General features: G+C 40.6%; 188 protein-coding genes, 11 tRNA genes and 6 pseudogenes (1 of these 205 cut by a window edge). 93 read left to right on the top strand and 112 right to left on the bottom strand.

Annotated features, from left to right (window positions below; genetic code table 11):
* The 3 genes in view from FTV38_RS01015 to FTV38_RS01005 are tightly spaced (at most 41 nt apart) and all read right to left on the bottom strand, a layout consistent with a single transcriptional unit that may run on beyond the window.
* Positions 1-769: the 5' portion of a hypothetical protein gene (locus tag FTV38_RS01015; protein WP_180020935.1), read on the bottom strand. 152 nt of this gene lie to the left of the window's left edge; 769 of the gene's 921 nt are visible here — the first part of the coding sequence; the start codon lies at positions 767-769; the stop codon falls past the left edge of the window.
* A gap of 41 nt (positions 770-810) precedes the next feature.
* The gene (locus FTV38_RS01010; RefSeq protein WP_180009477.1) at positions 811-1941 is read right to left on the bottom strand and encodes a toxic anion resistance protein; all 1131 of its coding nucleotides are present in this window, start codon (positions 1939-1941) and stop codon (positions 811-813) included.
* A 16-nt stretch (positions 1942-1957) separates the two neighbouring features.
* On the bottom strand, positions 1958-2749 hold the full coding sequence (locus tag FTV38_RS01005; protein ID WP_078189121.1) for a tellurium resistance protein: 792 nt from the start codon (positions 2747-2749) through the stop codon (positions 1958-1960).
* A 326-nt stretch (positions 2750-3075) separates the two neighbouring features.
* Between FTV38_RS01005 and FTV38_RS01000 the strand changes: the two genes are divergently transcribed.
* Positions 3076-3564 carry a TIGR00645 family protein gene (locus FTV38_RS01000; protein WP_078189122.1) on the top strand — a complete coding sequence of 163 codons (489 nt, stop codon included), beginning with the start codon at positions 3076-3078 and terminating at the stop codon, positions 3562-3564.
* Between the two features lie 60 nt (positions 3565-3624).
* Here the strand turns inward: FTV38_RS01000 and FTV38_RS00995 are convergent, their stop codons facing one another.
* The 5 genes and pseudogenes from FTV38_RS00995 to FTV38_RS00975 all read right to left on the bottom strand — a co-directional run bounded on the left by FTV38_RS00995 (position 3625) and on the right by FTV38_RS00975 (position 8855).
* Positions 3625-4329 carry a Crp/Fnr family transcriptional regulator gene (locus tag FTV38_RS00995; protein ID WP_180020806.1) on the bottom strand — a complete coding sequence of 235 codons (705 nt, stop codon included), beginning with the start codon at positions 4327-4329 and terminating at the stop codon, positions 3625-3627.
* Between the two features lie 117 nt (positions 4330-4446).
* Positions 4447-5409 (bottom strand): TauD/TfdA family dioxygenase, encoded by a 963-nt coding sequence (locus tag FTV38_RS00990; protein ID WP_180020804.1) that lies wholly within the window; start codon positions 5407-5409, stop codon positions 4447-4449.
* A 247-nt stretch (positions 5410-5656) separates the two neighbouring features.
* Positions 5657-6061 (bottom strand): nucleoside diphosphate kinase regulator, encoded by a 405-nt coding sequence (gene rnk, locus FTV38_RS00985; RefSeq protein ID WP_078192900.1) that lies wholly within the window; start codon positions 6059-6061, stop codon positions 5657-5659.
* A 161-nt stretch (positions 6062-6222) separates the two neighbouring features.
* Complete coding sequence (gene glyA, locus FTV38_RS00980; protein ID WP_180004205.1) at positions 6223-7476, bottom strand: serine hydroxymethyltransferase; 1254 nt, start codon at positions 7474-7476, stop codon at positions 6223-6225.
* Positions 7477-7632: 156 nt separating this feature from the next.
* A pseudogene (locus FTV38_RS00975) lies at positions 7633-8855 on the bottom strand (alpha/beta fold hydrolase).
* A gap of 625 nt (positions 8856-9480) precedes the next feature.
* On the opposite strand from FTV38_RS00975, the gene FTV38_RS00970 reads away from it, so the two are divergent.
* From FTV38_RS00970 to FTV38_RS00955, 4 genes are all read left to right on the top strand, one after another.
* A complete protein-coding gene (locus FTV38_RS00970) occupies positions 9481-10179 on the top strand; it encodes a 3'-5' exonuclease (protein WP_168379387.1) in 699 nt (232 codons plus the stop codon).
* 88 nt (positions 10180-10267) lie between these two features.
* Positions 10268-11014, top strand: coding sequence for a hypothetical protein (locus FTV38_RS00965; protein WP_180020802.1), 747 nt, complete (start codon positions 10268-10270; stop codon positions 11012-11014).
* A 217-nt stretch (positions 11015-11231) separates the two neighbouring features.
* Complete coding sequence (locus tag FTV38_RS00960; protein WP_180020800.1) at positions 11232-11588, top strand: hypothetical protein; 357 nt, start codon at positions 11232-11234, stop codon at positions 11586-11588.
* 166 nt (positions 11589-11754) lie between these two features.
* Complete coding sequence (locus FTV38_RS00955) at positions 11755-12048, top strand: hypothetical protein (protein WP_111885765.1); 294 nt, start codon at positions 11755-11757, stop codon at positions 12046-12048.
* Between the two features lie 60 nt (positions 12049-12108).
* On the opposite strand, the gene FTV38_RS00950 is transcribed toward FTV38_RS00955, so the two are convergent.
* From FTV38_RS00950 to lldP, 7 genes are all read right to left on the bottom strand, one after another.
* Positions 12109-12321: a hypothetical protein gene (locus FTV38_RS00950; RefSeq protein WP_078189132.1), complete on the bottom strand. Its 213-nt coding sequence runs from the start codon at positions 12319-12321 to the stop codon at positions 12109-12111.
* A gap of 705 nt (positions 12322-13026) precedes the next feature.
* Positions 13027-13116, bottom strand: a tRNA-Ser gene (locus FTV38_RS00945).
* 87 nt (positions 13117-13203) lie between these two features.
* On the bottom strand, positions 13204-15240 hold the full coding sequence (locus FTV38_RS00940) for an NADPH-dependent 2,4-dienoyl-CoA reductase (protein ID WP_180020798.1): 2037 nt from the start codon (positions 15238-15240) through the stop codon (positions 13204-13206).
* 182 nt (positions 15241-15422) lie between these two features.
* On the bottom strand, positions 15423-17120 hold the full coding sequence (dld, locus tag FTV38_RS00935) for a D-lactate dehydrogenase (protein ID WP_180020796.1): 1698 nt from the start codon (positions 17118-17120) through the stop codon (positions 15423-15425).
* A gap of 265 nt (positions 17121-17385) precedes the next feature.
* Positions 17386-18537 (bottom strand): FMN-dependent L-lactate dehydrogenase LldD, encoded by a 1152-nt coding sequence (gene lldD / locus FTV38_RS00930; protein ID WP_180020794.1) that lies wholly within the window; start codon positions 18535-18537, stop codon positions 17386-17388.
* A gap of 2 nt (positions 18538-18539) precedes the next feature.
* Positions 18540-19283 (bottom strand): transcriptional regulator LldR, encoded by a 744-nt coding sequence (gene lldR, locus FTV38_RS00925; RefSeq protein ID WP_180020792.1) that lies wholly within the window; start codon positions 19281-19283, stop codon positions 18540-18542.
* A 32-nt stretch (positions 19284-19315) separates the two neighbouring features.
* Positions 19316-20983: an L-lactate permease gene (gene lldP, locus FTV38_RS00920; RefSeq protein ID WP_171256696.1), complete on the bottom strand. Its 1668-nt coding sequence runs from the start codon at positions 20981-20983 to the stop codon at positions 19316-19318.
* 619 nt (positions 20984-21602) lie between these two features.
* Between lldP and argG the strand changes: the two genes are divergently transcribed.
* Positions 21603-22946 (top strand): argininosuccinate synthase, encoded by a 1344-nt coding sequence (argG, locus tag FTV38_RS00915; protein WP_180020790.1) that lies wholly within the window; start codon positions 21603-21605, stop codon positions 22944-22946.
* Positions 22947-23028: 82 nt separating this feature from the next.
* On the opposite strand, the gene FTV38_RS00910 is transcribed toward argG, so the two are convergent.
* Positions 23029-24285 (bottom strand): diguanylate cyclase, encoded by a 1257-nt coding sequence (locus FTV38_RS00910; RefSeq protein WP_180020788.1) that lies wholly within the window; start codon positions 24283-24285, stop codon positions 23029-23031.
* Positions 24286-24437: 152 nt separating this feature from the next.
* Between FTV38_RS00910 and pyrC the strand changes: the two genes are divergently transcribed.
* The 15 genes from pyrC to FTV38_RS00835 all read left to right on the top strand — a co-directional run bounded on the left by pyrC (position 24438) and on the right by FTV38_RS00835 (position 35658).
* Positions 24438-25472 (top strand): dihydroorotase, encoded by a 1035-nt coding sequence (gene pyrC / locus FTV38_RS00905; RefSeq protein WP_111885770.1) that lies wholly within the window; start codon positions 24438-24440, stop codon positions 25470-25472.
* Positions 25457-26116: a ribonuclease T gene (rnt, locus tag FTV38_RS00900; RefSeq protein WP_078192915.1), complete on the top strand. Its 660-nt coding sequence runs from the start codon at positions 25457-25459 to the stop codon at positions 26114-26116. The genes pyrC and rnt overlap by 16 nt, the downstream gene beginning before the upstream one ends.
* Positions 26117-26136: 20 nt before the next feature.
* Positions 26137-26212: transfer RNA gene (locus FTV38_RS00895), tRNA-Glu, on the top strand.
* A 205-nt stretch (positions 26213-26417) separates the two neighbouring features.
* Positions 26418-28955, top strand: a complete 2538-nt coding sequence (locus tag FTV38_RS00890; protein ID WP_180020786.1) for a TonB-dependent receptor plug domain-containing protein — start codon at positions 26418-26420, stop codon at positions 28953-28955.
* A gap of 60 nt (positions 28956-29015) precedes the next feature.
* Positions 29016-29354, top strand: coding sequence for a hypothetical protein (locus FTV38_RS00885; RefSeq protein ID WP_180020785.1), 339 nt, complete (start codon positions 29016-29018; stop codon positions 29352-29354).
* Between the two features lie 96 nt (positions 29355-29450).
* Positions 29451-29852, top strand: coding sequence for a hypothetical protein (locus FTV38_RS00880; protein WP_180020783.1), 402 nt, complete (start codon positions 29451-29453; stop codon positions 29850-29852).
* The gene (locus FTV38_RS00875; RefSeq protein ID WP_180020781.1) at positions 29849-30616 is read left to right on the top strand and encodes a hypothetical protein; all 768 of its coding nucleotides are present in this window, start codon (positions 29849-29851) and stop codon (positions 30614-30616) included. Before FTV38_RS00880 ends, FTV38_RS00875 begins: the two co-directional genes overlap by 4 nt.
* A 65-nt stretch (positions 30617-30681) precedes the next feature.
* Positions 30682-30834 carry a hypothetical protein gene (locus tag FTV38_RS00870; RefSeq protein WP_168379378.1) on the top strand — a complete coding sequence of 51 codons (153 nt, stop codon included), beginning with the start codon at positions 30682-30684 and terminating at the stop codon, positions 30832-30834.
* A gap of 128 nt (positions 30835-30962) precedes the next feature.
* On the top strand, positions 30963-32393 hold the full coding sequence (locus FTV38_RS00865; RefSeq protein WP_180020779.1) for an amino acid permease: 1431 nt from the start codon (positions 30963-30965) through the stop codon (positions 32391-32393).
* Positions 32394-32584: 191 nt separating this feature from the next.
* Positions 32585-32660 (top strand) — tRNA-Glu (locus tag FTV38_RS00860).
* 123 nt (positions 32661-32783) lie between these two features.
* Positions 32784-34202, top strand: a complete 1419-nt coding sequence (locus FTV38_RS00855) for an amino acid permease (RefSeq protein WP_078189154.1) — start codon at positions 32784-32786, stop codon at positions 34200-34202.
* 109 nt (positions 34203-34311) lie between these two features.
* Positions 34312-35217: an alpha/beta fold hydrolase gene (locus FTV38_RS00850; RefSeq protein WP_180020777.1), complete on the top strand. Its 906-nt coding sequence runs from the start codon at positions 34312-34314 to the stop codon at positions 35215-35217.
* Positions 35218-35349: 132 nt separating this feature from the next.
* Positions 35350-35425, top strand: a tRNA-Glu gene (locus FTV38_RS00845).
* A 24-nt stretch (positions 35426-35449) separates the two neighbouring features.
* A tRNA-Glu gene (locus FTV38_RS00840) sits at positions 35450-35525 on the top strand.
* A gap of 57 nt (positions 35526-35582) precedes the next feature.
* Positions 35583-35658: transfer RNA gene (locus tag FTV38_RS00835), tRNA-Glu, on the top strand.
* 66 nt (positions 35659-35724) lie between these two features.
* Here FTV38_RS00835 and FTV38_RS00830 read toward each other — a convergent pair.
* The 7 genes from FTV38_RS00830 to FTV38_RS00800 all read right to left on the bottom strand — a co-directional run bounded on the left by FTV38_RS00830 (position 35725) and on the right by FTV38_RS00800 (position 46663).
* Complete coding sequence (locus tag FTV38_RS00830) at positions 35725-36324, bottom strand: YiiX family permuted papain-like enzyme (protein WP_257228617.1); 600 nt, start codon at positions 36322-36324, stop codon at positions 35725-35727.
* Between the two features lie 88 nt (positions 36325-36412).
* Positions 36413-37657: an NADH:flavin oxidoreductase/NADH oxidase family protein gene (locus FTV38_RS00825; protein WP_180020773.1), complete on the bottom strand. Its 1245-nt coding sequence runs from the start codon at positions 37655-37657 to the stop codon at positions 36413-36415.
* Between the two features lie 112 nt (positions 37658-37769).
* Positions 37770-39371 carry an ABC transporter ATP-binding protein gene (locus FTV38_RS00820; RefSeq protein ID WP_180020933.1) on the bottom strand — a complete coding sequence of 534 codons (1602 nt, stop codon included), beginning with the start codon at positions 39369-39371 and terminating at the stop codon, positions 37770-37772.
* Positions 39346-40359, bottom strand: a complete 1014-nt coding sequence (locus tag FTV38_RS00815; RefSeq protein ID WP_180020771.1) for an ABC transporter permease — start codon at positions 40357-40359, stop codon at positions 39346-39348. Before FTV38_RS00815 ends, FTV38_RS00820 begins: the two co-directional genes overlap by 26 nt.
* The gene (locus FTV38_RS00810) at positions 40359-41426 is read right to left on the bottom strand and encodes a microcin C ABC transporter permease YejB (protein WP_180020769.1); all 1068 of its coding nucleotides are present in this window, start codon (positions 41424-41426) and stop codon (positions 40359-40361) included. The genes FTV38_RS00815 and FTV38_RS00810 overlap by 1 nt, the downstream gene beginning before the upstream one ends.
* A 33-nt stretch (positions 41427-41459) precedes the next feature.
* On the bottom strand, positions 41460-43298 hold the full coding sequence (locus FTV38_RS00805) for an extracellular solute-binding protein (protein ID WP_180020767.1): 1839 nt from the start codon (positions 43296-43298) through the stop codon (positions 41460-41462).
* Between the two features lie 26 nt (positions 43299-43324).
* Complete coding sequence (locus FTV38_RS00800; RefSeq protein ID WP_180020765.1) at positions 43325-46663, bottom strand: LysM peptidoglycan-binding domain-containing protein; 3339 nt, start codon at positions 46661-46663, stop codon at positions 43325-43327.
* A 206-nt stretch (positions 46664-46869) separates the two neighbouring features.
* On the opposite strand from FTV38_RS00800, the gene dnaQ reads away from it, so the two are divergent.
* The 3 genes from dnaQ to nudC all read left to right on the top strand — a co-directional run bounded on the left by dnaQ (position 46870) and on the right by nudC (position 50818).
* Positions 46870-48270, top strand: a complete 1401-nt coding sequence (gene dnaQ / locus FTV38_RS00795) for a DNA polymerase III subunit epsilon (RefSeq protein ID WP_180020763.1) — start codon at positions 46870-46872, stop codon at positions 48268-48270.
* A 128-nt stretch (positions 48271-48398) separates the two neighbouring features.
* Positions 48399-50045, top strand: coding sequence for a chemotaxis protein (locus FTV38_RS00790; protein ID WP_180020761.1), 1647 nt, complete (start codon positions 48399-48401; stop codon positions 50043-50045).
* On the top strand, positions 50045-50818 hold the full coding sequence (nudC, locus tag FTV38_RS00785; RefSeq protein ID WP_180020759.1) for an NAD(+) diphosphatase: 774 nt from the start codon (positions 50045-50047) through the stop codon (positions 50816-50818). The genes FTV38_RS00790 and nudC overlap by 1 nt, the downstream gene beginning before the upstream one ends.
* Before the next feature lie 606 nt (positions 50819-51424).
* Here the strand turns inward: nudC and serC are convergent.
* Entirely contained in the window at positions 51425-52504 is a 1080-nt protein-coding gene (gene serC / locus FTV38_RS00780; protein WP_180020757.1) for a 3-phosphoserine/phosphohydroxythreonine transaminase, read from the bottom strand.
* Positions 52505-52851: 347 nt separating this feature from the next.
* Here serC and FTV38_RS00775 point away from each other — a divergent pair, with 347 nt between their 5' ends.
* The 4 genes from FTV38_RS00775 to FTV38_RS00760 are packed head-to-tail and all read left to right on the top strand — an operon-like array spanning position 52852 to position 57769.
* Complete coding sequence (locus FTV38_RS00775; RefSeq protein ID WP_180020755.1) at positions 52852-54339, top strand: TolC family protein; 1488 nt, start codon at positions 52852-52854, stop codon at positions 54337-54339.
* Between the two features lie 21 nt (positions 54340-54360).
* Positions 54361-55524 (top strand): HlyD family secretion protein, encoded by a 1164-nt coding sequence (locus FTV38_RS00770; protein WP_180020753.1) that lies wholly within the window; start codon positions 54361-54363, stop codon positions 55522-55524.
* The gene (locus tag FTV38_RS00765; protein WP_180020751.1) at positions 55524-56654 is read left to right on the top strand and encodes an ABC transporter permease; all 1131 of its coding nucleotides are present in this window, start codon (positions 55524-55526) and stop codon (positions 56652-56654) included. Before FTV38_RS00770 ends, FTV38_RS00765 begins: the two co-directional genes overlap by 1 nt.
* Positions 56655-56671: 17 nt before the next feature.
* Entirely contained in the window at positions 56672-57769 is a 1098-nt protein-coding gene (locus FTV38_RS00760) for an ABC transporter permease (protein WP_180020931.1), read from the top strand.
* Positions 57770-57888: 119 nt separating this feature from the next.
* On the opposite strand, the gene FTV38_RS00755 is transcribed toward FTV38_RS00760, so the two are convergent.
* The gene (locus FTV38_RS00755) at positions 57889-58437 is read right to left on the bottom strand and encodes a hypothetical protein (protein WP_180020748.1); all 549 of its coding nucleotides are present in this window, start codon (positions 58435-58437) and stop codon (positions 57889-57891) included.
* Between the two features lie 460 nt (positions 58438-58897).
* On the opposite strand from FTV38_RS00755, the gene gltP reads away from it, so the two are divergent.
* Entirely contained in the window at positions 58898-60193 is a 1296-nt protein-coding gene (gene gltP, locus FTV38_RS00750; RefSeq protein ID WP_078190399.1) for a glutamate/aspartate:proton symporter GltP, read from the top strand.
* A 67-nt stretch (positions 60194-60260) separates the two neighbouring features.
* Here the strand turns inward: gltP and FTV38_RS00745 are convergent, their stop codons facing one another.
* The 6 genes from FTV38_RS00745 to FTV38_RS00720 form a co-directional block, all read right to left on the bottom strand.
* Positions 60261-60704 carry a DUF3887 domain-containing protein gene (locus FTV38_RS00745; protein ID WP_180020747.1) on the bottom strand — a complete coding sequence of 148 codons (444 nt, stop codon included), beginning with the start codon at positions 60702-60704 and terminating at the stop codon, positions 60261-60263.
* A 73-nt stretch (positions 60705-60777) separates the two neighbouring features.
* Positions 60778-63762: a DNA gyrase subunit A gene (gene gyrA, locus FTV38_RS00740; protein ID WP_180020745.1), complete on the bottom strand. Its 2985-nt coding sequence runs from the start codon at positions 63760-63762 to the stop codon at positions 60778-60780.
* Positions 63763-64052: 290 nt separating this feature from the next.
* Positions 64053-64685 (bottom strand): hypothetical protein, encoded by a 633-nt coding sequence (locus FTV38_RS00735; protein ID WP_180020743.1) that lies wholly within the window; start codon positions 64683-64685, stop codon positions 64053-64055.
* A gap of 451 nt (positions 64686-65136) precedes the next feature.
* Positions 65137-66069 (bottom strand): FAD-binding protein, encoded by a 933-nt coding sequence (locus FTV38_RS00730; RefSeq protein ID WP_111883923.1) that lies wholly within the window; start codon positions 66067-66069, stop codon positions 65137-65139.
* An 18-nt stretch (positions 66070-66087) separates the two neighbouring features.
* Positions 66088-66840, bottom strand: coding sequence for an electron transfer flavoprotein subunit beta/FixA family protein (locus FTV38_RS00725; protein WP_078192067.1), 753 nt, complete (start codon positions 66838-66840; stop codon positions 66088-66090).
* Between the two features lie 526 nt (positions 66841-67366).
* The gene (locus tag FTV38_RS00720) at positions 67367-67972 is read right to left on the bottom strand and encodes a LysE family translocator (RefSeq protein WP_180020741.1); all 606 of its coding nucleotides are present in this window, start codon (positions 67970-67972) and stop codon (positions 67367-67369) included.
* Positions 67973-68085: 113 nt separating this feature from the next.
* On the opposite strand from FTV38_RS00720, the gene FTV38_RS00715 reads away from it, so the two are divergent.
* On the top strand, positions 68086-68580 hold the full coding sequence (locus tag FTV38_RS00715; RefSeq protein ID WP_078190405.1) for an Lrp/AsnC family transcriptional regulator: 495 nt from the start codon (positions 68086-68088) through the stop codon (positions 68578-68580).
* A gap of 501 nt (positions 68581-69081) precedes the next feature.
* Here FTV38_RS00715 and FTV38_RS00710 read toward each other — a convergent pair.
* The 7 genes from FTV38_RS00710 to FTV38_RS00680 all read right to left on the bottom strand — a co-directional run bounded on the left by FTV38_RS00710 (position 69082) and on the right by FTV38_RS00680 (position 75730).
* The gene (locus FTV38_RS00710) at positions 69082-69453 is read right to left on the bottom strand and encodes a hypothetical protein (RefSeq protein ID WP_218948490.1); all 372 of its coding nucleotides are present in this window, start codon (positions 69451-69453) and stop codon (positions 69082-69084) included.
* Between the two features lie 281 nt (positions 69454-69734).
* Positions 69735-70652 (bottom strand): tyrosine recombinase XerC, encoded by a 918-nt coding sequence (locus tag FTV38_RS00705; protein ID WP_180020929.1) that lies wholly within the window; start codon positions 70650-70652, stop codon positions 69735-69737.
* 77 nt (positions 70653-70729) lie between these two features.
* Positions 70730-71563 (bottom strand): enhanced serine sensitivity protein SseB C-terminal domain-containing protein, encoded by an 834-nt coding sequence (locus FTV38_RS00700; RefSeq protein WP_180020739.1) that lies wholly within the window; start codon positions 71561-71563, stop codon positions 70730-70732.
* A gap of 84 nt (positions 71564-71647) precedes the next feature.
* Positions 71648-72493 carry a diaminopimelate epimerase gene (gene dapF / locus FTV38_RS00695; RefSeq protein ID WP_111883917.1) on the bottom strand — a complete coding sequence of 282 codons (846 nt, stop codon included), beginning with the start codon at positions 72491-72493 and terminating at the stop codon, positions 71648-71650.
* Positions 72494-72506: 13 nt separating this feature from the next.
* The gene (lysA, locus tag FTV38_RS00690; protein ID WP_180020737.1) at positions 72507-73751 is read right to left on the bottom strand and encodes a diaminopimelate decarboxylase; all 1245 of its coding nucleotides are present in this window, start codon (positions 73749-73751) and stop codon (positions 72507-72509) included.
* Between the two features lie 24 nt (positions 73752-73775).
* The gene (locus FTV38_RS00685; protein ID WP_372491094.1) at positions 73776-73985 is read right to left on the bottom strand and encodes a lipoprotein; all 210 of its coding nucleotides are present in this window, start codon (positions 73983-73985) and stop codon (positions 73776-73778) included.
* Positions 73986-74326: 341 nt separating this feature from the next.
* Positions 74327-75730, bottom strand: a complete 1404-nt coding sequence (locus tag FTV38_RS00680; protein ID WP_078192075.1) for an amino acid permease — start codon at positions 75728-75730, stop codon at positions 74327-74329.
* 332 nt (positions 75731-76062) lie between these two features.
* On the opposite strand from FTV38_RS00680, the gene FTV38_RS00675 reads away from it, so the two are divergent.
* Positions 76063-77418 (top strand): sodium:alanine symporter family protein, encoded by a 1356-nt coding sequence (locus FTV38_RS00675; RefSeq protein ID WP_180020735.1) that lies wholly within the window; start codon positions 76063-76065, stop codon positions 77416-77418.
* Positions 77419-77493: 75 nt separating this feature from the next.
* Here the strand turns inward: FTV38_RS00675 and FTV38_RS18010 are convergent, their stop codons facing one another.
* Both FTV38_RS18010 and FTV38_RS00670 read right to left on the bottom strand, forming a co-directional pair.
* A complete protein-coding gene (locus FTV38_RS18010; RefSeq protein WP_257228616.1) occupies positions 77494-77709 on the bottom strand; it encodes a hypothetical protein in 216 nt (71 codons plus the stop codon).
* Positions 77710-77718: 9 nt separating this feature from the next.
* Positions 77719-78018, bottom strand: a pseudogene (locus FTV38_RS00670) (hypothetical protein); the annotation flags it as partial.
* A gap of 185 nt (positions 78019-78203) precedes the next feature.
* Between FTV38_RS00670 and radA the strand changes: the two are divergent.
* From radA to FTV38_RS00640, 6 genes and pseudogenes are all read left to right on the top strand, one after another.
* The gene (radA, locus tag FTV38_RS00665; RefSeq protein ID WP_180003350.1) at positions 78204-79592 is read left to right on the top strand and encodes a DNA repair protein RadA; all 1389 of its coding nucleotides are present in this window, start codon (positions 78204-78206) and stop codon (positions 79590-79592) included.
* A 123-nt stretch (positions 79593-79715) separates the two neighbouring features.
* Positions 79716-80717, top strand: coding sequence for a Tim44 domain-containing protein (locus tag FTV38_RS00660; RefSeq protein WP_180020733.1), 1002 nt, complete (start codon positions 79716-79718; stop codon positions 80715-80717).
* A 202-nt stretch (positions 80718-80919) separates the two neighbouring features.
* Positions 80920-81267, top strand: a complete 348-nt coding sequence (locus FTV38_RS00655) for a hypothetical protein (RefSeq protein WP_180020731.1) — start codon at positions 80920-80922, stop codon at positions 81265-81267.
* A 1-nt stretch (position 81268) separates the two neighbouring features.
* A pseudogene (locus FTV38_RS00650) lies at positions 81269-83019 on the top strand (PepSY-associated TM helix domain-containing protein).
* Positions 83016-83354, top strand: coding sequence for a DUF3325 domain-containing protein (locus FTV38_RS00645; protein WP_180020729.1), 339 nt, complete (start codon positions 83016-83018; stop codon positions 83352-83354). Before FTV38_RS00650 ends, FTV38_RS00645 begins: the two are co-directional and overlap by 4 nt.
* A 102-nt stretch (positions 83355-83456) precedes the next feature.
* Positions 83457-83969, top strand: coding sequence for a tetratricopeptide repeat protein (locus tag FTV38_RS00640; protein WP_180020727.1), 513 nt, complete (start codon positions 83457-83459; stop codon positions 83967-83969).
* Positions 83970-84033: 64 nt separating this feature from the next.
* Here FTV38_RS00640 and FTV38_RS00635 read toward each other — a convergent pair whose 3' ends face one another.
* Positions 84034-84558 (bottom strand): peptidase C39, encoded by a 525-nt coding sequence (locus tag FTV38_RS00635; RefSeq protein ID WP_180020726.1) that lies wholly within the window; start codon positions 84556-84558, stop codon positions 84034-84036.
* A 65-nt stretch (positions 84559-84623) separates the two neighbouring features.
* Positions 84624-85571 carry a DUF4424 family protein gene (locus FTV38_RS00630; protein ID WP_180020725.1) on the bottom strand — a complete coding sequence of 316 codons (948 nt, stop codon included), beginning with the start codon at positions 85569-85571 and terminating at the stop codon, positions 84624-84626.
* A gap of 271 nt (positions 85572-85842) precedes the next feature.
* On the opposite strand from FTV38_RS00630, the gene ahcY reads away from it, so the two are divergent.
* The 7 genes from ahcY to FTV38_RS00595 all read left to right on the top strand — a co-directional run bounded on the left by ahcY (position 85843) and on the right by FTV38_RS00595 (position 96452).
* On the top strand, positions 85843-87225 hold the full coding sequence (gene ahcY, locus FTV38_RS00625) for an adenosylhomocysteinase (RefSeq protein ID WP_078192086.1): 1383 nt from the start codon (positions 85843-85845) through the stop codon (positions 87223-87225).
* 217 nt (positions 87226-87442) lie between these two features.
* On the top strand, positions 87443-88279 hold the full coding sequence (metF, locus tag FTV38_RS00620) for a methylenetetrahydrofolate reductase [NAD(P)H] (protein WP_180008362.1): 837 nt from the start codon (positions 87443-87445) through the stop codon (positions 88277-88279).
* A 32-nt stretch (positions 88280-88311) separates the two neighbouring features.
* Positions 88312-89025: a 16S rRNA (uracil(1498)-N(3))-methyltransferase gene (locus FTV38_RS00615; RefSeq protein WP_180008364.1), complete on the top strand. Its 714-nt coding sequence runs from the start codon at positions 88312-88314 to the stop codon at positions 89023-89025.
* A gap of 183 nt (positions 89026-89208) precedes the next feature.
* Positions 89209-92085: an EAL domain-containing protein gene (locus tag FTV38_RS00610; RefSeq protein WP_180020724.1), complete on the top strand. Its 2877-nt coding sequence runs from the start codon at positions 89209-89211 to the stop codon at positions 92083-92085.
* Positions 92086-92225: 140 nt separating this feature from the next.
* Positions 92226-94505, top strand: coding sequence for an NADP-dependent malic enzyme (locus FTV38_RS00605; protein ID WP_078192090.1), 2280 nt, complete (start codon positions 92226-92228; stop codon positions 94503-94505).
* An 81-nt stretch (positions 94506-94586) separates the two neighbouring features.
* Entirely contained in the window at positions 94587-95822 is a 1236-nt protein-coding gene (locus tag FTV38_RS00600) for a multifunctional CCA addition/repair protein (protein ID WP_180020723.1), read from the top strand.
* A 189-nt stretch (positions 95823-96011) separates the two neighbouring features.
* The gene (locus FTV38_RS00595; RefSeq protein ID WP_180020722.1) at positions 96012-96452 is read left to right on the top strand and encodes a GNAT family N-acetyltransferase; all 441 of its coding nucleotides are present in this window, start codon (positions 96012-96014) and stop codon (positions 96450-96452) included.
* 36 nt (positions 96453-96488) lie between these two features.
* Here FTV38_RS00595 and epmA read toward each other — a convergent pair whose 3' ends face one another.
* The 6 genes from epmA to greB form a co-directional block, all read right to left on the bottom strand.
* Positions 96489-97457: an EF-P lysine aminoacylase EpmA gene (gene epmA / locus FTV38_RS00590; RefSeq protein ID WP_373886998.1), complete on the bottom strand. Its 969-nt coding sequence runs from the start codon at positions 97455-97457 to the stop codon at positions 96489-96491.
* A 5-nt stretch (positions 97458-97462) separates the two neighbouring features.
* A complete protein-coding gene (locus FTV38_RS00585; RefSeq protein WP_180020718.1) occupies positions 97463-98530 on the bottom strand; it encodes a 4-phosphoerythronate dehydrogenase in 1068 nt (355 codons plus the stop codon).
* A gap of 115 nt (positions 98531-98645) precedes the next feature.
* Positions 98646-99398 (bottom strand): class II aldolase/adducin family protein, encoded by a 753-nt coding sequence (locus FTV38_RS00580; protein ID WP_180020716.1) that lies wholly within the window; start codon positions 99396-99398, stop codon positions 98646-98648.
* Positions 99399-99563: 165 nt separating this feature from the next.
* A tRNA-Ser gene (locus FTV38_RS00575) sits at positions 99564-99653 on the bottom strand.
* A gap of 227 nt (positions 99654-99880) precedes the next feature.
* A tRNA-Ser gene (locus tag FTV38_RS00570) sits at positions 99881-99970 on the bottom strand.
* Positions 99971-100056: 86 nt separating this feature from the next.
* A complete protein-coding gene (greB, locus tag FTV38_RS00565) occupies positions 100057-100551 on the bottom strand; it encodes a transcription elongation factor GreB (protein ID WP_180003371.1) in 495 nt (164 codons plus the stop codon).
* A 365-nt stretch (positions 100552-100916) separates the two neighbouring features.
* On the opposite strand from greB, the gene FTV38_RS00560 reads away from it, so the two are divergent.
* Positions 100917-102029, top strand: coding sequence for a transglycosylase SLT domain-containing protein (locus tag FTV38_RS00560; protein ID WP_180020714.1), 1113 nt, complete (start codon positions 100917-100919; stop codon positions 102027-102029).
* A gap of 76 nt (positions 102030-102105) precedes the next feature.
* On the opposite strand, the gene FTV38_RS00555 is transcribed toward FTV38_RS00560, so the two are convergent.
* Both FTV38_RS00555 and ttcA read right to left on the bottom strand, forming a co-directional pair.
* Positions 102106-102489, bottom strand: a complete 384-nt coding sequence (locus tag FTV38_RS00555; protein WP_180008384.1) for an SCP2 sterol-binding domain-containing protein — start codon at positions 102487-102489, stop codon at positions 102106-102108.
* Between the two features lie 222 nt (positions 102490-102711).
* Complete coding sequence (gene ttcA, locus FTV38_RS00550; RefSeq protein ID WP_180020712.1) at positions 102712-103641, bottom strand: tRNA 2-thiocytidine(32) synthetase TtcA; 930 nt, start codon at positions 103639-103641, stop codon at positions 102712-102714.
* A 500-nt stretch (positions 103642-104141) separates the two neighbouring features.
* Here ttcA and FTV38_RS00545 point away from each other — a divergent pair, with 500 nt between their 5' ends.
* A complete protein-coding gene (locus tag FTV38_RS00545) occupies positions 104142-105005 on the top strand; it encodes a lytic transglycosylase domain-containing protein (protein ID WP_180020710.1) in 864 nt (287 codons plus the stop codon).
* Between the two features lie 133 nt (positions 105006-105138).
* The gene (gene htpX, locus FTV38_RS00540) at positions 105139-106044 is read left to right on the top strand and encodes a protease HtpX (protein ID WP_078190437.1); all 906 of its coding nucleotides are present in this window, start codon (positions 105139-105141) and stop codon (positions 106042-106044) included.
* Positions 106045-106192: 148 nt separating this feature from the next.
* Here htpX and FTV38_RS00535 read toward each other — a convergent pair whose 3' ends face one another.
* The 3 genes from FTV38_RS00535 to FTV38_RS00525 form a co-directional block, all read right to left on the bottom strand.
* Positions 106193-106783 carry a DUF4112 domain-containing protein gene (locus FTV38_RS00535; RefSeq protein WP_180020708.1) on the bottom strand — a complete coding sequence of 197 codons (591 nt, stop codon included), beginning with the start codon at positions 106781-106783 and terminating at the stop codon, positions 106193-106195.
* A gap of 80 nt (positions 106784-106863) precedes the next feature.
* A complete protein-coding gene (gene mgtE / locus FTV38_RS00530; RefSeq protein ID WP_180007504.1) occupies positions 106864-108207 on the bottom strand; it encodes a magnesium transporter in 1344 nt (447 codons plus the stop codon).
* A 232-nt stretch (positions 108208-108439) separates the two neighbouring features.
* Positions 108440-111541, bottom strand: coding sequence for a multidrug efflux RND transporter permease subunit (locus tag FTV38_RS00525; RefSeq protein WP_180020706.1), 3102 nt, complete (start codon positions 111539-111541; stop codon positions 108440-108442).
* 276 nt (positions 111542-111817) lie between these two features.
* Here FTV38_RS00525 and FTV38_RS00520 point away from each other — a divergent pair, with 276 nt between their 5' ends.
* Positions 111818-113005, top strand: a complete 1188-nt coding sequence (locus FTV38_RS00520) for a glycerophosphodiester phosphodiesterase (protein ID WP_180020704.1) — start codon at positions 111818-111820, stop codon at positions 113003-113005.
* Between the two features lie 56 nt (positions 113006-113061).
* Here the strand turns inward: FTV38_RS00520 and FTV38_RS18005 are convergent.
* Positions 113062-113280, bottom strand: a pseudogene (locus FTV38_RS18005) (hypothetical protein); the annotation flags it as partial.
* 90 nt (positions 113281-113370) lie between these two features.
* A pseudogene (locus tag FTV38_RS00510) lies at positions 113371-114150 on the bottom strand (MBL fold metallo-hydrolase); the annotation flags it as partial.
* 372 nt (positions 114151-114522) lie between these two features.
* Here FTV38_RS00510 and FTV38_RS00505 point away from each other — a divergent pair.
* The 3 genes from FTV38_RS00505 to lon all read left to right on the top strand — a co-directional run bounded on the left by FTV38_RS00505 (position 114523) and on the right by lon (position 118364).
* Positions 114523-114897 (top strand): diacylglycerol kinase, encoded by a 375-nt coding sequence (locus FTV38_RS00505; protein WP_078191329.1) that lies wholly within the window; start codon positions 114523-114525, stop codon positions 114895-114897.
* Positions 114898-115202: 305 nt separating this feature from the next.
* The gene (locus FTV38_RS00500; protein ID WP_180020703.1) at positions 115203-115790 is read left to right on the top strand and encodes a 5-formyltetrahydrofolate cyclo-ligase; all 588 of its coding nucleotides are present in this window, start codon (positions 115203-115205) and stop codon (positions 115788-115790) included.
* A 147-nt stretch (positions 115791-115937) separates the two neighbouring features.
* Positions 115938-118364 carry an endopeptidase La gene (gene lon / locus FTV38_RS00495; RefSeq protein ID WP_180020702.1) on the top strand — a complete coding sequence of 809 codons (2427 nt, stop codon included), beginning with the start codon at positions 115938-115940 and terminating at the stop codon, positions 118362-118364.
* Between the two features lie 470 nt (positions 118365-118834).
* Here the strand turns inward: lon and FTV38_RS00490 are convergent, their stop codons facing one another.
* The gene (locus tag FTV38_RS00490; protein WP_373685846.1) at positions 118835-119797 is read right to left on the bottom strand and encodes a M20/M25/M40 family metallo-hydrolase; all 963 of its coding nucleotides are present in this window, start codon (positions 119795-119797) and stop codon (positions 118835-118837) included.
* A 152-nt stretch (positions 119798-119949) separates the two neighbouring features.
* Here FTV38_RS00490 and rlmH point away from each other — a divergent pair, with 152 nt between their 5' ends.
* The 3 genes from rlmH (at position 119950) to FTV38_RS00475 (ending at position 122290) form a co-directional block, all read left to right on the top strand.
* Positions 119950-120432, top strand: a complete 483-nt coding sequence (gene rlmH, locus FTV38_RS00485; RefSeq protein ID WP_078189858.1) for a 23S rRNA (pseudouridine(1915)-N(3))-methyltransferase RlmH — start codon at positions 119950-119952, stop codon at positions 120430-120432.
* Positions 120433-120568: 136 nt separating this feature from the next.
* Positions 120569-121345 carry a dioxygenase gene (locus FTV38_RS00480; RefSeq protein ID WP_078189859.1) on the top strand — a complete coding sequence of 259 codons (777 nt, stop codon included), beginning with the start codon at positions 120569-120571 and terminating at the stop codon, positions 121343-121345.
* A gap of 168 nt (positions 121346-121513) precedes the next feature.
* Positions 121514-122290 carry an META and DUF4377 domain-containing protein gene (locus FTV38_RS00475; RefSeq protein ID WP_180020701.1) on the top strand — a complete coding sequence of 259 codons (777 nt, stop codon included), beginning with the start codon at positions 121514-121516 and terminating at the stop codon, positions 122288-122290.
* A gap of 615 nt (positions 122291-122905) precedes the next feature.
* On the opposite strand, the gene gdhA is transcribed toward FTV38_RS00475, so the two are convergent.
* Positions 122906-124252, bottom strand: coding sequence for an NADP-specific glutamate dehydrogenase (gene gdhA, locus FTV38_RS00465; protein WP_227591817.1), 1347 nt, complete (start codon positions 124250-124252; stop codon positions 122906-122908).
* A gap of 330 nt (positions 124253-124582) precedes the next feature.
* Here gdhA and FTV38_RS00460 point away from each other — a divergent pair, with 330 nt between their 5' ends.
* Together FTV38_RS00460 and nth are read left to right on the top strand one after the other, a co-directional pair.
* Entirely contained in the window at positions 124583-125377 is a 795-nt protein-coding gene (locus FTV38_RS00460; protein ID WP_180003967.1) for an RnfABCDGE type electron transport complex subunit B, read from the top strand.
* Between the two features lie 2 nt (positions 125378-125379).
* A complete protein-coding gene (gene nth, locus FTV38_RS00455) occupies positions 125380-126069 on the top strand; it encodes an endonuclease III (protein ID WP_180020700.1) in 690 nt (229 codons plus the stop codon).
* Positions 126070-126125: 56 nt separating this feature from the next.
* Here the strand turns inward: nth and FTV38_RS00450 are convergent, their stop codons facing one another.
* The 4 genes from FTV38_RS00450 to FTV38_RS00435 form a co-directional block, all read right to left on the bottom strand.
* A complete protein-coding gene (locus FTV38_RS00450) occupies positions 126126-126323 on the bottom strand; it encodes a hypothetical protein (protein WP_180003963.1) in 198 nt (65 codons plus the stop codon).
* Between the two features lie 86 nt (positions 126324-126409).
* A complete protein-coding gene (gene adk, locus FTV38_RS00445) occupies positions 126410-127069 on the bottom strand; it encodes an adenylate kinase (RefSeq protein WP_180020699.1) in 660 nt (219 codons plus the stop codon).
* Positions 127070-127153: 84 nt separating this feature from the next.
* The gene (locus tag FTV38_RS00440; protein WP_168378316.1) at positions 127154-128470 is read right to left on the bottom strand and encodes a hypothetical protein; all 1317 of its coding nucleotides are present in this window, start codon (positions 128468-128470) and stop codon (positions 127154-127156) included.
* 64 nt (positions 128471-128534) lie between these two features.
* Positions 128535-129053, bottom strand: a complete 519-nt coding sequence (locus FTV38_RS00435) for a hypothetical protein (protein WP_180020698.1) — start codon at positions 129051-129053, stop codon at positions 128535-128537.
* A 234-nt stretch (positions 129054-129287) separates the two neighbouring features.
* Between FTV38_RS00435 and mrdA the strand changes: the two genes are divergently transcribed.
* A complete protein-coding gene (gene mrdA, locus FTV38_RS00430; RefSeq protein WP_180020697.1) occupies positions 129288-131330 on the top strand; it encodes a penicillin-binding protein 2 in 2043 nt (680 codons plus the stop codon).
* 3 nt (positions 131331-131333) lie between these two features.
* Positions 131334-131885 (top strand): 16S rRNA (guanine(966)-N(2))-methyltransferase RsmD, encoded by a 552-nt coding sequence (gene rsmD / locus FTV38_RS00425; protein WP_168378319.1) that lies wholly within the window; start codon positions 131334-131336, stop codon positions 131883-131885.
* Between the two features lie 56 nt (positions 131886-131941).
* Here the strand turns inward: rsmD and FTV38_RS00420 are convergent, their stop codons facing one another.
* Entirely contained in the window at positions 131942-132439 is a 498-nt protein-coding gene (locus FTV38_RS00420) for a hypothetical protein (protein WP_180020695.1), read from the bottom strand.
* A 199-nt stretch (positions 132440-132638) separates the two neighbouring features.
* Between FTV38_RS00420 and FTV38_RS00415 the strand changes: the two genes are divergently transcribed.
* Both FTV38_RS00415 and FTV38_RS00410 read left to right on the top strand, forming a co-directional pair.
* Positions 132639-133376 carry a sulfite exporter TauE/SafE family protein gene (locus tag FTV38_RS00415; RefSeq protein WP_180020693.1) on the top strand — a complete coding sequence of 246 codons (738 nt, stop codon included), beginning with the start codon at positions 132639-132641 and terminating at the stop codon, positions 133374-133376.
* A 190-nt stretch (positions 133377-133566) separates the two neighbouring features.
* Positions 133567-133896: a hypothetical protein gene (locus tag FTV38_RS00410; protein ID WP_078192963.1), complete on the top strand. Its 330-nt coding sequence runs from the start codon at positions 133567-133569 to the stop codon at positions 133894-133896.
* Positions 133897-133976: 80 nt separating this feature from the next.
* Here the strand turns inward: FTV38_RS00410 and FTV38_RS00405 are convergent, their stop codons facing one another.
* Positions 133977-134555: a 1-acyl-sn-glycerol-3-phosphate acyltransferase gene (locus FTV38_RS00405; RefSeq protein ID WP_171262613.1), complete on the bottom strand. Its 579-nt coding sequence runs from the start codon at positions 134553-134555 to the stop codon at positions 133977-133979.
* Between the two features lie 281 nt (positions 134556-134836).
* Between FTV38_RS00405 and FTV38_RS00400 the strand changes: the two genes are divergently transcribed.
* Positions 134837-135319 carry a copper resistance protein NlpE gene (locus tag FTV38_RS00400; protein WP_180007485.1) on the top strand — a complete coding sequence of 161 codons (483 nt, stop codon included), beginning with the start codon at positions 134837-134839 and terminating at the stop codon, positions 135317-135319.
* 82 nt (positions 135320-135401) lie between these two features.
* On the opposite strand, the gene FTV38_RS18000 is transcribed toward FTV38_RS00400, so the two are convergent.
* A complete protein-coding gene (locus FTV38_RS18000; RefSeq protein WP_257222683.1) occupies positions 135402-135527 on the bottom strand; it encodes a hypothetical protein in 126 nt (41 codons plus the stop codon).
* Between the two features lie 244 nt (positions 135528-135771).
* Between FTV38_RS18000 and FTV38_RS00395 the strand changes: the two genes are divergently transcribed.
* A complete protein-coding gene (locus tag FTV38_RS00395) occupies positions 135772-136968 on the top strand; it encodes a hypothetical protein (RefSeq protein WP_179988557.1) in 1197 nt (398 codons plus the stop codon).
* A 38-nt stretch (positions 136969-137006) separates the two neighbouring features.
* Here the strand turns inward: FTV38_RS00395 and FTV38_RS00390 are convergent, their stop codons facing one another.
* The 5 genes from FTV38_RS00390 to FTV38_RS00370 form a co-directional block, all read right to left on the bottom strand.
* A complete protein-coding gene (locus FTV38_RS00390; RefSeq protein WP_180020691.1) occupies positions 137007-138158 on the bottom strand; it encodes a helix-turn-helix transcriptional regulator in 1152 nt (383 codons plus the stop codon).
* Positions 138159-138417: 259 nt separating this feature from the next.
* Entirely contained in the window at positions 138418-140052 is a 1635-nt protein-coding gene (gene groL, locus FTV38_RS00385) for a chaperonin GroEL (RefSeq protein ID WP_078192965.1), read from the bottom strand.
* Between the two features lie 60 nt (positions 140053-140112).
* The gene (groES, locus tag FTV38_RS00380) at positions 140113-140403 is read right to left on the bottom strand and encodes a co-chaperone GroES (protein ID WP_180020689.1); all 291 of its coding nucleotides are present in this window, start codon (positions 140401-140403) and stop codon (positions 140113-140115) included.
* Between the two features lie 183 nt (positions 140404-140586).
* Positions 140587-141372: a metallophosphoesterase gene (locus FTV38_RS00375; protein WP_180020687.1), complete on the bottom strand. Its 786-nt coding sequence runs from the start codon at positions 141370-141372 to the stop codon at positions 140587-140589.
* On the bottom strand, positions 141353-142291 hold the full coding sequence (locus tag FTV38_RS00370) for a diacylglycerol kinase family protein (protein ID WP_180003946.1): 939 nt from the start codon (positions 142289-142291) through the stop codon (positions 141353-141355). The genes FTV38_RS00375 and FTV38_RS00370 overlap by 20 nt, the downstream gene beginning before the upstream one ends.
* Before the next feature lie 412 nt (positions 142292-142703).
* On the opposite strand from FTV38_RS00370, the gene FTV38_RS00365 reads away from it, so the two are divergent.
* Positions 142704-144536, top strand: a complete 1833-nt coding sequence (locus FTV38_RS00365) for a phosphoenolpyruvate carboxykinase (GTP) (protein WP_180003944.1) — start codon at positions 142704-142706, stop codon at positions 144534-144536.
* 80 nt (positions 144537-144616) lie between these two features.
* Here the strand turns inward: FTV38_RS00365 and glpD are convergent, their stop codons facing one another.
* Entirely contained in the window at positions 144617-146134 is a 1518-nt protein-coding gene (glpD, locus tag FTV38_RS00360; RefSeq protein WP_180020685.1) for a glycerol-3-phosphate dehydrogenase, read from the bottom strand.
* Positions 146135-146477: 343 nt separating this feature from the next.
* On the opposite strand from glpD, the pseudogene FTV38_RS00355 reads away from it, so the two are divergent.
* From FTV38_RS00355 to FTV38_RS00345, 3 genes and pseudogenes are all read left to right on the top strand, one after another.
* Positions 146478-147796: pseudogene (locus tag FTV38_RS00355) on the top strand (MFS transporter).
* 288 nt (positions 147797-148084) lie between these two features.
* Positions 148085-149404 carry an MFS transporter gene (locus FTV38_RS00350; protein ID WP_078190125.1) on the top strand — a complete coding sequence of 440 codons (1320 nt, stop codon included), beginning with the start codon at positions 148085-148087 and terminating at the stop codon, positions 149402-149404.
* A 198-nt stretch (positions 149405-149602) separates the two neighbouring features.
* Positions 149603-150031: a hypothetical protein gene (locus FTV38_RS00345; protein WP_078193296.1), complete on the top strand. Its 429-nt coding sequence runs from the start codon at positions 149603-149605 to the stop codon at positions 150029-150031.
* Positions 150032-150098: 67 nt separating this feature from the next.
* On the opposite strand, the gene FTV38_RS00340 is transcribed toward FTV38_RS00345, so the two are convergent.
* Positions 150099-150767 carry a methyltransferase gene (locus tag FTV38_RS00340; RefSeq protein WP_180020683.1) on the bottom strand — a complete coding sequence of 223 codons (669 nt, stop codon included), beginning with the start codon at positions 150765-150767 and terminating at the stop codon, positions 150099-150101.
* Between the two features lie 268 nt (positions 150768-151035).
* A complete protein-coding gene (gene folD, locus FTV38_RS00335; RefSeq protein ID WP_180020681.1) occupies positions 151036-151884 on the bottom strand; it encodes a bifunctional methylenetetrahydrofolate dehydrogenase/methenyltetrahydrofolate cyclohydrolase FolD in 849 nt (282 codons plus the stop codon).
* A gap of 152 nt (positions 151885-152036) precedes the next feature.
* Here folD and FTV38_RS00330 point away from each other — a divergent pair.
* A tRNA-Cys gene (locus tag FTV38_RS00330) sits at positions 152037-152110 on the top strand.
* Between the two features lie 10 nt (positions 152111-152120).
* Positions 152121-152206 (top strand) — tRNA-Leu (locus tag FTV38_RS00325).
* A gap of 154 nt (positions 152207-152360) precedes the next feature.
* Here FTV38_RS00325 and FTV38_RS00320 read toward each other — a convergent pair.
* Positions 152361-153353, bottom strand: a complete 993-nt coding sequence (locus FTV38_RS00320; protein ID WP_168378388.1) for an NAD(P)H-quinone oxidoreductase — start codon at positions 153351-153353, stop codon at positions 152361-152363.
* A 131-nt stretch (positions 153354-153484) separates the two neighbouring features.
* Between FTV38_RS00320 and FTV38_RS00315 the strand changes: the two genes are divergently transcribed.
* The gene (locus FTV38_RS00315) at positions 153485-153835 is read left to right on the top strand and encodes a co-chaperone YbbN (protein WP_180020679.1); all 351 of its coding nucleotides are present in this window, start codon (positions 153485-153487) and stop codon (positions 153833-153835) included.
* Between the two features lie 13 nt (positions 153836-153848).
* Here the strand turns inward: FTV38_RS00315 and FTV38_RS00310 are convergent, their stop codons facing one another.
* The 6 genes from FTV38_RS00310 to cysD all read right to left on the bottom strand — a co-directional run bounded on the left by FTV38_RS00310 (position 153849) and on the right by cysD (position 158710).
* Complete coding sequence (locus FTV38_RS00310; RefSeq protein WP_180007479.1) at positions 153849-154109, bottom strand: DUF2798 domain-containing protein; 261 nt, start codon at positions 154107-154109, stop codon at positions 153849-153851.
* Between the two features lie 13 nt (positions 154110-154122).
* Positions 154123-154440 carry a DUF3861 domain-containing protein gene (locus FTV38_RS00305; RefSeq protein WP_180020677.1) on the bottom strand — a complete coding sequence of 106 codons (318 nt, stop codon included), beginning with the start codon at positions 154438-154440 and terminating at the stop codon, positions 154123-154125.
* The gene (locus FTV38_RS00300) at positions 154437-154958 is read right to left on the bottom strand and encodes a PadR family transcriptional regulator (RefSeq protein WP_180020675.1); all 522 of its coding nucleotides are present in this window, start codon (positions 154956-154958) and stop codon (positions 154437-154439) included. The genes FTV38_RS00305 and FTV38_RS00300 overlap by 4 nt, the downstream gene beginning before the upstream one ends.
* Before the next feature lie 55 nt (positions 154959-155013).
* Positions 155014-155859, bottom strand: coding sequence for a GIY-YIG nuclease family protein (locus FTV38_RS00295; protein WP_180020673.1), 846 nt, complete (start codon positions 155857-155859; stop codon positions 155014-155016).
* 157 nt (positions 155860-156016) lie between these two features.
* Positions 156017-157630 carry a sulfate adenylyltransferase subunit CysN gene (gene cysN / locus FTV38_RS00290; RefSeq protein ID WP_180020671.1) on the bottom strand — a complete coding sequence of 538 codons (1614 nt, stop codon included), beginning with the start codon at positions 157628-157630 and terminating at the stop codon, positions 156017-156019.
* A gap of 165 nt (positions 157631-157795) precedes the next feature.
* Positions 157796-158710, bottom strand: a complete 915-nt coding sequence (cysD, locus tag FTV38_RS00285) for a sulfate adenylyltransferase subunit CysD (protein WP_078189893.1) — start codon at positions 158708-158710, stop codon at positions 157796-157798.
* Between the two features lie 321 nt (positions 158711-159031).
* Here cysD and FTV38_RS00280 point away from each other — a divergent pair, with 321 nt between their 5' ends.
* From FTV38_RS00280 to FTV38_RS00270, 3 genes are all read left to right on the top strand, one after another.
* Positions 159032-159574 carry a hypothetical protein gene (locus FTV38_RS00280; RefSeq protein ID WP_111884395.1) on the top strand — a complete coding sequence of 181 codons (543 nt, stop codon included), beginning with the start codon at positions 159032-159034 and terminating at the stop codon, positions 159572-159574.
* A gap of 464 nt (positions 159575-160038) precedes the next feature.
* Positions 160039-160677: a YqiJ family protein gene (locus tag FTV38_RS00275; RefSeq protein WP_180007473.1), complete on the top strand. Its 639-nt coding sequence runs from the start codon at positions 160039-160041 to the stop codon at positions 160675-160677.
* A gap of 176 nt (positions 160678-160853) precedes the next feature.
* Positions 160854-162566, top strand: a complete 1713-nt coding sequence (locus FTV38_RS00270; protein ID WP_168379214.1) for a flotillin family protein — start codon at positions 160854-160856, stop codon at positions 162564-162566.
* Positions 162567-163582: 1016 nt separating this feature from the next.
* Here FTV38_RS00270 and sucD read toward each other — a convergent pair.
* From sucD to sdhC, 9 genes are all read right to left on the bottom strand, one after another.
* On the bottom strand, positions 163583-164473 hold the full coding sequence (gene sucD / locus FTV38_RS00265) for a succinate--CoA ligase subunit alpha (protein ID WP_168379215.1): 891 nt from the start codon (positions 164471-164473) through the stop codon (positions 163583-163585).
* Positions 164474-164486: 13 nt separating this feature from the next.
* Complete coding sequence (gene sucC / locus FTV38_RS00260) at positions 164487-165653, bottom strand: ADP-forming succinate--CoA ligase subunit beta (RefSeq protein ID WP_078192988.1); 1167 nt, start codon at positions 165651-165653, stop codon at positions 164487-164489.
* A gap of 180 nt (positions 165654-165833) precedes the next feature.
* Complete coding sequence (lpdA, locus tag FTV38_RS00255; protein WP_078189903.1) at positions 165834-167264, bottom strand: dihydrolipoyl dehydrogenase; 1431 nt, start codon at positions 167262-167264, stop codon at positions 165834-165836.
* A 60-nt stretch (positions 167265-167324) separates the two neighbouring features.
* Positions 167325-168542 (bottom strand): 2-oxoglutarate dehydrogenase complex dihydrolipoyllysine-residue succinyltransferase, encoded by a 1218-nt coding sequence (gene odhB, locus FTV38_RS00250; RefSeq protein ID WP_078192990.1) that lies wholly within the window; start codon positions 168540-168542, stop codon positions 167325-167327.
* Positions 168543-168558: 16 nt separating this feature from the next.
* Positions 168559-171381 (bottom strand): 2-oxoglutarate dehydrogenase E1 component, encoded by a 2823-nt coding sequence (locus tag FTV38_RS00245; RefSeq protein WP_111884450.1) that lies wholly within the window; start codon positions 171379-171381, stop codon positions 168559-168561.
* Between the two features lie 796 nt (positions 171382-172177).
* The gene (locus FTV38_RS00240) at positions 172178-172885 is read right to left on the bottom strand and encodes a succinate dehydrogenase iron-sulfur subunit (RefSeq protein ID WP_078189905.1); all 708 of its coding nucleotides are present in this window, start codon (positions 172883-172885) and stop codon (positions 172178-172180) included.
* A gap of 14 nt (positions 172886-172899) precedes the next feature.
* Positions 172900-174798 carry an FAD-binding protein gene (locus FTV38_RS00235; protein WP_078189906.1) on the bottom strand — a complete coding sequence of 633 codons (1899 nt, stop codon included), beginning with the start codon at positions 174796-174798 and terminating at the stop codon, positions 172900-172902.
* Positions 174799-174810: 12 nt separating this feature from the next.
* Positions 174811-175176 (bottom strand): succinate dehydrogenase, hydrophobic membrane anchor protein, encoded by a 366-nt coding sequence (sdhD, locus tag FTV38_RS00230; RefSeq protein ID WP_078189907.1) that lies wholly within the window; start codon positions 175174-175176, stop codon positions 174811-174813.
* Complete coding sequence (sdhC, locus tag FTV38_RS00225) at positions 175176-175574, bottom strand: succinate dehydrogenase, cytochrome b556 subunit (RefSeq protein WP_078189908.1); 399 nt, start codon at positions 175572-175574, stop codon at positions 175176-175178. The genes sdhD and sdhC overlap by 1 nt, the downstream gene beginning before the upstream one ends.
* A 1027-nt stretch (positions 175575-176601) precedes the next feature.
* Here sdhC and gltA point away from each other — a divergent pair.
* On the top strand, positions 176602-177879 hold the full coding sequence (gltA, locus tag FTV38_RS00220; RefSeq protein WP_078189909.1) for a citrate synthase: 1278 nt from the start codon (positions 176602-176604) through the stop codon (positions 177877-177879).
* A 332-nt stretch (positions 177880-178211) separates the two neighbouring features.
* Here gltA and FTV38_RS00215 read toward each other — a convergent pair whose 3' ends face one another.
* From FTV38_RS00215 to FTV38_RS00195, 5 genes are all read right to left on the bottom strand, one after another.
* Positions 178212-179846, bottom strand: coding sequence for a flavin-containing monooxygenase (locus FTV38_RS00215; RefSeq protein ID WP_373886997.1), 1635 nt, complete (start codon positions 179844-179846; stop codon positions 178212-178214).
* A 2-nt stretch (positions 179847-179848) separates the two neighbouring features.
* Positions 179849-180715 (bottom strand): SDR family oxidoreductase, encoded by an 867-nt coding sequence (locus tag FTV38_RS00210; RefSeq protein ID WP_180020666.1) that lies wholly within the window; start codon positions 180713-180715, stop codon positions 179849-179851.
* Positions 180716-180727: 12 nt separating this feature from the next.
* Positions 180728-181684 (bottom strand): metal-dependent hydrolase, encoded by a 957-nt coding sequence (locus FTV38_RS00205; RefSeq protein ID WP_180020664.1) that lies wholly within the window; start codon positions 181682-181684, stop codon positions 180728-180730.
* 237 nt (positions 181685-181921) lie between these two features.
* The gene (locus FTV38_RS00200; protein WP_180020662.1) at positions 181922-183361 is read right to left on the bottom strand and encodes a VWA domain-containing protein; all 1440 of its coding nucleotides are present in this window, start codon (positions 183359-183361) and stop codon (positions 181922-181924) included.
* The gene (locus tag FTV38_RS00195) at positions 183349-184851 is read right to left on the bottom strand and encodes an AAA family ATPase (protein WP_180011025.1); all 1503 of its coding nucleotides are present in this window, start codon (positions 184849-184851) and stop codon (positions 183349-183351) included. The genes FTV38_RS00200 and FTV38_RS00195 overlap by 13 nt, the downstream gene beginning before the upstream one ends.
* Before the next feature lie 165 nt (positions 184852-185016).
* On the opposite strand from FTV38_RS00195, the gene FTV38_RS00190 reads away from it, so the two are divergent.
* Together FTV38_RS00190 and FTV38_RS00185 are read left to right on the top strand one after the other, a co-directional pair.
* Complete coding sequence (locus tag FTV38_RS00190; RefSeq protein ID WP_180020660.1) at positions 185017-185529, top strand: hypothetical protein; 513 nt, start codon at positions 185017-185019, stop codon at positions 185527-185529.
* 375 nt (positions 185530-185904) lie between these two features.
* Positions 185905-187530 (top strand): NAD+ synthase, encoded by a 1626-nt coding sequence (locus FTV38_RS00185; protein WP_180020658.1) that lies wholly within the window; start codon positions 185905-185907, stop codon positions 187528-187530.
* A gap of 265 nt (positions 187531-187795) precedes the next feature.
* Here FTV38_RS00185 and FTV38_RS00180 read toward each other — a convergent pair.
* Positions 187796-187872, bottom strand: a tRNA-Met gene (locus FTV38_RS00180).
* A gap of 167 nt (positions 187873-188039) precedes the next feature.
* On the opposite strand from FTV38_RS00180, the gene FTV38_RS00175 reads away from it, so the two are divergent.
* Complete coding sequence (locus FTV38_RS00175; RefSeq protein ID WP_180020656.1) at positions 188040-188456, top strand: hypothetical protein; 417 nt, start codon at positions 188040-188042, stop codon at positions 188454-188456.
* A 294-nt stretch (positions 188457-188750) separates the two neighbouring features.
* On the top strand, positions 188751-189191 hold the full coding sequence (locus tag FTV38_RS00170; RefSeq protein ID WP_078189919.1) for a universal stress protein: 441 nt from the start codon (positions 188751-188753) through the stop codon (positions 189189-189191).
* 109 nt (positions 189192-189300) lie between these two features.
* Here the strand turns inward: FTV38_RS00170 and FTV38_RS00165 are convergent, their stop codons facing one another.
* The 5 genes from FTV38_RS00165 to FTV38_RS00150 form a co-directional block, all read right to left on the bottom strand.
* Complete coding sequence (locus tag FTV38_RS00165; RefSeq protein ID WP_180003903.1) at positions 189301-189618, bottom strand: MGMT family protein; 318 nt, start codon at positions 189616-189618, stop codon at positions 189301-189303.
* Positions 189619-189690: 72 nt separating this feature from the next.
* Positions 189691-190050, bottom strand: coding sequence for a type I secretion C-terminal target domain-containing protein (locus FTV38_RS00160; RefSeq protein ID WP_180020654.1), 360 nt, complete (start codon positions 190048-190050; stop codon positions 189691-189693).
* 30 nt (positions 190051-190080) lie between these two features.
* Positions 190081-190527, bottom strand: coding sequence for an Ig-like domain-containing protein (locus FTV38_RS18345; protein WP_373886996.1), 447 nt, complete (start codon positions 190525-190527; stop codon positions 190081-190083).
* The gene (locus FTV38_RS17990; protein WP_257223721.1) at positions 190502-190702 is read right to left on the bottom strand and encodes a BapA prefix-like domain-containing protein; all 201 of its coding nucleotides are present in this window, start codon (positions 190700-190702) and stop codon (positions 190502-190504) included. The genes FTV38_RS18345 and FTV38_RS17990 overlap by 26 nt, the downstream gene beginning before the upstream one ends.
* A gap of 378 nt (positions 190703-191080) precedes the next feature.
* Entirely contained in the window at positions 191081-192580 is a 1500-nt protein-coding gene (locus FTV38_RS00150) for a sodium:proton antiporter (RefSeq protein WP_180020652.1), read from the bottom strand.
* A gap of 219 nt (positions 192581-192799) precedes the next feature.
* On the opposite strand from FTV38_RS00150, the gene FTV38_RS00145 reads away from it, so the two are divergent.
* The gene (locus tag FTV38_RS00145; protein ID WP_180020650.1) at positions 192800-193357 is read left to right on the top strand and encodes a hypothetical protein; all 558 of its coding nucleotides are present in this window, start codon (positions 192800-192802) and stop codon (positions 193355-193357) included.
* A 55-nt stretch (positions 193358-193412) separates the two neighbouring features.
* Here FTV38_RS00145 and FTV38_RS00140 read toward each other — a convergent pair whose 3' ends face one another.
* Complete coding sequence (locus FTV38_RS00140; protein ID WP_180007459.1) at positions 193413-194318, bottom strand: neutral zinc metallopeptidase; 906 nt, start codon at positions 194316-194318, stop codon at positions 193413-193415.
* A gap of 46 nt (positions 194319-194364) precedes the next feature.
* Positions 194365-195291, bottom strand: coding sequence for a DUF808 domain-containing protein (locus FTV38_RS00135; protein ID WP_180007458.1), 927 nt, complete (start codon positions 195289-195291; stop codon positions 194365-194367).
* Between the two features lie 202 nt (positions 195292-195493).
* Between FTV38_RS00135 and trpS the strand changes: the two genes are divergently transcribed.
* Positions 195494-196507 (top strand): tryptophan--tRNA ligase, encoded by a 1014-nt coding sequence (gene trpS / locus FTV38_RS00130; protein ID WP_180007457.1) that lies wholly within the window; start codon positions 195494-195496, stop codon positions 196505-196507.
* Positions 196508-196861: 354 nt separating this feature from the next.
* Here the strand turns inward: trpS and FTV38_RS00125 are convergent, their stop codons facing one another.
* Together FTV38_RS00125 and lysS are read right to left on the bottom strand one after the other, a co-directional pair.
* Positions 196862-198313 carry a capsule assembly Wzi family protein gene (locus FTV38_RS00125; RefSeq protein WP_180020648.1) on the bottom strand — a complete coding sequence of 484 codons (1452 nt, stop codon included), beginning with the start codon at positions 198311-198313 and terminating at the stop codon, positions 196862-196864.
* Positions 198314-198482: 169 nt separating this feature from the next.
* Complete coding sequence (gene lysS, locus FTV38_RS00120) at positions 198483-200009, bottom strand: lysine--tRNA ligase (protein WP_180020646.1); 1527 nt, start codon at positions 200007-200009, stop codon at positions 198483-198485.
* Between the two features lie 461 nt (positions 200010-200470).
* On the opposite strand from lysS, the gene FTV38_RS00115 reads away from it, so the two are divergent.
* Positions 200471-200977, top strand: a complete 507-nt coding sequence (locus FTV38_RS00115) for a YqiA/YcfP family alpha/beta fold hydrolase (protein ID WP_078193013.1) — start codon at positions 200471-200473, stop codon at positions 200975-200977.
* Positions 200978-201070: 93 nt separating this feature from the next.
* Here FTV38_RS00115 and FTV38_RS00110 read toward each other — a convergent pair whose 3' ends face one another.
* Positions 201071-201616, bottom strand: coding sequence for an adenine phosphoribosyltransferase (locus tag FTV38_RS00110; RefSeq protein ID WP_078189930.1), 546 nt, complete (start codon positions 201614-201616; stop codon positions 201071-201073).
* Between the two features lie 527 nt (positions 201617-202143).
* Between FTV38_RS00110 and rubA the strand changes: the two genes are divergently transcribed.
* From rubA to FTV38_RS00085, 5 genes are all read left to right on the top strand, one after another.
* Positions 202144-202308, top strand: a complete 165-nt coding sequence (rubA, locus tag FTV38_RS00105) for a rubredoxin RubA (protein ID WP_005179369.1) — start codon at positions 202144-202146, stop codon at positions 202306-202308.
* A 78-nt stretch (positions 202309-202386) separates the two neighbouring features.
* Positions 202387-203565 carry an NAD(P)/FAD-dependent oxidoreductase gene (locus FTV38_RS00100; RefSeq protein ID WP_180020644.1) on the top strand — a complete coding sequence of 393 codons (1179 nt, stop codon included), beginning with the start codon at positions 202387-202389 and terminating at the stop codon, positions 203563-203565.
* A 58-nt stretch (positions 203566-203623) separates the two neighbouring features.
* Positions 203624-204562, top strand: a complete 939-nt coding sequence (locus FTV38_RS00095; RefSeq protein ID WP_218950222.1) for an alpha/beta fold hydrolase — start codon at positions 203624-203626, stop codon at positions 204560-204562.
* A gap of 11 nt (positions 204563-204573) precedes the next feature.
* A complete protein-coding gene (oxyR, locus tag FTV38_RS00090) occupies positions 204574-205479 on the top strand; it encodes a LysR family transcriptional regulator OxyR (RefSeq protein ID WP_180007453.1) in 906 nt (301 codons plus the stop codon).
* Positions 205480-206525: 1046 nt separating this feature from the next.
* Complete coding sequence (locus FTV38_RS00085) at positions 206526-207137, top strand: response regulator transcription factor (RefSeq protein WP_180020642.1); 612 nt, start codon at positions 206526-206528, stop codon at positions 207135-207137.
* Positions 207138-207221: 84 nt separating this feature from the next.
* On the opposite strand, the gene ppk1 is transcribed toward FTV38_RS00085, so the two are convergent.
* Both ppk1 and mtgA read right to left on the bottom strand, forming a co-directional pair.
* Positions 207222-209303, bottom strand: a complete 2082-nt coding sequence (gene ppk1, locus FTV38_RS00080) for a polyphosphate kinase 1 (RefSeq protein WP_180020640.1) — start codon at positions 209301-209303, stop codon at positions 207222-207224.
* A 146-nt stretch (positions 209304-209449) separates the two neighbouring features.
* Positions 209450-210127: a monofunctional biosynthetic peptidoglycan transglycosylase gene (gene mtgA, locus FTV38_RS00075; RefSeq protein WP_078193019.1), complete on the bottom strand. Its 678-nt coding sequence runs from the start codon at positions 210125-210127 to the stop codon at positions 209450-209452.
* A gap of 78 nt (positions 210128-210205) precedes the next feature.
* On the opposite strand from mtgA, the gene FTV38_RS00070 reads away from it, so the two are divergent.
* Positions 210206-211030 (top strand): rhomboid family intramembrane serine protease, encoded by an 825-nt coding sequence (locus FTV38_RS00070; RefSeq protein WP_180020638.1) that lies wholly within the window; start codon positions 210206-210208, stop codon positions 211028-211030.
* A 119-nt stretch (positions 211031-211149) separates the two neighbouring features.
* Here FTV38_RS00070 and FTV38_RS00065 read toward each other — a convergent pair whose 3' ends face one another.
* Entirely contained in the window at positions 211150-213651 is a 2502-nt protein-coding gene (locus tag FTV38_RS00065) for an ABC transporter permease (RefSeq protein WP_180020636.1), read from the bottom strand.
* Positions 213648-214379, bottom strand: a complete 732-nt coding sequence (locus FTV38_RS00060; RefSeq protein ID WP_180020634.1) for an ABC transporter ATP-binding protein — start codon at positions 214377-214379, stop codon at positions 213648-213650. Before FTV38_RS00060 ends, FTV38_RS00065 begins: the two co-directional genes overlap by 4 nt.
* An 11-nt stretch (positions 214380-214390) precedes the next feature.
* Between FTV38_RS00060 and FTV38_RS00055 the strand changes: the two genes are divergently transcribed.
* Complete coding sequence (locus FTV38_RS00055; RefSeq protein ID WP_180020632.1) at positions 214391-215020, top strand: arylesterase; 630 nt, start codon at positions 214391-214393, stop codon at positions 215018-215020.
* An 83-nt stretch (positions 215021-215103) separates the two neighbouring features.
* On the opposite strand, the gene FTV38_RS00050 is transcribed toward FTV38_RS00055, so the two are convergent.
* Entirely contained in the window at positions 215104-215718 is a 615-nt protein-coding gene (locus FTV38_RS00050) for a carbonic anhydrase (protein ID WP_078189941.1), read from the bottom strand.
* Between the two features lie 334 nt (positions 215719-216052).
* Between FTV38_RS00050 and FTV38_RS00045 the strand changes: the two genes are divergently transcribed.
* Together FTV38_RS00045 and FTV38_RS00040 are read left to right on the top strand one after the other, a co-directional pair.
* Positions 216053-217093: an alpha/beta fold hydrolase gene (locus FTV38_RS00045; protein ID WP_373423849.1), complete on the top strand. Its 1041-nt coding sequence runs from the start codon at positions 216053-216055 to the stop codon at positions 217091-217093.
* A 46-nt stretch (positions 217094-217139) separates the two neighbouring features.
* The gene (locus FTV38_RS00040) at positions 217140-218147 is read left to right on the top strand and encodes a hypothetical protein (RefSeq protein WP_180020630.1); all 1008 of its coding nucleotides are present in this window, start codon (positions 217140-217142) and stop codon (positions 218145-218147) included.
* A gap of 37 nt (positions 218148-218184) precedes the next feature.
* Here the strand turns inward: FTV38_RS00040 and FTV38_RS00035 are convergent, their stop codons facing one another.
* Complete coding sequence (locus FTV38_RS00035; protein WP_180007445.1) at positions 218185-220380, bottom strand: TonB-dependent siderophore receptor; 2196 nt, start codon at positions 220378-220380, stop codon at positions 218185-218187.
* Between the two features lie 229 nt (positions 220381-220609).
* Positions 220610-221248 (bottom strand): Fe-S biogenesis protein NfuA, encoded by a 639-nt coding sequence (gene nfuA / locus FTV38_RS00030; RefSeq protein WP_078189947.1) that lies wholly within the window; start codon positions 221246-221248, stop codon positions 220610-220612.
* 158 nt (positions 221249-221406) lie between these two features.
* Between nfuA and FTV38_RS00025 the strand changes: the two genes are divergently transcribed.
* From FTV38_RS00025 to FTV38_RS00015, 3 genes are all read left to right on the top strand, one after another.
* Complete coding sequence (locus tag FTV38_RS00025) at positions 221407-222024, top strand: rhomboid family intramembrane serine protease (RefSeq protein ID WP_111884441.1); 618 nt, start codon at positions 221407-221409, stop codon at positions 222022-222024.
* Between the two features lie 247 nt (positions 222025-222271).
* The gene (locus tag FTV38_RS00020; RefSeq protein ID WP_180020925.1) at positions 222272-222451 is read left to right on the top strand and encodes a hypothetical protein; all 180 of its coding nucleotides are present in this window, start codon (positions 222272-222274) and stop codon (positions 222449-222451) included.
* Between the two features lie 219 nt (positions 222452-222670).
* A complete protein-coding gene (locus tag FTV38_RS00015) occupies positions 222671-224221 on the top strand; it encodes a hypothetical protein (protein WP_180020628.1) in 1551 nt (516 codons plus the stop codon).
* A 165-nt stretch (positions 224222-224386) separates the two neighbouring features.
* On the opposite strand, the gene FTV38_RS00010 is transcribed toward FTV38_RS00015, so the two are convergent.
* Positions 224387-226006, bottom strand: coding sequence for an inorganic phosphate transporter (locus tag FTV38_RS00010; protein ID WP_180020626.1), 1620 nt, complete (start codon positions 226004-226006; stop codon positions 224387-224389).
* A 466-nt stretch (positions 226007-226472) separates the two neighbouring features.
* On the opposite strand from FTV38_RS00010, the gene metH reads away from it, so the two are divergent.
* Positions 226473-230162 carry a methionine synthase gene (gene metH, locus FTV38_RS00005; protein WP_180020624.1) on the top strand — a complete coding sequence of 1230 codons (3690 nt, stop codon included), beginning with the start codon at positions 226473-226475 and terminating at the stop codon, positions 230160-230162.
* Positions 230163-230686 lie beyond the last annotated feature (524 nt).

Here is a 230686-nt window from a genome sequence, read left to right as displayed (position 1 = left end):
TTTCCACGCTTTGCGCCATCGGTGTCATGGTTTTATCAAATAGCTGATTTTGCATCGCCCAGAGCTGTTCAGGCTGAAAACCGTATTCACGGAATTTTGCTGGATTTTGTTGCTCGGTATTGATTAAGGATTGCACCAAAGGAATTGCTGTCGCACGATCTACAGGCTTATGCATCAAAGCAGCTTGTGCAAGTAAATAGGCTTGCACGGGTTTTGCCAATTGTGCATCTTCCATTTCGAAAGCCAGCTGGCTTTCCTGAATATTTTTTTCATAATGTACCAATCTTTGATCTGCTGCACGATCATCATGATTAAGGTCATATTGCACATAGGTTAAGCCTGACCAAAGTACAATAAACGATAAAATCCAGCCGACAAATTTCAATACAAAAGATTGGAATCGAATTCTAAAAAATTGAAATTTTTTTAGAAAACCAACCAAGAAAAATGCGCCAATAAATGAAACGATGAGTTTGAGAAATAACCAACCAATAAAGGATAAAAAATTTGAAAAATAGTCGGAGGACTCACCGAGTTGATATGCCAAATCACCTGCACTAACAGGGATATGCAGTTGCTGTACGCTAGAACTTAGGCCAAAAAAGCTATAAACCATATCATGCTGAATAAACAACATCACAGCCGAAACGATCAGTACTGAAACACTGGTTAAGGTCAATAACGTCAAATTGCGTTGACGCTTCTTAATGGTTTGAAGCCCTGTTTTCAGTTGCTGCGGATTTAGCGCATATTCATCAATGGGAGGCAAAGACATACTCCTTCAGATTATATTTTCACCTCCCTCACAGCTTATGAAGAAGGGTTTGAACCACTCGATTCAATTACTAAATGATTCAAATTATTTTGTAAGGCACGAATACGTGTCGTCGCTTCTTCACGCTTTTGTACACCTTCTTTCTGAATTTGAATCACATCATTAACGGTTTTAATGAGGGTATTTTGCACATGTTCAAGTGTGTCAATATCAATCACTGAACGCTGATTGGCTTTCGCTGTATCGACAGAGTTTTGATGCAACAAATCTGCATTGCGTTTTAACAGGTCATTGGTCGCATCATCAATGCTATTTGCCAATTGCACGCTGTTCTTTTGTTCCTGCAATGAAATCGCCAAGCTAATTTGGTTTTTCCAAGCCGGTAAGGTGATATTTTTAATAGCATAAAATTTATCAACCAACATCAAATTGTTGGATTGAATAATGCGAATCATCGGCAAGGTCTGCATCGCAGACTGTTGCAAGATCTGTAAATCACTCACACGTTTTTCAAGATTATTTGCCAAATGATTGAGGTCATAGATTTTTTGCGTAGTGGTTTGATCTTGAACTTGAGTGGTTAAGCTTGCAATTTCCTGTTGAATTTCTTGCTCTTTCAACTTACCTGCGGCGATATACACACCTAATTGTTTATATTCGTCTTGTACGCCTTCAAACATTTTATCTAAGGTATTTACACGCGCTTTTAAGCCATTTTGCGAAGTTTCAATTTCTTTAACTAAAGCATCAATTTGCTCTTTAGTGGTATTAAAGTGCTGATCAAAACTTTGCTTGGCACCTTTAAATTTACTCAGTAAACCACCAAAAAATCCTGAGCTTTTCGATTTATTTAAAATGCTCGTGGTATTCAATTGCTGTGCGACTTGTACCACCTGATTGAGCTTTTGACCTGTCGCATCCAGATCTTTATTTTGCACCAAATTTAATAATTCATCGGTATAGGTCGACGTCTTGGTGGCAATGTTTTTACCATATTCGGCAACACTATTATGACTTAAATCTGCCAATTCCTTACGTGCAGCTTCGACTTCGTGAAAATCGGAAGTTTGTAAGCCAATTTCCTGTAAATTGAGTTGCTGAAACTTTTCTTCAGTCAATTCTTTACTTACTTCAACGGGTAAATTTTTGGCATCTAAATCGGTCATAACTCACCTTATATTTCTAAGACTTAGAGGAATTCTCTAATGATTTTTTTAAAGTTTTAATCAAATTTTCACGGCTATTATCAAGCTTTTCCAATGAACTTGTCGAGTTACTTTGACGACTTTGTTTCACATGATATTGCCATGCCGGAATCAACACTTGCTGAGCTTCCTTATATCGATCTAATAAACCAAAAGAAAGCTGCTGAGAAAGCTGCATTTGTGTAATTGCAATATCATTACTGGCTTGTAAGGTTTGCAACGTATTCACCTTTTTCGATAAGCGTTCTGCAAAGTTATCAAGCGGATGCTGATTTTTAACAAACTGTGGGTATTCCAGCAAAAATTCTTCAGCCGCGACGATATAGCGTGCCATTTGCTCACGTAAGCCTTGTAGTTGATTAAAACGTGCTTGGGACTTTTGAATTTCTAATTGTAGTTTTTGGCTCAGATGATTTGCCCGATCAAGTAATTGATCCAGATTTTTATAATATTCAACTTGTCCTGAGCCATACTCCAAATCAATGCCTAACCATTTTTGCAAGGCATTAAATTTGCGTGTTTTTAAATATTTTTTTGAATTGGCTAAGGCTTGAATCAACTGTTCAATGGTTTGACTGAGTTGCTTCGTCAACTGAGGGTCAACACCGTCTAGTAGCACCGACTGTGCTTGAATTAATTGATCTGCATAATGATTTAGACGATATTGATCGGTCAGTAATGGCACAAGGTCATTCCGCTTAATCGAAAGCACTTCCGCCCGATCTACCGTAATATCCTTTAACGGCACCAATACATCAATTTGTGACATAGCCAATTAAACTCAATAAAATCATTTTTATACTACAAGTTTTGCCATAAAAGTCTTGTAGTATTTTGCAAAAAATACATCTATTTCATCGGTCAAATTTCGTCATTAAATTCAACCGTTGCATATAGATCCGCCTAAGCAGCCATACGGCATCATTTGAATGGATATGATGACCTACACAGATGAATTCAAGCTTAAGATACCCAAAGATTCAATCTAGATTTAAATTAAACAACTGACTCTACATGAATTATTATCAAAATTATCGTAAAATTTAATCCATATACTTTAGAACCAAATATTAAATCAATATTTTAGAGGCTTAAATGGAACGTTTTTTCCATAACACAATGTATGCAGCACGTTGGATTCTGGCTCCCGTGTACTTTGGTTTATCCTTTGCACTGCTACTGCTCGCGATTAAATTTTTCCAAGAAGTCATTCATGTCCTTCCCCATATTTTAGAATATTCAGAAGCTGACCTGATTTTAGTCATCCTCTCTTTGGTCGATATGACTATGGTGGGCGGACTGATTGTAATGGTGATGTTTTCAGGCTATGAAAACTTTGTTTCCCAACTGAAAATAAATGAATCGACCAATCGATTGAACTGGCTCGGCACCATGGATGCCAATTCATTAAAACTTAAAGTTGCAGCGTCAATCGTGGCAATTTCTTCGATTCATTTATTGCGTATTTTTATGGATGCGAAAAACATCCCCAATGACAAAATCATGTGGTACATCATCATGCATTTAACCTTTGTTTTTTCTGCTTTTATGATGGGATATTTGGATAAAATCAGTAAGCACTAATCTAGATAAGGTTAATGAAGCCATTTGCGATAATGGCTTCTCGTCAAATTTTAAATCTAGTTATTCATCAAGTTCACTCATTCGCCTTAAACGCCCAAGATTCAAGATCACGATTTGTCCATAATTCCACGCGATCACTTGTGTTTGGACAAATTGCTGTAAATGTTTATTCAAGGTTTGCCGTGAAATATTAAATGACTCTGCAAATTCCTGCTGACTGAGTTTCAGGGGAATTTCCTGCCGACATCCATATTGTTCATAGAGTCGAATCAAATGTCTTGCGATGCGCTGCTCTAGCGTTGCCGTTCTCAAATAACGATTATGCTCAAACATCAAATACATACGTCGACTGAGAGATTGCACGACATTCCAAAGCGCCTGTGGATCACGCTGTAAAACCGCTAAAAACCTTGTTCCAGAAATGATCGCCACCTCAACATGTGTCGCAGCAAAATAATCATAACTCAAAGGCTTTTGTTGTAAGAGTGCGACAAAATTAAATACCGACTGGCGACGGATATAGTCATTTACAATCAATTCACCATTATTTTGCAACCAACCAATTTGTAGCGTACCTGAAAGCAAAATATAAATATCTTGCACGATTTGTTGTTGTTTTAAGATGTGCTGCTGCGAATGAAACCGTGAATATTTCACCTGTTGCACAAGCTGTTCTAAAGTCTGATCGCTAAAGCCCTGAAAGATGTCTTCATTACGCAAAATTTGCAACAAATGCTGTTGGGCTGTGTTCTTTTGATCGCTCACGTCTATAAAAAAATGCCTAAGATCTCATTGATCTTAGGCAAGTGCTGAAAAATGTAAAACCATTGTTTTTCGCATTATTTATCTGTTTTTATGCTGTTTTAAATGACGCTCTAATACTTAAGATGCTTTCTCATAAATACGGCCAGCTTCAGAACGCAAGTTTGAAATGTCGGTGTTTTGAATGTTTTTCAACACCGTACTCGGCTGACCATTTACATCGACAGGTACATCACCCTCAATGGTGACACGTGAGGCGATACGTAACTCATCACCATAGTCATTGATTGCACGGTGCTGCGTTGCACGATTGTCCCAAATGGCAACATCACCAACCGCCCAGCGCCAACGCACAACATTTTCCCATTGCACGATTTGCTCTTGAAACAGTTCAAATAAACGACGTGACTGTGCCGGACTATATCCACTGAAGCGTTTAAAGAAGTGACCCAAAACCAAACTTTTTTCACCTGTTTCAGGATGTACACGCACCAATGGATGCTCGGTTTCCACTTCTACCGCGGTACGGAATAAATGGCGACCTTCTTCATTGTACTGACCTTTCGGCGTCGCATAGTCATAACTGTTGCTATGCACAGCGCGTAATTGTTCCGCCAACTTTTGTAGCTCCGGACTTAAATCTTCATAAGCCGTCACGGTATTGGCCCAAACTGTATCGCCACCATGTTCAGGTGCAACTACATTTCTTAAAATTGTGGCTTTAGGATAATTGGGCAAAAACGTAATATCGGTATGCCACGAATCTGCGCGCCCACCACGTGAGTCAATTGACAACGTATGTGCTGTACCATCTTTGAGTGGCACACTTGGGTGATTCAACGGATTACCTAAAAGTCGTGCAAAGGCTTCTTGTTCTAAATCAGTGAGATCTTGCTGTCCTCGCACGAATACAACTTTATATTTTAATAGTGCATGATTAAATTCATCGACCACGCTTTTGTCTAAATTGCCAGACAACTGAATGCCAGAAATTTCGGCACCAATACGACCGGTTACGGGTTTTACTTCAATATGCTGATATTGATAGTCTGGATTGTAATGATTCGATTCTAATTGTGTCATAGGGCTCTACCTTATTCTTCAAATTATTAAGCAACGATGGTGTTGTTGAAATAAAGTGTGCCGACTTCGTGCCCATGACTCTGTCAATTATTTGACAGTTTTCCCAAGTTAAACTGCTATGGTTGTAATGAAATCTGCTTAACAACATTTACACATTTCATATCTAAAAATGCAATAAAGAAAAAATAAAAAAGCCATCGGTATCGATGGCTTTGTGTGCGGATTTTATCTGTATATCACAGCGGAATTATAGATAATTCCCTTCACGCTCAGGTTGATAGAGCACTTTAATGATTTTGACTTTCATGGTATGACCATCAGGCTGCGGCCATTCTATTTCCTGCCCTTCAGCCAAACCTAAAATGGCAGCGCCCACTGGAGCCAAAACATTGACTTGACCTTTATCGCCACGAAAATCATGTGGATAGACCAGTGTAATTTCGGTTGCTTCTGTCGCAGGTGCAATGTTAATGAGAACTTTGGCATTCATACTCACCACATTGGCAGGGACATCTTGTGGAGCAACCACTTCAGCGCGCGCCATCTCATCTTCCAAATGCTCCATCGTCGGCGTCAACTTAGACTGATGCTCCAACATGGTTTCTAAGCGATGTAAATCTTGTTCTGAAAGAATAATATTGGGTTTTTTCATATAAAGTTCCTTTGCGACCTTGCCAACAGATCTATAGCGATGGGCAAATTTTTTGTTATCTCTTATTCCGTTATATCAGAAATATAAATGTTTAGATAACTTTTGAATTTTTCTGATGACATAAAAAAAGCCCCCTTGAGGGGGCTTTTCTCAAGTCTGTTTTATTTTGCGTAAACTGGGAATTTAGCGCAAACAGCAGCAACTTTTTCTTTCACTGCAGCAATCACAGCTTCGTCACCTTTGCTGTCTAGAACGTCAGCGATCCAGCCTGCAAGGTCACGTACTTCAGCTTCACCAAAACCACGTGTTGTTACAGCAGGAGTACCGATACGGATACCAGAAGTCACGAATGGAGAACGTGGATCGTTTGGTACTGAGTTTTTGTTCACAGTAATGTGAGCAGCACCTAACCAAGCATCGGCATCTTTACCAGTAATGTCTTGTTTAATTAAAGATAATAAGAACAAATGGTTCTTAGTACCGCCAGAAACAACATCATAACCACGAGCGATTAATACTTCAGCCATTGCTTGCGCATTCTTAACAACTTGTTGTTGGTAAGCTTTATATTCAGGCGCCATTGCTTCTTTGAAGCAGATCGCTTTAGCCGCTACAGCGTGAACTAAAGGACCACCTTGGTTACCTGGGAATACAGCTGATTGTAATTTTTTCTCGATTTCTTCATTTGCTTTCGCAAGGATTAAACCAGAACGTGGACCACGAAGTGTTTTATGTGTAGTCGTTGTAGTTACGTCAGCAATTTGTACTGGGCTTGGGTAAACACCAGCAGCAACAAGACCAGCTACGTGAGCCATATCTACGAATAAGTAAGCACCAACTTTGTCCGCGATATCTCGGAAACGTTGCCAATCAACAACTTGGCTATACGCAGAGAAACCAGCCACGATCATTTTTGGCTTGTGTTCTTCAGCTAAACGTTCAACTTCTTCATAGTCGATTTCGCCAGTTTCTGGGTTCAAACCGTATTGAATTGCGTTGTAAGTTTTACCAGAGAAACTAACTTTAGCACCGTGAGTCAAGTGACCACCGTGAGCCAAGCTCATACCTAAAACTGTATCGCCTGGGTTAAGTAGCGCAAGGTAAACTGCAGAGTTTGCTTGTGAGCCAGCGTGTGGTTGAACATTTGCATAATCAGCACCAAACAATTCTTTAGCACGGTCAATGGCCAATTGTTCGATCACGTCTACATACTCGCAACCGCCATAGTAGCGTTTACCAGGGTAGCCTTCTGCATATTTGTTAGTAAGTTTTGAACCTTGAGCTTCCATTACTGCAGGTGAACAGTAGTTTTCTGAAGCGATTAACTCAATGTGCGCTTCTTGGCGAGCATCTTCATTCGAGATCGCTTGAGCTAATTCAGGGTCAAATTGAGCAATAGAGGTGTTGGCAAACATTAGCGAGGTCCTATTAAATTAGGGCTTTTAAGCCGTGCTAAGATTGGCGCGTATTGTAGCATGAAGTTTTAGAAATAAGAGAGGGAAGTTTGTGCTGTTTTTAAATAAATAATGCCCGTGTTGAATCTGCACGAGCACTATTTAAGTCAAATCAACTTATTGATTTGGCATGAGAGTCTCTACATCTTGCACAAAATTTGCCAGATTATCGGTATAAATACTGATATGATCTGCTGTCGCTTGCTCACGGTAGTCAATCGATGTTCCCGGCTTAGCAAGGCTAATCATAAATTTAGTCGCATCTGCTGGAATGGTCTGATCGGCTTTACCTTGATAAATGATGATCGGCGTTTTCACCGCTGTCGTTAAAGGCTGTGAACCTTCACTCATAAAGTTTTGGATTGGCTTTAAAGTTAAGAAATCAGACTGCATGCGTCCATAGTTATCCAAAGTCGTGTCTGACTCGCATAACTGAGCATGTCATCTTGAATTAACTTGGTTAACTCACCTGAACACACTGTTTCAGCCTGAGGTGCAATCGCAGCCAAATGTCCACTAAATACTTTTGAATAATCCACACTGTTTTTATGCCCTTGCATACCCGCAATAATCTGCGCAGTAAAACTGTCTAAAGGTGCATAAATCATACTTTGCACAGTTGCAGGTTTACCTTCCGCTAACTTCTCGCCTGCGTCAAGAATGAGCGCAAGATTATTTGCAGGTGCTATGGCAATCGTTCCCTTATAGTTTAAGTCAGCACGCGATGCGAATTCAGCTGCACCTAACACGGCTTGACCACCTTGAGAATGCCCGATTGACACCCAATCCTTCGACACCGTTTTACCTTGGCTGGTTAAATAACTTCGAGCAGCGACAACGGCATCGGTAATCGAAAAGGCTTCACTTTTTAGATTCAGATAAGGATGGTTTTCACGTCCACTAGGTTCCCCTAATCCTTCATAATCGGGTGCCACAACGACATAACCCTTTGCCAATAACATTTGCAATAAATATTCAGTGCCTTGCAAACCTTGTCGGCTCGGAGCGCATTTATCAGCCACACCGGTCGTTCCATGTGCCCAAGCCACAATTTTCCAACCACCTGCCGGAGCAACAGTTTTTGGGGTAAAGACTAAGGCTGTGGCTTGAACAACTTTGCCATCTACTCCTAGCATTTTATAGGTCATCAAACGGCTGTCTGCACTCACAGCAGACATATTGTCTTGACTATAGGCGGTTGTAGTTACCACTGGATTTTTGATCTGATTGAGATCAGCATTTGTTTCAGGGTTACTAAATTGTTGGTCATTACTATCATTACCGCAGGCTGCTAAAAATAGCGCACTGCTGACTAAAACCGTTAAACGCAGCATTTTCATTCCATGATCATTTTGTTTGTTGTTTTAAAGTCAATTTTTCATTGAATATGAATCATTAAATACATGGAACAAACTTTTGTTCAAGCCTAATTTTTAAGCAACTACTCTTATTTTAATATACTAAAATAACCTTGAATTAACACTTTGTTTTAACTTGATATTAATCAACAGTATCCGAATACATCAGCCACCCCGATCTCAGAAAAATGGATAAACTTATATTTCTGATCATTGGATACAGATTGGGCTATTTTTCGGAGGTTAAAGCAAAATGTAAAATCAACAAAAATGCTGCCCCCCCTGCCAACTACACAATCATATGCACAAAAGTAAAGCCGAAAAACCACCATGCCATTGATCGTGAACATACTCTAGTGCTTAATCCACTTAGCGACATTTTTGGATATCACGATGGGCAAAAGCCTTTAAAATAAGTCGATTTAGAAGATGGTTTAGCTTTATCCCGCTGTAAAGGTTTTATTTCGGCAGATGCGATAAAAGCAGATTATTTAAACACTGCGCAGCCATCTTCATAATATTCCTACAAATAATCACAGCATGGGTTTGTCAGTGTGGATGTGATCATGTACATTCATAAACATTATTCAACATGCTGGAACTGGACATGCAAGCCATCATTCTCGACACAGAAACCCATACACTAAATGGACAACCCATCGAGATTGCCTATGCTCCAATTCAGGTGGCAGATGCCAAAATCACCTTAGATAAATCTAAAATTTTTGATCAACTTTATCGTTGTGATGAAGCAATTTCTTTTGCAGCAATGGCTGTACATCATATTTTAGAATCAGATCTTGAAGGTCAGCCCCACTACAGCAGTTTTGAACTCCCATCAGAGACGACATATATCATTGGGCATAATATCGACTACGATATTCGAGCGCTCGAAAAATGCGGTGTAGATGGTTCAAAAATTAAAGCCATTTGTACCCTTGCCCTTGCTCGTCGAGTTTGGCCTGATGCAGAAGCGCATAATATTTCTGCCTTGATATATATGATCACCAAAGGCAGTGAAAAAGCACGTGAAATGATCCGTAAAGCTCACCGCGCAGATATGGATATCATTTTAACTGCCAATATTTTGATGCATATTGTGCATCACTTAAAAATCAACAGCATCGAAGAATTATACGAAGCTTCGGAAGATGCTCGCATTCCACGCAGTATTAATTTTGGTAAACACCGTGGTACCGCAATTGCAGAATTACCTGCGGACTATGTGCAATGGCTATTACGTCAAGATGACTTAGACCCATATTTACGCAAAGCTTTAGAAAACTCTGCTGTCATTACTCTATAAATCATTGATTGTTTAATATTTTCTTAATATTACTGTCATTATCACTGCATAGGATTGCCTTAATTCTTTTGAGCTATGGAATTAAGGCATGTTCAACTATCAAAAAACTGAGCTGGGTTTTCAAACTTTAAAAGACCGACAGCTCGCATTAAATGCTAGACAACGTCGTCTGCTACTCTTAATTGGTAGTGATGACTTTAACCAAATGCCAGTGCATTATCAGCAGCGGATTGCTGAAGTGTCCTTGCTCGAGCAACTGATGGAACTTGGGCTGATTCAGCCAATTACAGCACATGATCATCTACGCCTTCAAAGCTCAGATTTTTCTGCTTTTAATACTCCTAAAAAAGCGCCTAGCAATACGTCCGATCTCAATACCTTTAGCCTTGCATCCGATTTCACAGCGCAAGAACATGTGACTTTTAATGAACTTTCAATGCCTACAATGGAAGTTCCTCAGACTCAGACTCAGCACGCACTGACGAACAACCTACCAATGGAGGCGATGGGCTCTACACCCCATCAACTCCCACAAGCCATACCTGAAAACATAACATCAAACAACCCTGTATTAGCAGAACAAATCATTGATTTCATCGAGCATGATTTTGATGAGTTACAGAGCTTTATGTGCAGTTACTTACAGCGTTATTGTGGGCTGATGGCAAAAAAATTAATGCTTAATATTCAACAGGCCACGGACATTGCAGAATTAAAAGCCTGCCAGATGCAATGGATCACCTGTCTAAATGAATCCAATATTCAACCTAAACTCTTACAACATGCATTACAGCAAATTAATTACAGTCTAAAAAATCTGCAACAACTGGTTTAACTTAGAGACTTTTCCTCACTTCTCATTCAAAAAACAACTTAATGAGGTGAGTTATTTTTCAAACATATCAATATAAGAAATTGAATTATATTAACTTTGTTGATTTACTTATTTCTTTTAAGGTTTTAACTGCTGTTTTATACGACCTTCCCCTAATGTCAATCAACAGTAAAAAATCGCAAGAATTAAACCGACCTCCCAGCCTTTGAGCATGTCAATGTCACAACAATTTTGTTTAGAATTTGATTCTTTCGATAATCCAATGCAACTCAGCAAAATTGGCAATTGGGTGTTTACATTCTTAACCTCACCAGACGAATTGCCCGATGTTCAATTGGCCATTACCTATGTCATGCCACGAAAAATTAGTGATGAATTACAGCCTCGACGGGTGGTCATTCAAAATACAGCCATTGAAACAATTTGGCGTATAGAACAAGTCGAATGCTTCAACAGCCAAACGAACCAAGAACTCACCTTTACAGCAGCGGAACCTCAAGCTCAATTGGTTTTAAACAGTATCATTGAGGAATTTGCCCGTTATGATGTCCCATTGCTATTCAAGCCTCTTTAATTTAAAGCGAATTCCAACTTATTTTTCATAAAGATTTAAGCTGTCTCAATGATTTAACCAAAGTCACCTAGACAGACATTAAATGAAAAATAATCCATACAGATTAATGTTGCTCAATTCGTATACACTATTCCTGCTCAATAATTTTTGACCATGGATAATAAAAATGAACTTAGCCAATTATTCTAATGATCAGGCACTCATCCTTTTCAACCTATATAGCAGCCTTGAACAATGTCTAGATGCGATTGGACATCTGCACCTTGGACCAAAACTGGTGCTGACCGATCATGATGTATCAAAAGATCATATGATCGTGCAACGTTTTCAAGCTGGGGTTTTAACTCAAGAAATCCAAGTGCGTAAACAAGATGTTGAACTGTCTTCTAGCAACCCAATGACACGCTATCAGTTACTGTCTTATATTTTGAATCAATTTAAAGCAGATCAAACAGCTTAAATTTCAATCTCTAAAAATAAAAAAACTCACCATTAAGGTGAGTTTTTTTATTCATTCAATTTAAGCTTCTAAAAGCTTGTAAATACTGTCCGATTTTTGACTTTCAAAAAGTAGTTCGATACTGGGTAGGATGATTTCACCTGCAATAATGATATGTTCAATGCGATGAAATAGCGCTCTTGAATCTTCTTCTGAAGGATTACGCACCAAAGCTTGTGCTTCATAAACCTGACTAAATTGGTCCTTCACTTTAATATCGATCATCTGTGTCATAGTGACGTCTCTACTTGTTTTAATAATTGAATTTTTTATATCACACCTTTACGCAACAACCTGCTTTGTAAATGTTAGATTTCATGGCAATGTAAACTTATTTTACTTTAGTAAATATATATCAATAACATAGATTGACTATTTAATTATTGTTTGACAAAAACACTATATTTTCACATTTTGAAAGACATTAAAAAGCCCGCATTGCTGCGGGCTCTATGTTGGAAGGCTAGTGCTGATTTCTTGTCTGTAATATTCAAAAACATCTTAAATATTACTAAACTCAACGAGCTGTCATTGATCCGTCCAACCTATTAGTAGCGTCTTGGTTATGACCTACTGTGATTTCAATATAGCACTTTTTTATCCCTTGCCAAGGGGTCGTGACACTTCTAAACATTTGATCAAATAAAATACAATTGATATTTTTTCAAAATAAGCGATCATAACTCTGCCCAATGTTAGTGGAAGATTTAAATAACTAGGCTATTAAAAATTAAATTCAACAATATCAATCTATAATCATTTTTTCTCTTACTTTTAATGCAACCTTTGACAATCCTTGGATTAATATCTGACCTGAATTTTAAGTCTGATACTCATTTTTAACATTCCTTAAAAATACTAATGAATAAGATTGCCGTCTCAAATTAAAATTTAAAACAAAAAAAAGCCCCTGTATCACTACAGGGGCTTTTTTGAATTTGGCGGAAGCGGTGAGATTCGAACTCACGGAGGACTCGCGCCCTCGTCGGTTTTCAAGACCGGTGCATTAAACCGCTCTGCCACGCTTCCATGTGCGCCATAATACGGAGGTTTTATTCATCTGACAAGTAAAAATTACAACTAAACCTTTCAAATGAATATTGTTTCGCCAAATCCTTAAAGTTTAGCCGCAAGCTCCGCACCTTCACGTATTGCGCGTTTCGCATCTAACTCTGCTGCTAGTTTTGCACCACCAATAATATGGTAATTGGCAAGGGTTTTCTCACCCTGTTCAGGCATCAAATGCTTCACCGATTCCTGACCTGCACAAACAACAATCGTATCTACACGTAATAATTGATCATGCCCTGCATGTTCAACCCAAAGCCCTTCATCAGTAATGGCCTTGTATTGAACACCACGCAGCATACGAACCGCATTTTTCTTTAATTGTGCACGGTGCACCCAACCTGATGTTTTACCTAACCCTGCACCAAGTGCAGTTGTTTTACGTTGTAATAAATAAATTTCTCGAACGGGAGGTTCGATTTCAGCAGCCTGCATACCGCCTTCTGTTACATAGTTTGGATTCGGATCAACACCCCACTCCCGCTGCCAATCCGCTAAAGGCATTGGTTGTGGCTGATGTGGTGGTTTGAGTAAAAATTCAGATACATCAAAGCCAATGCCGCCTGCACCAATCACAGCAACTTTATTGCCCACAGCTGCGCCTTTCAGCACTTCTGCATAAGATAAGACATTCGGTGCATCACTACCTTCAATTTTTAAGCTGCGAGGAACCACACCTGTTGCAATAACAACCTCCTCAAACCCTTCACGTTCAAGTTGTTCACGGTTTACACGCGTGTTTAAACGCAAATCAACCCCTGTTTTTTCGATTTGAACTTTAAAGTAGCGAATCGTTTCGTGAAATTCTTCTTTGCCCGGAACGACTTTCGCCAAATTAAATTGACCACCTACCTCTGCACCAGCTTCAAATAGTGTCACCGCATGGCCTCGGCTTGCCGCTACCGTTGCAGCAGACATCCCAGCAACGCCACCACCGACGACTGCAATACGCTTCGGTTTTTTGGTCTTTAAATAAACCAATTCTGTTTCATATGCCGCTCGTGGGTTGACCAAACACGTCGCACGCTGATTTTTAAAAGTATGATCTAAACAGGCTTGGTTACAGGCAATACAGGTATTAATTTCATCGACACGGTTGGTCGCCGTTTTATTTACCCAAAACGGATCTGCCAAGAATGGACGTGCCATCTGCACCATATCCGCCTTGCCTGAAGCTAAAATTTCTTCAGCAGTATCTGGCATATTGATACGGTTGGACGCAATGACAGGGATCGCAACATGTTTTTTGACTTCAGCGGTATAGTCCACAAACGCTGCGCGAGGCACTGAGGTCACAATTGTCGGAATACGTGCTTCATGCCAACCAATCCCCGTGTTCAATAACGTCACACCTGCTGCTTCCAATGCTTTAGCAACAGTAATGACTTCTGCCATGGTGTTCCCATCATGAACCAAATCAAGCAATGACAAACGGAAGCAGATAATAAATTTCTCACCCACTTCAGCACGTATTGATTTTACAATATCAACCGCAAGGCGCATACGATTTTCAATTTCACCACCCCAACGGTCTGTCCGTTGGTTGACATGACGGCTTAAAAACTGATTCAGCAAGTAGCCTTCTGAACCCATAATTTCTACACCATCATAGCCGGCCTTATGTGCAAGGCTTGCCGTTTTGACATAATCATCAATGGTTGAAAGAATTTGTTTGTCCGTTAATTGACGCGGTTTAAACGGTGAAATCGGAGATTTAATCGGACTTGCTGACACTGCAAAAGGCTGATAGCCATAACGCCCAGCATGCAAGATTTGCATTAAAATTTTGGCGCCATGTTTATGTACGGCATGGGTCACCAAGCGATGCGGAGCGATATCACCTAACGTATTCATGGTACCGCCAGCAGGTAACAGCCAACCTTGACGGTTTGGCGAAATACCGCCTGTAATAATCAGGCCGACACCACCTTTCGCACGCTCACCAAAATAAGCTGCAAGCTTAGGATAATTATAAAAACGATCTTCCAGCCCACTATGCATGGACCCCATCACGACACGGTTTTTAATCGTGGTAAAACCCAAATGTAAAGGCTTTAAAATATTTGCATAGCTAGTCGTTGTCATGCTGAATCCTTATTTTGGCTTTGCAACTTGTTGCATAATACTTTAGCGGTTTTTTTATATTTTGGGATGACAGTTTAGAAAATATTCTTCGCTTTTATGGTCAATACCGCCTGATATATAAATCCTCTAACCATAAAAAAAGCCGTGAACTTTCACATCACGGCGTGTTATTTTTAAAAGCATTATTTCCAATTCTTCAGCTTACTGGTTTGCCCAATCCCGACATTAAAGCTATTGGTTGGATCCAACTTTTGATAATGATTTTTTAATGCAGGCTTGGCAACATATAAATGTCCAACATTGTGTTCCGCAGGATATTCAGCACCACGATCATCGAGTAAATGCCACATTGCATGTTCCATTGCCAAAGGATCTACACCTTTTTTCACAATATAATCTTGATGAAAAACATGACAGAGAAAATGTCCATAATAGAGTTTATGGATAATTTGCTCATCCATGGCTTTCGGCAAAGTTTCTACCCATTCACGATCATTGCGACGTAGCGCAATATCCAGCGCAACAATATCTTCCACTTCCGAACGATGCGTATCACGATAACGAATTGCAGCACCTGCCACCGCAAAACGGTGTAAAAATGCTTTACGCCCTTCTTCGTCTGTGCATTTAAAATAATTGCCTGCCGTTTTATCTAAAAAATACATTTTCAAATACGCATCAACTTGATCAACATCCTGATTTTCAATACGAATCATCAAATGATGTTCATATAAATCACGGAATTCATTCATCCGTTTTGGCAGATGATTCGGCATAAATTTAGTGACGAGTTGTAAAACTTTATCCGATAAACCTTGCAAACCCAGTTTTTCTAAATAGCCATCGACTTTATCTTTCATGGCAAAAGCAGCAGGAACTTTTGCGGTGCCGAATTTTTCAATAAATACAAAAGAATCTTTGCCATATTCAGCCCCAATATCGTATGCCACGCGATGAATGTACTCACCTGCAATCGGGAGGCGTGCAAGATCTTTTAGTAGAAAACGACGAATTTCTGTTAAATCATCTTGTGAATTGGTTCCCACATAAAACACCTGACTTGGAATCTTTTCAAAAGTATCTAAACGCACGGCAAAGACGCAAACCTTACCTGCTGAACCTGAAGCTTCAAATAAACGGCTTGGATCGGCATTAAAACGTGCAGGCGTATTTTCATCAACTTGCTTTACGTCATGTGAATAGCGCTGATCAGAGGCACAGCAACTTGAATTATTCACAATGTCATTGATTTGATAATTTTTATTTTCCAACGCTGTGAGGATTTCTTCAGGCGTATTGCCAAGATTGATACCTAAATGATTGACCAACTCTAAGTCACCTGACTCATTCACTCGTGCATACAGTGCAAGCTCTGTATAGGCAGGACCGCGGCGCACCAAAGCACCCCCTGAGTTATTACAGACGCCACCCAAAACCGATGCCCCAATACACGAAGAACCAATCACCGAATGAGGTTCACGATTAAATGGCACCAAATCTTTTTCAAGCTTGTCTAATGTTGCCCCCGGTAGGCAAATGACTTGCTGACCGTCATTAATCACCTGAATGCCAACCAAACGACGCGTGCTGATCAGAACCACAGGACGGTCATAGTCATCGCCAAAAGGCGTTGAACCACCGGTCAAACCTGTATTGGCTGCTTGCATAATCACAATACAATCTGCATCAACAGCCGCTTGTAGTACTTGCCACTGTTCCAGTAATGACCCTGGTGCAACAACAGCCAGTACTTTCCCTGCACCGTAACGACGACCTTGGCGGTATAAACGTGTGTCTTTATCGTCAGTTAAAACGTGTTGTTTACCCACAATAGTGATGAGTTTTTGAATAGTTTGCTGTGAATCTGAATGGGGTTGCATATTGGTTATCCTATGGATGAATGCTTATACAGTTCAGGCTTTAAAGCATTCATAACGGCGGAGTAATTTCAGTTTTGTTTATATTTAGGAATTAACCTTCGGTTCGACCTACTTTTCTTTTGGGAAAAGTAGGCAAAACCATTGTCATCTGCAAAACTCGTCAAATACTTTCTGATAAATATTATCTTCGCAGAAACATTACTTTAAATATGTAAGTCTGCCTCGAACAATTGCAGATGACATTTACGCGTATCAAAGTTAACGGCTAAGCCAATTCGCGCTCTAAACGAACCAAGCAATCTTCTGTAATATCTGCAATGGTTTTCGCGCCCGTTAAAGTCATGGCAACACGCATTTCTTTATCAATCAGTTCTAAAAGATTTGAAACGCCCGCTCCACCCGCAGCACCTAATGCGTAAACAAAAGCACGACCGAGCATACAGGTGTCCGCACCCAACGCCAGCATACGTACCACGTCTAAACCATTACGAATACCCGAATCCGCAAGGATTTTAATATCGCCTTTTACTGCATCGGCAATTGGCGGCAATGCACGCGCTGAAGATAAAACACCATCGAGCTGACGGCCACCATGGTTTGACACCACGATGCCATCTGCACCAAAACGCACAGCATCTTTGGCATCTTCAGGATCAAGTATGCCTTTAATGACCATTGGGCCATCCCAAAATTCACGAATCCACTCAAGGTCTTTCCATGAAATCGATGGGTCAAAGTTATTCCCCAACCAGCCGATATAATCTTCTAGACCTGTTGGTTTGCCCAAGTATTTAGAAATATTCCCTAAGTCATGCGGACGACCTAATAAACCCACATTCCACGCCCAGTGTGGGTGGAAACACGACTGCATATAACGGCGCATTGCTGCATTTGGGCCACTCATCCCTGAGTGCGCATCACGGTAACGCGCGCCCGGAACAGGCATATCCACGGTAAACACTAAAGTTGAACAGCCTGCAGCTTTGGCACGTTCTAAGGCATTTTTCATAAAGCCACGGTCACGTAGCACATATAACTGAAACCACATGGGACGCTGAATCGCTGGCGCCACCTCTTCAATAGGACATACTGAAACGGTAGACAGCGTAAATGGAATGCCCTTTTTATCTGCAGCAACGGCTGCTTGAACTTCGCCGCGGCGTGCATACATCCCTGTTAAACCCACAGGTGATAAAGCCACAGGCATCGATAAAGTTTCATTAAACAGTTGGGTTTCTAGACTCAGCTGTGACATGTCATTTAGCACACGTTGACGCAACGCTATTGTTGATAAATCTTCTACATTACGCTTTAAGGTATATTCGGCATACGCCCCGCCATCGATATAATGAAATAAAAATGGCGGTAAACGACGACGTGCCGCTTCACGATAGTCATTGGCAGAAGAAATAATCATGCTTATATCCTGTTTAATCGACTGGCACGCTGACGACGAGCTTCTTCTTCATCAATCATGCGCACCTGTTGTACTACAAACTCAATGTGTCCACAGACTGCTTTACGTGCAGCTTCAGGATCACGACGTTCAATTGCATTCATGACTTGAAAGTGCTGATCATGCAATTGATCAAATCGGTGTGCTTCGCTATAAACTTTTCGACGACCTAAAACGACATTAAATTGCAACAGATCAAATAGACCACGCATCATCTGAATCAACACTAAATTATGTGAAGCTTCAGCAATTGCTAAATGAAATTTGGCATCTGCACGCGCTGCTTCATCGTCATTACCTAAAGCCTGAAAATGATTGATCTGATCATAATAATGTCGGATATGTGCCAAGTCCTCTGATGTAGCACGTTGTGCCGCATACCATGCAGTACCACCTTCCAAAATAATGCGCGCCTCTTGCACATCAAAACGGTAGGCAGGGTCTTCACTAATCAAACTGCTGATGGGCTGCACAATTTGATAACTCGACCAAGTCGCTGGTAATTGCTTTAAAAAAGTCCCCGCACCGACTTTACTGACCAACACGCCCATGCTGGTCAATTGAGAAATCGCTTCGCGTAAAGAGGTGCGTGAGACGCCTAGTTGTTCACACAGTTTCCGTTCAGCAGGCAGACGATCTCCAACTTGCATATTGCTTTCTTCAATCAATACACGAAGACTTTGAACAGTTTTATCAGAGACTTTCATCTGCTTTCCTTAACGTTGTTACACAATGCGTGTTATGGAATCATCCAAGGGAACACATAAGCTTGTAGGGTGATTAAAATCCCCATCATGATTGTGAACGTTATACTGTGTTTTACTGTAAAACGGAATAAATCAGACTCTTTACCCACCAAACCAACTGCTGCACATGCAATTGCAATGGACTGGGGTGAAATCATTTTTCCTGTCACACCACCACTGGTATTGGCAGCAACGAGTAATACTTCTGGCACACCAATTTGCTGTGCAGTGGTTGCCTGTAATGCAGCAAATAGTGCATTGGCTGACGTATCTGAACCCGTAAGAAAGACACCAAGCCATCCTAAAAATGGTGAGAAGAAAGTAAAGGCTTGGCCTGTATGCGCAAGTGCTAATGCCAATGTTGCTGACATCCCAGAATAGTTGGCGATAAATGCAAAAGCCAAGACCATCCCAATCGAATAAATTGGAATTTTTAATTCATTAATGGTTTCACCAAAGGTCACTATCGCGTCTTTCGGCTTCATTTTTAAGAAAATAATGGTAATGATCGCAGCAATGACAATTGCCGTACCTGTTGCCGAAAACCAGTCAAATTTATAGATGGCATCGTAGTCCTTCATTTCTGGTACGACAGGTGGCATCTTTTGAACCAATTGATGTAAAAATGGCACTTTGATCGAAATAACTAAATCATGTAAGGCACCGTCTTTAGTAAATAAATCCTTAAACGGTTTAATACTCCAGATCGTAACCATCACCGTTAAGATCGCAAATGGCGACCACGCTTTTGCAATTTGACCCAAGCTATATTTTTGCTGTTTTTGTGCAGCAACATCTTCACTCATCGTCGCATCTTGATCTGCAAAGCGAAAAATATGTTTAGGCTGCCAATATTTAAATAAAATCGTTAATGACACTAAAGAGGCAATCGCCGCGGTAATATCTGGTAATTCAGGACCGACAAAGTTCGAGGTTAGGTACTGTGCAATCGCAAAGCTACTCGCGCCAACCACAACTGCAGGCCAAGTTTCCTTCACACCGCGCCAGCCATCCATAATCGCCATAATCCAAAACAGTACAATCGGCACCATAAATGGCAGCTGTCGACCAACCATCTGACTGATTTCCATCGTATCAACACCAGACACTTGTCCAGCAACGATAATTGGAATACCCATCGCACCAAAAGCCACTGGCGCAGTATTGACGATCAGACAAAGACCTGCCGCATATAAAGGCTTAAAGCCTAAACCTACCAATAGTGCTGCGGTAATCGCCACAGGGGCACCAAAGCCCGCCGCACCTTCTAGGAAAGTACCGAAAGCAAAGCCAACTAACAGCATCTGTAATCGTTGATCTTCAGTAATGGAAAGAATCGAAGAACGGATGATGTCAAACTGCCCTGTTTTGACTGAAATTTTATACAGGAACACCGCACCAATAATGATCCATGCAATCGGCCATAAACCGTAGAAGAAACCGTAGACCATCGAAGCCAATGCCATAAGCGCAGGCATGTCATAGGCAAATAAAGACACCAAAAGTGCCAGTACAACGGTGATCGTACCTGCCACACTGCCTTTTAAACGAAATACAGCAAGCGCCAAGAAAAAAAAGATAATCGGAATGAGCGCAATTAAACTTGATATCCATATATTCCCCATTGGGTCATATATTTGCTGCCATTGAAGCATTGTCATCTCCTTGAAATGCTTACTAAGATTTAATTATTGAGCAATATCAGCATGTGGTCTTTTTATCATTGGTATGACCAATATAAATATTAAACACATAAAAACTCATACTATTGCTGAAATACTCCGCAATTTTTAATTATTTCAACTCAATCATTCAAGCTTTTCTTGTTTTTGGTATGACCAATATAAAATACAAAAACATTATTTTTCCGTTTAAAAACCTCCATATCAACTTTTAAATATCTGTTTTGTATTTATTATTTACAACTAAACTTTATAAAATATACTTTAGTCTAATAACCACGCTTTGTTTGACCTCAGTCTCATTTCAATGAAAAGCATAAAAACCAAATTAACCCAATAATGGTATGACCATTAATTTAAATCAAATAGATTTCTTTATATTTACATCCTATTCCATTCAGAAAACGCATTTTCCGCCCGCAAAAACTGGATGAAGTATTCACCAATAGATTTCAACGATCATTTTTTTCCACCTCATCGCTTGTATCTCATGATTTTTTAGAAAAACCCCGCAGAAAAGTGCTACAATCGCGCACATATATGTATTCTTTCAGGCCACCCATTCTCGGTGCCTATATTTATATCGTTAGGATTAACAATGACTGATAATGCAACTATCTTGCAGAATGTCCCAGTTGGCAAAAAAGTTGGTATTGCCTTCTCTGGTGGTCTAGATACTTCAGCTGCGCTTTTGTGGATGAAACAAAAAGGTGCGGAACCTTATGCTTACACAGCAAACTTAGGTCAACCTGATGAAGACGACTACGATGCGATTCCAAAAAAAGCGGAAGCGTATGGCGCAGTTAAAGCTCGCTTAGTTGATTGTCGTTTACAACTTGCTTTAGAAGGTATTGCGGCTATTCAATGTGGCGCTTTCCACATTTCAACTGGTGGTATGCCTTATTTCAACACGACTCCTCTTGGTCGTGCAGTTACAGGTACGATGCTTGTAACCGCAATGAAAGAAGATGACGTAAACATCTGGGGTGACGGTTCGACTTATAAAGGTAACGACATTGAACGTTTCTATCGTTATGGTCTGTTGACTAACCCATCGCTAAAAATTTACAAACCTTGGTTAGACCAAACTTTCATTGACGAGCTAGGCGGCCGTGCAGAAATGTCACAGTTCCTGATCGACAATGGTTTTGACTACAAAATGTCAAAAGAGAAAGCGTACTCGACTGACTCAAACATGTTAGGTGCGACTCACGAAGCAAAAGATCTTGAATACCTTAATGCGGGTATCAAAATCGTAGACCCAATCATGGGCGTTGCGTTCTGGAAAGATGACGTAGAAGTAAAAGCTGAAGAAGTTTCTGTAACTTTCGAAGAAGGCTTCCCTGTTGCATTAAATGGCGAACGCATCGAAAACCCAGTTGAGTTCATTCTTGAAGCTAACCGTATCGGTGGTCGTCATGGTCTAGGTATGTCTGACCAAATCGAAAACCGTATCATTGAAGCAAAATCTCGTGGTATCTACGAAGCTCCGGGTATGGCACTTCTTCATATCGCTTATGAACGTTTAGTGACTGGTATTCATAACGAAGACACCATCGAACAATACCGTATTAACGGTCTGCGTTTAGGTCGTCTTCTTTACCAAGGTCGTTGGTTCGATTCTCAATCATTAATGCTTCGTGAAACTGCGCAGCGTTGGGTTGCTAAAGCAATCACTGGTACTGTGACTTTAGAACTTCGTCGTGGTAATGACTACACTATTCTAAACACTGAATCTCCTAACCTCACTTATGAAGCTGAGCGTTTAACTATGGAGAAAGGTGACTCTATGTTTAGTCCTGCTGACCGTATCGGTCAATTGACTATGCGTAACTTGGATATCACAGATACTCGCGCTAAATTAGGTATCTACACAAACTCTGGCTTACTTGCAGTAGGTACAGGTTCTGCAGTGCCTCAATTAAAAGACAAAAACAAATAAGATTTGTTGAGTCATAAAAAACCGCGCATTTTGCGCGGTTTTTTATTGCCGATTTCAGAGAAGTTCTCAATTTTATTAAACATTAAGCCACATGTGCTGAACGAATCGACTGATAGTAAATTTGATTCCGGCCTAATTGTTTCGCACGATACAACGCCTGATCGGCAATATTTAACAGTTCATCCTTCGTCATATTTTCAGCACGATATACCGTAATACCCAAACTAATAGTGACGTGATTTGAAACCTGTGATTTGGCATGTGGAATTTCTAAACGATCGATTGCTTTATAAATATTTGACGCTACCGCATAAGCACCATGCGCATCGGTTTCAGGCAATAAAACCACAAATTCTTCACCCCCATATCGCGCTACAAAATCCATATGTCGAATGGCATTTTTAATGGTTTTGGCAATGGTTGAAATTACATCATCGCCTTTTTGATGACCGTAGAAATCGTTATAGTTTTTAAAATGATCAACATCGATAAATAGCACAGCAAGCGAGGTGTTATTACGTCGAGATTGCTCATAAAAGGTATCAAGCATTTCATCAAAAGTACGTCGATTTGAAATCTTGGTTAATTCATCATGCTGACTTAAATGCAAAAGCTCAGTGGTATGAATACGATGGATTTTTTCACTAATATCCGCGCGCAGCATATTCAAAAATATCATCCGTTCACGCGCACAGAGCATCTTACTGATTGCAAAACCCAATACACAGCTTCCAATCAGTACACGCCCCAACACCATCACATCAAATTTCACTTCTAATGAAAAAAGCATCAACATGGTGACCACAGCAGCCAACAATCCAGACATCAACATTTGGACCGGTTTTACCCCCGTCAAAATATAGCTCAAGATGTAAATCATACAAAGGATCATCATGGCCTGATGTTTAAGTGCTTCGGTATACACGGTCATGGTGAGCCAAGACATTGAAATAACAGCCCAAAACACTACAAACATACTGGCATGTGAAAAATAAGGCTTCAGACGGTCGTAACGGGCAAAGGTATATAAAGCCAAAAGACACAGCGCACCATTGAGCTGACCAAGCAAACAACGAATAAAATCATGCACAAAATGCTGTTGATTAATTATCCAGTAATCTCCGGGAATGATCAGCATCGTGAGCACAAAGTAGATCAACACTCCCATCCAAAAAAAATGACGTATGTTGGTTTGCGCACGATCGAGGTTTAAAGTCCAAAATTGAGTTTCCAGTTTTTTAGGAAACATTTCCCCTACACGACGAGTTTGCCGTGTAATCAGTTCCTCTATTTTTTCTTTATCGTATTGCAACTTTGCAAGGTTATACTTGTATTCCATTTCCAAGCATTTATCTAATTTTTTTAGTCATTTAAAAATACCACAATTTTTATTCTTTATTTATATCTGTTCAGTCATTTGTACATAAATCTCGTTACCATTTTCACATTATTTGCATTATCATTTGTTTTATTTCCAAGCTTGGAATCGCTGTGAATACGATTACTCTTCTTCAGCCAGATGATTGGCATGCACATTTACGTGACGGTCTAGCCCTAAAGCGTACAGTTCCTGATTTAGCACAACAATTCTCTCGCGCGATTTGTATGCCAAACACCGTACCACCGGTAAAAACCGTTGAAGAAGCAAATGCATACCGTGAACGTATCATGGCACATGTTCCTGAAGGCGTTCACTTTGACCCGCGCATGGTGCTCTATTTCACAGACAACACACCTGCAAGTGAAGTTAAAAAAATTAAAGAATCTGAGCATGTTAATGCCATTAAGCTCTATCCAGCAGGTGCAACCACGAACTCGGACAGTGGTGTCAGTGACATTAGTAAAGTATATGGTGTGATTGAGCAACTCGAAGAACACCAAGTGCCATTACTCTTACATGGTGAAGTGACGCATAACCATGTCGATATTTTTGACCGTGAAAAACGTTTCCTTGATGAAGTACTTTCTCCACTGTTAAAACAGTTCCCTAAATTAAAATTGGTGCTAGAACACATCACCACAAGTGAAGCTGCGCATTTTGTATTAGAACAAGACCGTAATGTCGCTGCGACAATCACACCGCAACATTTATTGTTTAACCGTAATGATATGTTGGTGGGTGGTATTAAACCGCATTTCTATTGCCTACCGATATTAAAACGTCAAACCCATCAGCAAACTTTGCTTGAAGTCGCGACCAGTGCGAACCCTAAATTTTTCTTAGGTACAGACAGTGCGCCGCACTCAAAAAATGCTAAAGAAAATGCATGTGGCTGTGCAGGATGTTATAGTGCACCAACAGCAATTGAGCTATACGCTCAAGCATTTGATCAAGTCGGTAAAATCGACCGTTTAGAAGGTTTTGCAAGCCACTTTGGTGCAGACTTCTACGGACTCCCTCGAAATACCAATACCATTACTTTGGTAAAAGAAGATCAAGTGATCCCTGAAAGTTTAGACTACTTGGATGGCGAAAAAATTATTCCGTTGTATGCGGGTAAGACCATCCAATGGAGAAAAGTGTGACAGATGAAACTCGACCAGTCATTGGTCAACGTTTCCGTGGATTCTTACCTGTTGTAGTCGATGTCGAAACAGCAGGTTTTAATTCACAGACCGATGCCTTACTGGAAATAGCAGCTATTCCTATTGTGTATGATGCAGAAGGTAATTTTGTACCGGGTGAAGCCCACCATGCACATATCAATCCGTTTGAAGGTGCCAACCTTGACCGTCGCTCACTGGATTTTATTGGTGTAGATCCATTTAATCCGATGCGTATGGCCATGGCTGAAGATGAGAAATCAGCATTAAAACGTATTTTTAAGTCAGTGAATGAAGTACGTCGTCAACAAAACTGCACTCATGCTGTTTTAGTTGGTCACAATGCCCATTTTGATTTAGGGTTTGTACAGGCAGCTATTGCACGTACAGGAACAAAAAATCAAAATCCTTTCCATAGTTTTTCCGTATTCGATACAGTGACTTTGAGCGCTGTAATGTTTGGACAAACTGTGCTGGCAAAATCATGTATTCAAGCTGGTATTGAGTTTGATGGTAAAGAAGCACACTCTGCACTTTACGATACTCAGAAGACCGCAGAACTGTTCTGTTATATTTTGAACAAACTCGGCCCTCACCTACTTGACACTATGATGGCGGATCAATAAGATACCGCCATCTTCTAAACGTCCCTATCGTCTAGAGGCCTAGGACATCGCCCTTTCACGGCGGTAACCGGGGTTCGAATCCCCGTAGGGACGCCAATTTTTATTCAGACTTTCTCCAAGCTGAATATTCAAGTCTATTGAATACACATCACCACCTCTACTGATTAGTTAAAATTTTCATTCACTGAAATCGCTGTGTATTAAAAAAACACCTATTGCAAATAATTCTCATTTCTATTGATTATTTTTGTAAAGTTAATGATAATCGCTATCGTTTTTATCTGCATAATTATTGACAGCCATGCGCTTTGCCTATTCTCCTCTTAATATCGCAATTTTGACTGCTTTAGCATCTCAAGCTTATGCCAATGAAATTGATTCAACTCAAGTTATTCAAAGCAATAACCTTAAAATGACGCCGATTGAAGTTGAAGTCAAAGCCAAGCAAGAAGTAGGTAAAACCGTATACACCAAAGAAGATTTAGAAAAAACGCCGAATAGCTCGAAAAATATCACAGACTTTTTAAAAGTTAATCCAAATGTGCAGTTTAGCCGTGAACAACGTTCTGCAGATTCACAGGCTGAGCTACGACCATCCGAGATTTCTATTAATGGCGCGCAAACTTACCGAAATAAATTTGTAATTAACGGCGTCAATACCACCAATAACATTGACCCTCTGGCAAGTGGCGACTCCTATTCAGGCAAGCTTGATGGTGGCTCACAAGGGATGGCCCTAAATACCGATTTAATTTGTAAATTAGAATTGATCGATAGTAATGTTTCTGCAGCATACGGCGAATTTACAGGTGGTGTAGTTAATGCTGAAACTTGTGCCCCAAATACTGAAATTGGCAAAATCCACGGCTCCGTTACTTACGACTACACGGAAAGTGATTGGTCACGTTATCATTTTACCGATGAAGAAGAAGCTGCAGAGTTTGAAGATCCAACATCATCAAATAATAAAGAATATAAAAAACACGGCCTAAGCCTGAACCTATACAGCAAACTCTCTGAACAATGGGGCATCAATAGTTATGCCTCTAAACGTGAATCTATCGTACCAGTAATGAGTGGTTTAGAAGATCGCAGTAAAGTCAAAAGTGAGCGTAATAATATCAACTTAGGGACTACCCTTTTTTACACACCTTCGGACACAACCAAAGCGAAGTTTGGATTTGATTTAGGGGATTTGGACAGTCTAAATTTCGTTGATAAGCGAATAAATTCAAAAAGCATTAGCAATACTGAAACACTGACATTCTTTGGTGAATTAGAAAACAAACTCAATAACTCGACATTAAAGCAAAATATTAGCTATCAAACGCTAAGCCAAGCACGTGAAAATGATTCAACTACCGGCATTCTTTGGAAGCAAACACCAACTAAAAACTGGAGTTCCAATCCTGGTGAAGGTGCCACAAGTAGTGATATTGAATTACACCAAGATACATTTTCGTATAGTCTAAAAAATGCGTTTGATACCATTCAGATTGGCAACAGCATGCAACAATTAAGCTTTGGTATGGGCTATGACTATTCTAAAGTTGCATGGGAACGGCCTAACGATGCCTATATGTATAATCAGCCTAAGACTTTTACATCTAGTTCAGGCATTAGCTGTACGGCAGGTGATATTCTTTGTGATGAAGCAACGGATGAAAATAACTATCAAGGCCAATATCAAACAAATGGCAAGTATTATCAAAAAGGTAAAGTTAATATTGACCAACAACGTGTGCATACCTTCATTGAAAACACATCGACTTGGGATAATTTTTCAGCGCGTTTAGGTTTACGTGCAGATTATGATAGCTTATCGAAAAATTTAAATATTGCACCTCGTACTGCCTTTAACTATAAACCGCTAAAAAATGATCTTCTGTCCTTCACTACGGGATGGAATCGATATTATGCAAACTATACCTTAGCCACTGAACTGCAAGATCAACTTGCATTTTTGGAATACAATTTAAAACGCACAAAAAATCAAACTGAAGACTATTGGACTCAAACTGGGTTATCAGATTTAATATTAGCTAATTCCAATATTCAACGTGCCAATTTAAAGACCCCTTATGCTGACGAAATTGTGTTTGCCATTAATAGCCAAGTTAAAAACTGGAACCTTGGTCTGAAATGGGTGAATCGTGATAGCAAAGATGAAATCACAAAAAATCGTTTTATTGATCCAACAACCAGCAACACCATCGATCATTTTGAATATAGTAATAGTGGTAAGGCAAAAGCTGACATTTACACACTCACACTCAGAAATACGCTGCCAGTCGTATATAAAAACTCTCTGCACGGGTTTAACTTTGGCTTTGATTACACTGAATCAGAAAAAAATTATTTAGACTATTCTGAGTCATATAACGTTAACAGTAATACGACTGCTGAAGATCGCGATATTATCTTTAACGGCAGCCTCATCCAATTTAATGAACGTCCTGTTGAAAATTTCAATCAGCCTTGGACTGCTCGTTTTGGTTGGGACATTGAGTTTTCAAATTTACCATTAAAGATTAATAACTTTTTAAGCTACAACTCTGAATATAAAGATACGTATAAACTAAAAAACAAAGTTGAGCATGATGGTGTCCTGTTGGAAGCCTATGCTACAGATACGATTAGACCTCGATTTAGTTGGGATATGCGTACCACTTATGATTTCAATTTCGCTAAAGACCTCAAAGCAATATTCGGTTTAACCATTAACAATATTACCAATCGACATAATATCTATACCACCCCAGGTATTAGTGAGTCGACCAACAGACTTAGATCTGAAATTGGGCGACAGTTCATTGCTGATGTCACATTTAAATTTTAAACTTTCCCCTATCAAGAGCGCCTCAAAACGCTCTTGATTCATTTTCAAATAGAATAAAACATGAAAAAAATAATCTTAATCTTTGGCCTGTGCCTAGTATGTCTCGGTATCTTCATCTACATTTTTAGACCAGAAGCCAGCCTACCGATAAATCCTTCAAATACTGTTGAGCACGATGCCAATCATACAAATCAAACAGCATTGAATGATGACCAAGAATCTTCTATTCCCAAAACCAACGATCGTGACACTCAAATACAAGCGAAAAAAACAAAAAAATTGAGCGAAGAAGCAATACAGTATTATCGAACAGCAACCAAATACGGTTGGGAGTCAATCGTTCGTGATTTTGAAAATGGAACCATCCTAAAAAGCAAAATGCCTAAAGGGGAAAAATAAAAACTTTGCGAAATTGCACTGAGTCTAAGTACTGCCGATCAAACCAAACGCTTATTTAAAGCAAATTGCAAACCACTCAATGGCCGTTCATCCTCTATGATTATTAATTGCGCATTAACCAATGCAGAAGGCAAAATAGATCAAAACGAAATCATTGAAAAATTAAAACTCTACAAGTCGGAAAATGTTTTACAAACACACGTTACGTATAAATTTGGCCCGTATGAAGAAAAAAGCTCTTTGCAATCTAAAACAATTGGTTGGGGGCTTGAAGACGTTTCTGATTATTTGCTGAGTATTGGTGTCGATTACACGGGCGTGGATGGTAATTTAATTTTAGACAATATCAAAGGCCGTAACCCTTCTGTGAGTTTGGTTCAAAAACTACTGAATGCAGGAATCGAGCCCAATAGTAACGTTTATAAACAAATGGAACAGAATGACTTTTCAACCAAATATCCTGACGTTTACAATTTATTAAAAGCACACAAACCATGAAAAACATCGTTATTACCAGCTGCCTGCTAATGAGTATGCATTGCTTTGCAAATGCTCCAGTGCCACAAAATCACGCTACCAATGCACCATCAGTGAAAAACATTCACGACTTTAAAAAGATCAAAGGGATGACAAATGATGCATCTCGTTATTATAAATTTATAAACATATATGGTTGGTCAGCCATAGTGCAGGAATTTGAAAATAAAAATATTCAAAACAGTAAAATGAAAAATAAAGAAGTTAAAAAAATGTGTGACACAGCGCATCTTATACTTCCACTTCAAGATATCAAGCGACTGATTGCTGCTGATTGCAAACCCAGCTCAAACGATGTGACTTTTAACACCATCAATAGGATTTTAAAAAATGGCGATGGTTCTATTAATGAACAAGAAATTATTGCCAAATTAGAATTTTATAATGCATTAGGATTATTAAAAACACATCAAACATACGGCCGTGGCTATCGTGCAGAAACATATAATTTACTCTACAAAGCTGCCGGTTTTGGTTTGCCTAATGTTTTTGATTATCTACTTAATATTAGACTCACAGTAAAATATACCGATGGTAACTTACTGAATACACATTTTGATGGTCGCTCCCCACAACTCGCTTTAACCCAAAAAATTTTAAAACTGGGTGTTGAGCCAAATGCTTCAACCATCACGATCATGCAACAACGGAACTTTAAACAACACTACCCCGACATTTACCAAGTCATCCTGTCCAATCTAGAACAGAAAAACCGTAAACTTTAATTAATTACAGCCTGACTGGTTTTGTTTATACTTCAGCTTGATCTATTTTGATGTAAGAACACCCTATGTTTAAAAAGTTGCTCTTGGTTTTAGCCATCTTATTTCCATCTGCACTCTATCTGTATATTGTGAGCCGCGATGACAACAAAGCCCCTGTAGCTGAACAAACTCAAGTACCTGCAACTTCTGAAGCTGAGTATCAGACTCCTGACCATTAATCCAATGGTCAGCACTAAAGATTTAAATTTTAGATCAGTATTATTACATTATAAGAAAAATTCGATTTATCAATCATTTCACTGCATTCAATCATAAAATATACCTTTCGTTCAATTTTCTTTTCACTATGCATTCTCCCTCTGAACCTTCGCAACACTCGTCTGCTGAAGGTAAAAGTCCATCGCTTAAACGTGCGATGACGACTCGACACCTTGTGATGCTCTCACTTGGTGGTGCAATTGGTACTGGTTTGTTTATGGGTTCAGGTGAAGTTATTTCACAAGCTGGGCCTTTAGGCGCTGTTCTTGCCTATATTATTGGCGGTCTAATCGCCTACATGGTCATGCTTTGTTTGGGTGAACTTGCCGTACATCTACCTGTTTCTGGTTCTTTTGGTGCTTTTGCGACAAATTATATTGGCCCGGGTACCGGCTATATGGTGTCTTGGATGTACTGGTTGGGCTGGTCTGCCACCTTAGGTACAGAATTTACTGCGGCGGCTATTTTGATGCAGGAGTGGTTTCCACAAACCTCTATTTGGCTATGGACACTGATCTTTGCAGCTGGCGTACTGATCTCTAATTTAAGCTCTACACGTGCATTCGCAGAGTCAGAATTTTGGTTATCCATGGTGAAAGTTGCAACAGTGTTGATTTTCATCATCCTTGGTTTTGCCTGCATCTTTGGTTTCGTGCCTTTCCAAGGCTATGAATCAGCTCCAATGTTCCACAATTTGACTGAACATGGTTGGCTGCCAAATGGTTTGTTCCCACTGTTTGCCACGCTATTGATCGTGAACTTTGCCTTTAATGGTACGGAGATGATTGGTATCGCTGCAGGTGAAACTGAAAGCCCTGAAAAGAATGTACCTAAAGCCATCCATGCTGCGGTATGGCGCTTAATCATTTTCTTTGTCGGCACTATTATCGTCATCAGTTCCCTGTTGACCTATACCGATGCAGGTTTAAATGTCGGTGGACATGGCGGATTAAGTAGTAGTCCATTCGTTTCCGTATTTAACCTGATGGGCATTCCCTATGCAGAAGACTTAATTCGTTTCGTCATTATTACGGCTTTACTGTCTACAGCTAACTCTGGTTTATATGCTGCATCGCGTATGATGTGGGCACTGTCTGCACAAAAACAATTACCAAGTGCTTTCGGCAAATTAAGCAAAACAGGTGTGCCTTATATTGCTGTATTGGTCACTATGATCGGTGGTTTACCAGGTCTATTGTCAGAACAATTTGGCGCAGATGTGATCTTCAAGAACTTGATGGGGGTTGCCGCTTTCACCATGGTGATCGTGTGGATGAGTATTTGTTGGAGTCAATTTAACTTCCGTCGTCAATGGTTGAAACAAGGTCATAGCGTGTCAGAACTTAAATTCCGTACACCATGGTTCCCACTAGTTCCAATTCTTGGCTTTGTCTGCTGTACCGCAACAGGTTTAAGTATGGCCGCAGATCCTGAAATGCTTTCAGGCTTTATTGGCTGCCTGATCTTTATGGCGGCATGTTATGCAGGTTATTATTGGTTATATCATAATCAAGATTAAGCTTATTTAATGATTAATCTTTAAAGCGAATCCAAAGCCATTGGGTTCGCTTTTTTATTTTCACAGCCTTTCTTTTTTACAATTTATTAATCGTTGATTTATATGTATAAATAACAGACAAATGAGCTGAAATTTAAATTTTTTCTTTGACTCACATCATGTTTATTCATACTATGACAGCACCTCAAAACGTCCCTATCGTCTAGAGGCCTAGGACATCGCCCTTTCACGGCGGTAACCGGGGTTCGAATCCCCGTAGGGACGCCAATTCTTCTGTCAGTGCTGACAAACTTAAAGTTTATTTATCTATAATTTATATTAATTGATTGCATCATCATTGCATTCTTCTCTACAATTACTCGCTTCATTATTTGATTCTCCTTTTTCTCTATGCAGTCATCTCATTCTCCGAATGATGCTTCGCATCAGGGCAATTCTGCGCCGTTAAAACGCGCTATGAGTACTCGACATCTGGTGATGATTTCGCTTGGCGGCGCAATCGGTACTGGTTTATTTCTTGGTTCGGGTGAAGTCATTGCACAAACGGGGCCTGTAGGTGCCATTATTTCGTATTTTTTAGGCGGTATTATCGCCTATATGGTGATGCTTTGCTTAGGCGAGCTCGCTGTACATATGCCTGAATCTGGTTCATTTGGCGCTTATGCTAAACGCTATATCGGACCGGGTACGGGTTATACCATCACTTGGCTGTATTGGCTGACATGGTCAGTAACGCTAGGAACTGAATTTACTGCTGCTGCACTTTTAATGCAGGAATGGTTCCCAGACAGCTCTATGTGGATGTGGACCCTAATCTTTGGTGCTTTTGTATTCTGCTTGAATATGATTTCAACCAAATGGTTTGCTGAATCTGAATTTTGGCTAGCCTTAGTCAAAGTGATTACCGTTGTTGCCTTTATTATTTTGGGTCTATTGGCCATTTTTGGTGTTTTAGGCTATCGAGGCTATGAAGCTGCACCGCTGTTTAGCAATCTCACTGCACAAGGTTGGTTCCCTGAAGGCTTGTTCCCAATCTTCGCTACAATGTTGATTGTGAACTTCGCATTCTCTGGTACTGAGCTGATTGGTGTTGCTGCGGGTGAAACCAAAGATCCAGCGAAAAATGTACCTAAAGCCATTAACACGGCGATTTTCCGCTTGTTGATTTTCTTTGTGGGTACCATTGTTGTTATTACTGCATTATTGCCCCATCAAGAAGCTGGCTTATCTGCCGAAGGTGTAAGTAGTTCACCTTTCGTAACAGTATTCCAGCACATTGGTATTCCTTATGCAGAAGACATCATCCGCTTTGTCATTATCACAGCCCTACTTTCTGCTGCAAACTCAGGTTTATTTGCTGCATCTCGAATGATGTGGTCATTGTCCTATAGTAAGCAATTACCTGCGGTGTTCTCTAAAGTGAACTCACGTGGTATTCCTTATGTTGCCGTGATTGTGACCATGATCGGTGGTATGCCGGGCTTACTGTCTGAGCAATTTGCACCAGAAACCATCTTCAAAAACTTGTTAGGTGTCGCGGCATTTACCATGGTGGTGGTATGGATGAGTATTTGTTTAAGCCAATTCAACTTCCGCCGTCAGTGGTATAAAGAAGGCAAAACTGCAAAAGATTTAGCTTTTGCTGCACCACTCTTCCCAATCGTGCCGATACTCGGTTTTGTATTTTGTCTTATTACCTGTATTAGTATGGTATTTGACCCAGAAATGTTAACTGGCTTTATCTGCTGTATGATCTTCATTGTGGCGTGTTATATCAGCTACTACACCTTGTATCACAACAAAGATTGATCTGCGTTGTCATACCAAACACGATAAAAGAGTAACTTCGGTTGCTCTTTTTTTATGGCTATATTTTAATAAAAGTAGAATAAAAACTGATCCGTCGATGAGGTGCAATATGCAAATCATCTTTATCCATGGCATGAATCAACAGCGACAAACTGCACGTTCGCTCGAACAGCATTGGCTTGCACTGTTGTCTCAAGGCTTAAAGCAAAGCCATCAAGAGACTTTTTTATCATATATACAGCACCATATGCGCATGCCTTTTTATGGAGATTTACTCACGCGTTATCATTTGCAGAATATGCTTCAAGCCAGCACCTTGACGCCTCAAACGTGGCCACATTTTCCGTTTATCCATCGTACTGAACTCCTAGAAAAATCACCAAAAGTACTTGAGCATCACGCCGTACAAAACAATCTACCTGACATCACCCTTAATGATGCTATTGGATTAAGCCAATCATTCAAATCGATCACTGCACTTGGCAAAGATCTTGCGCTACGCGATTTTGCAGTTTTAATGAATTATTTCCCAAAATTACATGCCACACTTTTGCATAAATTTTTGGTCGAAACTTATCTCTATTTATCTAATCCACACTTTATTCAGGCAGTTCACACTCGTCTGCATGAGCAATTACATCAAACGAAACCTACCCTGTTGATTGCACATTCATTAGGTGGCGTGATTGCGTATCATTTTTTACTGCTACATCCTGAACTCAACATACAGCGCTTTATCACCTTAGGCTCACCTTTGGCTTTTCGTGTCATCCAAGCCCACTTACCTCAGCCTTTACAGCGGCCTGATGCAATTTCAGGCGATTGGTTAAACTTTTATTCACATGATGATTTTCTCAGCGCTTTTCCACTGAGTCAGGCACCATTTGATTTTCAACCCGCCATTATTAACCAACAAATTCAGACATCAATTGAACACCCTCACGATATTGGCGGATATTTAACGCATCCAGAAGTTATTGCTACAATCTTACAAGTGTTGAAAAAATCGACATAAATAATGTATTTTTCAAACATTTTTAGCAAATTGTTTTAATTTTATGCACTCAACAACAAAAACTGAATTTATTTATAGAAAAGCGTTTGACACCCCCCGATTTTCACCCTAATATACGCCCACCTCTGAAACGTCCCTATCGTCTAGAGGCCTAGGACATCGCCCTTTCACGGCGGTAACCGGGGTTCGAATCCCCGTAGGGACGCCAATTTTCAGAAGTACATTTTATTAAGTCCCTATCGTCTAGAGGCCTAGGACATCGCCCTTTCACGGCGGTAACCGGGGTTCGAATCCCCGTAGGGACGCCATTATTTAGTCTTAAACTTTGACTAAAATAACCGGTTTTAAAATTTACTTTCTGTACTGTCCCTATCGTCTAGAGGCCTAGGACATCGCCCTTTCACGGCGGTAACCGGGGTTCGAATCCCCGTAGGGACGCCATATTCGAGTCAGTTTTAACTACTCATTAAAAAGCTCAAGCATTGCGACTTGGGCTTTTTTATTGCCTTAATTTCTAAATATTTCTTTTAATAGTTTTGAATCATAAATGGCCTTAGGGGCAATCACCTGCTCATTCAGCGGAATTTTTTGACCATAGCGCTGCCGCATTAGACGCTGTACTTCATTTTGTTTTAAATCAAATTGTTTCAGTTGTTGTAATGGAGAAAGTTCGATTCCTAAAGCATGCTGATAAGCTTTCCAAACAATTTCAGAACAGTAAATTGCACGATCATCCCATTCAAAATAAATATCATAGGGTTTGCCCAAGTACTTTTCTGCATTTTGTACCAGCTTCGTTTTCTGCTGCACATTTAAGGGTTGTTTGAGCCTTTTCACCACATAGTGAGCATTTTCCCCACGCGTGATCCATTGATTTAAAGTGGTGTATTGCACAGGTTGAATGGCTTCAAGCACCCACGTTTGGTTATTTTTATTTACGATCATACCCATGTGACTATAGGGCGAATGTGTGGCCTTTTGAATGCTTAAACTTTGCTGTGACTTTGAGATATGAAAAATAATATCTCCCGTCTGAAATGTAGACTGAGCATAGAGGGCAGAACTGAGCCCCGAAAGAATGACCGTTAATATTAAAATTTTAGACATTTTTATTTTAAGCAATATTGATATGAATGAAGGCAACCATAACATGGATGTATGCCGATTGCCCTTATTCTAATAATCCAATGATTGATTAAGCCGACTTACGTGAATTGACTTGCCCTTTAATGACCGCTGTTAAATTTCCTTTAAGATATTTAAAAAACACTTTTAAGGGTGAAAGTTTAGGATTTGGCTGTTTGCCTTCACCAATCGATTTAAACTGAGCGGCATACCAAATAATTTCCATAATCGCCATTTTATCAATCATCGGTATGCCAGTTTTAATTTTGTCTACGCCGTAACGAACATCCTGCCCCGCCAATAAACGATCAGCCAAATCGACTTCAACAGCGAATGGACGTGCAATACCAATAAAATCACAAGCTCCACTGTCTAGTGCAACATTCATGCCTTGCACGGTTCTAAACCCGCCGGTAACCATTAACGCGCATTTCACTTCTTTACGGATATTGTCCGCAAAATCGAGGAAATAAGCTTCACGAGCAATGGTACTGGCTTTACGTTTTTCTGCTTTAGCACCGGCCATCGCTGGCGCTTCATAGGAACCGCCCGAGATTTCAATCATATCAATCCCTGCGGCATCGATTGCCTTAAAGACCTCAATCACATCTGTTTCGCTAATTCCGCCGCGTTGGAAATCAGCAGAATTCAGTTTGACCGAAATGATAAAATCATCTGTCGTCGCAGCACGAACTGCCTTATAGATTTCAAGCAAAAAGCGCATGCGATTTTCATTTGAACCGCCCCACTGATCTTGACGTTTATTGGTCAGTGGCGACAAAAACTGACTAATTAAATAACCATGCGCACCATGCAATTGCACGCCTTCGAAGCCTGCCTTTTCACAAATGTGTGCGGCACGTGCAAAACGCTGAATAATATCTAAAATTTCATCTTCACGAAGTTCGCGCGGTGTTCCAAACGTTGTGGCTAACATCGGACTAAATGGCACAGCAGACGGTGCAACCGTTTCTTTATTTAAACCTTTTGGACATTGGCGGCCCGGATGTGAAAGTTGAACCAATTGCACCATGCCGTGCTTCTTGCCTAGCTCAGCCCACTGTGTTAATTGTGCTAAATCTCGCTCAGTTTCAGCGACAACAACCCCAGGCTCATTTTTAGCACGAAAATCCACCATGACATTACCCGTAATGGCACAGCCTAAACCACCCTTCGCCCAAGCTTCATATAATCCAAAATGTAAGTGATTGGGTTGGCCTGCGGTATTGGCCAATGCTTCACTCATTGCACCTTTAATGATGCGATTTTTAAATGTGGTATTACGAATTTTAAAGCTTTCAGCTAAATGGCTCATGACAATGTCCAAAATGAAATAATAAGTCCTGAGTATTTACTCTAATTATTATTTTCTAAAGGTCAAGGATATTTTGACAATGACACTTGTCAAAATATCCATAAGTTTGATTTTAGTATTGGCTGGCTTCAATTAATTTACGGGTATAGTCCGTTTGTGGTCGTGCAAATAGATCTTCAGTGTCTTGAAACTCCATGACTTTGGCATGTCGCAGTACCAACACTTTTTGGCACAAGGCTTTGACCACGTGTAAATCGTGACTGATAAATAAATAACTCATATTATATTCTTGCTGCAAACGCCGTAGTAGCTTCACGATAGCTTTTTGTGTCGTCCGATCTAGTGCCGATGTAGGTTCATCGAGTATCAATAATTTAGGACGTAATACCAACGCACGTGCTAAGGCGACTCTCTGCCGTTGCCCACCCGATAATTCATGTGGATAACGCTGCTTAAATGAGCTGGCTAATTCGACTTTCTGCAAAGCTTCATCTATACGCTGTACAATTTCATTTGCAGATAAATGCTGTAAGGCCAAACCTTCGCCAATGGTTTGCTCTACATTTAGCCGTGGATTTAAACTACTGAATGGATCTTGAAAGACAATTTGAAATTCACGACGTAAAGGTCTGAGCTGTTTTTCTGAAAGTTGATGGATGGCGTGTTGATTTAACATAATTTCGCCATCACTTTCTATGAGCCGAGCAATAGCCAATGCTAGGGAGCTTTTCCCTGAACCACTCTCTCCAACAATACCGATCGACTCACCTTCAGCCACTGTTAAATCCAAAGCCTCTACCGCAACGACATAATCTTTGATGCGGTTCAATAAGCCTTGTTTGACTGGGAACTTCACTCCTAATTGGTGTAATTTTAAAAGTGTCTGCGTTTGTGAAACCTGTATTGCTTTACCAAAATCATGGTCTAATAGATTTTTGGTATACGCCTGCTTCGGTTGCTCAAAAATTTCCTGAACATCTCCTTGTTCCACCACTTGTCCACGATTCATCACAATCACATGTTCGGCATAGCGCTTAACCAAATTCAGGTCATGGCTGATTAAAATCATGGCCATATTACGCTGCTGTTGTAGCGACTTTAATAAATTTAAGATTTGCGCTTGCAAAGTGACATCTAAAGCCGTGGTTGGCTCATCAGCGATTAAAATATCAGGATCTAAGGCCAATGCCATGGCAATCATGACACGTTGTCGCTGCCCCCCAGATAACTCATGTGGGTATCGTCTTAACTTATCTTCAGCATCAGGAATACCAACATCATTTAATAATTCTATAACCCGCTGCCGAGTTTTTGCCTTCGACCATCCCTGTAACAACAGTGACTCATCAACAATCTTTTCAACCCGATGTAAGGGATTTAAAGCTGTCATCGGCTCTTGAAAAATCATTGCAATTTTCTGTCCACGAATGTTTCGGTGCTGTTCAGGACTCAGTCCAAGAATATTCTGTCCACTCAGGCTGACGCTGCCTGTGACCTGCAGATCACTCGACAACAAACCGAGTATAGCTAGGCTGCTAATCGATTTACCTGAGCCGCTTTCTCCAACAATCGCTATCGTTTCACCTGCATGCAATTTAAAATTTAGATCATCAACCAAGACCTGTGCTGCATGTGAAATATGTAAATGTTCCACCTCTAACACGATGGGAGGTACATTAACTTGATGATTATTGACGTCTAGGATCGAATGCATCACGTATCGCCTCCCCAATGTAGATCAATAAAGACAGCACGATCGCTAAGGTAAAAAACCCCGATAAGGCAAGCCATGGTGCATTCAGATTGTTTTTCCCTTGAAGCAATAACTCACCTAAGGACGCGGCATCAGGCGGTAAGCCATAACCTAGGAAATCTAAGGCTGTCAGTGCAGTAATATTTGCCGTAAGCATGAAAGGTAGCTGTGAAAGACTGGAACTCATCGCATTTGGTAAAATATGCCGAAACATAATGGTGCTATCTGTAACGCCAAGACTCCGTGCTGCACGGACATAATCAAAATTACGAGCACGCAAAAACTCTGCACGAACCAAGCCGACCAAAGTGGGCCAGCCAAACAGCAGCATAATGACAAAGAGCCAATACACACTCGGCGTAAACATGCTGACCAAAATCATCACCATGAATAGCATCGGGAGCCCGCCCCAGACTTCTAAAATCCGTTGACCAATGAGGTCTATCCACCCACCATAATAGCCCTGTATCGCCCCAACGATGATGCCCAATATGGCTGAAGCAAAAGTTAATGCAAAACCAAACAGGAGCGACACACGTAATCCATATAAAATACGTGCGAGCACATCACGCCCTTGGTCATCGGTACCGAGCCAATTTTGTGCAGTTGGTGCAGATGGTACGGGCACAGCCAGTTCTAAATTCGGTGTTTGATAGGAAAATTTAATCAGTGGCCAAACCGCCCAGCCTTTATCTTCTATCAGTTGCTGCACCACAGGATCTTTATAATCTGCCTCAGTTTCAAATACCCCACCGAAAGCGGTTTCTGGATAACTTTTCAATACGGGCACATATAAAGAATCATCGTATTTGACCAAGAGCGGTTTATCATTGGCAATAAACTCGACAGCTAGGGACAACATAAAAATCAAGGCAAAGCTAATAAAGCATGTAAAGCCTAATTTATTTTCTTTAAAACGTTGAAATCGCGCTTGCATGATCGGAGACATTATTTTGCCCCCTGCGAATCAAAATTAATTCGTGGATCAATCATTTGATACATGACATCGCTGATTAATCTTAAGATCAGCCCCATCAAGGTAAAAATAAACAAGGTACCGAAAATGACTGGATAATCACGCTGTACAATGGCTTCAAACCCCAACAATCCCAGACCATCTAGATTGAAAATAATTTCAATAAATAGATTTCCCACAAAGAAGATGCCAATCAAGGCTTCTGGTAGACCAGCAATAACAATGAGCATTGCATTACGAAATACATGCCCATACAGCACACGTGATTCAGTCAAACCTTTAGAACGAGCAGCAAGAACATATTGCTTATTCAGTTCTTCCATAAAAGAGTATTTGGTCAGATAAGTTAAGCCTGCAAAACCACCAATTACCATAGCAAACAAAGGCAACGCCATATGCCAAAAATAATCTGCAATTTTGCCAAACACACTTAACTCAGTAAAATTCTCTGAAACTAAACCTTGTAGAGGGAACCACTGGAAATATGAACCACCTGCAAAAAAGACAATGAGTAAAATGGCGAAGGCGAAAGCAGGAATGGCGTAACCTATAGCCAATAAAATAGACGTGCTTTTATCAAATAACAAACCATGTTGACGGGCTTTTTTAATACCTAATGGAATAGACACCATATAGATCAGCAAGGTACTCCATAAACCAAGGGATAAGGATACAGGCAGCTTTTCCCAAAGTAGCTCGGTCACAGGCTTATCTTTAAAAAAACTGGTACCAAAATCTAGCGTCACATAGCCCTTTAACATGAGCCAAAAACGTTCGAATAATGGTTTATCGAAACCATATTGCGCTTCGATTTTTGCCACCATTTCTTCACTGAGGCCTTTTGCACCTTGGTATTTACTGCCTGTCGTCGCAGTTTCACCACCACCCGTGTTTCCCATGCCTTGAAAGGATTCTGCTTGCTGTATAGCCTGCTCAACAGGTCCTCCTGGCGCAATCTGAATCACGACAAAGTTAATCAGTAAAATGAAAAACAATGTTGGAATAATCAGGAGCAATCTTTTTAAAATATATGTGCCCATGTTGCTTTCACATTCCTTGTCATTCAGATGTATTTATTGCTGCCGTAGATATTGTGTTATTTGCTTGGCTTCAGCTGCATCACTCCACCAATAGTCAATCCCTACAGAAAGTTTAGGTTTAACATAGGGTTGCTTATACATATGCCAATAGGCAAACCAGTTTTCACTTTGCCCAAACATTGGGATTTGATAATAACCCGCTCTGAGCAGACGGTCTAAAACACGCGTACGAATAATCAATTCCTCTCGATTTGGAGCATTGATCACCTGTTGAATGAGCTGATCTATTACAGGATTTTTAATCCCTGCATAATTATAATTACCCACTTGGTCAGCTGCTTGACTGCCCCAAAGTTGAGCTTGCTCACCCGCTGGAGTGAGTGATTGAGGCATTTCATCCACGATCATATCAAAGTCAATATTTCGCATACGCTCGGTGTATTGCGGTCCATCTACTTGTCGCAATAGCACCTGAATACCTAAACGTTTCAAATTTCGTATAAATGGCATTAAGGTTCGCTGCAAATCTTGTTGCTGAATCAAAAGTTCAAATTTCACAGGCTGAGATTTTGCATCCACCAATCTGCCGTCTTGATAACGATAACCCGCATTCAATAATAGTTGGCGTGCATGCAGAAGATTTTTTCGATTGAATCCACTGCCATCAGAAACAGGATATTGCCAATTGGATAAAACACCCTGTCGTTGAATAGGATCAAGTTGCGATAACATCGGTTTTAAAATATCCAACTCTTGGATAGAGGGTTTTCCCTTTGCTTCTAACACACTATTACTAAAATAACTCTGTAAACGCTGATACTGCCCATAAAACAACGCTCTATTTTGCCATTCAAAATCATAAGCAAAAGTTAAAGCTTGCCGAAAGCGAATATCACTAAATGGCGCACGACGGGTATTAAATACGAGACTTTTTGTGGGAATCGGTCGTTCATGTTTAAAGCGATATTTGACAATTTTACCGTCTTTAAAAGCAGGAAAATTGTACGCTCCCACCCAATTACGTGCGGTCTTTTCCTCATATAACGTAAATTGACCCGCTTTAAAGCCTTCAAAGGCGATGTCTGGGCTGCGGTAATATACATATTTCAGATGGTTAAAATTATACCGACCACGATTGACAGCTAATTTCTGCCCCCAATAGTCAGGATTACGCTTATAGCGAATACTCCTACCTGCATCGATCTTCTCAATCGTGTAAGGGCCAGAGCCTAAGATGGGCTGCAATGTAATTTGAGTAAAATCTTTTTTTGCCCAATCTTTTTGGGAATAAATCGGCATTTGCGCCAAAATCATGGGCATATCAGTATTATGTCCAGATTTAAAACTCATCCTCACCTGATATTTAGATAAAACATCTGTTTTGTCCAAATCTGCTAAGTACATTTGTAGACCGGGATTTGATTTAGTTTGGAAGGTATCAAAACTAAACTTCACATCATCAGCTGTTAAGGCACTCCCATCACTAAATCGTGCTTTGGGGTTTAAATGAAAAATTACAAAATTAGTTTTTTTCGGGTCAAATGTCACTTTTTCGGCAAGTAACGGATACATCACACCCGGTTCATCTAGTGATGAACTCATCAAACTATCAAATAGATAATTGATACCTTCAACAGAACGCCCTTTTCCATTCATGCTGTTTAAATTATCAAAACTCCCAATACTCGAGGTCGTGATATATCCCCCTTTATTGGCAAGAGGATTGGCATAGGGCATTGCCTGTAATTGATGATATTGAGGGCTACTATGTATGGCAAGAAAAGGCGTGGTCTGCATCGCAGCCCACGCCCCTGTTGAAAGTATGCTCAAAGTCACACCAAACACGTAACGCGAAGTTGAAGCAGAATACATTCAACTTAACTCCTTAATGTTTGGACTCAGTTTGGTACTTTAATGACTTCACCAATACGTAACTGAGCAGACGGTTGTATATCATTCATTTCAGCAAGTTTTGATGTATCAAGTCCATAACGGCTTGCTAAACCAATCAATGTATCGCCGCGTTTAATACGGTATTCACTGATAGTTTTAGGGACTTGTAAATTTTGACCGACACGCAGTCCTGCACGGGGGTTCAAGTTATTTAATTCAGCCAATGCTGCCACAGTTAAACCTGTCCGACTAGCAATCGAATTTAAAGACTCGCCTGATTTCACAGTATAGCTTTCAGTATTTGTTGGTTTCACATTGCTCGTAGAGGATTTAGCTTCCGTTTTTTTGGTTTCAGTTGCTTTACTAGCTACATCAGCAGGTAGTTCACCATCTACTTTTAAACGCTGCCCTACACGAATCGCACTATTGGTATTTAGGCCATTTAATTCAGCTAAATAACGCAATTGAAGATGATATTTCTTCGCAATCACACCCAGCGTTTCACCTGATTTCACCACATGAATATCGGTCGCTTCAACAGAATTCGTTCGTGTATTGGTTTTGCTTTCAGTTTTGGCCGGCTCAACTTTAGTTTCTACTTTAACCGGTGCGACATCACCTGTTAATTTTAATTTCTGCCCAACACGTAGACCTGAACTCCGCTCTATGCCATTTAAATTTGCGACATAGTCCATGCCTAAATCATAGCGACTAGCAATGCCTGTCAGTGTATCGCCAGACTGCACCACATAAGTCTCTGGAACAGTTGAACTTGCAGGTACTTTAATGCTTTGCCCCGCCATCAGCCCACTATTTACCGACATGTCATTTAGACTCGCCAATTCAGACAAACTGATTTTTGACTGCGTCGCAATGCTGTAAAGCGTATCACCACGCTGCACTTTATAGCTTTCCACTTTATACGCAGGATCAACTTTGACATTTTCAATGCGATTCACCACTTTGCTGTCGAGCTTTTCAACTTTGCTCTCAACCTCGGCTACAGCTTGTAATGGCACATTAATTTTTTGCCCCACCATCAAACTACTGCCAGCCGTTAAGCCAGTTGTTAAATCTGCCAACTCTTGATTTGACAGCGCATAACGATCTGCAATGAGTTTTAGATATTCACCACGTTTTACCGTGTAGGATTTTGTTTGAACTTTTGCAGATTTTTCGACAACTTGAGCTGCTTTCTTGTCAGCTTCCAATTTTGCTTTAGATGCAGGTGTTTCTTTTAAGGACAATTTCTGCCCAACATATAAACCACTCGTGGTGGTTAAACCATTGTAGTCTGCGAGTTGCTTCGTACTTAAACCAAATTGACTCGCAACAGCTGTAAGGCTGTCATTTGCTTTCACTACATAGCTATCTGCGATAGGCTTGGCTTTCGATTCTTCATTATTTTGCACAATTGGTTTCGCATCATATAAATAGATGGTCGTACCGACATACAAAGTCGAATCTGGCGAAATTTGGTTCCAAGCTGCAATATCACGCCAATTCACGCCATTTTTCATCGCGATCAACGCTAAAGTGTCACCTGCCAAAACTGTATAAGTACTGCGTTTACCTTTAGGTGGTACAACTACAATTTCAGAATCTGTACGAATGACATTTTTACCTTGGTTGCGTTTGGCTTCTTCAGAATCAGCACCTGTATTTTCAGCCACGCTTTTCGGGTAAGAGAAACCTTTGGTCAGTTCTTTACCTTGTTGATCCGCAATCGACTGGCTGGTCTGAATCGCTGTCAACTTAATCTTACCATCATAAGGATCGACAATTTCAGTGCCCTTCGGCGCAATAGCTTTAATTTCCTGAACGACTTCTTCTTGTTCTGCTTTGGTCGCTACTGGTTTTAACACCTCATCAACTGTTTTGGTCTCACCTTCGGCTTTAATAGCCGCCATGATTTGCTCACGCTCATTTGCGCTGAGTGGTGGCTCGACAGACACGGCTTTCACAGGAGTCGAAGGTGTTACAGCGACTGGTATACGCGGCGCACTTGGAATATCACTATTCGATGCAAATGCAGCTAAAGCAGATGATCCCATTGGTGTTTTGCCTTTCGTTCCTGACGGAATACTTGGCGTTACCGTTGCAGCGACTACAGGTGGTTTGGCAGAAGCTGTCACTGTCGGCTGTGTGGTCAGCGTAGGTGGCGTCACTTTTGCAGGCTGAATAGTTTTACTATTTAATTCCGGCGGAGTAACACGTGACGGTGTTATTTCAACATTATTTTTTGGTAAGTTATAAGTTGAATTACTTGCCCAATAACCTGATGAACCACCTGATTGTAATTTTTTCAAACGTGCATCGACTGATGGACTCACATCCGCAGGAATTAAAATCCGCATTGGGCTGCTGCTATCAATCACATCGCCACGATGACCAGGATTTAGTGCATAGAGTTCTGCACGACTTAAACCAGTAATAGATGCAATTTCATTTAAATTTGCAGGCCCTACAGCCACTTCACGAAAGTGTGGACGGTTGGCAATTGGCGGCAAACTTACGCCATAGGCACTTGGATTTTTAATAATTTGAGCAACAGCCAAGAAACGTGGAACATAGTTCATGGTTTCTTGTGGCAATTTTAGCGACCAATAATCGGTTGGCAAACCTGCTGCACGGTTACGGTTAATCGCCTGTTGAATACGCCCCGGCCCTGCATTATATGAAGCCAATGCCAATTCCCACGAACCAAACTGGTTATGTAGCGCACCTAAAAACTCATAAGCTGCACGCGTTGATTCCACTACGTCACGACGACCATCATACATTGAGGTTTGTTTTAAGCCGTAAATACGTCCAGTACTTGGAATAAATTGCCATAAGCCTGCTGCGGCTGCACTTGAGGTTGCTGCTGGGTCATAAGAACTTTCAATCACTGGTAATAACGCCAACTCAGTCGGCAAACCACGACGTTCTGCTTCTTTAACCGTGTGATATAAATAACGGGACGCACGCGCACTTAAACGATCAATATATGGTTGACGTGAAATAAACCAACCACGCTGCGCTTCAATTCGCGTATCCCAGTGGTTCAAATCCATTTTGAAACCCACAGTCATACGCTTCCAGACATCACCATGCTTAAGTACTAAAAGGCGATCGCCTTCTACGGCACGCATGTCTGTTGCAGAAAGTAAATCTTCGAGTGAATCTAAACTATTGGCATCGAGAAAGTTTGAGCCAACTTGTTTACTTGCTGAGTTCTGCTTAGTCGTTTGCGATGAAGAACAGCCCGTCAGACCAAGAGCTGCGAGCGCAGAACCCAAGACTGTAAATTTAAAAATTTGTGGTAACGTAGGCTGCCAGACAGTCGCAGTTGATTTATACATAAAAAAATCCAGACAACTCATATAAAATTTATTTTTTAGATATGCCATTGTAGTGAAGCAGAACACAGACACAAGGCGTTAATTTAACGCTATTTCAGTATAAATGTTACAAGAAATTAAAAAAATCGCCATAAATGGATTTCTCTCTGTCATTTGCGTTATACAATATACGATTCTGAATGCTTGTTTTTCTCCGGATTTGATTTATGTCTCAAACAATCACGCTTTATGTTGATGGTGCATGTAAAGGCAACCCTGGCTTAGGGGGTTGGGGGGCGTATATCATCCGTGAAACTGGAGAAGAAAAACTCTGCGGCGGCGAAGCTGAAACCACCAATAACCGTATGGAATTGACTGCTGCTATTGAAGGCATTCAACATTGTCCGTCCGATGCAAAACTGATCATTTGGACAGACTCCAACTATGTCAAACAAGGTATAACCGAGTGGATTCATGGTTGGAAAAAGAAAAACTGGAAAGATGTTAAAAATCCTGATCTGTGGAAATTACTGGATACAACTTGTCAGGGTCGGGAAATTGAATGGAACTGGATTAAAGGGCATGCAGGCCATCCGGGAAATGAAATGGCTGATCAATTGGCCAATCTAGGCGCAGAAAAAACCCTCGAACGCATCAAACAAGCAGCATCTACAGCTGAAGCACCTAAAAAAAAAGCTGAACCTGACTGGCTATTAAATGATCCGTTTGGACTTGAATTTGCTGATAGCGATGATGAAGCAGAAGAAATCTCAGCCGAGTCAGCTATTGACGCAGAGCAGATTGATGACATTGCGATAGAACAACAAGCAACAGACACTGCTTCAGCGTTGAATGAAGCTGCCCCTATACAGTCTAAGCAAGCTGCTGAAATCCATCCAATGATTGTCATTACACCAGCAACCGTCGATGTATCTGGCCCACGACAATTAATTTTGGATACGGAAACCACAGGTTTCTATTTCCAAGATGGCGACCGTATTATTGAAGTCGGTGCAGTGGAAATGATTAACCGCAAACTGACCGGTAGCTCAATTCATATTTATATCAACCCGCAAAAACCTGTCGGTGAATCTGAAAATATTCACGGAATCAGTGATGACTTTCTAAAAGACAAACCACTGTATGCTGAAATTGCCGATGTATTATTTGATTATCTAAAAGGCGCAGAAATCATTGCGCATAACGCAACCTTCGATATGAACTTCCTAGATATGGAGTTCAAACGTGCTGGTTTTGTGGCCTTATCTGAAGTTTGCGAAGTTACCGATACCTTGGCTATGGCCAAAGCCAAGCATCCAGGCCAGAAAAACTCACTCGATGCATTAGTGCGTCGTTACGAAATTCCACAACGTGACCGTACTTTCCATGGTGCCTTACTCGATGCGGAAATCCTGTCTGACGTATACCTAGCAATGACGGGCGGTCAGGTTTCCTTTGATATCGATGCACTGACCCACTCGCAAAATGAAGATGGTTCGCAAACCCGCGCCGCTGTTGAAATAGAATTACCTGTGATTTTACCTTCAGCAGATGAACTTGAAGCCCATGAGACATGGGTCAAACAATTTGAAGAAAAACATGGTACACCTTGCCTTTTTGCGAAATAAAATCTAAATTTCGTGTTACTTTTTGTATATAAACAATTCTTACATACGCTATAGTAAAACCATAAACATGGACCGCCTTAAGGGGCGGTTAATAAACAAGATAAAACATCTAGGAAAGGTGCAGATACATGTCTTACCAAACCTCTATCCATTTTGATCCAACGGCTTTGCTGATAATAAAAAATGAGGTTGATAACTCAATCAAGTTAGTCGAATCAGCAGTCAGCACCTTAGTTGAAGATCAAACTTTACCTTTCGGGATTGATGATGCACTGATTCAATTTGAACAATGTGCTCAAGTACTAGCTTTAGTTGATATGCCAAGTTTGGCAAAAATCGCTCAATATTCAGCAGAGTTAATGCGCAAGATCATGGGGAATCCTGCGCAAATTAACACTCAAGATGTCATCGCGCTGAGCGAAGGCACGACCATGCTGAAACGCTACATCGAATTTATCTGCCTACGTGAAGTTAAAATTCCACAATTCCTGCTGGACAGTCTTAATCGTCTAGAACTGTCTTTGGGTAAACCTCTAACGTCGGAAGGCCAACACATTGAGTCCCTACTCGATTGTATTACTCCTGACTTTGACTTACCTCAAGCTCCTGCACTTGAAAAATCAAAATACGTTCACCGTCTGTATAAGTTGGCGTTGAATAAATTGATTAAACAAGAAGAAACTGAGCTGGATTTGCAAGCGATTAAATTGGTCGGTGCGTATTTAGCAGGCCTTTCAGACAAACATCCAAGTAAACAATATTGGAACTTGGTTTTTGTTGCGTTTAATCAAATTGATCAAATCTTAATTACCGATGCTCGTTTACGTACCTTGGTAAGCATTGAACGCAATATGGCTCAATATTTTGCAGGAACTGAGCGCTTTAAAGCATCCATTTCTGATTTAGCCAATGTCTTAAGTCTAAACATTAGCCAAGAAGATGACATTTCTTATCATATTCGTGGCAAATTAAATATCGGTGAAGACCTTCTTACCGACACCCAATTGCAAGTTTTCAGTCGTCATTTATATGGTCCTGACTTCGACACCATGCATACCATTGGTGAATTGGTTACGACTGAAATGACGCAAATTCGTAATGATATTGAATTTAACTATCAAAATATGACGCCTGAAAAAACCCAAGAACTTCAAGCGAAATTAAACGAATTGGCAAATATCTTCAAAGTCTTGAACTTAAATGAAGCGTATAACGACCTGTCGCGTCAAGCTGCGTCATTAGGTAATGCTGAGATTTTACAAGATGAAAGCTTTGCCCAGCAGTTGATGAACAATATCTTGTCTGCCATGAACTCGATTGGTGTGCTTGAGCGTCATCACACTTCTAGCCGCTTACAACTTCGTGTGAATAATATGAATATTTCACTCGACCGTTTAGATGAAGCACACGCTGCTCTGTTAAATGAGACCAAGGTTTTAATTGATGCTGCTAGCCAATCTTTGGTTCAGTATTTACAAAACCAAGATTTGACACAACTTGAAGCGACTGCAACTCAATTCCGCGAAATTGGTGGTGCAATGTTGTTCCTCAATGCAGATGCGGCTCAAAATGCACTGAACTCAACAGCTCAATTCATTGTGAAACGAGTTGAATCTTCAACAGCGATTGATGCAAATGAAGTGAATCAAGCATTAGATTCATTGGCAAGCGCAGATATGTTGATTGACAATTTAAAGAACAAACAACCTGTTTTACAGGGCATGTTTAAGGTAGCATTGGACAGTAGCGAAAAACTGAAATCAGCAGCAGCCTAATGTCTAAATTATCACTTGCGTATATCTTCAAACAACAGCAATTGCTGGTCGATGAAAACTTTCAACTTCCCGAAGTTGAGCAACTCGCAAGTGATTTAAATATTGGCACGGGTGATCGAGTGATTGCCCGTGACCTACTTGAAAATGAGCCTATTCCTGATGGCTTACAACTCATCCCTATTCGCCAGCTTCTACAATTGTGGAATGTTCAACAATTTGAACAAGCCAGCCGTGCTATTCAACTCTTAGAATGGCGTCGTAATCATAAATTTTGTAGCCACTGCGGCACAGCAACTCAAGTCCATGCCACAGAATACGCCATGGTTTGTCCCACTTGCGGTTATCACCAATACCCTCGTGTCAATCCTTGTGTCATTACCGTCATTACCCGTGGTGAAGATGAAATCTTATTGGCAAAAAATGCAAAAAATGTCCGTGCCATGTATGGACTGATCGCGGGTTTTGTTGAAGTCGGTGAAACTTTAGAAGAAGCGGTTCGTCGTGAAACTGAAGAAGAAGTGGGTTTAAAGGTCAAAAATATTCAATACTTAGCCAGCCAACCTTGGCCCTTCCCAAGTAATTTAATGATCGCCTTTAAAGCAGAATATACTGCTGGTGAACTTCAATTACAAGAAGAAGAAATCAGTGATGCAGCTTTCTTTAAATTTGATGCATTACCTGAAATTCCTTTCAAAGGCAGTATCGCCCATTCGATGATTATGCATGTCATTCATGGTTCTGCTGTTGCAGATGATACCCAGGCATGGTTATAAGCTACTGCTTTTGAGGAACTTAGAAATAAAAAAAGCCGCCTCAGTGTGGTTTTTTTATTTCTCACTAATCATGTGTATTCACTGCATATTTAAATAATTGAATATTTTTTATCCACAAGCTGGTCGATTTATTCTACTTTTAAATTCAAATTAAAATAACTTACCCACAATATTAAATTCAAAATAATGGCGAAAAATAAATCCATCAGCAAAAGATAAAATATAAAAATCTAATATAAATAAATAAGATAGGAAATTTATGAAACTAAATTTAGCAATTTAGTTGCTTATTTTTAAATAAAATAAATAGTTTAGTAAGTTTATGGTAGATAGTACTTTATTTAATCAAATAATTATGTTAAAAATGCGTTTAAGAAATAGTAATTAACGATAAATAGATCGGAAAGAATATCTATGAAAGTCGTGCAAGAAGAAAACTTATCGCAAGTTGACCATCACATGGAATCTCGATATCAAATCGAGCCAATGTCCTGCTTATTTTTTATGTTAGGTATGCTGATTTGTGCATACGTGTTACATACTTTTATTTTTTAATCTATTCAATAAAAAAACCGGCAAATGCCGGTTTTTTTTATTCCTTTAGGATTATGCGTTGCGTTTCGCAAAGTCATCCATAAAGTTAACCAGTGCTTGAACGCCTTCTAGCGGAACAGCATTATAAATACTTGCACGCATACCACCCACTGAACGGTGACCGGCTAAATTAAGCAAGTGGTTTTCTTCAGCTTCTTTCAAGAATTGTTTTTCCAATTCTGGATTCGCCAAAGTAAATGGTACGTTCATGATTGAACGGAATTCTTTTGCAATTGGATTTGCATAGAAATCGCTTGAATCGATATAACCATAAAGCAATTCAGCTTTTGCCATATTCGCTTTATAAATTGCGTCTACACCGCCCAGCTCAAGTAACCATTCAAAAACGAGGCCAGATAAGTACCATGCATAAGTTGAAGGTGTATTCACCATTGAACCATTTTTCGCTTGAGCTGAATATTTCAAGATACTTGGAATATCTGCTTTCGCTTGATCCAATAAATCATCACGAATAATCACCAAAGTTAAACCAGCAGGACCAATATTTTTCTGAGCACCTGCATAGATTAAACCGAACTTAGAGACGTCTAATGGTGCAGATAAAATGCTTGATGAAAAATCGGCAACCAATGGCTTGTCTGTTTCAGGAATGTTGGCAAACTGAAGACCGCCAATGGTTTCATTATCTGCATAATGCACATAAGCTGCATCATCAGATAAGTTCCAAGTGCTTTGATCAGTAATCGCAAGTTTACCGTCAATGATCGTACCCGCTTCAACGACATTAATGTCGCCATAACGCTGTGCTTCTTTCAACGCTTTTTCAGACCAAATACCAGTGTGGATATAGTCTGCTTTGCTGTTTTTACCCAATAGGTTTAATGGGATCGCAGAGAATTGAAGTGATGCGCCACCTTGAAGGAATAACACTTTATAGTTGTCTGGAATATTCATCAGCTTACGAAGATCAGCTTCTGCTTTCTCTGCCACAGCGACATAGTCTTTACTACGGTGGCTCATTTCCATGATCGAAAGGCCTTTGCCTTGCCAGTCAAGCATTTCAGCTTGAGCTTTTTCTAAAACGGCAGTGGGTAATGCAGCAGGACCAGCACAGAAGTTGTACGCGCGCATGAGTTTTCCTTTCAAAGTGAAACACAATAAAATGATGGCATTTAACCATATCTGACGCGTGCTTGCAGTAGTTAAAGCTGAAAATATTCCAATGCTGTCTGACATTTGAAGTCAAATTTTCAATAAAGATCAAAATTAATTCTTATTAATTCAAATTATTAGATTTACTGATATTTTTTATCCCTTGAATTGATGCTAATTTAAGGTCTTGATGTGCGAAAATGACGTGCGCTACAAAGATAAAATTTATTTACATATGTATATGAAACAATACAACAACTTAGTGAATTTACCCAACTTCATCACAATGACTATAATGAACCCATCCTAGCTGTGAGTGTATTTTTATGCCTTTACCTCGAACAGATTATTCTATAAAAATTAAACATACATTTCGTTCAGGTTTACTGCTTGGCCTTGGTTGTTTCAGTGGCTTTTTTAACCCTACGGTACTTGCGCAAAGTATCAGTTATAACCAAGCAGAACAAAGTCTACTCACTAGTTCGTATAATACTCAGGCCAACCAAGCGCTACAACAATCTGCCGAACTTCAAGCTCAGGCCATTAAAGGCCTTGGTTTACCTCGTGTGGATTTAAACGTCCGTGCCTATGCCTTTCATAATGAACTCGATATTCCTCTCGGCGCCTTAAAAAACAACTTAGAACAAACGCTGAGTAATGGCATTAATAATAAAATTGATGAAAGCTTACCGAGTGATTTGGCAGACCCATTAAAAGACAGTCTGCAACAGCCAATCCGTGATGGTGTCGGATTAATTCCAGATTCTTCCCAAGTGGTCTTAGATGATCAAGTGATCCGCCCTACCGTTTCCGTAATGATGCCGCTGTATACCGGTGGGTTAACGTCTAGCGCCAAGGAAATTGCCAATATTCAAGCCAAACGCAGCGCGATAAGCAGTGAACAACAACAAGATGTGCAACGTTTTGAATTAATCCAAGCCTACTTCAATGCTCAATTACAAAAAAAATTAGTCGAAAGCAGCCGCTTCAATTTAAATGCGATGCAACAACACTATGCCAATGCGCTCAAAATGGAACAACAGGGTTTTATTAGCAAAGGCCAGCGTATGCAATTTGAAGTGGCGAAGAATAATGCACTCAGAACTTTTCAAAATACTGAAGCGAATCTCCGCTCTAGCTTATTTAAGTTAAACAACTTAATGCAAAGCAGCCAAATTACTGATCTTACAACGCCATTATTTATCAATCAGCAACACAATCAAAATATAACCGCCTTACTAAAAAGTTATCAGGATCAGTCTAGTTTGGTGCGTAAAATGCAATTGGACAGTCAATTGGCTGGTGCTAATGTGAAAGCCCAAAGCGCAGCAAAAAAACCCAACGTCTTTGCCTTTGGTGAATATAGTCTCGACGATAAACAAAACTGGATCGTTGGTGTTGCCGCTCGCTACAACTTATTTTCAGGTATTGATAAAAACAAATCCGTACAAGCTGCTGAACTTCAACGCTATGCATCTGAGTTAATGACTGAGCGTACCAAACAAGAAATTGAAAGCCTGATTTATAGCTCATTTAATGAAGTCACCAGCGCTCAACAAAGTCACCTGTTGTTGCAGCAAAACCTAAAAGCTGCTCAAGAAAATTTAAGAATTCAACAGCTTTCATTTAAAGAAGATATGGGTACGGCCACACAAGTCATTGATGCACAAAATGCATTGAACGGGCTACAAAGTGAAATGGCGCTTAATGCCTATAAATACGTGATGTCACTCGCAACACTGCTACAAAGTCACGGGAGCATTGACCAGTTCCAAAGCTATATCAATCAATCACACACCGACTATATTCGCTAAGTTTAGCCGAGGGGAAACAATATGAATCAGGAACCAACTGATCACCAAGAAGATGCCTCTGCGAATGCTGAAACATCCCAATCCAATGTCTCGAGTTCAAACGTTTCGTCTACAGCAAATACTGCTGAGGATACTCCAAAGAAAGTGAATACCAATACTGATGCAGAGACGAAAAAAAGCTCAGTGCAAAGTCGCAATAAATCTGCTTTGATCAAGCTCGTGATTGGCATTGTCTTAGTTCTGCTTTTGGCATTGATTGCATTTGGCTTATGGAAAAGTTATCAGCCCAAGCAGGTTGAATTACAAGGTCGAGTTGAGGCTGAAACCATCCACATTAGTACCAAAGTACCTAGTCGTATTGAAGAAATATATGTGCATGACGGTGAAAAAGTACAAGCAGGTCAAGCACTGGTTCGTTTAACCAGCCCCGAACTCGATGCAAAGAAACAACAGGCTTTAGCTGCACTTCAATCTGCGCAAGCACTGCAATCCACAGCTGAACGTGGCTCTCAACAAGAAAATATTGATAGTTTATATGCCAATTGGCAAAGTCTAAAAGCACAGCAACAATTGGCGCAAACCACCTACCAACGTGGTCAAAACCTCTATAAAGAAGGTGTCATTTCACGACAACGCCGTGATGAAATGCAAGCTGCCGCAGTCTCTGCTGCACAAATGACAGAAGCGTCTTATCAACAATATGCGCGTGCAAAACGTGGCAGTACACCGCAACAACAAAGCTCGGCAGATGCCCAAGTCAAGATTGCGCAAGCCGCGTTGGCCGAAGCAAATGCACTTGAGGCTGAAACCAAATTGTTTGCACCGTCCAATGGCACCATTTCAAAAACCTATGGCAAAGTTTCAGAATTAGTTGCGATGGGTGTGCCCGTTGTAAGCCTGATTCAAGATGATAGCTTATGGATTAGCTTAAATGTCCGTGAAGACCAGTATGCTCAAGTGTATCAACTCAAGACCATGCAAGGATTTATACCGGCGCTAAACAAATCTGCCGAGTTTAAAATTGATCACATCGAAGCCGAAGGTGAATTTGCAACAATCAAAACCACGCGACAAACGGGCGGCTATGACATTCGTAGTTTTAAAGTCCAACTGAAACCCGCTCAGCCGATTGCTGACTTAAAAGTGGGTATGAGCGTTTTGTTTAAAATTGAAGAGCGTAAATAATGTTTAGGGGCATTCTGCGTGAGTTTCGCTATTTGATGCAGCATAAATGGGACTTGTGTATGGTCACACTTGCCCCTGCCCTTGTGATTTTGCTCTTTACCAATATGTTTGCTCAAGGCAAACCAGATCATTTACCCATCGCGATCATAGACCAAGATCAAAGCAGTTTAAGCCGTAACATTACTCATTTTGCGCAGCTGAACCATACCTTAAAAGTAGCCACCATTACACCCAGTATGGATGATGCTGAAAAGCTTTTAAATCAGACTCAAATTTGGGGCTATATTCATATTCCTGCTGGTGCAGAGCAACGACTGGTTCAAGCAAAAGATGCAGAAGTCAGCATTGCCTATAACCAAAGCTATTTTAGTGTCGGCAATAGTATTTCATCAGCCATGCTGCTAAGTACATTGCAAGCCATGGCCGATTTTAGTGGTCATCAGTATTTAGAAAATACAATTCCCTACCTCGATGCACCGACACCCAATGTCAAAATTTCACCTTTATATAATCCAGGTTTAAATTATGAGTTCTATTTAGAGCCGTACATGATTCCTGCGATTCTGCATTTATTACTGTGTTGCTGTGTCGCATTTTCAGTCGGTCAAGAAATCAAATATGGCACTGTAAATCAATGGGTGAAACCGACTTCTGTCTTTCAAGCTTTAATCGCTAAAAATCTCAGTTATGTTTTCATTTTTACCGCTTGGACATGGGCGTGGATGTTCTGGCTAATCGTGTTTCGAGGGTGGTTTGTTCAGGGTTCATTACTGCTAATTTTGCTCGGGCAATTGTTTTTTTATACAGCCTATGCCTTTATCAGTTCTACTGTAGTTTTGGCGACACGTGATCTCACCAAATCTTTTGGTTTTATTGCGGTATATGGTGGCTCATCACTGAGTTTTGCAGGGGTAACATTGCCGCTGAATAACGCGCCGATGTTTACAAAATTCTGGGCTAATATTATTCCCTATACGCCTTATGCCAAATTACAAACAGAACAATGGGTCATTGGTAGCCCAATCTCCATTTCAATCACACCGCTTGTCACCCTGATCATTTACTGTCTGTTCTATTTTGTTCTCGCCAGCTTCTTTTTACGTAAAGTACTGAAGGAACAAATCATATGAATAAAATCGCGTTATTTATAACAGCTTTGCTCAGACACTATATTCAAACATTTAAAGATATTGTGAAGCACAGTTCGATTTTTACCACCTTAGTGCTTTCTGTTTTTCTTTACAGTTTTTTTTATCCCATTGCCTATCAAGCGGAACACGCAGAATCGCTCCCTATCATTGTGGTGGATGAGGAACAAAGCATACTCACCAATACGATTATTGGTGCTGTAGCCAATAGTCCCAATGTAGAAATTCAAGCTGTGACTGGTAATTTTGCTGAGGCTGAAAATATGCTCAGAAGTCAGCAAGCTGACGGGATTTTACTGTTGCCGAGTAATCTTTCAAATAGCATTCGCCGTGGTGAAACCGGTGGAATTGGTTTATATCTCAGTGCTGCAAACTTTCTAAAGACTCAAAAAATTGGCTTAGGTTTAGCCAGTTCTATGGAAAATACCCTCGTCGAATATGCAGAAAAATTCCAGAACATATCTGATTTTAGCCCCGCTTTGTCGATTCATAAGATTCCATTATTTAATCCACTTTCAGGCTATGGCAGCTATATTTTCCCAGCGGTTGCTCCCTTAATTATTCATCAGACGATTTTATTGGGTCTGTGCATGCTGATTGCGACCTATCGACAAAACACCACATGGCGTCCAAGCTATTCACAATTAGCTGGCATTTTCTTGTGTATTTTGACTATCGGGACTTTAGGGTGCTTCTATTTATTTGGTTTTACCTTTTGGCTGAACGATTATCCACGGGGTGGAAATTTTTGTGGCATGTTCATTGCTGTACCCATCTTCCTCAGTTGTATTATTGCGATGACGCTCTATCTAGCCACCTTTCTTGACCTGCCAGAACGCGCAGGACATGTCATCGTTTTTAGTTCTATTCCGCTATTTCTACTTTCGGGAACGGCATGGCCACATGCAGCTATGCCTAAATGGATGCAAATACTCGCTCAAGCATTACCTTCGACCCAAGGCATTCAAATGTTCCTTCAACTCAATCAGATGGGTGTGCCTACAGTAATCGTCATCCCAAAACTGCTTTATCTCACAAGTATTGGACTGATTTTTTTATGTCTTGCTGTCTGGCGTTTAAAGTTTGCCAAAAGATAAAACTGTTTGTGCTGTAAGACATGTCTGGTCTCAAGCGAAATGCGTTCAAACCTATTCATCATAGACTCGAACGCTTTGTATCTAATCATGTCTCAAATTTAAATTCTTGCTGTCATCTATTAGCTGTATGCATTTGGCGTGACAGTCGATGCTTCATCCACTTGAATATCAAAATCATCTGTATCTGAGGTGATCTCAGTAACCAAATCATCTGATTCTTTTTCTGCAGCGTTTTCAAGCCAGAATCCTTTCACTTTATCGTCCCCATCATGATCTGCAAAGACCACACTCATATACAGTTCTTTTTGCGGATAATCATATTTATACACAATTGTTGTGGTCTTACCTTCTCCCAGCCGAGTATTTGCCATTCGCTGAATCACTTGCGCTTCAGCGCTAGGTTGACCTGCAGGAATCAGCTTTTTCATACGTGAAAACAGCTCTGGATCTGCTAGCATCGCATCACGAACATTTTCTTCAACCAATGCCAAAAAGCTGTCTTGATGGGGTTGGTGTAGTGCTGCGAATAATTTTTCTGACTTAGTACGCTGGGAGCTTGTCTCACTTGGTAGGCTTGATTCGAATTTTGCAATCAAGAAATCGCCAATTTTTTCACAAGCCGTTATAGGTAAGATTAAAGCGATGATGACGACTAATTTTTTCAACACCGTACAAGCCCTCTGCTTATTATTAAAATATATAAAGTTAAAATTTATTTCGGATAATCTGTGTGATTTATAGAATTTTCACTGATTTATCTGCTTCACAAGTATAAAGCAAACTTCTATATAAAAATGAAAAATACAGGCTCACATTTAGTTTTTTCGATCTTTCTAGATAAATCAGAGATTTTGTGAAGTGTTTATTAATAACTCAATTTTATTCGTTTTATAAATTAAATTTAACAATAAAATCGTTTATACGACTAAAAATGATAATTTATCGATCAAACAGTTTGGTTTTGATCAAAATCGTTGGCTGTATTCTCATATAAACTGCAAAATATTATCGTATTTATCTCCCAAATTATTCAGAACTTTTTGTCATGGCGGATTCAGTCTGTCTGCAACATTTGTTCGTGGATGACTGTGGGCTTTTTTCTCCCAAATCTGACATAAGAGCTGATGTATGAAAAAGATTAAGGTGAGCCTTGCCTGGCAAATCGTGATTGCTCTCATTCTAGGTATACTTGTTGGTGCTTTCCTACACTATTCTCCTGAATATCGTGATGCTTTAGTTAATAACTTTTTGACTCCTTTGGGCTCAATTTTTATTAATCTTATTAAGATGATCGTTATTCCGCTTGTTGTGTCGATGCTTATTTTAGGTATTGCCAATACAAGTCACGGTAGTAACTTAGGTAAACTAGGTTTCAAAACAATTATTTATTTTGAAATCATTACTACCGTTGCTATTTTAGTCGGTTTAGTTGCAGCCAACGTATTCCAACCTGGTGCCGGCATTGATATGTCTGCATTGACGCAAGTCGATATTTCAAAGTATCAAGAAACAACACATGAAGTCAGTGAACATTCTCATGGTTTGATTCAAACAATACTTTCACTTATTCCATCTAACTTTTTTGCAGCTTTGACTAGTGGTCAAATGCTCCCAATCATCTTTTTCTCTGTGATGTTTGGTGTAGGTTTAGGTGCGCTTGATCAGGAAGTAAAACAACCTTTAATTAAAGTGTTGACCGCTGTTTCTGAAACGATGTTTAAAGTTACGCACATGATCATGATGTTTGCACCTATTGGTGTATTCGGCTTGATTGCTGCAACTGTTGCGAATTTCGGCTTCAGCTCACTTGTGCCACTGCTTAAACTCGCAGTTTTAGTTTATGGTGCAATCTTCTTCTTTATTTTCATTGTATTAGGTGCAGTTGCTAAATTCTGTGGCTTCAGTGTTTGGGCCATTATCAAGATCTTAAAAGATGAATTGATTCTCGCGTATTCAACTGCAAGTTCTGAAACTGTCCTCCCCCGTATTATGGAAAAGATGGAAGCTTATGGTGCTCCGAAACCGATTACCAGTTTCGTAATTCCAATTGGCTATTCATTTAACCTCGATGGTTCGACCCTATATCAAAGTATTGCGGCTATCTTTATTGCTCAGCTTTACGGGATTGATCTGACAATCACCCAACAAGTGATTCTAGTACTGACCTTGATGATTACCTCTAAAGGGATTGCAGGTGTACCTGGCGTTTCTTTCGTGGTCTTGCTGGCGACTCTCGGCAGTGTCGGTATTCCTCTCGAAGGTCTGGCATTCATTGCAGGTATTGACCGTATTTTAGATATGGCACGTACTGTACTGAATGTGATTGGTAACGCGCTTGCGGTACTGGTGATCAGTAAATGGGAAGGCCAATTTGATACTGAAAAACAAAAAAATTATGCCGCTAATCTAAAAGATGCCGCTTAATTTTATGTTATAAAAAAGGACGCTTCGGCGTCCTTTTTTACAGCTTTGTTTTATTTTTTACCAAACTTTATTTATTTTTTTCACCAAACACTGAAATATTAAAATCTCGAATTTTGTTACTTCCTGTCGGCTTATCAAAACTTACATCGTACTGTACAAGGTTTTTATTGGTATAACCGTACTCATAAGTGACCGTATATAAAGACGGCTTTTCAGTCGATTTTTCAATGTGCTTAGCCACTATATTTTTGCGTGAGTAATCTTGTTTCGGAATACCTTGTGCAAATTTACGCAGCTCTTTTTCATTCTGTTCAAACTTCGCTTTGAGTTCTGGTTCAAAGTAGGTGTACAGCTTTTCAAAATTGCCTTCACGTAATTGATCATAGGCAGCTTGGGCAACTTCAGTCTGTTCAGCACTTGGGTCTGGTATTGCATTTAAGGCTTTTTGACCTATTTGGTCACAGCCGCCCAGCCCAATAAGTGAAGCCATTGCAAAATATTTTAATTTCATATTGTACTCATCAATCTAAAATTATCTGTCTATAAAAAAGGACGCCGTAGCGCCCTCTTTTCTCAATCTTCAATTAGTCTTCTTCAGGCTCATTGAGACCTGATTCATTGTCATTTTGATCAATAATCGTTGAGTCATCGACAAGCTGCTCAGTTTCGATTGCTTCCACTTCTTCAAAAGTTTCGTCTTCTTCAACTGCTTCGATCGCCACAACACCGACTAAGATTTCGCTTTCACCTAAACGGATCAAACGAACACCTTGAGCATTACGACCTGTTTGTGCCACTTCAGATGCACGTGTACGAACCAGCGTACCACCATCTGAAATTAACATCAGCTCTTTAGACGCATCAATCGCTACCGCACCAACAAGTTCACCGTTACGTTCAGATGTTTTGATTGCAATAACACCTTTACCGCCACGTTTCTTGGTTGGGAAGTCATCTACTGGTGTACGTTTACCATAACCATTAGCTGAAGCACAAAGTACTTCACCGGTTTCCGGAACAACCACCAATGACACTATACGGCTAATGAGAGCTGAATCAGAGGTATCGTCATCATCCGACTCGACATCCGCATCCTCAGCGTCTTCAGCTTGAGCTGCCGCACCAATGGTCACGCGCATACCACGGACACCTTTGGCAGAACGGCCCATTGAACGCACGTCAGTTTCTGCAAAACGAATGGCTTTACCTTCGTTTGAGAACAACATGATTTGTTGTTCGCCATCAGTAATAGCAACACCAATTAAGGTGTCATCACCATTGAGTTCAATCGCACGTAGACCGTTAGAACGAACATTCGAGAATTGTTCTAACTCAACACGTTTAATCGTACCGTATTCTGTTGCCATAAATACGTAGAAGTTTTTACGAACGGCTTCTGCTTGCTGTGCAAAGTCATTGATGATTTCATCATCAAGATCAGTGGTAGATAACTCTAGACCCAATTGTTTCAACTGAATACGAAGTGCGTCAGATAAATCATCTGCACCGTCTTCAGTCTCAGCAAGTGCAGCTTCTAAGCCTGCAAAATGACTGTTAATCACTTCATTGGTTTGTAGCTGTGCACTATTGGCTTTTACAAATGCTTTAAAGTCAGCCAAGCGTTCTTTAAATTTCTTCGGCGCATCAACCACAGGTAAAATAGCGGTGATGGTTTCGTTTTCATCTAATGGCAATAAGTTCACCATCGGACGACCTTTTGCCCCACGAGATGCTTGAGGTACTTCATACACTTTCAAACGATAAACTTTACCCACATTGGTAAAGCAAAGTACTGTTGCGTGGTTTGAAGTCACGATCAAATGCTGGATGTAATCGTCTTCTTTCATTGAAGTTGCAGACTTACCACGTCCGCCACGACGCTGTGCAGCATAGTCTGACAATGGTTGAGTTTTTGCATAGCCTGATTTAGAAACAGTCAGTACCATTTGCTCTTCAGGGATTAAATCTTCACGAGAGAAGTCGATACGTGATTCCACGATATCGGTACGACGTGCATCGCCATATTGTTGAAGGATTAAAGCCAATTCTTCTTTAATTACGTTCATCAATAAGTTGAAATCGTTCAAAATTGCCGTGTATTCAGCAATTTGACCAAGAATTTCTGTATATTCAGCTTGTAACTTGTCTTGTTCTAGACCGGTTAAGCGATGTAAACGAAGTTCTAAGATCGCACCCACTTGGGTTGGAGACAGACGATAAATAGCACCTGTTAAACCAAATGGGCGTGCTGGATCTTCGCCTTCAATTTCATCTGGACGGACAGATACCGCGCCTGCTTTTTCAAGCAATGCAACAACACCACCGCCTGCCCACTCGCCCGCTTGTAAACGTTCACGTGCTTCGCTAGGGTTTGCAGATGTTTTGATGGTTTCAATGATCGCATCGATATTTGCGAGTGCAACCGTCAAACCTTCTAAGATATGTCCACGTTCACGTGCTTTACGCAGTTCGAACATGGTACGGCGTGTAACCACTTCCTGACGATGACGGATAAACGCTGCAATAATATCTTTCAAGTTCATTAATTTAGGCTGACCATTATCGAGGCAGACCATGTTAATGCTGAATGAATTTTCTAATTGGGTATTTTGGAATAGGTTATTTACAATCACTTCAGCGTTTTCACCACGCTTTAAGTCAATTGCAATACGCATCCCTTCTTTATCTGATTCATCACGAAGTTCAGAAATACCTTCAAGTTTTTTCTCTTTGACCAACTCAGCAATACGCTCAATGGTTTTTGCTTTGTTAACTTGATAAGGAATTTCAGTGAAGACAATCGTGCTGCGGCCCGATTTTTGGTCTTCTTCAATGTGATATTTACCACGGATATGCAAACGGCCTTTACCTGTACGGTACGCATCGACAATGCCTGATTTACCGTAAATGATACCGCCTGTAGGGAAGTCTGGACCAGAAATGTGTTCCATTAACCCTTCAATGCTGATGTGCGGATCGTTGGCATAAGCAAGACATGCATTAATGACTTCTGTCATATTATGCGGAGCCATGTTCGTTGCCATACCTACAGCAATACCAGCTACACCGTTAATCAACAAGTTAGGCACACGTGTTGGCATGACTTGTGGAATACGTTCAGAACCGTCGTAGTTGTCTTCCCACTCTACGGTATCTTTCTCAAGATCCGCTAAAAGTTCGTGGGTTAATTTACGCATACGAACTTCGGTATAACGCATTGCTGCTGCACTGTCACCATCGACAGAACCGAAGTTACCCTGACCATCAACCAATTGATAGCGTAAACTGAAATCTTGAGCCATACGAACAATGGTTTCGTATACAGCTAAGTCACCATGTGGGTGATATTTACCGATGACGTCACCGACTACACGGGCAGACTTTTTGTAAGCTTTGTTGTAGTCATTGCCCAATTCGTGCATTGCAAAAAGCACACGACGGTGAACAGGTTTGAGACCATCTCGGACATCTGGCAACGCACGTGACACAATCACGCTCATTGCATAATCGAGATATGAGCTCTTCAGTTCATCCTCAATGGCAATCGGTCTAATTTCCGATACGCTCATGCATACTCCTTGTTATACAAGCAGAATTCTGCCCGCATTTATATATCGTAAATCTGTAAAAATTAGTTCAAAAAATACTGAACCAATATCAAAAATCAAGTCGGACAGTATAGCATAAAAACCCTGATTTTTGTGCCAATCATCTTGCACTAGAACCATGATTTTTTGTATTTATTTTAAGCATTTTGATTTTATTTGCTGTGAAAAAAACCTCTACGAATAGAGGTTGTTTAATGTTCAAAATATTTCTTTTCGAAGCTTCAAATTTAGACCCATAAATGTGATAAAAATCACTCTTTATGATATTGCATGACCTCTAATTCCTGAGGCACATGATCATGCTGCAACCATGGGTATGCTGTTAGAAACAAACCAAAAATAAGCGGAAATTCATAAACTTCTTCGATGAAATCTTTATAAGCCAAATCGTACAAAAATAAAAAACTAAGACTTCGACTATGCTCAACTGCATCAGAAATAAATAAGCCCAATATCACCAAGCCGAATGGCCAAATTGGCAAAGCCAAGGTTTTTAGTTTATGTACAATTTCTTGACGCAAATAAGGCGAAAATAGCATAAAGACGACTGGTGCAATCATGAATACCGAAATTAAACGAAAATACGGTTTAGGCACATCAGGAAAATAGTCACGCCCCCAACTAATACTACGACCAAATAGCAACAACCACCATGCAACAGCCCACAACCAAAATTGTTTCTTTCCATCTTGCATTTCAAGTGGTCGAATATAGAAAAAAGTAAAAATCGCAAAAAACAGCAATAACAATGCTTGGACCGATTCAACTGCTGTAACAGTCATTCCATCAAATAAAGGAAAAGAGATACTTTGTAAAACAGGAAAAAGTAAACAACAGATCATCAGCACCAATACACTGATTGGTAACTGAAAATCAAATTTCAAAGGGAGACTCCGCCTAAAGGGCAAGTTCAATAAAAAAGCAATGTTAATACAAAATATACAATTCTTTAAGCTTGCTTTAAGTTTAAGATTCAAACTTGAAGGATAAATTTTTATTATTTTATTTTAAATCTTTGTATTTTTTATAATTTATTAATCTCCATCCTATTACCAAGCGATTGCGCCTGCTTACTTACCATTTAAGTTTCAACATACGTTTAGCTTACGCTACAGTAGTGTCTAATACCAATAATAAGAAACATCACATGAATGTTAAACTACTAAACTAAGAATCCCTACCCTCATAAGCATGAAACATCTAACTGCAATTTATATATGTACATTTACGTATAATTAATCGATTAAACATAACCAAGAAGACCTACTAATTCTTCAAACAATAAAAACGCCCCTAAACCATAAGCTTAGGAGCGTTTTGAACTGCGTTCAGAAATTAGATTTTAGATACTAATTCTGGAACTACAGTGTTCAAATCACCCACTAACCAGTAGTCAGCTACTGAGTTAATTGGCGCTTCTTCGTCTTTGTTGATCGCAACGATCACTTTAGATTCTTTCATACCTGCCAAGTGCTGAATCGCACCAGAGATACCTACAGCGATGTACAAGTCAGGAGCAACGATTTTACCTGTTTGACCCACTTGCATATCGTTTGGTACGAAACCAGCATCAACAGCTGCACGAGATGCGCCTTGCGCAGCACCAAGCTTGTCCGCTAATGGATCAAGAACAGTGTGATAGTTTTCACCTGAACCAACACCACGACCGCCTGAAACAACTATACGCGCAGCTGTTAATTCTGGACGTTCAGATTTCACGATTTCTTCAGAAACGAACTTAGAAATACCAGCATCACCAGTAGATGCAACAGCTTCAACTGCAGCAGAGCCGCCTTCGCTTGCAACAGCATCAAATGCAGTACCACGAACAGTCGCAACTACAACAGACTCTCCAGACTCTACAGTTGCAATCGCGTTGCCTGCATAGATTGGACGTTTGAAAGTTTTAGGACCTTCAACAGCAATGATGTCAGTGATCATGCTTACGTCAAGTAGCGCAGCAGCACGTGGAAGTACGTTTTTGCCCGTTGTCGTAGAAGCAGCAAGGATGTGAGTGTAACCCGCACCGATAGAAGCAACTAATTTAGCAACGTTTTCAGCCAATTGATTAGCATAAGCAGCGTCGTCAGCAAGTAATACTTTGCTTACACCCGCAACTTTAGCTGCTTGGTCTGCAACTGCTTGAGCGCCTGAACCAGCTACTAATACAGTGATATCACCACCGATTTTTTGCGCTGCAGCAACAACGTTAAGAGTTGCACCATTTAGTGCTTTGTTGTCGTGCTCAGCGATAACTAAAATACTCATGATTTTTATCCTTCTGTATTAGATCACTTTCGCTTCGTTTTTCAATTTATCTACAAGCTCGTCTACAGACTTCACTTGTACGCCCGCTTTACGTTCTGCAGGAGCTTCAACTTTAACAGTTTTAAGCTTAGTTGCAGGTGAAACGCCATAATCAGCAGGTGACTTAGTATCAAGCGGCTTTTTACGCGCTTTCATAATGTTTGGAAGAGCAGCATAACGTGGCTCATTCAAACGCAAGTCAGTGGTGATAATTGCAGGAAGTGCAAGTTCAACAGTTTGTAAACCACCGTCGATTTCACGAGTCACTTGTACTTTGTCGCCTTCAACTTTAACTTCTGAAGCGAAAGTACCTTGGCCAGCACCTAAAAGCGCGCCAAGCATCTGACCAACTTGGTTAGAGTCGTCATCAATTGCTTGTTTACCAAGAAGGATCAATTGAGGTTGTTCAGCGTCTACAACACCTTTTAGGATTTTTGCAACTTCAAGTGCACCTAACTGGCTGTCGTCAGCTTCAACAAGGATACCGCGGTCTGCACCAAGCGCCATAGAAGAACGGATTTGTTCTTGAGCTTCTTTAGGACCAATAGAAACAACAACGATTTCTGAAACAGTTCCTTTTTCTTTTAAACGAACCGCTTCTTCCACTGCGATTTCACAGAACGGGTTAATTGACATTTTAACGTTCGTTAAGTCAACACCACTGTTGTCCGGCTTAACGCGAACTTTAACGTTGGCATCAACCACACGTTTTACAGCAACAAGAGCCTTCATGTAATCCTCGGCTGTTTTAGCAAATGTAAATGTTGAGAAAAGTTATATTAACTCTTCACTTTAAATTTTTTAGGTGCCCTATCTTGCAATGTGTACGGCATTTCGGTCAAGTCACAATTATCGAAAGACCTGTAAAAAAGCGTAATTTCCTTGAACTTATCGTTCACATTTTTTAAAGAATGGTTCAGTTATCCAAAAAAACGCATTATTCAGTTATTTTTTAAGCATTGATTTTTATTATTTTTTACTTGATTTAGCTCATCAAAAGATCTGATTTAATATCAATTTTCGATCAATCTTTCTGAAATAGAGCTTTCCCTCTACACATTCGGCAACATATCTAAACTTGTCATTTAAGATAGAAGCATAATGAATTTAGCGCTAATTTCACTTTTCCGAAGCTAATTAGTGGGTTTTTCTCTCTTTCTTATTCTTAATATGTGTCGATATTCACCACATATAAAAAAACCTCCGCCTTCACGAAGGTTTTAGTTAAGGCAATTATTTCTATTTACATTTGCTGTTTTTAATTGGCAATTAACCATGTCGCAGCAAGAGCCAATAAACCGCCTGATGTACCATCGATCCACTTTTGTTTGCGTTCATCAATTTCAGTTTTTTGTGTAATACGTGCAAAGACCACACTCAAACTACAATACACTACAAAAATTAGCCCAATAAAAATGAAGGACAAAATCAAACCTTGACTCACGGTACGCGCTGATTTATCGATAAATTGCGGCAAAATTGCAAAATATATCAACATTCCTTTCGGGTTCAGTAAAGCCGTAAAAAAGCCTTTTTTAATCGGGTTGGACGCTGACTTTTTCTCAATACTTAATTTTTTACTGCTAAATACTGAACGCAGTAAATGCGTTGCCAAATATAAAAGATAAGCAATCCCCAACCAGCGGATTGTTTCAAAGAGTAGTGGAAATGACACGATAATCGCAGCAATACCCAATGCCACTAAAATCGAGTGAACCAAATAACCTGAGCACACCCCCACTGTTGCCATCATGCCTGCTTTTGCATCCTTACCCATCACTTGTGACAGGATAAAAAGCATATCGGGTCCTGGTGTGAAAATAAGGGGAATTACCGTTAAGGCAAATAAAGCAAATACAGACATTTCAATTTTCCCTTTCTATGTCCTGAAAGTAAAATTAGTGTGTTTGAATCGCTTTAAAATAGGATATCAAATATTCTATAATAGATATTATTTTTAGAATTATATTCTATTTTATGAAGACATCTTCTAAGTCAATTCTAGTTAAACTAGATCGTATTGATAAAAATATCATTCGCGCACTTCAAAATAATGGTCGTATGCAAAATAATGACTTAGCCAAGGAAATTGGACTCTCGCCTTCTTCTTGTTTACGTCGGGTCAAATTACTCGAAGAAGCAGGTGTGATTCAGAATTACACCACCGTGGTCGATCCACAAAAGATTGGCTTTCAATTGATTTTATTCTCTCGTATTTGGTTGACTGGGCAAGATGCTGAAACCATCGATACTTTTATCGAAGCGATGAAAGAACTTCCTCAAGTCATGGAGTGCTACATTATTTTGGGTGAGTGCGATGCAATGCTCAAAGTAGTGGTGCCTGACCTAGAAAGTTACCGCAAATTTCAGTCTACTCACTTAACCAAGAAAAATGGCATCACCAGTGTAAAGACTGATTTACCAAGCCAAATCATCAAACAAAGCTTCCAGTTACCGTTAGAAGATTTATAAACAGAAATTGCTCTGCCAAGGAACAACTCAAGCATCTGAAATGACGAGGCTGATACTACAAGCTTGGCAATGTAGTGACGGAGTTACCTTCACAGCCTCGAATGCAAATACCTAGTTTGCGGTATTTCATTATATTTTAAGCAAAGAAAAATAATGATTTGCGGCAAATGAACGAACACAATCTAAGGAGCCTTTGAGCTTAATTTCTTAAACAAGAATACGACTGATTGGATTTACAGGCTCTCGCTATCAAAACTGAGCGAATTGATTACTGAACAGCAAAATGGGTTTACATTTAGAGATTTTGTTTAGCATCATAAGTTTTGCAAAGACGTCCACTAGCTTATCTCAAATGTTTATTTGAAAGCTTAAAACCAAACGAGGTAGACACTTTAACGCTCTGCTCATAAACATCACAACATGTCATGGTGCGGGTGATATAAGGGCTAAACATCCAAAACCAATGAAGATAGCCCATGAGTTGTTTATTTGACCAATGGTTTAGGCTGGCTGATTTTCCAAAAAGTCACGATGGATGTGGCTTAGGTCAATAAGTTCATACTTTGCCAAATCAAAAATACGCCAAATGGTGAGGGCATCTTCTTTACTGTCAAATTTAGCAGTTGCTTTATTGGTAAGCTGCCATTGTTTATCCGAAATCCAAATAAAGTATTGGCCCGTCGCCGCATTAAACGCCTGAACTTTTCCATCGGCATTAATCCCTTGTAGCTGCGCACCTTCAGGCAATACAGCTTCTACTTCAGGTAAACTGATTTCAACAAAGTGTTTGATTTGGCGTAAGCCGTATCCTACAAAAATTTCTTTTTGCTGACCATTTAACTGGTCATATTTTTCTTGAATATCTGAAATCATGGTATGGCCTATATATTTTTTTAACGGTACAGCAATTTAGTAAATGGCGAATTTCACTTCAGCACTTACGTCAATTCAATAATGGACAATTTTTATACCCGATAATTTGAATTTTTATAATGCGACAATAGTTCAAAATGTCGGTCAATTTTACCAATATTTTTTCACATCCTTATTTAACTTTCATGAAGCAGACCACTTTAGGATGCAAAATGTGAAATCTAGCCTATAAATTTAAGCAATATTTAGACCACCACGAGCCAAAGTCGTATTTGCAATTGTTACGAATCTTTATGCTGCGCCCGTGGATGGGCTTGATCATAAACTTGTGCCAATCGATCAAAATCCACATGGGTATAAATTTGTGTAGTGGTTAAATTACTATGCCCCAACATTTCTTGTACAGCACGCAAGTCACCACTATTGGACAACATATGGCTAGCGAAGCAATGACGCAATAAGTGTGGATGTAAATCGACATTTACACCTGCACGTTGAGCTTGAAATTTAACTCGATTTTCAATTTGCCTTACCCCGAGTGGATTACCTTTTTGGGTGATAAAAACTTGGGCTTCTGGGACAAAATCACCATGCCATGCAGGATATAATTGCAACCAATGCATCACAGCCTCTTTTGCTTTAGAACCAAAAGGTACAATGCGTGTTTTATTGCCTTTACCCGTAATACGTAACAGTTGGCGATTAAAATCAATATCTCGAATGGTTAAGCCCTGCACTTCTGCCAAACGTAAACCACTTGAATATAGCAACTCCAAAATCGCTTTATCACGTATCCAAAGCTGCCGTTGAGTTTCACTTTCTGGCTCAGGCTGTTCCATGATTTGTTTAATGGTTTCAATATCGACCAATCCTGGTAAAGGACGTGATTGGCGTTTGAGCTGAAAATCATCTGCAGGATTAAAATTGAGATAATCCCCTTGTTCTGCCCATTTCATAAATTGGCGTATTGAAGATAACATGCGCTGCAAACTACTTGGACTGAGCTGAAACTGTTCCACTTTATGAGCAACAAATTCACGCAGATCTGACTTTTCGACATCATGCAGTGGCAAGTTGCGTATTGTACAAAATTGGAGAAAATCGCTGACATCGCGCTCATACGCTTGCAAGGTATGCTTAGACTGATTTTGAATTTCACGTTCCTTCAACCACATGACCAGTAGTTGACTCTGATCCATCGTCACCTGTCTTCTCCTATTTCAACATTTGCTTTAGCGTTGCGGTACGTTCTCTAAAGCGATCTTACATATCTGTTTTATGAAAAGAGTCTAGCAAAGAACCCCTTAGGCTTACCATCAACACGTTGGTAAAAAGCTTGCGTTTCATTAAGCAAATACCCTTCTACACCATCCACACTGTGCGTATTGACATGGATTAAATCCACTGGGCATTGCTCTTTTAAACTGTCCTGTGTGATACGACCAATTTTACTGTGTAAATCTTGAATTTGTTGTTCAGATAATCCTGCTTCTAAATCTAGTCCGATGAGTAAAGTTGGTGAATCATCTCGAGCCTTATTCAGCATTTGCGCCAAATAAGCAGCTTTTACCACGCGCTCTGTGCCGAAAAAAATACTTAATTGATCAATCATAAACTGCGGATATTCCGCTGGCTGACCAATTAAAACTTCCGTATCTTCCGTAACTTCATAGTTTTCTGAGGGCTGAATATACTGCCCGTTCAGCAAATGTTGTATTTCTTCTGGTACAAAGTCCTTCGTTGCATCAGGTGATTGTGGATTCAATACAAGCCTTGCCCCCATGGTCATTTCAAATAATGCTTTGGTCGGTAGCCGGATATACGCCTCTTCTTCAGATATTGCTAACCGCATTTTTTCCAAGGACGTAAAAAATGGAATGACGCAATCATATGTTTCATCTTCCCATGATTTCAATTGAACACTGTCACCTTCATCCAAGATCAAATCTTCGGCAATACGTGAATCATGTCCCCCTGTTGTTCCCACACAATACACTTTGGCTGCCAATAACTGAGCTAAAAATTCTGGGCGATACGCGGGTTCATGTAAGGCTTTATGAAAAAGTTGCTCTAAGATTTCTTCTTTTATTTCTTCGTTTATTTGTTCCATGTTGACTCCAATCCCATTGAATTATAAATTTTTATTCACTTTTTATTTTGTGAAAAAAGCCCTGAATGAATCAGGGCTTGGAGTTTAACCTTGGAAGTAACTTAAGTCTAAGCGTCCTTCGTAAACTGTTGCGGTTGGTCCGGTCATCCAGACCACACCACCTTCTTGCCACTCAATCTGTAGCTTACCACCTGCCAACTCTATTTCGACCGAATTGGCTAATAAGCCACGACGCATACCTGATACTGCCGCTGCACAAGCACCTGTACCACAGGCCATCGTTTCACCGACACCACGTTCAAATACACGTAAGCGTGCATGTTTCTCATCCACAATTTGCATAAAGCCAGCATTTACTCGCTGTGGAAAACGCTCATGCGATTCGACTTGTGGACCAATTTTAGCAACGTCTGCGGTAATAACATCAGGAACGATCGTCACTGCATGCGGATTACCCATACTCACCACATCAATGGTGAGTTGTTCATTATTCGCCAATGCAATGTCGTATAAGTTTTCAGGCTCTTCCGCAATAAATGGAATTTCATGCGGCAAAAAGCGTGGATAACCCATATTGACGCGCACCCAACCATTTGCACCTAATTCAGGCTCTACGATACCTGACTTGGTTTGTACTTTGATTTTGGTTTTGCTGGTCAACTTACGTTCATGCACAAAGCGCGCAAAACAACGTACGCCATTTCCGCATTGTTCAACTTCCGAACCATCTGCATTAAAAATACGATATTTAAAATCGACATTGGGTAAATCAGGTGGTTCTACAATCAAAAGCTGATCAAAACCAATACCAAAATGACGGTCGGCCAAACGCTGAATCGTCACTGTATCTAAATAAGCCCGTTGGCTAATCAGATCGACCACCATAAAGTCATTGCCAAGGCCATGCATTTTGGTAAATTCTAATAACATCTCGAATTTCTCCTTAAGGCAATAAACGTTCACGTTCCCATAATGATTCGATGGTTTCACGCTCACGAATCAAATGAGACTGATCACCGTCAACCATTACTTCAGCAGCACGTCCGCGGCTGTTGTAGTTTGAGCTCATGACAAAACCATAAGCACCCGCACCCAATACTGCAAGCACGTCATTTTCTTGAATCGCCAACTGACGTTGCTTACCGAGGAAATCACCGGTTTCGCAAATCGCACCAACAACATCCCAGTCTTTCTTTTCTGTATCTGTACGAGGTGTTACTTCCTGAATATCCATCCATGCTTCATATAAAGCGGGACGGATTAAGTCATTCATTGCAGCATCAATAATCGCAAAATTACGATGATTGGTCGGTTTGAGTAAATCAACTTTGGTTAACAACACACCTGCATTTGCAGAAATACTACGCCCCGGTTCCATATACACCTTAAGGCCTAATTTTTCTAAAGCCGGACGCATTGCCTGAGCATATTCTTCAACAGTTGGTGGAACTTCGTCTTTGTAAGTCACGCCTAAACCACCACCGATATCGATGTGTTTTAGCTGAATCCCCATCTCTTTCAATTGATTGATCATCACAATGACACGATCAAGTGCATCAACAAAAGGCTGAGTTTCAGTCAACTGTGAACCGATATGACAATCAATCCCGATAATCTCAAGATTTGGCAATGTCGCCGCATAGGCATAGGTGTCAAAAACGCTGTCTGAAGGAATACCGAATTTATTTTCTTTTAAACCCGTAGAGATATAAGGATGCGTTTTAGCATCCACATCTGGATTTACACGCAATGAAATCGGTGCTTTCTTACCCATTGCCGCAGCAACTTTTTGGATTCGATCTAGCTCTGCATGTGATTCAACGTTAAAACATGCAATACCCACGTCCAACGCTTTTTGGATATCGGCTTCAGTTTTACCCAAACCAGAGAATACAATTTTAGAAGCTTCACCACCGGCTTTTAACACACGTGCGAGTTCACCACCCGTCACGATATCAAAACCAGCGCCCTGCTTGGCAAGTACGTTTAACACCGCAAGATTAGAGTTTGACTTTACCGCAAAACAAATTTGATGGTCGATAAAGCTAAATGCACGATCCATATCTGAATAATGCTTTTCAAAAGTAGCTTTTGAATAAACATAAAGCGGTGTGCCATATTGCTGTGCAAGCTGTTGTAAAGAACATTGCTCTGCATGCAATACCCCATTCGTACGGGTGAAACTCATGAAAGTATCCTTTCTATAAAAGCATTAAGGTGTAGGGTTAGAATTTGAAGATTCCGATTCAGTTGCAACAGGAGCCGCTTGTTTTTCCTGCTTTTGCTGTGCAGGCGTATCTGGATAAATCAGATATTTTGCACGCTTATCTGCATTTGCATCTGAAGGTAAATGCAATGCACCAGACTGACCACAAGCGGTCAGCAGCACAGCACTTGCTAATACAATAATTTTATAATTCATAAAACGATACATAAACGTACCTAATGAAAAGATTTTTCCGAGTATAACGTGATCAACCCGCGGATAAAAGAAAAGCCCTGTAATTCCAAGTGAGCTTTTTGCCATTCTGCACTAAATTTAAGCAAAATTTGATGGTGCTGTTTTCAATCCTTATTTGTCTTTATTTCTAGCTCGATCAGGCTATTGATTTCACTGAAATAGCTTATCAATTTGAATGCTGTTTTATACAAATGGTAGCGCTAATAAACAGTTTGTTTTAACGCAAAATACATCCATGTCCAAATAAAAAGCTGCCCCTCAGGAGCAGCTTTTTATGTTTTACGTCAGTTCAAAAATGTAAATTAATGGTGCTTTTTCTTATAAAAACCAAAATAACCAATAATCAAAATGATGAACCAAATTGGGCTAACCATGAGCGCTTTCATGGTATCTGCTTCTAGCGACAAGACATAAATCATGCCGATGAAGAAGATAATCACAAGCCAGCAAGTATATAAGCCACCTGGTAATTTAAAGGTTGACTTCGCATGCAACTCAGGACGAGTTTTATAGTAAACGATATAACTCCAGATAATCATGAGCCATACGCAGATAAATAAAATCGTCGACAGTGTAGTTGCTAAAGTGAAGGCTTCAACCGTGTTCGGTACGAAATACTGTAATGCCGCACCCAACAGTAAACAAACTGCCGAGAAATACAACGCATTTGCCGGAACTGCACGTGAGTTTAGACGGCCAAACGCTTTTGGACCTTGCTCTTCACGAGATAAACCAAACAACATACGTGAAGTCGAGAACACACCACTATTCATCGATGACATAACTGATGACAACACAACCAAGTTCATAATAATCGCAGCAGCAGCAATACCGGCTTGGCTAAACAAGTTCACGAATGGTGAAATGCTTGGGTCAATGGCATTCCATGGCGTAACAGACATCACAATCACAAGTGCCAGCACATAGAAAATAATGATACGAATCGGAATCGAGTTCACAGCTTTAGGCAAGTTGTGTTCTGGATCTTTGGTTTCTGCTGCCGTAGTACCCACGAGTTCTACGCCGACAAAGGCAAAAATGGCGATTTGGAAACCTGCCAAGAAGCCAGTTACTCCTGTTGGGAATAGACCACCATGTGACCATAAATGTGTGAATGATGCGATTTCACCTGTCGATGAGGTAAAACCGGTAAAGATCATCCAAAGACCGACACCAATGAGCACCACGATTGCAATAATCTTAATCAGTGCAAACCAAAACTCTAATTCACCAAAAAGTTTAACCGTAACAAGGTTTAAACCCATGATAAAAACAATGGCGGCAACACTGATCATCACCCCTTCTTCGGGCGAGAACGGGTTACCTCCATTAAAGAATTGCAGGTAATAAATGATGGCCGATAAATCAGCAATCCCTATAGTGATCCAGCACAGCCAATAGGTCCAACCCACAAAATAACCTGCCCACGGGCCGATTAAGTCGGTTGCAAAATCGATAAAAGATTTATATTCAAGATTTGATAGTAATAACTCGCCTAATGCACGCATGACGAGGAAAACCATAAAACCAATAATCATATAGATAATAAGGATGGACGGACCAGCTAAACTGATGGTCTTTCCTGACCCCATAAATAAACCTGTACCAATAGCACCACCAATCGCAATCAATTGCAGGTGTCGGTTGGACAAGCTTCGTTTCAAATCGCCGCTATCAGCGTGCGATCCATGAATTTCATTTGACATTATTTAATTCAACTTCGCGTTCCAATTGCGACAAATTAACGTAAAAATTTCAGAAAATACAAAATTATTTTTCATCATCTATATTTTCGGATTAAGTGACAAAGTTAATTTATTTTTCTTATATATAAAAATCTTAGCGCCAATTCACATTTTAAAGCGACCAATAAAACAACAATTTACTTGTAATAACTTAAATTTTATGCAAAAAATATTTTACCAACGATAAAAATTTATGCCAAAAATCATGGAAGTTTCTAACAATGGCATATCAATTGCTACAGATATCAAAAATGTAGCATTCACTCACTCAGGGCCGATAAGAAGAAGATACTATGCAAGAAATTCAAAATATCATGGAAACACTCAGTGGATGGGTCTGGGGCCCATACATGTTGGTCCTCATTGTTGGAACAGGTGTATTCCTCACCTTCCGACTGCTTTTCTGGCAATTTCGCATGTTGCCTTTAGCATTTAAACAAGTGTTTGGAAGGCATGAACATGCCAAATCACATGAAGGCGATATTTCACATTTTGCCTCACTTATGACTGCTTTATCTGCAACCATCGGTACAGGTAATATCGCAGGCGTTGCAACAGCCTGCGTCCTTGGTGGCCCCGGTGCAGTATTTTGGATGTGGATGACAGCCCTCTTTGGTATGGCAACCAAATATGGTGAAGGCGTACTCGCAGTCAAATATCGCGTAAAAAATGAAAATGGCGAAATGAGCGGCGGTCCAATGTACTACATTGAACGTGGACTGAAGTGGAAATGGCTCGCTGTCATTTTTGCCCTCTTTGGTACTTTAGCCTCTTTCGGCATTGGCAGTTCAGTACAGTCCAATACGGTTGCCCTCGCTGTTGAAAATAGTCTCGGACTTGAAACGTGGATTACAGGTATTGTTATTACTATTCTGTCTGCTTTAGTAATTCTCGGCGGAATTAAATCCATCTCTAAAGCATCCTCTTATATCGTACCTATTATGGCTGTCGGTTATGTATTGGGTGGACTAATCATCATTTTAAATAATCTTGAATTGGTCATTCCTTCTCTCAAATTAATCTTTACCTATGCATTTACTGGCGAAGCTGCGGCAGGTGGTGCGATTGGTGCGGCTATTCGTTATGGTGTTGCCCGTGGTGTTTTCTCTAACGAAGCAGGTATGGGTTCTGCACCTATTGCCGCGGCTGCTGCGAAAACGGATCACCCTGCACGTCAAGGTTTAGTTTCAATGACAGGTACATTTATCGATACGATTATCGTGTGTTCTATCACCGGGATTGTTTTGGTCATGGGCTTTATTATGGCAGGCAACAGTTTTGGCGACCAAACTGGTGCAGTTTTAACTATCAGCGTATTTGATAAATTATTACCGGGTTTTGGCGGCTTGATCGTCACCTTCGGGATTATTTTCTTTGCATACTCAACCATTTTAGGTTGGAGTTACTATGGTGAAAAATGCTGTACTTACTTACTTGGTGAAAAGTTTGTCTTGATTTACCGTTTGATTTACATCGCTTCAGTCTTTGTAGGCTGTGTGGCGACTCTTGATCTTGTGTGGTTATTTGCCGATACCTTTAACGGTTTGATGGCTGTACCAAACTTAATTGCGCTGTTGTTACTTTCTGGTGTTATTGCCAAAGAATCGGAGGACTTTATTGCACGTCGTAAATCAGGTGAACTGTACTAATCCTTTCACGCTACTAAACAAAAAGCCACGTGAATTCACGTGGCTTTTTTATTCGGACTGATAATCGATATTTACTTATTGAATCGTACCGATTTGACCATCATCAAATTTGTCGTTTTTCGTGTTGCTTTCATTGGATTCATCCTTTTGATCTGACTCAGCATCTTCAATAAAGCCTTCGCCAAATTGGTCACCAAACTCATTTTCAGCATATTCAGAATCTACAGCACTGGCTTCCATCAGATCCGCTTCGATTTCTAAGGCAATTTCCAAGGATAAAGAAAAGAACAATACCCCCTAAATTTTCATGTTCCCTTGTTCATCTTCAAGATATTCACTGAGAGTTTTATATGCAGGGCTGCTTTCATCAAAAGGTACGTCAAGGTATAAATCACCTGTATAGCTATCGATCAAAGACTCACCTTCTAGCCCCATACAAGGGAAATACTCGAGATTTTGCAGGTCAAACCAGTGCATAACGTCATTACGTACCGTATTTTTCTCAGGATGTTGATGATCATATTCTTCAAAATGCACAAATAACACATCACGATTTTTTTCACGTGCAATGGCATCGATATGTCGTAATAGTTCAGTCATGTGGTGACCCATTTCAAAAAATATAATGCGCTATTATAAAGTGCTTACTATATAAAAGTGCAGCTATTGAAAATAAAACAACATCAATTGACCTTCAACAGTCATTTCATGCGATAAAAACTTGGTTTTTCGATGTATTCACCGCTATGCTGTGACTCAATTTGAGTTTGTGCACAGTAAATATTATGGCGAAAGCAAAAAGTGTCTATCGATGTGAACAATGTGGTGCTGATCATCCCAAATGGGCCGGTCAATGTACCGAATGTGGTGAATGGAATTCATTAGTCGAAGTCAATATTGCACCCGCCGTTACACACCGTGCACAGCCTAAAATGGGCGGTGGCTATGCAGGTCAAGCCGCTGCTGTGACCACCTTAAATCAAGTTTCTGTTTCGCATGAAACCCGAATGGCAACAGGTATTGGTGAATTTGACCGTGTACTCGGTGGTGGACTGGTCACAGGTTCAGTTGTGCTGATTGGTGGTGACCCCGGCATTGGTAAATCCACTATTTTGCTACAAACCGCAACCTATATGGCGGCGAGTAAAAGTTCTGCCTTATATGTCACAGGTGAGGAATCTTTGTCTCAGGTGGCGCTACGTGCCCAGCGCCTAGATTTGCCGACCGATCAACTTAAAGTCATGGCAGAAACCTGTGTCGAGCGTATTTGCGAAGTATTGGCACATGAACGCCCTGCCGTGGCCATTTTAGATTCGATCCAAACCCTATACACCGAAACACTCCAGTCTGCGCCGGGCGGTGTTTCCCAAATTCGTGAATCGGCTGCACTCCTGACCCGCTTTGCCAAAAATAGTGGCACAGCATTGTTTATTGTCGGTCACGTAACAAAAGAAGGCTCTTTGGCAGGCCCTCGTGTGCTTGAGCACATGGTCGATTGTGTTTTGTATTTTGAAGGTCAATCTGACTCTCGCTTCCGTATGATTCGTGCGGTGAAAAACCGTTTTGGTGCAGTCAACGAGCTTGGTGTATTTGGCATGACCGATAAAGGTCTGCGCGAGGTATCAAACCCATCCGCTATTTTCCTGAGTCGTTATGATGAAGCCATTCCGGGCTCTATCGTCATGATTAGCCGTGAAGGTACACGTCCACTTTTGGTTGAAGTTCAGGCTTTGGTGGATGATGCGCACGGACAACCTCGACGCGTGGCCTTAGGTTTAGAACAAAACCGTTTAAACATGCTTTTAGCCGTTATGCACCGTCATGGTGGCGTACAAACTGCAGGACAAGATGTCTATGTCAATGTCGTGGGTGGTTTAAAAATCACAGAAACAGGTTCTGACCTTGCGGTACTTTTAGCCTGCGCCTCTAGCTTAAGAGCTAAAGCCCTGCCACAGCATTTGGCAGTATTTGGTGAAGTCGGCCTTTCAGGCGAAATCCGCCCTGTACCCAATGGACAAGAACGACTCAAAGAAGCCATTAAGCATGGTTTTAAAACCATTATTTTACCGCGTGGGAATGCACCGCAAAAACCCATTTCAGGTGTAGAGATTATTTCTGTGGCACGTTTACATGAGGCGTTGAGTCAGGCAATTACGCTGACCGATGAGTCTTAGTAACGCTGATTAGTTTATTTTGAATGAATTTTCAATTTTTTACCGATGTTCTATTGAAATTCAGTACAAATGGCGGCATAACTAGATGGCTATTTTAACTTTATATAGATATAGGAAAATTTGATGGAAGTTCGACAGCGTGGTTTGATGACTGCTCTTTTAACAGCAGCCCTTTTGGTAGCGCCGATTGCAGAAGCGAAACGTGCCGGTGGTGGTAAAAGCCATGGTATGAGCCGTCAAGCTGCTCCAACTCAGTCTTATCAGCAACCTCGTCAATCTGCTCCTGTTCAACAGCCTGCAACTGCTGGCGCTCCAGCTAAATCTGGCTCGAATGTGGGCGGAATGGTTGCAGCTGGTGTGGCTGGTGCTGCAATTGGTGCAGTCGCTGCAAATGCGATGGCCGATGACAATAACGGTCAAGCAGCTTCTGAAGCGCAAGCTCAACAACAGGAAGAGAAAGGTGGTATTCCAGGCTGGATCTGGATTTTACTTGCCGCTGCTGTTGCCTTCTTCATTTTCCGTAAGATGGGCGCAAAAAAAAAACTAGCCACTAACAATCCGTATGCGCCAAACAGCGGTGCAAACAATGCACCGTTTGGCCAACAAAATGCTGCACCTCGTGCAGGCAATGACAATACGAATATTTTTGGTAATTCTGTAGGCGGTAATTCAGCAGCTTCAAATGCTCCATTTGGTGCAGCTGCTGCAACGAACGCGCCTTTTGGTGCTGCCTATACCAACAGCGGCAATCAATTGCCTGATGGTACAGAACCAGCAACATTTTTACGTGTTGCACGTCAGCGTTTTAACCACATTCAATCGATGAATACGGCAAGCAACATTTCTGAAATTCAGCGTTACTTAACGCCTGACCTATACCAGTCTATGTATAACGACATTATGGCGAATAAAGATGAAGACGTTGCTGAGTTTTCAAACTTAAATGCTATGGTGGTCGATTCTGCGAACGAAAATGGTCAATACGTTGTAAGTGTGCGTTTTACAGGTACTGTTAGTGAAGACTTAAATAGCCTGCCACAGCCATTTGCTGAAGTATGGCATTTTGTTAAACCTGCGGGTTCTGATCAAGACTGGTTAGTTGCAGGCATTCAACAAGAGCAATAATGTAGACATTTAAGCATTCTTGCATTCTAAAATAGCGACTTCGGTCGCTATTTTTTTGCCTTTATTTCCCTCTTTTTTAATTCAACTTCAACTCAGCATGCTGAAAAATCAATAATTTTGTGAATACATTATTCTAATTATTAATAATAATTGTTATCATTTAGATTAACTTTAATACAATTTCCAAGCGCTTAAGTATTTTATGAATAGCTCACCACCTGAGGCACTCGTGCCCCCCCTCACATCTGCGCTGCCTAAAACGCGTAAAGACACCCCCTCTCTATTGACCTATCGCTTGATGATTTTCTATCGCTTTGCCCTCGCTTTAGTGGGCGGATATGTTGTCGCGATGCTATCTGCCATCGTAATCGCAGATGTGTTTAGCGAAGACCGTGGAACTGCAGCCATGAGTGCAACTTTAATTGCGTTTATCCTGTGGAGCTGTGCATTTATTTGGGTCTTTATGGTGAATAAAACCCTCAAAGCAACTTTAGGCATTGTGATCCCTGCGGTGTGTTTGTATGCCATTTACATGATGATGGGAAGCTAAAATGCGTGTTGATGCAAAAGTAGAGGGACCGCGCCAGTCCATGTCTTGGCTGCATACATGGGCTAGCCTAATCTTAGGTTGGTTGCTGTATGCTATTTTCCTGACCGGAACCCTGAGCTTCTTTAAAAATGAAATCAATGTCTGGATGACTCCTGAGCTGCATCAATCTGTTCCAGCCAGTTCACAAGTCCAACAAACTGAAGTCGCACTGAATTATTTACAGCAAAATCATCCGAATGCAGGTGCTTGGAATATTTTGCTGCCGAATACGCGTCAAAATGCCACATTAATTACCGTTCGTGAACAAGGTGAAGACCCTCGCGCACGCCGTGGTGGTAAACAAATCTACATTGATAGTGCTACAGGTGAAGTGCTTGAGCCGCGCGATACACGTGGTGGTAATTTTCTCTATCGTTTCCATTTTGAACTATATGGCATGCCACGTATGTGGACGCGATGGTTTATCGGGATAGCCACACTGTTGATGTTAGTTGCCATCATTAGTGGTGTGATTACTCATAAAAAAATCTTTAAAGATTTCTTTACCTTCCGTTCAGGCAAAGGACAACGTTCTTGGCTCGATGCACATAATGCAACCGCAGTATTTGCGCTTCCCTTCCACATCATGATCACCTTTAGTGGCCTGTTGCTGCTGTTATTTACGATCATGCCTTGGGGGATTGAACGTATTTATGAAAACCGTGGACAATTTTTACAAGAACAAAATCGTGCCTTGGTTCAGGAAAATAAACCTGAAGGACGTGAATCCACTCAAGGACGCGATGAACGTGGTGAACGCCCACAGCAAGCCCGTGCCAATTCTGCACAAAACCAAGGCGAAAATCGTGCTGAGAGCCGTGGTGAAGGTCGAGGAGATCGTCGCTCTAAACGTGAAGAGCAACCTAACGTTGCTGCGCCGTTGACCAACTTAGCGCCAATCGTGACTGCGGTTCAGGCTGAATGGAAAACTAATCCTATTAGCACCGTTAGCATCATTGCACCGAATACAGACCAAGCTAAAATTGAGCTACGTGCCTTACATGGTGAAAGTGTCGCATATCGTAATGTCTATGCAAGCAAACAATTTGATGGCGTAACAGGCAAAGACTTAACTGACGAAAGTGCCAAGTTAAAGCACCCTTCTGTACCGATGGGTATTTACAATGTAATGACTACGCTACATGAAGCACGCGGTGTAGATTTAGCACTACGTTGGCTGCTGTTTATTTCAGGGATTGTGGCACCCTGATGGTCGCTACAGGTCTCATTCTGTGGTGTGTAAAACGTGCGCCGCAACAGCAAAAACAAGGCTTTAAATCATTTGGCTACCGCACGGTTGAAGTGACCAATATTGCAGCGATTATTGGTTTACCCATTGCCTGCGCAGCATTTTTCTATGCCAACCGTTTTATTCCCGCACAGCTTGAAAACCGTTCGGAATTAGAAATTCGTAGTTTCTTTATTGTTTGGCTACTGACGCTCGTTTATGCGATTTTCCGTACGCACCGTCAAGCGTGGCTAGAACTTTTAGCTTTTGCCACAGCAATTTTTGCCTTACTGCCGATTGTAAACTTCATGACTGGTGGTCAACCGCTTTGGAATACCATGGCAAATGGTCAATGGATGATTGCATCCTTTGATCTTGCAATGTGGCTCTTGGCTATCTTGTTTGCCTATTCATTTTACAAAGTGAAAAAGCATAAAGGGCTGCCTGTTAAAAAAACGCGTGGCAAGAAGGAGGTTGACGCATGATGTTCTTTCTCCTGATTTGGGCACTGAGTAGCTTAGGTTTTTTTGCCTTGGCAAGCAGCATGTCTAAACATCAAAAGCAGTTTTACAGCAAAGAGTTAAGTGTGGGCCAAACACGGTTAGCCACGCTGATCGGCTGGGCGCTATTGATCATCGCCTTGATAATTTGCCTCTATCTTGGAACGCCGAGCAATAACATCAGTTATTGGTTTGGCGCGCTGACTATTGCGGCTTTATTTGTCGGGCTATGTATTAGTTATATCGCTGAATTTTTTTGGAAAATTATTGGTGCATTGGTTGTCGTATTTGTATTGTCAGCAGTGTTATTGAAATTTTAATTCTTTAGACAACATTCTCTAAACATTGAAAGCCAATCTTCGGATTGGCTTTTTTCATGCCAACAGATTAGGCTATGCCTATTCTGCTCTTTTGGATTACACATGTCTGAACTTTCAATCTCTCCTGCTTTATATAACCGCGCTATGGTAGGCAATAAAGATGCTCAATTTGAACTGGCTGAAATTTATATGCAAAGTGAAAATGATGAGCATGTTGAACTTGCTGAAGAATGGGCACTCAAAGCAGCTCAGTTAGGTCATGTAGAAGCCATGTATTGGCTGGGTGAAGGCTATGCAGTCTATGCCAAAGATATGCTCGAAGAAGATCCTGAAGAATCTAAAACCTATTTTGAACATGCGCACCGCTGGTTAGAACAAGCGGCAAAACATGACCATCCTGCTGCAATTTTAGAATTGGCCAATTTTTACCGTCGCGGCGATGTGGTGGAAAAAGATGTCGCTAAATCCATTGAACTTGTTGAACAATCTGCCAAACTGGGCGAAGTTCAAGCCATGCGTGATTTGGCTTTTATTTATGTCAATGGCTTAGGCATCGACGCCGATGAAGAAAAAGCAGATTTTTGGAATGAAAAAGCCAATGTGGCTGAGCAGTAATCCAATTCTTTTCTAAAAAATAAAGCCCATCTCATGATGGGCTTTTTGCTTTTAACAAAATGGCTCAGCTCGCCACATAGTCATTTACATCCACCGTAATGACTTGTCTGCAAATGCCCTCTGCCCCACGCTGCTGTTCAAATACGTCTGCTGGCATGGCAGCAAAACTGTCAAAGAAACTGATTTCTGCTTCGTCAATTTCATACACCAAAGAATGATTCCCCACGCCCTCTAGGGTGTCGTAATAGACAATCACAAACTGATTTTGTTCAAAAGCCTGCTGGATTTGTGCATAGCCAATTGCAGGTAATATAGGCAGTTCCAATTGATCCGCTTCTGCATAGCTGCGTTTTTCACTGTCTTGCAGCTCAGGATCATGCTCTGTGTAAAACTTTACTAGAAAGCCAAACTTTTTCAGTCCTACAGCCAAACCAATGGTTGTTGTGCCATGGCCAGCTTCATAAGCGCAAACTTCGATGAGCTGCTGAATGTCTGCATCTATACCTAAGTGCTGCAGCAACATCCACACTGCATAAATGCCGCCATTGGCTTCTAAATTTGCCAACTCATCAGGTATTTCCATCGACATATATCAAAACTCAAAATTGCTTATGGACGATGATAAACAAATCGCAGCAGTTTTGCCTGCAAGTTTTAATCCAGACCTGATTTCACATGCACAAAAATAATGTCCAAATCTTGTTTGGGCACAAAATTCTTTTCAACCATTTGAAACTGCGTAGCGCTGATTTTCTTCACTTTACCTGCCCAGCAAAAAGAAACCAACTCTCCTGCATCACGCTCGATAGTCAGTTTAAAATCTTGAATAGGCTTTGCCCAATTGGCACCAGTTTTTAAGATATAGCCCAGCGCTTGAAATGGTGCATGCTGTGATTTAGCCTTTCTGAGTCCTGCCTTAAAGTTTTGATCCATACAATAACTTTTATTATATTCATCAGGATATAAAGCCACAGACCCACCCACCAGCGGTGCATATTGATGCTGTACACGTGTGAGCGCATTGGCTTTAAACGTTTGCTTCCAGCTATAAATCACCTGAGATGACCATGAAATTTCTTCACTCAAATCTTTGGGCAATACTTTTTGCAGCGCTGCATTTTTACAGTTTCTAAGCTTTGCCTCAAAAGTTTTATATTCAACATCTTGCCTGCTCCACGGATTCAGCATGTTTTTTTCCGTAAACCCGCATTGCTTAAAACTCTCCGTCATATCAATCGGGGCTGTTTTCGCATTTTTTTGAATAAAAGTGCGCACGTGCATTTCAGGCTGAATCGTTTTTCCATTCACTTGAACTTTAAAACTTTTGAGCAGCTTTTCTGTATTGGCAAAATCAGATTCAAAGAAGTTTTCAACTTTTGGCAACGGAAATAAGACCGTTTCAGTCACATCTTTATTGCTTAAATTTTTGAACTGATAATCGACCTTAATGATTTTTTTACTAATAAACAGGTCTTCACTGAACATTTGAATGTCTTTACTTTTCAGATACTGTACACCGCCTGTTGCCACGTAGCCTGTTGAGTCGTTGGCCGCGACAATAACAGGCCAAAACATCAATAAAGCCATTACGGGTTTAATCATTATTCTTATACTCCTGACCGATTTATGAAATTTAAATATTCGCGACGTAATTTTACAGATCAAAAAACCTATAAGTCAGATATTAAGCATTTTCGGATTGGAACTCACTCTATTTCCAAGTACAATACTGCCCTAGTCGAGGGATGCTGCGACTTTCTTATAGGCACTAAATATAAGATCGCTAGGCTCGACGATTCGGTTGGACACTCGTTCCAATCAACAACGGCATCCGCGAACTGAATGATCAATTGTTTTTATTAAGGAGATCGTGATGAACGCGGTTAATGCTTCATTTACAGATTACAAAGTTGCCGATATTTCACTAGCTGACTACGGCCGTAAAGAAATCAAACTCGCAGAAGCAGAAATGCCAGCCCTAATGGGTCTTCGCAAACGCTATGCAGCGGCTAAACCGCTTGCTGGCGCGAAAATCCTAGGCTGTATCCACATGACTATTCAAACTGCAGTTTTAATTGAAACTCTAGTTGAATTGGGCGCAGAAGTTCGCTGGACTTCGTGCAACATCTTCTCTACTCAAGACCACGCTGCTGCTGCAATCGCTGCTGCGGGTATTCCAGTATTTGCTTGGAAAGGCGAAACTGAAGAAGAATACATGTGGTGTCTTGAACAGCAAATCAATGTAAACGGCACACCTTGGGATGCCAACATGATTCTGGACGATGGCGGTGACTTAACTGCACTTGTTCACGAAAAATATCCTGAAGTGATTGCTAAAATCCACGGTATTACAGAAGAAACCACTACAGGTGTTCAACGTCTTTACGAAATGCACCGCGACGGTACTTTAAAAGTTCCAGCGATTAACGTAAATGACTCTGTCACTAAGTCTAAAAACGACAACAAATACGGCTGCCGTCACTCACTTAACGATGCAATCAAACGTGGTACAGATATGCTTTTATCTGGTCGTCGTGCGCTTGTAATCGGTTATGGTGACGTAGGTAAAGGTTCTGCTCAATCACTTCGTCAAGAAGGCATGATTGTACGTGTCACTGAAGTTGACCCTATCTGTGCAATGCAAGCATGCATGGACGGTTTCGAAGTTGTTGCTCCGTATAAAAATGGCATTCAAACGGGTAAGAAAGAAGACATCAACCTTGATCTTCTTCAAAATACTGACTTGATCGTAACAACAACTGGTAACTACCACGTATGTGACGCTGCAATGCTTGATTCATTAAAAGCTGGCGCTGTAGTTTGTAACATCGGTCATTTCGATACTGAAATCGACACAAATTACTTACGTGGTTATAAGTGGGTTGAAGTTAAGCCACAAGTTCACCAAGTGTATCGTTCAGAAAATGAAAACGATTACTTAATCCTTCTTTCTGAAGGCCGTTTGGTGAACCTTGGTAATGCAACCGGTCACCCTTCACGTATTATGGATGGTTCTTTTGCCAACCAAGTGTTGGGTCAAATGCACCTATTCGCTGAAAAATTTGCTGATCTTCCTGAAGATCAAAAACAAGCGGCGATCCGCGTAGAACTTATTCCTAAGAAATTAGACGAAGAAGTTGCTGCTGCAATGGTTGCAGGTTTCGGCGGCGTATTGACGACTTTGACTCAAGAACAAGCGGACTACCTCGGTGTTCAAGTTGAAGGCCCGTTCAAAGCTGAGGCTTATAAATACTAAGTTTTATAAATACCTCTCCCTAACCCTCTCCTGAGCGTGCTTCAAGCACTGCTTTGAAGCTCAGCGCAAGAGAGGGAACTCTTCATTGTGAAAGCAAATTTGTTGTTAACTCCAAATAACTATTACTTTCATAATGGAAGTCCCTTCTCCCTCTGGGAGAAGGTTAGGATGAGGGGATTTTTTTAAATAAAAGTATTTATAAAAAAAGGATTTGAACATGTCAAAACAGATTCCTATTTCCTTTGAGTTCTTCCCGACCAAAACTGATGCGGGCGCGGAAAAACTTAAAGTTGTACACCAAGAACTTCAATTACTCAATCCTGAATTTTTCTCTGTAACATACGGTGCAGGCGGTTCTACCCGTGAACGCACTTTGTCTACATTGAATGATTTCAACGGTAAAGGCACACCGGTTGCCCCTCACCTGTCTTGTATTGGTGACAGCAAAGCACGTATTGCTGAATTGCTGGATTTGTATAAGTCACAAGGCATTGACCGTATTGTTGCGCTGCGCGGCGACTTGCCGTCTGGTCAAGTAGGCTTAGGCGAATTGCCTTATGCAACTGACTTGGTGCGTTTCATTCGTGAGCACACTGGTGATCACTTCAAAATTGAAGTTGCAGCTTACCCAGAAATGCACCCGCAAGCAGACAGCTTTGATCTCGACATCAAACGTTTCTGCGACAAAGCCAATGCTGGCGCTAATGCAGCACTCACCCAGTTCTTCTTTAATCCAGATGCCTATTTCTACTTTGTAGAGCGCATTCAAAAAGAAGGCGTGAACATTCCTGTCGCTCCAGGCATTATGCCGATTACCAATGCAAGCAATTTAATTCGTTTTGCTGATGGTACAGGTGCAGAAATTCCTCGCTGGATTCGCAAACAGCTTGCGACTTATGGCGACGACACAGCGTCAATCAAAGCCTTTGGTCATGAAGTGATTGTGAAACTTTGCGAACGCCTGATTGCTGGTGGTGCGCCAAGCCTGCACTTCTACACCATGAATACCACTGACCCTACACGTCAACTTGTGAAAGACCTCGGTCTTGCATAAGACATTTCGACCTTTTTGAGAGTAAAACTTTAATGCCACGTTTTTATATTGAAGCTGATTTAACTGTTGATACGACTGTTGAATTAACGGAAACAGTGTTTCATCACTGGGTAAAAGTTTTACGTGCTCAAGTAGGCGAAACAGCCACTTTGTTCAATGGGCAAGGTGGCGAATACCATGTTGAATTGGTTGAAGTCGCTAAAAAGTCAGCTGCCGTCCAAGTTTTGCAATTCAATCCAAGCAATCGCACACCACATTTTACAGCGCTCTTGGGTCAAGTGATGAGCAAAGGCGACCGCATGGATTATGCGATTCAAAAAGCGGTGGAACTCGGTGTTTCTGAAATTCAACTACTCACTTCAGAACGTTGTGAAATGCGTTTGAAGTACGATCGTGATCAAAAGAAACTCGACCATTGGCAAGGCATTGCTATTGCAGCTTGCGAACAGTGTGGTCTCAACATTGTCCCTAAAGTACTTGCGCCACTTTCCCTTGAAAAATGGTTGGAAAGTGATCTGCCGACAACCAAGTTGGTACTCGCACCCAATAAAGATGAAGTTGATGTATTAGCTGATGCTGACCCGTACTTTGCCTTACTGATTGGCCCTGAAGGTGGCTTGAGCGAAGCCGAGATCAGCGCCGCAAATGAGAAAGGTTTTGTGAACTGGTGTATCGGTGAACGTGTCCTTCGCACAGAAACTGCACCTGTAGTTGCACTTTCAATTTTAAATTATAAATTTATTTAATTTTTACTCGATAGTTCATCTGAAAGCATCAATGATGGCATCCTTGATATTGCTTTTTATTTGTAACGCAATTACCCTAGAGTCAATAAAAACAAATGATTTGTTACTAAGAATAAACAAATACTCTCAGGAACAATACAAATACAACGATCTAAATTTGGTTAAGGCAGGGTTTTTATATTCATGACGTATAAACAAGATGAATATATCAAGCAGTACAATCATACTGCTCAAATTGCGAACACGATTCGCCATAGCCGCTATTTTTTAGTCAGTATTCTGATTATTTGCTTATATATTTTTTCGATATATCAAATTTTTTATAAATCACCATCTTTATATTTCAATATTTGGTTTATTTTTACCGAAGTTTTTGTCAGTTTATGCTGGCTGATTAGCACCGTTTATTTTAAACCTGAACAATATTCACTGATGATTGCGCATCGTTGGCTACAATTTCAGTGTTTTTCAGTCGGTACGCTTATTGCGAGCGGTATCTTTTTAATTTTTTACTATTTACCTGCGACCAATCAAAGCTTTGAACCGATTCAGGCCTTAACGCTCTCAGCCCTACTCTTGATCGTGACGCAAACCTTTGGTTTGACCTATTTAACGCAAAAACTCAATTATTTTTGTTTAGCCTTTATCCCGTCTATCGTGCCGTATCTGATTGCACAGTTCTTTTTCTTAGATAGTTCAAATCACTTATTTAGCCTGAGTATTAATTTTGGGCTCATTGTGATTCTAATGTGCGCCATGACGTCATATCGGATTCACCGTCGTGTGTCGACCTTACATGCAAAAAACAACCTACTGGTTGATAGTGCCAAGCAACAAGTCAAATGGACTGATGAACTGTGTCAGCAGCTCCAAGATGAAGTCAACAAATCACGTGACATCGAATTACAATTACAACTAGGTAACCAAATCCTTGAACAAAAAGTCAAAGAACGGACCTTCGACATTGAGCAAATGAACAAGGATTTAGAAAACCAACAGGCCAATTTAGTCCTTGCACATGAAATTGCAGGTTTACGTCCTTGGGATTGGAATATCAAGGATCGTAAAATCGTTGTCACCAACTATAAGCAAGAAAAAACCCTTAGACATTCGAAAGAGCATCAGCAACAGTTACAACATGTGATCCATCCTGATGATATCCCTCATTTTAAGTCGGCAATGATTCAACATCTTCGTGGATTTAAAGACCGTTATGAGGCCACCTATCGGATTCAAAACAGTCAAGGAAAATGGAGTTGGGTACATGATATTGGACGGGTCATTCAACGCGATCAAGATAACCGCAAGCCCTTGCGCATGGTCGGTATTCGTCGTGATATCCATCAAGAACGGACATCTCAGGAACGTCTAAAACTTGCAGCCAGTGTACTCGAACAAGCTGCTGAAGGGATTTTCATTTTAAATGAAGAGCTGTGCTATATCGAAGTCAATCCGTTTTACGAACAATTAACCGGCTTTAACTACGACCAAATTATTGGTAAACATCTTTTTGATATCACAGCAAATTACAAATCAATTCAACGCAGTATGCACTACTCGATCATTAAACAAGTGCTGAAAATTGGTGAATATGATGGTGAATTGCACGAAAAATTTCTTTCAGGTAAAGAACTGACGCTGTGGATGCATATTAATGCGATTACTGATGATCAAAACCGCGTCACCCATTATATCGGGATTGTTTCAGACTTAACCGAACGTAAATTGCAAGAACAACGTTTATCTTATTTAGAAAACTATGACACCTTAACAGATTTACCTAACCGTTTTTATTACAACTATCAACTGCATCAATATTTAGTTTCACAGCAAGATTCGATTAAACAGTTGGCCGTTATTCGTTTAAACATCGACCGTTTCCGTCCATTAAATGAATATCTCAGCAACAATGGTGGTGACGAACTGTTACGCCAAGTCGCACAGCGTTTACGTCTAACCAATGCCGAAGCTCTGTTTGTAGCACACTTAAATGGCGATGATTTTGCGATAGTGTATGAAATTTCACACATCCGCCCTTCTGTGCAAGAGCATTGTGAACGCATCAATAAAGCCTTTAGCATTCCATTTAATATTTTTGGCCAAGATCATGTCATCACTTTATCGATGGGCGTCGCGTTCTACCCTGAGCATGGCCGTCAGCTAGATTATCTAAATAATTGTGCAGAACAAGCGCTGAGCGAAGCAAAAAATTTGGGTGGCAATACCACACGTTATTATTCCAATGAAAATACCGCATTATTAGAGCAAGGGATCTTCTTGGAACGCGACTTGCGTAAAGCCATTCAAAATAATGAGCTGGTGGTGTATTACCAACCGAAGATCAATTTCCGTGATAAAAATATTTATGGTTTTGAAGCCTTGGTGCGTTGGAATCACCCTGAAAAAGGCTTAATACCACCTGGCTTATTTATTCCTTTAGCAGAGCAAACCAGTTTAATTTCGGATATCGGGCGCTTTGTCCTGCAAAAAACTGCACAGCAAATTCGTTTTTGGAACAATTTGGGTTATCAAAATATTTGTGTATCCGTCAATATTGTCGCGCAGCAACTGCGCCGTGGACAATTGTTAAATGATTTAGATGAAGCGATAGATGCCAATCAAATTGATGGTGCCAGTCTGGAACTGGAAATTACTGAATCCTCTTTGGTCGAAAATCTAGATTCAGTACGTGAACTATTAAACGAAATAAAAAAACGTAAAATCAATATTTCACTTGATGATTTTGGCACTGGCTACTCATCTCTATCCTATCTGGCTGATTTTCCAATTGATATTTTAAAAATAGATCGCAGTTTTATCTCTAAAATTGGTGAAAATAAACAATTGGCCATCGTTAGTGCCATGATTGCCATGGGTAAAGCGATGGGCATGACGGTAGTCGCTGAAGGGATTGAAACTGAACAGCAGTTACAGTATCTACAAGACTTAGAATGTGACATTGCTCAAGGCTATTTTTTCTCTAAGCCACTGCCACAAGAAGAGGCAACCGTGTTCCTTGAAAATAATATCTCTTCGCCTGCTTATACTTACTTAATATAAGTCACTATGCCTGAGCTATAAGATTGTCTGAAAAAGACGCGACTTCGACTGTCCCAACTGTGCAACTAATGTTATATTCAAGCGGATAAAGCAAGCATTGCAGCTTTATATTGGATAAACAAAACACAATCGAGATACAGATGGACGATCAATCTTTAAAACAGCAGGCTTTGTATTATCACGAATTTCCAACTCCGGGGAAAATCAGCGTTACACCAAGCAAACAATTGGTCAACCAACACGATTTAGCCCTCGCATACTCGCCAGGTGTCGCTGCACCTTGTTTAGAAATTGAACGCGACCCATCTACTGCTGCACTTTACACAGCGCGCGGTAATCTTGTTGCTGTAGTCAGTAACGGTACAGCCGTACTGGGCTTAGGTAACATTGGTCCTTTAGCGTCAAAACCTGTTATGGAAGGTAAAGGCGTTCTATTCAAAAAATTCGCTGGTGTTGATGTTTTTGACATTGAAATTGCTGAAAACGATCCAGACAAAATCGTAGATATCGTTGCAGCATTAGAACCAACTTTCGGTGGTATCAACCTTGAAGACATCAAGGCCCCAGAGTGTTTCTACATCGAGCAAAAACTTCGTGAACGCATGAATATTCCTGTGTTCCATGATGACCAACACGGTACATCGATCATTGTGGGTTCTGCATTACTGAATGCACTTCAACTCAATGGCAAAAAAATTGAAGAAATCAAAATTGTCGCTTCTGGCGCAGGTGCTGCTGCCCTTTCATGTTTGAACTTACTTTGCGCACTTGGCGTGAAAAAAGAAAACATCGTTGTGGCAGATTCACGCGGTTTATTGACGACTAAACGTGAAGGCTTGGATGAATCGAAAAAGGCATACGTTCAGGACATCGAAGGCTCTCAGCTTGCTGATGTAATGGAAGGTGCGGACATGTTCCTTGGTCTTTCTGCAGCAGGTATTTTGACCAAAGAAATGGTTAAAGTCATGGCGAAAGATCCGATTATCTTTGCCCTTGCTAACCCAGACCCTGAAATTCTTCCTGAACATGCACATGAAGCACGTCCAGACGTGATTATGGCAACTGGCCGTTCAGACTATCCAAACCAAGTGAATAATGCACTTTGCTTCCCTTATATCTTCCGTGGTGCACTAGATGTTGGCGCAACCACGATTAATGAAGAGATGAAGATTGCTTGTGTACATGCGATTGCTCGCATGGCACATGTCGAAGCTGATGCTGCATCGTATGGTGAAAAATCTGCTTCATTTGGTCGTGATTACCTCATTCCCCGCCCATTAGATCAACGTTTGATTCTTGAGATTGCACCTGCAATTGCACAAGCAGCGATGGATTCAGGTGTTGCAACTCGTCCAATTCAAGACTTCTCTGCGTATCGTCAACGTTTGTCTGAGTTTGTTTATAACTCTGCATTCATGATGAAACCAATTTTTGCGCAAGCAAAAACTGATCCAAAACGCATTGCCTATGCTGAAGGTGAAGATTTACGTGTACTTCGCGCAGTACAAATTGCTGTTGATGAAGGTTTGGCAAAACCAATTCTTGTCGGTCGTCCAGCAGTCATTGAAGCAAACATCAAGAAATTAGGTCTTCGTCTTGAAGACGGCGTGAACATCACTATCGTCGATCAAGAGAAAAACCCTGATTATGATAAGTTTGCTGACGATTACTACAGCATCATGCAACGTAAAGGTGTAACGCCTGAATACGCTCAGCGTGAAGCACGTCGTCGTTCAACACTTATCGCGGCAATGTTGGTTCGTCATGGTGTAGCTGACGGTATGTTATGTGGTACTTATTCTAGCTATGACATTCACTTAGACTTTGTCAGCAATGTGATTGGACTAAAAGAAGGCCGCAATAACTTCTTTACGCTGAATGCATTGATGCTTGAAGACCGTAACTTGTTTATTGCTGATACTTACATTAACCGTAATCCAACAGCTGAACAGTTGGCTGAAATGACTATTTTAGCGGCTGAAGAAGTACGCCGTTTTGGTATTACGCCGCGTGTAGCATTGCTTTCTCACTCAAGTTTCGGTTCTGACCAAAATGATCCTAGCGCACAAAAAATGCGTAAGGTTTATGATATTTTGTCAGAAATTGCACCTGAACTTGAGGTTGAAGGTGAAATGCATGGTGATGCCGCATTGGATGAAAATATTCGTCATTTCGCATACCCGAACTCACGTTTTAAAGGTTCTGCGAACTTGCTGATTATGCCTAATCTGGATGCAGCGAACATTTCGTTCAACTTGTTGAAATCAACTTCAGGTAGTAACGTGACGATTGGCCCAATTCTTTTGGGTGCTGCAAAACCCGTTCATATTTTAACGCCAACAGCGACAACTCGCCGTTTAGTGAATATGACTGCATTGACTGTTGCAGAGATTCAAGAAAACGAAAAATTAGCACTCTAATTTAGTTGACCTGAACACACTTTGTGACTTGAGAAAACCTCTGTTCTGTAGCATGATTGCTCTAAGAATAGAGGTTTTTTCATGCAAGTTTATTTAGTAGGCGGTGCAGTTCGAGATCACTTGCTCGGGCACCCCTATCACGAAAAAGATTATGTCGTTGTCGGTGCAACGCCGGAACAATTACTTGCTCAAGGTTATCAACCTGTGGGTAAAGATTTCCCTGTTTTTCTTCATCCAGAGACCAAAGACGAATATGCCTTAGCCCGTACAGAACGTAAGTCTGGACATGGGTATCATGGCTTTGAATTTTATACCGACGTCAATGTCACACTCGAACAAGATCTCATTCGACGTGACCTCACGATCAATGCGATTGCCATGGATGATGCTGGCCAAATTTATGATCCCTACCATGGTCAACAAGATTTAGAGCGACGCATCCTTCGCCATGTGTCTGATGCCTTCGTCGAAGATCCTTTGCGAGTTCTGCGGATTGCACGTTTTGCAGCACGTTATAAAGCTTTAGGTTTTAAAGTGGCTGAAGAAACACTTGCGCTGATGCAAGAGCTTGCCAAATCTGGCGAGCTTGAAGCCCTCACACCTGAACGCGTATGGAAGGAAACATCCCGTGCATTAATGGAAGACCATGCAGATGAATATTTTGAAGTCTTAAGAGCCTGTGGCGCTTTAAAAGTCTTATTCCCTGAAATTGATGCGTTATACGGTATTCCACAGCGTCCTGAATATCATCCTGAAATAGACTGTGGTATTCATACCATGATGTCATTGCAGCAAGCCTGTCGTGCCAATTATTCTTTGGATGTTCGTTTTGCTGTACTGGTACACGACTTGGGCAAAGCACTCACTCCAGTAGATGAGTTACCACGCCATATCATGCATGAAGAACGTGGGGTAAAACCGGTTACCGAAGTCTGTGACCGTATGCGTGTACCCACCAATACCAAGCAATTGGCCATTTCAGTATGTAAAGAGCATTTAAAATGCCATCAAGCCTTGAGTTTAAAACCGGGGACATTATGGCGTCTGTTACAACGTATGGATGTACTACGCCGTCCTGAACGCGTAGAGGCCTTTGTACAAGCCTGTGAATGTGATTCACGTGGTCGCTTAGGTTTAGAGGATCGTGCCTATCCGCAAGCTCAATACGTTTTAGATGCCATGCAGGTGGTTCGTAATATTAAGGCTGCCGATCTTCCACCTGATGTATCAGGGCCGGATATTGGTGAAATGCTGATTGAACGACGTATCCAAGCCATTGCAGAACTAAAAACCAGTCAATATGCAGTTGAAGCATAATTAGAGCACCTTCGGGTGCTTTTTTAATTTACCTTTTCTATATTTTCCTTTTCTATATTTTTAAAACTTTAACTTTTGCAATATTTCACCTTGCCCTTTCAGATATAGATAAGCTTTGAAAAATATCTGCATTCACATCAAGGCTCATTCATCTATGCTCTAAGGAAAACAAACCATCGAGCTGACAATATGCATCCCCAAATTCGTCCACTACACCTCCCAAAAGATCTCCTCGACATTCATCAACTCACACTCCAATTGGGTTATGAAATACCACCAGAGCGACTCCAACAGCATTGGCAGTTGATTCATTTGGATAAGCATTATCAAACCTTGGTGATGACGGCTGATGACCGCGTCATTGGTTATGCAGGTTTTATCCAACAATACAGTTGGGAGTTTGAGGAAGGATTTATTCGGATTCAGGCTTTTGTCATTGATGCCCGTTATCGCGGTCAAGGTTTAGGGCGACGCTTCATGCAAGCCATTGAGCAAAGCGCTCGGCGACAAGGTCTAAAACGTATTTTACTCAACAGTGGTAATCGTCCTGAACGCTATGCCGCACATGCTTTTTATCAAAATTTAGGGTTTGAAGCCTATAGTTTGGGTTTTACTAAACATTTAAATTGATCGGCCAATTTTACCATCAGCCGATCAAGACATTTTTTAAGAAATATCAGCTGGGAAACTAATGACTTTTTCAAGTTTTAACTGATTCGTTGCCACCATTAGCAATCGATCAATGCCTAAGGCTATACCTGCACACTCACTCATATACGGTAATGCAGCAAGCAAATATTCATCAATCGGCATCACATGCAAGCCAAGTTTAGCGCGCTCTGCATTATCCGCCTCAAAACGACGGCGTAAAACGTCTGCATCAATCAGTTCATCATAAGCATTTGCTAACTCTAAACCTTCGATATATAGCTCAAATCGTGCTGCAACCAATTCACCATCTTCGTCCACACAGGTTTTCGCCAAAGAAGCCATTTCCGGTGGAAAATCTGTAAGGAACACTGGCGTATCAAAACCGAGGCTCGGCTCAACATAATGCGAGAACAATAAATCGATATAGCCTAAACGGTCTTCACCCAGATCTAAGCTTAGCCCCACACGACGACAGCAATCTTTCAGATCTTGTAAAGAAGCTTGTAACGGGTTCAAATCCAAACGATCCATAAAGGCATGCTTATAGCTCAAAATAGTTGGACGAACTTCACCAAAGCGCTGTTTCAAAGTTTCATTCAATAAGTCCGTCACTTCAAACATCAAGTCTTTTAAGCTAAAACCCGGACGGTACCATTCCAACATGGTGAATTCACTGTTGTGTTTACGTCCATGTTCATCATCACGGAAAACTTTACAGATTTGGTAAATAGATCCACTGCCACTTGCCAACAGACGTTTCATGGCAAATTCAGGTGAAGTTTGCAAATAATGCGTTTGCTTTTGACCATTCACATGGCGCTGAGCCTGTACCGATGCTAAATGCACATCGGTGACACCCGCTTGAGAAAGCACAGGTGTTTCCACTTCTAGTACATCACGTGCCGCAAAAAACTGGCGAATTTGAGCATACAACGTGGCACGTGCACGAAGTGCAGTGAGTTCACAACTCGGTTGAAAGTTCATTTGACTCATGCTGCTGGGCCTCCATGTGCAGCCCATTCACGGCGTAAAGGATAGGTTTTACGTAAATAATCAAAGGCTTTTTGATCCACCTTGCCGTCTTTTAGGCAAGCACGTAAGTTGGCATCATCACGAGCGATGTCATAAATATCTTTTAAATAACGCTGTAATACCGTCTTAAAGTCAGCACCCGTAAAATACTGCTCACAGACGGGCAACTGACTTTCAAAAGCTTTATTTATCGGTTGCTTGAAAGTTTGACAAAATACTTCATAGATCATCTGTGTGCCACGTGCTTTACCTTCCAAGCTATAGCCCGCAATATGTGGTGTCACCACGTAAATTAAATCTAACAACGCTGCTGAAATCTCTGGCTCATGCTCAAAAACGTCTAAGACCACTTTACGCTGTGTCTGTTGAATATCGGCAATTAAGGCAGCTTCTTCGACCACTGGCCCACGCGCGGAATTAATCAAGATCGCAGTTGGCTTCATAGCAGCAAGCGCAGCAGCATTGATTAAATGATAGGTTGGATGTTCACCCTCTTTGGTCAGTGGCACATGAGTACTAATCGCATCTGCACTTTTTAACAGTTCTGCAAATTCAACTTGTTTCACCTGATCAGATTGCACAAATGGATCATAGCCAATGACATTCCAACCGAATAATTCTGCCATGACGGCTAAACGTGAACCAACATTACCTAAACCAACAATGCCCAAGGTAAATTTTTCATTTGCATTCAACAATTCAGGTTTAACGTAAAGCAATGCTGTAATCACATATTCAGCAACCGCTTGTGCATTACAACCTGCGGCATTTGACCAAGCAATCCCCTGCTTTTCTAAAGCAGTAATATCTAAATGATCTGTTCCAATCGTAGCACTACCGACAAATTTGAGTGCGGTCTGTTGAATTAAGTCTGCATTTACCTGAGTCACCGATCGCACCAACAATGCATCGGCATCCTTGACATCTGCATGGGTCAATGTTCGACCTGCCGCTTGCTTTATTTCACCAAATTCGGCAAAAAAATACTCCGTAAATGCCAGATTTTCATCTGCAACGATTTTCATAGTTCATCTCATAGTTCCACTATGAATATGATAACGCGTTGCTCATGCCATGACTATTCTTCTGCACATAAGGCACAGCGCCATTTATTTATAAGCTAGATGATAGAAAATTATATTAGCGACAATAATCTGATTGCCGATCTTCAATTAAAGACAAGGCCGCCTGCCAAGCCGCTTGAATAATGGGCTCGGCCATCGGATTTTCAAACTGCTGCAACGTATGTTCACAAATCTTCGGACTTGGATAATGCAATGTAGCACTCGACAATGCTTTTACTTGAATTTGACAAGCTCGTTCTAAAAAATAAATTTCATGAAATGCCCGTGCCACACTATCTCCAGTCGCAAGTAAACCATGATTGCGTAAAATCATGCAGCGATAATGACCCATGTCATGCACCAACCTTTCACGCTCTTCAGTTGAAAAGGCTATGCCCTCATATTCATGATAAGCAATGTTCTGATAGAACTTTAACGCATGTTGTGAAATTGGTAATAAACCATGTTCCTGTGCAGAAACGGCCACGCCATCTGCAGTATGCGTATGAATCACACAATTAATATTTGCACGTGCATGATGTAAGGCAGAATGAATCACAAAGCCTGCAACATTCACCATCTTCCCTGCATCATAAGTTTCAATAATTTTTCCTTCATGATCAATTTTGACCAAATCAGAAGCCGTCATTTTGTCAAAGGTCACACCATAACGATTAATCAGAAAATGCTCAGGTTCATGACTTAAACGCAGGCTGATATGGGTATCAATTAAGTCGGTCATTTTATAATAAGCCATCAAGCGATACAGTGCCGCCAATTGACAACGCGCTTGCCATTCCAGTTCATGAATAAGCTCTGGTTTCTGCATGGATGAATTCCTTTTCTAAATCGATTGATCTTGTTTTCTGTTTATTGTGAATAATTAATAGCATGTCATATCCATGCTGTATATCAGCTTCGCCTGTCGAAAAAATAATTCAAAAATTTTAGGCAAAAAAAAACCCCAATGTAAAACATTGGGGTTTTTTGAATATGGCGGAAGCGGTGAGATTCGAACTCACGGAGGACTCGCGCCCTCGTCGGTTTTCAAGACCGGTGCATTAAACCGCTCTGCCACGCTTCCATGGCCGCTATCATATAAATAAAAATTCAGATTGGCAAATTATTTTGCCTTATTTTGAACACTTGGCGAATCGTTCAGACAAAATTTAGGCGATTGTAAAATTTTGGCTTAGAGCTGAAAAACAGATGCTCAATCAATATATATTAAATTAAGATCATAGCTAATTACATTGCCTCAATTTACGCATATAAAAAACCCTGATGTTAAAACATCAGGGTTTTTGAATTTGGCGGAAGCGGTGAGATTCGAACTCACGGAGGACTCGCGCCCTCGTCGGTTTTCAAGACCGGTGCATTAAACCGCTCTGCCACGCTTCCATGGCCGCCATCATATAAATAAATTTCAGCAATGGCAAATTATTTTGTAAAAAACACGTCCAATTGAACAAAATAAGAGCAGTTTGTTATTTTTCAGTACTTTCGCCCATTTCATAACGAATTGAATTGATATACCAACATTTTTTTCCCAGTGGGGTCAGGACTTCGACCTCATCATCCACTTGCTTGGACAGGAGTGCTCGAGCCATAGGTGAATCAATTGAGATATGCTGTGGATGATGATCATAAATTTCATCTACCCCCACGATCCTTAACGTTTTTTGTTCGCCTTCATCATTTTCAATATCGACCCACGCCCCAAAATAGACTTTCCCTTTTTGTTCGGGTGAATAATCGATAATACGTAGCTCCTCCAAACGTTTTCCCAAATAGCGTACACGTCGGTCAATTTTGCGTAACAATTGCTTATTATATTGATAATCCGCGTTTTCCGAACGGTCGCCAAGACTGGCCGCCCAGTTCACTTTTTTGGTAATTTCAGGTCGTTCTTCATGCCATAAATGTTGAAGTTCAGCGACCAATAAATCGTGTCCACCACGGGTAATTAAGTTAGATTTCATGATGATTTTTCGGCCTTGAGCAAGCGCTGATTTTTACAAAACATGCCTATTTTATCCTCCATTTCTACACAGGCAAAGTATATAAAATTTATTCGTAAACAAAATCAATTATTTATGTTACATATTTTAATATTTTTTCGTACAAAATTTGACAAGTATTTTTTTGCTTATTATTATGCGCACATCTTTTAGGCTTGTTTAATTTTTATCCAGTGTAGATTTTCTACACATTTCCCGAAAACCCCTAGTCATTTTTGAATGACGTCATGACTGCCCAACCCTTATTGAATTTATCAAACTTGAAAAAGTCTGAGGCGTGTTTGCCTTTGCTTTTTAGGGCATAAATTACTTGTAGCGGAGACAACATGCACAGTAGTTCAACTTCTGGGTCGAGGCTTTGCCTTAACTCTTTTAACTCTCTCCCATTTAAAGCGCTTGCACTCAGTACTGTCTTAATTCCTTTTCACAGTATTAATGCCAGCAAAACAGCTCATCAATATGATGCTGTCGTCAACAGTAATAAACTCACTGTTGTTGCCGTTGCCAATCCTGATATTGTTTTTCAGGATGGTAAACATCGACATGGTTTTGGTTACGACCTTGCACGTAACTATGCAGAAAGTTTAAATGTCCAATTAGATTTTAAAACAGTGAACGACAATGCCACTGCTTTAAAAATGGTTGCCAAAGGTCAAGCTAATTTTGCTATGACCACTGCCGGAATGAGTACCATTGAAGCCAAACACTTGATTTCATTTTCAGCCAGTTGTGGTGATACCGTTTCTTTGAAAAAAAATGGTTTAAACAGCAACTTAAACTGGGTATTTAAAAATGCAGACGATCCACTCAGCCAAACCGCGAGTGGCTTTATTTGCCGTGCCAAACAAAATGGCGCAATTGGACAGTTGGCATCATTCTACAACCGTAATGTGGTCAAACAAGATTCTTGGAATGTGATTCAACGTGATTTAAGTAAACGTATGCCGATCTATAAGGCAAGTTTTAAAAACACGGCCAAGCAATACGACCTAGACTGGCATTTATTGGCAGCAATTGGTTATCAAGAGTCTTACCTCAAACCTGACTCGGTATCCCCGACCGGTGTTCGTGGCATTATGATGCTGACCAACAGTACAGCAAAAGCCATGGGTGTGAGCAACCGTACAGATGCGACTCAAAGCATTCAAGGTGGTGCAAAGTACTATGACCAAATGTTAAACCGTTATAGTAACATTCCGTACCCTGATCGTAATTGGTATGCCTTAGTGGCTTATAACATGGGTCCTGGTGCTGTAAGTCAGATTCAAAAGCGCATCCAATCTCAGGGTAAAAACCCAAATAAGTGGGTGAATTTATATGCTTATCTAGACCGTAACAAGGCCAGCAATGGTCGTTATCGTCAAGCTGTGCAATATGTCACGCGTATTCGTGCGTATTTGGAACATATTAAAACCACACCACAACTGGTGAATATCTAATATGCGTCCACCTAACATTTACATGTGAGCGCACAAAAAAAAGCTTACCTTCGGGTAAGCTTTTTTCGTTTTAGACTTAAGCAGTTTGCTCAAGTACTTTTTTGAACAAATCTTTTTGCTCAGCACTTGGTTTTGCTGTTTGCAATGCCATCAATTGTGACATATCACCTTGTACTTTTATTTTGCCCGTCATAAACGCTTGCATCGCTGCAGCCATATCAAACTCAAGGAATACTTTACGTAAAGTTTCAGCATCCATGTTCAAAGTTGTTTTCGCGTTTGAAGATAAACCTTTTTTAATTGCACCACCGTCTAATGACAATTCAGTATTGCCTGCAGCGTCAGCAACCACAAGGTTAATTGCAAGATTAGCCAATGCAGGTGGTAAGTTTAAATCACCAGCTTGAGCTGTCAGAGTTTCTACAGTTGAAAACCAATCATCAGTTAAAAAAGCAGGCATGATCTTTCCTCAATTTATTTTGTTCGTGTGTGTTGCCGTTCCGGACAACATCAGTACAAGCATATTTTGCTTGAGGTTTGTTATAGCATGATCATTTGTGAAAAGGCTAAAGTTTTTTGTACGCACCGTTCAATATTTAACTGTTTAATAACAAAATGAGAAAAATCATAAGCATAAAAAAGGCATTCCGTAGAATGCCTTTTGCATGATAAGGTTTTCGGCTTAATCTGCCATAAACCCTAAGTTCACCATATTAATGCGTTTGCTTTCTGAATCACCTTCTTCAGTTGAACAACTTTCGCTATTTTTAAAGTCAAATTCGCGTTGTTCATCTAGGGCTTCAAAGTCGAATAACTCACGGTCAGCCAGTTGTGAAGGTGATACATTTTGCAACGCACCAAAAATACTGTGTAAACGTTTTGGAAATTCTTTATCCCAAGTACGCAGCATGTCATTTAACATCGCACGTTGTAAGTTTTCCTGAGAACCACACAAGTTACATGGGATAATTGGGAACTTACGCATTTCTGCATACTTGATAATGTCTTTTTCTTCCACATAAGCCAGTGGACGAATCAAAATGTTCTTTTTATCAGAAGACAATAATTTCGGTGGCATGGCTTTTAAGCTACCGCCATGGAACAAGTTCAAGAAGAACGTCGCCAAAATATCATCACGATGATGACCTAAAGCCACTTTCGTCGCCCCAATTTCTTGAGCAAAGCCGTATAACGAACCACGACGTAAACGTGAGCATACTGCACAATACGTTTTACCTTCTGGGGTTAAACGTTTAGTAATGCTGTAGGTATCTTTTTCTAAGATGTAATACGGAATTTTGTTTTCTTCTAAATAACGTGGCAATACTTCTTCAGGGAAACCCGGTTGTTTTTGGTCAAGGTTGACCGCAACCACATCAAAATTAATCGGTGCAATACGCTTAAACTGCAACAAAATGTCGAGCAAGGTATAACTGTCTTTACCGCCTGAAATACAGACCATCACCTTGTCGCCCTCTTCGATCATTTTAAAATCACGAATGGCATGACCGACCTGACGGCGTAGCTTTTTCAATAAACGATAATACGCAGAGCTAGTTGGTAGTTCTGGTTTGAAATTAAATCCTTGTTCGGACTCAACTGGCGAGAACATAGACGAGTTAAACCTAAAAAAAAATACCGCGCAATTTTATCCGATTCGCAGACTTCTCGCATCAAAAGAATGTAATTTCCGAAAAAACTAAAAATACTGTCATGATCACGTAATCCTCAGCGCATTATTTTATACGGTCGAGTTCATTTTTTAGGCGAAACGCTTATCTTTTGGACTTTTCCACAGTTGTCCACAAAAGCTGTGGATAACTTTGTGGATTTTAAATGACTTGACAAGGTGAGCTGCCCTTATTTTAAGGCTTCTATTTAAATTGATCATTTTTTGATCAATTTATTATCCCTTACTTATCAATGCTTTAGATGTGTCAAGTTATGCTCATTAAAAAAAAATAAATATTTTTTTTGATTATTGAATCATCAAAATGACTTGATTTTTACAAAGTAAAGAAGAAATCAGCCCTCGAAGCCTTTTCATCTGATTTTTTTTTGATAAACTCTATTTTAACTGTTTGGGGACAGAATTTTTTTCTTCACAATAAAATGAAAAACAATACTTGGACTTTGGGGCTGTTATTAAGTGGAAGTGTGGCTATCAGTTTAGCTGCACCGAGCATTTTTGCCGGCCAAACGATCTATCAATTACGTGAAAGTAACGGCACAACGCTACTAACCAATAAACAAGGCCGCTATAGCAATCTGAAAGTCGAGAAAAAAACCTACTATCCGGACAGTAATATCCATAGTTATAGTAACTGGGGCTCAAATGAAGCGTCTGTGTTGCCAAGCTATAGCCGTAATAAAAATGCCTTTGACAATATTATTAAACAAGCCGCGGCCCAACATGGTGTTTCCGAAGGTCTGATCAAAGCGGTGATGCATACCGAATCTGGTTTTAACACCAATGCACGCTCACCAGTCGGTGCGCAAGGTTTAATGCAACTCATGCCTGCCACAGCACGTCGCTTCAATGTATCGAATGCCTACGATCCACATCAGAACATTATGGCTGGTGCGCGCTATTTATCTTGGCTACTGAAACGTTTTAATGGCAACACCTCACTTGCCTTAGCTGGTTATAACGCAGGTGAAGGCAATGTCGCAAAATATGGTGGCATCCCACCTTTTCGTGAAACTCAAGACTATGTCCGCCGTGTCACTAGCCGCTACAGCAACCTATATGCTGGTAGTTTAAGTGTCTCGGGTTCGAGCAGTTCAAATAGCACTTCTAATAGTGGTCGGATTATTGCCAGTTCGGACAATTATCATGCTGCTGCCCCTGCTGTTGCCAAGTCACCGGCACGTCAAATTATTCAAACGGACAATGGTAGTTTTACCGATGCACCTTCAGGTTCATTTGCGACAGCAAATGCTTCTGCCTCAGCGCGCATTTATCTCAATGAATAAAATCACTGATTTTGTAAAATTGCATCTGTTTTACTAATTTTTCCTTGAAATTTTAAGACTTTCACCTCATATTGAGTTTAATGATTTTTATTTGTAAATCAGATCATTTTTCTATAATAAGAGGATTTACCCAATGATGCGGATTGGTTTGTTCTTGCTGACCAACCTCGCGGTACTGGTTGTAGCTGGCATAATCTTGTCACTCTTCGGTGTCGGTAGTTACCACGGTGCAGGCGGCTTAAACTTAGGCAACTTGCTCGTTATCTGTTTTGTGTTCGGTATGGTGGGTTCTATGATCTCACTATTCATGTCAAAATGGATGGCGAAAAAAACCACGGGTACAGAGCTGATTGACCCTAATGCACCACGTAGCCAAGCTGAAGCATGGTTACTCAACGAAGTTGCGCAACTAGCACAACGTTCTGGTATCAAAATGCCAGAAGTGGGTATTTTCCCATCGTACCAGTCAAATGCCTTTGCAACAGGCTGGAACAAAAATGATGCTTTAGTGGCGGTTTCTACCGGTCTACTGGAGCGTATGAACAAAGATGAACTCCGTGCCGTACTCGCTCACGAAATTGGTCACGTAGCCAATGGTGACATGGTGACCCTTGCTTTGGTGCAAGGTGTAGTCAACGCCTTTGTCATGTTCTTTGCACGTGTAGCAGGTGACTTTATCGACCGTAATGTCTTCGGTCGTGAAGATGGTGAAGCACCGGGTATCGCATACTTCGTCATTACGATTGTATTAGATATTGTCTTTGGTATCGCAGCGTCTGCTATTGTGATGTGGTTTTCTCGCTACCGTGAATACCGTGCCGATGAAGCTGGTGCGCGTCTAGCAGGTAAACAAGCGATGATTTCTGCCCTATTACGTTTACAAGCAGAATCTGAAATGCCAGATCAAATGCCAAAAGAAATGAAAGCCTTTGCTATTTCTGCGGGTCAAGAACAAGGTTTCAGCTTAGCTGCATTGTTCCAAACACACCCAACGATTGAACAACGTGTTGCGGCTTTACAACAATTAGATTGCCCATAATTCAGCATCTGATGTAAGTCGTAAAAAAGCCTCCCTATGGAGGCTTTTTTTGAGTCTAATTTTTTCTCAGAGCGTTTACTGTTTTATCAATCACTTTTCAGTTGAACAGCCTTTCATTGCTAGCACTCAAGCCACAAATCTGTCCTATCTACAATACCCCATTGGCCTTTAACCATTGCCAAAGCAATGAACCGCCCATGTAAATTGCAAAGATAAACACCAATAAGAAAATCATCCCGAGTATATCTGGGATATGGATCCATAACCATGCAATCACAGGGTTACGCCAAAAAGCCGATTGCTGTTGTTTCTCTTCGAATTTTTCATGTAAAAACGGATGTACCACATGTTGATCTGTACTGATTTGATATTCTTCACGTATATGCGTGTGTACGACATCTAAAGCTTTACGGCTCGGACGAATAAACACATCGAAGATCGTCCCCGCGACAGGAATAAACCCCACGACAGCATCCATAACCGCGAGTTTCATCACACCATTTAATTTGGCTTGTGGTACGCCAATCTGTTTGGCCTTATAGACGGCATAGCAGGTCAAGACGAATCCTGCAATATCACCAGCGACCGGAATGGTACTCAACGCTGCATCTGCACCTACCCCTTGTCGGGTAAATGGAATCCGAACCACAGAGTCCATCATATTGGCAAACTTTGCGAGATCGCGTTCAAGACGAATGACTTCTTGCTTTGACATTTTTTGTTTTAATGGTTCAGTCATGTTTTATCCAATAAAAACCGTGTAAATCACTGAGATTAAAACATATTAGAAGTCTTCAATCTGTAGCAAAATGCTAATCTCTATAAATTGAGCAATTGTGAAGCAATCATCAAATACACCACCACGCCTGTCGCATCACAAATCGAGGTCACCAAGGGTGCAGATGCACTTGCAGGATCGAGCTTCAACTTATTGAGTACAAAGGGCAAACTCATGCCAATTAAACAACCGAGCAATACGATACCCATCATACTTAAAGCCAAGACCAAAGCGACGGTTGCATCACCACGGTAGTAGCCTAAAATCGATACAGCAATGGCCATGGTTCCACCGAGGCAAAGCGCGACGAGCGTCTCCCGTCCCAACAAATAAAACCAATCTCGAATTTTTACATCCCCAGTGGCAAGCGCTCGCACCATTAAGGTCGCAGACTGTGAACCCGCATTGCCTCCACTTCCGACCAGTAAGGGTAAGAAAAAAACCAAGACGATATGTGCTGCAATGATGTCTTCATAATAGGAAATACCTAAACCGGACAATAAACTGCCAAAGACCAATATCACCAACCAGAACACCCGCTTTTGGTACAATTTTAAAATCGGTGCTTTATTAATGCTCATACCTGGTTCAGTACTCACCGCACTGGCTTTTAAAAAGTCTTCAGTGGTTTCAGCCTGTACCACATCCATCGCATCATCATAGGTGACAATCCCCATCAAACGCTGAGCATGATCCACAATCGGCAAGGCCATAAAATCATATTCAGCCAATTTTCGAGCAATACTTTCTTGGTCTTCATCTATCCAGCCGGTCACCACATCTTTGGTCATCACCTGTTGAATTCGTGCATCACGGTCAGCCTGCAAAATTTGCCGCAGTGAAATCACCCCTTCTAATTGAGACTGATCATTGGTGACATAAATTAAATATAGGGTTTCACGGTCATGCGGTTCATGGCGCAAGGCCTCTATGGCTTGTTGCATGGTAAAGTCAGCAGGCATACTGACATAGTCTGAACTCATGATTGCACCTGCAGACTCTTCTGCATATGCAGATAACGCCTTTAGATGCTCTTGGGTATCTTGATCAAGTTGTTGGTAAATTCGATCTTGTTCTGCATCAGTTAAACTTTTATATAAGTCCGTTGCATCATCAGAATGCATATCATCAAATAGTTCAATTTGTAGACGCAGTGGATAACGTGAAATCAGCTGTCGCTGTGACTCAAACGGGAAAAACTCAAATACCAAGCCTTGATGGTCTAAACCTGAAAGTAACTCGATTTGATCTTCGATTGGAAATTGCTGAATTAAACGGGCCTGATCAGCGTAATTCAGAGGCTGTAAAGCGAAAACTGCTGCTGCATAATTTTGTTGTTGCAGCAAAGCGGAAATTTCACGCTGTCTTTGTATTAAATCCGCCATTCAACTCACTCTTATTTTAATCTTTCTATGTAGTGCACATTTTGAAGGATAAACTGAAGAGTTTCAAATCTCTTCAATATGTTCTCGGTGAACGTTGTTTGCGAAAATTCTCTGTGCAAATTCTCTGTGCAAATTCCCTGTCGAAAGTTTGATGACATAAAAAAGCCACCGCAAAGTATTCAAGCTTTAACGGCGGCTTTTAGTGGAGCGATACGCTGTGCGTGAATTATTTCTAAGTTTCAGACACCGGCTTGATTTTAAAAATAGATCGGACCATCACATACATAAACGGAATAAAAATCAGCACCAAGACTGTACCGAATATTACCCCACCGAGTACGCTTACCCCGATCTCTTGACGACTGGCTGCACCAGCACCAAAAGCAAGAACTAAAGGAACCACCCCTGCACCAAATGCTAAAGAAGTCATCAAAATAGGACGTAAACGTAGTGCTGCGCCTTCCATTGCAGCCTCGATCACATGTTTGCCTTTTTCTTGTGCCATCGCTGCAAACTCTACAATCAAGATCGCATTTTTACAGGACAGACCAATGGTCGTCAGCAAGGCAATTTGGAAGTAGATGTCATTTGGAAAACCAGTCATGTAGCTAAACAAAATATTACCGCCAATCCCGAGTGGAATCGCACTCATGACTGCGGTTGGAATGCTCCAACTTTCATATAGGGCGGCAAGACAAAGGAAAATAAATCCAATCGAGACCAAATACAGCCAAATCGCTTGATGACTTGATTTTTGCTCTTCAAAGGATAAACCACTCCATGCCACGTCCACACCAGGCACCTGATCGACTAAGGCTTTCACATCCTGCATGGCTTGTCCACTTGAGACATTTTTGGCTGTATCCGCTTCCATTTGTAACGCGGTATACCCCATAAAGCGATTGACGACTTCTGGACCGCCACTCCAGCCAATGGTTGAAAAATTACTAAATGGAATCATTTCATTTTGGTCATTACGTACATGCCAATAAGCCAAATCTTCTGGTTTAGAACGGAATTCGGCATCTGCCTGCATCATGACGCGTTTAATACGTCCACGGTCAATGAAATCGTTGATATAACTGCCGCCCCATGCACTACTCATGGTGCTATTAATCGCATTTTGCGTTAAACCCATGGCCATCGCTTGTTTTTGATCAATATCAACTTTCAGTTCAGCTTTGTCTGGGTTAGAGCGTTTGTCTAAATTTTCGAAACTACTGTATTGTGCGGATTTCTGTTGCAAGCTTTTAAATTGCGCATCGAGATAAGCTCGACCTTCACCATTCATATCTCGCAGCCAAAACTCCAGACCATCGGTTTGACCAAGACCATTGACTGAAGACGGCATGCTGACATTGATTTGTGCATTGTTGAACTTTTTAAAATGTTTCATAGCACGCTCACGAATCGCTTGCGCTGAATTGTGTTGTCCTGAACGTTCATCCCAATGCTTCAGTGCAATAAAGCCTTGCCCTAAGTTTTGACCCGTACCAGAAAAATTTCGTCCATAACGAATCATCACCAAATCGACATTTTGCTTTTCTTCAGTCAAAAAGTACTGTCGAATTTGTTCACCAACCTCACGACTTTTAGACATCGGTGCACCTTCTTGTAATTTAAGTTGCACACTCAAAATGCCTTGGTCTTCACTTGGAATAAAACTGGTCGGCAAAGCACGATAAAACAAAGCAAATACCGTAATGAGCCCCGCAAACAAAACCACCGTCCATAAGCGATAACGAACCGTGGCTTGTGCGACTGCTAAATATTTGGTTTTTAAAATCTCTAATTTGGCGTTAAACCAAATCGCCCAGCGCTGTGGTTTCGGATTGGGTTTTAAAATTAAGGCACATAATGCAGGGGTTAAAATCAGCGCAACCATCAATGACAAGCCCATTGCAGCCACAAGTGTGATGGAAAATTGTCTATAGATCACACCCGTTGAACCACCAAAGAACGCCATAGGAATGAAGACAGCGGTTAATACCAAAGTAATCCCGATTAACGCCCCGCTAATTTCATGCATCGACTCTATGGCCGCATGCTTTGCCGTTAATTGTTGTTCATGCATTAAACGTTCGACGTTTTCTACCACCACAATCGCATCATCGACCAACAGACCGATGGCCAGTACCAATGCAAACAACGTGAGCGTGTTAATGGTCATGCCCAAAGCATATAAAATCGCTAAAGTCCCAAGAATCACCACAGGCACGGTAATCGCAGGAATCAGTGTTGCTCGCCAATTTTGTAAGAAGATAAACATCACCAAAACCACCAGTAAAACGGCTTCAAATAATGTTTTCACCACTTCTTTAATCGATTCTTGTACAAATGGCGTGTTATCCCGAGGATAAACAATTTTATAACCGGCAGGTAATTGCTTCGCTAACTGTTCAATTTCTTGCTTAATTAAGGCAGAGGTTTCAAGTGCATTTGCCCCAGAAGCCAATGAGATCCCCATCCCTGAAGATGGATAACCATTAATGGTATTCACCCCTGAATAATTTTCCGCACCCAATTCAACACGTGCAACGTCTTTTAAATAGACAAAACTGCCGTTTCGTGCAGATTTGACAATAATATTTTCAAATTCTTCAACTGACTTTAAACGTGAACCTGAAGTGACTTTTGCATTGAGATATTGATCCGATACACTCGGCAATTCACCTACGGCTCCGGCTGCAACCTGCGTATTTTGTGATTCAACAGCCGCACGGATATCACTGGGCATAAGGCTATATTGCTTTAACTTCAGTGGGTTGAGCCAAATGCGCATGGCAAATTGCGAACCAAAAACATCGACTTCACCGATACCCTCAATTCGAGCAATGTCCTGCTCTAGATGAGTCATCATATAGTCACCAAGTTCGATATTCGAACTCTTGCCAGTCTCATCATAGAGGCCGATAACCATATGGGTATCACCCAAAGATTTATAGACATTTACCCCTTGGCGCTGCACATCTTCAGGCAGCCGATTGATTACTCCATTTATGGCATTTTGTACTTGTACTTGAGCGGTATCTGGGTCAGTGCCATTTTCAAAACTGATGCTGATCCGGCTTCGACCTGAAGAGTCGCTGCTTGAACTAAAATATAAAAGATGATCAATTCCTTTAATTTGTTGCTCAAGAACTTGTGTGACACTTTCCTCGACTGTTTCTGCTGACGCACCGCTATAACTTGCACTGACCGTAATTCGTGGTGGTGCAATATCTGGATAGCGCTCTACCGGTAAATTGAGGACAGCAAAAAGCCCGAGCGCCATGACGATGATCGCCAAGACACCTGCAAAAATCGGTCGATAAATAAAAAACTTAGACAGCATCAGCCCATGTCACTTTTCAATTAATGAAATAAAATGTGTTGATTGATTTTTTCAAAAAATCTTATTGATAATCAATCACAATGTGCTTGATTACAAGCCTAGACTACATAAAAACCTTGCTTGAAGCGAAATATGTAGAAAATATGGAGAGCCTCCATTTCAGCTATTTTAGTAAATTTATGTGACAAAACCGCCTCTGTCATGAAGTCTTAGCCACTGCCCTGCAATGTATGCCTGCAACATCATTCATTTATATAAAAAGATGCCGAGGCAGCCATGCAAAAACAATTAACAAAGCAGTTGAATATAGCGACAACAAGTAAAGTAAAATCCTCATGGGGCGTGTCTTCACTGCTCCTTTTTAGCGTTTTTGGTTTATCTGCATGTAATTCGGATGACGATAAAACCCATGCCACCAAGCCCCCTGTTTTGCCTGATACAGGTTTTGTCATTGTTGGGCATCGCGGTGCCAGTGCTTTGCGACCTGAGCATACCCTTGCCGCATATCAAAAAGCGATTGACGATGGTGCGGATTTTATCGAACCCGATTTAGTGCCAACCAAGGATGGCTATCTGGTTGCGCGCCATGAAAGTGAAATTTCAGGGACAACCAATATTAGTACGCTGTCACAATTTGCGGATCGAAAAACCACCAAAAAAATCGATGGTATCGACTATACAGGATGGTTTACGGAAGACTTTAATTTGAATGAACTGACTCAAAATGTAAAAGCACGTGAGCGTATTGCTCAATATCGCCCTAATAACACTCAATATAATGATCAATACAGCATCCCAACGCTCGAACAAATCATTGAACTTGCCGAAGCTCATTATAAAAAAACTGGAAAAATTGTTGGTTTATATATTGAAACCAAGCATCCAACATTTTTCCAACAGCAAAATCTAGCCATGGAAGATCGTTTACTCACCACGCTTGCCAAATACAGTTATACACGTGATATCGCGCCTGTATATTTACAGTCTTTTGAAACCACCAATCTTAAATACTTACGTGATCAACTCACGCAAAAGAAAACCCTCAAACATGGCAAAATTATTCAATTATTAGATAGCCCAACTGCCATACCGGGTGACTTACAGCAACAAAGCTCACCTCAAAATTATGCAAGTTTAGCCACTGCAGAAGGCCTAAAATCAGTGGCAAAATATGCAGATGGTGTAGGTCCAAGTAAAACCTATATTTTTTCAAACACTGAATTTAAACAAACCAATTTTGTCAAAGATGCCCATGCTGCTGGTTTGAAAGTCCATCCTTATACGCTCAGACCTGAAAATGGTTTTTTACCTGACTATTTAAAATGTAGCTCAGTGGCAACCGAACGTTGTGATACCGGTGCGGCTAAAGAATTTGAAAACTTCTATAAAGCTGGTGTAGATGGTGTATTTGCAGATGATCCGGGACTGGCGCGTAAAACCTTAACACAACTGCAAAAGCCCTAATTTTCCTAAAATGAAAAAAGACGCCAAGGCGTCTTTTTTATTGTTAAACGGAAATCTTAAAGTGGGTTTGCCAAATATTCTGCGGCTGACTGCGTTGCCACTGGCTGAGGTGCTGGAGCTGTCGGAGCTGTCGGAGCTGTCGGAGCTGTCGGAGCTGTCGGAGCTGTCGGAGCTGTCGGAGCTGTCGGAGCTGTCGGAGCTGTCGGAGCTGTCGGAGCTGTCGGAGCTGTCGGAGCTGTCGGAGCTGTCGGAGCTGTCGGAGCTGTCGGAGCTGTCGGAGCTAAATTTAGCGGGTTCCAACGGAACTGACCATCATTTATTTCACTAATTTTACCAATACCCGGAAATGGTAAATGTGCAAATGCAACGAAGGTTTGCTCTTGAGCAAAACGTTTAAAAATTGCTAAACGAGTTTCACTGGCTTTGACCGGATCGACATCAAAATCGACAGATAACTTGGGTTGTTCAAACTGTAAATGATACGAATGAACCACATCACCGAGGATAGCAAAACTTTTAGCTTGCGACTTTAAGATAAAAGAATAATGCCCTGGTGTATGCCCAACACTCGGTAGTACTTCTAATCCATTAATCACAGAACCAACGCTAAAAGTCTTAAAACTCCGCATGGTCTGATAAGGCGCAATCGCAGCTTTAATTTTTGCAACGGTTGCTAAATAACCGTCACGTTTTTCGGCAGCTAAAGTGTTGACGGTGCTTTCACTTAACCAATACTGACTTTCTTGTTCATTGACGTAAATCGTTGCATTTGGAAACACGGCCTTACCTTGTTTCGCAATGCCACATGTATGATCTGGATGTAAATGGGTTAAGAAAACACTGCGTACACGATTAAGCTTATAGCCGGCCGCTTCAATGTTTTGTGCAATAGAACCTAAGTTTGGTCCAAAACAACTGGCTGCACCACTATCGACAAGACTGATGCCGCCTTGTCCATCATCAATCAGGTAGGCATTGACACTGGTTTGTATGCCTTTGCTCTGATCAACCGCAAGCTTTTGAAATAAGGCACTGACTTCTTCTGGAGTTAAGTTTTGTTTAAACAAATCAGGACTTAATTCGAGTGTCCCATCTTTTAAAGCGATGACTTTATATGCACCCACTTGGAAAGGATAAAATCCCATGGGCTGTGTCACATTCGATTTGATTTCCGTTTGAATAACTGCCGGCTCTGCACTGACAAACTGGCTGGTTAAAAGTGTTGCTGCAAGCACAGCAAAACTAAAGTTTTTCATTGTTGACCTATATCACTTTTATTATTTCATGCAATGAAGCAAAGGCTTCAAAATTAAAAATTTTAAACGCCTGTATTGTGCCTGAAATTCAGGCAAATTTTAAGTCCAATACTGGATAAACATAGCACTAACTTGATATAGGCTTATGTAAATCATCCTAAACTTTAATGCCCAATAAAATAAAAACTGAATGCAAGAAAACTTTAAGCTTGGCATGCTATATTTTCGCCAGTTTTTAAATCTATACGTCTGTACAGTACTATGAGTGAAATTTCCCCGTTTAAAGGTAAATCTGGACTTAAACGAATTTTAAATGCAACGCAATATTCCCTCGATGGATTCAAAGCTGCTTATCAAAATGAAGCTGCATTTCGACAAATTGTCTGGATGAATATGGTGCTTATTCCCACCAGTTGTTTTCTCGATGTCAGTCGTGCTGAACATGCGCTTATGGTGGTGGTGTGTTTATTTGCCTTGATTGTTGAGTTATTCAACTCTGCCATTGAAGCCGTTGTCGACCGGGTATCTTTAGACAAGCATCCACTTTCTAAAATTGCCAAAGATATGGGAAGTGCAGCTCAATTTGTCGCTTTAGCAATTATTTTTTTTACTTGGTTAATTATTCTTTTGCCTTAAATAAAGGCTGTCTCACTCTATTTGCAGGGTTATGCCCTGCTTTTTTTAATTCCTTATTTCTGTTTTTTAAGTAAAATTTACGCTTCCCTATGCACATCTACTGATCCATCGAAATAAGCCAAAAATTCAAACTATGAAATCATTGGCTTAAACAAGATTAGAGGGGGGAAAATAGATACACATTCATTGAGCAGACCGCTTCTTAAGGACGCTTTTACAAGAAAAGATAAAACCTATTTTTTCGGACTTTTAAGCTTGAACACGTTAAAATGCCTTGAGAATTTTGTGCTACTTTGAAATGAATCATGACTTTGAGCACCACCAGCCTTCGCAAACAACTCCGCAAGCAGCGTCGTAGCCTAAACCTATGGGCCCAACGACAAGCTGAACAACAGGTCCTACAGCGTTTAATCCGACTCAGTCATTTTCAGCGCAGTCAGCATATAGGCGTGTATTTACATGCATTCGGTGAAATTCACACTCAACAGCTCATCCACTACTGTTTTTCGCATCAAAAACACGTGTATTTACCCATGATTTGCAACATGAATCAGCAACTGGTTTGGGTTGAAATCTCACGACATCAATACATCAACAAACGTTTTTCTCATCACCCACTCGGCATGAAAGAGCCTATGGCGAGTCGTGGGAAGCATGTTTCTCATCTTGACCTTTTAATCATGCCCTTGCTCGCTTGCGACAAGTACGGCACACGTATTGGCATGGGGGGTGGCTTCTACGATAAAACATTAGCAACAGCTCACTCTATACCCTACCGTTTAGGACTTGGTCACGATTTTCAACTCATCCAAGACCCCTTAGTCCGAGAAGCATGGGATCAACCGCTAGATGGCTTTATCAGCCCATCTCAAACTTTAAGTTTCAAACGTTAATTTGATATTTTTGACGCTGAGTTACACTTAAAAATCACATATTTAGTCATTTTTTATACATTTTAATTGGCATGACCCTTGTAATTTAAAAAATACACATCACTATAAAAAACATGGCAACACCGTTGTCACTCATTAGGAGTGCCCATGTCTGAGATTATTATGAATGAAGAAAGCTTGGAAACTACAATTCCGAGCGTATTACCGCTTTTAGCGCTACGAGATGTGGTTGTATATCCTCACATGCAAATTGCACTGTTTGTGGGTCGCGAAAAGTCGATCAATGCAGTCAATGTCGCACGTGACAGTGACAATCTTGTATTCGTAGTTGCACAAAAAGATTCGCTTACAGAAGAAATTGATCACGACAATTTATATCAATACGGTACTGTCGCGAAGATTGTGCAAGTTGTGAATCATGAGAATGATGAAAACTGTATAAAAGTACTGATTGAAGGCTTATATCGTGCCAAGCTAGAAAAAATTATCGATGCCGATGATTACCTGACTGCCGAGCATTCATTAAGCCCAATGACGGTTTCTGTAGACTCAGAAACTCAGAATAACCGTGTCGAAGAATTACGTACCTTATTTGCTCAATATGCAGAAGCAAAACTGCGTAATGCACGTGAATTGATTGCAGCAGCCAATAAAATTGATGATTTACTGCAATTATTATTCTTCGTAGCAACACGCGTGCCTTTGAATATTGATGTCAAACAAAAATTCTTAGAGCATGATGAATTTGAAGCACATTTAGCTGAACTCATGACCTACTTATTACAACAGTCAGAAGAACAGCAAATTGAGCAAACCTTACATGATTCTGTAAAACGCCAAATGGAAAAGAATCAGCGTGAATACTTCTTAAATGAAAAAATGAAGGTCATTCAACGCGAACTTTCTGACATGAATGGCGGTGCTGAAGATGACGTTGCAGAAATTGAAAAACGTCTAGCTGAAGCCGATTTACCTGAACATGTACGTAAAAAAGCTGAAAATGAGTTCCGCAAGCTAAAAGCGATGCAACCTGCTTCAAGCGAAGCTGCTGTCGTGCGTAACTACCTAGAAGTTATTTTAGATACGCCTTGGAACAAAGCTAGCAAAGTCAGCATTAACCTTGCGAAAGCTCAAGATATTCTTGATGCCGATCACTATGGTTTAGACGACGTGAAAGACCGCATCGTGGAATACCTTGCTGTTCAATCACGTGTGAAAAAACTTCGTGGTCCAATCCTGTGCTTAGTTGGTCCTCCAGGTGTTGGTAAAACTTCACTCGGTGAATCTGTTGCCAAAGCGACTGGTCGTGAATTTGTCCGTATGGCGCTTGGCGGCGTGCGTGACGAAGCTGAAATTCGTGGTCACCGTCGTACATATATCGGTGCGATGCCCGGTAAAATTGTGCAGTCTTTGACAAAAGTTGGCGTAAAGAACCCACTGTTCTTACTCGATGAAATCGACAAGATGGCGCAAGACTACCGTGGTGACCCTGCTTCAGCATTGCTTGAAGTCCTCGATCCATCACAAAACAGTAAGTTCAATGATCACTATTTAGATCTTGATCTAGACCTTTCTGAAGTGATGTTCATCTGCACTGCAAACAGCATGAATATTCCAGAAGCTTTGCTTGACCGTATGGAAGTGATTCGTCTACCGGGTTATACCGAAGATGAAAAAGTGAATATTGCTGAACGTTACCTTGTTCCAAAAGCCATCAAGAACAACGGTCTACGTGCGAAAGAATTAACCGTTCACGAAGAAGCCATCCGCGATATCGTACAACGTTATACACGTGAAGCCGGTGTCCGTAGCTTAGAACGTGAAGTGTCTAAAATTGCACGTAAAGTGGTAAAAGAAGCAGTGAGCAAGAAAGCGAAAAATCTTCAAATTGAAGTGAATTCGAAAAATCTTCCTGACTACTTAGGTCCACACAAATTCGACTTCGGTATGGCCGAAGAAGAAGCTGAAGTGGGTCGTGTAAACGGCTTGGCTTGGACATCTGTTGGTGGTGAACTACTAACAATTGAAGTTGCAGCAGTGAAAGGTAAAGGCAAGTTCATTACCACCGGTTCTCTTGGCGATGTCATGAAAGAATCGATCACAACAGCGATGACCGTTGTACGTACCCGTGCAGATGAACTAGGTATTGAAGCGATTCGCTTTGAAGAAACAGATGTACACGTGCATTTACCAGAAGGTGCAACACCGAAAGATGGTCCATCTGCTGGTTTAGCCCTAACTACCGCTCTTGTTTCAGCTTTTACAGGCATTGCAATTCGTCCAGATATCGCAATGACTGGTGAAACCAGTCTGGGTGGCCGTGCAATGCGCATTGGTGGTTTAAAAGAGAAACTTCTCGCTGCTCACCGTGGTGGCATTAAGCTTGTCTTTATCCCACAAGACAACGTTCGTGACTTGGCTGAGATTCCAGACAATGTCAAAGAAGGTCTAGAAATTAAACCAGTGAAATCGATTGATGAGATTTTACCACTAGCCTTGGTTGATATGCCTAAACCTCTTGCAAAGACACCGATTGTCAAAGCAACTGAAGGTGGCAAAGCTGCTCGTCACTAAGCGCTAGCAACTCGTAATAAAAAAGCCCTGTTTCGACAGGGCTTTTTTATATCCATTTTTTTCGTGCTGAATATTCGGAACTTTTCATTCAAATCCTTCGCAACTATTAGACTCAAGACTCAAGACTCAAGACTCAAGACTCAAGACTCAAGACTACAGCTACAGCTACAGCTACAGCTACAGCTACAGTTATTGTGGATCACTATTTCAAAGTCGACATCAAGATCAATAAGAGCCAATAAGAAAGTCTTACAATATTTGCATGCTATTACTTGAAATATCGCCCTCTATCCCACATATATAGTAAAGAGATATACGCGCTGTATGTTTCTTTATTGGTTCCAATCACGTCTAAAAGCGTGATGATCATTGGAACAAGATGGTCATCTACATCTCCAGGTAGATGACCTTTTATCGCAGTCCACAGGCTTTCGGGGCTGCGTTTTTTATGTCATGTTTTTAAAGACATGCTATTTCAAATTTAAGATGGTTTTCACCAAACCATCAATCACTTGAGCCATTTTGTCTAAGTTTAATTTATCCAGGGTATCTTGCTCAGTGTGATAGTGCTTATTACGATAAAATGCCGTATCAGTGATCATCATCGCCGGCATATCAAATTGCCAATAATTCATATGATCTGAAAAATCCACACCCTGAATAAATGAGGGTGAAATCAAGCGTTCACATTGCAACTGCTTCAAAGACTCCATCGCCGCACAATACGATGAAGTTAAGTCACGAGACTGAATATTCCCCACCGATGCAATAAAATTCGTATGTGATGGATAAATCCATTTCAGTCCAACTGGATATTCTTGGGTGACTTTGGGATCAAAATAACCAATCATTTCCAGAATATACACACCTGAAATTTTATCCTTTTCCTTTGCTACCGATTTTGCATGGATAAAACTGCCCATCGACTCTGTTCTAAAATACGGCGGCTCTTCAAGGGTATAAAATACAAATTCAATATTTTGTTTTAATCGCGCTTTTTCAGCCGAAAGAATCCGAGCAGCTTCGAGTACACCTGCAACGCCAGAAGCATTGTCATCAGCGCCATGCTGCTCCTCAAATACATCGTAGTGCGCGCCAATGATCACTCGGTTGCTATGCCCTGCATTTAAGGGACAGACCACATTACGGTATGGTTGGCTATTGACGGTATAGGTTTGAAAACGGCAATTCACACCAAATAAACGCATCTGCTCACGAATCCAAGCAGACACCCGATTTAACTCTTGAATGTTCTTATAGTTACGATATTCAGCTTCATTACCAATAATTTGCTCTAAATAGACTTTTAAATTATCCGGTTCAGCGGTTCTAATATTGTTGGCATACGCCGCAAATGAACACCATGCAAAAATTGAAAGCATTGCTGCTTGCTTGAGCAAAAATAATTTGCCGTCCTGCCATGTTTTTTTCATTGTTATTATTCCAATTTTCATCTTTGATCTAATCTGCTTATGCTGCGTATTTAAACAGCAAGCAGAACACGATTTCAATTGCAAATTGTGTCTGAACATACAAAGCTCAAGCGAACCGTTATAATGCTCTTTTGTATACTTTCAGGCGCTGTATGAAAATTCGTATTCTGACAATCGGTCAAAAAATGCCAGCATGGGTTCTGACGGGTTTTGAAGATTATTTCAAACGTATTCAGCCATTTGTTCAAACGCAAATCATTGAATTACCTATGGCTAAACGTGGCAAGAACGACTCTGAAGCCGATATTTTAAAATACCGTCAAATTGAAGGTGACAGCATTTTAAATGCCATGAAATCGAATGAAGTGTTGATCGCCTTAGAAGTCGGTGGTCGAGAGTTCAGTACCGAAAAACTGGCTGAAACCATGAAAGGCTGGATGCTTGAAGGCAATGATGTGGTTTTAGCCATTGGTGGGCCAGATGGACATTCTGAAGCGGTACGCAAAGCTGCAGCATGGCATTGGTCTTTGTCTAAACTAACTTTGCCACACCCAATGGTTCGTGTCATGCTCATCGAACAGCTATACCGTGCAATGAGTATTAACCATAATCACCCTTACCATCGTGCGGGTTAATCCGAACTAACATCCAGCGTATACAGCAGTTACAGCGTTGCAACAATGAAACAAACCGTTGAAATTATCCGAATTGTTACGCTGAATAATTTAGTGCATGATCATCATTTCCTTTAAACAACCAGCGGCGACCGCGATGAATTTACAAACACTTCCAGGTTTATTTATTTCCCATGGCTCACCTATGCTTGCCATCAATCCTGAGCAAGTCGGTCCTGCGTTGGAACGTTTAAGCCTGAATCTTCCAAAACCGGAAGCCATTATTATCATGTCCGCACATTGGGAAAGTAACGCACTAGAAGTAAGTACCAGTGCCCGTCCTGAAACTTGGCATGACTTCCGTGGTTTCCCTGCGGAACTTTATGATATTCGTTATCCAGCACCGGGTAACCCAGAGCTTGCAGAAGAAATCCTTCATTTGCTTGCCAATGCAGGATTATCGGCACATGCCAACAGCACCCGTCCACGCGATCATGGCGTTTGGATGCCGTTATTGCATATGTATCCTGATGCTGACATTCCTGTGATTGAAATATCACTGCCAATGACCATGTCTGCGCAAGAGATCTATAAAATTGGACAAACGCTTGCACCTTTACGTGACAAGCAAATCCTGTTGATTGGATCGGGCAGTATTACTCATAACTTACGTGAGTTGGCTTGGGATGGACGTGCAGCAGCCGTGCCTGAATGGGCGTCTACATTCCGTAATTTTGTGGTCAATAAACTCACTCATCAAGATTTTGATGCAGTTCTCGACTGGCAAAATATCCCGTTTGTACAACGCAACCATCCGACCATTGAACATTTTGCACCCATCTTCTTTGCGATGGGTGCAGGCCCCCGCTTCTCTATTGTTCACAGTAGCTTTAGTATGGGTTCGCTGGGTATGGATATTTATCGTTTTGATTAAACGTGAATAAAACGAGATAGCTTGACTTATTCATAATTTATATTAATAAGTTAACAAATTATTATTTATGGATACATTTTGCTACTTATTTGAGCTGAATGTATTCATATTTTTTTAAAATGAATGGGTTATGCTACAGGCTGAAATTCACTTAGAACAGTTAGCGTAATGAAATTAAAATATTTAGCGATCGTCCTCTTCCCTTTAGCCCTTGCAGCATGTCAATCAAGCGATATCCAAAAAGCTGGAGATTTAGCCGTGAGCGTATTACAACAACAAAATGCTGATAAAACTTTAGCTTCATATCAATGGAGCACTTCCACTGAAAATGCACCAAAACCTTTGGTTTTAAATTTTTTAGAAAATGGCACTTTGGGTATTTCAACCAGCTGTAATAGCATGTCAACCCAATGGAAAGTGGAACACAATACACTTGTAACAGGCAACATTGCATCTACCATGATGGCGTGTCCTGATAATGCGATGAAACAAGAAGGACTTGCATCTTCACTATTTAGTGACCGTAAAGCACCTTTTGTTTTAAATACTACAGATCCACAAAATCCAACGTTAACCATTATCTCTGCAACAGGTGAAAAACTGGTTTTCACTGGAAAATTAACACCTGAAACTCAGTACAACTCGCAAGGCGAAACGATTTTCCTTGAAATCAGCCCTGAAACTAAACAATGTACAGGCGTTGCTCCACAAACTTGTTTGCAAGTACGTGAAGTGAAATACGATGAAAAAGGCCTAAAAACACAAGTTGATAAAGACTGGACTTTATTTTACGATCAAATTGAAGGCTTTAAGCACACTCCTGCAGAACGCCAAATTATTCGCGTAAAACGTTTTGAACGTAAAAACCCTGCTGCTGACCAATCAAAATATGCCTATATTTTTGATATGTCAGTCGAACGTGAAACCGTAAAAGGTACGTTGTAAGTTACAGCCGATAAAAAACCGAGGTCATCGCCTCGGTTTTTTTATATCTACACAACCGCAAACGCTGATTGGATATGCATAGTATTGAAATCACGATGTACTGTTCAGCCAACGCTTTAGCGATGTTAATCTAAAGCTCCTTCTTGCAAATTACTGAATTCATCCTGACGAATCGCAATCAACAGACAGATATTTTTAAGCATACAGCGAATTACCCATTGACGCGATTTTGAAGCAAAACAATTAACTCAAAAGACGTGGGTTCTCGTAGAAAATAAGGCTTTACCCGCCCAAATAACTCTCAAATTAACGATGGCAGTATGACATTCTTAGTGGCTGTAATTACATTGGCCACAATTATGATGTAGAAAAGCATACTTTGCGTTTTATAGGAGATGTAGGGAGTACTCTGAAGTTCTGCACACAGTTACATCAGCTAGGGCTTCATATTAAACGTTTGCTCGACCAACCCTTAAATTTTCACTTCAGTGTTATGGATAGCGAAATCCAACTTACCCTGATGAGCACTAATTAACAATCCAATATATTCCACACCATTAAGCCATAAAAAAACCGAGGCTTGAGCCTCGGTTTTCAGTTCAACTTACGGAGAACTTAATAAACGCCTTGAGCAAGCATTGCGTCAGCAACTTTTACGAAGCCTGCAATGTTCGCACCGTTTACATAGTTCACAGTACCATCTTCTTCAGTACCGTATTTCACGCAGTTGCGGTGAATTTCTTTCATGATCGCGTGTAGACGCTCGTCAACTTCTTCGAAAGTCCAACCCAAACGAATTGCGTTTTGAGACATTTCAAGACCAGAAGTTGCAACACCACCTGCATTTGAAGCTTTACCTGGTGCATAAAGAATTTTCGCTTCAACGAATTTCTCAACTGCAGCCAAAGTAGATGGCATGTTTGCGCCTTCAGCAACACAGATTACGCCATTAGCAAGAAGAGCTTCAGCATCAGCTTCATCTAATTCATTTTGAGTTGCACATGGCAGTGCGATATCACATTTGATTGACCAAGGGCGTTGACCTTCTAAATATTCAAAACCGTGCTTAGATGCAAATTCAGAAATACGGCCACGCTTAACGTTTTTCAATTCCATTACTTCAGCAAGAAGTTCAGTTGTGAAACCGTCTTTCACGTATACAGTACCAGCTGAGTCAGAAAGTGAAACCACTTTCGCACCCAAGTACATTGCTTTTTCAGCAGCGTATTGTGCAACGTTACCAGAACCCGAAATCGTTACAACTTTATCTTTAAAGCTGTCGCCACGAGTTTTCAGCATTTCCTCAGCGAAATACACAGTACCGTAACCAGTTGCTTCAGGACGCGCAAGTGAACCACCGAAAGTTAAACCTTTACCAGTGAACACACATGCTGTGTCATTGCTTAATTTTTTCATCATACCAGCCATGTAGCCCACTTCACGGCCACCTACACCGATGTCACCCGCTGGGATGTCAGTGTTAGAACCAAGATGACGGTATAACTCGATCATTAATGCTTGACAGAAACGCATAATTTCGCCTTCAGATTTACCTTTAGGGTCAAAATCTGAACCACCTTTACCACCACCCATAGGAAGTGTAGTTAAGGCATTTTTGAAAGTTTGTTCAAAACCTAAGAATTTAAGAATTGAAAGGTTCACTGATGGGTGGAAACGCATACCACCTTTGAATGGACCAATTGCTGAGTTGTATTGAACACGGAAAGCACGGTTAACTTGAGTTTGACCTTTGTCATCTACCCATGAAACACGGAACTGAATTGCACGCTCAGGCTCAACAAGACGTTCTAGCAAACCGTAGTCAGCATATTGTGGGTTCTTTTCGATGAATGGCCAAAGGCTCGTCATCACTTCTTCAACAGCTTGAAGAAATTCAGGTTGATGTTCATCACGTGTTTTAACGTAGTCTAGGAAGTCGTTAAGGCTGTTATATTTCAACACTTAATCCTCAGCAGATGTATGGATCAAAATTGATCACAATTTTGATCAAAGATATATTTTGGCGCAAAATATTAAATATCTTTTGTAACTAATCAGCAATAGTTTTTTTAAAAAATCTTTAAATTCTTTAAAGAACAGCGATTTAAATTGATTAATCAGATATTTTAGTTATAAATATTATTACTTTTAGGAATATTTTAATGAATTATTTTGCTCATTTATGATGCATCTATAGACCCATTTTTGCGCACAGCAATTCATACTGAAACATGCTAGAATTCAACGTCCTCTTTGGTTTTTCACTGCCTTCATTTGTACTCGCGACTACCCATGACTTCTGAAATTTCCCTCATCCAACAAATTGATGCCCTATTGCCACAAACTCAATGTGGACTTTGTGGACACCGAGACGGCTGCTTACCCTATGCCAAAGCCATCAGTGAAGGAGAAGAAGCCAATAAATGTATACCCGGTGGTCAACCTGTGGCAGATTCACTAGCAGCGTTATTAAATCGTCCACACTTAACAGCAGAAGCCAGTGTTTGGCCCATCCAAAGTGATGGGCGCCCGCAACGGGTCAAAGCCGTGATTCGTGAGGATGAATGCATTGGTTGTACCAAATGTATCAGTGCCTGCCCTGTTGATGCCATTATTGGCTCAGGCAAATTGATGCATACGGTCTTGACGGATTTATGTACGGGCTGCGAACTCTGCATCCCACCGTGTCCAGTGGATTGTATCGACCTTGTCGAAGAGCTTGATCAAGTGCCATCTGAACCTGTTCGAATCGCAGAACAGAATGATTTACGTCGCCGCTACTATGCACATATTCAGCGTGAGGAAAAGCGCCGAATTCATCGTAAAGGCCCTATTGTACGCGCAGAAATTGATACGGAACTTTTTGCCCAATTTTCGACCCAGACAGACTCAGTACCGGTCATTGAAGTCGTGGAAAAACCTGCTACGCCAGTCGTTCAACTCGATGCAAAAACCACCATTGAACTTGCAAAAATTCGTACACAAATTAAGAAATTAGAAAAACAACTGAGTGTTCGAGACGATGCAAAAAAACGTGAGTTACTCCATACGCTCACGCAACAATTAACACAACTGCAAGGGGCTTAATCATGGCTGTTAAAAACATGACTAAGAAGCAAATTCAAACTTTTTTTGAACGCTTACGTGAGCAACGCCCCAACCCGAAAACTGAACTCAATTATAGTAGTCCATTTGAACTTTTAGTGGCTGTTACCCTATCTGCTCAGGCCACAGATGTCAGTGTCAACAAAGCCACAGATAAACTTTTTCCAGTAGCAAATACTCCTGAAGCTATTTATGCGTTAGGTGTTGACGGACTGAAGGAATATATCAAGACCATTGGCCTGTATAACTCAAAAGCGGAAAATGTCATTAAAGCCTGCAAGATTCTCATTGAGAAGCACAACAGCATCGTTCCGAATAATCGTGCAGATTTGGAAGCCTTACCCGGTGTCGGTCGTAAAACTGCAAATGTGGTGCTGAATACTGCTTTTGGTCAACCGACCATGGCCGTTGATACACATATTTTTCGTTTAGGTAATCGTACAGGATTGGCTGTCGGCAAAAATGTTCTGGAAGTCGAACACCGACTCGTCAAAGTGATTCCTAAAGAATTTATCGTCGATTCACATCATTGGCTGATTTTACATGGACGCTATTGTTGTATTGCCCGCAAACCCAAATGCGATGAATGTATCGTGTCTGATGTATGTAATTGGAATGATAAGTATGAGTTTGGTGCATTAAGACCGATTAAAACCACCCAAATTGAAGATTAATCTCTTCAATTTCGGGGTAGATGGAATTTGTAAGAATCAATTGATCGAGTTGATGCTTAATTTTTATCTTGTTCTTTTTGTTTTTTATCAAGCTCTTGCTGCAGCTTTGGATGTAAGCGATATTGCTTCGGGCTCAGTTTAGCTTGCTCTGCTTCTTCCACTTGCACCTTACGCAACATTTTAAAGCTGACAAATAATAAGCCCAATAACACCGCCACAGCGATGATGACCATTATAACCAAAGCAAATTTCATAACAGATTCGCCCTAAAAGCCACATAAAAAAAGAGCCCCACTATGCAGTAGGACTCTTTGATTGTCAAAAATTCAAAAAAGTTGAATTATTTAGACTGATCTAAAATCGCGAACAAATCAGTTTGAACTTGATCGATTGGACGAAGACCATTTAATTTGTCATAAGTCGGTGCGTTTTCGCCAGAAGCTGCACGACCTTGGTAGAAACCAACCAATTGCTCAGTTTCAGCGTGGTAAGAACCTAAACGCTTACGAATTGTTGCTTCTTGGTCATCCGGACGTTGAACAAGGTCTTCACCAGTTTCGTCATCTTTACCTTCCACTTTTGGTGGGTTGTAAACGGTGTGATATACACGACCAGATGCAGGGTGTTGACGACGACCAGATAAACGTTGAACGATTTCTTCGTCAGGTACATCAATTTCAATCACGTGATCGATGTTGATACCTTCGTTTTCAAGCGCTTCAGCTTGTGGAATCGTACGTGGGAAACCGTCGAAAATGCAGCCGTTAACACAGTCAGGTTGAGCAATGCGTTCTTTAACAAGACCAATAATAAGCTCATCAGATACAAGGCCGCCATTGTCCATGACGCTTTTAGCTTGTAGACCTAATTCAGTACCTTCACGAATCGCAGCACGGAGCATATCACCGGTTGAAATTTGTGGGATATCGTAGCGCTTACAGATCAACTGAGCTTGTGTACCTTTACCTGCTCCAGGTGGTCCGAGTAATATAATGCGCATAAAAAAACATCCTCATTTTAAACATTGTATATGACGCTATGTAGTGATCTGAACCCAAGATTCAGATCGTCTTCCAGCATCTAATTATAAGAAAGCCACAAACAAATGTATTGTACCCGCGATAAAACCGGTTACACCACCCAAGACAATTAAAATCCATTCGTCTTCCTGAAATGCAGGACGTAATAGATTTTGAAATTCTTTCGGTGTTAGCTCACGAATACGGTCTCTAAACATTTGAAAGATTTTCTGTGCACGGCTCGCATTAAACGCAGGGTCGCATACAGGCACCATCGTAATTTCAATTGAGCGATCGATCAAGTCTGTCTTGAGTTTTGCGTACTCTTTTGGACCTAAAGACAACTGTAATGAGGTACGAACCAGTGGAGATTCCATAATTTCATTAATATGACGTTTCACAATGCGACGGGTCTTATCTTTCTTCCCGCCATACATCATTTCGGTCATGATAGATTTTAACGTAATTAGGTCTTCTGTGACTACACTTGCGAATACATCCGAAACTTCTTCTTGGCGTTTCATAAACGCGCCTTGAACATTGTACGTTCCAATACGTGGAATCACAGGTTTAATCCAAGGGAATTTACGATCTTTAGTTAATTCAAATAATTGTAAATACTTAACAGGGTGCGGCTCAATGGGATTAAATACCATCCAGATGGCAATCCAGTTAGTCAAAAAGCCCCAGATTGCTGCCCAAAATGGAACTGTCCAATGCCATGGCACCACAAACCAAACGATCATCTGGAAGATACCAAAGAACATCCCAATCAAGGCACTGATATGCCAAATAAAGTTGATTTCTTTCTGGCCAACTTTAAGGAACATCCGCACCATCAAGAGACGATCCGCTTCCATTTGACTCACCACCATTTCACGCATGTCAACAAGTGACTCTACGTTCATGGTCAGTTCGGTCACGAGTTCTTTTAAGGTATTTGGCAGCTGTTTATGTGCTTGGGCATAAATACGGCGTTTAATTGAATACGGTAGGTTTTCCCAAAGCACCGCATTTCGGTCTAGCATGACTTCATCAATCAAATGCTCAAGCTCAAAGCCAACTTGTTCACCAATGATGCGCGCCATATCCTCAGGATCCATTGCATCCAAAAACTCGCGTAAGGAACCCAATTTAGACAATGTGTTATCCGTAATAATGCCAGAAATACGTCCAGCTTTTCTTGGCACAATTCCCTGCCATCCCACGGGTAATGGACCTAAATGGAATCCCCAGAAAGTAATCGGGTAAAACACCATTTTCAGTGCCATCCAAACGTGTGCCCAGGTAACGAATGCGGTAACGGGGATAATACTCAGCACAGCCCAAAAATCGGGACGTTGCAAAAAGGTTTGCCACAATTCGTTAACGTACTCAAGCATGCATAACTTCCATATTTAATTTTATTCAGTGAGTGCGGTTATAAAATAAAGTTGATTATTTTCACTACAAACCAAAACTTAAAGTATATGAGATTTGTAGTCTCGGTTCGGTTTCCACAATCACATTACCTGATTTGTCTTCTAATTTTTCACCCGCACCCATGCCTACACTAAACGTACTAATACGCTCGGCACTCAACATCACATAAGCAAGATCGATACCACCACCTAAACGCGCTTCATCTTCACCATCTACTTTCTTGGAGTCGATGTGGCCCGCATAAGCTCCGATATAATAACCATTTTTATCTTTGCCAGTGAAATGAACGGGGTAACGAAAGCCGACTTGCCCACCAGGTGTTTTATCATCGTTCAAGAAAACACCAGCTTTTGCATAGGCAATGCCATATGGGTTTACCCACTCACCATTCACGTGAATAATTTTTTGAGTAAAACCTGCTCCAACATTCCATGGTTGATAACCCTTACCTGTTAACTTTGCCTCAGGTAAAAATGAATTGTCATTGGCATGTGCGATGCTTCCGAGCATCATAAATGCAAGCAATGGATATAATTTATTCATTGTTTTCACAAACTTCCTTAGTATTATTTTTTGGAATATTCCTTTTTTATACGTTTCGACTTTAGCAGAATAATATGAACTGTTATACACAAAGCCCCATATTTTTCATGTCTGCAAAGTCAAAATATAGACTGCAATCACAGCAGAGTCTTTTTTATTTATCAAAAAAATGTCAGTTGCGCTAGAATATGTCTCTTCCGTTATTTTAGCTCTCAGTCTTTAAGTCGATCGCGTATGAAGCAGCATTATCCTTTAAAAAATGTCCAGCAAGAAAAGCGGATTTATCGTAATCGCGTGGTGATTTCGATAGGGATTGTCTCCTTCTTTATGCTGTTGCTTGTGGCACGATATGCATATTTGCAAATCAAAAGTTATGAGACCTTTTCGACTGCTGCCGATCAAAACCGAATTCGATTGCAACCGCTTGCACCTTCTCGTGGTTATATCTATGACCGTAATGGTGTGTTATTAGCGGATAATTATCCGGTTTTCTCAGCAACCATGAGCCGTGCGGATGTTGAAGACATTGATGATACGGTAGAGCGCTTAACGCCTCTGTTAGAACTGACTGATGAAGACATCGAACGTTTCAAAAGTCGGATTAAAACCTCTAAAAAGACTGAACGTGTTTCGATTAAACTGAATTTAAATGAAAATGATATCGCCCGTTTTAGTGAGGTGAAATATCAATTCCCGGGTGTCAATATAGAGACCCAAATGACTCGCTACTATCCACATGGCGAACTGTTTGCCCATGTGATTGGCTACGTAGGTCGTATTAATGACAAAGAACTAAAAACGATTGATAAAGATTTATACGCTGGCTCAAACCTGATCGGTAAAATTGGCGTTGAAAAATCATATGAAGAACTTTTACATGGTATGCCGGGCAATGAGTCGGTTGAAGCTGATGCCTTTGGTAATGTGTTACGCCATTTAGGTCGTAAAGATCCGATTCGTGGTAATGACTTATATTTATCCTTAGATTATGGACTGCAAATGGTCGCTTCAGAGCAGCTTGCAGACCGACGTGGTGCGATTGTTGCGATTGACCCACGTACTGGAGAAATTCTTGCTCTCGTTTCTAGTCCAAGTTTTAACCCTAACTTATTTGTTACTGGGATTAGCAGCAAAGATTATTCTGAACTACGTGATAGCCTCGATCAGCCATTATATAACCGTGCTGTGCAAGGGGCTTATCCACCGGGTTCAACGATTAAGCCAATGTTTGGTCTAGGTGGTATTCATTATGGTCTAGTGGATTGGAGTACTGCCATTTCCGATCCGGGCTATTTCACGCTTCCGGGTGACAGCCATCGTTTCCGTGACCACAAAAAAACTGGTCATGGCTCAGTTAATTTACACAAAGCTCAAGTCATTTCCTGCGATACCTACTTCTATGTCTTGTCCTATCGCATGGGCATTGAAAAAATGAATACTTGGATGCGTCAGTTTGGCTTCGGTGAAAAAACCGGTGTAGATTTACCAAGTGAAAGTACGGGGCTATATCCAAATCCTGAATGGAAGCTCCGCACACGGAAGTCCAACTGGCTCAAAGGTGAAACCATTTCTGTCAGTATTGGTCAGGGTGCTTTTACTGCAACACCATTACAACTGGCGATGGCGACTGCCATTACTGCCAATCAAGGCTCTCATGTTACACCTCACGTTCTGCGTGAGAGTAAAGGTGCTAAAGTTCACAAAGTCCATAACGCCCCGAATGGTCGCATTCAATTTAATGGTAAGCCAGATGATTGGATCAAAATGCGTGATGCCATGATTGATGTGGTTCAAACAGGAACAGGTCGTGGTATTCGTACCCCAATGTATCAAATAGCAGGTAAAACAGGGACCGCACAGGTTAAAAGTATTGCCCAAGGTAAACGTTATAACGAGTCCTTATTGACAGAGCGTCAGCTTGACCATGGTTTATTTGTTGGTTTTGCCCCTGCGGAAAAACCTGAAATTGCGATTGCAGTCGTTTGGGAAAATGGTCGTCACGGTGGTTCTGCTGCTCAAATTGCGAAACCGATGTTTGACTACTGGTTATTAACACGTAAAAAGAATCCAATTCGTCCTGCAAGCCATCAAATTAGCGGTGGTCTCATGACTGCAGGTCTAAAACCGAGTGAGTTACCAAGCGGCTCGAATATTTTATCAGCCGATCCAAATGCGAGCCCAACAGCTCAGCAGAACAACAGTGCCACTCAACAACCGAATAGTGTAAATACAACACCTCGTGCTGCCAGTGCAGCACATGCAACCGATGAGGAATAATTCATGAAAAATCAATTAAGAATCATTGGTGGTGAATGGAAGCGTCGTCAATTACCTTTTGCCAGTATTGACGGTTTACGCCCTACACCTGACCGTGTCCGCGAGACATTATTTAACTGGCTCATGTGGGATGTTCAAAATGCCAAAGTCCTCGACCTCTGTACAGGTTCAGGGGCATTATCGTTTGAAGCACTCTCACGTGGTGCAGCAGAAGCCGTTTTAATTGAACCTGATCGCACCCAAGCGAAGTTTCTCATGGACAATTTAGAACTCTTAAGGGTGAGCAAACAACGTGTGCAACTCAAAAACATGACGGCACAACAAGCCATTCCTAACTTGAAAGATCAATTTGATCTGATTTTCTTAGATCCCCCTTATAGTCTTGATTTATGGCAAGAACTTGCTGAATTGGTCGATCCGTGCATTGCAGACAATGGTTTAATTTATATCGAAGCTGACCGTGATCTTGCTCAGTTAAAGCTCCCGAGCAGTTGGCAGCAAATAAAACAAACCAAAGCAGGTACGGTACGTGCAGGCTTATATAAAAAGGCTTAATGTAAATGCACACAAAAAAGGACGTTAATGCGTCCTTTTTTATTACTTGAAAATCATTAAACCTGTGGTCGAAGTGGACGCTGGCTGTTAAATCCACCTGGGGTTTTAGCTTTATCCACGGGCGTTACTTTAGGACGTTGTTGCTGTGGTTTTTGCTGCTGGGGCTTACTTGTATTGGGTTTAGCTGGCGTCTGAGGCTTTGCGCTTGGACGATGCACATTTGACGGATGCTGAGATGAAGGTTTCTGTACATTCGGTTTATGCGCATTTGGTTTATGCGCATTTGGTTTATATATATTGTCTGGACGGTTATTCGAATTCGGTCGTGGTGAGTTTGGTCGATGTTGCGGGCTATTCACTCGACCATATGAGCGGTCATAACGCTGACTTGAGTCATAGCGCTGACCGTATGAACCACCATATTGACCTGAATAACCATATTGATTTGCATAACCATATCGATTCGATTGGTATCGGCCATCATCAAATGGCGCCACGACACACCCTGTAAATGTAATTGCAACCACAGATAGCAAAGCAACTTGTTTAAGCATGTGTAGCACTCGTTTTTGATGAAGAGCATTTTCAATTATCGAAATGAATTTAATCGGAAGTCTGTGTACATCTGCTGTATTTAAACATTCATGTTTTATTCATGGTTTGAGGTCCAATTTTGCTACATTTACTCAGTCAGCCACATTTATATAGAAAAATTCACTACAATAGCGCCACGTATTTCAAAGCTGTAATTTAATGACTTGTCTGATTTTTATTCTTGGTGCCATCTTTGCGGGATTCGTACAAGGATTAACAGGGTTTGCATTCGCCCTTATCGCAATGTCATTTTGGGTTTGGATACTTCCCCCGCAAATAGCCGCACCATTGGTGGTCTGCGCTTCAGTTTATAGCCACTTCATCTCATTATCATCAGAACGTAAAAGCATTCCGATCAATAAAAAAATCATTTATCCCTATTTAATTGCAGGAATTTTAGGTGTACCGCTCGGTACCTATTTATTAGACAGCATTAATCCAGATACATTTAAATTGGTTTTGGGCGCTTTTTTAATGTTTTGGTGCCCAATTTTATTTTTTAATCCGAAATTTTCATTCATCCAAAAATCAGGGAAATGGGCGGATTCTAGTATTGGATATATTGCTGGGATCTTGGGTGGTCTCGGTGGCTTTTGCGGCGCATTACCCTCTGCATGGCTTATACTAAAAAATACACCCAAAACAGAACAACGCTATATTTTGCGACATTTCAATTTAGCTATTCAGCTCGTCACACTCATTAGCTATCTGCTACAAGGGATCATCCATCGTGAACATCTGCCCTATTTAGCCGTGCTTTTGGTGATTATGGCTTTTCCAGTGATTTTTGGTGCCAAACTTTTTTATCGCACTTCAGAACGCCAATTTAAACATATTGTATTAGGTCTTCTATTCTCTTCAGGCTGCTTCTTGGTGACGATGAGTATCTTAACCTGATGACTCAAAACCTAAAGATATTTGTCCAAATCATTCTAGAAAAACCCCTTCTCAGTTAGATATTCACATCTTGTAACAATGACACAGTTCACATTTAAATAAAAATTAGCCAAATGGTAAAAAAGTAATTAATTTTTCTGACGAAAATTAATAGAATATTGCACCTCATAATTTTGCTTAAAATAAAACCATGAAAAAGTTCATCCTGCTTGCAGGTGTAACTCTGCTTAGCGGCTGTATGTTTGGCACGTCCAGCGAAATTAAAAAAGCTGAAAAACTACTCTCACATTTTCAGTGCAATAATATTGAAAGTTCACATATGACTCATAGCTCGATTACAACTTTCCATGAAGAAAAACTAGCATCAAGTAAACAAAAAGTCGTGTCTTATATCGATAGCTATAAGCAAGGCGAAAAGTTATTTCGTATCCCGCTCATCGATGTGGTTGATCAGCAATACATTATTTATAAGGCGGCATGTCAAAATCTGGGCGGTATCCATCCCGATTTTCATGATTAAATTCAATATAAAAATCTAAACAGAATCATCTAAACGTAAAAAGGACAGCCAATACTGTCCTTTTTTATTGGATTGTTAGATTAATGATAGCGTGTATCGACACTGAATTTTTCAGGAAATTTGGCATGTATTTGCGCGTAAAAATCCATGATTTCAGCCATATCTTTTTCATAATCGCCTGTAGGATAAACAATTTTACCCACACCAGTCTTTTTCTGCGCATAGTCCATATAGGCTAAAGCAATCGGCACACCCGCTTGCATAGCAACATGGTAAAAACCAGTTTTCCACTTCTCTTGTTTGGCGCGTGTCCCTTCTGGCGTCACCAACATGACCAATTTTGGATGATGCTTGAACAAGTCAGCCATCAGCTCAACCATACTTTGACGAGCTTCACCATCTTGTTTTGGACGACGATTAATACCAATTCCGCCCATGGCACGTACAAAAGGCCCAAACGGGAATTTCATATAACTGTCTTTAATCGTGATACGAACATTAACCCCTAAAGCTTTCAGGGCAAGGCGTGCATAAAGTGCATCCCAATTACTGGTATGTGGCGCTGCAATCATGACACATTGGTCAATATTTAAATCCCAATGGTTATCAATTTGCCACCCCATTAAGTTCAGACTTTTTTCCGCTGTTTTTTCAAACACAATTTGCACCGACAGTTTTTTCTATGCCGCAGAGTTTAACAACGCAAAATAATTATAAAAGCCTATATTGTTCAGTTATTCACCAATTAATATATAAATGTCCTTTAGCGTTCACTTTTAGGTAAGTCACCAATATTTTTTCATTTACGAATTATTAAAAAACAAATTTCAGTTTTGACCCATTAACCAAACACACAATTGTTAACAGGAATAGGCTATTTTTCTTGCGCAATAAAAGCCACGCTTAGCATTATATTGGGTACGTACGGTGTATAAATCTCATGAAAAAACTAATGCTCGCTCTCTGTATGGTCAGTGCAACCCTAACGGCATGCTCAAAGACCAGCAATGAATCTGAAACTGCGACACCCCCAGATAATAATGTCATTGCCAATACGGACGCTGCCTCAGAAAGCCCGATTGCCACAGGTGATAACACCGAAAATGCACTTGATTGGGCTGGTGAGTATAAAGGGATTCTACCTTGCCATGATTGCAAAGGGATTGAAACTGAACTTGAACTCAAACTTGATAAGAGCTATGAACTCAGCCAAGAGTTTTTAGGTAAACCTGCGAACACTGAAAATAAAGTGAAAGGCAGTTTTAAGTTTTTGCCAGATCAACCTGGGATGATTCAACTTGATGCCGAGGGCGACAATCGAATTTACTTTGTAGGTGAAAACTTTATTGAGCTTCGTGGTGATAAAGGTGAAAAACTAGAAATGCCTGAAGTAAATCTTAAACTCACCAAAAAGCTTGATTAGTGTTTTACTCTAAATAGGATTTTTTGTTTAATCCAAATGTATCAACGGGTTAATTATTTTCCGCCAAATACATAAGAAAGACCTACACGACCACCAACTTCGCTACCACCAGCAACACCAATTGCAGCGCTAAGTGAAGTACGGCCATCACCATAATAGCGAGCACACCTGCAAAAATTGGACGTTCAATAAAAAATTTTGACAGCATAGAACAAGATCACTTTCTGGTGGCGATTGGGCTTAAACACGCAATATTTTTCTTCAAATTAACATAGGCGAGTGGATCTTCCGTGACTGAAAATCAAAAAATTATACTTTTTCACAAAAATATTGTTTTTTCTTCATTTTTTCTCACAGATTTTTGTGTTTACCCTCCCAATTTTGGGATAGCTCCTAAACTCATCTAATTTCTATACTGCAGATATGACAATTTGAATAACAAGGAATTCGTGATGAAAAAAACGTTAATTTGCTTAGCCTTAGCAGGTTTACTCAGTGCATGTGGCGGGTCAGACAATGATTCTGGTAGCAATCAGAATCCGCCACCTAGTTCAGCAACACAGATTGGTGTACTGACCGATGGCCCTGTAACTGGGGTTAAATATCTCAGAGCTTCGAGTTCAGGTGAAAGTATTGAAGGTATCACCAATGATAAAGGTGAGTTTGAATATGCTGAGGGTGATACTGTTCGCTTCTTTATTGGTGATGTGCAACTTGGTGAAGCCATTGAAGCTAAAGCACGTATTACCCCACTAGATTTGGCTGAAAGTGAAAATGCCCGTACCAACTTAATGGTATTTTTACAATCTTTAGATAGCGATGGCGACCATAGCAATGGAATTGAAATTACTGCAGACACTCAAACAGCCTTAACCGCTGTGAATATGAATTTCGAGCAAACACCCGCAGAGTTTTCAACTACGTTTGTCAATGAAGTGATCCCTAAAACCGATATCCCACTAGATCGAATCGTGACACCTGAAAAAGCTGCAGAAAACTTCCAAGCCACTTTCTATAAAGATATTGCAGGCACTTGGGAAATTGGGCGTACTGAAAGCACTGCTGTTATATTACATATTTTACCAGACGGACGTTATGCGCTAGGTGAAGCAGATGTAGCTGATGAAACAGGGAAGTCTGGTATCGAAACAGGACGACTAAATTGGAATGCTTTAACTTCAGCGCTGAGCCCTGTGATCTCAGTAGATACTAATGGAGACTACGGGCTTTCACATCCAGACAATGATGGTCATTACCGCCTAAGTTATAACGGTACAGATTTAGTGCTGACTGATGTAGGAAGTAATAGCACCTATATTTTAACTAAAGTCAAACAATCATCAGGTTTAGTCGGCACTTGGCAATTTAATCAAACTCATTTATTTGCTTTCTTTGACACAGGATTCTATTTCTTGTTAGACACTGAAGGCGATGATGATTGCGCTAACCCAGGTATTGAATATGGCAAATATTCAATGACAGCCAATACACTTGCCGCAACAGAAGTGTTATATGACACCAACGATTGCGGTGGCTTACAAGACTCTTGGGATGGCAGTAAAGTGAATGCAACTTACAGCATCTCAGGAACAAGCCTAACCTTGCATCCGCAAGGCGAAGACTCTGTTACCCTACAACGTAGTAACTAAACATATTCAAAAGCTGCCTAAGCCAAACTTAGGCAGCTTTAACCAATATGCTCAAAATGAATGGTACAACCCATTAATAAATGCATAAGTTCAATTTGCGAGTTGCATTGGGTTTTTTCATAAATATTTTTAAAATAAGTGCGCACCGAACTGAGGGTAATCCCGCAATGTTCCGCAATTTCTTCTAACTTATAACCATTCAACAACAACTCACACAACTCAAACTCACGTTTAGATAATTGATAAGCTTGCTGCAAATAGGCTTTAGACAAGGCATAGTGCTGATGTTTATCGGTCAGAAATACCGCAATTTGATGTTGTCCTGCATTTTGATGCTGCATATTTTTTAATTTAGAACAAGGTACGATAGTCAGCATTAATTGTTGTCCTTTCGCATCTGACAAAGACAATACACCGCCTACATCTGCGTTTAATGCCGACTGTCCCAACAACGCTGAATGTAATAATTGATCTAAACGACTTTGATCATAAGCATGGGTTTTTAATCGATTATACAAATCCAAATCTAAACATGAATCGTGTTCCAGCATGCTTTGAGCTAAAGGGTTTGAATAAGTCAAACTCAGCTGATGATCAAGCAAAATTACACCTGTTTTTAAATGATCGAGCACGCTATACAAACTTAAATTTTCTTGTTTAACCAAACTAAACTGACGATGGATTTGTAAAGCACGGCGTAAATGCACACCCAAATGCTTTAAAAAATCCAACTCTTTTTGTTGATACGGCGCTACATCTGGCGAACGGTGTAATCCCAAAACCGCCCAGCGATGTGAACCCTGATCGAGCAAAACAGCCGAGATATAACTAATTCCCGTCGGATTCAAACACCGTTCATAAAAGATATATTCATCACTTTCAGGGTTTTCCCCATAATGCGATAAATCCGAGCTCGCTACTTGGCCCACACCTAAATTTTCCCACAATACTCGGTGTAACTGCATGTCAATCACACGAATCCGCTCATCACGATAGGCATGCAAAGCTTCATCTGGAATATTGTGACTAAATAAAAAATCGTAACTTGGACTAAATTGATCTAAGGCAGTAAAAATGGCGGTTTTACTGTCTGTATATTGAACAATTTTTTCAATTACTTGCGGCCATAAATTCACATCTACAGCGGCATCATAAATACTGCCTATAATTTCGTGTTCTCGGTTATCCATTTTTATCCCCTTTATGCCTACTCCAATCTGCATTACATTTATTTAATCATTTGTTTTTCTTATTGTTCTAAAAAGAATAATGAGTTTTATTCACAAAAAAAGGAGTTTAAATACATATTACACATTTAATGTGTAAATAAAAAATAGCTAGGTGATTTTGTCTTTTCATGTGTGCAATCTCTACATTACAAAAACTACGCCATAAAAAAAACCCCGTATCTGACGATACGAGGTTTTTGAAGTTTGGGTACGCTGAGGTTTACATCATACCGCCCATACCACCCATGCCACCCATATCTGGCATTGCTGGCTTGTCTTCTGGGATTTCAGTGATCATACATTCAGTTGTAAGCATAAGACCTGCAACAGATGCAGCATGCTCAAGCGCAGAACGAGTCACTTTAGCAGGGTCAAGAATACCCATTTCTAACATATCGCCATACTCTGAAGTCGCAGCGTTGTAACCGAAGTTACCTTCACCGTTTTTCACAGCATTGATTACAACTGATGGCTCATCACCAGAGTTTGCAACGATTTGACGAAGCGGTGCTTCAATTGCACGACGTAAAATGTTGATACCAACATTTTGGTCATCGTTAGCACCAGACACACCTTCAAGTGCTTTTGCAGCACGTACAAGTGCAACACCACCACCTGCTACAACACCTTCTTCAACTGCAGCACGAGTTGCATGAAGTGCATCGTCAACGCGATCTTTCTTCTCTTTCATTTCAACTTCAGTTGCAGCGCCGATTTTGATTACAGCAACACCGCCTGCCAATTTAGCAACGCGTTCTTGAAGTTTTTCTTTGTCGTATTCTGAAGTTGATTCTTCAATTTGAGCACGAATTTGAGTTACACGTTCAGCAATTTGCTCTGCAACACCTGCACCATCAACAATTACTGTGTTTTCTTTAGAAACAGTAACTTTATGCGCTGTACCTAAGTGCTCAAGTGTAGTTTGGTCTAAAGACATACCAACCTCTTCAGAAACTACAGTCGCGCCAGTTAAAATCGCGATGTCTTGAAGCATCGCTTTACGACGATCACCAAAACCAGGTGCTTTAACAGCACAAACTTTGATAATGCCACGCATGTTGTTTACAACAAGAGTTGCAAGTGCTTCACCTTCAACATCTTCAGCAATGATAAGAAGCGGTTTACCTGTTTTAGCAACAGCTTCAAGTACAGCAATTAATTCGCGGATGTTGCTGATTTTTTTATCAACAAGAAGAATGTATGGGTTTTCAAGTTCAGCTGTTAGTGTATCTTGTTTGTTTGCAAAGTACGGGCTGATGTAACCACGGTCAAACTGCATACCCTCTACAACATCTAGAGAATCTTCAAAGCCTGAACCCTCTTCAACTGTAATTACACCCTCTTTACCGACTTTTTCCATTGCTTGAGCAATAAGTTTACCAACAGTGGTGTCAGAGTTCGCAGAGATCGAACCTACTTGTTCAATGGCTTTAGAGTCAGAAGCAGGTTTAGCAGTCGCTTTAATTTCAGCAACAACAGCTTTAACCGCGATGTCGATACCGCGTTTAAGATCCATTGGGTTCATACCAGCAGTAACTGATTTGATCCCTTCATTTAGGATTGCTTGAGCAAGTACAGTTGCAGTTGTTGTACCGTCACCCGCGATGTCATTGGTTTTTGAAGACACTTCACGAACCAGCTGAGCGCCCATGTTTTCAAATTTGTCTTTTAATGTGATTTCTTTAGCAACAGAAACACCATCTTTAGTGATGTGCGGCGCACCGAAAGAACGGTCGATGACAACGTTACGGCCTTTAGGACCTAAAGTCACTTTTACAGCATCTGCAAGTACATTTACACCCGCGATCATTTTTGAACGCGCTGAATCACCAAATTTTACGTCTTTAGCTGACATGGTTTACTCCAAAATTTTTAATATATTTTTCAAATCGAATTTGGTTCGAAAGTTCTGAGATTAGCCTTCAAGTACAGCTAAAATGTCAGACTCTTTCATTACAAGAAGCTCTTCGCCGTCAACTTTTACTTTAGTACCTGCATAAGCACCGAAAAGCACGTTGTCACCAACTTTAACGTCTAACGCACGAACACCGTTGTCAGTTACTTTGCCATTACCTACAGCGATTACTTCGCCTTGAGCAGGTTGTTCAGCTGCTGAAGTACTTAAAATAAGACCACCAGCAGTTTTAGTTTCCTTTTCAACACGGCGAATCACAACGTTGTCATGCAAAGGACGAATATTGCTCATAGTTAACTCCAGACTAAGTCTATTTACTAGATAAAAGACGATGACATTTTGATTTCCGTAAGCCATCGACAAAAAATAATTTAGATGACACTTTTGTGGGGATGGAAAAAAACGCTTCAAGGGCAAATTCTAAATTTTTTCATCTTTTTGTATTTTTTTTCTTCAAAATTTAAATTTAAAGGATTAAAGCTCATCTAAAACATGAGTGCTGAGATTTTCTTCAAATATTTTTAACTTTGAATGATAAAAATAATGTCGCACATTCATCTGCTCATCAATGACATTAAAACTGTTGGCAAGGTTATCGTGTAGGCGATATGACGTTGCAGTTCCAGCATGAATATCCCAAACTGGATGCGCAGCACCTAAAGCATAAATCTGATTGAGGTCATAGCTGGCTGGAACATGTAAATGTCCATGCAATAAACCATTTAAACCGTGTTGACTCCACTGTTCGAGTGCCAAACGCCCTTGAACAGGACAATCTTTCACACCATGCGGGTCATTGGGCGGCGTATAAAAAGGTTGATGCGCTATGATTAATTTCACTTTATTGGGCGGCGCATGTTTAAGTAATTCCTCGACATGATGTATTTGCTCGAGCGATACATGCCCACGCGTATGGTAACGACGGCGAATACTATTGATCCCAATTAAATAAAAATGCTCGGTTTCCAGTACATTTTCCATGGCACCAAAAAATAGTTGATAACGTGCAAAAGGGCTAAAAACACGGTTCCATAAATGATATAGCGGAATATCATGATTCCCCGGCACAACGATATAAGGCAGCTTTAAGCTTTCTAAAAATTGCTTACATGCATAAAACTGACGATAACGCGCACGTTGGGTCAAGTCTCCACTGGCAACCACGGCCTCGATACGCTGTTCACGACAAAATTGCTGAATAGCGCGCATACACTCTGGCTTTTCAGTGCCGAAATGCAGATCAGACAGATGCAGTATCATGTGGCACCCGTATCTTTAAGGCTTGTTTTTGCACTCGAATTTTAAGCGGCGGTTTCATTTCTACAATCTCACCATCCACAGCAACGGTCATTTTTTTTCGTTGAGTATGTATCGTGACTTCATTAGCGGCAAAACTATACACATCTGGCGCATTGTCGATATTGCCACGGATCAACTGCCATAAAATTTTAAATAAAGTTTTCTTATCACTTTTTGCGACCACCACACCTGCAACTTTACCTGCTGCTGCATCTTTAGCAATTTGCAAATTTAAATCGGCCAATTGCAATTGGTTATTACCAAAAAAGATCAAAGGCGTTTTGACTGGATAAATATGATGATCAACTTCGATTTCCAATTTCAACTCTTTACGATCTCGAATCAGCACATCCAAACCTGAGGTATAAGCATGCAATGGGAAACGACCAAACTTCTGATTATAAAACTCTCTTTTTTGTATAAATAATGGATACAAGCCCAAACTGGCATTGTTTAAATAGATATGTTCATTGATTTGCGCCACATGTACCTGTCGATTATTGCCTGTCGCAATGACCTGTGCTGCTTGAATTAAATCGAGAGGAATATTGAGTACGCGCGCCACATAATTAAATGTGCCTAAAGGTAAGATCCCCATTGGAATATCGGTATGCATCAACCGATGAGCAACTGCATTTAAGGTTCCATCACCACCTGCAGCAACGACAACGCCCAAATTATCTGGGTCTTGGTGGCGTGCAAACACCTTGCTCATTAAAGTATCAAAACTGGCTTCCTGCCCAAGCTCAAAAGACTGTATTTCGAAATCATGATCGGATAATATCCGCACAAGTTCCTCGTAGACTTCATCTTTGTTTGCAGCATGAAATCCTGATTTTTTATTATAAATAATAGATAAAGGCTTGGCTTGTTTAATCACTTTTTATACATCTTGGCCGCTTAGTTTTGTATTTTGTCGAATTTAACAGCAAATAATAGCGCCTTTATGTAAAAATCGAATTACCACCATTTATTTAATCAATAATAATTCTCAAATATCAAATACATGCAACTTTTTGTTTTTATTAAAAATAAATATATAAAATATTGTCCATCACGTTAATAAATAAAGTTAAAATTCGCGATAAAATCTATTAAGTTATTGTATTTTATTTACATTTAACTTAAATAGCATTAACTACCAAAAAAAATCTACCACTTCTTTAGTCTTATTTTTTTTATGATTTTATGCTTTAATACAGCCACTTTTTTTCATCTTTTATCTGCATGATGTAACCCATGATGCAGATTATACTTTGTACGGTTAGTACATTTTTGAGATAGGCCTCACCATGACCCAAGTGAACGCACCAGAATTCGTTCGTCACCCTAAGCTAATTGCTTGGGTGGAAGAAATTGCCAAATTAACCAAACCAGCAAAAATCGAATGGTGTGACGGTAGCGCAGAAGAATATCAACGTTATATCGACTTGATGATCGCTAACGGCACTATGCAAGAACTTAACCAAGAAAAACATCCTGGTTCTTACCTTGCTAATTCTGATCCTTCTGACGTTGCTCGTGTTGAAGGTCGTACTTACATCTGTTCTGAAAAACAAGAAGATGCAGGCGCAACAAACAACTGGGAAGCTCCAGCTGAAATGCGTGCTCGTCTGAATGGTTTATTTGACGGTTCAATGAAAGGCCGTACTTTGTACGTTGTTCCTTTCTCTATGGGTCCTTTAGGTTCTCATATTGCTCACATCGGTATCGAACTTACTGATTCTCCTTACGTTGCTGTAAGCATGTCTAAAATGGCTCGTATGGGTAAAGCTGTTTATGACGTACTTGGTACTGACGGTGACTTCATTCCTTGCGTACACACTGTTGGTGCTCCGCTTGAAGAAGGTCAAAAAGACGTTGCTTGGCCTTGCAACCCTGAAAAATACATCGTTCATTACCCAGAAACTCGTGAAATCTGGTCTTACGGTTCTGGTTACGGCGGTAACGCATTGTTGGGTAAAAAATGCCTAGCTTTACGTATTGCATCTTCTATGGGTCGTCAACAAGGTTGGTTAGCTGAACACATGCTCATCCTTGGCGTGACAAACCCACAAGGCGAAAAACACTACATCGCAGCTGCATTCCCTTCTGCGTGTGGTAAAACAAACTTCGCGATGTTGATTCCACCAGCGGGTTACGAAGGTTGGAAAATTGAAACTGTAGGTGATGATATTGCTTGGATCAAACCAGGTGAAGATGGTCGTTTATATGCAATCAACCCTGAAGCTGGTTTCTTCGGTGTAGCACCTGGTACAAATACCAAGACTAACCCGAACTGTATGGCGACTCTTCATAAAGACGTAATCTATACTAACGTTGCTGTAACTGACAACGGTGAAGTATGGTGGGAAGGTCTTTCTAAAGAAGTACCTGCTAATCTAACTAACTGGAAAGGTCAACCACACACCGGCGAAGAAAAAGCAGCTCATCCAAATGCTCGTTTCACTGTTTCAGCTGGTCAGTGTCCTTCTATTGATGCTGACTGGGAAAATCCAGCAGGTGTTCCAATTTCTGCGTTCATCTTCGGTGGTCGTCGTGCAGACACAGTGCCTCTAATTTCAGAAGCATTTGACTGGGTTGACGGTGTTTACAAAGCTGCAACTATGGGCTCTGAAACAACTGCTGCTGCTGTTGGTCAACAAGGTATCGTTCGTCGTGACCCATTCGCAATGCTTCCATTTGCGGGTTACAACATGGCTGACTACTTCTCTCACTGGTTAGAACTTGGTGAAGAAGTTGCTGCTAAAGCTAAAGCTGCTGGCAATAAACTTCCTGGTATCTACAACGTGAACTGGTTCCGTCGTGATGCTGAAGGTAACTTTGTATGGCCTGGTTTCGGTCAAAACATGCGTGTTCTTGAGTGGATCATTGACCGTTGTGAAGGTCGTGCAGACGCTGTTGAAACACCTATCGGCCTTGTTCCAACATACGAACAATTGAACTGGACTGGTTCAGACTTCACTAAAGAGCAATTCGAGCTTGTAACTTCTCAAGATAAAGATCAATGGATCAAAGAACTTGAAAGCCACACTGAATTGTTCAACAAACTTGGTGATCGCTTACCAAAAGCACTTAAAGTACGTCAAGACGAACTTTTAGAAGCTGTAAAAAAATCTGCTTAATTGGCCTTTAATTTCCCTCCTTTAAAAGAGGGATTAAGAAAGATTTAAAAGACCGCCTTGCGCGGTCTTTTTTATATCAACTAAGCCACATCTTGAGCTTTTTGCTTTATACGTATTGCCATTAAGTACTCGTCCAAAACATCAACTTCAGATGCACTGAATTGCAAATATAAGTTTGTGCGTCTTTGCAAAATATCTTCAGAGCTTCTCGCCCACTCATGCTCAACCAAATAATCTACTTCTTGAGCATACAAGCCATGCCCGAAGTTTTGCCCAAGCTCATCAATCGAAGTTAAATGATTCAGCAAAATCCAGACACGTGTTCCATAAGCATGCGCCCAACGACTGGCTAGACTGATCGAAACCCCTCGCACTTTTTGTTGGATTTCAGCTATCAACTGCTCGATTGATTCTAAATTTTCCGCACCAGGCAATGCTGTATCAGCAGTCCAAGGTTTGGATCGATGATGAAAAACAGTTTTAAGCTGATCTAATGCCGCTTCTGCTAGTTTTCGGTAAGTGGTAAGTTTGCCACCAAAGATTGAAAGTAATGCAGCCCCTTCTACATCGGTCAGTGCCAAAGTATAATCTCGCGTGACTGCGGCTGGATTATCTGACTCATCATCACACAGCGGACGCACACCTGAATAAGTTGAAATGATGTCCGTTTGCGTCAATTGAGTTTTAAAGTGATCATTTGACACATCAAGCAAGTAATCGATTTCTTCTTGGCTTATCTTTACTCGATTTGGGTCTGCATGATATTCACGATCTGTCGTACCGATCAGAGTAAATTGTTCTAAATATGGGATCGCAAAAACAATGCGATGATCATCATTTTGCATAATAAAAGCTTTATCACCGTCAAAGAGCTTTGGCACAATAATATGGCTACCTTGTATCAGCCGTATACTATAAGGTGACTCTTGCTTTAACCCCTGTTTTATAAAGTCAGCAACCCAAGGACCTGCCGCATTCACCAATACTTTAGCCTGCACATTTTGCAAACCCTTAGCATTTTTTAAACACACTCGCCAAATGCCACCTTTACTATATGCATTTAAACATTCTGTTCGAGTCAGAATCTGTGCACCATGTTCCCGTGCTTGTATCGCATTAAGTACAACCAAGCGTGCGTCATCCACTGCACAATCGGAATATTCAAACCCTCGGGTAAATCTAGGTGCTAAAGGACTAGCTTCCACATCAAATTCAATTCCATTTGAACCTGCAAGCTGTTCACGTTTACCCAAATAATCATAAAAGAATAATCCAGTACGAATCAGCCAAGCCGGACGTAAGTGCGGTTCATGTGGCATGATAAAACGCATCGGTCGAATAATATGAGGGGCTTTTTTAAGGAGAACTTCGCGTTCTGCGAGTGCTTCACGTACCAAACGAAATTCTTTATGTTCTAAATAGCGCAGACCACCATGAATTAATTTGCTACTTGCAGATGAAGTATGGCTCGCGAGATCGTCTTTTTCACAGAGCAAAACACTTAAACCCCGCCCCGCAGCATCACAGGCAATACCAACACCATTAATTCCACCACCAATGACCACCATGTCATATATTGATTGTTGTTGTGTATTCATCGCTCCCTCCCACTCTATCTTTTTATTCAACAATGCTTCGTTTTCATTGCTTTATTATTTTTTTCATTGATCATCATTTTTTGATCAAGATACCGATTTTGGTCACAACATCCTTACACTGAGTTTTTGTATCCTTCATTAAATGAGAAGTTATATTTTAAATGTACGTTTAAACGACTGCTGGCTCAAGCATGAAATCAAACATTTTAATGTCCAAACCCTTATTCAAAGCAAAATTCATGACAAGCCGTTTATTTGTACACTTTTTCAACAAAACCTCTTTTTTTAGTTTACATTTCATGCTTTTCGATACGCATAAGATATTTTCACACAATAAAAAAAGATGGATTTTAAAATGACGGAAGAAATTGTTACTCAATCAAATTTAGATACAAAGACCCGAGTAAAATCCATTCTCGGAGGTTCAGCAGGTAATCTTGTTGAATGGTACGATTGGTATGTCTATGCGGCATTCACCCTCTATTTTGCCCATGCTTTTTTCCCTCAGGGCAGCCAGACTGCACAGCTTCTCCAAGCCGCGGCCATCTTTGCAGTAGGCTTCCTCATGCGGCCGATTGGTGCATGGATTATGGGGATCTATTCAGACAAAAAAGGTCGAAAGTCAGGTTTAACCCTCTCCGTCACACTCATGTGTATCGGCTCATTGATGATTGCCATTTCTCCAACGCATGACCAAATTGGTATTTTGGCGCCGATTATTCTTGTGGTTGCACGACTAATTCAAGGTTTAAGTGTCGGCGGTGAATATGGCGCTAGTGCGACCTACCTCAGTGAAATGGCTGACCGTGACCGTCGTGGTTTTTTTCAAGCTTTCAATATGTGACACTGATTGCAGGTCAGTTGACTGCACTGTGCGTACTACTTATTTTGCAATGGTTGCTGACAGAAGAACAATTGCATGATTGGGGCTGGCGTATTCCGTTCTTTATCGGTGCGTGTTTAGCGGTAGTGGTTTTCCGCATTCGACGTGGCCTACTAGAAACCCAGTCCTTCAAAAATGCACAAGAGCAAAAGGACCAGCCTGAATCAGGCTTATTTTCTCTATTTAAGCATTATCCGAAAGAAGCATTCACGGTGTTATTTTTAACAGCTGGGGGTACATTGGCTTTTTATACCTACACCACCTATTTGCAAAAATATCTGGTCAATACCTCTGGCTTTAGTAAACCTGAGGCCACGCAAATCACCACTTTAGCACTGTTTATTTTTATGTGCTTACAACCACTAGCAGGTGGTCTATCCGATAAAATTGGTCGTAAGCCTTTAATGATCGCTTTTGGGATCTTAGGGGTGCTGTTCACCTATGTTCTATTTAGTGCATTAGGACAAACTCAAGATTATTGGACTGCATTTTGGCTCTGTCTCGCAGGTCTAGTGATTGTCACGGGATACACCTCGATCAATGCGGTTGTAAAAGCAGAAATGTTCCCTGCGCATATTCGCGCATTGGGTGTTGCACTGCCTTATGCTCTTGCAAATACCATCTTTGGTGGTACGGCAGAATTCTTCGCGCTGAGTTTTAAAGAAGCTGGTCACGAGTCATGGTTCTTTATCTATGTGACCATCATGATTTTTATTTCGTTATTGGTCTACGTCTTTATGAAAGACACCAAACACCATTCCAAAATTCAGGAGCATTGATCAGGGTTATTTGAAGATGAGTTATTGATCAATCTGATCAAAAACAGCATGTTTTCCCCATCAAAGCCTCAGTCTATGAGGCTTTGTTTTTTTTCATTTAGTCGTGAAAAATGTATCTGGTCAAAAATATCGCATTTTATAGACTAAAGTCGCATGATTTTCTGCGACAACAGGAGTATAAATTAAATAAATATAGTTCCATCTCCCATTTCGACAAAATATATTGATTTAAACTTTTCCCAAAGAGTTTAAATGGATATGTTTTGCATTCATTCCTTGGAGAATGATGTGTCAAACTCATCTGAGCCAGTTGTTCCTGAACAATTGGATAGAAAAACTCGTGTCAAATCTATCCTCGGCGGATCTGCCGGCAACCTCGTTGAATGGTACGACTGGTATGTCTACGCTGCCTTTACCCTTTACTTTGCACCGCAATTTTTCCCTGATGGTGACAATACTGTAAAACTCTTACAAGCGGCTGCAGTCTTTGCACTCGGTTTCTTAATGCGTCCAATCGGCGCATGGGTCATGGGTATTTATGCTGACCGTAAAGGTCGTAAAGCAGGTTTAACGCTGTCTGTATCGTTGATGTGTGTCGGCTCACTGATGATCGCATGTGCACCAACCTACGATTCTGTAGGGATGCTCGCACCCGCTATTCTACTTTTAGCGCGTTTACTCCAAGGCTTAAGTGTTGGTGGTGAATATGGTTCTAGTGCCACCTATTTGACTGAAATGGCAGGTAAAAACCATCGTGGTTTCTTCTCAAGTTTCCAATATGTCACACTGATTTCAGGTCAGCTATTGGCACTTTGCGTTTTAATTATCTTACAACGCAATTTCTCAGAACAAGCTTTAACTGAATGGGGCTGGCGTGTTCCGTTCTTCATCGGTGCATTACTCGCTATTGTGGTGTTCTGGATTCGTCGCGGTTTAGTTGAAACTCAATCCTCTAAAGAAGCTCAAGAACAAGCTAAAAATGGTGGTCCAAAATCAGGTGCTTTAGCGTTATTTACCAAATACCCTAAACAAGCCTTCACTGTGATCATGTTGACTGCCGGTGGTACTTTAGCGTTCAACACTTTTACCACATATTTACAAAAATATTTGGTCAACACGTCTGGCTTTGAAAAAACCACAGCAACTGAAATTACCACTGCTGCAATTTTCATCTTCATGCTTTTACAACCTGCTGTCGGTGCGCTTTCAGACAAAATTGGTCGTAAGCCAATTATGATCGCCTTTGGTGTGCTTGGTGTGCTGTTTACCATTCCTATTTTCAATGGTATCGGTTCAACTACCAGCCCAACCACAGCATTTATGCTTTGCATGAGCGGTATGGTGATTGTCACTGGTTATACTGCGATTAATGCCGTAGTAAAAGCAGAGTTGTTCCCTGCACACATCCGTGCCCTAGGTGTTGCATTGCCTTATGCCATTGCAAATACACTCTTTGGTGGTACCGCAGAACTTGTAGCTTTGAGCTTCAAAAATGCAGGCCATGAAAACTACTTCTTCTACTACATTACATTCATGATTGGTTTATCTTTAATTACCTATGTCTTCATGAAAGATACTAAAAAACATAGCATGATCACTGACGATTAATTCGCTCAGCCCTGCTATTCCACTTAAGCTCATCAAAGCCTATTTTGATGAGCTTTTTTTATCTCCATTTCCATCTACTCATCGTTTCGGCTGCATCAAAGATTTAATCAAACTTCTTTGGCTTTCTTTGTTTTCGCCATCGAGTCGACAGACGGACTATGGCATACTGAACATACAAATACACACGGCGAATGAATGATGAAAAATATTTACAAAGTTTTAAGTTTGGGTATTGTTGCAATGTCGATGGCTGCTTGCCAAAGCACTCCACGTGCTTTTAATGGTCAAACGGGCTTTCAAATAGAGTCCAAATCTGCAGATAGCGCAACACTTGCATATACTTTAGCGGGTCGCCAAAACCAACAACTGGATGCCAATAAATTACAACGTGCTTGCCAAAAAGTATTAAATACGCAAAAGACCTATAAATTACAAATCTTAAGCGTGAACGAAATTGCAAATCCTGCTTTGGAAAATACCCAGTACGGCCGTCAAATTGGTAATACACGTGCGAACTTCGGTCTATCAAATACTCCTGATCTACGTAACTCTGAAAACTTAGGCGCGCGTGATGCACTCGATGCTCGCCCTGCCACCTTACGTGTGGTTCGCTATACCTGTTCTTAATCAAATTTGCTGTTCAAAAGATAAAAATAAGACGCTTAAAGCGTCTTATTTTTTATGGGTTTAATATTTATAGGGTTTTATAAAAACTCACATTACGAAACTCAGGTGATTCATCCAAATCAGGCCATGTTGTCGCGCTTCGTTCATCGAGTTTTTCATATTTAGGATGACTAAAGTTTTTCACACGACTGTCTGCCACCCACACTTCAGGAGCAAACTTTAAAAACTCATCCAAAAAGAAACGATTGCATTGGTCATACAGCACATCGGCAGCCAATAAAATATCGACTTGCTCCGCTTTATACAGATCATCTAAATATTCAAGTTCGACATTATTCAACTCTGCATTGGCACGGCATGCATCTAGGCTCACTTGGTCGATGTCACAGCAGATCACGCGTTTCGCCCCTGCCATTTTTGCTGCAATCGCCACCACACCTGAACCTGCACCAAAGTCCAACACCACTTTATCTTTGACATGATGGGGTTCAGCCAACAACCACTGCGCCATTGCAAGCCCTGAAGCCCAACAAAAAATCCAATACGGCGTATCATTCCATATACGACGAATGACTTCATTATCCAATTTATCGGTTGGAAATACCGGTGGGATCAACCATAAAGAAATCGGGGTTTCAGGCAACTGTTGAGCATGTAATTCACAATGTGGAATGACTTCATGCAGTGCTTTAAGTAAATGTTCAGGGGCTTTGGGAAATTGGAAAGTACAGCTCATTAGAATTTTATTTTTCGAATATGCAGAGTTTTAGTGTCATAAAAGCCTAAATTAAGATCGGAAGTTCCCTCTCCTGAGCAAAATTTAAAGCACTGCTTTTAAATTGAAGCGCAAGAGAGGGTTAGGGAGAGGATTATTTATAAAAAGCACCCTCATCCTAGCCTTCTCCCAGAGGGAGAGGGAGCAGCATAGAATCAATTTGAGACGATCAGTTCCCTATACTTTTAGGAGATGAGAAGCACTGCTTCGCAAGGGAGAGGTCTAAAGATTAACCCAACGCTTTTTCAGCAGCTTCAACAGTTTGACGAATCAACGTTGTAATGGTCATTGGACCTACACCACCCGGAACAGGTGTATAAGCAGAAGCAACGTCTTCAATACCCACCAATTGGATATCACCTACACCGCCGCCATCACGTGGATGGAAGCCAGCGTCAACAACCACTGCACCCGGTTTGATCCAATCTTTTTGAATTAATTCAGCTTTACCTACCGCACCCACAATAATGTCAGCTTGCTTAACAAAGTCAGCTAAGTTTTGAGTACGTGAGTGGCAAGTGGTCACTGTTGCATTCGCTTCTAGCAGCATTGCAGACATTGGTTTGCCCAAAATTGCAGAACGACCCACAACAACCGCGTGTTTACCTGCGATTTCAATGTTGTTTTCTTTTAGAATGGTCATGATACCTGCAGGAGTCGCAGAACCATACGCAGCTTCACCCATTGCCATACGGCCGAAACCTAAGCAAGTCACGCCATCTACGTCTTTTTCAAGAGAGATCGCATCGAAACATGCACGCTCATCAATTTGAGCAGGTACTGGGTGTTGTAACAAAATACCGTGAACATCTGGGTTTGCATTCAATTTTTCAATTTCAGCAAGTAATTGCTCAGTCGTGGTTTCTTTAGGAAGCTCAACTTTTAATGAATCCATACCAACACGGCGGCAAGCATTCCCTTTCATACGTACATAAGTTGCAGATGCACCATCGTCACCTACCAAAATAGTCGCAAGAATTGGGGTACGACCAGTTTTCTCTTTTAGCGCTTCTACGCGAGTCAACAAGTCAGCTTCAATTTTCTTCGCCAATGCACGACCATCTAAAACTAATGCCACGGCACTTCTCCAAGTGATGATATGAATCAATTTTGCACATAATACATGATTATTTTAAATTTTTTACCTTGTATGCTGCTTTTATGCTCATACAGATGAATCTGCTATTGTTTTTTTTTCAGAGCTTGCTAATATACGCATCAACAAGACATGGCGGGGTGGCAGAGTGGTCATGCAGCGGACTGCAACTCCGTGTACGCCGGTTCGATTCCGACCTCCGCCTCCAATCTTGTTAAGCCCGAGTGGTGAAATCGGTAGACACAGGGGATTTAAAATCCCCCGCCCACAAAGCGTGCCAGTTCGAGTCTGGCCTCGGGCACCATTCTTCTACTACTGAAGATGGTGTAATAAAGAACCCAGCGATAAGCTGGTTTTTTTATGCCTAAAATTTAGTAAAACAATAAAAAAGAGGAACATTGCCCTCTTTAATTATTTTAAAACACCATGCAAATACATCGTGTTTTAAAGATAAAACTTTAGATTACTTCAACCACAATCTTACCCACATGGTCGCCTGTATCCATGGCTGCATGCGCCTCTTGAATTTGATCAAACTTAAATGTTTTGTAGATCATTGGCAGACATTCACCTTTAGACCATAACGGAACAACATTTTCCTGAATGCCTTTGGCAATCTCTGCTTTTTCTGCAGTATTACGCGCACGCATGGTTGAGCCTGTAATGGTCAAACGCTTCATCATGATTTGACCCAGTTTCACCTCTTTGGCCTTTGCACCACCTAAAAATGCGATATAGACCAAACGACCATCACGACGTAATAGATTGAGGTTCTGCGCCAAATACGGTGCGCCAACAATATCTAAAATGACATCTACACCTTGCTCATTGGTCGCTTCATTAATCACTTGCTCAAAGTCTTGAGTCTTATAGTTAATCGCATGCGTGATATCAGAGATCGCTGCCACTTTTTCATCTGAACCGACTGTTGCAAAGGTTTTCATGCCCAACGCATTACACAGCATGATTGCCGTAGTTCCAATACCACTGGTTCCCCCATGAATCAGCACCGTTTCACCTGCTTTGGCTTTGCCCATTTGGAATACATTGGCCCAAACGGTAAAGAATGTTTCAGGAATGGCTGCCGCTTGAGTAAAGCTGACGCCTTCAGGAATCGCAATGGTTTGGCTTTCAGGCACCACGCAATATTCTGCATAACCGCCGCCATTGGTCAGACCGCAAACCTTATCACCTACTTGAAATAAAGTAACCTCTGCACCCACAGCAACCACTTCACCCGCAACCTCTAAACCTGGTACTGGCGTTACGCCTTTCGGCATTGGGTATAAACCTTGACGCTGTAAAATGTCTGGACGGTTGATGCCAAAGGCATGCACTTTAACCAACACTTCATCTGCTTTCGCTTCTGGGATGGCAACGCTTTCATAGGCCAGTTTATCTACACCGCCCGGCTCAGTAATAATGACCTGCTGCATGCTTTGCTGTGACATTGTTTTCCCTTTTCAATTATTGACTATTCATCTATCTCTGCACTATTTGAACATAGAAATGGCGCAGAATGAATAAACATGGACTTATGTATAATTTGTAGTGTATTTCGTAAATGAATAATAGGCCAAGCATGTCTCAGATCGTTGAATACAATGAAGATAACGCCAGTGACTATGAATGGTTTGATGGTTTTGCCGTGATTCGCTTCTATGCAGACTGGTGCGCGCCCTGTGTACAGAACTTCCCAGTATTTGAGCAGTGCGCAAGTCAAATGTCAGCGCAGCATACACGGCTTAAATTTGGCAAAGTGAATATTGATTCCTCACCGATACTGACATTGCGTTATAACGTTTATGGACTACCCTCTACCTTGCTGTTTTATCGCGGGAAAGTGATTCAACGTATTGCAGGTGTCAAATCACTGACTGAATTAACAGCCATCATTCAAGATGCGATGCAGTCACACTCAACTCATGACTAAATAGATGTACCTTTTATTTGGATGCAGGCTCATTTGGTAGGCGTACAAACTTCATTAGCGTATTACGCACCAATGGCAACACGATCAAAATGAGCGGGAACGCCACCATCCATGACATACCCCAAGCGCGCAGCCAAATACCAAGAAAGCCTTCAACTAAGCCTTTATTCATCAGCATATTAAAGCAGGAAATTGAACCGCTCATAATGCCGGACAGAATTAGGGGCATCAGCCAAGTCATGTGTTTGGGATGAAATTTTGGGAGTTGATTCATCTGTAAATACCTATTATTCGTCTTGGGCTGCGTTGTGGGCTTTTACGGTTTGTTTTAGGGTTTTCATAAATTCAATAAATTGCGGTAAAAACTCCTTAAATAAAGGGTTGTCTTTATTTTGCAACAAAGTTTCACCAAACAGTTTCAGACCCACGGCAAAGGCTTTGGTCTTTTCATCATCTAAGAGCTGTGCTTTGGTCAAGTGTTCGAGCACCTTAAACAAGTCGTCATGGTTGTAAGCATTAAACTGCAACGCTTCGGTATACGTCGATGGATTGCCCTGTGCATCTGCAATGTGTTTGAGCGTAATTTCATATTGATGCTGTTTCATTGTGTCACCTCCATACGGCTGATTTCGACAGCCGCCTGATCGATTTTTTCTGAAATGGCATACACCTGTTCAGGTGTTAGTTCACAGTGCTGAATTTTGATGCGCAGTGATGCTTTTAAGTTTTCCATCGCACGTTTGATGTCGACGTATTGTTCATTGTTATGAATCTGCTTACGGGTATCAAAACGACACAGAATTTTCTCTACTGTGGCTTTTTCGGCATCTAGATGAACTAAGCCTGACTGCGTAACGCTGTATTGTTTACGGTCTTCGGCATTTAGTTCTGCATGGATGTATTGCTGTTCTTCGAGGTAATTCAGCGTTGGGTAAATTGTCCCTGTGCTTGGGCTGTAACCGCCACCGACGATTGCGCCGACATCTTTAATAATGTCGTAGCTAAACTTAGGCGATTGGGAGATCAGATGCAGCACCAACAGTTTCATGTGCCCTGCTTCAAACAGGCGTTTTCGGGTTTTAACTGGACTATCGCTTACGTCCAAAAGGTCTGAATTTGACATTGCAAAGATACACCTTAAGATTAATTAAGATATATCTTAATACAATTGAATTATATTAACCTACTTTTTTAATTCTTATTTTGTTTGGAGCTTCAATTAAAATATTAACTACTTCCATCGGTTTACAATTTTCACTAAACCAGAATTGTAATTTTTTACCCTTAAATGGCCTTATCCTAACTGATCCATTTTTATTAGCATTTCGATCTATTTTAGCTATATCTAGCGGAATAGCACCATCACCAACATAAATATCCATTTGACTTTCATGCGTACCTAAGTAGCTAGAATATGAAATTCCAAAGTTAATACAGCTCCAATTAAAATACGTATCATGCAAAGTCAACTTATATATTGGCATTTCATTAATTTCATTGATTTCATTGATTTCATTGATTTCATTGATTTCATTGATTTCATTGATTTCATTGATTTCATTGATTTCATTGATTTCATTGATTTCATTGATTTCATTGATTTCATTGATTTCATTGATTTTGAACCTATTTCCATTCCACTTAGGTTTCAATTCTTTTATCAAACTATCTTCCAAACCAGCAGCTAGATTAAGCTTAAACCCTCCATATTCCATTAATCCAACATCTTCAAATAACCAAATTTCAATGACCTTGCCCATGCTAATCAATCTAGTTAATTCAAAATTATTTCGAATATTTGTAGTTTGGGTACGACCTGGCTTTAGATAACCTTTAAACCTATTATCTAAATTTTGTGTAGTTTTACCAATATAGAGCAATTCATTATTCTCTATAAACGCATACAGTATATTTTCTACACCAGATGAATAATTTAACTTATAAATTAATTCCTTACTGCTCCCAATATTCCAGAACCCCACATTTTTAAAACCAACATCAATAAGTTTTTGCCTAATATTCATACAACCCTTTTGATTTTATATTGTTTATTTACAATAGATTACCACGAAATAATATTTGTTTTTTTGATTAAAACATAAGCACTTTTTAAATTATATATTCATTTCCTAATAAAAAAACCCGCCTTGCGGCGGGTCTTTTTTAAATCAATTCAATCTATTATAGACGAACCAACTCAACAATTTTCTCAGCAACTTCTTCAGCAGTCTCGAATGCATAAGTCACATCAGTACCTTCAGCACTATCTGTAATCACAACCACACCTGTTTCACGTACAAGTGCAACTTGCTCTACAGTTAAACCAGCTTTCGCAATCGCAACCACACCTTGCTGAATCAACAAGCTTTCAATCGCTTGCGCATTTTCAAGGGCTTTAGCAGTCACAGTTACCGCAGCAGGTTTTTGACCTAAACGTGCAGCACGCGCTTCAGCAGTTACAGGCTCGTTGTGTGCAGTCCATTCCACTGCAGACTCAACCATACCCGCACCAACAGTTACGTTGTTTAAACGGTCAATAAAGATGAATGAACCTGTGTAACGACTATCTTGATAACGGTCGAATACTACTGGCGCATCAAACTCAATCGTTACATCTGCAATCGCATTCAATTCAAGCTGTTCAACTTCCGTTTTTTCCAATGTGTTTACATTGGTACGATAGTTGATTTTCGCAACTTTCGCAGGAATAGTTTGTGTACCAAACTTCACGTTATATAGTTTGCCAACCACTAAAGGCGCATCTGTCATCCATACCACAGAGGCACGTGCAGAACGTGAAATTAACGGCTGTTCGCCCGCTTTCACCAACACGTTACCGCGTGAAATATCAATTTCATCATTTAGCGTAAGTGTTACAGCTTGACCTGCAACAGCATGGTCTAAGTTACCGTCAAAAGTGACAATTTCTTTAACAGTAGACGACTTACCAGATGGCAATGCAGTAATGGTATCGCCAACTTTCACTTCACCAAGTGCAATCGTACCGCAGAAGCCACGGAAGTCGAGGTTCGGACGGTTAACATACTGAACAGGGAAACGGAATTCGTGCTTGCTCGTATCATGCGAAATTTCAACAGTTTCCAAAGTCTCCATTAAAGTCTGACCTTGGTACCAAGGTGTAGATGGAGATTTGTTTACAACATTATCACCATTCAACGCAGAAATTGGCGTGAAGATGATATTCGCAGGTTTACGGTCGCCTAATTGGTTCACGAACTCGTTGTATTCAGCTTGAATCTCATTGAAGCGTGCTTCAGAGAATTCAACCAAGTCCATTTTGTTCACTGCAACCACAATATTACGAATACCTAAAAGGCTCGCAATAAATGAGTGACGACGCGTTTGAGTTTGTACGCCATAACGCGCATCAATCAAGATGATCGCTAAATCCGCAGTAGACGCACCCGTTGCCATGTTACGTGTGTACTGCTCATGCCCCGGGGTGTCAGCAATAATGAACTTACGTTTTTCTGTAGAGAAATAACGGTAAGCCACGTCAATGGTAATACCTTGTTCACGCTCTGCTTGTAGACCATCGACAAGTAAAGCCAAGTCAGGCGCATCACCCGTTGTACCTACTTTTTTAGAGTCACGAGTCACAGCTTGTAATTGATCTTCATAAATCAATTTTGAATCGTAAAGCAAACGGCCGATTAAAGTCGATTTACCGTCATCTACGTTACCGCAAGTCAGGAAACGTAGAAGGTCTTTATTTTCGTGTTGTTTTAAATACGCCAAGATGTCTTGGCTAATTAAATCTGATTGATGAGACATTGCTCAAAGCTCCACATATTCTTTTGAAATCGGTTTCTGAATCTTTTTAATCCCTCTAAATCTCCCTTTAAGAAAGGGAGACTTTGCTCCGTTATTTCTCGGGAGTTCCCCCTCTTTAGTAAAGAGGGTGAGCAGCACTGCTGCGCAAGGGAGATTATGAGATTCTTAGAAGTAACCTTCCTGCTTTTTCTTTTCCATCGAACCTGCTTCATCATGGTCGATCATACGACCTTGACGTTCAGATGTGGTGGCTAAAAGCATCTCTTGGATAATTTCCGGTAAAGTTGTTGCAGTTGATTCAACCGCACCTGTAAGTGGGTAACAACCTAAAGTACGGAAACGCACCGATTTCATTTGTGGCACTTCACCTTCGTTCAAACGCATACGCTCATCATCAACCATGATCAGTGTACCGTTACGCTCAACCACTGGACGTTCAGCAGCCAAGTACAAAGGAACCAATTTAATATTTTCGAGGTAGATGTATTGCCAAATATCCAACTCAGTCCAGTTAGACAATGGGAACACACGAATACTTTCACCTTTGTTCACTTTACCGTTGTAAAGATTCCAAAGTTCAGGACGTTGGTTTTTAGGGTCCCAACGGTGTTTGGTATCACGGAACGAGTAAACACGTTCTTTGGCACGAGATTTCTCTTCGTCACGACGTGCACCACCGAAAGCAGCATCAAACTGATATTTATCAAGCGCTTGTTTTAAGCCTTGAGTTTTCATAATGTCAGTATATTTTGAGCTACCGTAATCGAATGGATTTACGCCTGCATCTTTACCTTCTTTGTTTTGATGCACGATCAAATCAAAGCCATGCTCTTTTGCCATGTTGTCACGGAAAGTAATCATGTCTTTAAATTTCCAACCCGTGTCTACATGCAGTAGTGGGAATGGAAGTTTGGCAGGATAGAATGCTTTTAAAGCAAGATGCAGCATGACCGCTGAATCTTTACCGATTGAATACAGCATGACTGGGTTTTCGAACTCAGCAGCAACTTCACGGATGATATGAATACTCTCAGCTTCAAGCTGTTTAAGATGAGTAAGTCTTTCCTCATTTAATGACATGGACAACACCAGCTTAGAATATGTGTACTTATTACACTTTTAAAGATATATATACATTATAGTGATTAAGCTTTCATAACGATTGCTTGTTTTGTGATATTGATATTCTTATTCGTCATATACAAATTGTCTGATACTGCTTATCAATTTTAATTAATTTAATACGATAGACTTATCAATTTCAGTATTATTCTAGTCCGAGACCCGTAAGTTTACGCAATTTTTTATCAATTAACTAATCGCTAAATCCTCTAAACAATCGGTATTCAAACTCGCTCAAAGTACCTAAAGTAGCTATATCACTCTCCAATAGTTATTGATATGCCATATAGTCACTATACGCTTGAAACCTTAAAGTCGCTGATTGAAGCAGCAGGTCTTGCTGGCTATATTTATCAGCATTCTTCACACATGCTTGTGCTCCAAGAAGCCTTGAATGATGACGGCAGCCCACTGAATAACTTTATCCAACATGAGCTGAGTGCTGACCAAATTGGCCTTCAGTTCGGCCTACGACTTTTGGACAATAAACTCGAATTTTTGATTGGGGTGACTCACAGTAACCAAGATCGCGGCTACGAAATTGGCGCAGGCAATTTAAAGGCAGATCAACGCGCATTTAATCTGCTCTATGCTTTTTACAATTTCCCCAAAGCATTTCACTTAATCCACTTCCCGCTCGCAGCCAATAGCACCCAGTTAGAAGAAGAGATCGAAAAGCAATTGTTTCAACTTGAAAGCATGGGCTTTTTAGACACTGCGATTAAAACCAATCCGATGGGCGAACAAGTGAAGTGGATGAAAACCTTTATTGTTCAAGCGGCTTTAGATATGAAAGTACGCATTCAAACTTCATTGTTATAAAAACGGTTAAAGCCACCTAAAAATAGCTCTATTGAACACCAGTTCAAATCTCCATATGACATCGAAAGTCACGGTAAAGCTCTCAGCACTGCCGTGACGGTTATAAATTTACATTTCCTAACATTGTTTTCTGTGCCTTTTAACAAGCCATTTCTCTCCCTTGAGCACGACCACTTATATATCTGCAATTAGACTGAAAATTTGATTGATCACAATGACTTAAATCTTAAATGGGTAAAGCAGAAATACTATTAACTTTAGATTTAGATAATCCTGACTTAATTGATCACCTATTTTTAAAGAAAAACTTAGTAATAGCTCACATAAAAGCCGACTTTTTGTTAATCTGATCTGTAATTTTTTTACACAATTTCGACAGATAATGTTATTTTATTTACTGAAAAAAATTCGGCCAGAATTATTTTTTTTGATTTTTTATAAGCATAAATATAGAGATAAATATAATGTGGGAATTGTTTACTCACCCGTCTAATATCGTGTTTAGCATCAGTCTCTGCTTAATGTTCTTGTTTGGACTTTTTGAGATTGTGTTAACAATTTTAGGGGGTGGTTCTCAAGGCTTCTTAGATCAATTCCTACCTGAGGATGTTGGTCATAATGCAGAGCTAGGTGTAGATGCCGATGCAGGTATCGTGACACGTGTGCTCGATTGGTTGTATTTGGGTCGTATTCCACTGTTTGTATGGCTCATCATTTTCTTATGTGTCTATAGTTTATTGGGCTTTGCTATTCAAGCCATCGTTAACCAAATGACCAGTATGATGTTCAGTGCATGGATTATTGCACCAGCCTGTATTTTTCTGTGCATGCCCTTCGTACGTTTTAGCGCAATGCTCATTGCCCGTATTTTACCCCAAGATGAAACCACTGCCATTTATAGTGATGAATTGATCGGTAGAACGGCCACGATCATTTTGGGTGATGCACGACCCCAGTCTCCTGCTCAAGCCAAAGTCAAAGATCAACACGGATTGACCCATTATATTTTGGTTGAACCTGAACAAGATGAAATTTTCAGCCAAGGTCAATCAGTGGTTTTAACCCAAAAAACAAATGTAGGCTTTCAAGCCACCATGCTCTAAATTTTGAATGAATTGATGCTCGATCAGTTCTTCTAACACCATATAAATACATTTAACGCGTCATACGTTCAGCAAATCTCGAAGTCATGATGAGTCAACAAAATACTGATTTTTAAACCAAACTTGTTAGCACTTTAGAGGGTTAACTTGAACTACAACAAAAGAGATAAACGTCCATGTTAGACATTATTCCAAGCGGTATCCTTGTTTCAGTCGGGATAATTTTTGCCGCACTTATTTTTATTGGTTTTATTATTGCTCGACTTTATCGTCGCTCAAGTAAAGAGATTTCATTTGTGCGTACAGGCTTCGGCGGTGAAAAAGTGATTTTAGGTGGCGGTGCTATTGTGCTTCCGGTGCTGCATGAAATTATTCCAGTCAATATGAACACCCTACGTCTTGAAGTACGCCGTGCAGATGACCAAGCGCTGATTACACGTGACCGTATGCGTGTCGACGTGATGGCGGAGTTCTATGTCCGTGTGAAACCAACCGCAGATTCGATTGCTACCGCAGCACAAACGTTAGGTCAAAAGACCATGTCGCCAAATGAGTTAAAGAATTTGGTTGAAGGTAAATTCGTTGACTCATTACGTGCAGTTGCCGCAGAAATGGCGATGGAAGAGTTGCATGAAAAACGTGTCGACTTCGTACAAAAAGTTCAGCAAGTGGTGTCTGAAGATTTACATAAAAACGGTTTGGAACTTGAAACCGTTTCATTAACTGGCTTAGACCAAACTGGCTTTAAATACTTCAACCCACAAAATGCGTTCGATGCTGAAGGTTTAACTAAACTGACGGAAACCATTGAAGACCGTCGTCGTAAACGTAATGCGATTGAACAAGATGCAGATCTTGCGATTAAGACCAAGAACTTAGAAGCAGAACAAGCACGTCTACAAATTTTGCGTGAAGAAGAATATGCAAAACTGCAACAAGAACGTGAAATTTCAATCCGTCGTGCAGAACAGCTTGCAGAAATTGCATCACAAGAAGCTGCTAAAAAACGTGAAGCCGAAGAAGCGCGTATTGCTGCTGAACGTGAAGTTGACTTAAAGCGTATTACTGCTGCACGTGACGTTGAAAATCAAAATATTCAAAAGTCACAAATTATTCAGCAAGCCCAAGTGGAACAAAAGAAAACCATTGAACTCGCTGAGCAAGACCGTGCCATTGCCATTGCTGAAAAATCTCGTGCTGAATCTGAAGCTAAAGCGCATGCCGATCAAGCCCGTGCTCAAGCGGTAAAAGCCGAAGAAGAAGTCATTACCGTTCGTCAAATCCAACAAGCTGAACGTCAAAAAGCTGTCGAATTAGTCTCTGCGAAAGAAAAAGCAGAGAAAGATGCGATTGCCATTACTGTCGCGGCAGAAGCAGGTAAACAAGCAGCAGCAGATGATGCAGAAGCTATCCGTATTGCAGCTGAAGCCGAAGCTGAAAAAGTTCGCTTAAAAGCAAAAGGTGAAGCTGACGCAAAAGTTCTCTTGGCTCAGGCGATGGAAAAACAATACCAAGTTGATGCTGAAGGTACACGTGCAGTGAACGAAGCAAACAACGTATTGTCATCTGAACAGGTTGAAATGCAAATTCGTTTAGCGATGCTGAAATACTTACCTGAAATCATTCGCGAAAGTGTGAAACCAATGGAAAACATTGATGACATTAAGATTTTGCAAGTGAATGGCCTAAATGGTGGTCATGCAGGTTCTTGCCAAGGTGATGCTCACCACGAAGGTAGTGGTAATGTTGCCTTGTCAGACCAAGTGGTGAATAGCGCCCTACGCTACCGCAGCCAGGCCCCACTGATTGATAGCTTGATGAGTGAGCTCGGTATCCAAGGTGGCGATATTAACGGTTTAACTCAGAGCTTAAAAACCAGCAAAAACTAAGTTTTTGATTGAGATAGGGCTCCATCAAATCTCTTTATTCAGAAGTGATTGCTTGAGCAACACATTCTAAATGAATTAAAAAAGCAGTGTCCGCACTGCTTTTTTTATGGCTTAGATACTTGTACTTATGGGCATACAATCTCCCAAAGAAATGAACAACATTTTCTGTCTTATCAGAGCGCTTTTAATGGTTTCTGACATTTATATTTCGCATCACAGCCTGATGTTAAATCAATGAACAAATGGCGTATTTCATAAAAATACTCATTTAGAAGCTATAGAGCAAACAGCATAAAATTATGAAACAAAATATTTAAAATCAATTAATTGATATATCCTTCTCATCTTACAGAATAAGATATTTACTTCTATATATTCAGCTCGATAACATTTTGTTCTATCTATTGTTTTTATAAAACTTGGAAATTGCTTATTAAATTGAAAATAGAGCCTAACAAGGTTTTTGCACTTCAAACCATCAACTAAAAAATAATAGCTGGCTATAGATGTATATGCTCCTGTAGATATTCTTAAAAAGATTTCATCACTGAGATAGCAAATTTCACCAATTTTAAAGCTCCCATTCTCATATTCCTGATCTACCATCCTTTGTATAAGGCTTGAGAAAAATACATATAAAATAATTTCTATTAAAAATGTTAGGCTTCATCCAAGTAAAACAGCTCTTTGATGATAAAGATCCATTAAAAATCTCAATTAAATTAGTTATTTTCCCTAAAATCAATATACTGCACGCTATACGAAATTATTTTTAAAAATCATAAACCTATGACCATCCCCGCAATCATCACATATTCGGATTATTATGTGTTTTTTACATTTCATAGTTATTGAACAACCAATATTCCATCCGTTTATGCAGCGTCACTGCACCCCAAAGCAGAACACATAGCCATGCCCTTATGGCTTTTGCATAGCGGCTGAAATACGCTTTTTTTTTGCGTAAAAAAAAAAAGAGAATCCGAAGATTCTCTTTTGATGTTTAAGTATGGCGATTAAACCAAACCTTTGCCTTTCAGCACTTCGTACATGGTCGAACCTAATTCAGCAGGACTACGGGTATAAGCCATACCAGCTTTTTCAAAGGCAGCGAATTTCTCTTCTGCTGTGCCTTTACCGCCCGAAATGATTGCCCCTGCATGCCCCATACGTTTGCCTTTAGGTGCAGTCACACCCGCGATATAACCGACAACAGGCTTTGTTACATTCGACTGAATATATTCAGCTGCTTCTTCTTCCGCTGTACCACCAATCTCACCAATCATGATGATCGCTTCAGTTTGCGGGTCATCTTGGAACAGCTTTAAGCAATCAATTTGGTTCATGCCCGGAATTGGATCTCCCCCAATACCGATACAAGTCGACTGACCTAGACCCAACTTCGTAGTTTGCGCTACAGCTTCATAGGTTAATGTCCCTGAACGCGAGATAATGCCGATTTTACCTGGTTGATGAATATGCCCCGGCATAATACCGATCTTACATTCACCTGGGGTAATAATCCCTGGACAGTTTGGCCCAATTAAGCGTGCGTTATTGCCATAGGTTTCTAGGTAACGTTTAGCTTTTAGCATATCGAGTGTCGGCACACCTTCAGTGATCACCACAATCAGCTCAACACCTGAATCAATCGATTCAATAATTGAATCTAGGACAAATGGTGCAGGTACATAAATCGAGGTTGCCGTTGCACCCGTTTCACGCACTGCTTCTTTCATGGTATTAAATACGGGCAGATTCAAATGTTGTGTGCCGCCTTTACCCGGAGTCACCCCACCGACCACTTTTGTGCCGTAAGCAATTGACTGTTCAGAATGGAATGTGCCGTTTTTACCGGTAAAACCTTGCACCAATACTTTGGTGTCTTTATTAACTAATACGCTCATGATCTCTACTCCCTTAGCCTTTTACCGCAGCAACAATTTTTTCTGCAGCATCAGCCAAGCCATTTGCAGAAATCAATTTCAAACCTGATTCATCAAGTAATTTTGCACCCAACTCTGCATTGTTCCCTTCTAGACGAACAACCACAGGTACAGTCACATTTACTTCTTGAACCGCTGCAATAATTGCTTCAGCAATCATGTCACAACGTACAATTCCGCCAAAAATATTAATTAATACACCCTGCACAGAACTATCCGCCAAAATGATTTTAAAGGCTTCAATTACGCGTTCTTTGGTCGCGCCACCGCCTACATCTAGGAAGTTTGCAGGTTGACCACCATATAGCTTGATGATGTCCATGGTTGCCATCGCTAGACCAGCACCATTCACCATACAGCCAATATTGCCTTCTAAGGCAACATAGTTCAGATCAAACTCAGAGGCTTTCAGCTCACGCTCATTTTCTTGCGTTTTATCGCGTAGTGCTGCGATTTCTGGTAAGCGATATAAAGCATTTGAGTCGATACCAATTTTTGCATCCACACATAAAATCTCGCCATTTTCACGTACGGATAACGGGTTAATTTCAAATAAAGCAAAATCATTTTCAATGAATGCTTGATAAGCTGCAGACATGATTTTGACAAATTGATTCACTTGACCATCTTTTAGGTTTAAAGCAAACGCCACTTCACGTGCTTGGAATGGTAACAATCCAACTAGAGGATCTACTTCAACTTTAATAATTTTTTCAGGCGTTTCTTCTGCAACTTTCTCAATTTCAACCCCACCTTCAGTCGATGCCATAAAGGTCACACGACGGCTAGAACGGTCAACTACAGCACCTAGGTACAATTCACGCTCTACTGGATAAACATCTTCAGATACCAAAATACCGCTGACGGGTTGACCTAATGCATCTGTTTGATAAGTGACTAAGCGTGAGCCGACCATTTGGTTCACATAATCAGTGGCTTCTTGTGCAGATTTTACGACTTTAACGCCGCCTGCTTTACCACGACCACCTGCATGCACTTGGGCTTTGAGTACCGCAAACTTACCACCCAGTTGCTCAAAAGCTTTGACTGCTTCTTCTGCGGTAGTTACAAATACGCCTTCTTGGACTGGCATACCATATTTTTTTAATAACGCTTTAGCTTGATATTCGTGTAGATTCATTGAACAACCTTTTACTCTTTTTTCGCTTTGTTATGACCCATTAAAGCCCAGACATCCGTCAAAGCAGCTTTAACCTTTTTAAATCTTAAAATATTTCTTATCTTTATTTTTAGATGATTATTCAAATTAAAACAACCATCTGAAACAAAAAAGAGCGGCCTAAGCCGCTCTTTTTACATCTTATTTACGTTTACGCTGAATCGCGTGAATTGCACGTCCATCGACTGCAAGCGCCGCCTCATGAACCACTTCAGAGAATGTCGGGTGACCGAAAGTCATTAACTGAAGATCTTCAACTGAAGACACAAACTCAAGCGCGATCATGCCTTGGTGTACGATATCAGACGCTGCAGGTCCAATCACGTGCATACCAAGTAGACGATCTGTTTTCGCATCAGCAACAAACTTAACAAAGCCTGCGTTTTCACCAGCAGCCATTGCACGACCATTCGCAGCAAAGCCAAATTGACCAGTCTTCACTTCATGGCCTTTTTCTTTCGCTTGCTCTTCTGTTAAACCAACCCACGCCGCTTCTGGGTGTGTGTAGATGACAGAGATAATAGTATCGTAGTTCACTTGAGCTGCGTGACCGTGCATACGTTCAACAGCCATTACGCCTTCTTCCATTGCTTTATGTGCAAGCATTGGACCACGTACCAAGTCACCAATTGCGTATACGCCTTCAACCGAAGTTGCACACCAATCGTTTACTTCAACTAGACCGCGTTCAGTGAGTTTAATGCCTGAATCTTCAGCCAATAAACCTTCTGCATATGCTTTACGGCCAACACAAACGATCAATTTATCGAAAGTTTGAGTTTTGTCTTCGCCACCTTGCGTATACTTAACAGTAACTTCACGGCCATTTACTTCTGTACCAGCAACTTTAGCGCCAACACGGATATCAAGACCTTGTTTAGTCAATACTTTTTGGTAGTCTTTTGCCAAAGCTTTATCAGCCATTGGTAAGAATGCATCCATTGCTTCAAATACAACAACTTCAGCACCTAGACGACGCCATACTGAACCAAGTTCTAGACCAATGACACCCGCGCCAATTACGCCAAGACGTTTAGGCACTTCTGGGAACTCAAGCGCGCCAGTAGAGTCAACAATAATGTCTTGATCTACAGGAGCAACTGGAATATTGACTGGCACAGAACCCGATGCAAGGATTACATATTTAGGTTCTAAAATTTGAGTTTCACCTTCGTGAGATACAAACTCAACTTTCTTACCTGCAAGTAATTTACCTGTACCTTTTAACCATTCGATACCATTGCCTTTAAGTAGGCCATCGATACCCATCGTCAATTGGTTAACAATTTTGTCTTTACGATCAAGTAATTTTGCAAGATCAAATTTCACTTCACCTGTTGTAATACCGTGGTCATCTAAGTGATGAACGGTATCTTCATAACGGTGCGATGAATCAAGTAATGCTTTAGATGGGATACAACCCACGTTTAAGCAAGTACCACCTAAAGATGGTTTACCTTTATGAATACGTTTTTCAATACAAGCTACTTTAAAGCCTAATTGAGCAGCGCGGATAGCAGCCTCATAACCACCAGGACCGCCACCAATAACAACTAAATCAAATTGAGACATGTGTATCTCCAAAAATGGGCTTAGAGGATCGCTCTAAGCCCATTGCATTATTCTGAAGTATTAAAGATCAAGGATTAGCTTAGCTGGTTCTTCTAACAATTCTTTGATTGTTACAAGGAAGCCGACTGCTTCTTTACCATCGATTAGACGGTGGTCATAAGAAAGCGCTAAGTACATCATTGGCAAGATTTCAACTTGACCATTTACAGCCATAGGACGTTCTTGGATTTTATGCATACCCAAAATCGCAGTTTGTGGCGTATTTAAGATAGGTGTAGAAAGCAATGAACCAAAAGTACCACCATTAGTAATAGTGAAAGTACCACCAGTCATATCTTCGATACCCAATTTACCATCACGCGCTTTACCAGCGTATGCACGGATACCGTTTTCAACTTCAGCATAGTTCATGCGGTCAGTATCACGAAGAACTGGAACCACTAGACCACGGTCGCTTGATACAGCAACACCGATGTCGTAGAAACCGTGGTAAACGATGTCATTGCCATCAATCGAAGCGTTTACAGCTGGGTAGCGTTTAAGTGCTTCAGTTGCCGCTTTAACGAAGAATGACATGAAGCCAAGACGTGCACCATGACGCTTTTCAAAAGCATCTTTGTATTGCGCACGCATTTCCATGATTGGTTTCATGTTTACTTCGTTGAACGTAGTCAACATTGCAGTTTCTTGAGTTGCAGCAAGTAAACGTTCAGCAACACGCTTACGAAGACGAGTCATAGGAACACGTTTTTCGATACGTTCACCAACAGCAACGCTTAATGGCGCAGCAGCAGGAGCAGCTGGTTTAGCTTGATGGTTTGCAACATCTTCTTTAGTGATGCGACCGCCACGGCCAGTGCCAGCAACGTCAGCAGCAGCAATGCCAGACTCAGTCAATGCTTTACGCACTGCAGGAGCTTGATCAGCAACAGGTTGAGCACGTTCAACAACAGGAGCAGCGCCCGCTTGAGTTTGCGCAGCAGCTTGTTCTACTTTCTCTTCTGATTGAACAGCTTGAGTTTGAGCAGCGCCAGAAGCAGCACCTTCTTCAAAAGTCGCAATCACTTCGTTCGATAAAACTGTATCGCCTTCGTTTTTAACGATTGCAGAAATCGTACCGTCAGCAGGAGCTACAACTTCTAAAACAACTTTATCTGTTTCAATATCACAAATCACTTCGTCACGTGATACTGCTTCACCTGGTTGTTTGTGCCAAGTTGCAACTGTACCGTCAGCAACTGACTCTGGGAATACCGGTGCTTTAATTTCGGTTGCCATTATTAAGAATCTCCTGTTATTCAGCTACGATAGCTAAAGCATCATTTACGAGCTGAGCTTGTTGTTTTGCGTGCAAATATGGTGAACCACAAGCCGGTGCAGCAGAAGCTTCACGACCTGCATAACTAATACGAACTTGTTTGCCCGCTTTCATCACGTCGTCATAAAGACGCGGAGCGATGAATAACCATGCACCTTGGTTCTTCGGTTCTTCTTGAGCCCAAACCAATTCTTTAACATTTGGATATTGTGCCAGAACTTCAGCAAGACGTGCTTCTGGATACGGATACAATTGTTCAATACGAACGATTGCTGTGTTGTTCAATTCTTTTTCACGACGTTTTTCAAGTAAGTCGTAGTAAACTTTACCACCGCAAAGCACTAGACGAGTTACGTCTGACTTGTTGATATTGTCGATTTCATCAATCACAGTTTGGAATGAACCATTTGCAAGTTCTTCTAATGTAGAGGTTGCAAGTTTGTGACGAAGAAGCGACTTCGGTGAAGTCACGATCATTGGTTTACGGATTGGACGAAGTGCTTGACGACGCATCGCATGGTAAATCTGCGCTGGTGTAGTCGGTGTGATCACTTGCATGTTTTCTTCAGCACATAGCTGTAAGAAACGCTCTAAACGAGCTGATGAATGCTCAGGACCTTGACCTTCAAAGCCGTGTGGAAGAAGCATAGTCAGACCGCATACACGTTCCCACTTAGTTTCGCCAGACGCGATGAACTGATCGATTACAACCTGTGCACAGTTTGCGAAGTCACCAAATTGCGCTTCCCAAATGACAAGGCTCTTCGGAAGAGTCGTTGCATAACCGTATTCGAATGCAAGAACCGCCATTTCAGACAATAATGAGTCATAAATAGCTGTACGTGGTTGGTTTTCTTTCAAGTTACATAATGGAATGTAAGTTGAACCATCGACTTGGTTATGAAGTTTTGCATGACGGTGTGAGAATGTACCACGACCAACGTCTTCACCTGTTAAACGAACAAGGAAACCTTCATCTAGAAGAGACGCGTAAGCTAATGTTTCAGCAGCACCCCAGTTCAATGGCATTTCACCAGTCTGCATTTTCAGACGGTCATCAATCACCTTAGCAACCTGACGTTGCATCACGAAGCCTTCTGGAAGCTCGCGCATTTTCGCACCAAGCTCTTTTAGACGTTCGATTGGGAAAGTGGTATCCCATTTGTCTGTGTATTCGTGGCCTAGGTAAGGTTTCCAGTCCACAAACATTTTTGTATTTGGCTCAAGTACCAACGCATTTGCAACGTGTTTACCTGCTTCAAGGTCAGAACGATACTGTTCAACCATTGCATCAGCAGAAGCGCGATCAAGAACACCTTCTTGTACAAGCTTGTCAGCATAAAGCGTACGTGTAGTCGCTTTTTTATTGATGATTTGATACATCATTGGCTGAGTTGCAGCTGGCTCGTCGGCTTCGTTATGACCACGACGACGGTAGCAGAACATATCGATTACAACGTCTTTACGGAATGTATGACGGAAATCGTGTGCCAATTGAGAAACAAATAATACAGATTCAGGATCATCACCGTTCACATGGAAGATCGGTGCTTGGATCATTTTCGCGATGTCAGTACAGTATTCTGTAGAACGCGCATCACGTGGGTCAGACGTAGTGAAACCAACTTGGTTGTTCACGACGATATGAACTGTACCACCCACGGTATAACCGCGAGTTTGTGACATTTGGAAAGTTTCTTGGTTTACACCTTGACCTGCAAATGCAGCATCACCGTGAACGATGATTGGTAATACATCATCACCACCGATATCTTTACGACGTACTTGACGTGCGCGTACAGAACCTTCTACTACAGGTCCAACGATTTCTAAGTGTGATGGGTTAAACGCTAATGCCAAGTGAACTTCGCCACCCGGAGTCATGACGTTTGAAGAGAAACCTTGGTGGTATTTAACGTCACCAGAGCCTTTTTTATGCAGAGATTTGCCTTCGAACTCACCAAATAGATCAGCTGGGTTTTTACCCATGATGTTTACAAGAAGGTTTAAACGGCCACGGTGAGGCATACCGATAACCACTTCTTTACAACCTACCGAACCCGCACGTTGAATAAGTTCATTCACCATAGGAATGAAAGATTCACCACCTTCAACACCGAAACGTTTCGCACCAACGAATTTGTTACCAAGGTATTTTTCTAGGCCTTCAGCTGCAGTTAGACGTTCAAGGATATGTTTTTTCTGGTCTGCAGTGTAGCCAAATTGACCACGAGTACCTTCAAGGCGTTGTTGAATCCAACGTTTTTCTTTGGTATCAACAATGTGCATGTATTCAACACCAATCGAAGCAGTGTAAGTTGCTTCCATTGCTTGAACCATTTCACCAAGTGTTGCTTCAGACTTACCGATTGCAAGGTTACCTGTATTAAATACAGTATCTAAGTCAGACTGAGTTAGACCGTGCGCAGCAAGATCTAAATCAGGCACGATTTCACGTTTTGCAAGACCAAGTGGATCTAATTTTGCGTTTTGATGACCACGGTTACGGTATGCAGCGATCAACTGTAATACACCGATTTGACGGCGTTCATGTTCAGAACTTACTGCACTTTGCACTACTGGCTGAACACGGCTTGAATTACGGCCTAATAATAGGAATTGCTCACGTACATTGCTGTGTGGTTGATCACCTTTCGGGAATTTATCGAAGTATTCACGCCAATCAGCCTCTACTGAGTCTGGAGCCGTTAGATACTGCTCATAAAGTTCTTCAATATACGCTGCACTGTCAGCGCTAAGTTCAGTGTCAAGACGCAGTGCGTCAGCAACTTCTTGCATGTGTGGACCCATTTCCTATTGCAAAACATTTCAGGATGCTTTTTAAGCGAACCCATGATTAGTAATGTCAAATTGGTAATATGACATTAGTCCCCATTAGGCTTAAGCCTTGAGGCGTTATCACTACATTAGGATTACCCAATGTGATTAATGAACAATAACGCCCTCAGCGGCATCATTACTCATTGAGAAATACCCGACATAAATCGGGCAATTTTTGCAAATCGTCTTAGAAAAAATAAAATTTGCACCATTATCTTTTCTAAAGCGACTTTATTAACATTTATATACCGTCTACAGCGCTTAAATTGTAGAAAAAATGTACCTAATTCAAAGTCATTTTTTACATATAGTGATGCTTTAAATGCTAACACGTTCGAGCATTTTCAATTGATTTTTTTGACACATACCTCTCATAAATTAGCGAAATACACTGTTTGTATTTTCATCTATGATATGGTGCTACATATAAAATGATCTTTCAATTAAGACAAAAGTCTACGTTCGATTTTTCCCTCATCTCATATACAAAAACAAAAGAGAGCTGACATTCCTATCCTCTCTCTTTTTACTACGTTACATAATAACATCTTCTAATCCTTTTGACAGACTTGAACGAGCGTTTCATCAATAAATAACCATTTATCTATCGCTTTATACCCTTAATTCACTGCGTTTTTATAAAATCCATTTAAAGCACACATCAATAACAGCGAATAACTTTCACTATCATCACTTTTATATATGACAAAAAAAAGCGCACCCAATGGTGCGCTTCTTTTTACTGCTAAATCTATTAACCAAGATCTAAAAGCATATTACGGATGTGACCGATTGCTTTAGTTGGGTTAAGACCCTTAGGACATACAGATACACAGTTCATGATACCTTTACAACGGAACAATGAGAATGGGTCGTCAAGACGAGCCAAACGCTCTTGAGTTGCTGTATCACGAGAGTCAATGATGAAGCGATATGCGTTCAACAATGCTGAAGGACCCAAGAACTTGTCTGGGTTCCACCAGAATGATGGACATGAAGTTGAACAACATGCACAAAGAATACATTCGTACAAACCATCTAAATGTTCACGCTCTTCAGGAGACTGCAAACGCTCTTTAGGAGGCGCAGGCTGATTGTTGATTAGGAACGGATGGATTTTATTGTACTGATCGTAGAACTGATTCATATCTACAACCAAATCTTTAATTACTGGAAGACCTGGAAGCGGACGAATTGTAATCACTTCTGGTAAGTCGTTTAGGTTCCAAAGACACGCCAAACCATTTTTACCATTAATGTTTACACCATCAGAACCACAAATACCTTCACGACATGAACGACGGAATGTTAATGATTCGTCTTGAACTTTTAATGCTAGAAGTGCATCAAGCAACATACGATGCTTATCAGTCAACTCTAGTTTAAAAGTTTGCATGTACGGAGCTGCATCCTTATCAGGATCGTAGCGGTAGATATTAAATGTACGAGTACCTCTACTCATCTTACTTCTCCCAATTAGAATGTACGTGGTTTAGGCGGAATAGCATCTACAGATAAAGGCTTGTAACGTACTGGTTTGTACTCAAGACGGTTATCTACAGAGAACCATAAAGTGTGTTTCATCCACTCATCATCACGACGACCGTATGGGTAGTCAGCATGATCAGGTGGTAATTCAAAATCTACCACTGTATGCGCACCACGACATTCTTTACGTGCAGCTGCAGAAATCAGTGTCGCTTTCGCAACTTCATACAGGTTTTCAACTTCTAGAGCTTCAACACGCGCTGTGTTAAATACTTTAGATTTGTCTTTCAAGTGAATGTTACGTACACGTGGTTCGATCGCAAGAATCTGTTTCACACCCTCTTCAAGAAGTGCAGATGTACGGAATACACCAGCATGGTCTTGAACGATGTCACGGATTGCATCAGCAACTTCTTGAGCATTTTCACCAGAAGTAGATTCATCAAGATGACGAACACGATTCAAAGTGTTTTCAAGAACAGTTGTAGGTAATGGAGCGTATTCATCACCATGGTGTTTAGTTACGTAGTCAACAATATGTTCACCAGCAGCTTTACCAAATACAACCAAGTCAAGCAATGAGTTTGTACCTAGACGGTTTGCACCATGTACAGATACACATGAACATTCACCGATTGCATAAAAACCTTTCACTGGTTTAGTGAAATCACGGTCGCCCGCGTTGTGTGAGTACACATCAGTTTCTTTGTTGTAGTTCGCAACCAAAGCTTCAGTTTCACGAGAAACAGGAACAACCACTTGACCATGAATGTTTGTAGGAATACCACCCATTTGGTAATGGATTGTAGGTACTACAGGAATTGGCTCTTTAGTGATGTCAACGTTCGCGAATTTCTTACCAATCTCGAATACAGATGGAAGACGTTTCATGATTGTTTCAGCACCAAGATGCGTCATATCAAGCAAGATGTAGTCTTTCTTAGGACCACAGCCACGACCTTCTTTAATTTCTTGGTCCATAGAGCGTGATACGAAGTCACGAGGTGCCAAGTCTTTAAGTGTCGGAGCATAACGTTCCATGAACGGCTCACCAGCATCGTTACGAAGGATCGCACCTTCACCACGACAACCTTCTGTCAACAATACGCCTGCGCCCGCAACACCTGTTGGGTGGAATTGCCAGAATTCCATATCTTGTAATGGAATACCTGCACGAGCTGCCATACCAAGACCGTCACCAGTGTTGATATAAGCGTTAGTAGATGCACGGTAAACTCGACCAGCACCACCAGTAGCAAACAATGTAGCTTTACCTTGGAATACTGCAATTTTACCCGTTTCTTGGTCAATTGCTGTCACACCAAGTACATCGCCTGCTTCGTTACGGATCAAATCAAGTGCGATCCATTCTACGAAGAATTGAGTACCCATTTTCACGTTGCTTTGATAAAGCGTGTGAAGAAGTGCGTGACCTGTACGGTCGGCAGCAGCACATGCACGTGGAACTGGCTTTTCACCATAGTTCGCAGCATGACCACCAAACGGACGTTGGTAAATTGTACCGTCAGCGTTACGGTCAAATGGCATGCCTAAGTGTTCAAGTTCATATACAACTTGAGGCGCTTCACGAGTCATGAACTCAATTGCGTCTTGGTCACCTAACCAGTCAGAACCTTTAACTGTGTCGTAGAAGTGGTAGTGCCAGTTATCTTCTTGCATGTTACCAAGAGATGCACCAATACCACCCTGCGCTGCAACAGTGTGCGAACGAGTTGGGAATACTTTAGTCAGTACAGCAACTTTCAAACCAGCTTGAGCAAGTTGGTAAGAAGCACGCATACCTGAACCACCACCACCAACGATGACTGCATCGAAAGTTTGGTGTGGAATATTTGTGTAATCTTCTTTAGGGGTTATAGCGCCCATGATATCTTCCTATCAATTTGCCCAAAAAATCTGGATCGCCCAGATCGCGTATGCAAATACTGCAACAATCACTGCAGAAGTCAGCACTAAACGCAGACCGTTTGCTGAAGGACCCATTTGACGAGTAGTCACATAGTCAGTGAATACTTGCCACATACCAATCCAAGCATGCGCAACAAGAGATAAGACAGACAATAAAGATAAAATCTTCATTGGTGTTGTCATCATAAAGCCATACCATTGCTCAAAAGTGAATCCGCTATTGCAAAGGATCCAGCCCAGTACAACAATAGTATAAACAGCCAATACAACGGCACTTACACGTTGGATAAACCAATCGCGTGAACCTGATCCTGTTAAACCTGTAGCACTTTTCATTAGAGAACAATCCATACAAATGCCGCAACAATACCGATTGCAGACAAGATCAATGAAATAGTAGCTGCGATACGACCACTTTGAAGTTCTTCAGCAACGCCAAGATCTGCAAATAGATGCTTGATACCACCGATAAGGTGATAAATTAAGCCGGCTACAAATACCCATACGACAAAACGCACAATAAAGCTGTCAAACACAGCCTGAACTTGCGCAAAACCTTCAGGTGAAGATAAAGATTTGTCTAAAATCCAAAGAAGGACCGGTACGAGTAAAAATACGATAACACCTGATAGACGGTGTAAAATTGATGCAATAGCCACAGGGGATTTTAAGTTTACTTCTAAAACTTGACCCATGGACAAATTGACAGGTCTGTTGCTTTTCACAGCGGGCATCCTGTAAGTAAAAACTCCATCCGGAGTTTGTTGGAATTAATTCGTAGGAAAGCTAGCATAGTCAGACATTACAATATAATAAACTCTGCAGCTGTCTGATCTTATAAACGACAGGGAATTATAAAACGTGAACTTTCAAAACACAAACAAAGACAATTAGGAATTTTGCAAAATATCCTTAAATAAGAATCATTAACAATAACTTTTCTAAAAAAAAATACCTTATTTATCTAAGAAAATCATACTATGTTGTTGGTTTTAATCAGTTAAATGTAAATTTAACTTATTGTTTTTGTGTGTATATAGCGATTTAAACTTTTAGACTAAAGATGAACAAATCTAAATCTTTCTTTTCCCACTACATTTTAAAATCTTCCAACACATTCGCCAAGCCATAATCATAAAAATAAATGTGCATCATTTTCTCAAATGATAAAACTTAAAGATCATGAAACGAAATAAGTACTTAGTCTGTGCATAAAAATCTCAGTAACAGCAAATCTGTTCAATAAAACGCCATTATTTACCTTTCCAATGACAGAAATGATCATTTATTAAGCTTTTTAAGGCGTTTAATTAACTATTTTTTAACCAAACGAACTTTTTTTTAAGGGCGATTAAGTCGTTTTAATTATGAATAAGAAAACAGCAATTTAGAGCCACAGATGTGTGTAAGTTACGAAAATTATAATAATTTAATGAAATAGCGGTCTTGTAATTCATATTTGTTTCAGAGTTTTTAAGAATTAAAAATTGCTTACAATTAAGGCAATAGGCTTTTTTTAATCTGCACCTCCCCTGCAATTTGACTTATTATACTGCGTCGGCACTGTGATTTTACTCATTTTTTAAGCGGATGAATTGTGCTTCATTCCAAGGAATGATCCTCAATTTATATCCATAAGTATAATTGACAAAATTTCAGTTCCCTCTAATCTTAGAGCAAATTTTTGATCTGTCTGATTCTCGCATTAAAAGATTAGTACTGAGTCAGATAAAACATTCACCAGGACAGGAGATCTATTGAATGTCTGAAGCAACTGGCAAAAAAGCCGTTTTACAGCTTGATGGCAAAGAAATTGACTTACCAATTTACAGTGGCACTCTAGGCCCAGATGTAATTGACGTTAAAGATGTGTTGGCCGCAGGTCACTTTACTTTTGATCCTGGTTTTGTCTCAACGGCTGCTTGTGAATCTAAAATCACTTTCATTGACGGCGGTAAAGGTGTTCTTCTACACCGTGGCTACCCAATCGACCAGCTTGCTACTAAAGCAGACTACTTAGAAACTTGCTACCTTCTTTTGAACGGCGAGCTTCCTACTGCTGAACAAAAACAAGAATTCGATGCTAAAGTTCGTAACCACACTATGGTTCACGATCAAGTTGGCCGTTTCTTCAATGGTTTCCGTCGTGACGCTCACCCTATGGCGATCATGTGTGGTGTTGTTGGTGCGCTTTCTGCGTTCTATCACAACGGTTTCGATGTTGAAAACATTGACCACCGCGAAATCACTGCTATTCGCTTAATCGCTAAAGTTCCTACTTTAGCTGCTTGGACTTACAAATACACAGTAGGCCAACCATTCGTTTACCCACGTAACGACTTAAGCTACGCAGAAAACTTCTTGTACATGATGTTTGCTACTCCTGCAGACCGTGATTACAAAGTTGACCCTATTCTTGCTAAAGCAATGGACCGTATCTTCACGCTTCATGCTGACCACGAACAAAACGCGTCTACTTCTACAGTACGTCTTGCTGGTTCTACTGGCGCTAACCCATACGCATGTATCGCTGCGGGTATCGCGGCTCTATGGGGACCTGCTCATGGCGGCGCGAACGAAGCTGTTCTTAAGATGCTTGATGAAATCGGCACTGTAGAAAACGTTGCTCCGTTCATGGAAAAAGTGAAAACTAAAGAAGTTAAACTTATGGGCTTCGGTCACCGAGTTTACAAAAACTTCGATCCACGTGCGAAAGTAATGAAAGAGACTTGTGACGAAGTGTTAACTGCACTTGGTATCAACGATCCACAACTTGCTTTGGCTATGGAACTTGAACGTATTGCGCTTTCTGACGAATACTTCATCAAACGTAACCTATACCCTAACGTAGACTTCTACTCAGGTATCATCCTTAAAGCGATTGGTATCCCAACAGAAATGTTTACAGTAATCTTCGCTCTTGCACGTACTGTTGGTTGGATCAGCCACTGGTTAGAAATGCACAGCGCACCTTACAAAATCGGTCGTCCTCGTCAGCTTTACACTGGCGAAACTCAACGCGATATCCAAGGTCGTTAATTCGAAAGAATTGTGCGAATCTAAAAACCGTCCCTTTGGGGCGGTTTTTTTATGCAGCTAGATTTATTTTGCACTTTAAAACAGCCCCATCTGACTGATTTTTCAACTCAATCATTAGATAAAACGATGTCTCACAAGTTATAAAGTATGCTGTTTATTGCTGAGTGTATTTTAAATCGCCATTTTCTAGAAAATCTCACACTGCTTCATCAGATATCGTCATAAAAAAGCCTAATTCCACGTAGAAATTAGGCTGTAAACAAAAGGTTTAAATATTGATGATGCTTTATTTTAGCTTATTAAGTTAAGTAACTTTTATTAAGCAACCTTCTCTAAGCAACCGACTCATAGTCTGTCAAGTCCACCTGTTTAAGACGCTGCTTTAACTGTTTCAGTGACCACGGCCAAGCTACAAAATTGCGTCCATTGGCATCTAAGTAATAGCTCTTACAGCCGCCACTATTAAAGACTGTAGTCTGTAAATGTGTCTGTACTTTTGCATTGTGATAGGCCAATACATTTGGCTTAATTTCAAGCCGTTGTATCTTCTCTTGTTTCATTTTTACCAAAGCATCAACGATATACCCAACCTGTGCTTCTGCAATCCCAATGAATGAGTCATAAACCAAAATATTTGGCCCAAGCACCAAGAAGGCATTAGGTACTTGCGCGATACTGGTACCCAAAAACGCTTCAGGAGAACTGTTTTTCCAAAGTTCTGACAATAACTCCCCTTTGGCATTTTTTACACGTTGCCCAATCGGCGGATGAGAAACTTCAAAACCTGTGCCCCAAATAATGACATCGACTTCATGACGTTCACCATTTGCAGCGATGACAGTATTACCTTCTATTTCCACTAAACCATGTGGCACAAGTTCAACATTGGCTTGCTGCAAAGCAGGATAATAGTTATTGGCAAATAAAAGACGCTTACAACCAATAGAAAAGTTTGGTGTTACTTTTTCAAGTAATTCAGTATCTTGAATTTGTGTTTTCAACAACTGACGACCTAAATAATTCACAGGCTCTAGTAGTGAAGGATTACGCAGTCCTAAATTAATACCATTTAATATACCGGCCACACTTTTGCGCCAAGTTTCTTGAACAGTCGGAAAACGGGTAATGATGCCTTTCGCACGGTCATTCAGTGGTAAATCTGCTTTTGGTAATACCCATGGCGCAGTCCGTTGAAACACCACCACATTTTTGGCAATAGGTTGAATCTGAGGAATAAACTGAATCGCAGATGCCCCCGTACCAATCACTGCAATACGTTTATCTTTTAAGTCATAGGCATGGTTCCATCGCGCAGAATGGAACATTTCACCTTCAAAGCTTTCAATACCTTTAATTTTTGGAATTTGCGGTTCAGTAATCGGCCCAGTGGAAAAGATCACTGTTCTTGCCGCATACTTACCTTTACTGGTCTCCAATTGCCATTGCTTTAATTGCTCATTCCATTCCGCTGCAATTAATTCACAATTGAACTGAATGTTGCGATACAGCGCATGCTGCTCCGCAACACCTTCTAAATAGTTCAGAATCTCAGGTTGCTTGGCAAATAAATGACTCCATTTATGACTCGGTGCAAATGAAAAAGAATATAAAGCCGAAGGGACATCACATCCACAACCTGGATAGGTGTTGTCGCGCCATGTTCCTCCTACGCGATTGGCTTTTTCCAAAACCACATAATCGGTATAACCTCGTTCATTCATTTGATGAGCGGCAGCTAAACCGGATATCCCCACACCAATCACAATGGTATCGTAGACACGCACTTGATTTTCTACGCTTGGTTTTTGTAGGCTAGGTTCTGGCTCTGCTTGGTCTTGTACTGCTTTTTTAGCTTTAGCAGAAGACGATGCAGGACGACGTGCATTAGTATGTGCTGTGGGCTTTTTAGTTTGAGTTTTCTCTTGATCTAATGCTTTTACATCTTCGTCATGTAATTGTGTCGGCATGTTCATGCTTTTGCTCCCGACTTTTTAATATAGTTGTTAAATATGGGATAACCCACCCCCAATAAACGGGTATAGGTTTGCGGGGATAAACGCTTTAACCACCAAAATAATTTGGCATCAGGTTGCGGAATGGTGTACAACTTCCCTGCATCTAAATTATTCAATGTCAAATTGACTACATCGTGGCTCGTCGTAAATGCATGATTCATCAGCAGTTGATCAGCTAAGCTTGAATATCGATTGGGCAAGCGTCCATTCTTCATGATATTGGTCGGCACCAAGGTTGGGCACAGTACATTCACACGGATATTTGCCGATCGGAGCTCTGCCGATAAAGTTTCAGACAATGCCAACACACTCGACTTCGTCACGTTATATGCTGTCATTTCTGGTGCAGCAGTATATGCCGCAGCAGAAGCAACATTAATAATCGCGCCGCCCTGCTTATTTTGTTTCAACTTGGGTACAAAATAATGGCAGCCATGCACCACACCCCACAAATTGACATGCATACACCACTGCCAGTCATCTAAACTCAGTTCATCAAATTTACCACCCAGCCCGACGCCTGCATTGTTGATCACTAAGGTCACAGCATGTCCCATCAACTGCTCAGCTTGCTCTGACAATGCTTTTACTTCTTCAGCCTTACCGACATCACACTGCACTGCATATGCGTTTGATGAGGTCATGGATTGAATTTGATCCACCGTTTCTTGCGCTGCATCTAAATGAATATCTGCACAGACCACTGTTCCGCCACGACGTGCCAACTCCAAAGCGAAACTTCGCCCAATACCACTGCCTGCACCGGTGACCACTGCATAGGCATTTTCACTTGGCTTGTTCTTTTTTCCAAATAGACCCATGGTTTTGTCCTTTTATCGTTTTAATGCTGGGGTAAATTCTTTGACAAAATATGGTGTCAACACTCCATCAACAGGGTTCAACAAACGCTTTTTGTAATATTCAAGAAATGCAGAAGTGTCATGATCATTCGGGTGAAAACTTGGTCGTAAATAATCAAAAATATGCCCGAGGCTACTGCCATAGACACCATCTTTTAAACCAAAAATCAGTTGGAAACTGCGCGGAACATCTTTCCAGTAGCTTAGGCTAATCAGGTTCGAGGGTTTTCTGTAAAATGGTACAATCGAGGCACCAATTGAAATCAAACCCAAAATGGTAATTAATGCAGGGAAGAAACCAGCAATACGTAAAGCATAATTACCAGATAATTCTTGATATACATCATAGGCAATGTCTTTGTGTTCAGACTCTTCCAACATATGCCACATCCAAATGGCACGTTGCTTTTCATCAATTGATCTAAAGAAAATTTCCTCATGATTCATCATGTATTCGGCAAGCACTGCGGTGAAATGCTCAATTGCCGCCATTAAGGATAATTTCATTGGCTGCGGCATACGCTCAAAGCCATAAGCAAAGACGTAATGTTCTAACTTTCTGAAAAATTGCACAGGCAGATTTCTTGCGCGATACGCTTCATTCATTTCTTCATGCATACGTGAATGAATAGCCTCTTGCCCAATCAATGAAGTGACACATTGTCTTAATACAGGATCTTGAATAAAGTCACGATGAAAACGTGCTGTATCGATCACCAAATCTTCACCACGGGTTAAGAAAATAGATAAAGATGCAAAATAGGCACTGGCCAATTCTGCATTCATATAAAATTTTGGATCAATTTTTTCTGGTTCGAAATCAAATTTCATATGACGAATAGGAACAACGGCAGACTGTTTTGTTGGGTCAAAGACAGGGCCTGCAAATACGCGTGCTAACGTTTTTTTTATCGGTTGAAAAGCGCTCATGATTTTGCTCTCAATTTGGGTGTTTACCGTTCATTGACTTCATGTCGATTAAAGTAAAAACACATAGATTGAGGATCAAATTAAGTGAGATAGATCACTAGACCATTAGTAAAACCGACCTCTCGATTTGCAAAAATGCTCAAATATTTTCTTTGTCAGACAATCTTTAAAACATCGGTGTTGTATGGCTCAAAAGCTTGTCATTAAAGGTCATGGCGTATTTTGAGTGAGTGATGATTATTGGATTTTTTGCACTTCACCGGTCGCAGATTGATAGACCCATTGATGATCAAACAGGCTGTCGTCTAAATGATCCAGTTTAAAATTACCGATAGCCACAGCATAGAATCCATTGCCCTGCTGCTTAAAATGTGTGATCTCTTGCATGAGTTCTTCAGTCAGTTGACCCATAATAAAGTCGGAAATCACCACCACATCGGCATGTACAAAATTCGGTTGTTTCAGCATGTCCACGGCATGATTCATCGCAGGGATAATATCTGTTCCCCCATGAAATGACTGCCCTAAAAAGTGAATGACATCATCCAAAGCACTATTATGTTGTAAATTCAGCGCGGTTAAATTGGTCGAGAAATTTACCAAATACATCGCTCGCTTTTCTTTTAGCGCTCGAATCGATAAATATAGACAAATCGCTTTGGAAATCAGTTCAGGTTGTCCATTCATTGAGCCACTGGTATCTAAGCAGACAATCATCGGGCCTTTTTGTCCGACTCGACGCTGCGTATGGCGTGGGTCTTCGATCACTCGTCCCTGTTGCTGATCTTGTCGATTAAAACTCATCAGGTTAGATTCTAAATATTTCAAATCAAATAAAACCTGCAAGTCTGGATCGGCTAATAGCGCCAACTCGCTAGGTAAAGCCATACTGAGTTCTTGTGCCAATTTAATTCCAGTAATTTCCTCTTGCGCCATCGGGGTGTGAATAAGCTGCTGCGGTTCTTGTTCTAACTGAGCAGAAATCCGCTTACGTGGCATATTCGGCTGTGCGCTTCCGATCATTTGGCATAGACGTTTAAGCGCCCGATCTTGCTCGAGATAATTGGCCCATTGCTCAAAGTTTTGTAAGTCTTGCGCAGTTAATTGCCCTTTGGAATAGTCTAGAAAAATCCCAGTTTCAAACCCGACACTGTCATGGTGCTTGACCATTTTCGACAATGCTGCAAGAAAATCTTTGATTTCATCTAAAAAGGCATCGCGTTGTAAACGGAGTTGCTCAAACTCCCAATGCGCAATAGCTTCGGTCAATTTACGTTGCCATTTGCCTTTGAATAGCTCAATGTGTAATTGACGCTGCTGCTCGGTCTGCAACGACTGTTGGCTCTGTTGCCACATTTCAGTAAATTCTGGAATCCCCAAGGTTTGCATAAAGGCGGCATATTCAGTGTGGAATTGAACAAAATCGCCCTGCTCCCAATGCTTTAACGCAAGCCAATGTTCCAATTGCTGCTGCGCCACTGCATAGGGATGCTGCTGATCTAAACTCGATTTTGCCTGAAAGGCCCATTCCTGAATTTTTTGATCGAGCTTTTTTGCCACTTTATGATCATCCAACCAATGTTTTAAGCTGGATTGTTTTAATTCATCATAAAGCTGCGAACTTAATTCATCGAGTGCCGATTGGGTTTGGTGTCTTGTCGGTTTTAATTGCGACATAACTGTTCCAGACGCTCACAATCTTGCAACTGCAATTGATATCTTGCCAATTGCTGCTCAATAGATTGAATCAAATGTTGAATATCCTGTTCAGTGACAAAGACCGATTTAAACTGATGTTTTTGACTGTTAAATCGTTCCGTTAACAGTTCCAATTCTGTTTGAAACAGTGCTTTGAGCTGTTGAACTTCGTGTAACAGCTCATATTGGCTTTGTGCTGAAAGAGAGCTGCGTGGACTACCTTTGGTATGTTTTATATACGGCGTCACCACTTCTTCTAAGCCGTAATAGCCACCTTTTAACGTACACACTCTTGAACCATTAAAATTACACACGATTCCACGCACTTCTTCACCCGTATCATCTAAGGCAAAGAAGTCCTTTTTCGTATCCATTTTATCCAGTTCGAGATACAACACTTTATCTTTATAGTGTCGATCTAGATTGGTCACTGCACGCAAGTAGTCAATGCCATGAATTAAATAACTCTCATACACATCATCGGTATAATAAAAATGATTGAGCACCCGCTGTTCAAGTGCATCCTTCTCTGCCACATGCTGTTCGAACTGCAACCCATAATTTAAGCCATTTTCAGCCAATACTTCATCTATCTGCTGTGAAACAAAACCAATGTCTTCAGGCTGATTCCATAAACAATGTTTTAAAATTAATAAATCACTCAAAATCACCGATGAACGATCATTTAAAAATGCACAGGCTTTGACTAAATAAGCCACACGTTGCCAACGACGGTCAGAGACATAGACCACGTGATCTTCAAAGTTATGATTGAGTCGAGTTTTAAGTTGATCAAACAGATTTAAAATCGATTCGGGTAAATCCACCTGATAAATCTGTTCCCGCCAATCTTGTAACTCTGCTTTTGTTATTTTTAAAGTTGCATCGACTTCAACACTGACTTGACTCGGTTTGGCCTCTAATAGTGCATGGAAGTTTTCTGCAATAGCAATCGGCGGCACTTCTAAACGCAAAATAAAACGATCATACAATGCATCTAGACCTTGATTTGGTTCGGGAATTTCATTCGATGCACTAACCAAAACATTCAATGGAACTTTTTGGACAATGTCACCATTTTTAAAACTCCGCTCATTCACCAAGGTCAGTAAAGTATTTAAAATCGCTGGACTGGCTTTCCAAATTTCATCTAAAAAAGCAAAATCTGCTCGTGGTAAATAATGTTCTGTTTTACGAATATATTGATCTTCTTTTAAGGCTTTGATCGATACCGGTCCAAAAATTTCTTCCGGTGTACTGAAACGATTCATCAAGTATTCAAAATAGTCATGGACTTCAAAAGCAGACGCGATTCGACGCGAAATCAAACTTTTTGCTGTGCCGGGCAAACCATATAAAAAGGTATTCATGCCCGCAACACCAGCCAGCAAACTCAATGCAATAATCTGCTCGCGTTCATACATATTTTTGCTGATTTCAGAAATTAAAGTATTGATCCTTGCTTGCATCTGACTATCTGTTCGACCGAAAACTAAATTGTAACGCCCTAACCGATTTTTCGCTGTAGCAGATGCAAAAATATCGCTCTTTAAATACAGCGCAACAGCTTGATATTGTATTTTCAGGTTATAGTAAATCTACACATCCCTTTGGAACAATAAACACTTTTCATCATGTTGCCTTTCTTTCACACACTCATTCGGCTGCTAAAACTTGAAGGTTTTAAATATCGATCCCTCACGGCAGGTGAAATATCCATGTGTCGCAGTGTGTTTGGTGATTTAATTCAATATGAGCAAGTGAAAGTGATGAATCACCCTTTTTTGCCTTGGCAATCGGCGCATGTGGTCATGGCGCCTCAGGGGTATATCCATGCACGAAATTTACTGTTTAAAGCGGACTATGCCAAAGCGTCTTTAGGATATCGCGCCCTGTTTATTCATGAGATGGCCCATGTTTATCAATACCAGCAGCAGATCAATGTTTTGGGTCGGGGTGCTGTTTTACAGATGGCGTATTTCTTTAGTTTTAAAAAATATAATCCTTACCACTATACCCTCAAAGCACACAAAGTATTTTTTGACTACAACATTGAGCAACAAGGCGACATTGCACGTGACATCTATTTAAAGCGAATTAAAAATATTATTTTATATCCAGAACTTGTTCATCAAATTGAGCTATAAAGCTTCCATGCTCTGTAGCGAATATTTTTAGATAAAATTGAATATCGCCTGATCATTCTATTTCACACTATTGCTCGACCATTGACGCTATTTTGAGTACAAAAAAACAGCATTAATATTTACTTTATGGCACATAAGCTCAGCTAGGCTTTTAAAAGCTATGAATACCTCTAGTATCTCGCTTAAATTCAGATAAAATAGGCTCACCTTATTTTTTTGCTTTGCATCAAAACAAGTGAATTATCATACGATGATGGTGTTTTGTTTTCGCCTTTCGGCAGTATTTTTCGTATCTAAATACACTCGCTGAATAATCACAATAATACAAATCAGTGTGTTAAGTGTATTCACCTATAGGAATAGGATTTAGTTGGAATGAATAGTTTTAAAATTGCACTTGCTCAGTTCTCTCCGCATATTGGTAATCTAGAATCAAACGCAGCAAAAATGCTTCAACAAGCCAATGTTGCAAAAGAACAGAACGCAGATATTATTGTTTTTCCGGAACTTTCTACAGTTGGTTATCCTGCTGAAGATTTATTATTACGTCCAAGTTTAAATAAACGTACACAGCAAGCTTTTGAACAATTAGCGAGCGTTAAGGACATCGTTTTAGTCTTTGGTTTTGTAAATCAAACTGAAGATGGTCAGCGCTATAACTCTGCTGCTGTCATGAAAAATGGTCAAGTTCTCGGGATTTACAATAAACAAAATCTTCCAAACTATAGCGTTTTTGATGAAAAACGTTATTTCAGTGAAGGTCATCAACACCTTGTCTTTGAATATTTAGGTCATAAGTTTGGTGTGTTGATTTGCGAAGATGTTTGGGCCTTACCAACTGTTCAACAACTTGCTCAGTTAAATGTTGAAACCGCTTTGGTGTTGAATGCTTCACCTTATGAAGTTGGTAAACCACAGCATCGCATTGAAACAATGGCTGCATTGACCAAACAATTGAACATCAATTTGGTTTACTGCAACCAAGTCGGCGGTCAAGACGATCTTGTCTTTGATGGCACAAGCTTTGTAATGAACAATTCAGGTGAAGTTGCATTGCAAGCACCGAGTTTTGTTGAAGATCTATATATCGCAGAATACGATGCCGAACAAAAAGCCTTTAAAACAGGTACAATCACCCCTGTATTAAATACCATGGCTGAAATCTATCAAAGCCTTGTGATCGCAACACGTGACTACGTACAACGTTCAGGCTTCCCAGGTGTGATTTTAGGTCTATCTGGTGGTATTGACTCAGCATTAACTTTAGCGATTGCTGCCGATGCAATTGGTGCCGATAAAGTTCAAGCGGTCATGATGCCATATACTTATACTGCGCAAATCAGTGTTGAAGATGCGGCTGAACAAGCCAAGAATATGGGCGTGACTTTTGGTATTGCCGAAATCAATCCAATTGTGAATGGTTTTATGCAAACCTTGTTCCCATTCTTTGGTGATGCACCGACCGATGCGACTGAAGAAAACTTACAAGCGCGTTCTCGCGGTACATTGTTAATGGCCTTATCGAACAAGTTCGGCAATTTAGTCCTTTCTACAGGTAACAAGTCTGAATTATCTGTTGGCTACTGCACATTGTACGGTGACATGGTCGGTGGCTTTGCGGTTCTTAAAGACGTCTATAAAACGATTGTATTTGAACTAGCAAAATACCGTAACAGCATTTCAGAAACACCAGTGATTCCTGAACGTGTAATTACTCGCCCACCTTCTGCGGAACTTCGTCCAGATCAGAAAGACCAAGACTCATTACCTGAATACGAAGTATTGGATGCCATCTTGTATGCGTATATCGAAGAAGACATGAGCCAAGATGACATCATTACCAAAGGTTTTGATGCTGAAGTTGTGAAAAAAGTGATCCGTTTGGTTGATCTAAACGAATACAAACGTCGCCAAGGCGCGATCGGTCCACGTATCAGCTCACGTGCATTTAGCCGTGAACGTCGCTATCCGATCGTGAATGGTTGGAAACCGGGTATCTAATTACTTGATTCAAATCAAAAAAGCCCAGTTATAGAACTGGGCTTTTTTATAGGCGCAAAATACGCAGCAGTAAAAGTACACAATAACTGAGATGTTCCTATTAAAAGTTAAGCTATCAATTCAAATATTAAAGATTTGAGTTCTCTTTTATTTCTACATAGACATCGTGAATAGATCATTTTATTAGTGCTGTAATTATTTCAATTTATTTGACTTTTTCTAGGCACAAAAAAAGAGACCAAGCTGAGAGCTTGGTCTATAAAAATGGTGGCTATGACGAGACTTGAACTTGTGACCCCCGCATTATGAGTGCGGTGCTCTAACCAACTGAGCTACATAGCCGTAAACTGTGGTGGCATTATCTAGATTTCACACATTATCGTCAAGCATTTTTGTATGCAATTGTTCAGAGTTTAAACAAGCAAAGTTCAAGATGTTACTATTTAAGCAAATCATGCTATTTTTAGCCCTAATTACTATATTTTTTGATTAAAAATTAGAGTTTTATCATGCAAGTCAATTCGATAAAAAAAGCCTGTCTGACCCTCAGCCTAGCCGTCATGACCTTGACGGGCTGCCAAATCGTTTCGCCTATTTTTGTTGACTACTATGGTGTGCGACGTGATGTGGCGACTTGGATTAATAAACAGCCCTTATTGAGCATGCAACAAAAGCGCAGCATGGCTCAACTTAGCCGAGCACAGCAACCCATCATTCGTCTCGACTTCAATGATCAGGAGAAATTAGTCAGTGTTGCTCGCGCCAATGAAGCTGCAATGTATTGTGCCAATCAGTATTTATCAGCTCGACAGATTCAACGCCTACAGAAACAGATCTTTCCTGAAGATACTTTGCATAAATTAAGCTTGCTTGAGCAACAAGCGTTGCATATTACCCTGACAGAGCAACAGAAACAGTGTGATTAAAACCATGTCCGCTGTTAAATGAAATTATCAAAGCTCAATTTTTTCTGCACCAAATTGTCTTACAATCTAGACATAGCTGCTTACATTATTGAGCATTTTTGCTATCGCTAAGCGAGGTGAAAACAAGTCTATATTTTTGCAATATTTTTATTGCAAATTTCGCAATATCCTTATGAATTTACTTGGTTTTATTCCCAAATAAAAAAGCGTATGATGAAACTATGATCAATGTAAGTAGCGCTTTTTTTCAGGTTTTTCCATCCAAATTCAATTGATCAGATAAGGAGAAATAAGATGGCTTTAAATAATATTTTAGTTCCAGTGGACGGTTCAGAAACTTCTTATGCTGCGGTGGCTAAAGCTGTCGAGTTTGCAAAAACTTTTGGCAGTAAAATTACTGTGGTTCAAGTACTGACGCTCGATCCATATATTGCTGCAGAGTATATTTCAGCAGCGCAAACCAATGATTTAATTGAACGTGCTCGTGCATCGATTTTAAATACACTTGAAGAAGCAAAAGCGAAATTTTCAACTGAAGGTGTCACTGTTGAAACTCGCTTACTTGAAGGTCAAGTGGTGCATACTGAACTGGTTAAAGCTGCAGAAGAAACACATGCGGACTTGATTATTATTGGTTCACATGGCCGTACAGGGATCAAAAAATTCTTCTTGGGCAGCGTAGCTCAAAGCGTACTAGGTGCTTCAGACATTCCTGTTTTGGTTGTACGCAAATAAGCCATTAGATTTATAGCGTGAAATAAAAAGCCTTCTGATCCTAGAGGGCTTTTTATTGACTACTTCATCAATTATAAAATTATAATTCTATGTTTAAGGCAAGGATTTTTTAAGGTATCCATTGATATTGTTTCAATGAGATGCGTCCATTCACTACAAAGACATTTTCGGCTGTCAATTTCAATTGCTGGATATTTTCGCCTTTTTCATTGCAACGCTGCGTGCTGATTTTTCCCTGAGCATTGACCACTCGATGCCATGGGATCGTTGATGTTGCATCTAGATGCTTAAGTACATAGCCAACCAGTCGTGCATGCTTCGGTAAACCCGCTAATTTGGCAATTTGTCCGTAAGTGGCAATCTTCGCCTGCGGTATCAATTGAATAACCGACAAAATTTGCGTTGCCAATTCATCACTCTGCTTCATCTGATCTCCTTTGAGCCGCATAAAAAAAGAGAACCCGAAGGTTCTCTTTGATTAATACTTAATTTTGACAGATTAGTACAGTAATTGGTTGTGATCGATTAAGTCTTGCAAAGTCACATCGGTATTTTTCAAAGTGAGTAATTCAACTTTATCGCCAAATTTAGACTCTGTTCCATCACGATCAATACTGATCACGGTGTTGCCCTTGCCATCAGATTTCACCGAAACAAACTGATCAATATTCGACTGATTGACATTTTGCCCTTGTAACAAGGCTTTGATATTCACTTTATCGCCTTCAGACGCATTAAAGTCATTCCAAGTATCATGTCCATTGCCACCCGTTGCATCTGCTTGATCCAATACTTTATAAATAACCGTATCAATGCCCGCTTTGGTGGTGAATCGATCATTGCCTACTTTATCTGTCACAGTGACTTCAATGGTTTCACCATTGGTTAATTAATTTTTAAATTCAACATCAAAATTCCCTGATAAATCCACTGTGCCTGCGCCAATGACTTTGCCATCTTGATCTTTTACTTCTACCGTTGTACCCGGCTCACCTTCACCTGTGACGTGCTCACCATCATCGGTGATCACCACATCTTTAGGCGCGTCAGGTTTAGTCGTATCCTTAGAACCACCAGAATAATCAGATTCACCAACAATAGCTGCACCCAATAAACCAGCACCGGCTGCTCCCGCAATCCAAGGTAAAATTACACCTGTCAAAGAATCGTTATAGAGCAGCGGTTCAATTTCATCTAAAGGTTGGTACTGAATAACATCCGCAATATCACCGTTGACTGTTGTAAATTTTGCCCAATACCATGTACCGTCTTCACCCTCAAATACCAAACTATTGTCTGGTGTCGCCTCACTAAAATAGTTTTGTACAGTAATCACTTCCCCATTTTTTTAAGGTGATTATTACGTCAGCACCATTCTTTGTAATTGAAGCAACATCCTCTTTCCGGATTTTGACTACGATGACAGAATTTTCGATAAGCCCAATTTGATTGGATTCAACTTGATCTAAGACTTTATGACTTTCTTTAGAAATGACAGAAATTTGCGGCATAGGTAAAACCTCATTTATTTGTATTAGGGCCGTTTTTATGCTTTTTGGTTTTGTAATGAATTGTTGGTGACTAATAATTTCTTTGATTACAACTCATTAAAAACAATTTTTTTAATTGTGTGCGTTCTATCATGCTTTGTGTATTTTTTTTGCATAATTGTGTGAATATTTTAATATTTTTATCAATACATTCAGATTTTAAATCCATCTTTATGCAAGTAATAACAAACACTTATTTATGTGATGTAAGTCACAATAACACCAATGAATGACCAGTCATAATTTCCCCCCATTTTGATGTACCATGATGAAACATAACTATAAATAAAAAAAAGGAAATGCTTAAGCATTTCCTTTTTTAAGTCACACAAAACAGTTTTAGAAGTTTTCAGGGTTCTCCAAACGACGAACTTCTTGCACTTTTTCTGGGTTATGTACAGCAGCAACACCATCATCCGCTTTGGTATCTATTAACGCTTCTGGGTTATAAACCGTAATGGTTTCATTACCATGAATATCTTCACCCACAATATATTGGAAACCCTTTTTATTCATTTTATGGCACATTCTTTGATACCAACCTTTGAAGCCTTTGGTTTCTTCATTCGGATTGTAATAAAAAGCATTCATCACAGCAGGTAAACCTAGGCCACACACGAGCCCCGACATTAATACCGCAATAAATGTATATCCAATCAAAATACTACTGTATTCACTAAGTTCAGGAATATTGGCAACTGCAAGGATTAAGGCCAATGAAATGCCTCCACGAACCCCACCCCACGATAAAATTGCAAGACTACCGTTATAACTTTTTTTACGGAAACTCGGGAAAAATGCGAAGGATAAATAGTTTGCTGCAAAGCGCGATGCATGCAAAATAATAAACGCCACCATACCGCCTAAAATCAAGCTGATACTTAAATCTAAGATAAATAATTCAAGACCGATCAGGGTAAATAAGAAGGAATTGATGATCCCTTCCACCGTATGCCAAAAATGATTGACTTCACGAATTTCACGATCTTGTAAAATTTCTTTCCATTTATTCCCAACAATCAAACCGCCAATGACACATGCAATAGGTGCAGATGCATGTGCGAAGAGTGCCACGAGATAAGATCCACATGCCAATAATGCTGTCGTTAAAATCAAGGATTCCATTTCATGTTTACCGCGGAGTAATCGTAAAATCCCTAAACCGAATGCCCAGCCAATGATGACGGCGACAACAATTTCATACAACAGCGTTTCAAGCGTGCCAATAACGGTAAAATGCTCACCTTGTAAGACATTTAGTAAGGTCATAAATACGGCAATACACATGGCATCATTAAAGAGGGATTCGCCTTCTAGTTTGACTATTAAGTGATGTGGCGCACGCACCGAACTTAGTACACCTTTCACCCCAATCGGGTCGGTTGCGCCCAAAGCCGCACCTAATAACAACAACACCAATAAATCAACATGATGACCAATTAAGAACTGATAACCATATAAGGCAACACCAAAAAACACCGCACAAAGTACCAAGGCAATACTGGCCAAAATACTGATCGGCTTCCAATGCAGACGTAAATCTGAAACTTTAAATTTCAAGGCTGATGAAGTCAAAATGAAACAAATCACGCCATTAATTAAAAAGTCATAAAAGTCGATATGACGAACGGCCTCTTCAATATTGTGTAAATTAATCGTCACAAATTGATTGCCATTGAGTAGACTTGCGCCCCATTGCAAAATAAAGACAAAAATTGCAGAAACAATGGGAACACCTATGGCTTGTGGAAAGCCCAAGATACGTTTATTAAAAATCGTGGTTGCAATCGAAAGTGCAAAAATAACGGTAAAAACCTGTAGAAAAAAATAATTTCCCATTTCGTTCCCAATTTTGGTGCTGTGTCGCCTACAGAGTGAGATATAGGTATTTTGAAAATAAATACTAAATTTTTTAGTATTTGGAAATAAAATATTCTAACGAATTTTATCTAAATTACGTGTATCAATTCAGTTTTTTTCACATCTTTTATCAAGATCATTTAACATAGCAAGCCTGCATCGATTTTATGCATTTTTATCCTCTAATTTATTTCTCCTATGCATCAGACCATTAAAACTATTTTTCGACTCTTTTTTGCTGCTGTGATCTTTATCATTACTGCAGCGCTGATCCTGACTTGTTTTAGCAAGACACAGGAAATTTTACGTGCTGAGCACTATTTTAGTCAGGTAAAAAAGGTTTCACTGGATTCAACACCCAAAGAACAATTGGTTTTGGTCTCCAATAATGAATCACCCGATCGTGCGATTTTTATCATGCTGGCGAATAATGGTTATCTTGCCAAACTGAATTGTGAAAACTATGCACAAGATATTTGTCTCGATGAATTTAATCAGCAACACACCCGACAAATTCAACACCTCGATTTACTCAAAATCGGACAATTTCAATATATCCAAAATGTGAGTTTCACCAATAGCCGCACTGGACAAAAAAAACAATTACGCTATAGCGATGCCCAGTTAAAACAGTTCTATCAAAACGATATTTCAAGCCTTAAATATACAGTTTTTGGCGTGGCTTTATTTGCATTTGCCGCCTTGTATGTGAGCTATCGTATTGTTCGAAACTTTAGATCATTTCTCAACAAATAAGCTTCAATCTATTTTTCAATGAAAAAAGAGGATGTTTTGCATCCTCTTTTTTGTTTTAAATGGCTTGATTAAAGGTATCACAGCTATTGATATTGCCTGATTTCAACCCTGTCTGGAACCATTTCATACGTTGTTCGCTGGTGCCGTGCGTGAAACTGTCTGGGACCACTTGCCCAGTTGCACTTTTCTGTAAATAGTCATCACCAATCTTATGCGCAGCGTCCATCGCTTCTTCTACATCGCCCTGCTCTAAAAATTGGGTACGCTGTTGATTATGATGCGCCCAAATACCCGCAAAGCAGTCTGCTTGTAGTTCTTGCATAACCGAATAACGATTACCCTCAGCTTTAGATGCTTGCGCACGGGCCTGCTGGACTTGCTCAGAAATGCCTAAAATCGTTTGGATATGATGTCCAACTTCATGGGCAACCACATAGGCTTGCGCAAAATCACCCGCCTGATCTTGGCGACTCAATTCTGTTTGATTTTGTTCACCCGTAATGCCCATTTGCGTACGCATATCTTTAAAGAATGCGGTATCAATATAGACCTTCTGATCTGCTGGGCAATAAAACGGCCCCATTGCAGCTTGTGCTGTACCACAACCCGAGTTGACCACACCATTAAACATGACCAATTTAGGCGCTTTATACTGGGCATTTAACTGTTCTTGGAAGACTTTAGTCCATGTATCTTCCGTATCGGCCAAAACCGTTCCAACAAAATCCATCGCTTCTTGTTGTTCAGGTGTTGGATTATCCAAACCTTTGACTTCAGCCGTTTGACCCTGTGAAGTCACTTGTTTAGTCGCCTGATAAGCTTGCTGCGGATCTACACCAAAAAACTTCCACGCAACAAATGCTACAACCAAACCGAGAATACTGATACCACCCGCTTTTGCACCGCCACCACCGCGACGGTCTTCTACGTTTGAACTAACTCTTCGACCTTTCCAGCGCATAGTGATCTTCCTTATATAAAATAGTTGATATCCGTGCGTTTACAGATTAATCCTTTTGCGACTTTGGCCATACTTTTTGAACTAAAGACACGACGCACAGCACGATTAAACCTGCAATAAAACCTGTCACTAAATTGATTAAAGTCGGTGTTAATGCACCCACAATACTGCCAACTGTAGGAATATGTTCTGCATAATCCACAGAGCCTTCAATAAAATGGTGTAGCAGAGGCACACCATGGGTAATGATGCCACCACCCACTAAAAACATGGCAATCGTACCTACAATGGTTAATGTCTTCATCAACTTAGGTGCAAATGCTAACAAACCTTGTCCAACGGTCTTTTTAAATTGTGATGCTTGTTGCGTGAGATAAAGTCCTAAGTCATCAATTTTGACAATCATCGCGACAAAACCATAAACACCAACGGTCATTATAATTGCAATCACCGAAAGCACCATGACCTTAGTCCCAAATGCCGCAGTTGCAACCGTACCCAATGAAATCACCACAATTTCAGCAGATAAAATAAAATCGGTCCGGATGGCACCTTTGACTTTTTCTTTTTCAAAAGTCACCAAATCCGTTTCAATATGGGTCATCTCTTCACGAGCAACTTCTTCTGTTTTGGCTTTTTTATGATGCAAACTATGCAGGACTTTTTCCACACCCTCATAGCACAAAAACAAACCACCAATCATCAAAAGCGGTGTAATCAGCCAAGGTGCAACCACACTGATCAATAAAGCAGCCGGAACCAAAATTAATTTATTAACAAAAGATCCTTTGGCGACAGACCAAACGACAGGAAGTTCACGATCGGAACGGACACCACTGACTTGTTGTGCATTCAGTGCTAAATCATCTCCAAGGACACCCGCTGTTTTTTTGGCTGCCATCTTACTCATCACAGCAACGTCATCCAACACAGTTGCAATATCATCAAGTAAGATTAATAAGCTACTCGCCATTATTTTTATCCTTTAGGCATTTTTTAATATTCTAATTCTATTTAACGCTAAAATTGTATTTAGTTTTTTAATAATTAACAAAATATTCACCCATTTTTCAGTCAATTGTGCTGTGTCAGTAACAATCAAAAATAGAATGCCGTACAATGGGGACATTCTTTGAAAATCAGCCGTAGCTTTGACTACCACTTTGGAACAGATAATGAGTACTCAAGATAATCGTCCAGTGATTTTGACTGGCGACCGTCCGACTGGACAATTACATTTAGGTCATTTTGTAGGTTCTTTACGTTCACGTGTAGGTTTACAAGATTCGCATCATCAACATCTCCTTTTAGCTGATGCTCAAGCCTTAACTGATAATGCCGATAACTTCGAAAAAGTTCGTCGCAATATTATTGAAGTCGCAACCGATTATCTTGCTGTAGGAATTGACCCAACCAAAACCACGATTTGCGTTCAATCATGCTTACCAGCATTGAATGAATTGACCATGTTGTATTTGAACTTTGTGACGGTTTCTCGCTTAGAGCGTAATCCCACCATCAAATCTGAGATTCAAATGCGTGGATTTGAGCGTGATATTCCTGCAGGTTTCTTATGCTATCCAGTGGCTCAAGCTGCCGATATTACAGCGTTTAAAGCATCTGTCGTTCCAGTGGGCGAAGACCAAATTCCAATGATTGAACAAACCAACGAAATTGTTCGTCGTTTAAACCGTCAAATTGGTCGTGACGTACTTCCTGAATGTAAAGCTTTACTCTCTAATGTAGGCCGCTTACCAGGTTTTGATGGTAAAGCAAAAATGTCTAAATCTTTGGGCAATACCATTGTGCTTGACGCGACTGATAAAGATATCAAAAAAGCCGTAAACGCAATGTATACCGATCCAAATCATTTACGTATTGAAGATCCAGGTCAAGTGGAAGGTAACGTGGTATTTACTTACCTTGATGCATTCGACCCAGATAAAGATGCTGTTGCGGAACTGAAAGAACACTATCGTCGTGGTGGCCTAGGCGATGGTACGGTGAAAAAGCGTCTTGAAGGTGTGCTAAAAGAGCTCATCGGCCCGATCCGTGAACGCCGTTTAGAATTGCAAAAAGATCCTGACTACATCATGGATATTTTAAAAACCGGTACCGATAAATGCCGTGATATTACCCAACAAACGTTGGATGAGATTAAATCTGGATTGGGTGTGTTCCACTTCTAAATTTAAAAAAATTCCATAAAATTAAGCCTTTCCAATGTGAAAGGCTTTTTTACAGGCACTTTTGGTGAAGGTATTCACAAAATCTCCTTAGTTTTAACGTTAGGTAACATCACTTAACGTGAACACCAATGAAATGACTGACCGTTCACTCTATTATCTATTCATGTTTTAGGAATACCTAAATTCATAACATTTCTCCTTTGCCGAACCTGTGAAAGCAGATTCGTTGTTATACGCAGTGAACACCCCAATCATTGCGTATTTTTTTGTCTAAAAATTGACAATTACCAATAGAAAAAAGTCCGCTATAAGCGGACTTTTCAATTAATACATCATTTTAAAAACAAATATAAATTAGTAATGAAATAAACGTTTATCTAATGGTAGTTCAATTCCAATTGACGCTCCACCATCATTACCATTTAAATCCGAGTCACTCACCCAACCATTAATTTTTAAAGGCATATCTGGACGTAAATAATGTGTCCAAGTTAAGTCTAGAGCTTTCAATTCATTTTTTTCTGGAAATGCTGCATTGTTCAAAGCAGCACGTTCTGTTTCAGAAACTTTTGCAAAAAGTACACGACCATTTAGACGATTTAGTGGATCAATACGTATATTCCCACCCACTGAAACCATTTGAGCATCACCACCTAATGCATGACCAAGTGGATAGCCATGTTGATAGTATCCATCTGTGTAAATAGAGTGATTGTATGAAATGCCTTTGGCATCACCATTAGTTCGAGTATCAACCCATTCAGTATACAGTTGATAAGGCATATTATTTACACTTGAAGAATAATCAACACCTGCAAGATACATGCTTTTTGCTGGTAAACCACCTGCTTCATCTTCACCAATATATTGGCCGTAAAGACTAACTGGAACTTGCACAAGTGGTTGTAAATTCAAACGCGCATCAAAACCCGCGACTTGATTTGATGGATCAGCCTTACCTGTTCCACCATTATCTTTATTACCAATAAAGGCATCCCAAAGTGAACTAAAACTTTCGGGACGACCTTCGCCACCCCATTGTATAGAACGTGATGCTCCCAATTCCAAATATGGAGTAGGTTGTGCAGTTAGTCGAAGTCCAATGAGTTTTGCATCTGGGATAGCAGAATAATCATCTAACTGTCCAGCAAAAGCTTGATACTGCCAAGGGCCGATCCATGATAGCCATGGTGTTTCAAAAGCATTCTGTTGTGCACGCTGTGCAGTAACACCGTACACAGGACGACTCGCATCACCACGGATTAAACTACCGTCATGACCAGGCCCCCAATAAGTCGGAATCTGACCTGCAATTAACCATTGGTTCCAAAGCTTCCCGGCAATGTATGAGCCTTCCACATTTACATCTTGATCATTATTAATTTGCTGTTTATCTTCAGCATTTACACGTAAACGACCATCCCAATTTTCACCACCAACGTTGAGTTCAAGTGCACCTTGATATTGCGCTTTTTGATGATCACCAAAATTTTGCGGTAAATTATTTTTATCTGACTCTGCAAACAATTCTGCTTTTAATAATGCATTTTCGGCAGTCAATTTATTTTGAATACTTTGTAATACTTTTTGTTGTGCAGGTGTCATCACTTTTGCAGAAGTTAACGCTCGCTGTATTTCATCACCACTCATTGGCCATGTTGAGGTACTAATTTGAATAACGCCTTGCTGATTCAACCAATTCAAATCTGCGCGTAACTCTTCATTATTTAATACAATCCCCTGAGCAAAAACAGGAACTGATAATCCAAACAGTACAGCAGCATAGAGTGACTTTCTTAAATACATGCTCTTTTTCTCAAGTTTAATTCACAGCCCACCTTAGATTTTTCAACTCATTTATTCAAGGGTGAAACTGTATCTCCTTTTATTTTTTTCATCATTTAGGTAAAGATGTTCAATAAAAATACAAAATAAAAAACCCGCATTAAGCGGGTTTTTTATTTCAAAAACTAAATTAGTTTTTATGACGCATATGAGGGAATAAGATTACTTCACGAATACTTGCAGCATTCGCAAATAACATCACCAAACGGTCAATACCAATCCCCTCACCCGCTGTAGGAGGTAAACCGTATTCCAATGCTTCAATGAAGTCTGCATCGTAATGCATTGCTTCATCGTCACCCGCATCTTTTTCAGCAACTTGGGCTTGGAAACGTTCAGCTTGGTCAATCGGATCATTTAACTCTGAGAAACCATTTGCCAACTCACGACCACCGATGAAGAATTCAAAACGGTCCGTAATATGTGGATTTTCATCATTACGACGTGCCAATGGTGAAGTTTCCGCTGGGTATTCTGTGATGAATGTCGGTTGACGAAGTTCTGTTTCAACAGTTTCTTCAAATACGATGGTTTGAAGTTTGCCTAAACCAAAACCAGGTTTTACTTGCTCTTTCAGTTCATTTTTAACGAAGTTTGCAAGGAACTCACGATCAGATACATTTTCAGCAGTGAACGTTGGGTTGTGTTCAAGAATCGCATCAAACATCGAAATTTTCTTGAATGGACCTTTGAAGCTATACACTTCATCACCATAAGGCACATCAGTCGAACCTAATATGTCAATGGCCAATTTTTCAAGCATATTTTCTGTCAAAGCCATCAGGTCTTTGTAGTCTGCATATGCTTGGTAGAATTCAATCATGGTGAATTCTGGGTTATGACGTGTTGATACACCCTCGTTACGGAAGTTACGGTTAATTTCGAACACGCGCTCAAAACCACCAACGACCAAACGTTTTAAGTAAAGTTCAGGCGCAATACGCAAGAATAAAGGCATATCCAATGCGTTGTGGTGAGTTTCGAATGGACGCGCAGACGCACCACCCGGAATCACATGCATCATTGGTGTTTCAACTTCCATGAAACGCTCATTGCTCAAATATGAACGAATACCTGACACCACTTTTGCACGAATTTCAAAAGTTTTACGTGTTTCTTCGTTCATGATGAGGTCTAAATAACGCTTACGGTATTTAACTTCAGTATCAGTCAAACCATGGAATTTGTCTGGAAGTGGACGGAGTGATTTGGTTAAAAGCTCAAAATGTTCAATATGAACATAAAGGTCACCTTTACCAGAACGACCAATATAACCTTTAATGGCAATAATATCGCCCAAATCGAGTGCTTTAATTGTTGCAAGAACATCAGCATCCAACTCTTTACGTGGTACATAAAGCTGGATACGACCAGTCATATCTTGGATTACGATGAATGAACCACGGTTCAACATCACACGACCAGCAACTTTTACATAAACCTTTTCGCCTGCTTCAATTTCTTCTTTTGATTTTTCAGCGAATTGATCTTGTAGGTCTTGTGCATAGTGTTCACGCTTAAATGTGTTAGGCCACGGGCTAACACCTGTTTCCTTGGCGTGCTCTTTGATGTGCTCTAACTTGGCATGACGCTGTGCAATTAAATCGTTTTCGGAAATGGCTTGTTCAGAAGTCGATTGAGCGTTATGTTGCGTCATCTCTGTCTCAAATAGTTAAAAAACGGAAGTTGCATAGCATAGCAGATTTCCTTTGAATTGAGCAGTAAGCAATGCGCGCATTTTTTTAATAAGTAGAAATTTATCGAAGTAAGATGTTTTAATCGTTATACCTTCAGGTAGACATAGAACCTACCTTACAGATGTGCAGTAGATAAAAATTAAATACTCAAGCTCGAAAACCTACATTTTAATGATATCAGATGATAACTAAAAGCTTTAAAAATACTTATAATTATCAATACATTAAAATATATATCAATAACTTAATTCAACCTTTTAATCTATTTTCTTTAAGACTAAAGTCTTTTAAATGCCTATAAATTAGACCAAAAGCTAAATTCTCTTTTTGACAATTCTATCTACAATGAAGTCATAAAATTGTTGAAAAATAAAATATTCAACACATCCAAAAATGTTTGAAAACAGTGTGTAGAAAAACAATGACTTCCTGCTTATCGAAAATTCTGTTTTTACATGGATTGGATTCTTCCCGTGAATCTACGAAGTTCCATGCCATCAATGCAAAACAAAAATTCTGCATTGAAGTGGACTATCGCAACTTAAATTTTCAAACTGTTGCGGATTTTTACCACGAGAGTATTGAAACCATTAAGCCCGATATCATCGTCGGGCATAGTCTCGGGGCATATTGGGCATTAAAAATGTCGCTGTTTCATCGCATTCCGTGTGTAATTGCCAACCCGAGCCTGCATCCAGACTTTCGCGACGACTACCCTGCAATCAATGAAATGGATTTGGATCACGATATTCCACAAATTGCCTATATCGAACGTGGTGATGAAATCTTAGATATGTATGAAGCAGAGCAACAACTCGAAGATTATATGCAAGTTCAAGTCATGGATGGCGGACACCATCGTCTACAATGCCCTGAAAATATTAATGATTTAATCCAGCATCTCGAATTAAACTACTTAAAAAAATAAATCATAATATTCATCATAAGCAGCAACGTCTTTTTTATCAGACATAAAAAAGCCTTGTCATAGACAAGGCTTTTTACATTTTAAAGCTGACGCTTAGGCAGCATCTGCTTCAGGACGTGTTTTATCATCTAAAACAGACCAGATATTTAAACCTAAATCTTTATGCAAGTCAGGCAAATCTAAGAAAATGCTTGCGCCTAAAACTTGGTGTTTACATTTTTCAGCCAATTGTTTCACTGCACGAAGCGTACCGCCCGTCGCCAATACGTCATCTACAATAATCACTTTTTGTGATTCGATTTCAGCTGACATTTCAAGACGATCTAAACCGTATTCAAGGCTATAACCCACACCGACAACTGGTGGTGGTAATTTGCCTGCTTTACGTACCAAGACCAAACCTTTACCCGTACGCTGGGCAAGTAAGCTTGCCAAAACAAAACCACGCGCTTCAACTGCAATAAAGCTATCTACTTCTGCCAATTGCTCAGCTGGAATACTTGCAATTAGGGCATCAGTTAACGATTCGATGTTATTCATAAATAACGGCGTAAGGTCAAAGAAACAAATTCCTGGTTTTGGAAAATCTTGGACAGTACGAATGTTAGACCACAATGCCGCAGCAGTAGAATTACTCATAATAGGAGAAAATAAATTAAGGAAGGAATGTGTGAATTTTAACGCGATTTGAGAGAAAAGAACAGCTAACCCCCTACCAAAATGCATATTTAAGATACAGTGAATTTACATAAGTTATTGATTATTAATGTTGTATTTATTTAAAAAATATCAAATATATATTTTCCTAATCATAAAATAAAAGATTTTAGAGTTTTTTTCTGCAAGACTTTAGTCTATGAATATAGAAAAAGCGGTATTTAGAACCCAATTCACGGAAATGAATTCCAATATAGCTTTCAATAGGCATAAATATTGTCAGACAATTTTTCCCAGATCTGGGGTTTTGATGATATTTATTGTCCCTCACTGCCATTCTGCTTTTAATTTCACTCATTAAACTCTTAGCCACTTTACTTTATCGTTAGAACTGCGTAAAAATTTAACATAACAGTCTACTGTATAAGGCGATTTAACCTTAAGGAATAAACTTATACAGTTATGAAGTATTTACTGACTTAATTTTGTGTCAGTTTTTGGAGAATGGAATGAAAAAGTATCAGTGCATCGTTTGTGGATGGATTTATGACGAAGCAGAAGGCTGGCCACAAGACGGTATCGTGGCAGGAACGAAATGGGAAGATATCCCAGATGATTGGACTTGCCCAGACTGTGGCGTCTCAAAAGTAGATTTTGAAATGGTTGAAATCTAATAAATAGAATCTAAGGCCATCATCGTTATGGTCTTTTTTTTGTCTTTAAAAAAATATGAAATGTGTTTGGAGTTGAGTATGCACCCTATTGTCATTATTGGTTCTGGTATGGCGGGATATGCCGTTGCACGTGAATTTCGAAAGTTAAATACTGAACTAGAACTTATTATGATCTGTGCGGATGATGCCATTAACTACGCTAAACCGACATTATCCAATGCGCTCGTTGGTAATAAAACTCCTGAGCAAATCCCTCTAGGGGATGCCGAAAAAATGTCGGCTCAACTCAATATGCAAATCATCAATAAGAGTTGGGTTAAATCCATTGATGCAGCAAAACATGAGCTTACTATTGAAAGCCAAAATGGAACTCAAACACAACTATATTCAAAACTCGTTTTAGCAGTCGGCGCAAATCCAATTCGCTTAGCTATTTCGGGTGATGGCAGCGAAGACATTCATGTCGTCAACAATTTAGATCACTACAAAGCATTCCGTAAACAACTTGCAGCACGTGAAGATAAGCGTGTGGTGATTTTAGGTGCAGGCTTGATTGGCTGTGAATTTGCCAATGACCTTCAAAACACTGGGGCGAAAGTATCGGTGGTCGATTTAGCTCCGCAACCTTTAGGTCGTCTACTGCCATCTCATGTGGCCGCTAAATTCCAAAGTAATTTAGAGGAAACGGGCATTCAATTCGTTCTAGGCACGACTGTTGAAAAAGTCTCACGTATTGAAAATGGTGACTATCAAGTGAGCCTTGCCAATGGTCAAAGCTTAGTGGCAGATGTTGTGTTGTCTGCGATTGGCTTACAACCTGAAATTAACTTGGCAAAACAAGCCGGCATTCACACCAGTCGCGGTGTATTAACCAATAAAGGCTTAGAAACCAACTTGGCAGATATCTATGCTGTCGGTGACTGTGCTGAAGTTAATGGTACCCTTCTGCCATACGTGATGCCGATCATGCAACAAGCACGTGCTTTGGCAAAAACCCTCAATGGTGAACATACCGCTGTGCATTATCCAGCCATGCCTGTAGCTGTTAAAACACCTGCTGCACCTTTAACTGTCCTTCCTGCGCCAATTGATGTAGAAACCCAATGGGAAACAGAAGAGCTTGAAGATGGCATGATTGCCCGTGCGATCGATCAAGATGGCGTATTACGTGGATTTGTACTGCTCGGTGCAACTGCTGGGAAGCAACGCTTAACTTTGACTAAGCAGGTTCCGGACTTGATTCCCACTTCAGTTTAAGGTTTAAATACAAGGACGTCCTGATAATAATAGACGTCCTTTTTAAAGGAAAATAACAATGAATAGTGCCCTTCAGTTTAATATTTCACCTTATGCCTCTTTTATGTATGAAACTCGCGTAGAGTTAGGCAATGGCATTGAACTTCATGTCGAGGTGGGTGGTCATCCTGAAGATCCTGCAATCTTACTGATTATGGGACTCGGCGCACAAATGTTGTATTGGCCCGATTTCTTTTGTAAGTCCCTAATAGACCAAGGTTACCGAGTTATTCGCTTTGATAATCGCGATATTGGTCTATCGAGTAAAATTCGTAACCCAGGTCCACGCCTCAACACCTTTAAACTGATGGGACGTTTTGTCTTAGGTTTAGAAAACCAAGGTGCGCCCTATGATCTATACGATATGGCAGACGATGTTGCACTGTTAATTGATCGTATGGGACTTGATAAAGTCCATATTTTAGGCGCTTCGATGGGCGGCATGATTGCTCAAATCGTGGCAGCACGCTATCCAGACAAAGTTCACAACTTAAGCTTACTTTTTACCAGTAACATCCAACCCTTACTTCCACCGCCATTTCCAAAGCAGTTATTTAGTCTAATTGAAAAACCTGAATCTAACGATGAAGATGGCATTATTAACCATAGCCTGAAAGTTTTTAATATTATAGGCTCTCCAGGCTATATTAATCAGCTTGAAGTGATACAAACTGCACGTAAACTCTATAAGCGGAGTTATTACCCAGCGGGTGTACTTCAACAGTTTTTAGCAATATTATGTACAGGTTCCCTGCTGCAGTTGGATAAACAAATTCAGCATAAAACCATTGTGGTTCATGGAGCTCGTGACCGTTTGCTGCCGCCAAGCCATGGTAAGGCCGTTGCAAAGGCTATTTCAGGTGCTAAATTTGAATTAATTGATGGAATGGGGCATGATATCCCACCGCATTTTATTCCATATCTTAGCGGTTTGTTTGCTGATCACTTTAAATCATAAATTAGGACACTATGGCTGCATTACCATCCTTAAGACAGCTGTCATATCTAGTAACACTGTCAGAAACGCTACACTTTACTGAAGCTGCGCGTCGTTCTTTTGTCACCCAGTCTACTTTGTCTGGCGGGATCATGGAACTTGAGCGTTTACTAGGTGGCGTATTGGTAGAACGCGACCGTCAAAACGTGCGTTTAACTCCTCTTGGTGAACAAGTTGTCGGAAGAGCTCGAGTTCTATTGGCAGATGCGCAAGACCTAATGCGTTTAAGTCGTGAAATGAGCGAACCTCTAACGGGTGATTTACATCTAGGGGTCATTCCTACTATTGCGCCATTTTTACTTGCACCATTATTAGAAGAAGTGCATAAGCAACTACCAAAAATTCAATTGCATTTACATGAAGCACAAAGTGAAAAAATTGTTGAGAAACTCGAGCACGGTAATCTAGATATCGTATTACTTGCTCTTCCTTTCGATACACGTAGCTTGAAAGTTGCAGAAGTAAACAAAGAAAAATTGTTCTTGGTGTACAACAAAGCTGACCAAAATGCAGCTCAAGCGAAATCTTTAGACGACCTAGATTTATCTCGTTTAATGTTGCTTGAAGAAGGCCATTGCTTACGTGATCATGCTTTGAGTGCTTGCCCGATTGGTGAACGTAAAAACGACCATCGTTTAAAAGCAAGCTCATTGCCAACTTTGGTTGAAATGGTTTCCGCAGATTTAGGCTTTACCTTATTGCCTGAAATTGCAGTTCATACCAATATGATCAAAGCCAATGAAGATTTGGCTGTGAAAGAAATTGAAGCAAGCCCTACACGCACATTAGCATTGGTGACGCGTAAAAGTACGCCGCTTCAAAGTGAATTTGATGTATTGCTTCAAATCTTGCAGAAAATCACTAACAATCTGCACTAACTAATCAGTGTGAAAATTAAAGAGAGCCCTGTGCTCTCTTTTTTTATTTGGCAGAAGTTAATATTAATTTAAAAACTGATGTTACTCACGTAAAAGTAATTTCGCATTTTTAAATCTATTCGATGGAATCTTACATCTAGGGATTGAATAAAGAGATTAGTTTTCGGCTGGAGGTACTCTTACGAAACGTTGTTTCTTCATTCGGCAAAATGAGAAGTGCGCTTCGTAAGAAAACCATCTTGCAGAGCAATGCTCCTCACCGCAAAACTCGTTCACTAGCGTCTACTTATTCAAAGTATCGCAAAAACATTTTTGATTAGAAGTCATCCTGTCTCAAACACTTGCGGATGGCCTTACGCATATCGGTTTTTATTTAAATCAAATCGCGCTTCTGATGTTACTATATAACATCAGTTAAAAAATGAAATACAGCATCTAGAAAAAAGAAAAGGCTAACCCAAATAGGTAGCCTGATAAGGTAATATATGACTTGATGTATATCTCAATTCATCGCCTCGATAATATCTTCACACTAGCCAGATAAGTAAGAAGATAAATACATCTTATTAAAATATAACCTTCGTTAAAATCACTAGTTTCAGGTATTTTAGATAAAGTAGGCGAATTGAAAATAAGGTCCTATAGAATAAATGTTGACTAAAAATCAATCACATTATTTTAAATATTTACTACGCTTTATATTTAAAATAACTAAGCAATAGATAGAAATAAATTCATATCGGAAACAGTCCAATTTATCCGTTGTCAAAATACGATATTCACATTTCGATTATTTTTTTCAATCCGAATACAAATTTAATTGTTATTTAACCAATAAATCTAAAATTAAAAACAAAAAACCATAAATCTTTTCATTCAAAATAATGAAAAACACCAAAAATATACGCTATTTAAATTCTATTAAATCACAATAACTTAATTATATTTTGATGTATAAATCCCAACTTCTAGGTATATTTTTATGATTCGCATTCGTGCAAATTATGGAAATGCAATTTGATTAAAATAATAAATGAGCGAAATGTATGATGAGTGAATTTTTATTACCAGTACCCGTTTTGATTATTGATCATCAATCGATGACTTCAAAAACAGTGCTGTTTAACATCTTAGGAGACCTCGGTTATCCTGAAGACCTCATTACATTTTCAGAAAATTTAGCAGATGCGGAACAGCAAATTTTCAATCAATTGCCCAATTTAATCTTTTTAGTGGTCACTCAACAGTCTGATATCTCTTTCATCCATAAAATTAAGAAAATCTATCCTTCGAGTAATCTCATCATTTTAGTCAATGAACAGTCTGCCGATTTAACTTTACATGCGATTCAGTTAGGTGCAACTGCCTATATGTTGATTCAACAGCCAATTGAAGACACTTATAACCAGCTGAAAACCATTTTAAGAGGTGGCGCTGCCCTGCACCCAAGTTTTGCAAAATTTTTATTGAGTGAAACTTTTAGTCCGCAAAATGTAGCGCCGAAACAGCTCAGTCTAAATCCAGCTGAATACCAAATTTTAGATATGGTCAGCCATAGTGCGACTCAAGAGCAGATGGTCCGTGAGTTAAAACTTTCAACGTATCAAATTGATGGTTTTGTTAAAAATATCTACCGAAAAATTAGTAGCTACAGCTAAATTTAGTTCAGATAAATGATTCAAAAAAACTTATAAATTAAAAAAATAAAGGGAGCATTGCTCCCTTTTACTTTTCTAACGCATTTATTTAAATGCTTCTATAAGCACATGCTGTGAATTGTGTGCTTCCTCACCCTCTTGAACATGCGTACGAATCCAACGCCCATCACTCTGAAGCAACCAAGCTTGCTGATTATCTTTTAGATAATTTACTAAACCTAATTGATAAATACGCTTTTTCAAGGCTGGATCTTCAATTGGGAAACAGGCTTCCACACGGTTAAATAAATTACGATCCATCCAGTCTGCACTTGAACAGTAAATCCGTGCATCGCCATTATTACTGAAATAATAAACTCGGGTATGTTCTAAGAAACGGCCAACAATAGAACGTACACGAATATTTTCAGACAGCCCCGGTAAACCTGGACGCAAACAACAAATAGAACGAATAATTAAATCAATCTGCACACCCGCTTGTGAAGCTTCATACAGTTTATTGATCAACTGAACTTCAGTTAATGCATTGACCTTGACAATGATTTGCGCAGGCTTACCTGCTTTTGCATTGGCAATTTCATTATCAATATAATTGATCAGTTGAGTATGTAAGGTAAATGGCGCATGCAGCAGTTTTTTCAACTTCGCCATTTTGCCCATTCCGGTCAGTTCTTGGAAAATACGATGTACATCCTCACAGAGTTCTTTATCGGTAGTTAACAGGCCATAATCGGTGTAGATACGCGCATTGCCCGCGTGATAGTTACCCGTACCTAAATGTACATAACGCACCAATTTATTATTTTCACGGCGTACCACCAAAATCATTTTGGCATGGGTCTTATAGCCCACGATGCCATACACCACCACTGCACCCGCTTCTTGTAATACATTGGCTACAGCAATATTTGATTCTTCATCAAATCGTGCACGAAGCTCAATTACAGCGGTGACTTCTTTACCATTACGTGCTGCTTCCGCTAAAACTTGCACAATCTCCGAATCTGCGCCACTTCGATAAAGCGTTTGTTTAATGGCCAAAACTTGTGGATCACGTGCAGCTTCACGCAGTAAATTAATTACCGGTGCGAATGATTCAAAGGGATGGTGCAGCAAAATATCTTGCTTTTGCATCGCACTAAAAATGTTTTCAGATTTTTTGAGTACTTTCGGTATAACAGGAATATGCGCGTCATAACGTAGATGTGGACGTTTAAAGTTTGACAGTAAACGTGCAAGGTTAACTGGTCCATCTACTTTATAGAGTTGCTCTTCTTCTAAATCGAACTCATCAAGCAAATATTCATAAATATGCTGCGGACAATTTTCTGTCACTTCCAAGCGAACGGCGCGACCAAAACGACGTGAATTCAACTCACCTTTGAGGGCTTTAGCCAAATCTTCAACATCTTCATTTAAAGCCAAATCGGCATTACGCGTCACGCGGAATTGGTAGCAACCCGTCGCCGTCATGCCGGGAAACAAATCAGAGACATGTTCATGAATAATTGCCGATAGCATCACATGATGCTCTTTGCCACCGGTTAATTCATCAGGAAGCCGAACGACACGTGGCAACGAACGTGGTGCAGGTACAACGGCTAAGTCAATCTGACGGCCAAACGCATCCTTCCCTTCTAAAGTCACAATAAAGTTCAGCGACTTATTCACCAAGCGTGGGAATGGATGTGCGGGATCTAAGCTAATTGGCGTTAAGACTGGAGCAACTTGTTCTTGGAAATATTTTTTTACCCAAGCTGATTGTGCAGGGGTTAACTCACCACGACGTAAGAAGCAAATATCTTCTTCACGCAGTTTGGGCAAAATTTCTTGATTTAAGATACGATACTGACGCTCTATTGCCGCATGCGCTGTCGCAGAGATTTCATCTAATACTTGTTTTGGTGTCAAACCATCTGGACTACGGCTTTCATTGCCTAAGTCTAGTTGCTCCATCATTCCCGCAACACGAATCTCAAAAAATTCATCTAAGTTGCGCGAAAAGATCAGCAAGAAATTCATGCGTTCAAGTAATGGATGTATCGGATCAACCGCTTGTTCGAGCACACGCAGATGAAAGTCGAGAATCGATAACTCTCGATTGATATAACGATCATTATAAGTATATTCAGTTGGTACTTGCGCGACTTCAGCTGCGGTATTCATTTCAAACCCATATTAAAAAATGTGTGCTGTACTCAGTTTAGTATGCTTCAAATTTGTGACAATTTCATAAAAAAAGCCCATAAAGATGAGCTTTTTGTTGTAATTCAAATCGCTGCCATGCCATTTGACAAGTGTTTAGATCGTTCTTAATCTGGGATATGGCTATAACGCATATATTTTTGGATCATGCGCTTACGATAATTTAGCTTACGATCTTGTCGATTTTCATCATAATATTTTGGATTGGGTAAAATAGCCGCAATAAATGCCGCTTGCTCTCGGCTTAAACTCCGTGAACTTTTACCAAAATAGTGCTGTGTTGCAGCTTCTACGCCATAGATGTTGTCCCCAAACTCAACCGAGTTGAGATATACCTCTAAAATGCGTTGCTTCGTCCACATGCGCTCCATCATCCATGTTGCAACGGCTTCCTGTCCTTTGCGGATAAATGAACGCTTATTATATAAAAATAAGTTCTTTGCCAATTGCTGAGAAATGGTGGATCCGCCTGCAACCACTTTGCCTTTATCTTTATTGCGTTCTAAAGCATTTTGCATGCCTTCCCAATCAAAACCTTTATGTTGTAAAAACTTGCCATCTTCAGCGGCAACAACAGCATGTTTGACATAATCACTGATTTGGTCGTAATCACGCCATTCGTGTTTAATCGGTTTGGATGGCTCAGACCAATAATCTAAACGCATCATCATCGTCGATTCCACAGGATGCGTACGCCACCACACTAGACTACCAAAGATCCAAAGCTGCACCAAAAGCACAAGACTGACAAGAATTAACAATGTACGAACAATAAAGGCTTTCATGTCAGTGTGTTACTCCAGAAATTCTGTTTTTTCATGTTAAGCTTATTTTTAAATATTTTGACACAGTACAAGAATAGCATGTCTGAACTCAGCCCTCCTGCTGTATCAACCCGTAAGCTGCAAATCCAACTGTGGTGGATCACGGCACTCTTAATTACCATCAATGTTGGACTCTTTGGCTGGCAAGTGTTGCATGGAATGAACGTTAGCCAACCCGACACACTGGATGCTTTGCGTTGGGGTGCTGATTATGCACCTTTAACCTTTTTAGAGGAACCCATCCGCTTATTCAGCAGTATGTTTTTTCATTTTGGCCTGATTCACCTGATGTTGAATATGTGGGCTTTGTATATTTTTGGCAGTGTTGCCGAGCAAATGTTAGGTCGTTTCTACTTCCTCGGTCTGTATGTTTTAGCCGGACTGATGGGAAGTTTATTGAGTGGGTATTTAACCATTCAAGACAGCTATGCTTTATTGGCCGAAGGTGCAGCCAATCAGCAGCTTTTCCCGAGTATTGGTGCAGGCGCATCGGGTGCAGTGATGGGACTGGGTGCCGCGCTGACGATTATTTCGCTGCTTCCCATGTTACCTAAACAGCAATTTTATCTGGATAAAAAAACCTTATTGATGGTGATGGGCATTAACCTCGCGATGGGCTTTATGATCAGTGGGATTAATAATGCCGCGCATATTGGCGGCATGTTGATGGGCGCTGCCTTGGCTTTCATTTGGTATGTGGGACAAAAATTACATCAATCCCTGCTCATTCAAATCATCGGTCTAATCGCCGCAGCTGTCGGATGCTATCTGTTTTATCTGCATTGCCAACAATTAATCCAACCGATTTTACCGCTTTGGGAACACTTTATCCTGCTGATGAAGCAATCTCTCGCAGCACGTTAAACAGTGGAATGAACCCAGTGGCTATCAACACCGACATGTTGAAATCATGTCTAAAACCCAACTACGCACTGGGTTCCTGCTCCGCTCTTAACTTGCTCGGCTGCTAACCATCTCCACCCTTAACTATTTAGTTCACGCAAGCTTTCTAAGGGTGGGATGTCGCAAAGATAACTTAAGCGATAACGTCCGATCAATGTACAGACTAAGGTCATTACCAGTGGGAGGATCAACCAAATTTCTGCATGTAGCTGGATGACCAGTTCCATTTTATAACTGACAATCGCACTGATCACTTCGGCAAAAATACACGCTACAACACCTGAAATTAGCCCCATCAATCCGACTTCCAAACTCAGCATCGACTTTAATTTTTGCTTGGAACTGCCGAAGGAACGCAGTAATGCCACTTCTTTTTTACGTTCATCCATAAATAAGTTCAAACATGCAACCAAGACCATAATACCTGAAATACTGACCAACAGCGCCAAGATGGTAATAATCTGAACCAATACGCTGACGATGCGTTTGATCTCATCCAAAATCAGGCTGACATCAATAAACACGGTATTTGAAAACTGTTGAATCAGACCAATCAGCTGATTTTTATCTTGCGGTGGAACATAGAAACTCCCCAAGTAACTGCCGGCATTTTCATCCATGGTTTTGGGAGAAAAAATAAAGAAGAAGTTTGGACTAAAACTTTCCCACTCCACACTACGAAGGTTAATTACCTTGGCTTGTAAAATCCCTTCAGGAAGGCTAAAACTCAGTCGATCTCCAATTTGAATACCCAGCTCCTGTGCGGTTTTCACCTCTACCGATACTTCATTGACCTGTTGAAAGTGCTGACTACCCACGATGATTTGATTATCTTTTGGAAAAGTTGCGGCCTGCGTTAGATTTAATTCACGGCGTAATGAATTATTGCTTTTAATTAAGGCATCCGAAAAAGGGAGATCATTTTTGGCAACTAAACGCCCACGAATATTCGGGTACATCGGCGTCCCTTGCCAACCATGCAGCTTGAGTTGCTGATTAAAATCCTGCAACTCAAATGGCGGTAACCCATAGACAAATTGGTTAGGTGTCCCTTGTGGCAATTGTTGTTGCCAACGTTCCAGCAAATCTGTACGCAATACCGCTAAAACCGTGATCAGGCTTAGCCCCAATGCTAATGCGGTAATTTGAAATGCCGTTTGATACGGTGTGCGTATATACGCTGAGATTTTCGTCCCCCAACTTTTCAAGGCCTTTAAACTGAGCCAGACCATCATATATAAGCCGATACACAGGAAGATGATTGCGCAAATCAGCCACAGGGTGAGTTGTAAATTTTCAGTTAAAACCACACAAAACACCACCAAACTGAGTGTGCCGAAACTGAGCATCCAAAGCATGGAACGTACAGAACGCTCTTGTTGTCGTATCACTCGTGCCGGCGGTGTCCCTAATAATTGCCAAAGACTTGGAAGAACAAATCCTAATAACACAATCGTACTGGTGAATATTGCAATTGGAAGCGGGCCAAGCAGCATAGACAGGGCTGAAAACTCTAATTGTAAATTTGGAATCAGCTGTAGCATCAGTTGCAATAAACCATAACCCAATCCCAGACCAATCAAACTTCCAAACAGGATTGAAAGCCCGAGTACAACCAACAGTAAAGCTAGATAAGCACTTAATATTTGCTGTTTGGTCGATCCAATACAGCGCATCAGTGCAATGGCATCTTGATTTTGTTGTACATAGCGCTGGCTGGTTAATGCGATGGCGATGCCACAAAGTAAAATAGTTAAAATATTGGCCAGTTGTAAAAACGTTTCTAGGTTGGCAATCGGCTTCATCAAGCGGGTATTGCCTTCACTGGCATTTCTCAGTTTTAAACTGCTTTGAGCTGCATCTTGAACCTGCGCATGATCTGAGTTAGCAGCACGGTCTTCGCTTTGATCACCAAATTTCTGCTTATAGAGCTTTTCAAAGCGCTGGGTATTTTGTGCATCTCCAGCCATTAACAGGCGATAATCAATCCGACTCCCGACTTGAATGGCATTGGTTCTCGCCACCTCAGACTGCGCAATCATAACTGTCGGTGAAAAACCACTGAAGCCAAGCTCTTGATTGGTATCATGAATGATTTTGGCACTGACTTGAAAAGCAGCATCAGCAATATTGATCTGATCTCCAACCTTAACACCCAACAAATCCATGGCACGCGGACTTAACCAAACCTCACCTGCTTGTATGGAGCGGTTTAGTTTCGGTTCTGTTTCGATTTCACCTCTTAATGGAAATGCGGCATCAACGGCCTTGACATTGACCATGACAAATTGCTGATCAGTGTGCGCCATGCTGCTAAATAGCGTGACATTCGATTGTTTTAATTGCTGTGCTTTGGCTTGTTGTTGCCACTCTTGTGGAATTGGTTCATTGGCTGTCAGCACCAAGTCTGCTGCCAACATTTCAGCAGCTTGTAGCGCTACAGCATTTTGAATTTGTACATTGCTAAACTTTAAAGCAGTGGTGGCACTGATCGCCAAGGTCAGTGCGATCAATAATAAATACACACCCGTGGTTTTAAAACTCAGCTGTAAGAGTGGTCGAAACAATGCCAAAAGATTCATGCAGCATCTCCTGTTCGATGCTCAATCAATTGACCATTGACCAATTCAAAGTGGCGCTGACATTGACGGGCCAAATCGGGATCATGCGTCACCAATACCAAAGTGGTTCCCATTTCACGATTTAACTGAAATAACAGTTGTTCAATTTCCTGTGCCGTTGCACTGTCTAAATTACCTGTTGGTTCATCTGCAAAGATCAGATCGGGTTCACTCACCAAAGCACGGGCAATCGCAACCCGTTGCTGCTCACCACCCGATAAAACTTTGGGAGCTTGTTGCGCTTGGCGTTCTAGTCCGACCTTTGCTAACAGTTTTAATGCTTTTTCTTCTGCGGCTTTGACCTGAAAATTTGCTTGTAGCCGTAGCGGCAGCATGACATTTTCCAGAGCCGTTAAATGTGGCAACAACTGGAAAGACTGAAAGACAAATCCAATATGAGCCAAACGGACTTGAGCACGCTGTTCTTCATTTAATACATGAATATCTTGACCACAGACCCGTAATTGTCCCGAACTGGCCTGATCTAGTGTTGCCAAAATACCCAACAAGGTGGATTTACCTGAACCAGAACGACCAGTAATCGCAACTTGTTCCCCTGCAAAGATTTCAAGATCGAGTTGTTCAAAGATCGATAACTGTTTTTGTGGAAGTTGTATCTTTTGTGTCAATTGCTGTGCAGAAATAATCGCCTGTGGCATGATGTCAACATCTGTCGTGAGTTGGGTCATATCTTCCCTATATGCAAAATCGCATTCAAAATAATCGTCTATTGAGTTACTTGCTGGCTATTGCACTGATGTTCTGCCCGATGCTGCTCTCTGCCAAAACCATTATGATTTTGGGCGATAGCTTAAGTGCGGGTTATGGTGTTTCAGTGCAGCAAGGTTGGGTTCACTTATTACAAAAACGTCTAGACCAACAGTATCCGAAACAACATAAAGTGGTCAATGCAAGTGTCAGCGGTGAAACCACCAGTGGTGCTTTAGCGCGACTCCCCAAACTCTTGCAGACCCATCGCCCAGACCTTGTGGTGATTGAGTTAGGTGGTAATGATGGTTTACGCGGACAGCCCCCTGCACAAATTCAAAAAAACTTAGAGCAGCTGATTCAAAAAAGCCAACAGGCCAAATCGAAAGTCATTTTATTTGGAATGAAAATTCCACCGAATTATGGCAAGGCATATAGCCAAGCTTTTGAAAATAACTATCAAGTATTGAGCCAACAGTATAAAGTCAAATTATTGCCTTTCTTTATGCAAGGGGTGGCTGGGCATAAAAACTTGATGCAACAAGATCAGATTCACCCAAATGCCAAAGCGCAACCAATTTTGCTGAATAATGCTTATCCATTGATCAAAGCAAACTTATAAATTTAGTGGGTGAAAATGGATTCGTTAAAAAAGGCGCTTCATTTGAGCGCCTTTTTTTAAATCTTGTATTTACTGTAGTTTGCTTAGAAATCGTAGAAGCTTACTTCACCCGTTTCGAGTGAATACTCAGCGCCCACCACTTTTAATTTGCCTTGCGCAATTAAGTTTTCGAGGACTGCTGAACCATGACGCAGTTGATTTACTGAGGCAAAAACGTTTGAACGTACTGCATGCATTGAAAGTTTTTCGAGGTCATCTTTCAATTCAGTTTGCATGAGTATTTCTACAGATGGACGAACGCGGTTCACAATCGACATCAAGTTCGCTGATGGTGGCGTCGCTGGGTTAGTTAAAGCTTCAATCGTAGAATGAATCGCGCCACAGTGTGTATGGCCCAATACAATTACAACAGGACAACCGAAGCTTTCTGCTGCAAATTCCACGCTACCGACTTGAGACGGTGCCACAATATTACCTGCAACACGAATCACGAATAAATCGCCTAAGCCTTGGTCAAATACCATTTCAGCAGGAACACGTGAGTCTGAACACCCTAAAATAATCGCAAAAGGTTCTTGGCTTTCGGCCATTTCAGCACGTTGTTGATGCGTCAAAAGCTTCGGGTGATTCGTTTCACCGTTTACAAAACGTTGATTCCCTTTCTTTAAACGATCTAAAGCTTCTGCTGCTGCTAGCATGTTCTAATTACCCTTATCCGAAGTTGCAATATTTTAATCCCAGTCGAATCGATTGTCACTTGCAAAAACAATTGCTGTGAATTTTTTCTACGACGATGCATCTTGATAGAAAATGCTACTCCACATTCATCAAAAAAAATTATTTTTTCTGTAATGGTTCACATTATTAAAACGCAAGTTTAACCACGTCAAAAAAGCAATGGATGACAAAGGTCATTTTTAATTTACAATATATTTCATAAATATACGCTTTCGCTATTTCAGCCCATTCTGATAATAGTCATATAAATGATCTAAAAAATATCTCGATTCGATTTAACTGGGGTAAACGTCAATGAAAGGACATCATTCACGCGTTTTTGGCTTTTTCAAGCTAGCAACAATTTGCTGTATGACGTTTACTGCCAACCATGCTTTGGCTGCAAATCCGTCTCCCATCAGCAAAAACTTGGCCGTACCCTCTATCGTGCAAAACTATTTGAGCCAAGAACGTAAAGCGGCTGGTTTAGTTACACATAGCGTTCAAGTCGGCAATGTGAATTGGAGTTATAGCGAAGGCGGTCAACGCTCTAAACCTACCATTTTGCTGATTCATGGTTTAGGCGGCACACGTGATAATTGGAATCGTGTTGCGCATTATTTAACACCGAACTATCACGTGATTATCCCCGACCTACCGGCCAATGGCGATACGCATGTCCCTGTCGATTTTGATGTCTCAGTGCCGAATGTCACGGAACAACTACGCCAGTTTGTCCTTAAAATAGATATTGAAGATAAACTGAATGTTGCAGGTCACTCATTGGGTGGTTCCATTGCCACGGTATATGCCTCTCAATATCCCTTTGATACCCAAAGCCTATTTTTACTCAACAGCGCGGGCATTTATAAACAGGCCAATACCAGTTATACCCGCGACCCGTATAAACTTAAAAATTTAATCGTTTCAAAACCGGGTGATTTAGATGATGTTATGCATAAACTCATGCAAAATCCGCCCAATGTTCCAACACAGCTTAAAGAAGCGCAGGAAAATATCTTAATTGCGCGTGCGCCCTTCACCAGTAAAATGATCGATCAAGTCGTCACACTCAATCGAATCTACACCCCTGAAACTTTTGCTCGATTAACACGAACGGTGGAAGCACCAACCCTGATCCTTTGGGGCAAACAAGATAAAATCTTTAATGTTGAAGTGGCTGGCGAACTCAAGTCTTTACTGAAACGTGCAGAAACCCCTGTAATTTTAAATAACGTCGGTCATATGCCAATCTTAGAAGCCGAACAACAAGTTGCAGACCATTACTTACCTTTCCTTGCGAAAAGTCAAAAGTTTAAAAATCCTTTGGTAGATAAACTGATTCAGTTAAACTGAGCATTCGCCATTTTTAGATACCCATCACTGGGGCTTCAGGGAAAGTATGCAGAAAAACCCGATGATTGAGCAGTTGATTGACGCTCAACTGAACTTTTTAGATCAGAGCTTTTCACACAATGATACCGTAGCCACTGAATTCACCCATTTTTATCAATGGTTTCGTAAACAATCTTTGCAGCAAATTTGGAGTTTTGATCAAATCAATGCCTTGTTGCAGAAACAAATTATAAATACCCCTGCAAGTCAATTTCTAATTGAGCAAATTGCTGAACATATCAAATTTGCACTGATTCACCCTGCAAATGACAGCACTACGATTGCCGAAATCATTCCAGTGTTGACCATCGATAAAATTGCACAGTATGTGGCAAGTAAACAGGGACATCGTCAGCGTTTAATTCATACCATGGTCAACAATCCTGCATTTTCAGCCATGATCAGTCAATTGATTCAACATGCGATACAAGATTATTTAGATAATTCGGTGATTGCAAAATCGGTCCCCGGTGTTTCACGATTTATGAAAATGGGGAAATCGGTACTGGAAAACGTCACAGATACCAATTTAGATAATGCGGTCAGTAAATATTTGCAAAAGAATATTTTAAAGCTCAGTCAAATGAGTGAAACCGTGTTAAATCAGCACTTTGATGATCATAAGCTGTACCATTTTCAAGCCAATTTGTGGCATAAAATAAAAGCGCTGCCAGTTTCGGTATTAAAGAACTATGTTGAAGTTCAGGACTTGCCGCAAACAGTTGCCATGGGCCATGAAATTTGGGACTTTATGCGACAGTCTGAGTATATGAAACAGCAAGTGCATGATGGCGTATACGCTTGGTACGTGCGTAATGCAGAACGCCCTTTTGATTTATTGCTGCGTGATTTAAATATTGATGAAGCACTGATTCAGCATGAACTTCAAAACTTACTCAATCCAATCGTACAACAGATGATAGAGTCGGGTTATATACGTGAGCGTTCCCGTCTGTATTTAGAACAGTTTTACTACTCAAGTGAAGCACTGAAAATTTTAAATATCCAAGCATAAAAAAAGCCGCGTTAAGCGGCTTTTCTTTTGGAACTACTTAGAACTGGTATTTCAAACTTGCATAGTAAGCTCGACCCGGCTCGTTATATGTTTGGTTGACCGTTTTATCACGCAGTTTTTGCTCATCAAATAGGTTATTCACACCGATACGAGCACTCAAGTCCGCATTAAATTTATAACCAAAGTTAATACCTGCAATGCCATAACTTTTCACGCTATCCATCGCCAAGCCATCTTTGCTTTCAAGACTGGTTTCTGCATATTGACGTGGCTTTTGACGACCATATTGGGTATAGACAAAGTTACTGTCTAATCGATCCGTGATGTTGTAGTTCAAAATAGAGTTCAGTGTGTAATTCGGAATAATCGAAAGCGGATTACCAGTACGTTTATCTTCAGAGTTGATCATATAAGTAACGTTATTGGTCCACGTGATATCACCCCAGTCCAAAGAAATACTTCCTTCAACACCTTCCACCAAGGCTTCTGGCGTATTCATCCAACGCAGTACATTATATGTTGTACCATTTACTTCTAGTTCTTCTAGACGCGTATCCCCTGCAACGATCTTATTTTTATAATCATTACGGAACCATGCAAAGCTTGCATTCACGATATCTTTTTCGAACTGTACACCTAATTCTTTATTCACTGAAGTTTCAGGTTTGAGATCACCATTACCTTGTAATAGACATTGGCTCAGCCCAATCGGACAGCCATTACCGCGAGTACTTAACAGATAACCTTCCGCATTTTGGTACATATTAGGTGCTTTATACGCCTTAGCCACACCACCTTTTAATGTCCAATAGTCGCCAAGCTTTTGCGTAATATTGAGACTTGGACTCCAGCTATCACCCGATTTACTATGATTATCGTAGCGCAGTGCCAAAACGACATCGGTGCTTTCGCCCAAGTTCATATTGTTTTCAATATAGGCCGACGCAATCCGTGAATCCATGTGTGAACGGTCACCTGAAATCAGCGCATCACCAAAACCGCCTGCGCCAGCTTGTGTATTAACCGTATCGGTAAAGTCATCTTCAACCCATTCAGCGCCTAAAGTTAATACCTGTGGAACATACCATTGGAACGGCAGATTGGTTTCTGCATTAAGACGAACGGTTTCTAGATGTGACGTTTGTTTATTTTCAAGATTATTAATCTGTCCCTCTGTACTACCGCCTGTACCTTCAGGTAAGCGCTTATTTTTGGTTTTGTCATATTGCGCTATGATTTTACTGTCACCCCAACCCCACGTACCTTCATGGGTTAATGCAAAACTATCACGATAAATGGTATTGGTTTCTTCACCGATTAAAGCCGATAAGATTGGCGCTTTATTTGGATCCGCTGGATCAAATACACTGTTTTGACTGTCACCTGCAAAACGGTTACCTTGGCGGCCAACACTTGCGTCAAACATCAAGACTTGTTGATCGTTCAACTGCCAAGCCAAGCGCCCTGCGATATCTTTATTTTCAACGCCTTCTCGACCCGCCATACGCGCGCCATTGTCCATTAATGCATTAATATCCGCAGCATCTGAATCGGTTTTGTTATAACTACCGTATAAACGATATGAAAGGACATCTTTGAGAATTGGCCCGCTTAAGTTAAAGCTTTCACGGTGACTTGCACCCTCTTTAGCGTCTTCAGGCTGATTGGTAAAAACTTCCACAGAGCCATGCACTTCATTGGTCACTTTCTTGGTTTTAATATTGACCACACCACCCATCGCACCTGAACCATAACGCGCTGCTGCTGGACCACGCAGCACTTCAATCGATTCAATGGCATCTGCAGGTACCCAGTTCGAATCGCCACGTGTATCACGCTCACCGCGCCAGCCATAACGTACTGAGTTTCTCGAATTTACAGGCTTGCCATCAATTAAGATCAACGTGTTTTCAGGCCCCATACCACGGATATCAATCTGACGGTTATTACCACGTTGCCCGGTGGCACTGTTACCAGTCAAATTCACACCCGGCATACGGCGCACATACTCTGAAATATCATTCACAACCGGCATTTTTTCTAAATCTTCTGCCGTAATTTTTGAAGCACCTAATGATTGTTTAACCTGTTCTGCTGCAGTAACAACAATGGTTTCCATCTTCGTTACGGATTCGTCTGTTGCTTCAGTTTGCACATCTTCTGCATGCGACAAACTTACCAATGCACAGAGTATTGAAAGTGTAAGCGTTGATTTTAATAGTTGTTTGGTCATTGAGTGCTTCCAAATGAACGTATTTATGGAGAAATCTAGAATAATGTGTTGCACATTGTAACCACCACAAACAATATTGCAATTAATTTTAATAATCATTCTCACTTATATTTGTGATATAGCTTATCATTTTGATGTAAAAACCCTAGAAATATCTAAAAATCTTCGTTTTTTTGATTTAGACAATAAAAAAGCCGCAAGGTTGCGGCTTTTTATAAAAATACTGAACTTATTTGAAATAAGCACCTTCAGTATTACTGTGATCCGTTTGGTCAACAACGCGCATTAATTCAGGTACATGCTGCTTCAATGTTGTTTCAACACCTTGTTTCAAGGTTAAATCGATTGAAGAACAACCTTGACAACCACCACCGAATTTAAGCACTGCAGTTAAACCATGTTCTGCATCTTCAACCACTTCTACCAGTGCACAGTTACCACCATGACCTGCAAGGCCAGGGTTAATTTCTGACTGTAGAACATAAGTGATACGCTCTTCTACAGAGGCATCTGGACCCACACGTGGCACTTTTGAGTTTGGTGCACGGAATGTTAACTGACCACCAAAACGGTCTTTGTTATAGTCAATCACCGCATCCAAAAGATATGGAATAGACGGTGTGTCAATAAATGCAGGGAAATCTGGATAGTCTTGTTTATAGTCTGTAGGCACAACTTCTTCTGGTGCACTGTAAGCCATACAACATTCAGCACGTGGCGTACCCGGATTTTCCACAAAAACACGTACACCAATGCCCGGTGTATTTTGTTTATCCAAAAGATCTTTCAAATACTCTTGGGCATTTGGAGTGATCAATAGGTTTGGAATTTCTTCAGCAACTGCTGTGCTGTTGTTCTCAGTCGACATTACAATATTTCCTCAAGCTGAAGTCGCTATTTTAACTTAAGATGCGGGGCATTAGAAAAAAATCAACTAAAATTGTCGGAATTATTCTGAAAGTTCACGCTTTAAGCCGTTTTAATGGCATTATTGAGCATAAATTTTAACAAGTAGAATAGTCATATATGTTGGGTCTACCCTTTAACCACACCGTGACCATTATCCTAATTACGGTGGTAATTTCACTGATTGCATTTTCAAATCAGAAAGTGATGAATCGTTTGTTATTTTGGCCGCCAGCTCTCAGTCGTGGCGAGTATGACCGATTTATTAGCCATGGTTTTATTCACGCAGATGGTGCGCACCTATTGTTCAACATGATTACCTTATTTTTCTTTGGTAGCGTGATTGAAAGTTTTTATCGCCAATATTTCTTCGACATGGGCTTTGTGCTGTTTTATTTAGGCGGCTTGATCGCGGCGATTATTCCGAGTTATTTAAAACATAAGCATGATACCCATTGGGCAAGTTTAGGGGCTTCTGGGGCGGTGTCTGCGGTACTCTTTGCTTATATCTTGTTTGAGCCGTGGAAACTGATTTTTGTATTCTTTATTCCTGTTCCTGCGATTATTTTTGCCGTGCTATATGTGGCTTATAGTATTTGGTCAGGTAAACGTGGCAACAGCAACATTAACCACAGCGCACACCTTTGGGGCGCAGCGTATGGTGTAATCATGACGATTATTCTTGAACCGAAGCTCATTCCACATTTCTTAAGTCAGTTATTAAACGTTCCTTTCTAACGTTAAGTCTAAAAAATCAGTCTGATTTAACCAGTAAAATGACAGCCTAAACCGTTTCAGTTTAGGCTTTTTTATTGTGCTGCGTTAAATCGAAATGTCCTTTAATTTTTTTCTTTAGCCAGTTTCCCACATCTACAACACCGCACTTTGAATATCGAGCTATACAATTTCACAGCAGATTGAAACGCTATCTATCCTTGCCCTGATTTAAACTGAAATGACACAGAATAAAAAAGGGAAAATTCCAATGAAAATAGTCCTGATGTTCTCAAGTTTGCTGTTGACCTGCGTGTTGAGTGCTTGTGCCGTTCACACCCGTGAAGGCAGTATCGTCGTCGACCCAGATCGTAATCACTATCCTTACAATTACCCAGATCGACATGGCGACTCTTGCCCGCCCGGACAGGCTAAAAAAGGCCGTTGTTGATTTGCCGTTACTGATTTAATGTCCTCTTCTTTCAAGCCTTCAAACCGAAGGCTTTTTCAATTCCGACAATAAAAATTGACGCTGTATATTCTACGAAAGTTCACAAAAGCACATGACAAATCATATAAATCTGGCACTTTATGCCACCCTATTTTTTAATTTGGCATAGATAATGTATACATCTGTATATTAATGACAAAATTAGCTGAGATATTTTGCATGTCGAGTTCAACTGAAGGTCTTCAATTTCCCATTTCGGCTTCAAACCAAAAGCCGAGTACATCTAAAACTGGTCGTGAAATTATCGCTGAAGCCTTAGCTGCAGTTGACCATCACTCTTCTGTACGTGCAAAACAAGAAAAAAACTGGCGTAAAAAATATCCTGAATATTTTAAAGCCTTGGTTGAACAAGGGATTCAATCATCTGAAGCCGCGATCAACATTGCTGAGCAAGGTTTAAATAAAGCGCATCACGTCTTTGAGTTTTATCGTGATCAAGAAAAGTATACGCTCAAAGATGCAGTAGCTTTGACTGCACATCCGCTGCATACCGTGAAATTAAAAGGTGAAAGTGACGCAGCGCCTGAGTGGTATGTGCCCTATCATGGTCAAAAACTTCAAGGTGAGGCTTTACTGGCTCAGATTCAAAAATGGCAAGATGCTGGCATTATTGAAGCAAGTCATGCCGACGCATTACGTGAAGCCATTGCACACCCAGAATGGTTCGATTTGTCAGATCGGACTATGGTGCTTTTTGGTGCTGCCTCCGAAGCTGGCCCACTGACGTGGTTAGCAAAATGGAAAGCCAATATTGTGGCAATCGACCTCAATAATGAACGTGTTTGGGATCGAATTTTAAGCACGGTTCAATCCGGTAATGCCACTTTATATGCACCAAGTCTCGACGCTGTGCATGAAGACACACCCATTCAAGAACTAAAACACAAATTGGGTGCCAATTTACTGACACACATTCCTGAAATTGCACAATGGCTTGCACAAAGTGAACATCAACTAGATCTAGCTGCAATTGCCTATTTAGATGGTGAAAAGCATGTTCGTGTTGCAATGGCCATGGACAGCATCATGGCCTATGTCAGCCAGCAAAAAGCCGACACCAGCTTGATGTTTATGTGTACTCCGACCGATGTCTATGCGGTGCCAGAAGAGATTGTTACGGCAGCGCAAGCCAAATTCCAAAACCGTGCTTCTGCACAAAAGCTTTTGACGCAAAGCATTGCGAAAGTCACAGGTCAGCATTTCTTTAAGCAAAATAATGAGCAAACCACCACAGCAGACAATGGAAAATCCTATGGTATCGCTGACTGTTTGGTGGTGGAACAAGGTCCTAACTACGCACTTGCAAAACGTATTCAACAATGGCGTGCAACTGTGGCACGTCAAAATGGTCAGCGGGTTAGTATCAATATTGCGCCATCCACCACAACTCGCTCAGTGACGAAGAATCCATTATTAAAGGCCGCATTTAATGGTGCGAGTTTATTTGATGTGGAATCCTTCCAACCTGAAACCACCAATGCACTCATGGCAGCTTTATGGATTCACGACTTGAGAAACCCTCAATCGGTTGCTAACCCTGAAACGGCGCTAGACCACCCATTAGAACTCATGATGCATGGTGCCAACCATGGTGGCTTATGGCGTGTGGCTTATTTGGCGCGTACTGCCTTACCTTTTGCAGCGCTGTATGGTTTTGCTGAAGAGAAATTGCCCGTGAAAAAAGTATTGGGACTGTTTAAAAAAGCGTAACTGCATTGGTTCAAATAAGTGTTGAACTTTGCAAAGCTTCAACTCGCTAGTTTGATTGTTCTAATTCAGCTCTCAGTCATCCCATTAAAATCGGTGATGTCTGAGATAAAGCCATAAGAAAACGCTGCCGAAGCAGCGTTTTTTTATACCTAGAATTTGAGTTGCTTAGAACACTTTCAAGAATAACCAGTACAAGCAACCTGATAGACAGATCGTTGCAGGTAAAGTGAAGACCCAAGCCGATAGAATGGTCTTCACTGTTGCAAAGTTCAGACCCGATTTATTCGCGACCATGGTACCTGCAACCGCTGAGTTAAGTACGTGTGTAGTCGATACAGGCATACCAAAACCATCCGCAGCAGCAATCGTTGACATAGCAACAAGCTCGGCAGACATACCTTGACCATAGGTCATGTGGTTTTTACCAATACGCTCACCTACAGTCACGACAATACGTTTCCAACCCACCATGGTGCCAAGACCCAGTGCCAATGCAACAGCGACTTTCACCCATGTTGGAATGTACTGTAAGAAGGAGTCTAAGTGACTACGATATTCCTTCACAGTCTTTTGTTCAGCTTCTGCCATTGCTGGTAGTTGTTCAGCTTTATCTAGACGTTTAAAAGCAGTGGTACTTAAGTACATATCATTACGAATTGAAGATACTTCTTGTTCAGGAATATCTTTTAAGTCGCCATACTGTGCAACACGCTCACCTAAATGATCCGTCAAACTTGCCAAAGCTGGCACAACTTCTGGGCTGACTTCTTTGGTTTGAATGTATTTGGTGAGTACATCACGTGCTTGTGCATCAGGAATATCATTATGCTCTGCATAGATCGCAGTCGCAGTTTGTGCAGATAACTGATGGAAAGATTGAATATGTTGATTATCTAAGTTCTTATTCAGTGAATAAGCCAATGGCACACATCCGATTAAAATCAGCATGATCAGGCCCATACCTTTTTGACCATCATTTGAACCGTGCGCAAAACTTACACCTGTACAGGTAAAGATCAAAATTGCACGAATCAATGGTGGTGGCGGCTTATTGCCTTCTGGTGGTTGAAACAGTTCAAGCTGTTTGCGGAAAATACGCTTCACCAACAAGAAAACGAGAGCCGCAAATGCAAAACCAATCAGTGGCGAGAACAATAACGCCTTACCGACTTTAAGCACCTGCTCCATATCTACACCGCTCGCACCACCGCCTGCATTTAACAGGTAGTTCATGATGCCAACGCCAAGAATGGAACCAATCAAAGTATGCGAACTAGACGCTGGGATGCCTAAGAACCAAGTCCCTAAATTCCACAAAATCGCTGCGATCAACATAGCGAAAACCATGGCAAAGCCAGCACCTGAACCGACATTCATAATCAATTCAACAGGTAACAAGGCAATAATGCCGTAAGCAACTGCACCACTGGCAACCATTACACCCAGAAAATTACAGAAACCCGCCCACATTACTGCAACCGGTGCTGACAAGGCGTTGGTATAAATCACTGTTGCCACTGCGTTTGCAGTGTCATGGAAACCATTTACAAATTCAAAGCCAAGTGCGATGAATAAGGCTGTGCCCAATAAAATCATTGAATAAAGACTTAAAGGCGGAACATGCGCTAAATCGGCAGTCACCTGAAAACCAATATATATCAACGTTGAAATAATCAGCGTTAAAAATACCGGCATAAAGAATTTCGGTGTAGGCACATGAACATTCGTGGACTTTTGAGGAGTCGACGTGTGCGCTGAATCTACGGGAGTTTGTTTAGAATTCATGCAGGCAGGAATAGAGGATTTTAAAATCCCCATATTGTTCAATTTAATTATGACAATTATATGACAAAGCGGTGTCATATAAAGCAATTTTTCATGCTTTATTTGTTTTTTTTAAGTGTTAAAAACCGACTCCCCTACTCTATTTTCATAAAGTAAATCAGTTATTTAATCTACGTATTTAAACTTTATTTTCTTTGAAACCCAATATTTCAACTTATATTTCATCTGTCATCTTTTTTTGTCATTTTGCATAGCCCTAATGGATGTTTTTTAATCTTGCCTGAGCAATATGACAAATTCATGAAGCTTTCCATACATTTATATGAAATTAACAAGTTGCAATATTGCTCATTAATTCAACAAGCTAATAATTGCGCGCTGTGAAGATGATTGAATATCAATAAAACTGCAATGAATTCTGTTAATATATTTGCCGATTTTATATTCCATCGGATTGGGGTTATTTATGTCCACGCTTGCCACCCTAAAAGAGCTGCTCGCTCAACGGATTCTGATTATCGACGGTGCAATGGGCACCATGATTCAGCGTCATAAACTCGAAGAAGCTGACTACCGTGGTGAGCGTTTTGCAGATTGGGCATCTGACCTCAAAGGCAATAATGACCTATTGGTGTTGACTCAGCCGCAAATCATTCAAGGCATTCATGAAGCCTATCTCGATGCTGGTGCAGACATTATTGAAACCAACAGCTTTAACGGCACAAAAGTTTCAATGTCTGACTACCACATGGAAGATTTGGTATCAGAGATCAACCGTGAAGCAGCGCGTATTGCCAAAGCCGCTTGTGAAAAATACTCAACACCTGAAAAACCGCGTTTTGTGGCAGGTGTGCTTGGGCCGACTTCACGCACTTGCTCGATCTCGCCAAATGTAAATGACCCAGCATTTCGTAACATTACTTTTGATGAGTTAAAAGAAAACTATATTCAAGCTGCGCATGCCCTGATTGAAGGCGGTGCGGATATTCTACTCATTGAAACTGTATTCGATACCTTAAACTGTAAAGCTGCCATTTTTGCAGTGAAAGAAGTGTTTAATCAGCTTGGCTATGAATTGCCATTGATGATTTCAGGCACGATTACCGATGCCTCTGGCCGAACTTTAACTGGCCAAACTGCTGAAGCGTTCTGGAACTCTGTGCGTCATGGTGACTTATTGTCAATCGGCTTTAACTGTGCCCTAGGTGCAGATGCCATGCGTCCGCATGTAAAAACCATTGCTGACGTTGCTGATACTTTTGTTTCGGCGCATCCGAACGCTGGCTTACCAAATGCCTTCGGCGGTTATGATGAAACCCCTGAAGAAACAGCTGCCTTTATTAAAGAATTTGCAGAAAGTGGCCTGATTAACATCACTGGCGGCTGCTGCGGTACAACGCCGGATCACATCCGTGCTATTGCCAATGCCGTAAAAGACATTAAGCCACGCCAAGTGCCAGAAACCAAACCCGCTTGCCGTTTAAGCGGTTTAGAGCCGTTCAACATTACAGAAGATTCGCTGTTTGTAAACGTCGGTGAACGTACCAACGTGACAGGTTCTAAAAAATTCCTACGTTTAATCCGTGAAGAAAACTTTGCCGAAGCTTTAGAAGTTGCACAGCAGCAAGTCGAGGCCGGTGCTCAGATTATCGACATCAACATGGATGAAGGCATGCTGGATTCAGAAGGCGCAATGGTGCACTTCCTGAATCTTGTAGCCTCTGAACCTGAAATTTCACGTGTGCCGATCATGATTGACTCATCTAAATGGGAAATCATTGAAGCGGGCTTAAAATGTGTACAAGGTAAAGCGGTTGTTAACTCGATTTCCTTAAAAGAAGGCTATGACGAGTTCGTTGCAAAAGCGCGTTTGTGCCGTCAGTATGGCGCTGCCGTGATTGTAATGGCCTTTGATGAAAATGGTCAGGCCGACACTGCTGCACGCAAAAAAGAAATCTGTAAGCGTTCTTATGATGTATTGGTGAATGAAGTGGGCTTCCCTGCTGAAGACATCATTTTTGACCCGAACGTGTTTGCAGTCGCAACAGGTATTGAAGAACACAACAACTATGCTGTGGACTTTATTGAAGCGACTGGCTGGATTAAGCAAAACTTGCCGCATGCGATGATTTCAGGCGGTGTGTCTAACGTATCGTTCTCTTTCCGCGGTAACGAACCAGTCCGTGAAGCGATTCACTCCGTGTTCTTGTACCATGCCATTAAGCAAGGCATGACCATGGGTATCGTCAACGCTGGTCAAATGGCGATTTATGACGATATTGACGCTGAACTGAAAGCTGCGGTTGAAGATGTGATCTTGAACCAAAACCAAGGTGAAAGTCAGCATGATGCGACTGAAAAGCTGCTTGAAGTGGCTGAGAAATACCGCGGTCAGGGCGCTGCGCAAAAACAAGTTGAAAACTTAGAATGGCGTGAGCTTCCAGTTGAAAAACGTCTTGAGCATGCATTGGTTAAAGGCATCACAACGTTCATCGATGAAGATACTGAAGAAGCGCGCTTAAAATCAGCTCGTCCTTTAGATGTGATTGAAGGTCCGCTGATGGACGGCATGAACGTGGTGGGTGACTTGTTCGGTTCGGGCAAAATGTTCCTACCGCAAGTGGTGAAATCTGCACGTGTCATGAAACAGGCTGTAGCTTGGCTGAATCCGTTCATTGAAGCGGAAAAAACAGCTGGCCAATCTAAGGGTAAAGTCCTGATGGCAACCGTGAAAGGTGACGTACATGACATCGGTAAAAATATCGTGGGCGTGGTGCTGGGCTGTAACGGCTATGACATCATCGACCTTGGCGTGATGGTGCCTTGCGAGAAGATTCTGCAAACTGCGATTGATGAAAAAGTCGACATTATTGGTCTATCAGGTCTGATCACACCGTCTTTAGATGAAATGGTTTTTGTTGCGAAAGAAATGCAGCGCAAAGGCTTTAATATTCCATTGATGATTGGCGGTGCAACCACATCTAAAGCACATACAGCAGTAAAAATTGATCCGCAATATTCAAATGATGCGGTGATTTATGTTGCCGATGCATCTCGTGCGGTGGGTGTAGCAACAACTTTACTTTCTAAAGAAATGAAACCGAAGTTTGTTGCAGAAACCCGTGCTGAATATGAAAAAGTCCGTGAGCGTATTGCCAATAAACAGCCAAAAGCGGCCAAACTGACGTATGCTGAATCTGTAGAAAATGGCTTAAAAATTGACTTTGCTGCCAATGCGCCTGCGAAGCCAAACTTTATTGGTACGCAAACGCTGACCAATTATCCATTGGAAACTTTGGTTGAATACTTTGACTGGACACCGTTCTTCATTTCTTGGAGTTTAGCAGGTAAATTCCCTGCTATCTTAACTGATGAAGTTGTAGGTGAAGCAGCAACTGACTTGTATGAACAAGCACAGACCATGCTAAAAGACATCATCGACAACAAACGTTTTGATGCTCGTGCTGTGTTTGGTATTTACCCTGCAAACCGTTCAGCAGCGGATTCGGTTGAAGTGTATAGCGAAGATGGTCAATCGGTTACGCATACCTTCCATCACATTCGTCAACAGTCTGATAAAGTGACAGGTAAACCGAACTTGTCATTAGCGGACTTTGTTGCGCCTAAAGGTGTTGCGGAAGATTACTTGGGTGGTTTCACGGTATCCATCTTTGGTGCGGAAGAAATGGCAAATGAGTACAAAGCTAAAGGCGATGACTACTCTGCAATTCTTGCGCAATCTTTAGGTGACCGTTTTGCGGAAGCGTTTGCGGAGCATTTGCATGAGCGCATCCGTAAAGAGTTCTGGGGTAACCAAGCGTCTGAAACCTTAAGCAATGAAGAATTGATTAAAGAGAAGTATGTGGGCATCCGTCCTGCACCGGGCTACCCTGCTTGTCCTGAGCATTCTGAAAAAGCGCCGTTGTTTGATTGGTTAGGTTCTACCGATAAAATTGGTACGCAATTGACGACGAGCTTTGCAATGTGGCCGCCTTCATCTGTCAGCGGTTTCTACTATGCCAACCCTGAAAGCCAATACTTTAATGTGGGTAAAATCGCAGGCGATCAGCTTGAGGATTATGCGAAGCGTAAAGGCTGGACTTTAGATGAGGCGAAGCGTTGGTTAGCGCCAAATTTGGATGATTCAGTTCAGTAATTAGTTTGAAAAAATCCCCTCTAATGAGGGGATTTTTTATATTTGAGTTGGAATTCGTAAATATTTATCTTTAAGTCTTTCTATTTGCTTTCTAGGAATTCCCATACAACTATCTAGACTACCTACTTCGATTCTCTTTAAATTAAAAAATTTAAAAGTGTAGCGGAGCTTAGGATGATAATTAATAATTTTATATCTTCTAAAAACATCTTTATCTATATCCAAACTAATCAGCTGGTAAAAATTAATATTTTTTTCTAATACAGGATGAATGAACAAATAATTATCTAAGGAAAAATCAACAGAATCATCATAATTCTTATTTGATAATAGATTATTGATGAAATCAACTCTAGTTCCCTTTTGAGATCCTGTATTGCATCTAGGGCATGATAAGTGAACCGTACCGGGTTTGTCGGAGACATTTTTATTTAAGTTAGGCCACGTGACCTAACGGGTTAATCTTATCATAGTACATTGCTTCAAACTCAAAAGGCGATACATAACCCAATGCGCTGTGTACA

This window comes from Acinetobacter sp. YH16044, assembly GCF_013417145.1.
Taxonomy (GTDB): domain Bacteria; phylum Pseudomonadota; class Gammaproteobacteria; order Pseudomonadales; family Moraxellaceae; genus Acinetobacter; species Acinetobacter amyesii.
Note: the sequence above shows the minus strand (reverse complement) of the source record. Positions and strands in the feature narration are given on the sequence as shown.

What these genes read in the sequence shown, in the direction of transcription:
- lysS (WP_180020646.1), bottom strand. Translation starts at nt 200,009, where the DNA reads ATGACGCAACATAACGCTCAATCGACTTCTGAACAAGCCATTTCCGAA.
- FTV38_RS00395 (WP_179988557.1), top strand. Translation starts at nt 135,772, where the DNA reads ATGAAAAAAACGTTAATTTGCTTAGCCTTAGCAGGTTTACTCAGTGCA.
- FTV38_RS00645 (WP_180020729.1), top strand. Translation starts at nt 83,016, where the DNA reads ATGATGTTCTTTCTCCTGATTTGGGCACTGAGTAGCTTAGGTTTTTTT.
- adk (WP_180020699.1), bottom strand. Translation starts at nt 127,069, where the DNA reads ATGCGCATTATATTACTCGGACCACCTGGAGCAGGTAAAGGTACACAA.
- gltP (WP_078190399.1), top strand. Translation starts at nt 58,898, where the DNA reads ATGAAAAAGATTAAGGTGAGCCTTGCCTGGCAAATCGTGATTGCTCTC.
- FTV38_RS00675 (WP_180020735.1), top strand. Translation starts at nt 76,063, where the DNA reads ATGCAAGAAATTCAAAATATCATGGAAACACTCAGTGGATGGGTCTGG.
- odhB (WP_078192990.1), bottom strand. Translation starts at nt 168,542, where the DNA reads ATGGCAACCGAAATTAAAGCACCGGTATTCCCAGAGTCAGTTGCTGAC.
- FTV38_RS00520 (WP_180020704.1), top strand. Translation starts at nt 111,818, where the DNA reads ATGCAAAAACAATTAACAAAGCAGTTGAATATAGCGACAACAAGTAAA.
- FTV38_RS00810 (WP_180020769.1), bottom strand. Translation starts at nt 41,426, where the DNA reads ATGGGCACATATATTTTAAAAAGATTGCTCCTGATTATTCCAACATTG.
- FTV38_RS00770 (WP_180020753.1), top strand. Translation starts at nt 54,361, where the DNA reads ATGAATCAGGAACCAACTGATCACCAAGAAGATGCCTCTGCGAATGCT.
- FTV38_RS00010 (WP_180020626.1), bottom strand. Translation starts at nt 226,006, where the DNA reads ATGAATTCTAAACAAACTCCCGTAGATTCAGCGCACACGTCGACTCCT.
- FTV38_RS00960 (WP_180020800.1), top strand. Translation starts at nt 11,232, where the DNA reads ATGTCACAACAATTTTGTTTAGAATTTGATTCTTTCGATAATCCAATG.
- rubA (WP_005179369.1), top strand. Translation starts at nt 202,144, where the DNA reads ATGAAAAAGTATCAGTGCATCGTTTGTGGATGGATTTATGACGAAGCA.
- FTV38_RS00725 (WP_078192067.1), bottom strand. Translation starts at nt 66,840, where the DNA reads ATGAAGGCTCTTGTTGCTGTAAAACGTGTGGTTGATGCCAACGTTAAA.
- FTV38_RS00850 (WP_180020777.1), top strand. Translation starts at nt 34,312, where the DNA reads ATGCAAATCATCTTTATCCATGGCATGAATCAACAGCGACAAACTGCA.
- FTV38_RS00955 (WP_111885765.1), top strand. Translation starts at nt 11,755, where the DNA reads ATGAACTTAGCCAATTATTCTAATGATCAGGCACTCATCCTTTTCAAC.
- FTV38_RS00890 (WP_180020786.1), top strand. Translation starts at nt 26,418, where the DNA reads ATGCGCTTTGCCTATTCTCCTCTTAATATCGCAATTTTGACTGCTTTA.
- FTV38_RS00600 (WP_180020723.1), top strand. Translation starts at nt 94,587, where the DNA reads ATGCAAGTTTATTTAGTAGGCGGTGCAGTTCGAGATCACTTGCTCGGG.
- FTV38_RS00630 (WP_180020725.1), bottom strand. Translation starts at nt 85,571, where the DNA reads ATGATTAAACCCGTAATGGCTTTATTGATGTTTTGGCCTGTTATTGTC.
- serC (WP_180020757.1), bottom strand. Translation starts at nt 52,504, where the DNA reads ATGCGCGCGTACAACTTCTGTGCTGGTCCTGCTGCATTACCCACTGCC.
- FTV38_RS00875 (WP_180020781.1), top strand. Translation starts at nt 29,849, where the DNA reads ATGAAAAACATCGTTATTACCAGCTGCCTGCTAATGAGTATGCATTGC.
- sdhC (WP_078189908.1), bottom strand. Translation starts at nt 175,574, where the DNA reads ATGCCCGCTGTGAAAAGCAACAGACCTGTCAATTTGTCCATGGGTCAA.
- lldD (WP_180020794.1), bottom strand. Translation starts at nt 18,537, where the DNA reads ATGATTATTTCTTCTGCCAATGACTATCGTGAAGCGGCACGTCGTCGT.
- FTV38_RS01010 (WP_180009477.1), bottom strand. Translation starts at nt 1,941, where the DNA reads ATGACCGATTTAGATGCCAAAAATTTACCCGTTGAAGTAAGTAAAGAA.
- FTV38_RS00775 (WP_180020755.1), top strand. Translation starts at nt 52,852, where the DNA reads ATGCCTTTACCTCGAACAGATTATTCTATAAAAATTAAACATACATTT.
- rsmD (WP_168378319.1), top strand. Translation starts at nt 131,334, where the DNA reads ATGAAAAATCAATTAAGAATCATTGGTGGTGAATGGAAGCGTCGTCAA.
- FTV38_RS00490 (WP_373685846.1), bottom strand. Translation starts at nt 119,797, where the DNA reads ATGAAAAAAACATGGCAGGACGGCAAATTATTTTTGCTCAAGCAAGCA.
- dnaQ (WP_180020763.1), top strand. Translation starts at nt 46,870, where the DNA reads ATGTCTCAAACAATCACGCTTTATGTTGATGGTGCATGTAAAGGCAAC.
- FTV38_RS00970 (WP_168379387.1), top strand. Translation starts at nt 9,481, where the DNA reads ATGCAAGCCATCATTCTCGACACAGAAACCCATACACTAAATGGACAA.
- FTV38_RS00065 (WP_180020636.1), bottom strand. Translation starts at nt 213,651, where the DNA reads ATGAATCTTTTGGCATTGTTTCGACCACTCTTACAGCTGAGTTTTAAA.
- dld (WP_180020796.1), bottom strand. Translation starts at nt 17,120, where the DNA reads ATGCAACCCCATTCAGATTCACAGCAAACTATTCAAAAACTCATCACT.
- FTV38_RS18000 (WP_257222683.1), bottom strand. Translation starts at nt 135,527, where the DNA reads ATGCTGTCAAAATTTTTTATTGAACGTCCAATTTTTGCAGGTGTGCTC.
- FTV38_RS00435 (WP_180020698.1), bottom strand. Translation starts at nt 129,053, where the DNA reads ATGAATAAATTATATCCATTGCTTGCATTTATGATGCTCGGAAGCATC.
- sucC (WP_078192988.1), bottom strand. Translation starts at nt 165,653, where the DNA reads ATGAATCTACACGAATATCAAGCTAAAGCGTTATTAAAAAAATATGGT.
- FTV38_RS00635 (WP_180020726.1), bottom strand. Translation starts at nt 84,558, where the DNA reads ATGTCGATGGAAATACCTGATGAGTTGGCAAATTTAGAAGCCAATGGC.
- FTV38_RS00825 (WP_180020773.1), bottom strand. Translation starts at nt 37,657, where the DNA reads ATGAGCCATTTAGCTGAAAGCTTTAAAATTCGTAATACCACATTTAAA.
- FTV38_RS00450 (WP_180003963.1), bottom strand. Translation starts at nt 126,323, where the DNA reads ATGAAATTTGCTTTGGTTATAATGGTCATCATCGCTGTGGCGGTGTTA.
- FTV38_RS00830 (WP_257228617.1), bottom strand. Translation starts at nt 36,324, where the DNA reads ATGTCTAAAATTTTAATATTAACGGTCATTCTTTCGGGGCTCAGTTCT.
- FTV38_RS00805 (WP_180020767.1), bottom strand. Translation starts at nt 43,298, where the DNA reads ATGTATTCTGCTTCAACTTCGCGTTACGTGTTTGGTGTGACTTTGAGC.
- FTV38_RS00150 (WP_180020652.1), bottom strand. Translation starts at nt 192,580, where the DNA reads ATGGGAAATTATTTTTTTCTACAGGTTTTTACCGTTATTTTTGCACTT.
- FTV38_RS00085 (WP_180020642.1), top strand. Translation starts at nt 206,526, where the DNA reads ATGATGAGTGAATTTTTATTACCAGTACCCGTTTTGATTATTGATCAT.
- cysD (WP_078189893.1), bottom strand. Translation starts at nt 158,710, where the DNA reads ATGTCATTAAATGAGGAAAGACTTACTCATCTTAAACAGCTTGAAGCT.
- FTV38_RS00685 (WP_372491094.1), bottom strand. Translation starts at nt 73,985, where the DNA reads ATGAATTATAAAATTATTGTATTAGCAAGTGCTGTGCTGCTGACCGCT.
- ttcA (WP_180020712.1), bottom strand. Translation starts at nt 103,641, where the DNA reads ATGTTCTCGCCAGTTGAGTCCGAACAAGGATTTAATTTCAAACCAGAA.
- FTV38_RS00950 (WP_078189132.1), bottom strand. Translation starts at nt 12,321, where the DNA reads ATGACACAGATGATCGATATTAAAGTGAAGGACCAATTTAGTCAGGTT.
- glyA (WP_180004205.1), bottom strand. Translation starts at nt 7,476, where the DNA reads ATGTTTGCCAACACCTCTATTGCTCAATTTGACCCTGAATTAGCTCAA.
- FTV38_RS00480 (WP_078189859.1), top strand. Translation starts at nt 120,569, where the DNA reads ATGAATTTACAAACACTTCCAGGTTTATTTATTTCCCATGGCTCACCT.
- FTV38_RS00615 (WP_180008364.1), top strand. Translation starts at nt 88,312, where the DNA reads ATGCCACGTTTTTATATTGAAGCTGATTTAACTGTTGATACGACTGTT.
- FTV38_RS00880 (WP_180020783.1), top strand. Translation starts at nt 29,451, where the DNA reads ATGATTATTAATTGCGCATTAACCAATGCAGAAGGCAAAATAGATCAA.
- FTV38_RS00240 (WP_078189905.1), bottom strand. Translation starts at nt 172,885, where the DNA reads ATGAGTAGAGGTACTCGTACATTTAATATCTACCGCTACGATCCTGAT.
- nth (WP_180020700.1), top strand. Translation starts at nt 125,380, where the DNA reads ATGGCTGTTAAAAACATGACTAAGAAGCAAATTCAAACTTTTTTTGAA.
- FTV38_RS00035 (WP_180007445.1), bottom strand. Translation starts at nt 220,380, where the DNA reads ATGACCAAACAACTATTAAAATCAACGCTTACACTTTCAATACTCTGT.
- FTV38_RS00475 (WP_180020701.1), top strand. Translation starts at nt 121,514, where the DNA reads ATGAAATTAAAATATTTAGCGATCGTCCTCTTCCCTTTAGCCCTTGCA.
- FTV38_RS00870 (WP_168379378.1), top strand. Translation starts at nt 30,682, where the DNA reads ATGTTTAAAAAGTTGCTCTTGGTTTTAGCCATCTTATTTCCATCTGCA.
- FTV38_RS00200 (WP_180020662.1), bottom strand. Translation starts at nt 183,361, where the DNA reads ATGTCGCAATTAAAACCGACAAGACACCAAACCCAATCGGCACTCGAT.
- FTV38_RS00745 (WP_180020747.1), bottom strand. Translation starts at nt 60,704, where the DNA reads ATGAAATTAAAATATTTTGCAATGGCTTCACTTATTGGGCTGGGCGGC.
- FTV38_RS00865 (WP_180020779.1), top strand. Translation starts at nt 30,963, where the DNA reads ATGCATTCTCCCTCTGAACCTTCGCAACACTCGTCTGCTGAAGGTAAA.
- groL (WP_078192965.1), bottom strand. Translation starts at nt 140,052, where the DNA reads ATGTCAGCTAAAGACGTAAAATTTGGTGATTCAGCGCGTTCAAAAATG.
- mrdA (WP_180020697.1), top strand. Translation starts at nt 129,288, where the DNA reads ATGAAGCAGCATTATCCTTTAAAAAATGTCCAGCAAGAAAAGCGGATT.
- FTV38_RS01000 (WP_078189122.1), top strand. Translation starts at nt 3,076, where the DNA reads ATGGAACGTTTTTTCCATAACACAATGTATGCAGCACGTTGGATTCTG.
- FTV38_RS00145 (WP_180020650.1), top strand. Translation starts at nt 192,800, where the DNA reads ATGCATCAGACCATTAAAACTATTTTTCGACTCTTTTTTGCTGCTGTG.
- FTV38_RS00375 (WP_180020687.1), bottom strand. Translation starts at nt 141,372, where the DNA reads ATGATACTGCATCTGTCTGATCTGCATTTCGGCACTGAAAAGCCAGAG.
- FTV38_RS00535 (WP_180020708.1), bottom strand. Translation starts at nt 106,783, where the DNA reads ATGACTGAACCATTAAAACAAAAAATGTCAAAGCAAGAAGTCATTCGT.
- FTV38_RS00730 (WP_111883923.1), bottom strand. Translation starts at nt 66,069, where the DNA reads ATGAGTATTTTAGTTATCGCTGAGCACGACAACAAAGCACTAAATGGT.
- FTV38_RS00170 (WP_078189919.1), top strand. Translation starts at nt 188,751, where the DNA reads ATGGCTTTAAATAATATTTTAGTTCCAGTGGACGGTTCAGAAACTTCT.
- rnk (WP_078192900.1), bottom strand. Translation starts at nt 6,061, where the DNA reads ATGAAAAAACCCAATATTATTCTTTCAGAACAAGATTTACATCGCTTA.
- FTV38_RS00070 (WP_180020638.1), top strand. Translation starts at nt 210,206, where the DNA reads ATGTCTGAACTCAGCCCTCCTGCTGTATCAACCCGTAAGCTGCAAATC.
- FTV38_RS00020 (WP_180020925.1), top strand. Translation starts at nt 222,272, where the DNA reads ATGAAAATAGTCCTGATGTTCTCAAGTTTGCTGTTGACCTGCGTGTTG.
- FTV38_RS00185 (WP_180020658.1), top strand. Translation starts at nt 185,905, where the DNA reads ATGAATAGTTTTAAAATTGCACTTGCTCAGTTCTCTCCGCATATTGGT.
- FTV38_RS00275 (WP_180007473.1), top strand. Translation starts at nt 160,039, where the DNA reads ATGTGGGAATTGTTTACTCACCCGTCTAATATCGTGTTTAGCATCAGT.
- mgtE (WP_180007504.1), bottom strand. Translation starts at nt 108,207, where the DNA reads ATGGCGGATTTAATACAAAGACAGCGTGAAATTTCCGCTTTGCTGCAA.
- sucD (WP_168379215.1), bottom strand. Translation starts at nt 164,473, where the DNA reads ATGAGCGTATTAGTTAATAAAGACACCAAAGTATTGGTGCAAGGTTTT.
- FTV38_RS00115 (WP_078193013.1), top strand. Translation starts at nt 200,471, where the DNA reads ATGACTTCCTGCTTATCGAAAATTCTGTTTTTACATGGATTGGATTCT.
- FTV38_RS00125 (WP_180020648.1), bottom strand. Translation starts at nt 198,313, where the DNA reads ATGTATTTAAGAAAGTCACTCTATGCTGCTGTACTGTTTGGATTATCA.
- FTV38_RS00440 (WP_168378316.1), bottom strand. Translation starts at nt 128,470, where the DNA reads ATGCTTGAGTACGTTAACGAATTGTGGCAAACCTTTTTGCAACGTCCC.
- metF (WP_180008362.1), top strand. Translation starts at nt 87,443, where the DNA reads ATGTCAAAACAGATTCCTATTTCCTTTGAGTTCTTCCCGACCAAAACT.
- FTV38_RS00940 (WP_180020798.1), bottom strand. Translation starts at nt 15,240, where the DNA reads ATGACAACGACTAGCTATGCAAATATTTTAAAGCCTTTACATTTGGGT.
- gyrA (WP_180020745.1), bottom strand. Translation starts at nt 63,762, where the DNA reads ATGAGCGTATCGGAAATTAGACCGATTGCCATTGAGGATGAACTGAAG.
- FTV38_RS00505 (WP_078191329.1), top strand. Translation starts at nt 114,523, where the DNA reads ATGAGTGAAATTTCCCCGTTTAAAGGTAAATCTGGACTTAAACGAATT.
- dapF (WP_111883917.1), bottom strand. Translation starts at nt 72,493, where the DNA reads ATGTTATTAGAATTTACCAAAATGCATGGCCTTGGCAATGACTTTATG.
- radA (WP_180003350.1), top strand. Translation starts at nt 78,204, where the DNA reads ATGGCGAAAGCAAAAAGTGTCTATCGATGTGAACAATGTGGTGCTGAT.
- nfuA (WP_078189947.1), bottom strand. Translation starts at nt 221,248, where the DNA reads ATGTCGACTGAGAACAACAGCACAGCAGTTGCTGAAGAAATTCCAAAC.
- FTV38_RS00420 (WP_180020695.1), bottom strand. Translation starts at nt 132,439, where the DNA reads ATGCTTAAACAAGTTGCTTTGCTATCTGTGGTTGCAATTACATTTACA.
- trpS (WP_180007457.1), top strand. Translation starts at nt 195,494, where the DNA reads ATGAGTACTCAAGATAATCGTCCAGTGATTTTGACTGGCGACCGTCCG.
- FTV38_RS00640 (WP_180020727.1), top strand. Translation starts at nt 83,457, where the DNA reads ATGTCTGAACTTTCAATCTCTCCTGCTTTATATAACCGCGCTATGGTA.
- FTV38_RS00340 (WP_180020683.1), bottom strand. Translation starts at nt 150,767, where the DNA reads ATGAGCTGTACTTTCCAATTTCCCAAAGCCCCTGAACATTTACTTAAA.
- FTV38_RS00215 (WP_373886997.1), bottom strand. Translation starts at nt 179,846, where the DNA reads ATGCCGACACAATTACATGACGAAGATGTAAAAGCATTAGATCAAGAG.
- FTV38_RS00195 (WP_180011025.1), bottom strand. Translation starts at nt 184,851, where the DNA reads ATGCAAGCAAGGATCAATACTTTAATTTCTGAAATCAGCAAAAATATG.
- FTV38_RS00415 (WP_180020693.1), top strand. Translation starts at nt 132,639, where the DNA reads ATGACTTGTCTGATTTTTATTCTTGGTGCCATCTTTGCGGGATTCGTA.
- FTV38_RS00885 (WP_180020785.1), top strand. Translation starts at nt 29,016, where the DNA reads ATGAAAAAAATAATCTTAATCTTTGGCCTGTGCCTAGTATGTCTCGGT.
- FTV38_RS00910 (WP_180020788.1), bottom strand. Translation starts at nt 24,285, where the DNA reads ATGGAATACAAGTATAACCTTGCAAAGTTGCAATACGATAAAGAAAAA.
- FTV38_RS00270 (WP_168379214.1), top strand. Translation starts at nt 160,854, where the DNA reads ATGTTAGACATTATTCCAAGCGGTATCCTTGTTTCAGTCGGGATAATT.
- FTV38_RS00990 (WP_180020804.1), bottom strand. Translation starts at nt 5,409, where the DNA reads ATGACACAATTAGAATCGAATCATTACAATCCAGACTATCAATATCAG.
- FTV38_RS00790 (WP_180020761.1), top strand. Translation starts at nt 48,399, where the DNA reads ATGTCTTACCAAACCTCTATCCATTTTGATCCAACGGCTTTGCTGATA.
- FTV38_RS00610 (WP_180020724.1), top strand. Translation starts at nt 89,209, where the DNA reads ATGACGTATAAACAAGATGAATATATCAAGCAGTACAATCATACTGCT.
- FTV38_RS00210 (WP_180020666.1), bottom strand. Translation starts at nt 180,715, where the DNA reads ATGGGTCTATTTGGAAAAAAGAACAAGCCAAGTGAAAATGCCTATGCA.
- FTV38_RS00855 (WP_078189154.1), top strand. Translation starts at nt 32,784, where the DNA reads ATGCAGTCATCTCATTCTCCGAATGATGCTTCGCATCAGGGCAATTCT.
- FTV38_RS00015 (WP_180020628.1), top strand. Translation starts at nt 222,671, where the DNA reads ATGTCGAGTTCAACTGAAGGTCTTCAATTTCCCATTTCGGCTTCAAAC.
- FTV38_RS17990 (WP_257223721.1), bottom strand. Translation starts at nt 190,702, where the DNA reads ATGCCGCAAATTTCTGTCATTTCTAAAGAAAGTCATAAAGTCTTAGAT.
- lon (WP_180020702.1), top strand. Translation starts at nt 115,938, where the DNA reads ATGTCTGAGATTATTATGAATGAAGAAAGCTTGGAAACTACAATTCCG.
- FTV38_RS00560 (WP_180020714.1), top strand. Translation starts at nt 100,917, where the DNA reads ATGCACAGTAGTTCAACTTCTGGGTCGAGGCTTTGCCTTAACTCTTTT.
- FTV38_RS00100 (WP_180020644.1), top strand. Translation starts at nt 202,387, where the DNA reads ATGCACCCTATTGTCATTATTGGTTCTGGTATGGCGGGATATGCCGTT.
- FTV38_RS00050 (WP_078189941.1), bottom strand. Translation starts at nt 215,718, where the DNA reads ATGCTAGCAGCAGCAGAAGCTTTAGATCGTTTAAAGAAAGGGAATCAA.
- sdhD (WP_078189907.1), bottom strand. Translation starts at nt 175,176, where the DNA reads ATGAAAAGTGCTACAGGTTTAACAGGATCAGGTTCACGCGATTGGTTT.
- FTV38_RS00655 (WP_180020731.1), top strand. Translation starts at nt 80,920, where the DNA reads ATGAATAGCTCACCACCTGAGGCACTCGTGCCCCCCCTCACATCTGCG.
- groES (WP_180020689.1), bottom strand. Translation starts at nt 140,403, where the DNA reads ATGAGCAATATTCGTCCTTTGCATGACAACGTTGTGATTCGCCGTGTT.
- nudC (WP_180020759.1), top strand. Translation starts at nt 50,045, where the DNA reads ATGTCTAAATTATCACTTGCGTATATCTTCAAACAACAGCAATTGCTG.
- FTV38_RS00300 (WP_180020675.1), bottom strand. Translation starts at nt 154,958, where the DNA reads ATGTCAAATTCAGACCTTTTGGACGTAAGCGATAGTCCAGTTAAAACC.
- FTV38_RS01005 (WP_078189121.1), bottom strand. Translation starts at nt 2,749, where the DNA reads ATGTCACAAATTGATGTATTGGTGCCGTTAAAGGATATTACGGTAGAT.
- FTV38_RS00720 (WP_180020741.1), bottom strand. Translation starts at nt 67,972, where the DNA reads ATGTCTGTATTTGCTTTATTTGCCTTAACGGTAATTCCCCTTATTTTC.
- FTV38_RS00345 (WP_078193296.1), top strand. Translation starts at nt 149,603, where the DNA reads ATGAAAAATATTTACAAAGTTTTAAGTTTGGGTATTGTTGCAATGTCG.
- greB (WP_180003371.1), bottom strand. Translation starts at nt 100,551, where the DNA reads ATGAAATCTAACTTAATTACCCGTGGTGGACACGATTTATTGGTCGCT.
- rnt (WP_078192915.1), top strand. Translation starts at nt 25,457, where the DNA reads ATGGAGAAAAGTGTGACAGATGAAACTCGACCAGTCATTGGTCAACGT.
- FTV38_RS00460 (WP_180003967.1), top strand. Translation starts at nt 124,583, where the DNA reads ATGACTTCTGAAATTTCCCTCATCCAACAAATTGATGCCCTATTGCCA.
- mtgA (WP_078193019.1), bottom strand. Translation starts at nt 210,127, where the DNA reads ATGAAAGCCTTTATTGTTCGTACATTGTTAATTCTTGTCAGTCTTGTG.
- FTV38_RS00365 (WP_180003944.1), top strand. Translation starts at nt 142,704, where the DNA reads ATGACCCAAGTGAACGCACCAGAATTCGTTCGTCACCCTAAGCTAATT.
- rlmH (WP_078189858.1), top strand. Translation starts at nt 119,950, where the DNA reads ATGAAAATTCGTATTCTGACAATCGGTCAAAAAATGCCAGCATGGGTT.
- FTV38_RS00060 (WP_180020634.1), bottom strand. Translation starts at nt 214,379, where the DNA reads ATGACCCAACTCACGACAGATGTTGACATCATGCCACAGGCGATTATT.
- lldR (WP_180020792.1), bottom strand. Translation starts at nt 19,283, where the DNA reads ATGAAAGTCTCTGATAAAACTGTTCAAAGTCTTCGTGTATTGATTGAA.
- FTV38_RS00660 (WP_180020733.1), top strand. Translation starts at nt 79,716, where the DNA reads ATGGAAGTTCGACAGCGTGGTTTGATGACTGCTCTTTTAACAGCAGCC.
- FTV38_RS00700 (WP_180020739.1), bottom strand. Translation starts at nt 71,563, where the DNA reads ATGGAACAAATAAACGAAGAAATAAAAGAAGAAATCTTAGAGCAACTT.
- FTV38_RS00545 (WP_180020710.1), top strand. Translation starts at nt 104,142, where the DNA reads ATGAAAAACAATACTTGGACTTTGGGGCTGTTATTAAGTGGAAGTGTG.
- lldP (WP_171256696.1), bottom strand. Translation starts at nt 20,983, where the DNA reads ATGACAATGCTTCAATGGCAGCAAATATATGACCCAATGGGGAATATA.
- cysN (WP_180020671.1), bottom strand. Translation starts at nt 157,630, where the DNA reads ATGTCTCATCAATCAGATTTAATTAGCCAAGACATCTTGGCGTATTTA.
- htpX (WP_078190437.1), top strand. Translation starts at nt 105,139, where the DNA reads ATGATGCGGATTGGTTTGTTCTTGCTGACCAACCTCGCGGTACTGGTT.
- gltA (WP_078189909.1), top strand. Translation starts at nt 176,602, where the DNA reads ATGTCTGAAGCAACTGGCAAAAAAGCCGTTTTACAGCTTGATGGCAAA.
- FTV38_RS00710 (WP_218948490.1), bottom strand. Translation starts at nt 69,453, where the DNA reads ATGATTTCAGATATTCAAGAAAAATATGACCAGTTAAATGGTCAGCAA.
- FTV38_RS00595 (WP_180020722.1), top strand. Translation starts at nt 96,012, where the DNA reads ATGCATCCCCAAATTCGTCCACTACACCTCCCAAAAGATCTCCTCGAC.
- epmA (WP_373886998.1), bottom strand. Translation starts at nt 97,457, where the DNA reads ATGAACTTTCAACCGAGTTGTGAACTCACTGCACTTCGTGCACGTGCC.
- glpD (WP_180020685.1), bottom strand. Translation starts at nt 146,134, where the DNA reads ATGAATACACAACAACAATCAATATATGACATGGTGGTCATTGGTGGT.
- FTV38_RS00580 (WP_180020716.1), bottom strand. Translation starts at nt 99,398, where the DNA reads ATGCAGAAACCAGAGCTTATTCATGAACTGGAATGGCAAGCGCGTTGT.
- FTV38_RS00095 (WP_218950222.1), top strand. Translation starts at nt 203,624, where the DNA reads ATGAATAGTGCCCTTCAGTTTAATATTTCACCTTATGCCTCTTTTATG.
- FTV38_RS00305 (WP_180020677.1), bottom strand. Translation starts at nt 154,440, where the DNA reads ATGAAACAGCATCAATATGAAATTACGCTCAAACACATTGCAGATGCA.
- lpdA (WP_078189903.1), bottom strand. Translation starts at nt 167,264, where the DNA reads ATGTCTCAATTTGATTTAGTTGTTATTGGTGGCGGTCCTGGTGGTTAT.
- FTV38_RS00800 (WP_180020765.1), bottom strand. Translation starts at nt 46,663, where the DNA reads ATGTATAAATCAACTGCGACTGTCTGGCAGCCTACGTTACCACAAATT.
- ppk1 (WP_180020640.1), bottom strand. Translation starts at nt 209,303, where the DNA reads ATGAATACCGCAGCTGAAGTCGCGCAAGTACCAACTGAATATACTTAT.
- FTV38_RS00040 (WP_180020630.1), top strand. Translation starts at nt 217,140, where the DNA reads ATGCAGAAAAACCCGATGATTGAGCAGTTGATTGACGCTCAACTGAAC.
- FTV38_RS00320 (WP_168378388.1), bottom strand. Translation starts at nt 153,353, where the DNA reads ATGTCACAGCAAAGCATGCAGCAGGTCATTATTACTGAGCCGGGCGGT.
- lysA (WP_180020737.1), bottom strand. Translation starts at nt 73,751, where the DNA reads ATGAGTTTCACCCGTACGAATGGGGTATTGCATGCAGAGCAATGTTCT.
- FTV38_RS00400 (WP_180007485.1), top strand. Translation starts at nt 134,837, where the DNA reads ATGAAAAAACTAATGCTCGCTCTCTGTATGGTCAGTGCAACCCTAACG.
- FTV38_RS00815 (WP_180020771.1), bottom strand. Translation starts at nt 40,359, where the DNA reads ATGTCTCCGATCATGCAAGCGCGATTTCAACGTTTTAAAGAAAATAAA.
- FTV38_RS00315 (WP_180020679.1), top strand. Translation starts at nt 153,485, where the DNA reads ATGTCTCAGATCGTTGAATACAATGAAGATAACGCCAGTGACTATGAA.
- FTV38_RS00390 (WP_180020691.1), bottom strand. Translation starts at nt 138,158, where the DNA reads ATGGATAACCGAGAACACGAAATTATAGGCAGTATTTATGATGCCGCT.
- FTV38_RS00500 (WP_180020703.1), top strand. Translation starts at nt 115,203, where the DNA reads ATGACTTTGAGCACCACCAGCCTTCGCAAACAACTCCGCAAGCAGCGT.
- FTV38_RS00110 (WP_078189930.1), bottom strand. Translation starts at nt 201,616, where the DNA reads ATGAGTAATTCTACTGCTGCGGCATTGTGGTCTAACATTCGTACTGTC.
- FTV38_RS00140 (WP_180007459.1), bottom strand. Translation starts at nt 194,318, where the DNA reads ATGCGCTGGAAAGGTCGAAGAGTTAGTTCAAACGTAGAAGACCGTCGC.
- ahcY (WP_078192086.1), top strand. Translation starts at nt 85,843, where the DNA reads ATGAACGCGGTTAATGCTTCATTTACAGATTACAAAGTTGCCGATATT.
- FTV38_RS00175 (WP_180020656.1), top strand. Translation starts at nt 188,040, where the DNA reads ATGCAAGTCAATTCGATAAAAAAAGCCTGTCTGACCCTCAGCCTAGCC.
- FTV38_RS00165 (WP_180003903.1), bottom strand. Translation starts at nt 189,618, where the DNA reads ATGAAGCAGAGTGATGAATTGGCAACGCAAATTTTGTCGGTTATTCAA.
- FTV38_RS00205 (WP_180020664.1), bottom strand. Translation starts at nt 181,684, where the DNA reads ATGAGCGCTTTTCAACCGATAAAAAAAACGTTAGCACGCGTATTTGCA.
- FTV38_RS00680 (WP_078192075.1), bottom strand. Translation starts at nt 75,730, where the DNA reads ATGTCAAATGAAATTCATGGATCGCACGCTGATAGCGGCGATTTGAAA.
- metH (WP_180020624.1), top strand. Translation starts at nt 226,473, where the DNA reads ATGTCCACGCTTGCCACCCTAAAAGAGCTGCTCGCTCAACGGATTCTG.
- FTV38_RS00965 (WP_180020802.1), top strand. Translation starts at nt 10,268, where the DNA reads ATGTTCAACTATCAAAAAACTGAGCTGGGTTTTCAAACTTTAAAAGAC.
- FTV38_RS00605 (WP_078192090.1), top strand. Translation starts at nt 92,226, where the DNA reads ATGGACGATCAATCTTTAAAACAGCAGGCTTTGTATTATCACGAATTT.
- FTV38_RS00765 (WP_180020751.1), top strand. Translation starts at nt 55,524, where the DNA reads ATGTTTAGGGGCATTCTGCGTGAGTTTCGCTATTTGATGCAGCATAAA.
- FTV38_RS00045 (WP_373423849.1), top strand. Translation starts at nt 216,053, where the DNA reads ATGAAAGGACATCATTCACGCGTTTTTGGCTTTTTCAAGCTAGCAACA.
- FTV38_RS00410 (WP_078192963.1), top strand. Translation starts at nt 133,567, where the DNA reads ATGAAAAAGTTCATCCTGCTTGCAGGTGTAACTCTGCTTAGCGGCTGT.
- argG (WP_180020790.1), top strand. Translation starts at nt 21,603, where the DNA reads ATGACTGATAATGCAACTATCTTGCAGAATGTCCCAGTTGGCAAAAAA.
- FTV38_RS00715 (WP_078190405.1), top strand. Translation starts at nt 68,086, where the DNA reads ATGAAGACATCTTCTAAGTCAATTCTAGTTAAACTAGATCGTATTGAT.
- FTV38_RS00280 (WP_111884395.1), top strand. Translation starts at nt 159,032, where the DNA reads ATGCCATATAGTCACTATACGCTTGAAACCTTAAAGTCGCTGATTGAA.
- FTV38_RS00135 (WP_180007458.1), bottom strand. Translation starts at nt 195,291, where the DNA reads ATGGCGAGTAGCTTATTAATCTTACTTGATGATATTGCAACTGTGTTG.
- FTV38_RS00310 (WP_180007479.1), bottom strand. Translation starts at nt 154,109, where the DNA reads ATGAATCAACTCCCAAAATTTCATCCCAAACACATGACTTGGCTGATG.
- FTV38_RS00245 (WP_111884450.1), bottom strand. Translation starts at nt 171,381, where the DNA reads ATGCAAGAAGTTGCTGACGCACTGCGTCTTGACACTGAACTTAGCGCT.
- FTV38_RS00555 (WP_180008384.1), bottom strand. Translation starts at nt 102,489, where the DNA reads ATGCCTGCTTTTTTAACTGATGATTGGTTTTCAACTGTAGAAACTCTG.
- FTV38_RS00585 (WP_180020718.1), bottom strand. Translation starts at nt 98,530, where the DNA reads ATGAAAATCGTTGCAGATGAAAATCTGGCATTTACGGAGTATTTTTTT.
- FTV38_RS00705 (WP_180020929.1), bottom strand. Translation starts at nt 70,652, where the DNA reads ATGGATCAGAGTCAACTACTGGTCATGTGGTTGAAGGAACGTGAAATT.
- FTV38_RS00055 (WP_180020632.1), top strand. Translation starts at nt 214,391, where the DNA reads ATGCAAAATCGCATTCAAAATAATCGTCTATTGAGTTACTTGCTGGCT.
- oxyR (WP_180007453.1), top strand. Translation starts at nt 204,574, where the DNA reads ATGGCTGCATTACCATCCTTAAGACAGCTGTCATATCTAGTAACACTG.
- FTV38_RS00525 (WP_180020706.1), bottom strand. Translation starts at nt 111,541, where the DNA reads ATGCTGTCTAAGTTTTTTATTTATCGACCGATTTTTGCAGGTGTCTTG.
- FTV38_RS00235 (WP_078189906.1), bottom strand. Translation starts at nt 174,798, where the DNA reads ATGGGCGCTATAACCCCTAAAGAAGATTACACAAATATTCCACACCAA.
- FTV38_RS00295 (WP_180020673.1), bottom strand. Translation starts at nt 155,859, where the DNA reads ATGAATATTAGGCAAAAACTTATTGATGTTGGTTTTAAAAATGTGGGG.
- FTV38_RS00025 (WP_111884441.1), top strand. Translation starts at nt 221,407, where the DNA reads ATGTTGGGTCTACCCTTTAACCACACCGTGACCATTATCCTAATTACG.
- FTV38_RS00190 (WP_180020660.1), top strand. Translation starts at nt 185,017, where the DNA reads ATGTTGCCTTTCTTTCACACACTCATTCGGCTGCTAAAACTTGAAGGT.
- FTV38_RS00820 (WP_180020933.1), bottom strand. Translation starts at nt 39,371, where the DNA reads ATGCATTCGATCCTAGACGTCAATAATCATCAAGTTAATGTACCTCCC.